This is a genomic window from Bradyrhizobium sp. ORS 111, from assembly GCF_045571485.1.
Taxonomy (GTDB): Bacteria; Pseudomonadota; Alphaproteobacteria; order Rhizobiales; family Xanthobacteraceae; genus Bradyrhizobium.
Map to the genome: position 1 here is coordinate 1,368,146 of NZ_CP120701.1, position 230,686 is coordinate 1,598,831.

Consider the following 230,686-nt stretch of genomic DNA (forward strand, 5'->3'; position numbering starts at 1 on the left):
TCCGGACTACCTGCATAATAAGGCTCCAGAGTGGAGAGGCAGTAGCAGGTGCCGGTACAAGCGGTCGCGATCGTCGTCGGTGAGGGGGTCCAGGCCCTGGACGTGGCGGGGCCGATGGATGTGTTCAGCGAGGCGAACACGTTTCTCGGCAGCGCGGATCGCTACGAAACCGTATTGGTTGCTGCTCACCGCGATCCGCTGCGCGCGTCGAACGGCATACGCTTGGTCGCCGACCTGACCTTCGATGAAGCGGCGGGCGGCTTCGACATCGTTCTGGTGGCCGGCACTCCGACGCCACCGCAAGCGGAGCCCGAGCCGCGCCTGCTTCAGTGGGTCAAGGAGCTGCCGTGGCGCTCGAGCGTTTATGGGTCGATCTGCACCGGGGCGTTCGTCCTTGGCTATGCCGGTCTCCTCGACGATCGGCGTGTCACAACCCATTGGCAGGATGCACAGGCGCTGGCGGCCAGGTTTCCGAGGGCAAAAGTCGAACCTGATCTGATCTATGTGCGCGATGGACGGCTGATCACCGCGGCCGGTGTGACTGCGGGGATAGATCTGGGCCTCGCACTCGTCGGGCAGCGGCACGGTGCCGAAACGGCGCTCAAAGTCGCCAAGCGGCTGGTCGTGGTTGCCCAGCGCCAGGGCGGACAGTCGCAGTTCAGTCCTTATCTCACAGCACCTGCCGATCCCGAGTCGCCGATCGCGCGCATCCAAGACCATGTCATGGCCAATATTGGGGATCGCCACACCCTGGAGTCGCTTGCCGCGGTCGCCGGCATGAGCGCCCGGAATCTGGCCCGACATTTCGTGCAGGCGACCGGGACCACGCCGCACGACTTCATCGAGCGCGCCAGGGTCGATGCGGCGCGCATGATGCTGGAAGGAAGCGACCGGCCGCTGAAGGCGGTTGCCTTCGATTGCGGCTTCGGGTCGGCGGACCGGATGAGGATCGTCTTCAGCACTCGTCTCGGCGTGACCCCTATCCAGTACCGCGCCAGCTTCCGACGAGCGGAAACGGAATAGATCGCGAGCTAAGACGAAAACGCCCTCTCCTGCTGGCGCGAAGGCGCCGGCGGGCCTTTTTGTCAGGAAACGACGTACGGCTGTCCTGATCCGCAGCATCCCGTTCGTTGTCCGGAGCAGGGCTTTATTGCCTAATACCGATTAGCAACCAACCCATGACTCAACCGAGGAGATTGCTCCATGTCCGAGATCATCGCCGGCATCCGCGTGCCTGACAGTGCCATCGCGCGCGCCGCCACGCAGCTTGTGCGCGATAGCGAAGACGACCTGCTCTACAACCACAGTCGCCGTGTCTTCCTTTGGGGCGCGCTCACTGGCGAGCGCCGGGGGCTGAAATACGACCCGGAGCTGCTTTACCTCGGCGCCATGTTCCACGACATGGGTCTCACCGAGAAATATTCGAGCCCCGATCTGCGCTTCGAGGTCGACGGCGCCAATGCCGCCCGCAACTTCATGAAAAGCTACGGCGTGCCCGAGCGTGACATCGAGGACGTCTGGACCGCGATCGCGCTCCACACCACGCCCGGAATCCCCGAGCATATGCGCCCGACCATCGCGCTGGTGACCGCCGGTGTGGAAATGGACGTGCTCGGCATCGCCTATCACGACTTCACGCATGAACAGCGTGATCATGTCTGCGTTCATCATCCGCGCGAGGCAAACTTCAAGGAGAATATCATCGATCACTTCGCCAACGGCATCATCAAGAAGCCGCTGACGACGTTCGGAAACGTGAAGGCCGATGTCCTGGCGCTGAAGGACATGAACTATGTCCGTCAGAACTTCTGCTCGATCATCCTTGGCTCCGCCTGGCCGCACTAGTCGCTCTTTGCCATAGAACGAAGTCGAGATGGGCATTAACAATGCGGCGATATCCGGTCCCTCGGAATGTTAGTGCAGAACGTGATGCTCGCGGCGGCGCGAGGCGGGCTTCAGCCCTGTCCGCAGGAGACGTTTGCGAAATATCACCGGATCTTGCGCCGCCTGCTGTCGATACCGGAAGAGCAGATGGTGGTGTGCGGCGTCTCCGTCGGGAAGGCCATGGTCGAGGGACAGGAAACATTAATGCCACGGGCGGACATTGATGCGTTCGCCACGTTTCAGGGATTTGAAGTGTAAGACTTCGTCGAAGAGGAGACCACCATGGGAAGCCGGGAAGAACTCATCCAGCGTAGCATTCCGTTCCTCCGGGAGATCAAGGACATGACCCCCGGCGCCGAGATGGAGCGTTGGCTCAACGCAACTTATGGGGAAGACAGCGCCCTTTATCGCGATCTCGCCCGCTTGATCAAGGCCGGGGTCGAGGAGGGATGGGCGGCAAACCAGGAGGTGGACGGCCCGAATTACCGGCGCAGCCGCATCCTGGAGCCGACGGCTGAAACCTTCCAGTTCAGCATCACCGCCGTCTACATGAATAGCGCCGATCCTCGCCGCTTCAAGGACGAGGACGATCACGAAGTGCTGCGCGGCCAGTATCACGGTCATCCCTATGGCGAACTCAACCTCGTGGTACCCCTGAACGAGGGCGCGGAGTTGAAGGGGTTGCAGGGATGGCAAGGACCGGGCTGGACGGCGCCGGACCCCGGCAGCAGGCACTATCCCGAGGTCAGGGGCGGCGCGGTCATTGCGCTGTTCTATCTGCCGGCCGGGCGCATCTCCTACGATTTCAAGGCGCCCGTTTGATCGGTAACCGAACTCCGAGGTGGCTCGATACGATGGCTCCTCCGCTTTGGAGCAAAGAACATGGCGGCCGACACAGCTGTCCGGCGGAAGGCGGTGCAACTCTCGTCACCGCACGGAGCTCGGGTCCGGATTGTCGTCCACAGTCTCGACGTCAGATCCGCAGGGCGACTGCGAGACCGAGTTCTTTGGCCCCCTTGGCCAGCAGAAGCCGGCCGGTCCGTCGAACTATGGCTCGAGAAGGCTGGTCAATTCAGCTCCCTCATCAGCGACAAAGACGGCTATGAGTTCGGCCGGTTCGGTGTTGCTTGCGTTGGCGGAGACGAGATGCGTCGCGCCGGGCGGTTCAAAGAACGATTGCCCTACCTCGAACGTCTCCAGCGGGCCGCCGCTCAGCTGTGAGCGGACCTGCCCTTTGGTGATGTAGGCGGTCACCGAGCCGCCGTGGCGGTGCGGCGGCGTGAAGCCGCCTGGCCCGTAACTGACGCGCACCACCGTGACGCGCTTGTCCGGTACATTCGGCAGCGCGTGCGAGGAAATCACCTCGACCTTGTTGAGCGACGTGCCCGACGAAGACATCTCGGCGCACAGCGACGCCGGGAATGCTGTTGTCGCGCTCATCGCCAGCGCAAGGGTCTTGGCGATCCCGACCGCGCAGGCGAAGCCGGTGACGACGGCCAGTGACAGCGGCTGCCAGTCGCGCTCCGCGAACGGTGCCAGGGCTGCGATTGCGGTCCGCATGGGTTTCTCCCCCTCAGGTCGCGACGTTTGGCTTGAACAGGGACAGCGGCGCGGGATCGCGGCTTGGCGGCGGCGGCACCCTTCCGTCGACATCGGTGAAGCCGTATTCGGCCGCCAACTCCGAGGCGAGCAGGATCTGGCCGCTTTTGGCCATCACGCCGGGATCGGCGGCGAGCGCGGCGACCGCCCGCCCGGCGAACACCGGCGTCTCGCCGCGTTCGGCAATCAGTTTGGCGAGCGCCGGCGGCACGCGGTCGGGCTGCGCCGCAAGCTTCTCGCTCTTGATGTAGCCGGGCCAGATCGAGACCGCAGCGATGCCGAACGGCTTCAGCTCATGCGCCATGTCGCGTGCCATCCGGTCGACGCCCGATTTCTGCACGCCGAACGGAACGTTGAACGTGTAGCGGACGCCGCCGCCCGAGGACGTATTGACGATCAGGCCGCGCTGCTGCGGCAGCATCAGCGGCACGGCGAACTGGCCGGCGACGAAATGCGAGCGCAGGCCGACGCGATGCATGGTGTCCCATAGCGAGGTCGGGATCTGCCAGAATGGGACATTCACCGGCATCACGTTCGGCGCCGCGAACACGTTGTTGACGAGGATGTCGAGGCGGCCGTGGTCGCGCCGGATCAGGTCGAAGACTTCCTGCACCGAGCCGTCGTCGGAGTGATCGCACAAAAGGCCGATGCCGCGGCCGCCGGCCTCGTCGATCGCGGCGATGGTCTCGTCGAGCGAGCCCGGCCATTCCGATCCGCCGCTGTTGCGCGTCCGTGCCGTGACGATCACGGTCGCGCCGGCCTCGGCAAGGCCGATCGCAACGCCCTTACCGACCCCGCGGCTCCCTCCCGTCACCAACGCGATGCGATCCTTGAGCAGTCCCTTGATCATGCGATTCCCCGATATGGCTTCTTTGGAAGATAACTTGACAATAATCTTCCTAGGAAGATAGTAGGCCGAGAACGCAGGAGACGTCAACCAGGGAGGTTCGCGATGGTCACGAGAGAAGAGAACGAATTGCTGTGCCGCGTCACGGGCGACGCGCCGATGGGACGGATGCTGCGCCAGCATTACTGGCTACCGGCAGTTCTCTCGGTGCGCGTGCGCAAGGGCGAGGCGCCCGTGCGGGTCAAGCTGTTCGGCCGTAACTTCGTGGCGTTCCGGGGCAAGGACGGCACGATCGGATTCCTCGACGAGGCCTGTCCGCACCGTGGCGCCTCCCTCGCGCTTGCGCGCGTCGATGACTGCTCGCTGACCTGCCTGTTTCACGGCTGGAAGATCCGCGCCGATGGCGCGGTGCTGGACGTTCCCAACGAGCCGAACAATCCGAAGGAATTCGCCAAGACCGTCAAAGCGAGGGCCTATCCGACGCGCGAGGGCGCCGGCCTGATCTGGGTCTGGCTCGGCGAAGGCGACGCGCCGCCCGCGCCCGACTTCGAATGGATGGATTTGCCGCCGGATCAGGTTTACACCGCCGGCATCGAGCTCAATGCCAACTGGTTGCAGGGCGTCGAGGCGACCATCGATTCCTCGCATGTCGCGCTGCTGCACCAGAGCTGGACCGCGACATCCTCGACTGATTTCGGCGCGACGCGCGTCAACACCGAAGTGGGCTACGAGTTCGAGAAGAAGCCCTATGGCTTCCGCGCCGCAGCGCTGCGCACGGCGCCCGATGGATCGTGCCTCGCCCGCGTCACGGAGTTCGTGATGCCCTATTATGGCTTGATCGCGCCGATCTATTCCGGGCCGCAGCAGGATCGTACTGCGATCATCGCGGTGCCGATCGACGACGAGAACCTCATCCAGTGGTACATTTTCTATAATCCGGAGAAGCCGGTGGATTCCTGGCGCAAGGTGCAACGCGCCAACCAGTGGCCGATGGCCGGCGGCCTGCCGGGCGATCAAAGCAACAATTGGGGGCAGAATCGCCAGATCATGGATGCCGGCAACAGCACCGGCTTCCATGAGATAGTCATCGAGGATTTCGTTGTGATGGTCAGCATGGGGCCGATCGTCGACCGCTCGCAGGAATATCTCTGCTCGGCGGACCAGGCGATTGTCAGGGTGCGTCGTCAGCTGCTCGACGAGGTCCGCGGCTTCATGGACGGCAAGGCGCCGAAGAGCGGCCAGAGCGAGACCATGTCCTACAAGGACATCCGCGCAGTCGGCGGCCGGCTCGCCTCCGCCTCCGAGGATTGGCGGCAGATTCCCCGCTGATCCAGTCCGGAGCCCCGGGGGGCGGGACGTTGCGTTCGCGCCTCCTTCCCAGCCTCTGCCCAGGAGGAAATCACATGGCCTGGCACCATCTATGCGCCGCCTCAAAACTGTTGGAAGGCGAGCCGTTAGGCTTCAGGGTCGGCGACCGGCGCATTGCGCTCTACAAGGTCGACGACGACGTCTTCGCAACGGACGACGTCTGCTCGCACGCGTTCGCGCTGTTGTCGACGGGGTTTCTCGACCGCCATGTGATCGAATGTCCGCTGCATGGCGCGATGTTCGACGTCCGTGACGGCAAGTGCAAGTCGAGTGCCTACAGGGATGTCGAGGCGTTCAAGGTCGAGATCCGCGACGGCGAGGTCTATGTGCTGCTCGGCGGCGGCGCTGCTCTGGAAACCGCCGGTGATGGCGGCGTGGACGTCAAGCCGTGAGCGGCCTTGTCGTCATCGGCGCTTCCTATGCCGGCATTCAGGCGGCCCTCACCGCGCGTGAAGCCGGCTATGCCGAGCCGGTGACCGTGATCGCCGATGAGAGCGCGCTGCCCTATCAGCGGCCGCCGCTGTCAAAGGATTTTCTGCTCGACGAGATCGGCGCGCAGGGGCTCCTGATGCACGACGAAGCGATTTTCACCAGCAACAGGATCGAGCTGTGTCTTGGCCATCGTGTTGTCGGGATCGATCGCAGCGCCGGCCGGGTCGTGTTGGCCGACGGCGCGATGCTGGATTTCGACAAACTGGTCATCGCCACCGGCTCGCGTGCGCGCAGGATCACGGTCCGCGGCGCCGAACTCGGCGGGGTCTGTTATCTCAGGTCGATCGCCGACGCTACCGATCTCAAGGCGCGGCTCAACCGGGCCAGCGAGATCATCATCGTCGGAGGCGGCTTCATCGGGCTCGAGGTGGCGTCCTCAGCGGCGAGGCTCGGCAAGAAGGTGACGGTGATCGAGTCCGCGTCGCGGTTGCTCGAGCGAGCGGTCTCTCCGGTGGTGTCTCGCGTCCTGTTCGATCGTCACGTTCGAGCGGGCGTTGCAGTGAAGTTCGGCACGGCCATTTCGGCCATGATCGGTGATGGCGGACGGGTTACGGCGGTCGAGCTGAACGGAGGCGTCCGTCTCGGCGCCGACCTTGTCGTGGTCGGCATTGGCGGTATCGCCAATGATGAGCTCGCCGTTGCCGCGGGGCTCGATTGCGCCAACGGCATCGTCGTGGATGAGCACGGCGCGACGGCACGCCCGGGAATCTACGCCGCCGGCGACTGCGCCAATCACTACAGTCGCTTTGCGGGGGGATGGATCAGGCTGGAGTCGGTTCAGCACGCGCAGGATCAGGGGAGGGCGGTCGGGCTTGCGATCGCGGACAGCCATGAAGCCTACGATAGCGTGCCGAGATTCTGGTCGGATCAGCACGATCTCAAGCTTCAGATCGTCGGGCACTCAGCGCGCAGCGATCGGATCGCGATCCGCGGCGCGCTCGAAGCCGGCCGGTTCTCCGTGTTCAACTACCGGCAGGGCAAGCTCGTCGCAGTCGACAGCATCAACAATCCTACCGACCAGATGGTGGCGCGGCGCCTGATCGCGGCCGGCATTTCGCTGACGCCCGAGCAGGCCGAAGACAGTTCGTGCGATCTCAAATCGCTGCTCAAGGCGGGCAGCAAGGCCGTCGCATGATGTTGTCGGCGGCGCTGCTAGTCCGCTGCCGCAAGCCGGGCGGACTTCTTCGGCGCTTTCACGGTTCGGACGGCGAGCAGCTTGCGCAGGCAGCGGTCGAGCATGGCGAGCTCCGCCTTGGTCAGCCCGCTTGCTTCGGTCACGGCCTCCACAACCCTGGCCACCTCGGCGATGCCGCGGTCGGCGGCCGCAAGACCCTTGGCGGTGAGACGGACCAGCTCCGAACGGCCGTCGTCGCTGGCCGAAACGCGGAGGACGAAGCCACCTTCCTGGAGCCGGGCCACGCGCTTGGTCATGGCACCCGACGTGACGAGGAGGGCGCGGAACAGGTCGGTCGGGCGCAGCTCGTACGGCTTTCCCGAGCGCCGTAGCGCCAGCAGGACGTAGAGCTCGCCGGTTTGCAGGCCGACGGCCTTCGCTATGTCCTGCAGGCGTATTTCGTGAAGCTGGTTGACGCGCTCCAGCCGCAGCAAGGTACAGGCGGCGGCAAGGTCGAGGTCGGGGCGCTGCGCGAGCCAGGCGGCCTCGATGTCGTCGTAAAGCGTGCTGTCGGGCGTAGGCGGTTGCTTGATCGCAGGTTCGGCGCGGCGTGACACGCTGCTTTTCTTCATTCCCTTCCAGTCCCCTTCGTCCCGCGCCAAGGGCGCCGGCATCATGCGTCGCAGCAATCTAACACCGTCGAATTGACGTGTCGCCCCCGCAAGTTCCTGCGACCGCTTCACACAAGCGCATCGTTCCGCGGAGCGGCCATTTGCCGCCTTTTGTCGAGGGTTGACAATTATCTTCCTAGGAAGAATATTCCAGGTAAGGAACAGGGGAGGAGCGTATGCGCGGACTTCGCGCTCTCATCATATTCGCGGTCCTGGTCGCGGCCTGCGGCTCGGCCGGCGCCGCCGAGATCGAATTGATCCTTGGCCAGACCATGCCCTATAGCGGGCCGGCGTCGGCCCTGAGCGCCGTCGGCAAGGTGCAGACCCGCTATTTCCAGATGATCAACGATCGCGGCGGAATCAATGGCCACAAGGTCAAGTTGATCTCGCTCGACGATGGTTACAGCCCGCCGAAGGCGGTGGAACAGACGCGCAGGCTGATCGAGAACGACGAGGCGGTCGCGATCTTCGGCAGCATGGGAACGGCACAGAACGCCGCGGTTCAGAAATATCTCAACGCCAAGAAGATTCCTCAGCTGTTCGTGTTCGCGGCAAGCGAGCGCTTTGCCGATCCGAAGACCAGTCCCTACACCATTTCGGGGATGACGCTGTTCAGCACCGAGGCTGCGATCTACGCGCGGCTCGCGGCCGAGCAGACGCCCGGCGCGCACGTCGCGGTGCTGTACCAGAACGACGACTACGGCCGCGAATATCTCCGTAGCTTCAAGGCGGAGCTGGCCCGGCTCGACCCCAAGGCCGAGATCGTTGCGGCGTCGCCTTACGAAGTCACGTCGCCTACGGTCGATTCGCAGGTCGTGGCGCTGGCGAGCACCAACGCCAACGTCTTCCTCAATGCGTCGACCGGAAAATTCACCTCGCAGGCGATCCGCAAGGCAGGCGAGCTCGGCTGGCGCGCGCAACAGTTCCTGCCGATCGGCAGCAACTTCGTGCCGACGATCCTCAAGCCCGCCGGGCTCGACAACGCCAAGGGGGCGATCTCGGCAACGCCGACCAAGACGGTCGGCGATCCCGAATGGGCCAACGATCCCGCCTATCTGGAATGGCTGTCTTTCATGAAAAAGTATTACCCCGAGGGCGATATCGAGGATCAGCTCAACTTCACCGGATGGAACGTCGCTGTCTTGATGACCAAGGTCATCGAGGCCTGCGGTAACGATCTGTCCCGGCAGAACATCATGAAGCAGGCCACCGCGCTGAAGAACCTGGCGCTGCCGGGCCTGATCCCGGGCATCACCGTCAACACCAGCCCGGATGATTATCGCCTGATCACGTCGCTACGGCCGCAGCGTTTCGACGGCGAACGCTGGATTCCGATGTCCGGTACCATGGCCGCGCAATGAGGCCGGGAAAGGCGGTTGGGCGTCACCCGCCGCGCCTCAGCTCTTCGGTGGCGCGCCGCAGCACCTCGTGAAGCCATTCGTGCGCCGGCTCGTCTTCGACGCGTTCGTGCCAGAGCAGCCGAACCTCCACGGGCGTCGTGGTGTAGGGCAGTTCATAGGTCGTGATCGCATGCACCTGCTCGAGCGCCCGCGCCAGCGGCCGCGGAACGACGGCGGCAAGTTCGGAATCGACCAGCAGTGCAGGCAGGGCAAGGAAATGCGGCAGGGAGACCGCGATCCGTGGCGGCCGGTCGCTGTCGGACAACGCCCGTTCGAGCGCGGGGCGGTCGTACATCTCGGAACGCCGGGCGAGTCCGCGCTCGGAGATGAAGCCGCCGATCGCGCCCTCCTGCTCGCCGCCAAAGGATACCACGACCAGCGGCAGGGTCGCGAGCTTTGCCTTGTCGAGCCGGCCAAGCTTGCGCTTCTTGCCGACGATCAGCACGTCGTCATATTCGAACAGCAGTGCCGTGCGGAAGCGGCTTGGCGGCGAGGAGAACACGCCGATCGCGACATCGATGCGGCCGAGGTCGATCTGCTCGGCAAGATCGATCCGCGTCACCGGCTTGATGGTAAGGTCGATCGCCGGAGCTTCCCGGCCCAGGATCTTCAGCAGCGGCGGCGCCAGCACCATCGTGGTGAAGTCGTTGGCGGCCAGCGTGAACGGCTTGGTCGAGGCCGCCGGCACGAAGGTCGGCAGTTCGACCGCCGCCTCCAGCGATCGCAGCGCCTGGCGGACCTGCGGCGCCATCGTCACGGCGCGAGCGGTCGGCTGCATGCCGGTTGCCGTGCGCACGAACAGGTCGTCGTCCAGCATCTCGCGCAGCCGCGCTAGCGAGTGGCTGACGGCAGACTGACTCAGCGCGACCTTCTGGCTGGCCCGCAGCACGCTGCGCTCCTCCATGACGGCGTCGAATACCTTGAGCAGATTTAGATCCAGGGTCTTGAAGGAAACGGACACGCTGAGAGTCCTGTCTGTAGCGGATCGCTCGCCTTGGCAACCTTCCGCGGGCGACGGCAGTTAAGGCCAGCCGTCTGGCGGATGCAACCGATCGGATCGCGCGCAAGCGCATCGTCTTCGCCTCGTCGCCCGCCATCTGAAGCCGGTTCAGGATCACTCTGCGAGACTTTCACTTCCGCAACGCGCCGTTCTGGCCAAGATTGCCGGCACCGGGTTGGGAGGAGAAAAGCGATGAAGGCCTGGGTGATGTCGGCCCGAAGTGGCACGTGTAAATCGATCGGATTGGTGTTGATGCTGGCGGCGACGGCGACGTCGGGGATTGCACAGAGCGGGCCGGTCAGGCTCGGCGTGCTGACCGACATGTCGTCGCTCTACGCCGACAATGGCGGCCAGGGTTCGGTGGTCGCGGCGCAGATGGCGGTGGACGATTTCAAGGGCAAGGTGCTGGGCCGCCCGATCGAGATCGTGGCCGGCGATCACCAGAACAAGGCGGATGTCGGCTCCGCGATCGCGCGGCGCTGGCTGGAGAGCGACAATGTCGAGGCCATCCTCGACGTCCCGAATTCCGCGGTCGCGCTGGCCGTGCAGGGCATCACGCGCGACAAGAAGAAGCTGTTTCTCGCCACCGGTGCGGCGACGTCCCGGCTGACCGGCGACGAGTGCTCGCCGACCGGCATTCACTGGACCTACGATACCTATGCGCTGTCGCAGGGCACGACGAAGGCGATTTCGCGCCTCGGCGCCAAGTCCTGGTTCTTCCTTTCGGCCGACTATTCGCTCGGCGCGCAGCTCGAGGCCGACAGCCGCAAGGTGATCGACGCTACCGGCGGCAAGGTCGTCGGCGCCGTGAAGCACCCGATCAACACGCCGGATTTCTCGTCCTTTCTGCTGCAGGCTCAGGCCTCCAAGGCCGACGTGATCGCGCTCGCCGATGCCGGCGGCGACTTCATCAACGCCGTGAAGCAGGCCGGCGAGTTCGGCGTAACGCGCGGGCAAAAGCTTGCCGGCCTGATCGTCTTCATCGCCGACATCCACAGCCTCGGGCTGCAGAGCGCGCAGGGCCTAATGCTCAGCTCCGCCTTCTACTGGGACCTCAACGACGAGACACGCGCGTGGTCGAAGCGCTTCATCGAGAAGACGAAGAAAGTGCCCACCATGATCCACGCCGGCACCTATGGTGCGGTCATGCACTACCTCAAGACGGTCGAAGCCGCCGGCACGCTCGGTGGGCCGACTGTGGCCGCCAAGATGCGCGAATTGCCGGTGAACGATTTCATGACCCGCAACGGCAGGATCCGGCAGGACGGCCGGCTGGTCCGTGACATGTATCTGTTCCGCGTCAAGTCGCCGGAGGAGTCGAAGTACCAGTTCGACTACTACCAGCTGCTGGCCACGATCCCGGGGGAAGAGGCTTTCAGACCGATGGAGGACGGCGGATGCTCGCTCGTGAAGAAGTCGTGATCGACCGGGACGCGGCGTGCGGAGTTGCGCGCAATCCGATCGACGAGGTAATCGCCGGTCGGCTCTCGTGTCGTGAGTTCTCCGGTCGTCCCGTCTCGCGATCGACCGTCGAGCAGATCATGCGCGTGGCGCGGTTCGCGCCGAGCGGTGCGAACATCCAGCCCTGGCGCGTCTACGTGCTTGCCGGCGCCGCCAAGACCGAGGTGTCGGCGGCGCTTCTGCATGCGTATGAGAACGAGCCGAGCGAGCACATCTCCGAATATCAGTACTACGCCAGCGCCTTCCCCGAGCCGTATCTCGGCCGTCGCCAGGAGTTCGGGCGATTGTTCTATGACTCGCTCGGGATCGCGCAAAGCGACACTGCCGCGAGGAGCCGGCAGACCGCAAAGAACTTCATGTTCTTCGGCGCGCCGGTCGGATTGATCGTCACCATCGATCGCCGCCTCGCGATGGGAAGCTGGCTCGATCTCGGCATGTTCATCCAGAACGTGATGCTGGCGGCGGTCGGACGCGGGCTGCAATCCTGTCCGCAGGAAACTTTCGCCAGATTCCACCGGATATTGCGTCCGCTGTTGTCGATCCCCGCCGAGCAGATGGTGGCTTGCGGGATCTCGATGGGCCACCCCAGGGAGTGGCCGCGTACGCGGCTGATGCCGCGCGTGGAGGTGGAGGCATTCGCCTCCTTCAAGGGTTTCGAGGATTAGACCAGGAGAAAGTCATGGGAAGCCGGGAACAGCTTATCGAACGCAGCATCCCGTTTCTGCGCGAGGTCAAGGATATGACGCCGAGCGCGGCGATGGAGCGATGGCTCAACGAGACCTATGGAGAGGACAGCGCGCTGTACCAGGATCTCGCTCGTCTCATCAAAATGGGAGTCGAGGAGGGCTGGGCGGCAAACCAGGAGGTGGACGGCCCGAACTATCGGCGCAGCCGCATCCTTGAGCCGGTCCCCGAGACGTTCCAGTTCAGCATCACCGCGGTCTACATGAACAGCACCGATCCACGCCGCTTCAAGGACGAGGACGATCGCGACGTGCTGCGTGGGCAATATCACGGTCATCCCTATGGCGAGCTCAACCTCGTCGTTCCCCTCGACAAGGGGGCGCAGCTGAAGGGGTTGCAGGGTTGGCAGGGGCCGGGCTGGACCGCGCCCGATCCTGGCAGCCGGCATTATCCGGAAGTTAGGGGCGGCGCGGTCATCGCGCTGTTCTATCTGCCAGCCGGGCGCATCTCGTACGATTTCAAGGCGCCGGCCTGATTTCCGGCGCGGGCGGCAATCCGGTCTGGAGAAAGCACATGACGTTGATCTACCCGGTCGCTTCGAACAGCGTCCATCCCGCGCGCCTGTCGCCCGCGTACCGCAGCGCGATCAAGCGTTCGCCGCAAAAGCCGCTGATCCCGATGCGGCACACGCTGTCGGAGCTGACCGGGCCGGTCTACGGCCACGAGACGGTGCGCGCGCACGACAGCGACCTCACCATCCAGTCGAAAGGCGAGCCGCTCGGCGAGCGCATCATCGTGCACGGCTACGTGCTCGACGAGGACGGTCGCGGTGTGCCGAACACGCTGGTCGAGATCTGGCAGGCCAATGCCTGCGGCCGCTACATCCATGTCGTCGACCAGCACCCGGCGCCGCTTGATCCGAATTTTACCGGTGCAGGCCGCACGCAGAGCGACGCGGCCGGGTACTACAAGTTCATCACCATCAAGCCCGGCGCCTATCCCTGGGGCAATCACCACAATGCGTGGCGGCCGGCGCACATCCACTTCTCGGTGTTCGGTCACTCCTTCATCTCGCGGCTGGTGACGCAGATGTATTTCCCCGGCGATCCCCTGTTTCCGTTCGATCCGATCTTCAATTCGGTGACCGACGAGAAGGCGCGGGCGCGGATGATCTCGTCCTTCGATCTCGACAACACCAAGCCGGAATGGGCGCTCTGCTACCGTTTCGATATCGTGCTGCGCGGGCAGAACGCCACGCCGATGGAGACCAAGTAAGTGTCGAACCCGCGTCCTGATGGAATCACGCCGTCGCAAACCGTCGGCCCCTATTTCAAATACGGCCTGACGCCGAACGGCGAGTATGCGTGGAACGACGCCTTCACCAACAATCTGCTGACGCCTGATGTGTCGGGCGAGCGCATCCGCATCGAGGGCAAGGTCTATGATGGCGACGGCGCCGTGATCCCGGACTGCATGCTGGAGATCTGGCAGGCCGATGCTCAAGGGCGCTTCTCCGATCCGCAGGACAAGCGCGCGTTGCCGAACTCGTCCTTCAAGGGTTTTGGCCGCTGCGGCACCGACACGAGCGGCGGCTACGCTTTCGACACCATCAAGCCGGGTGTGGTGCCGGATCCCGATGGCAAGCCGCAGGCGCCGCACATCCTGCTCGCGGTCTACGCGCGCGGCATGCTCTTGCATCTCTACACGCGGATCTATTTCGACGATGAAGCCGGCAACGCCGGCGATCCCGTGCTCGCGCTGGTGCCGGAAGATCGCCGCGCTACCTTGATCGCCAAGCGTAAGGCGGGCGCGGGCCATGTCTATACGCTCGACGTCTATCTCCAGGGCGACAACGAAACGGTCTTCTTCGACATTTGAATATGATCCACGACCGATTGCCTGAAAGATCGGAGGTAAATCGCCAGTTTGCGCCGTAGTTGAAATGGTGGGTTTTTGCCCCAAGAAGGTCAAAACTGCTTTGTCTTTCGATGGGGATTGACTGACAGTATCTCCGCCATTCGTGCGATAGTATTTGCGCAGTGCCTTGACGCTTGCGCGGGACACCAACAACCAGGAATTAGTGTGGCCAGTGCCGTTGGTTTTCGGACACTTTCAATCTTGTTGGCCTTCAGTTCTGTTCGGCGGGAGGAGGTGTCTTTCTGAGCTATTGGGTTTGCGACGACCGTCGGAGCGCCATACCACCTTAGCCGCCCGCCCAGCCGAGGCCGAACCCCAGCGCCAGGGGGCTCCCGACAGCACGACAAAGAATGCGCGTCTGGCGGACGTTGGGCTTCAGAGGCTGCAAGGCTCTTCTCGAATGGGACTGAGATAATCCGACGGAACCATGCGATCGTTGCCGTGGCAGGGATCGGCGTGGCGATAGCTGTCGCATTATGGAGGCTGCATGCGCGCAGCGCGCCTCCGGTAACGCTGAATGTCATCGGAACAACGGCGCAAATTCAGCGCGGCCGGGAGATATCTAATGGCTTTTGCAGCGGCTGCCATTCGACGAAAGGTACGCTTACAGGCGGCCTCAATCTCGCCGTGAACTTTCCCGTACGGTTCGGCTCTTTAATCGCCTCCAATCTCACACCCGCCGGAGCCCTCGGCCGATGGTCGGATGGGGACGTCTTCCGCAATGGAGTCGACCCGGACGGGCGTTGGCTGATCATGATGTCGTACACCAACGCCGGAAAATTGAGCGATGCGGATACGGCCGCGGTCATCGCCTATCTTCGCAGCTTGCCCGCCGCCGGACGGAGAACGCCAGAGCCGGCGGATCGATTGAATCTGTTGGGCTTCGCCATGCTCGGAACCGGTCTCTTGTCGGCTGGAAAGCCGATTATCACGGGCGTGGTCACGGCGCCTGCCAAGGCTCCCTCAGTTCAGTTCGGCAAGTACATCCTCTCGTATCAAGACTGCCGCGAGTACACGGAAGAAAGCCCACCGGGAGCACGCCAGGTCAGCTTCCTCCGATCGGCCCCGATCTGCGTCTCGCGACGGGCTAGAACCTTGAAGAGTTTGTCAAAACCTTTCGCACCGGCGTCGACCCTAATGGCCACGCTATCAGCAAAGACATGCCGTGGGAGCCGATCGGTCGAATAGACGATGACGAATTGCGCGCGATCCATGCGTACCTCATGCAACTGCCGGATGAATAGAAACTCTGAATACTCCGCGCCGACGTCTGAACGATCGAAAAATGCATCTGGTTCAATGCAAATTTTCAATCACGAAGTCTTTGTATCAAGTTCAAATCGCCGGAAGCTGGCCCGATACTAGGCTGGTGTAACCCCAAGACGTTCGCCGAACACGATCCGCATCCGCTCGGCTGTACCGAACCCGCAGTCATGTGCGACGGTCTTGAGAGGACGGTCGCTGCCTTCCAGCAACATGCGGGCAGCGTCGATGCGCGCTCGCTCGACGAATTCGTGCGGTGTGATGCCGGTCTCTCGGACAAAATGCCGACTGAAATTGCGTGTGCTCATCCCCGCCACGCTCGCAAGCGACTGAAGTGTGTGCCGGCTCCCGATGTGAGCCATCACATGATCCTTAATGCATGCGACCGGCGAGGATGGATCGGCCAGCGCGGTGAGATACGGACTGAACTGCGACTGCCCGCCCTGGCGCTGAGCCACCACCACCAGGCGCTTGGCGACAGCCAGGGCAACGGCAGGGCCGTGGCGTTCGCCAACCAGCGCAAGCGCAAGATCTATGCCGGCCGTCACGCCGGCCGACGTCACGAGCCGGCCATCCCGCACATAGATCGAGTCCGGCTCCACATGCGCTTTCGGAAAACGCTTGGCGAGCTTTGCTGCATTCTGCCAATGGGTTGTCGCCCGCTTGTCGTCGAGGAACCCTGCGTGACCGAGCGCGAACGCGCCCGTGCAGATCGAGCCATAGTTGCTAGCGTGCCAGGGTGCCTCGCGCAACCACTCCGTAAGCACCGGATCCGGAGGGGCTTCAGGAAGTGCCGGGCCACCGGCGACAAACAGCATGTCAAATCCGCCGGTCGCCTCCGAAAAACTCAGGTCGGCCGCCATCTGCATGTTGTTCGAAGCCCGCACCGGCGTGCGGTTAGCGGCGATCAGCATCGTTTCGTACCGCACTTCCGTTCCGATATAGCCATTGGCTTCGGCGAAAACATCAACAGGTCCTGCCACATCGAGGGCCTGTACGCCCTCGTAAATGACGATGCCTATCTTCTGGCCTACCATTTGCGCCCTTCCGTCGATGTTGGCTCGAAACGGTGTGCCATTGTCCTGATCCGATGGGCAAGCGCTAGTGCGGCCCAGCGGCGTAACGGCCATAATAAGCGCGTGCATCGTTCTCGGCCAGACGGCGCCGACAAGCGACGGGATCGCGCTTTCCAGCTCGCTCATGCGATCTCACGCCGCCCGGCTTGACCGGTCCAACAAGGAGTGTTCCGATGACAAAATCCATTGCAGGTATCCGAGTTCCCGACAGCGCCATGGCACGACGACCCAGCTCGTTCGCGATACCGAGGACGATCTGCTCTACAATCATAGCCGCAGGGTGTTCTTCTGGGGAGCGTTGACCGGCGAACGGAAGGGCCTGAAGTACGATCCCGAGCTGCTCTACATCGGCGCGATGTTTCACGACATGGGGTTGACCGACGCGCATTCCAGCGCCGATCTTCGCTTCGAGGTCGACGGCGCGAACGCCGCACGCAACTTCCTCCGGAGTTACGGCGTTCCTCAGCACGAGGTCGAGGACGTCTGGGCCGCGATCGCGCTCCACACGACGCCGGGAATCCCCGAGCATATGCGGCCGACCATCGCACTGGTGACGGCGGGGGTCGAGATGGATGTGCTGGGCATTGCATATCACGATTTTTCGCCTGGGCAGCGTGACCAAGTCTGCTCGCATCACCCGCGCGAGGCGAATTTCAAGGAAAACATCATCGATCACTTCGCGAAAGGTATCGTCAAGAAGCCGTTGACGACCTTTGGCAACGTCAAAGCCGATGTGCTCGCGCTCAAGGACATGAATTACGCCCGGCAGAACTTTTGCTCGATCATCCTGGGATCGGCTTGGCCAAGCTAGGAGCCGCCTAGGAGCCGCGCATCTCAGCAGCTCTGACGCTTGTCACTCGACAACCTCCAATCACCGACATGTAACAGGATATGTAATGACTGACTCTCGCCCTCCCATGACCCATGCGACCGGAACGCCCGTTATCGACAATCTCAACACCATGACGGCCGGTCCCCGCGGTCCTGCGCTTCTCCAGGACATCTGGCTCATCGAAAAAATGGCGCACTTCGATCGGGAGGTGATCCCCGAGCGCAGAATGCACGCCAAGGGCTGGGGCGCCTACGGTACATTTACGGTGACTCATGATATCACGCGCTTCACCAAGGCGAAGATATTTTCCAGCGTGGGGAAGAAGACCGAGCTGTTTGTTCGCTTCTCCACAGTGGCCGGCGAGCGTGGGGCGGCGGATGCCGAGCGTGACATTCGTGGCTTTGCAGTCAAGTTCTACACCGAGGAGGGAAACTGGGACATTGTTGGCAACAACACCCCGGTCTTCTTCTTCCGCGATCCGATGCGGTTTCCGGATCTAAATCATGCCATCAAGCGCGATCCGCGCACGGGTTTGCGTTCGGCCGACAACAACTGGGATTTCTGGTCGCTGCTGCCTGAGGCGCTTCACCAGGTAACGATCGTAATGTCGGACCGCGGGATACCGAAGAGCTTTCGACACATGCATGGCTTCGGCAGCCATACGTTCTCGATGATCAACGCAGCGAATGAGCGGGTCTGGGTCAAGTTTCATTTCCGCACCAGGCAGGGGATCGAGAATCTGACCGATCAGGAGGCCGCGGCGCTCGTCGCCAGCGATCGTGAAACGCACGGCCGCGATCTGCTGGAAGCTATCGACGGTGGCGACTTCCCAAAGTGGACGCTATCCATTCAGGTGATGACCGAGGAGCAAGCCCGCAATCACAAGCACAATCCGTTTGACCTGACCAAGGTCTGGCCGAAGGCGGATTACCCGCTGATCGAAGTCGGAGAGATGGAGTTGAACCGTTATCCAGAGAATTACTTTGCGGAGGTGGAGCAGGCCGCTTTCTCGCCGGCAAACATTGTGCCCGGCATCGGCTTTTCGCCCGACCGGATGCTTCAGGCCCGGCTCTTCTCCTATGGCGACACTCAACGCTACCGGCTTGGCGTCAATTTCAACCACATTCCGGTCAATGCACCGCGCTGTCCGGTCCACAGCTATCACCGCGACGGCAAGATGCGTACGGATGGCAATGCCGGCGGCAAGCCAACCTACTGGCCGAATTCCAAGCAAGCCTGGATGGGTGATGCTCCAGAATTGATGGAACCGCCGCTCGGGCTGGAAGGCGATGCTGCCCATTATGACCATCGTGTCGATGAGGATCATTTCGAGCAGCCGGGTAACCTGTTCCGAATGATGACGCCGGCGCAGCAAGAGCTCCTATTCCAGAACACGGCGCGCGCCATGGGCGATGCGCGCATTGAGGTGAAGCAACGCCACATCGAAAATTGCTCCAGGGCTGACCCCGCGTACGGTGCCGGCGTTGCGAGGGCGATGGGCTGCGGTGCGAACAACAGCGCCCGATCATCCAAAATCAAATAAACATTCACCAAATCGGAAAGGAATCCGATGTGAGCATCAAAGCAACTGCCAAGCCGGCCAACACGCTACTCAGCCCGAAGGACCATGCGCTGATCTTGATCGATCATCAGTCGCAGATGGCATTCAATACGAAGTCGATCGACCTGACCAGTTTGCGGGCAAACGTGGGAATTCTGGCCGAGACGGCCAAGGGTTTCAACGTTCCGACGATTATCTCGACAATCTCGAAGGACAGCTTCGCGGGCCCCCTGTTCGATGAAATCACCGAAATCTTCCCGAACGCGGAGATCACGGACCGTACAACTTCCAACGCCTGGGAAGACACGAACTTCATCACCCGAGTCAACGCGGTCGGAAAGGATCGACTTGTTATGTGTGGGCTGTGGACCTCGGTTTGCTGCAATGGCCCCGTGTTGTCGGCACTGGACCAGGGCTACGAGGTTTATGTGATCACCGATGCCTGCGGAGACACAACGACTGAGGCGCATGAGCGTGCGGTCGCGCGTATGACCCAGGCGGGCGCACGGCCGCTGACGGCGCTGACCTATCTTCTTGAGTTGCAGCGCGACTGGGCTCGCCTCGAAACGTATGGCGTCACCACCGGCATTGCGAGGAAATACGGCGGCGCCTTTGGCATTGGCATCAGCTATGCGAAGACGATGTTCGGCAACGAGGAGAGCAAGGCCCACTCGTGATTAAGGTGGGCGGTGTCCCGCGCGCCTCGATGCCGGCCGACGAGCAGGGTTGGCAGGTAGAGGAGCCCCCTTTTCTGCGCCGCGAGCCTTGACGCTTGCGGGCTTCATGTCTTGATTCCCGGCCCGGCGTGCGAGCCCGTTCCACGCCGGGAATCCCCCATTGCTGGACCGTTAGCGTTATTTTGGGTAGGCCCGGCCGGAAACGCTGGAATTGCTCAATTTGCGTCATGTGGACGCGATGAGTAGGATCACCCGACACGAGCATCGCAGGCGGTTGTACTGCGGCCCGGGCCTCCTGCATGTCCAGTCCAAAAGCCCGTCATTGTTCCGACGAGACGGCCGCGTCGGAGCATGGTGTCGAACACTCAGCGAGGGCACACGCGCCTTCTCCATGTGTCGGCGCATCGCACCGTGGCGTCGACTCTGGCTGCGCAGTTAGCTTGCTCTGAGACGTGCCGATCGCAGAGTGTCCGAAGGATATTCGCCGAAAAGCGATCGATAATATCCCGAAAATCGGCCGAGGTCGGAGAAGCCCAGTTTGAAAGCGACCTCGGCGACGGAAGTAGCCTGCTCGGCGCTATCGTTCAGAAGCGCACGCGCCCGCACAACCTCTTTTGACGCAGGAAAGTCGTCGGCGCGACGCCGAGAACCTCATCGAAAGCTCGCTGCAACGAACGTCGCGATACCCGTAGACGGGTCGAGAGGCCGTAGTTCACATGGTGGGTTTTGGTCTAGGAAGGTCGAAAATGCGTTATCTTTCAACAGGGAGTCTCCGTCACATCGACCTCATGCAACAAGTTTCGGTATCTGCTCCTCGATCAAGCGTAGGAATCGGGTGTTGCGAGCCAACGATTTGAGCTTGCCGCCGGACGGCTTGAGGCAAGGTGGATCGCGCGCGAACGGTGGCTTTCGGCGGATTATCAAATCGCCACGTCGCGAGTTAGGCTGCCCGCCGACAAGAAGACAGCGCTGCGGCGATAGTGTGTTTCGCGATGTCGCTGACCTCAGCTAAGCCGCGCTACGATTTTCTGCGCCAAACTACGATTTCCAGATGATTTAGCTAAGGACGAGGCTTTCGTAGCCACTAGTCGGTGCCATCAGTCGCGATAAGACCATTCCTTTATCTCAGCGATCCGCTTGAACAGGTCTTCGGGACCATTCGCTGCTGGATCTGCACGTTGGAGCCAGTCCTCGGCCCACATGAGCCAATCGCCGACACTGCGACCATCGATCTCAATCGATCGATCAACATCCATTGAACGGAGTGTGCTCAGGAAATCCCGTACGGCAGCGAGCTCACGCCAGCCCTGTGCAATTTCCCTGAAGTACCGCCAGCGGTTGGCGTCACGCTTTCTTCTTTGTTGCTCCTCGTACCGGCGTCGTTCCGCGAGCTGGCGTTCGCGCTCGGCGGCTTCCCGTTCCTGTCGTTGCCGAACGAGCAGCGGGCCCGCGGCAACGAATACTGCGACGATGTCTGGTAGCATGCCTTCGAGCGGCTGCGTATCGGTCTCCAGCCATTGGCATTTTAGCCCAGCGGGCAGATAAGCCTTGATTTCGAAGACAAGACGACCGGTTGGCACGAGCTCCTGTTTCCAACCCTTGTTACCTATCCGCCAGCGCTGCTCATCTGCAGTCAGTGGACGGCGGGTCTGCTTCTGCTTCTCGCGGAGCTGGAATTCGACCTTTTCACCGGAGACTTCGGCAAAGAGTTCGCGCCGGTCGCCCTGCTTGATTTTGCCACCCTGGCGCTCGATTGCCTTGAACAGCGCGTCGAGAAAGCGATGCTGTCGCCGATCGCTATCGCTGAAGTCACCAGGGTCATACAGCTTCTTTCGCCACGGATCGCGTTCCTGGCGCGCTCGCCGCTTTTGTTCCGCATGGTCCGCCAGCCACGCGGCAATAATCGCGTGCGGTTTCACGAGGCGTTCGGCCACAGTCATCGAGGACGCTCCCGCGTGAATGCCCTCCATCTGGCGGCGCACGTCGTCCGGCAGGTCAGGGGGCGGTTCGGGCAGCGGCGTCGGATGAATCGTGATCGGGCGGGAAGCTCGGCCGGGTTCCGGTAGTGGCGTACGCTCAGGCGCCTTGCCAACCGCGTGTTTAGCCCAATAGCCCCGCTCCGGGTATGGGATGTCCTCCCGACGGCACATCTTGGCGAGGCCATTGTCGCTGATCCCGTACCGTTCAGCCAACCGGGACATGGGCGTTTCCCACACAGCAGCATAAAGGTCTTGTCGGGTGAGCGTCGTTAGCTGAGACGGGCGTGGTGCAGGTGTGGCTGGCGGCGATGAAGCAGCCGGTGCGGATGTTACCTCTACTTCCGAAAGCACTTGGGCCGCTCGCTCGGGTTTGTGCGCTGCAGTTTCGGCGCGTCGTGTGCGTGTGGTCTCATCCGTGTCCAGCACCAAAGGCTCGGGACAATCTGGAGGAGCCGGAGGCAGAGGTGGCTGAGCCACGGCCTTGCCGAACTCCTTCTTGATCCAGTAACCGGATGGAGGCGTCGGAATGCCGGCGCGGCGGAGCAGGGAGCTCAACCGGCTTGTATTGGTGCCCAACTCGGCAGCCACCCGCGTCATTGGCGTTGACCAGATACGGTTATAAGTTCCTGACGGGTAAAGCGATGTTCCATTGGCTTCGGGCAGAGGTGGCAGATTCGATTCCACGAAGATATCAGCATTTTTTGGCTAGAACTGTAGCCGATGTTCGTCGCGTTCTCTTGCCGCTGATTTCTCGAATGCAAGCTCCTCACCGCCAGAGCCTCTTGCTGAAAGTCTGATTGTCGCTGCGCCGACGCAATGTCGGTAGGATCGACGTCTCGTCTCCGCTGTCCCTGGTGTCGGCGACTGCTCTGCTAGGGAAGCCTACTACATATGGTCACGAACGAACTGCCCATTCACGCCGATCTTGTTTCATCGAGCGAGCGTGCCGCCGACGCGTGAGGCATCAGGAATGCGGACAAGTCTTGGACCACGTCAGCGAGTGTGCCGGGCCGAAACGCGACGTCTTCGCGGAATGAATTCCACTGCTGAACTTTCGTCGGGTCCTCCGCAAAGGCCGTTGTCAGCGCATCCGGAGCCTCTGAGGGAATTTCGGTCTTGCGTCGAGCGAATGTCGCGGCGATAGCTCGTGGGAGCTTACCATCTTTGAACTCGAAGTTGCGCGATAAGACCCAGACGTCGTACAGGTCTTTCATGCGACTATTGGCGCGACCCAACATAACCATCGCCTGAAATTTCTCGGCGATCACTGTCTCGCGAGCGTAGGCCCGGAGATGTGGTGCCGGAAAATCCAACAGAACCGGTAAGTCCATCTCCTGAAGACCCGGCTCAACGGAATCGCCAAAGGCGATATCAATCACGATCCGAACTTTGGCGTTATCGATTACCCCATTGGCCGTAATGCGTAGCCCGCCATATTCGGTTTCTTCGCGGATACGATCGACCTTCACGCTGTCGGAATCGAAAACGACTCCATCGTTAAAGGAGACCGCGCATACCTCCTGGAAGATGCGCACCATTTCTTCTTGATCGTCATTGCCGACGGCCAAAAAGTCCAAATCTCTTGTCGGGCGTAGCGGATCTTCGAACCACTTCGTAAGCAGCATCGCCCCTTTCAGAATGAAACGGTCGTGATGCTTGGTTTGACTCAGCCGATAAAGAAGTCGCTCGAGAACGTAATTGTTGAGCAGCAGATCGAATGGCTGACGACGCTGCTTTGAGAGGTTGAGCAACCGCGCCCGAACTGACGCGCCCATGTTCTTGATTGGAGGTTTTGGCTTCTTAGGCATTGGCGGTCATCGCCTCAAGATACGGCTGAACGACCTTCCAGATACCAGCTTCATTTGCGTATCGGGCGATCTCGGCAGGGGTTGCTTTGCGCTGTCGCAGTGCTTCTCTGAGACCCTCGAGCGCGAGATTGAGGCCGGGACTCTTTTGATAGCGCTTTCCGGCGCTCCGGCGATAGCGAAACAGGTCGACTACTGTTTTGGCGGGATTGTAGATGCGTACCCGCACACCTTCGATCTCTTGCTCTGTAATGCCAGAGGTCAGAACCTTCTCTCCGAAACGCACAAATTGGAGGGGAGGGGTTTGGGTTCGCGGCCGCCGATCCTTTGCGCCTATGGCCATCCAAACCCGCGATGGGATCGTATCGGTTAGTCCGTGAAAGGCGAGCGCGGAAGTGAGGCAGATAACGCCTTTCGGGACGAGCTTGGCGGCTTCAGCCAGCGCATGATGGGTATCGAACGAGGCATCTGGGAGTTGATATAGTCCCCTGCTGAGTTGAAGGACGAGCCCCTTCTCCTTCATTCGTGACACGGTTGCCGCCGTAACGCCCGCCTCCTTGAATTCAGAAAGCCGAACCATGCCCCGCTTTTTCAGCAGAGTTAGAGCGCGGTCTTGCTGCGTCTCAGAGGCTGATTGCATTGAGTATGAATGATATAAAATGTCGGGTTTGTCAATATTTTTACCGACGTTTTGTATCACAATCGGAATGACCAAAATTCGCTACCGTCGATGGAAACTTGGCTCACCCAGATCGAGCCTGCAGAGGCGGTAAGTAAGAGCACTCCGCGCGGCAGTTACGGCCGTCTCTACGACAGTGGCGCCAAACATGCGCCGCCTTTCGAATCTCCGCGAGTTCGGGCACTTTGGGGTTCGTGGTTTTTCAACGTGCGTCTCTAAGAGCGTAAGAACTGAACCCGCCACGGCTCAAGAACTGGCTCATGCGAAGGACTGGATGAGGTATCGCACGGTTGGTTGGTGTGGGTGAAAGATGGTAGCTCCACCGACTCCAACCCCCGACAGTTCCAAAGCCCCGAGCCAAGCTTGCGTGAGACAGCCATATCGGCCTCGCCAACTGGGCTGCCCTCCGAAAACGGGCTCCTGCGACCGCGGTGTGGCGCATCTCCGCCACAACGGCGGCGGTCACGCAACCATGCTAAGGACAAATAGCGGTTCGTCATGTCGGTGGTTGCGTATGATTCCCTCCCTGGGCATCAAAACTACGCTTTTCCACGCTAGAGCACGATCTTGTACGATTGCGTTCGCTAGTTTAGATGCTCGGCGCGAAGGACGTTCGCAGATTTCTCTGGCTTGGGCGCGTCCACGTAGGTTCAAATCCAGTCCAGGATTTGACCTACTCGCGGACCATTTCTCGCCGGCGAGGGATTGCGTACGAACGGCGGCTTTTGACGAACTACCAAGGGTTCACGTCTCGAGTTAGGCTGCCCTTCGGTAGGAAAACAGGACTTCGGAAACAGTGGGTCTAGCGATGTAGCGGACCACTGACCCGAACCCCCGACGTCTCGTCAACGCATTGCATCGCCGGACAAATTTAGACGCCCTCAGTGTCATGGCTAGACTTAACGTGGAAGAGCGGATCCATTCGATCTGCTTCCTTTAGCGCCCAGCGCGCCCAATTTTCGAATTCTGACGCTTGCGTTGCTTCTGATGCGCGTCTTGCCTCGACGTATTCGCGTATCAGCCTGGCGCTTCGCCAGTTCTTGGCTTCGGTTAACAGCTCATCGCGGCGTGCCTTCTCTTCGGCTGCAATCCGCTCCCGCTCTTCGCGTTCAGCCTTCTCTTTGGCCTTGCGTCGCGCTTCGGCTTCCTCCTCCTCGCGCTTGCGCTGCCATCCCGCCATTTCGGCGTGCCACCGCCGCGATTCGCGCTCACTCACAATGGCAAGGCCGATCACAATTTCAGTTAGCTTGTCTTCGAGCTTACCTGCATCGTCATCTATCCAATTTGAAACGATATCTGGATGGTGCCGACCGCTTTCAGCCCGTAGCTCCAGCTTGTCCTTTGCGTCCGCATCGTCAGACCGCCGGTTACGCGCCTGACGTTTCCTTGGGGAATCCAAAGTTATACTGACGCCTGCAGGTCCGCTGATTGAAATCTCACGTGCCTCCCGATCGCGGATATAAGCCACCCACCCTGGCAAAGGCGAGAAAGATTGAGTTGAGAATGCGTAGGCGCCGCCGCTCGTAGGATGATTCGAAAAGAGGCTTCTCCCAGTGGAAGGAGCTTGACGCCATCTTCTGACGAATGGTCTCATCGCGACTAAGCAGTTTGGCGATGGCGGGATCCGCGCGCGTCAGGTCGTGGGACAAGCTTACTTTGCCGAGGCGCTTCCGAAACCGCGCCGTCAGCACATCTACACTCTCCGGTTCACCTTCGATACCGGGCTCACCAGTAATCCGTGCCTTTAGCTCGGGCGGCAGCGCACCACCCCTTTCAATGACATTGATTGTTGCGAGATCGCGCGGAGGAAGAGGTGTTCGCGTAACCTTTTGACCAGCATGCAGCTTGCTCCAGCATCCACGTTCCGGGATGGGTATGTCCGCCTTGCGGCAGTGCTTGGCTATCGCCACGTCAGAAATACCGATTGCTTTGCAAATACGGCTCATGGCCTCCGACCAAACCAATTCATAGAGTTGTTCGCGCGTTAAGCGTAGCGTCACTGTTTTCTTCTCATGAGACTCGGATCTAGCCGCCGCAGACCAACCGGGTCGTTTTTGGCAGGCGCCGCTGCAAGGGATCCGATATCCCAAGTGCGAAGGTAAGACTAGGATCCGAGCAGGCCTTGGCCCGACTATGGCGGGCATCACAATTGAATGGGTGTCGACGGAGGACCTCAGAAAGTGACACGCTGGTCGATGGTTGCGGAGGCGCTGTCCGAGCGGCGGGAAACTCTTCGACCTACACTGCTCCGGCCCACATCAACGGTGACGATTTTTGGCCTGTGGCCGCTCCGCCAAGCTCACCGCCGCATGGCCGAGAGCATCCGCGGCAACCGCGACACGCTGTATTCGACGCGCGTATTTGATCTCGACGCCGGCCCCGCGACCATCAGCCTACCCGATGCCGGAAAGCGCTTCATGTCGCTGCAAATCATCAGCGAGGATCAGTACACCACGACCGAATACGGCGCCGGCCCGCATACGCTCGACAAAGCCAGAATCGGCACCCGTTATGCGCTCGCCGGCGTCCGCACCCTGGTCGATCCGAACGATCCGGAGGACCTCAAGCGCGTTCATGCGCTGCAGGACGCCATCCAGGTCTCGCAGCCCGGCGGTCCCGGCAAGTTCGAGATTCCGAACTGGGACAAGGTCAGCCAGAAGAAGGTGCGGGATGCCCTGTTGGTGCTGGCGACTACGGTCACGGATACTCGCCGCGCCTTCGGCACCAAGGAGGAGGTCGATCCGGTGCAGTATCTGATCGGCGCTGCGTCGGCCTGGGGCGCGAACGCGCCCAGAGACGCGATCTACCTCAACGTCGTCCCGCCGAAGAACGACGGCGAGACGAATTATGAGCTGAAGGTGAAGCAAGTCCCGTCGACGGTTTCTGGTCGATCAGCCTCTACAACGCCGAGGGCTATTACCAGAAGGACCCGTTCGACGCGTACACGCTCAACGACATCACCGCGAAAAAGGAGAGCGACGAGTCGGTGACGGTCCGCTTCGGCGGCTGCGACGGCAAGATGCCGAACTGTCTGCCGATCACCAAGGGCTGGAACTACATGGTCCGGCTCTACCGGCCGCAGGCCGAGATTCTCGACGGCAGGTGGAAATTTCCGGAGGCGGAGCCCGTGAACCCATGACCGGTCTCGATCTCTTCGCCTGGATCGTCCTCCTCATCGTCCTCGCCGTCGCAATCTTGGTGTGCTGGTTGATGGGCTCGCTCCCCGGCCATGTCGCGCGCTCGCGCGGCCATCCCTGGGCCGACGCGGTGCGGGTCGCCGGATGGATAACCTTGATCTTCGGGTTCGCGCTTTGGCCTCTGGCCCTGATCTGGGCCTATGTCGACGTGCCGGCCGGGCGCGCCGGGGAGACTCGGCGATGATGATCGCGCTGATGGCGCTCTACATCGCGCTGCTGTTCTCGCTGGTGTGGCTCGGCATCATCCGCTTGAACGCGTTCTGGAAGGCCTCGCCTTTGATCGTCCTGCTCCTCCTCAACATCGGGCTCTTCATCCCGATGGGATGGGGAGCGCCGCAAGGGACGGCGCTCGTCGCCCGCAACGCGGTGTCGATCGTGCCGCCCGTAGCCGGCGAAGTGATCGACGTTCCGGTCGTGGCCAACAGCCCGCTGAAGGCTGGAGACGTGCTGTTCAGGATCGATCCGACGCCCTACGATGCCCAGGTGAAGGCGATAGAGGCCCAGCTCAAGCTCGCGAGCACGCGGTTGTCGCAGATGACGACCTTGCTGGAGCGCGACGCCGGACGGGCATTTGACGTCGAGCAGCGCCAGTCCGAGGTCGACCGGCTCAAGGCGCAACTGCAGACAGCGCAATGGAACCCGGACCACGCGACCGTCCGGGCGCCGGCGGACGGCTACGTCACGAATCTCGCCCTGCGCAAGGGCGCCCGGGTTGCGAATCTGCCACTGTCTCCCGTGATGGCCTTCATCGATACCTCCGACACCATCATCGCTGTCGAGGTTGACCAGATCGACGCCCGCTATGTCGCGCCGGGGCAGGAGGTCGAGATCGCTTTCAAGTTCGCTCCGGGGAAGGTCTTCGCAGGCAAGGTGGAGAGCGTCCTGCAGGCGGTTGCCACCGGCCAGACCCAAGTCTCGGGGCAGGCCGTGACTCCCAAGGCGATCAGCTCGGTCCCGTTCGTCGTGCGGGTCCAGCTGGATGATAAGGAGGTCGCGGCCCGTTTGCCGGCGGGCGCGACCGGCACCGCGGCGATCTTCACCGATCATGTCAAGGCCGCGCACCTGATTCGTCGTGTGCTGCTCAGGCAGATCGCGATCCTGAACTACGTCGTTCCGTTTTGAAGAGGGACCGCCATGAGGAGAAAGGCATCGCTTTTGGCGCTCGTATCGCTCGGATTTGCGACCGCGGCGCTGCCCTTTCAGGCACTCGCCGACGCCGGCGGCGTAGGCTTTTGGTTGCCGGGAATTTTCGGCAACCTCGCCGCCACGCCGACCGTGCCGGGATGGGCCTACGCCTCGATCTATCTGCACCTGCAGGCCAATGCGGGAGCCTCGCAGAACTTCGTCACCAGCAGCGGCGCGCGAGGCTCGGTGGTCGCCGGTCTCAATGCCCACGGCGACGCGCTCGCGCTCGGCATCACCTACGTGTCGCCGACGCCGGTCCTCGGCGGTCAGGCTACCTTCTCGGTGGTCAGCAGATCACCGACGATACCGGCCCCGGCGCCAAGCTCGGCGGATTTCGGGGACGTGCGATCGGGATCGGACCTCAGATCGGCTTCATCATTCCCATTTCCAAGGACTACCAAGGCTATCTGAACATCAAAGGGTACAAGGACGTGGAGGTTGAAAACCGGGCCAACACCTGGAGCACGTGGGTCACCTTCGCGGTCTCGCCGGCGCAGCCAGAAACGGCGCCGTTGAAGCCCGTCGCCCGAAAATACTGACGCCGCAGGATCAAGCAGGAGCCGCGCTCTCGCGCGTAGCCAGGACCGTAGATTTCCACCGGGCTATTAGAAAAAGCGCTTAAAGATCAACGGGGATTGACTGGCACTCTCTCCGCCATTTCCCACGATTTCCTACGCCAAACAACGATTTACCCCTTGGGTTCGTTAGCTAAATACCCGACGCGCGCGCAGCCTGCGGAGTCCGCCATCGTGATGTGAGGAACGCGTCATTGGCGCAGCCGACGTGAGCAAGAAACCTTTGGCATAAGCGAGCTTTCGATAAGCTTCGAATTCGTCAGGAGGCACGGATCAATCTCGTCGGCTGGTGCGTCGGAGCAACCATCCTGTCTCGACAGCGCTAACGATCCTGCAGACACGTGGGGACGAGTCGGTCGCCAACATGACGTTGCTGACGACCCATGCTGGATTTCCGCGAGCGAGGCGATCGCGGCGTGTTCGTGGATGAGGAGAGCGTGCGACAGCGCGAATAGACGATTAGCAATGGCGGCATCTACCGCGGCGCCGATCTCGGCGGCGCGCATCATCGTCGCGCCTCACGGTGAAGTCAGGGTTGCGCCGCCAACCGCACGCCGTCTGGCCCAATCAGTCCGGGATAGGGCGCCTTGAACCTGTAGATTGTTCCGCTGACGGCACCTTCCATGTAGATATACTGGTTGTTCTCACCGCCGAAGGCAAAGTTCGTTGCCGAAGAATCCCCGTTTGGCAACGGCACATAACCGATGATGAAGCCACGTGGATCGTACTCGATGACACCACCGATGCCGCACGCCGCCCACAGATTCCCATGCACGTCATAGTGGATGCCATCAGGTCCACCGTTGCCGGGATTGTAGCTCCCGGTCGTGGCGAAGAAGAATGTCGTGTGCGAGGGATCATTGGCGCAGTCGGCGCAGGCGGGATTCGACCCTCGCAAGAACGAATAGTACAACATCCGGTTGCTCGCATAATCGGCAACGGCCAGCGTGCTGTCATCTGGCGAAACCGCTATGCCGTTGGGAAAACTACCGGTCGTGATGATGCGCCGGAGAATCCCGTCCTTGGAATATTGATAAACTGCACCGGTCCGATCCGCCGCATCAGGTCCCGGTCCTGTTCCCCATGGATCGGTGAAATACAGGTTGCCCTCGGCGTCGAAGTCGAGGTCATTCGGACCCTTGAAGAGTTCGTTGTGGAACGTCGAAACGAGCGAGCTTAGTTTCTTCGCCTCCGGATCATAGACTAGGACGCCGAGGTGGCGCGTCGTGACGTAAAGCTTGCCGTCATGCCAACGCGTGCCCTGCGGCTCGCATGCAGGACCGAGGTCCCCCTTGGGGTTGCAGTTGAACACGGGGACCAGCTTGGCGTCGGGAGTGAGGTAGGACACCCAGCCACTGCCAATCGCGACAAACCAGAAGTTGCCCGCCTTATCGAAGGCCCCACCCTCAAGGAACTTGCCCTGAGGTTGATCATGGATATCCGCGAACAAGGTGACCGGTCCGATGCCCGGCGGCGGTGGCGGCAGACCCCACGGCTGTACTTGCTCCGGCGATGGCGGACCGGCGAGCGGGGGCGCAGGAACGGACTGGGCCTGTGCCGATGCGGTATGAACGGTTACGACCGAGCCACAGAATACGAGCGAGAGAGCACAGACGGCGCTAGCCAACTTCGTTGTCATGACGGTTTCCTCCGACACGTTCGTTGATTGGTTCGTTTTCTGCCCGCGGTTCAAGCATCGGCTCAAAACGTGGCACGAACATGGGCGTGGGGAACTCTACGATGCAGACTCAGCCATCCTCGCGCGATCTTGGCGTCGATTGGCTGATGGGCAAGCCGCTCGATCGCAGCGTACGCGCCCTCTCGTTCAGAAACTAAGATCCGAAAGAATCTCCCGAAGAGTATGCTTGCTATGAGATGCTACGCCGAGGCCCGGGTTGAGTAGACTGCGGCTACGATGTTCAGTACAAGCGCCGTTGGACGCATCTCGCCTGATGGAAGGGCGGGCAAACGCCATCAACGCCAGAAACGCCGTTTCCCCGGCCTGGCCAACGGCCGCATAGAGCAACGAGATGACGCCGAACAGAAGGGCGAGCAAAGCAATTCCTCGGGATGAGACGACGCGCTCAAGATGCGTGCAGATGATGATCTCTCATGTTGCTAGAGCGGTTGATGCTGCGGCGTGAGCAAGCCGCATGGGTGAATGCGCCCTACAACGCTTTTGTACTCGGTATGTTTACCCGCTCGAACGAGCCCAGGCACCGACGTCAATAGTAGTGCCCACGTCATGCGGCAAAATAAGAGAAATTGGCGCGTGTCCGACACGATTCGAACGTGTGACCTTTGACTTCTGAGGGCAACGCCTTAGGACTGAGGGGTTCCTTAGGCGATACTCTCGTGGCGACAGCAGTGCTCTTCGCGCTGCCGACTCGAGCTGCATCCAAGTGTACGCTGTCCACACAGCGCTGAATGCGACCTGGGTAATGCTGCTCACTCCAGGGCTGATCCAAAACCCGACATCTTTGACGCTCGCCAGTCGCAGGCACATCCATTCTCCCCGCTCTGGCGGGGCTTGCCTGCCAATCCCATCGACAGCCAAGACGGACGCCCGTTCCTCTTGCACAGGGTGACCGACTATGTACGGACAGGCCGTTAGGTCTCTTCCCTTATAATTTAACCGAAGCGCCTTCCGCCGGAAGATGGTGTCCTTCATGGCAACAAAGGCGGCGCTGTGGCCTGCGCGGAGTATTTGAAGAGCTTTCTCGCGAGGACCATACCTGAATATCTCAAATGAGGAACTGAAGGTCGCCGCCCCGTGATTCCGCAACATTGCATCTCCGCGAAGCTTGTGCGGTCGACGGGGGAAAGCTCCTCACGGGGTGCGCTTCCGACATTTGCCGGGCCGTTTCGAGGTCGCTCGCCGTGACAGGTTCAACGACTACATCAGTCTCCCGCAAGCGCTCCCAAAAGGTATTAGCGAGATCGGTGCCAAACTGCGCCTTGATCAATTGCCACGTCTGAGCCAGCACGTGGTCCGTGAGCATGCAGCGATCGATGCTGAGAAGGATGGACTTGGCGAGCTCATTGTTGCGGTCGCGCTTGCAGGCGGCCGCAAACCAGACTGAGCTGTCAACGAACGTGCTCAGGGTTTTTACTCCTCAAGTGGATAGTTCCAAATCTTGCCCTCGGGAGCGTTCTGCTCCAGCCATTGTTCTGCGACTTGCCTGGAGACGAACAGCTTGGCCCAATCGGGCTCTCCGATCGCGTTGGAATCCGAGATGCTCGTCGCGGTCCGTCTTCGACCTTATATTCCCAGGCGACGCCTTCCGGATCGTGTTTCTGGAGCCACCTGTCGGCAGCGTCATCCAAGCCAAAGAGCTTGACCCAATCCGGAACACCCGGCTTGCGCTGATCTCCATTGTTGAGGTCGTTCAGGTAGACCCAGACCGTTTGTCCAAGTCGGCGCAGCTCGGCCCACTTTTCGGCTGCCGCATTGACCACCTTCCGGTTTGTGCGCTCGGCTTCCGGCAAAGACATCACCGCGCCGTATATCTGGTTTGATATTGCCAGCCTGCTGCCGGTCGGCTTTTCTCGCCACTGCCAGAATTGGTGAATGCGTCGTTCATGGCTGCGACCTCCGCGTCGCGCGGAATGGATTCTCCATCGTGAAGGTATCCGGCCCGATGCCGCTCTCGATGCGAGTCCAAGTGACAGGCGCCGCAATCGGAAAGCCCTCTCGCGCCCGCGGCGAGTAGGTGCCGACCGCCGTGGTGCCGCGCCCGTTGCGAAGATAGTCGAGGAAGATTCGGCCGCTGCGCTCGCCCTGTGCTGAGAGGATATAGGGCGCGGGGTTGCGCGCTGCGAAGTCAGAGACGAGCGCTCGTGCGATGTGATGCGCCTGGTCGTGCAGTATGGGTTCACTGAGCGGCGCCATCAAATGGATGCCCTTGCCTCCGGTCAACTTCGGCCAAGTGTCGAAGCCTGACGTTTCATTGCCGCGCGGAGTTCGAGAGCGGTGTCGGCGGCCATCTCCCACTCAATGCCATCTCCGGGATCGAGATCGATCACGATGCGATCGGCGTGCTCGAAATCGTCCACCGTCGAATTCCACGGGTGCAGCTCGATGGCCCCGATCTCGACCAAGCCGAGCAGGCCATCAAGACTGTTGACCCACAGGCGTGTGCCTTGGCCGCCTTCGCGCTTTTGGATCCGGAGCTGGTGCACCGCTTCGGGAGTCTCCTTTGGAAGCGGTCCCTTGTGGTAGAACGTGGTGCCGTGGACCTGCCGGACAAGCTTGAGCGGACGATTGCCCACGTGTGGCAGCGCCTTCCTCCAAACACGTTTCCAGTACTCCGCGAGTTCTTGCTTTGAGGGGACGACGGCGTCGGGAAGCAGTTGCAGGATGTTTTCCTTGGGGACTCCAAGCTTCGGCCGTCCGGCGGGGGAGGGGACCAGCCGGGGGGCCTTGACCTTCCTCACGGCGAGATCGTCGCGAAGCCCCTTGAACACGGCCTCGCGCAGAAGGCCGTCGTCCGTCAGCGCGCCAAACTCGACTTCAGCGTCGACCGTGGGCTCGACCCAGGTGGCCTTTGGCTTCTTGATCCTGACGTCCAGCGGCGACGTCCGCCGGATCAATGGATCCAGCCGCTCGCGCAACTCGCGCGCGGTCGTCTCCGTATAGCCGGTTCGGACCTTGCCGGCATAGAGCAGCTTGCCATTTCCATGACGGCCCACGTAGAGGGAGGCGATCTTACGAGGGTGGGCCCCAAGTTTCTCCACGAAGGCCACGATCGGAAACGTTTCGCTCTTCTTGCACTTGAGCTTGATCCAGGTCTCTTGTCGGCCTGAGTTGTAGGGCTGTCCAAGCCGTTTGGCGATGAGCCCTTCGAAGCCCAGCTCGCATCCGTTGTGGAAGATTCGGTCGCCATCGGCTTCAAGACTTTCGACATAGATGAAGGTCTTGGGCGCATGCCTGAGCAGGGCCTGCAACAAGCGTTTGCGATCCTCGTACGCAACGCCGCGCAAATCGTAGCCATCGAGATAGAGCAGGTCGAATGCGTGGTAGCGGACATGCTCGCTGCGTTTCTTGCCCAGCTCGCGCCGGAGCTGCTGAAAGTCCGGTAATCCGCCGCTGCCGTACACCACGGCTTCGCCGTCGATGGTGGCACTGTTGGCTTTCAACTGGTGTGACGCCGCGGCGATTGACGAGAACTGCTCGGTCCAGTCGTAAGCAGTGCGCGAATACACTTTGACATCACCATCATCGAGGTGTAGCTGCGCGCGGTAACCGTCGGCCTTGATCTCATAGACCCAACCTTCGCCGCGCGGTGGAGTCTCGCGCAACGTAGGATCACAAGGGTCGATGTAACCTGGAATAGCAGCTTTGCGCGCCCCAGCGACGCGCGATACTCCGGAGCGGGACTGACGCAACGCTACAGCACACATGCGGATTCAACGCGTCCGGGCCGATTCGTTCCCTCCTGGAAATGAGCCGCCTCTGGTGAACGCGATCGCGTTTCGTCGCGGCTGGCCGGGCTTTCAACCGAGGAGCTACACGGGCGGGAGAGCCCGGTGAGGAGGGTTGGGCAGGACCACTCGCGCAACATCGCCCGCAGCGACCCGTCCGCCGGTTCTAACTACGGCCATCGCTCCGCATCTGAAGGCCGGGCCGGTTTTCTGAGATGACAGCACGTGTCGTTTCAGGCCGGACCGGAAGCGATCGATCAGCACGCAGGGCGTTCGAAGCCCGGTCAGTTCCACGGAGGCGGCCGGTCCGAGCAGGATTACCGTCCCGAGCGGCAGCGCCTCGAGGTCGAGGCCGACCGTCGTGATGTTCTCCCCGAGGTCTCCCGCGCCGATGTCGTAGCCGCATCTCCGAAGTGTGCCGAATAGCTCGGATGGAATCAGGTGAGCCTGGCGCAGATTCGGCCGGCGCGGCTGCCTTCGGGCGAGATATCTGTGCCGCACGTAAGATCCAGCGTGAGCGTCGCCTTCGACGCCATGGCCTTCCACCAACAGGATGTCGCGCTGCGGCATCTTGCTGAAACGGTGCCCGCGATATGCCGATACGGCTACAACCGCTCCTTCGAGAGCCAGGCCCGCCATCATCCGTCACGCTGCTCTTGCAAAGGCGCGCCGTCGCTGGCGAAGGTATCGCGTGATCTCCAGTAGCGGCATGGCATTCAGCACCCGATTCGCGGGTACGCCGCCTTTTCGCGCCATCTCGACACCCCAATGCATGTGATCGAGCTCAGCAATCGAGTGCGCGTCGGGATTGATGCTCATCATGCAGCCGAATTCAAGTGCCGCCTGATGCCAGCGCCAGTCCAGATCCAGCCGCCACGGATGGGCGTTGATCTCGACCGCGACGTCGTGCTTGGCACAGGCGCGAAGCACTTTCTCGGCGTCGATCTCGTACCCAGGCCGGCGCTGGAGCTGGCGGCCTGTCATATGGCCGATGATGGTGGTGTAGGGATTGGCGATGGCGCGGAGCAAGCGTTCGGTCTGGGCTTTCCTATTCAGCACGAAGCGTCCGTGGATGCTGGCGACGACGAAGTCGAAGCTTTCCAGCACCTCGTCAGCATAGTCGAGCGATCCGTCCGCCAGGATGTCGGATTCGATCCCTTTCAAGATCCGGAACTCCTTGCCGAACTTCTTGTTGAGCCGGTCGGCTTCCCGATGCTGCTCCTTGATCTCCTCCAGTGAGAGGCCTCCGGCGTAATGCGCCAACTTCGAGTGATCGGCGACGCCGAAATATTCGAAGCCGCGCTTCAGCGTACCTTTTGCCATGGTCTCGAGGGTCTCAGTCCCGTCGGAGGCGCCTGTGTGGCAATGCAGGATCCCGCGCAGATCCCGATCGGTTACGAGTATCGGCAGCTCTCCTTTCAAAGCATGCTCAATCTCGCCGCGTCCCTCGCGCAATTTGGGCTCGATGAAGGGAAGCCCGAGCGCATCGTAGATGTCCCGTTCGTTAGCGGAGATCAGGCGGCGTCCCTTCTTGAGGCCGTTGATGTCGAGCTTCATGCCTTTCCGTTCCGCGAGCATCCGGAGCTGTGCAATATGTTCGGCCGAACCTGTGGCGTGCAGCCGTGCCGCGCCAAAATGCTTCCGGTCGGTGAGATGCACCTTGAGCCCACCTGCATCGAGGGCAGCCTGCCCGTCCTCCGGACTTTGAGCTTCGGCAACCAGGGCGAGGTCAGCGACAAGTTCGCAGCCGCGCCGAAAATCTCCGGCGAAGGTAACCTGCTTCAGGTCGGGCCGCGCGTTCTGAAGCGATACCTTGCCGTGTTCGAGCACGGTCTGCAGTTGCTTCATCCTTCCGCGAGGCATCGCACGAGCCTTGCGCAGGGCCCGGACAGCGTAGGCGCGGAAGTAATCAACAGCGTCTGACATAGGTGGATTCAACGTCCAGCCCCAGAATTGGTTCTTACCCTGCCCATTCCAGGAACGCCGCCGAACCAGAGATGTTTAGAGGCATGACCGCGAGAGTTCTCTACGAAAGCGCGAACGGTGATGTTTGGCGGCCTCCGACATCCGGAAACGGGTGTCCCAATGGTGGAGCACGAGCCGAATGTCAGCTCTGGCGGACGAACCTCGCGGACCGAGATCGGACAATTCCTTCGCGCTGGCGCAAACGGGCCCGAACACCAGGCCCTGCTTCAACTGATCGGTACGCTTGTTGGCGACTAACACGGGGCAACGCGACAGGCCTCTCGAACGCTGGTGCCGATGGGTGCTTGGGCGTGCAACATCATGGCGTGCTGAAAAATGTTCTTCTTCTTCTCGAACCGCCTGGGCTGTCTCGGCTCGCTGCTAATCTCGGCGGTGATCACTGTTGTGCTGCTTTTCATATTCGGATTGCTGAGGGTCTAAACGACAAGTTGTGCAATACACCTGCCCTTGACCGCTTGATCGAGGGGGGTGGGCGAGGGTCGATTGGCTCTCCAAGCGCCCAGAGCAGGGCTCCGCGTCTGCTTCGCGGCAGGTCAACGATCTTTTCGACGCGTTGGATATCACACACGCCATCGAGTCCCACGAATTCAGGCTGTTCCTGGACCACATACCGATAGCGATCGTCATCTCAAAGATGGTGGGTGGCGACCAGCGCATCGTGTTCGCGAACAAATCCTATGAAGCGCTGACCGGACAGACGGCTTCCGACATCAAGGGCAGAGGAGGGTCCGTCCTGGAGTCGTTCACGCTGGAAAGGCAACCTGATGTCACCTTCACCAAGGCGCTGATCAACTGCGATGATTTCATCGGGACATTTGAGCGCCAGCAGCCGAAGCACTTGTTGGTCGACGCCTTTGCCGGCGTGATCCAAAAAGAGGACGAAACGGAAGACTATCGCATCGTCGCACTGATCGACACTACCGAGCGCGCAAAGTCGCAGCGTGAGGAATTCGAGCGACAACTGCGCAACAAGGATCTGCTGCTCAAGGAATTGCAGCATCGCGTCAAGAACAACCTGCAGCTGATCGCCGCCCTCATTCGCCTCGACATCCGCAATCAAAGCGGTGGCGACCGGGCCATGCTCGATCGGCTGGCAGGACGCATCGAATCGTTGGCGATTCTTTACCGAGAACTGTCCGCCGACGGGCTCGGTCAGACCATCGATCTCGGCCAGTACCTGACTCAGATCGCGTCCGCGGTAACGCGCAATCACGGCCTTGACGGCATCCGCCTTGACCTCAAGGTCGACCAGGCTCCGATTTCGATCAACGTGGCGATGCCGGTCGGGCTTCTCGTCAACGAACTGCTGACGAACGCATTCAAGTACGCCTTCGATGGGCGGGAATCCGGCACATTGACGGTGAGGTGCCTGCAGGAAGGCGACGACTAGTACACGGTCGTGGTGGCGGACGACGGATTGGGGCTGCCTCAGGACGCAACGTGGCCGGTGCCCGGGAAGCTTTCAGCACTCATGCTCGCGACGTTGAGAGAGAATGCCAAAGCCGATTTTGGCGTCGACAGCGCGCCCTGGAAGGGAATGCGCGTGAGCATCGGACTGAGAGACATAGCGCGTTGAGCGATCAACATGCTGGATTCGTGTCCACCGCGGCCGCCAAATGGCGACTCATTTTGTTTTTGTCAGTTCGCGGACTTCGCCTGGCTTAAGATCCAAAATTGCGTCTTGTTCGGGCGTGAGACGTTCGTCCACGAGCAAAGCAGTCCATCCTTCCGGTACGGCGCACAATACCAGAGTCAGTGCTGATCCGGCTTTGCGGCGGCGACCCAAAGGCGCTTTTTTCGGCGCGCCCCGGAGGGGGGTGTCCGCCGTGGCTTCGACCAAAGTGATCTGGTCTCCGAACGATTGGCCAATCGAACACGACCTCGCCCCTGATCCAAGGGATGCTAGTCCGCCAATCCAACCAGAACACCGAAATCCGAGTTCCTACGTTGGACTGTCGCACCGCAACGATTGGGCGGATGAGACTGGCAGAAACGGACGGCGTTTTGGAACGAAGCCGCGCAGGTCGATTGGTGCAGCGTGACGCGTATCCTCTGGCGCATCGCGCTGCCGCTGGTGGTGTCCGGCGTTGCCGTTTCGGCGACTTCGCGCGCGCTTACTGAGTAGGGCTTTGCCTTGATCTCATCTCGATCGCAGCGTCTGCAGTCATGACTGACAGCTTCATTCGTTCGATCGAGGTATTCCGCTATATCCATTGGTGATGCCGGTGGTGACGTCGTTCGGCAAGACGCCCAACTGTCCCTCCGGCGCGGATGGTCGAGCAGAACCATCTTGTCAGCTTTCACGGGCGTGGTCATTACGCTATCGATCGCCTCGCTGGCACCGACAGCGTCTCGTTCATTTCGATCGCTCCTGAGTGCAATCACGATGGTATTGTCGAGGCACACGCAGCCAAGCTTTCGTGAAGGCGGGAGCGTCGTCAGCGAAGACGGTCTCGACGCTACCGAAACCCGTCAAATTCTTGCGCCGATTAAGGGAGGGGAGCCGCATTCCGATGAGTGCGGTGTCTACGCGTCCGTGCTTGTTGCTGCCACGCAACTAGTGGGCGGCGAGACCGCCGAGTTCTTGATGCTAGGACCTCATGATTGGCGGCAAGGCGCGGAACCGGCAGAATTGATCGGGCCGCGCAGCGCTGTCGGTCGGTTCATCGAATTTTGTCTGCAGCAAGCGCTTGATCTGCTCTCGGAACATCTCCGCCTTATCCGATCGCTCTGAGCCATCCTCCCGATCGTCGCCGTTTCATCAACAAAGGATGACTTTCTATTTGCGTCATCGCCTGGAGGGCTGCCCAATTGGTAGGGATGCATACACTGCCCGATGCCATCAGGTCGAGCTCTCATCGTTATTCGCAAGAATTGCATGCGCTGTGTGCGCCCGAAGTTCTGGCACAAGAGGTCCAAGCTGCAGCAGATGATGATGCGCTACACGGTGGCCCTGATGAATCAGATCGCGCAGAGTACCTCTTGCGACCGTGTTCATGAGGCAGGAGCGCCGTGCGCGATGTCTGCTGCAGACGCACGACCGGGTTCGGGGGAGATAACTTTCCACTTACCCGAGAATTCTTATCGTAGGTACTCGGCGCGCATCGGCCGACCGTGAGCGTCTCCTGCCGGTTTCCGCAAGAAGCAGGCTTGATCGAGTACGGCCGAAGCACGTTAACGATGCTGAATCGCAGAGGTTTAGAAGCTGCGTCATGCGGCAGTCACAAGATCATATGCGTGAACACGAACGGCTTGTGTCGCCTGAAGTCACCGAGCTTTGTGGACCTCAAACGCCCCCAGAGGAGAGCGAAATGGAGCACTCCTTGGGTGCATAGCCAGACACGTGAATTTCGGCTACAGCTTAAGCTGCGACGGTGCCCACTTGTAGCGTTCGAGACTTCCGGCGCTGTCAGCAGGCAGCGCTACTCTGTCTCTTCGATAGCGGCTGGCATTTTTGCCACGGACATCAGCGATCGAGCGACTTGGTTTAGCAGCTGATCGGAATTCTCTTCTTCCGCAAGCGATTTCGACAATAGCGCGACGACCGCACTGTGGCGTAGCTGCTGGGCGAGATTCTTCGCCGTCGTGTAAGCCGAAATTTCATAGTGCTCCACACGCTGTGCGGCTCCGATCAGTGACAGATCGGCAGCTGCGTCCTCCTTTTCTTCGCCTTCAGCTATGATTTCCTGGCCTTCCTCGATGAGGCCTGCCATGCCCTTGCATGGTTTCGCGCGGACGCTCTTGCCGAGCAACTTGAAGCATTCATTGATGCGCTCTACCTGATTTTCGGTCTCGACGAGATGCTGCTCAAACAACTCGCGCAACTGATCGAAGCGAGCTGCCTCGGCCATCTTCGGGAGAGCCTTAGTCAATTGCTTTTCGGCGTGCAGGATGTCGCGGAGCTCATCGATCAACAAGTCGCCCAGCCCAGCCCGGTCGTCCGGCGGCGAACTCTCCGCTACGACAACAGCCGAGGCGCCGGGTTCGGCCTGGATCGCAGGCGATTCAGTAAAGACCCAGCCATTGCCCTCGTTCCATGGACCACGGGTGTCGATCTCACCATGGTCACCGGTTCCAGTGGAATCATTAAAGAACTGGTCGACCAGTCCGGGCGTCGGAGCGATGCGGCCGATGCTGAAGGCCGGCTTACCCATGCTCTCGAGCGCCAGGGTAAATGCCTTCATGTGGGTGATTTCCCGGGTCATCAAGAACTGCAACGCGTCCTTGGTGCCGGCGTCGTCGCAGAAATTAATCAGGCGCTCGTAGACGATCTTGGCTCGTGCTTCGGCGGCGATGTTGTTGCGCAAATCGACGTCCAGTTCACCAGTGATCTTCAGGTAGTCTGCCGTCCATGCGTTGCCTTGGGAATTGAATAGGTTGACGCCACCGCCGCCAGCGATGGCAATCAGGGGATCGGCTTCGGCGGCCTGGCGATCGAATTTCGCCGGCTTGAGGTGCATGCGGGCGAGCGTTCCCACGACTTCGAGGTGGCTCAGTTCTTCGGTGCCGATATCCATCAGCAGGTCCTTGCGATCCGGATCCTCACAATTGAGGCCTTGTATTGAATATTGCATGGCAGCAGCGAGCTCGCCGTTGGCGCCACCGAACTGTTCAAGAAGCATATTGCCAAAGCGGGGGTCCGGCTCGTCGACGCGAACAGTGAACATCAGCTTCTTGACATGGTGATACATGGAGGGCCTCGGGTTGAGAGGGGTGATCATTCGGAACGGCAGCCAGAATCGTTTGTTCCTGTTTGGGGAGAGATTTCCTGTCCTGGCGCCGACCACAGCACTAGCGATTCGGAGGGGAGGGAGGAGCCCCGGGTGCGTGAAACGTAAAAAAGGTACTTACTTCCGGCCGTTGTGACATGTTCAAAAACGCTAGACTGTCGGCAAGGCGCCTTGGCCACAGGCCAAGCTTTCCGGTGACTATCCGACCCACCAGAGCCGATGCCGCGGTGGCACAATCTATCGTCCGCAACACCGCGCCGCCTCCGGAGCAGGTGGCCCGCGCCCTGACCTGGTCTGCTGATGAGAAGGTTCTACTGGTCCTGGCAACCGTCGGTTGGCTTGCTTGCCGCGGGTGTGGGCTGCCGCTGCGGCGCGCAGGCAACCACGCTCTGCTCGTTACGGCAGCTGCGTCGATGCAGCCCCATGGTTTGAAGCTTGTGTTCGACCAAGCTCGGCCGGACCGTCGGACTGTGATTGGGCATGTTCATGGCGTCCGTCTTTCCGGCAAACGAAAGGATGCTTTTCCGTCAGGTTACGCGCTGCACATGGGCGCACTCGCATCGGGCGCCAGCGCGTTGCCAGCCGGCCCACAGCGGACGCCCCGCGGGATCGCAATCGCGCTATCGCTCACGCGCATAGTGATACTGGCGCATTGGGCGAGTGATGTCGTTGCCGGGTTCGCGCTGGGGGCGGCTCTTGAACGCGCCATTCGGCTTTGGACGGCTACCCGAACGGCATTTCAACGGAGGACAATCATGCCGACTCTTGAAGACCTCAAGGGATACCTGGAGCGCGCAACCGGTTTGCAGCGCCCCGGCAAGGGGAGGGCGATTGATTTCGCGCGAGCGCGAAAGCCTCATACGGTTCGGTTTAAGGACGACGGTCTCATCCCGAACCATCCGCAATGGCCGCTCATACTCTATCGAAACGCCGTCTCTTTCGAAGAGGGCCTCGACACTGCGGCGGTGATCGAAGATCTGTTTGAAGCGAACGCATGGGGAAACGGCTGGCCGGACGGTATCCACAACTATGTACATTATCAGTCGAGGATCCATGAGGTGCTCGGCATTGTGCGCGACAAGGGTCGCATTCGGTTCGGCGGCAACAAGGGGAGGATCTTCACGCTGAATGCTGGAGATGTCGCGGTTCTCCCCGCCGGTACGGGCCATCAATGTCTTCTCGCGGACAATGAGTTCCTCGTCATCGGGGCATACCTGCCCATCGGCACTTACGACGAGTGCACAAGCGTCCAAGAGCATCAGCCGGCCTTGAAAGCCATCCCGAAGGTGCCCGGGCCGCGTAAGGATCCGGTCTGTGGGGCTGACGGGCCGCTCTCGAAGCTTTGGAAGAAAGCGAAATGACCGAGTACGTCATCCGCTTTTTTCTGGGGGGCGCCGTCGTATCGGCCTTCGCGATGTTGGGAGATCTTCTGCGTCCAAAGAGCTTCGCCGGTCTCTTCGGAGCAGCGCCCTCGGTTGCGCTCGCCACGCTTGGAATCGCTCTGTATCAGCACGGGGTCAACTACGCCGCCTTGCAAGCTCAGGCGATGATTGTGGGAGCGATTGCACTTGTGATCTACAGCATCGTCGTCTGCCATCTGCTTGTCCGCGCAAAACTGCGAGCGGTGGCGGCTACGTTGCTTTCACTGGTCGCTTGGCTGATCGCAGCCTTCGGGCTGCTAATCTTCACCGGAGGTCAGACGTGAATCCGATCCGGTTTTCGCCGTATTCCCTGAAGGAAGGGCGCTGGTACGAATATCTGATCCGCTTCACGCTTGGCGGCGCTGCGACCGTGTTTACTGGCCTCGTCAGCAGCCGCTATGGAGCAGTCATCGGTGGCGTTTTCCTTGCGCTTCCAGCCATATTTTGCGCCAGCGCGACGCTGATTGAGAAGCACGAAATCCGCCGCAAGCGTGAAGCGGGTCTCGCTGGCAAGCGCCGCGGGCAAATGGCGGCCGCCGTCGATGCCGCTGGCGCTGCGCTCGGCGCGGTTGGCATGTTGGCATTTGCAGCCGCCTTTTCGATGCTGATCTTACGCAGCAACATCCCTGGCGCCTTCGTCGGCGCCTCCCTCGCCTGGCTGACTATCGCGGTACTGGCTTGGTACGTGCGCCGGAAGATCCGATCGATGCGGACACTGCGACAGACCAGGGGCTCCGCGAATTCGCAAACGCGATAGACGGGATGACGATCTTTTGTTCGTTAGTTCGCGATGAGCAAGCTTGACCTCGTCATGGCCGAGCTCATTTTGATGGATCCACGTTAGCACCGTTCGCTGGCCCCAGATAATTCGGAACGATACGCGGGCGTTGATGGGACTCCTAATCGGGAAACTGAGGGCAGGCGAAATCCAGCACGCTCCATCCCATAATGGAGCACCAGGAGGGAAGACCTGAGGAACCGCAGTTATCGGCGCGGATTGGATGGCCGTCCAGTTGCTGCTGCGGCTTGCGCGAGATCTGGAATGGCCGACGAAACGATCAGGACCACCGGCATAGCCGCACACGGTGCCTCACGCTTCCCCTGGATCTAGGTCGATGGTTTCAACCAGCCCTCGAAAGTGCCGAAAGCCCCTGCGCAAACCCGCGAAGACCCATTCGGAAAGGAGCTTTCCAAAGAAATCAGCAAGCTGCGGCGACGATCCTGACGCCGCCGTAGTCGTCCACAGCGCGATCGAGGACTTTGCACAGCGGTGAAAAGCCTTCGGGAGTCGAGGCTGTTTATGTGTCTGACCGGCGGCAACACATCGTTGGTGGAACCTTCGAGGAGAGGGGCTGTTGGCTCATGTCAGGAACAAGGAGGACATTATGCCCGGCCAGAACAAGACACTTGAAGACCTCTTCCTGGAGACCCTCAAGGACATCTACTACGCCGAAAGGAAGATACTCGTTGCGTTGCCAAAAATGGCGAAGGCCGCAAGTTCTGATCAACTGCGCGCTGCCTTTGAAAAGCATGCCGGCGAGACCGAGGGGCAAGTTCAGCGTCTGCAGCAGGTTTTCAAATTGATGAAGCAGGCTCCCAAGGGCAAAACCTGCCCCGCGATCCTCGGGTTGGTCGAGGAGGGCGAAGAAGTGATGGAGGATTTCGAGGATTCTCCGGCGCTGGACGCGGGCCTCCTCTCGGGTGCTCAGGCCGTCGAGCACTACGAAATATCGCGTTACGGCACGTTGATTGCGTGGGCTGAGCAACTGGGCATGAAGCAGGCCGCCCAACTGCTCGAGCAGACGCTTGAGGAAGAAAAGAAAACCGACGCTGCGCTAAACAAGCTGGCGGAAGCCGCGATCAATCGCAAGGCGGCCTAGCCGCAATCAGCCGGCAAGCTCGTTTGACCACCCCAATTGGCGCTGCGTCGCCGAATCTCCGGTCTATGCAGTGTTCGCCGCCGCAGCAAAACGGGGAGGGAGCCGCCAGCAGCGGCTCCCTCCTTCCGCTATTTCTTGCCCTCGCCGACGGTACGCGCGGGTTTCTTATCGAGATTCTGCGCCATCTCGAGGTGATGCTTAAGCACCGGCAGCGCTTTGCCGGCCCAATCCTTCAATTCCGCGTTGTCGCCGCCCTTGGCATAACGCTCGAACAGGTCGACGGCATCCTTGTGAGCGCTGACCTGCATCGAATTGAACTCGGAGCTGAAGTCGTTACCGTTGGCGCTCTTAAGCTTGTCGAGGTTGCTTTGATGCGATGAATCGAGGGCGCTGGGCAATTCGGCCTTCACCTTGCCGCCGGATACCAGTCCCTTCAGCTCGGCGCTGGTTTTGGTGTGGTCAGCTACCATCTGGGAAGCGAACGTCTTCTCCGCCGCATTGCCCTTCTGTTGCGCCAGTTTGCTGGACTCGATTTCAAACATGTCCGATATCGCGACCTGCTGGACAAAATCCGCTGTGGAAGGGCTGACCCCGAGCACGGAATTGACCCCAGTCTTCTCGCTGACAGATTGGGCCAATCCCGGCGTCGCCAGCAAAATGCACGCGAGTGCTATTATGGTGCGTCTCATGTGTGTCTCCATCAACTTGCGGTCTTGCAATTGACGCCCTTGCGAAGCGCCACGGCGTAGCTTGGGTTCGCCGCCTTCTCCTCGTTGAGCTTGGCTGTAAGTAATCAGATAATGTCGTCGCGGCTGAGCTCTCGGCCCGGGCGATCAAGATGCCGCAGCCGCGTTCGGCCGTAACAGTGCCAGCTAGCTATGCCGTCTCACGTAACCGGTCTTGCTGCATCTTCGATCGCTCGGGCTGTGGTTGCCATTCCGGCGGCATATGCGGCTCCGGCGCCCAATAGAAGAGCGCAGAAACTGGCAAGCATGGCATAGGCGAGGTGCTTGCGCGCCTCCTCCAATTGAGCTTGCGTTCCGGGCCTGCTTGTAGAACCTACTGTTTCACGAGTCGGGTTGTTCGAATAATAGGCAATGCGGGCATTCGCCGCGTAGCTCGGGCCGGCGAGATTGCCCGCGATGCTACCAGCCGAGGCAGGTATTATCGCTGCTGTCGCCACCACGATGACGGTCGCAACCGCCCAAGCTCCCATGGCATGTCCCACTCGCCCCAAACCGCTCTGATCGGGCGAATTTGCCGCTGCAATGGCGCCGCCGATGAAGGCGGCAATGATGCCCGAAACAGCCCACCAGACGAAGGCGGGCCAGCCAGCGCTGGCAGGTGCGGAGTTGGCGGTGGGAGTGTCGATGGTGAGCAGGCCAATGCCGAAGCCCAGCATGGTCAGCAGGATTTGGACGACCAAAGAAGCAGATACGCCCGCCAGGACGGGTGACCAGGTCCAGGCGAGGAAAGCGTGCGGTACCGCGCGTGTGGCCATGTTTCTCTCCTCAAATAACGATTGGATTCAAGACCAAATTCAGAGGTAAGTTCCAATTCATTGGAACGGCGGACGTCGCTGCAGCTTAATGCGTGGAAAGGAGGAGGATTGACCATGACATTTGGCAGAGGCGCCCTATTGTGGCTCTTGGGCATTCCACTACCCGTCATCCTGTTGCTTGCGCTGTTCTGGCGCTAACTAGGCTGACCTGTTGAGTCACCTGAGAGTCTGCTTGAGGCAGCAGAGCTGAAGCAGTGTAGCCCGTCCCCCTGCCTTGAAGGAATTTCGGGCAGTGAAGCATCGCTGTCCGGGCAAGCTCTGCGAGCGGGGCTGGTTGCGCAGGGCGGCGCAGGTTCCGCCGTCAGCTCATCGAGCGGCGACGGACCGCCTGGATCTGCCGCGCCGGACGCTCTGGCGATCCAGTTGTGGCACCGGTGGCGAGCGGGCTGACGGTCCTTCGATAAGGGGCGACGCCGAAATCCAATCCGAGAACTTGCAGACTTCAATGCCGATCGAAAGATCAAGAGTATCAGGAAGGCTGCTAGCTGGTGGAGATCAGCATATCCATCAGCCGAGATGACGTCGCCTCGAGGATGCCGGCTGAGGCGCAACATCTTTAGCCGCTGCACCTGACATACAAGCTCCGCTACTAATCGCGTAAATCCGCGCCTCGTGGCAGCGATTGCGAGGAACTGACTCGTATCTCTGTCATTCAAGATGCATGTCCGCGAACGGAACCGCACTGCGCAATGAGGAGCAACCGCCGGATGAAATCCTGGCGTCGGCGATACGCGGGCGGAGCGCGATTCTGTTCGTCGGGGCCGGCGCCTCAATGGCAGTTGGCCTACCCTCATGGCAGTCGCTAATCGACCACCTGCTGGACGAGTTGCACCTCGACCCTGATGTCATTGATGGAATGCATAGCGGCTACCAGATGCTTGCGGAGTACTATCGGCTGAAGCGTGGAGGCATTGGCCCACTCCGGACTTGGCTGGACCGCAACTGGCGAGTCGATCCTGAAAGGATCGCAGCCTCTCGATTGCACCAGCTGATCGTCGAGCTCAATTTTCCGATCGTCTACACGACGAACTACGACCGCAATCTCGAGACCGCGTTTGATGTCCTGGGTAGACCCTACGTGAAGATCAGCAACGCTAAGGAAATCGCGAGTGCTGCCAGCGGGGTTACTCACATCATCAAGTTCCACGGGGACTTCGATGATGACGCCTCGCTGGTGTTAACGGAAACCGACTTTTTCAATCGCCTCGCCTTCAATTCCCCTCTTGATGTTCGTTTTCGGGCCGACGCGCTGGGAGGCACGCTTCTGTTCATCGGGTACAGCATGTCGGACCCGAACATCCGGCTTCTGCTGCACCGCATCTGGCAAACGTGGGAGGAGTCCGGGCACGGCTCGGACCGGCCGAAATCCTTCATATTCGTGGCACAGCGCAATCCGGTCCAGGAAACGGTCCTGGCAAATTGGGGTATCACGTCCATTGGACCGCCCGACAACATGGCTCCCGACGAGGGACTCATCCGATTTCTTCTCGACATTCGCCAGCGCCTTGATCGCGAGGAATAAAGCCGCTCCGTCTCCGTGCAGGCGCTCGTCCGAATGTACCGTTAACATTTATCTAAGCAGCCACCAATTTGTCGTCAGCACTGTCTCGGACGCGAGGAGCTATCCAGATAGTTGGGCCGGCAGTTCATAACCAGGCTTCAGGAACCGGCAGCTTGCCGGAATGCATCCGATTGTGCGGTTTACGAGAGGAGAGCTTCTTCACTGATCAACTATTCCGAAAGGTCGTATCAGAATGGACAAGCTCGGCCGCATGAGGATTGCCCGGAAGCCGCACGCTCGATGCTGAGCGCGGCCAACAACTTTCCGTCCCGGTTGGGTCTATTCGATCGGGATGGCCTCGTCAGAGACTTAAACGTGACGGTCCTGATGAACCGCACAGCCGAGATAGTCTCATCCTAATCGGAAAAATACAGCAGGAGACAAGAACGTTCATTCAGGTTTTTTGTCGGAAGGCGTCGTGCGCAGCAGGCAGCGACATTATGGTGTTCGCAGCCAAGAACGGGTCGTCATAAGCGGAATATCCAGTCGGCCGAGAAGATGTCACGGATCGTCAACAGCAGTCGGTCATATATCACCCGGCTTCGAGCCGAAGAGTGTATCGATTGCTGCGCTGAGCTGTTCGAGGAATGGCTTCCGCAGCACTGGGCGATCTCGGAAAGGCGCTGGCAGTCCGGTCGTGCCGTAACCGCTCGCAAGCACAAATGGCAGAGCCCGTTTGTCAATGACTCGGGCGATAGGAAGAATATCATCGCCCCCTACGTTCACATCGAGTATGGCCAGATCGAACTCCGCGCTCCGTGCGAACTCCTGGGCGTCAGAAATGCTCCCGGCTTGGGCTACCACGCGGTGCCCAAGCTCCTCCACCATTTCGGCTATCATCATTCGGATGAGCGCCTCATCCTCGACCAAGAATATCTTCCGCACTTAAGTTCGACCAGCACGTCTCAATGCAAGAGCCACAACCAATAGTACAGGCCAAAAACCTCTGCCACGTTCGTCGGTGCGGTCCCCCTATCCACACGAGACAGCGCGAGCCACGTAGCGAGGAGGTTCCCAACGCAAGGCGCTCCATTGTGTTCCTCTGTTAGAGTGTTCCTTCGTTAGAGCTGCGGAACGATAGGTATGTCGCGTCGATCATGTTTGTACATTGAGGGCGCAGCAGCATGACCGTCAAACGACATCGTGTCCTTATCGCTCAAGAGCGTCTCCACAGATTCCCTGACGAAAGAGAGTCGCAGCGCAATCTATCCGCCAGTACGGCGAGAGAACAACTCCTGCAGAAAGGTAGAGGTAAGCGGCCGCGGGGCTGGAGGCATGACTTTCGTCTCCTGGCCTGAGAGCCGTGGCTTACAAGACGAAAGCCCCTTGTCGCGCGGCTCTCCCATGCTCCGAGCGCGGCCTTCATGCACGCGATGGAAGACGAGGTCGACGGCTAGCGGGCCAGAAAAGCTATCTAGACCCTCGGGGGTGTCTGCCCTGGTCCGCCCAACTTCGCTGGATTGCTGCGGGCACGTTCGTTCGACCGATGGTGTGAGGAGCATCATCCGCTCCTCGGCGTCCAGCCCTTCCTTAGCAGGGATCGCGCCGGCCGATTTTCCTTCAGTGCGATTGGCGTCTGGATCTCGTCGGGTTCGCAACGAGTCCCAAGTCCGGTAAATACAGCTACAGGCATCGCTACCGTAGACCGCTTCGCGGCGCCTAAAGGAGGTCGCGGAACTACTTGGGAACCCTTGCCGACGCCCCCGTCCGCTACGCTAAAGATGGCGGCCTGTCCGAAGGCCCTAACAAGCTCAAGTTATGAAGGCTAAGGGGCAGATGAGTGTCCCTGACAACCCACTGCTGGCTGCTCATTGCTGCTGCCAGCTTGCCAATCTCGGCCCGTCCTCGGCCTCATAGGCGGGCTCGCCGCGGTGGATCGTGACTTCGGTACGGAACGCATGTTGACGCTCTTAACCCGGGTCTCGTCGTGATGAAAGCGATTGACGCGAAGCAGCTACGACTCCTGCGCGGTTCTTCTCCGGGGCAGGAACATCGTTAGCGTCATCATGTTGGATTCTGCGGAAGAGGAGCGGAACAACACGGCCGCGGCCGCGCGCCGATGGGCGGCTGCAGAGGAGGATTTCGACCATGCCAGACACGATGACACAGGCAGAAGAGAAAACGGAGCAAGCAGCGGACCGGAAAAAGCAGGCGGGCGCAAACCAGATTGAGCAGATGGCTCAGGCCGTACACAGTGCTGCTGACGAACTTCAACAGCAAATGCCTAAGGCCGCCGAATTCGTGCACGCGACGGCTTCCCGCATCGAAGAGGGGGCTGGCGCCGTTCGCGATGGCAGCCTGCGGGACCTCATGGGCAGCTTCAACGACTTCGGACGCAAGGAGCCCTTAGCGGTGTTTGGAGGCGCGGTGCTCGCCGGATTTGCGATCTCGCGGTTTCTGAAGAGTTCGGCGGACCCGTCGCGAGGAGGAAATACGCCATGACTCCTACGCAGCAACGCTCCGTCCCCGAAATCATCGGCGATCTCTTCTCTCAGCTCGCGGTCCTCTTGCGCAAGGAAGCGCAGCTCGCGCGCGCGGAGGTTTCTGAGAACATGGCCAGCATCGGCAGAGGGCTGGGCCTTATCGTCGTCGGCGCTGTGCTGCTGATGCCCGCTCTCGTCATCCTGCTCGAGGCGGGCGTTGCAGCTATCTCCGAGCGCTACGGAATGGCCTCCTACTGGTCGGCCCTGCTGGTGGGTGGGATCGCGCTAATAATAGGAATTATCGTGCTGCTAGTTGGTGTCAGCCGTCTTAAGATCGAAAACGTCGTGCCAAGCAAAACCGTCCACCAGCTCCAACAGGACGCCTCGGTGGCGAAGGAACAAGTGAGTCAGGATCATGAGCTACGCCGAGCAGCTTGAACGAGAGGCCGAACAAACACGCACGCAGATTGCGGGCACGCTGGATGAGTTGCGCGCCTGCATGACGCCCGGGCGCGTCCTCGATCAACTCGCAGACAGGGTGAGCGACGGCGCCGGCGCGGCGTTCGCCCGCAACCTAAGAGACCAGGCCGTCCGCAATCCGATGCCGCTTGCCCTCATGGGAGTAAGCCTGGCATGGCTGATGCTGGGTAGCAGGTCGACCGATGGGCTCATGCGCCGCACGGGGGAGCGTCTTCGCGACGCCGCCAGCAATACTGCGGACAACGTGCGTGATGCGGCCGATAGGGCCGGCAAGTCGGCGGTCGAAAAAGGCGCTGAATGGAGCGATAAGGCCTCTGCCGTCGGAAGCGACACTGCAGAGAGCCTGAGATCGACCGCCGAGGACGCGCGGCGGGCGGGTTCACGGAAAGGAGACCGGCTGCGCGACATGGCGGGCTCGATGTCCGATTCCGCTCAGGAGGCCGCTTCTGAGACAGCCGAAGCAGCGCGGGGCGCGGCCGGATCGGCTAAGGATGCCGTCCAACATAGAGCTGCGGCCGGGTACGACGCGGTCGCGGACACAGCCCGGCGGACGGCATCCTCCATCAACGAATCAGCCAAAGCCGCAGGGCAACGAACCCTACAGACGGGCAGCACCTTCGTCGAATTCTGCCGTGAACAGCCGATGCTGCTGACCGGGTTGGGAATCGCCGTCGGAGCGCTGGTGGGCGCCTTGCTGCCGGCGACTCAAGCCGAAAACCGTCTCGTGGGCGAGACGAGCGACAGGCTGAAGGAACGCGCCCAGGATCTGGCATCGGAGCAGGTCGAAGGCGCCAAAGAGGTCGGCGAGCGTGCGCTCGATGCGGCGGCCGACGAGGTCTCTCAACAGGCTGAAGGCGTGGCTCAGGAAGCTAAGGCCGATGAGGCCACTCTGGTGCCTGGCTCAGAGACGTCAGAGCGTGAGACGCGAGGACAGCCCTGGTCACCCAAAAATGCGCCGCTCTGAGCAAAGGAGCAGACGCGGCAACCCGCCTTTGTGGGCAGCCGCAGTCACGGCGACCCTGTTGGCCGCCGGGTTTCGACCGCGGCGGTTCTCGGCGACGACGTCCGAACTCGGGACCAGACATCTGCGATCCGAAGAAGGCCGCGGACGTCTGGCGAGCACGCCATCCGAGATCGCGGCCCGAGGCTGGAACGATATTCTGTTGCGCCTATATCAGAACATCTCCGAGCATCGTGTGGTGGCTCTGGCTGCCGGAATAACCTTCTACACTCTGCTCGCGATTTTCCCCGCTATCGCCGCGCTCGTTGCGATCTATGGTTTGTTCGCGGATCCCGCAACGCTGACGGCACATCTGGATCAGTTGTCGGGCTTGTTGCCGGCCGGCGCCATAGACGTAATCCGAGATCAGTTGACGCGTGTGGCCTCCCAACGCGGCAGTGTGCTCGGACTCACCTTTCTCGTCGGCTTAGCGGTTTCGCTGTGGAGCGCCAACGCCGCTATCAAATCGATATTCGATACGCTGAACATCGTGTACTCCGAACGAGAGAAGCGCAGCTTCGTAAGGCTCAACGCCATCTCGCTCACCTTTACTGCTGCCAGCATTGCGTTCGTACTTATCGCGATCGGCGGCATGATCGCGCTCCCACCAGCACTTAAATATCTCGGCCTCTCGGACCTGACCGAATTGCTGGTGCGGGTCTGCAGGTGGCCTGCTCTGTTTGCCGTGGTCACGCTGGGACTGGCGTTCGTCTATCGGTATGGGGCGTCCCGCGAGAAGCCGAAATGGCGCTGGATTAGTTGGGGAAGCGCGTTCGCGGCGCTCGGGTGGCTCGTCGTCTCGATCCTCTTCTCCTGGTATGCGCAAAATTTCGGGAGCTTCAACAAGACCTACGGATCGCTAGGCGCCGTGATCGGCTTCATGATGTGGATTTGGCTATCTGCCATAGTGATCCTGATCGGTGCCGAACTCGACGCTGATATGGAGCATCAGACGGTGCGAGACACAACGACCGGTTCCCCCATGCCCATGGGAGCGCGGCGCGCGAGGGTGGCAGACACAGTCGGGCCTGCACAAGGGCGTTGACCTTTCGCCACCAAGATCCCAAGTCAATATGGAGTTTAGACGCTCGTGGCGCGGGGCCAGCGAGCGCCTGACCGGAGGTCGCTCCCGCCGTCCTTGGCAGTCTTCAGAATAGTTTCGTCGTGCGCGGCGTTGAGGCATTGCTACCCAGGGATCTCTATCAGGCTTAGTTCGAGAAGCAGTGGGACGGCAAGAAGGTCTCGCCTAAAGCCGGTCAGTTTGCCGCTGATAGCGAGTTCTCGTGTGACGAATGCCTCAATGGGCTGGCCTGCGCTCACCTCGCTTGCTCTGCCGAGCGGAGAACATCACCTCTCTTGGTCGCACTGGGAGCCCGTCTCATCGTCAAGGTCACTGAGCAGTTGGGCCGCCCCGGCGACCTGCGGGAGCGCAATCGCTATGTCAAAAATGAACCCTCGAAACATCGCACGCTCCCTTCTCGCCCTGTACCTCCGGGGCATAATTCAATAGCCGTTCCGCGCGATGCCACGGCCACTACGCCGGTTTGGGACCACAGAGGGCAAAGGAACTTTGCGGGTTTCCTGCCGTTGTCAGCGGCGAGACGATCATGAGCGCTAAGAAGCCATCAGGGGAACAGCAGAGCGGCGTCGCGAAGTTCTTCGGCGCCTTCGCGAGCCGGGCGGCACAGGCCGCGGGCCGGGCGTCCACTTTCGCACTTGCCACGGTCGTTGTCGTCATATGGGCCGCGACCGGGCCATTGTTCGGCTTTTCGGATACTTGGCAACTCGTCATCAATACCGGGACGACGATCGTTACCTTCCTCATGGTCTTTCTCATCCAGAATTCGCAGAACCGCGACAGCGCGGCCATTCAGGTGAAGCTCGACGAGTTGATCCGCGTAGGAGCCGCTCGGAATTCCCTGGTGGGTATTGAGCACCTGACTGACGAGGAACTCGAAAAACTGCGCAAGGCCTGCGAGTCACGCGCGAATGCGGAGAAAGCTGGCGACGATAGCGCCAATGCCGCGGGGCGAAGGGCCCGGCGCGCCGCCGAACGGGCGGCTGGGTAGTGGAGGGCGCTGCGGTATCCGACGAGGCGTCGGCGCTTCGCCCGAAACGTTGAAGCGATCCTGCGGATCAAAGGACGAGGAGCAGTTCCTGCTCCATCATCGCGCGCTCCACGCGGTCGGCCGCTTCGTCGGCACGCCTTATTTCTTCGAGATCCAACCTTTCGGCGTAGGCCTTGGATTAACACAACGGCGCCCGCGGTCGGCTGGCACTTTGATGAATATCTCTTTCCGCTGCCCCCTCGTGCTTGCCGCTCATGCTGTGCGAACGCGGCCTTGAGGGAGCGACTACACTGCCTGGTCGTCTGCGGGACGGTCTCAGGATCTGGTTTTCAGCGAAGTAAATACCTGACGTCTCTGGAAGAGGTATTCCAGCTCCTTCGGCTTCCTAGCTACGGTGCTCCTCTTAAATAGCGTACAACAACTATTGGCAAGAACCCGGTTCCATCCAGGACAATTGCGGCCCTCGGCCGCTCGTCATGCGTAAGGCAGTCCGTAGCAAAAAGGCCTGGGGGGCCTTTCAACATTCAGCGGTACCGATTGCCTTGCCGGCGTGGTAGCGAGCCTGCAGGAACAACGATTTTGAGATAGCATCGTTGCCGAGGGTCGTGCAAACACGTGAGGAGGAAATTATGGGTTTCGGCAAAGGCGCGCTTCTCTGGCTGATCGGCATCCCACTCCCCATCATCATTCTTGCAACTTCATGGACCACTGAGTGCGAAATGAGCCTAACGCAGAAGCTCCAGCCGGATCGCAGTAAGATAAACATGCAGGATGCAGATGAACTGCACTTTTGGGTCAAGCATTTGCAGGTAAGTGCAGAAGATTTGCGGAAGGCCTAGACAAAGTCGGCAACTCGGCTGCCGCGGTCCGCAAGGAATTGTCGGCGTAGTCGAGGCGTGCGCTATGCTCGCGATCTCAGGAGCGTGCCCGCGCGACCTTTTTTGGGTGCGATGCTTCTCCAGTTCAAGAACGACGTCTCCCGCGCTTATCTTCTTGCAGGCCAAGACAAACGGCATGGCACGTTTCGCCGGAGGCTCGCGTTTGCTTCCGCGATGTGCGTCGGCTTCAACCAGGCTGGGCCACCTGATGCCCGGCAAGCGTGACAGCAACTCTATCTTCATCTCGCAGGGCCGGGAATAGGCGCTAAGACCGATGAAAGAGCCGCCTGCGAAGAAAAGTTGTCGAGTAGAGTACAGGTTCTCGCGAGAACCAAGACATGCGCGGCAAGGGAGACAGGAGTATGTCGGATATGGCTATCTTGCCATGATGGCGGCCATGGCATCCGGACTCGTATCAATCCACTTCAAAAAAGGACATCTCTTCTATTTCCGTCATTGCCGGGACGGCGTGCCCGATGGGTAGGGCGATGTGGCGACGTATCCTTGAGATGATAGGTTCGCTTGGTTCGTTGGAAGATAGCTCAGAACCAAGCAAACTGATGAACTTCGACCATAGGTTCAGTAACATGCGGTGAATGTCTGCACCGTTGGGACCATCACTGGCGTGTGGTCTGGCCGGCGCCATGGTCGACGAACGTAGCGGATCGGAATTCCCATTGGGTTGAGAAGGATGAGTCTCTGTCCGGGCGCCAGTTGAACACCGTGCATCAGTCGCCTTTGCGGCGCGCTCATCCCGCGACCGGCCAAGTTCTGTGCGTCAAGTTCAGCAAATTCGATCATGGGGTCCGGCCGAGCCATCCCCTCGGTGGGCCCGAGCATCGTCAGGCCGCCTGGCGTAACGCCTCCTTCTTGTCCTGCTTGAGTAGGTCCATGTTGAGATAGCGATGATCGTCCAGCCAGGTCTCGTGACACTCGACGGTCAGCGCCCGCACCAACCGCAAGCAGCTTTCGGCATTGGGGAAGATTCGCACCACATAGGTGCGCCGCCGGATCTCCTCATGAGACGCTCCAGCATGTTGGTCGATTTCATGTGCTTGCGGTGCGCCAGCGGCAGACGGAAGTAGGTCAAGGTCTCCTCGATGTTTTCCTCCACCCAGCCGGTGAGCTTGGGGTATTTGCCACCCCATTTGGCAAGCCAGGCGGCCAGATCGCGCCGCACCTCGGCGAGATCGCGCCGGTCGTACATCCAGCGCAGTTCTAGCAGACAATCGTCGTCGACCTTGCGCGGCACATAGTCGAGCGCATTTCTGAGGAAGTGCACATAGCAGCGCTGCCAGAACGCGCCGGTCAGTACTTCGGCGATTCTTCAGCCCCGGATGGTCTCGGAGACGACGAACTCGACGCCGTGCAGGCCGCGGGCCTTCAACGCTTCCAAAAAATCTTTCCAGCTCGATCGGCTCTCCCGGTTGGCGAGCTCGACCGCAAGCGCCTGGCGCCGGCCTTCCCAGTCGACCCCCATCGCGATCAGCACCGCCTGGCTCGCAATGATGCCATCGTCCCTGACGCGCTCGTAGCGGGCACCCAAGATCAGATAAGGGAACGGCTCCTTGAGCTTGCGCTCGCAAAAGGCCTTCAGCGAGGCATCCAGCCGCTTGTTGATCGCTCTGATCGCCGAGGCCGAGAAGGCATGGCCCACCAGTTCCTTGGCGACCTGCTTGACCTTCCGGGTCGAGACCCTTGCACGTACATCTCGGCCAGCAACCAGTGCCTTCTCCGAGCGCTGGTAGCGCTCGAACAGTTCGGTCGAGAACCGGCCCTGCCGGTCCTGCGGCACCTTCAGCTCGATCTTGCCGACCCAGGTGATCAGCGAGCGGGGATAGTAGCCGGAGCGACAGCCAAGCCGTCCTTCGACACGCTCCCCTTTCTCCGCACCCAGCGTCTCCGTCATCTCGGCTTCGAGAATGTCCTGCACCGCAGTCTGAAGCAGCGGCTTCAGGAACTCCTTGTCCGACCTCAACAACTCTTTGACTGCAGAGACATCCGTCCTAATCTTCCTCACGGTCATGGCGGGTCCAAGCTCCTCTACGAGCGGTGATCTTCGCAATCACCGGACTTACCATGACCGCTTCTGCCTCTCAGCTTTTGCAGAACCTCCCGCACACTACCCGGCCAATCGATCAAGTGGGTCTCTGAATGTAATTATGTATAGTCGCGGAAATCTATCGCGGGACTATGCATCTCCGGTAATCAGTGGCGATCGGGAAAATGCCGTGACGGAGACCCTAACTATTCTAGTGTCCCGAATCTGAAGTTCAGCGGACTCCAAATCGACTCGAAGATAGCAGACTGTCCTCATGGTTTGAGGAGGATGGTTATGGGTCGACGCTTTGCTCCGCTGGAATTGACTGAGGTTGAATGCGCTGAGTTGACGTCGCTGGCCTCGCGCCGAAGCACGGCGCAGGGCTTGGCGCAGCGAGCCCGGATCATCCTGGCCAGTGCCGACGGCGAGCAGAGCAAGATCGTGGCGGCTCGCCTGGGTATTGATCCCGATACGGTCGGCAAGTGGCGCCGGCGCTTCGCCGAGCATCGGCTTGAAGGTCTTCGGGATGGGCCGCGATCAGGGACGCCGCGCACGATCGAAGATGCCCGGATCGAGGCGGTGATCGTCCGCACCCTTGAGACGAAGCCGCCCAACGCCACCCACTGGAGCTCGCGCAGCATGGCGCGGGCCAGTGGACTGTCAGTCTCGACGGTCCAGCGGATATGGCGCGCCTTCGGCTTACAGCCGCATCGGTTGGAGACCTTCAAGCTTTCAACCGATCCCGACTTCGTCGCCAAGGTTCGCGACGTCGTCGGTCTCTACGTGGCCCCGCCCGAGCGGGCCATCGTGCTGTGTGTCGACGAGAAGTCACAGATCCAGGCACTGGATCGCAGCCAACCCACGTTCCCGATGCGACCTGGTCAGGCGGAACGCCGCAGTCACGATTACAGGCGCCATGGCACGACATCGCTATTTGCCGCCCTCGACATCGCAACCGGCCGGGTCATCGGCAAGTGTTACGGCGCCATCGCGCCACAGAGTTCCGCAAGTTTCTCGATGAGATCGAGGCCGCCGTTCCAGACGATCTGGACGTTCATCTCGTCATGGACAATTACGCAACCCACAAGACGCCGCTGATCCGCAACTGGCTGGCCAAGAGGCCGCGCTGGCACGTCCATCTGACGCCCACCAGTTCATCCTGGCTCAATCAGGTCGAACGTTTCTTTGCCCTCATCACCGAGTGCAAAATCAGGCGCGGCATCTATCGCAGTGTGGAGGCGCTACGTGCCGAGATCACGGCCTTCATCGAACATCACAACGCCGACCCAAGACCATTCCGATGGACCAGATCAGCCGACGACATTCTCAGCTCCATCGAACGCTTCTGCGCTTACAATGCGCCAGCCAAAGCCTAAAATGCCATGAACTTCCGGTTCAGGACACTAGTGGTCGAGGATGATGATCTCATATATGACTTCATCAGTGACGCCCTGGTTCTCGCTGGCTTCAAGTTGTCTTCGTTGCATCCGCCGAAGAGGCGGCGGAGCTGTTGACGAAATGTGGCGCGGCCAATTTCAGCGCCTTGGTAACCGATGTGAATCTCCGCGAAAAGGTAAGTGGCTGGAAGCTGGCTGCGCTGGCTCGAGCGATCAACTCGGAACTTCCGGTGGTGTATATGACGGCCGCTAGCGGCAACGAGTGGATCGCTCATGGCGTGCCGCATAGCATCGTATTGCAGAAGCCTTTCGCGTCACAGCAGCTGATCACTGCTGTGTTGAGCCTCCTCAGCAGGGGGAATGCTATCCGGTAGCCGTGTCGGGGGGAATCGGTCTGTCGATCGTTAACCGGACCCGCACGACTTGAGCACAATTCCGTGGGTTGCCGATTTCTGCTTTCGCCCCGTTGGCGCCGCTTATGGGCGAGCTCCGCGTCCGCTCTCACTGCCTCATTGGACAACTCAATCACTAGGCGAGGGAACTCGGGACTTGAATAGGCCCCGAGGGCACGGTCAGTTGAAAACGACGATGCCTCATGTTGTTCAATTCAACTCCTAGAATATTCTTGCGCTACAACGTGGAGGCATATTCCAAAACCGATGCAAGCGACACGTGCGGCCCGTCAAGGGCACGCCCTACCTCAACCTTTCGCTAGCGACGCGGATGCGGAACAATGGAGCTGTACCGCGATGAACCTCCAATTCCCAGGTATCGCCCGGACTGAGACTTTCTTGGACGTCACGCATCAACGAAAGCGCCTCGTTCCACGCGTCGGCGTCGCTGCGGAGATCGACGCCGCCATCTGTAAAGAACGGCACGGCGCCGGATATTCTAAAGAAGTAGGTCGCCATGTCCGCAGAACAGCACCTTGACAGGTATCGTTCCTAATAAGTCTCTGAGGCTTGCAGATACAGGTCGTTAAAGCCGCCAATCTCGACGATCTTCTCAATGTCTCCGAGAGTGATGACGAAATCGTGGATGTCGAGAATGCCTCGAGCTCGAAATGACTGAAGCACACGATTGACGTGCACAGTGCTGAGGCCAAGTGCTTCAGCCAACCTTGATTGAGTAATGGGAAAGCGGAACTGATCTTCGACAAGCAAGCCGATTGCCGCAAGCCTCTGTCGCAGCTCCGCAACCAGATAGGCCATTCGAGAGGCGGCCGGTCGGGTTCCTAGACTCACGATCCATTCTCGGAACAATACAGCGTCGAGGAGCGTCTCCCGCCACAACGCCTCCATGATTGCCGGTCTCACGTCGAGGACGCGCTTTAGCGCTTGGTGCTCGATGAATCCGATCCGCGCCTGCGAGAGTGTTACGAGATCGTGATCCATTCTTCTGAGAAAGAGCCCGTGAAGGTCAGGCATGTCGCCAGCGATATGGAAGGAAAGTATCTGCCGCCTGCCCGTGTCCGAAACCTTTGCACGATACGAGAATCCGCTCAGCATGACGCAGCAATGCGTGCTGACGCTGCCCTCCTGAACAACCAGTGCTTCGGCGGCGACGTCCCTTACGATCGAGATCACCGAACGCAGAGCGGCCACGTCATTTTCGTCCAACTTGGAATGCGACCGGAGTTTGCGGATCATCATGTCGATTGGCATGGAAATGGCTCCCAGTCGCGGGCAAGCGTTTGAGTAGGCCGAGAGATTCGATTGTAGCGCGCGAAACCCAACCGGGAATAACATAGGTGAATTCTAGGAACTTGGGTAATTAAAGAATCCAAATCGCGTACGTTCCATCGTTTACAGGCAAAGGATTCGCCTCCTGAGACCATACTCCTCAGGGGGCCGACAAGCTGCATTGTGATGCTGAGTGCCCCCACTCTAGAGCGGCGAATCTACGATCTTTGCACTTTTCTCAATCTGGTCGTGCAAATTTCCGTTATTCCTCGGCGGCCTGCAGCTAGCATCTCTTGCGCTCGCGCTCGTGGTCTGAGACGGTTGATCGAGGGGGGAGATGGTCCAAAGCTAGCCGGTCGGCACCGCCTCCTAGCGCAGCCGTATGGCTATGGTGAGTACGCCCAGACAAACGTCCCTGCTACTCAGCGGCCAGCTTTGGTGGGGCTGGCGGCGTCCAGCACTCGGTCCGGTTGCGGCCTTGCTTCTTAGCTTCGTAGAGCGCCACATCGGCTGCTCTCATCAGAGCGTCGACGCCCGGCATGCTTGTGAACGCCTCGGCAACGCCGATGCTCACCGTGAGCCGTAGCGGCAGATCATTCGCCGTCAACGTCGGGCCTTCGGCCCTCTTGCGAATGCGCTCAGCTACAATTCGCGCGCGACATGGTCGTTTCCGGCAACAGAATGGCGAACTCCTCACCCCCGACGCGGCCCACAACGTCCGATTTGCGCTTGCCACGAACGCAAATCTGAGCGACGGCCTTGATCGCCGCGTCGCCGACCGCATGACCGAACCGGTCATTGATGGTCTTGAAGTGATCGATATCGACCATCAAGACGGACAATAGTAGTGCTGGAATCGGCTCCATTCGGCGTCCATCGCGGTCAGAAAGTGCCTGCGGTTGTAGAGGCCGGTGAGCGGGTCTGTGGTCGCGAGCACCTCAAGCTGGCGCGCGTTGCGCACGAGGTCGGTCACGTCGACGAATGTGAGCATGCGCCCGCCGTTGGGCATCGTCGTGCAATGGACCCGGATGTTGCGGCCATCGGGGGTCTGCACATCGCGCTTGTGATCGCCAGCCTTGATCTCGGCGATCCGCTTCGCCGGAAACGCGCGCGCCTGCTCTGGAGTGGAGCCCGCTGGCAGCGCGCGCCGGTTGCGGGTGAGGAGTGAAAGATAGGATGGGTGTTGCGCCACCTCATCGTCGCTCAGTTCCCAGAATTCCCGCATCTTTCGGTTCAGGAAAACAGCGTTGAGGTCGCCGTCGAGCAGGACAACACCGTCCTCCACGTTCTCCAACGCGCTGGTCAGCACCTTCAGTTTGTCCGAGGCGCGCACGATGTCGGCCACCGGTGTGTAGCTGACCATCCGGCCACCATCGGGCAACGGCGTGCATTGGCACCGCACAACATCGCCGTTGGTGAGCCGAAGATCGATGGGCGTGGTATCACCCACTCTCACGCGTCGAACCCGATCGGCGACGTAGGCGTCGAGCTGGGCGTCCGATAGCTCATAAGCCGTGATCTTGCAGCCGTGGTGCATCAGATCGGTGAAGGTCGGATTGCGGTCGGCAACTGCGTCCGGAAGCGTCCACATGTTCCGGAACGCGCGGTTGATGAACAGTGCCTTCAGCTCGGAATCCAGAAGGAGGATGCCGAGCGGGATTTGGTCGAGCGATGCGCGCAACGCGAGCATCTGCCCGCGCAGGATCGAGTCGCCGCTGCGCCGTTCAGGCACCTCGGTCCGTGCTGGAGCTGCAGCATCCGGTGCCCGCCGTTCCTCGAACGCAAGACCAAGCTGCCGGTCGGATTGCCACAGCCGTTTGCATGATCTCGATTGGTTGGCGCCAACGGTCATAACTGGACGCTGTCCGGAATCCCGACCGTGCGCTCGAGCTCCACTGTCGCGCCGGCGTCGGTGAGTTGCCGGATCGTGCAGTCGAATGTCGACCGGCCGAAATTGAAGACGAGTTTCCCGGCCAACAACGTGCGGCCCCGGGATGCTGAGACCTGTCCGGACATGGCGGCGCCGCCCAAGAGGTAGTTGCATACGCCTCAGCTAAGCACCGGTCCCTCACCAACACTTAAACGTCCGCGGCTCATTTGTGTCCAATGTTAAAGACCAGGTTAAGCTCGCCCTGACCATCGCAGCAACGACGAGACTAGCTCCCGAAAGGCCCACAGACGGCCATTCCTCCAGCGCAGCGATGTGCCGCGGTCTGTCCCTTACTGGTGCTTCTGCAAGCTAATTGGATCGGGATGGGTAGGCCGCGGCTTGCCCATGGCGGTCCAGACGACCACCGCAATTCCTGCAGCGGCAGCGAGGTAGACAATCGCGCTTGGTCCGGCTTGTTTCATCGGATCTCAAAGGCACTAGGTAAGCAGGGCTGCCATGCGAGCGTAGCGAGCCTCATGACCTGGGATTCAATGGAGCAGCTTGTCGTGATTGTAGCTGAGCGTCGGTCACTCCGCGGCAGCGTGACCTGCTCGTCAATGCTTTTCCATCGGGTCGACGAGGCGACGCAGACCATCCGAGACACTGCGCAGGAGCCAGCGTTGGCTCCTCACATCGTAAAAGTACGGCCGCCGAGCGAGTCCGCCGAACCGCAGAGAAGTTATGGCGAAATGCTCAAGCCTGTTGCAGGTTTCGGGTCAACCTGCTGTTGGACCAAAAGAGCCGCCCGAGCGACCCATGGGCCGAATCCATGATGGGATGCCGAGAACCTTCGATGCTGCATCAGCGCGGGACACGTGAGCCAAGCCAAGCCCCGCACCGAGACCGATTTCTCTCGCGCATTTCGGATTTCAGCGAGCGGTACGGTTACCATAGCCGTCGGTGGACGGTTTCTCGTTTATTTGTCCGTGATCCGGAGTGCGGGTCAACCAGCTGCGCCACTCCCGAAGTACCATCGTCATCATCCGCGCGGGACGGATTTCTGATTCGACGCCCATAGCTACGGGCAAGTTGCAGCAGCCGTCTTTTGACGAAAGGTTCGGCCTCACGTGCGAGGTCCCTCAGCGTCCGCGCCCGATCCCGGCAGAACTCGTCGTCCATCTCGATTCCTCGGAAGCTCAAGCCAGGCCCGCCAACGAAGCTAGTTCGGTTAATTTGAGTTGCGTGTGGAGTGGATCATACGGAACGTTCGGAACTTCAGGACTGGCGGCTGATTGATGCGGTTGGCATCCAACCTCCAGAGGCGCACCTCGAGGATAAGGAACTTGTTGCAATGGGACCGCGCGATTCATTAGCCGGATCACGACGGCTTATAAGGAAGCGCTGCGTGCGCTCTGCGTCAAGGATCGTGACGACCCGCTCACGGAAGTGATCGCGAATGCGATCATCAAAACCGCGCAAGCCGGTATCGGTGATCGCTTTGAAATTTCGGCTCAGGCAATCAAGGACCTGGAAACCCGGGGGACCGATGCTGCGATGGATCGATAGCATAGCTGGTGAGCCAATGAGCATTTCACATGATACCCAGCAGCGCTGGAGCGAGCAGGGTAGAGATGGCCATGGTTCATGGCGGAAGGAGGCACTGAGAAGGGCCACTTGAACGGCTCCCGATCGACGGTCACCGTCTCATGGCGGATGCCATGATTGCCGCTTGGTAGCCGCATTCCTTAAAGGGCGATCAGCTCCTGGATCGTCTCGTCAACTTCTACGACGAGAATGATTGGAAGTTCTTCCACCCGCCTTCTCCTCCTCAGCAAGACACACTAATTCGGAACTCAATACGCGTAGCTTCGGCATTTGGTTTCTTTGGCCTTGTTCAAGGCATTGGCAGGTCGGGCGCCCCCGTAGAGACCACACACACGGCGACAAATGCGCATGATCATGATATTTTGTGGAGCACTAGTGATCTTGCAGAAGTTCGTGAACCATGGGAAGCAGCTGAAGGATATAGGCGCTAAGCGTGATTACCTTGACCCATCCTTTCATCAACGATCCCAAATATTGGCACGAGCGAGCTGAGGAGCTTCGCTCCATCGCGAAGCTCCTGGATGACACAGAAGTCGAAAGGCAAATTCGTGCCATTGGTGTGAGCTATGATCGTCTCGCGAAGCATGTGCAACTCTGGTGCGAAGGGATCAAAGGTGTCAACCGAGCCCTCCTCAAAGCCTAGCCCAGGAGTCGACTATCTCATGCTCGATCAACTGAAGGAAAACAACCGCGCTTGGGCCGAGGGCAAGCTCGCTGTCGACCCCCGGCTTTTTCAAGAGACTGGTGGGGCAGCAGAGGCCCGAATATCTGTGGATCGGCTGCTCCGATAGCCGGGTGCCCGCGAATGAAATCGTGGGGCTAGACCCCGGCGAGATGTTTGTTCACCGTAACGTCGCCAACCTCGCCCCGTCCCAGGATGCGAATTATCTCTCGGTGCTGCAGTTCGCCATCGACGTGCTCAAGGTGAAGCACGTCCTGGTCGTCGGCCACTATGGCTGCGGAGGAATAGCCGCTGCAGTGGACGGCGCGCGCAGGGGCCTCGTCGACCACTGGCTCCATCCGATCCGCGAAGTCGCCCACGAGCGCAAGGACGAGCTCGCCGCCTACACCCACGACCGAGAGCGGCTGAACCGGCTCTGCGAGCTCAACGTCATCCGACAGGTTAGGAACGTCGCCTCCGACGTATTCGTCCAGGATGCCTGGGCGCGCGGCCAGCCATTGTCGGTCCATGGCTGGGTCTATTCGCTGTCGAGCGGGCTTATCACCGATCTGAACGTGACCATGACCGGCGGGCTGGGATGACAAGGGATTTAGGTGTCATTCCGCTAGCAATAGCGACCGAATGCGAGCGACCGGCCTTCGCCCAACTTCGTCGTTTAGGCGAGGACCTCGCCAAGCTGTCCTTGTCCACAAACAGGCACACCCCAGCTCTCGGTCATGACGAAATTCGTGAAGGCGAGCTTGAAAATTTGCATCGATCGGAGCAACGAACAGCATCCGGCCATATTACAGGTTAGTCATCATCGCAATGCAGACGATGCCCATAGCAAGTCGAAGCTAACGGTGTTCGGGCTCAAGCTGATGAGTCCTGCTAAAGCAGGTTAATTTCGCTTCCAAGGTCCGAGAATTGTTCTGCCACCGCTTACCGGCGGAGGCGGTTTGGTCAACTCGCCAATGCCGTCGATCGCGACGGAGATCCTTCATCGCGCCGACGCCGATCGATCTCCCACAACAAATCAAATCGCCCGGCAGGAGCGTCATGTCGTGCGAAAACTTGCCGACCAGCTCTTGCGCGCTGAAGATCATGTCCGCATCGGATAATTCTAACGCTCCACGCCATTGAGGATGGTGCGGACCACAAGAGATCGAGGCCTGACGCGATCACGGGACCAACGGACCATATCCATCGAAGCCCTTGGCCCATGCCCATTGGACGAAGGTCGGATCACGGTTGAGAATGTCCGCAGCAGTGATGTCGTTAGCGCAGGTATTGCCGAAGATGAGCGCATCCGCCTGATCAGGAGTGACGGCAGTGCAGGTCTTGCCGATGACGATGCCGAGTTCGGCTCATAGGTCGTCTCGCCCTCGTAGCCCGAGGGACGCCTGACGACGGCAGCGAGGGCGGTGACGCTGGTGGGCGCCTTCAACAGGTAAAGCGGCTCAGCCGGCTCCGGCGATCTCAGCTTGGCTGCCAGCGAGTGAAAATTGCTCCAGAGCGCAACGATCTTGGTCGGCTCAGTCGGGGCAAGCTATTCGACCTGGTCCAGCGCCCGCGTTTGTCCCGTCGGCCGCACGGCCCTGAGCATATCGCCGGCGTGCACTGAGATGCCGACGAGCCGGACGGTTTCTCGCGTCCGCCTACGTATTTGAGGATCCATCTCATGTCGCTAGCGCTCCAGACCTGACGGTCAGCGAAGAAAGGAGCATTCCTTGCATCGTGGGCGTCCGATCCGCGTGCGCCCGAGGAGATGTTTCCACTCACCCGCGGCCCATACTGCATCTACAAAACAGATCCATGCCACTCTGGCGATAGACGTAGGATGCCATGAGGAGTTCTCAAATGCGAACGATCCTATGGCGTCAATCGTTGGCTCGAAGGTCGTGGCCGCTCGCCCGGTCCTAGTTGAATTCCGTTTGCCGCGATGTCGTCTGATCGCGACTCTCGTGCAAGGTCACGAGAAGCAAATAACTGCGGATGCCCGGGCCCGGCTTGATCGGCTTTGCGAGCTCAACGTAATGAATCAGGTCAAGAACGTTGCGACGGACGTGTTCGTCGTTGATGCCTGCGCGAGAGGTCAAGCGATTTCCGCCTCATTGCCGAATCGAGCGAGTGCACCCGGAAAAAACCCACGCACGGTCACAGTGAGCTCGTTGATGTCTGAAATCGCGTGAATCCAGCATGATCCTGCAAGCGGGGAAAATCTGATCAAAGCGAAGGATGTTTAGAGCTCCGGACGATCGGAGCCGCTGCTTTCACCTGGATCTATTCTGCCGCTGCCAGAGAATGGCCGTAGTGAAGCCGCCGGCTCGTCCTGTCGCCCGGTACGCGCAGGTAAGCGGGCGAGAAACCGGCAAGACGAGCCAGCTCAGCCCGGTCGATGAGTCGTATGACGCGCGAGTGCCACTCAACGAGCCCCCGTTCTCGCAACTGCTGAACGGTGCGGTTGATATGGACTGCAGAGAGTCCACACATCTCGCCCAGGTCGGCCTGTGTGAATGGACATGGGATTTCTTCGGTTCGCGCAAGTCCGACCGCATGCAGGCGAGCGTAGAGCTCACATAAAAGATGAGCTACGCGGGCGAGGGCATTGCGGCTCCCTACGTTGCTGAGTGCATTTCGTAGCATGTAAGAGTCAGCCAGCAGTAGCAACGACAAGCCGGCCCTTATGTTGCTTGAATAGTCGGCCAGTTCCCTGAGCCCGCGAACCGGCACAAAGGCTACTACAACGGCCCCTAGGGCGGCCATTTCAAGCTCGAGCTCAGAGTCATAAATTTTTCCGAGATCGGGTACGTCACCGGGCACATGGATGGAAGGAATCTGCATAGATTGAGTAGAACCGGCGCTGCGGGCCGAGACATATCCCTTGACCACCAGGCAGCATTCATGACTGGCAGTCTCAGCGGCGATTGGCTGGTGACCTCCGACATTCTCGATCCGGTAAGGCAGCTTCGACAACAGCTCCGTATCAGACTCCGAGAGCAAAGATATTGCCTGGAGACGCTCGACAAATCGCGATGACGCAAATCCGAGTTGCATAAAAAGCCGATTATACCGCCCTCTTAAAATTCATCTTAGATCGCTCCTGCGTCCTGTCATTAACCTGAAGCAAGCCAGTGCTTGTTCTGCCAGGCAAGGAGGAAGTGGCGAACTGCTTTAGCGAAAGTTCCGATTGAGCCATGGATGAAGTCGGTCGTCTCGCGCGCGCCGAGCTGCTCTGGGACTCTTATCGGCCGCAGACTTTCCACCCATTTTGGCCTAGGCTGACATGCATGCGACCGCACCCTCGCCGGCTTGCGAGCAGCGGCAAACGTCATGGGCCGTATCGAACTTGGACTGTAGTTCTGAGTGATTTTGCAATGCACAAGAACGAACGCAATTTAACTCGAAGCAAGGCCGCCGCAGTTCCTTTCCTGGACGTGAGAACTTCCTGGCGGGTCCTGCATTCCTAATCTGTCGTTGAAAAGGCGATGGAGGTGGTACTTAGGGATGAAGCGCCGACGGCGACGATTCAAGCAAACGACTACGCTCGAAGAGCGCCTGCAAATCCGAGCGCTCGAACTTCGCGGCCGGGCGAGACTGGTGCAAGCAGGGGCCGATCGTGAGCGGCTGCTGCGCTCCGCGCGCCAAGCGGAGACGGCTTCTCACATAAGCGAGTGGCTGACTTCCCCCGGCCTACGGCCACCATCGTGATCACGCGGCGCCCGGAAAGTTCGGAATTGATCTCGTCTAAGCCTCGGTCGTTGTGAAACCCGCAACCGAGCTGCTCCCGTCCAAGATCGACGCCCGCCCCACTCGATTCAGAATTGGGCGGCTCTCTCATTGATCAAGCCCGAGATGCAGCCAGAAATCTTTCTTGAGGGAGACGCTGCCTTAAGCGATTCATCGCTATGCAGCGAAAGAGGAACGCAATCGCCCCATGCTGTTCAGCATAACAGTTTCCCAACGTCAAATTGCGAAGGTCGCTTGCTATTCGGCCCGGCATCAGGCCACGCCTGGCTCGACGAAATGGGCGATCTCGCACGCGCCTTCGCCTGTCATCGACTCCCCTGAGGCCATAGTAAGATATTTCGCGCGACCCAAGACGTGAAGGACTTTTCGAACGTACCGGCTCATTGATGCGGCTTCCTCTTGGTAGGCGAAGGGATCCTGAGAACGGGCTTCCGAGCCGCTCCACTGACAGTTGGCGGGCGAATCAATTGTCGGTTTCGTCGTCGCGGTTGGTGAAACGAGCATTGCCGAGCCCGGTGCCGATGGTAAGGACGCCCCAACGCTTAACGTCCTGCATAAAGGGAATTTCGGAAAGGCCCTGTACCACACCGTCATTGTGCATGACGATGGCAGTGTCATGCTCTCCAATCTGGGGAATGGCCTTGATGAGGCAGAGCGGCAAGTTGAATTTGCTGCTTTCCCAGTTGCCTGGCAGGTTCTGCGCACCCTTGTCAATTGATCCATCGCTCTCGATCGTGCCGGGGCAAGCGATCCCGATGAAGGGAGCCAGCCTGAACTTTTTCTTGCTTGCCTTGTCAATCAAGTCGTCGAGCGCCTTAACCAGCCACTTGACCGTTCCGTCCCGGCCGGGTGCGTCCTCGACGTAGCGCCACGTTTTCGATTTCCAAACGCGCGCCTTTGACAGGTCGGATGACTTCTTGCTGCGCGTTTCCACAACGCCGCAGCGGATATTGCTGCCGCCGATATCAACGGCTAAAATTGAATCGTAGCTTTTGAAGAGGCGGGATGGTGCGAGGTGAAGAGCGCCGAGCAATCCGGCATCGTCGGGATGGTGGCAGATGGCCTGCAGTTCGACATTGAACTTCTTATTTCTTAGGATGATCTCAGCACGCGCAATGGCAAGTTCTCCGAGCCGGCTGTCGCGGAAGCCGCCGCCCACGACGATACGCTCCGTCCGTTCCCAAGCCTTGGCCTTCAGGAAGTGTCGGATCACGTAGGCGAGCTCCTGCGCGTACTCCTCGATGGCACTATGCACGATCGCCGACGCCTCGGTGTCTTCTCCCACCAGGACGGCGTCGAGCGCCTTCTTTTTAATGTTTTCAGAAGGCTCTTTACCAAACGGGTCTTGGCGCAATAGCTTCCGCCATCTTTCTAGGATGTCTCGAAACGAGGCCTTGTTGGCCCGATCGCCAAGGAATCCCTCCTCGTCCTTAAGTTCAACATTGTAGCTATTGATTTCCACCGACCCAAGGCGCGGGGTGCCATGAGCGTAAATTCCGGTGATCGAGCTTGTTTCCCTTGTCATTCTCGACCTTGGAGATGCAGCGTTGCGTCCGTTCAATAACCTTCAATGGAAGCGCGGGTTCCTCAGCATGGCACCTCTCGACGAGCGCCGTAAGCGTCGCTGGACCGCGTCAGCGCTGCGACCCGGAACGGCGGCCGCTGGGGCGCCATCATATTCTCTCGCTCTACCAATTTGCTATGGCTCTGCAGAGCGAGGCGAACTATGCGCGTGAGCCAACTATCCGATTAAACTACGAAGCGATCCAATCGAGCAGCGGAGCCACTGCAAGGCGATGATCGTCGGCGCGCTCCTGATTGCATTCAGTTCTACCATCCGGATCGCTTCTCCAATCTTGCAGCGAATAACGTCGATGTCTTCTCCTGCATCTGCGTCGCCGGCGCGAGGTGGTGCCGATCCGGCGTCGACGCGGGCGAGGAACAGCGTCATCAGTTCATCAGACAATGCAGGCACCGGCGCGAAGCTGAACAGCGACATGAGGGCGAGCGGGGAAAGGCCTACTTCCTCCATACATTCCCGGCGCGCGGCAGCCTCAAAACTCTCTCCCGGATCGACACGGCCGGCCACGATCTCGACCATAGCGCCGTGTCCGGTTGCAAGGTGCCCCCCCAGGCGAAACTGCCGGGTCAAGACAACTTCGTCGCGGTCAAGGTCAAGGGCCAGGACTCCGACAACAGAGCCAGATCGGAGAATGTCTCGTTCGAGCGTCCGTCCGACGCCAGCTTGCGGTTCGGCCAGAATCGCAAAACGGCAATAGTCGCGGTAGCCGCGACCGATCAGTCGTGGCGGGGACACGCTAACGGACCGGGATTCGCGGTCTGCGCAGCCCATCGTGCTTGGTGTCTTCGCCGGCGTCACGAGCGCGGTGCCAAAGAGAGCTGCACGCGTCGACGCCGTGATGAACTTGCCACGCCATGCGCCGGCGCCGCGGACAGCGACGCCGTCGCAATCTTGAGGGAAAAGTAGGCGATTGTTGCCTGCAACCCGTCCTTTAGCCCGATGCGCGGCCGCCAGCCCAACGAACGTTCAGCCATCTCGATCACAGGCTTTCGACGCCTAGGATCATCCTTTGGCAGGGGTTCGAAACGCAGTGTAGAAGTCGAACGCGTACAGGCAAGGATTTCGCGCGCGACCGTTTCGATAGTGACTTCTTGGGGATTGCCGAGATTACAAGGGCCTGTTACCGACGGCGCGCTTTCCATCAAGAGCTCAATTCCTCTAATGAGGTCGTCAATGAAGCAGAAGCTCCTCGTTTGATCACCCCGTCCGTAGATCGTAATGGGATCGCCTCGCAAGGCCTGCACAATGAAGTTCGAAACGACGCGCCCGTCGTTTTCCAGCATGCGAGGCCCATAGGTGTTGAAGATGCGCGCAACTTTCACGTCAAGGCCGTGCATTCGTCGATAATCAAATACGAGCGTCTCAGCGGCGCGCTTACCTTCGTCGTAGCAAGCGCGCGGGCCGATCATGTTGACATGACCCAGGTAAGCCTCCGGTTGAGGATGGACCTCGGGGTCGCCATAGACTTCGCTGGTTGATGCCTGGAGGACCCGAGCGGACTTTTGTCTTGCCAGCTCGAGCACGTTGATAGTTCCCACGACGCACGTTCTCATGGTGCCGATGGGATCCCGTTGATAATGACGGGGCGAGGCCGGGCAGGCCAGACTGTAAATCTGATCGATCGGATCAGCGATGTCCAAGGGATCCCGAACGTCGTGTTTGAGAAACGTGAACCGGGGATGGTTGAGCAGCGGACGAATGTTGTCGATGGACCCGGTGAAAAGGTTGTCGGCGCAGATTACCCGGTTGCCGCGCCTCAAGAGAACGTCGCAGAGGTGTGACCCGATGAAACCGGCGCCGCCGGTGATCAGGACAGTATGGGGGTTACGGGAGCGTAAAATGCTCGTCTGATACGTCATTGATCCTCCTTAGAAATCGGCGACTTGTGCGGACCGGTCGATCGAGTTATCGGTCGCCCGTTGCCGCCGCCGCATGGTCGCTTCCAAATAGTAGGATTCGAGTTGCCGGGCGCGATGGGCCGGCGTGTGCTCTGCCAAAATTCGCTGCCGTGCCCGCTCGCCGATAGAACGCCGGCGGTCGTCAGGCATTTCGCGAAGGATATCGAGGACATCCCTTGTATTCGAAACCAGAAGAATCTCTGTCGATGGCTTAAGCAACATCTCGATTCCCGGCCAGCGATCCGACACGATCGGCGTTCCACAGGCGGCTGCCTCGAACAACCGCACGCTGGGCGAGAATCCCAGAGCGCGCATGTCGGCGCGCGTGACGTTCAGGGCGAATCGTTGGCGCGAGTAGAAGGCCTGGTGATGGACCGGCGCGACATGCTCGATCCGCTCCACATTGCTCGGCCACGTCAAAGGCGGGTATTTCGAGCCGGCCACAACAAATCTGGAGTCGGGCAGCACGCGAGCGGGCTCGAGGAGTAATTGCTCTAGGGCTGGCTGTCGATCGTCACTGTACGTGCCGAGGTAGCCGAGCGTCCACTTGGGGGTGCTCAATTGGGTCCGATCGACACTGACGTCAGCACTGCAAGGAAGCTCCCGCGCAAGCGGGCTGCCATATCTCACCTCGAGCATTTTCGGTATCGGGCCGCCGGCGAACGTCAAGTAGAGATCGAAGCGCGGAATCATCGCGGCGGATAGGTATTGGAGCCCGCGATCAAGCCCCGCAATGGTGACGGGCGTATCGATATCGTAGAAAGCTGTGATTCCCCGGGCGTGTGTCGTGACCCAATCGGCAATGGCAACACCTTCGGGAACGTATGAGCCGAGCACGACCAAGTCTGCATTGCGGATCAGCGTGCCGAACCTTAGCGGAATCTCTCTCAAAGTCCCATACACCTCGATCGACCAGCTCAACGGCTCCTCGAGATCGCGATGATCGCGATACCAGTCCGCGTGGCGCTCGAGAAAAGTCACGCGATGTCCACGCTGGGCCAGGGCTCCGATCAGAGCGCGGTAGGTAGTCGCATGACCGTTGCCCCAGGCGGAGGTCACTGAAAGTCCGATTACGACGATGTCGAGCATCATTCCGCGGCCTCGATTTTTGAGCCCTCAAGGAACAGCTGGTTGAACTGGTGAGCACGGTGACGGTAGGTATGGTTTGCGAGAATCCGATCTTTTGCGCGAGTAGCGAACGCATAAGCCATCTCGGCGGTGAGGGCGTTCAGATGTTGCGCCACCTCGGTGCCGCTGGACGCGACCAGCACCTCGTGATCTGGTTCGAGGAATGTCTCAATGCCGGCCCAGTCGTCGGTAATCAAACAAGCGCCGGCACCGATGGCCTCGAAGATACGGGTTGGCGGCGAAAAGCCATAACGCGCCATGCTCGCTCGGTTGACGTTGAGCGTCGCCAGACTGGATCCGAAAAAGGCGTTGTGGTCGCCGGTGCCCACGTGTCCGACCTTGCGGACGTTGTGCGGAACTTCTTTGGTGTCCCAGCCGGAGCCACCCAGGACGAAACGCCGCGAAGGCATGCCGCGTGCCACGTTCAGAAAGAAATCGTCGATTCGCTGCTCCCGATCAGGCAAACGGTTGGCCAGCAGACCGAGATCGCCCGCATATGTGGGATTGGGCGGAGCCGGATGATGCGTTTCGGTATCCAACGCGTTGTAGATGGGAACGCAATCGCGTGCTCCGGCAGCTCTATAGGCGCCTACGACAGCATCACCACCGCCATACGTGAGCACCAGGTCGTAGCGAGGAATCGCCTGACGAAGATGATGCTTGGGATCGCAGGACATGGCATCCAGGGTGGCCGGTGCATCGACGTCCCAATAGATGCGCACGGCCTGGCATGGAACCTCAATGACCGCTTTCTCCAATTCCGCGTCAAAGATGCCGACGCCGCTTGCCTTGATCAACAGATCAGCCCTGCTAGCAGCGGTCGTGAGAGCCTCCTGCCAGCCATCCGGTGTTGGGGGATAGACCACCACCTTTGCCCAGGGCGGATCCTCGATGTCACGATGCTGTTGGCGTTGGAAGGCGTCGGGTTCGAAAAAAGTGATATCATGACCGAATGCGGCAATGGCCTTGAGCATGCCGCGGTAATACGTAGCGGCGCCGTTCCAATAGGACGACACCAAGCTTGATCCGAAGAGGCAAATCTTCATGCGATCGCTCCTTCGCGCACGGTTCGGCGCGCGCGCGGTCGACGGCCGCTGATTTTCTTGATGATGTCGAAAAGCTCGCGCACGCGGTGTCGACAGGTATGTCTCTCAGCGATCGTACGAAGCCCTCGAGCCGCTATGTCTGATGCTCTCGCCGCGTCGCCGAGTAGCGATTTCAATGACTGTCTCATCTGTTCACCGTCGGTGGCACGTAGATAGGATCCCTCGGGAAACAGCCCGTCCACGTCGCTCCATGGTGCGGATACGATCGGAATGCCGCAAGCCATCGCCTCGAACATGCGTATGGTCGGAATTCCAGGAAGCGATCGCACGTATGGGCCTCGAGGAACGTGAATGGTTGCGCGCGCTGCGGCGAATGCGTCCGGGACGCGGTGGGCGGGAAGCCAGCCGCGGTAATCGATGCCGGCCGCCTCTATCACGCGCAGCGCGGCGGTCGAGTACCGGACGCCATAGATTTCGGCCTGCAATCCCAACTGAGATACCGGGCTTATGAGGAATTCACTGAGCTCTGCGGCTCGTTCGCCATCTCCCCAATTGCCGATCCAGACCACGCTGTTGCGGCGCCAGATATGCGGCATCGGCCGATATAGATGCACGTCTGCGGCTTCATGCCAGGTGAAGGCTCTGTCGGCCCAGCCGAGCCTCAAATAGAGCTCCCGCAAAACCTCGCCAAACGCCAGAACGCCATCGAAGCCGGAAAGGTCGAAGCGCGCAAGCTCCTCCGGAGCTGTGACGGCACGATGGTGCGTATCGTGGAAGAGCAGCGTGTAGGAGCCCGATCTGACACGGTGCCGCCCGATTGCACCGATCAGCTCAGGCTCGTTCCATTCGTGAACGATGACAAGCCCGGCGCCGTCCAAGGCCTGCTCGAGGTTCGGAGACGATTGATATTGCCGAATCTCGATCTCTGGAAACAGACTAGCGACTTCTTGAAAGACCTGTTCTCCATCGTCGCGTATTGCATTAAGTCGGCTCCAGCCGTCGATTGGTTCGTAGACTATGACCTGATGGCCGAAGCCATTGAGTTCGCGGGCGATCCCGCGCAAAAAATGGGCATTGCCATTGTTCCAGCACGAGGTGAATGCATGATAGAATAAGACGCACTTCATGCGTGTGCCTCCAGTAGATACTCGCCGGAGCGTTCGGCGCGCGCCGACGAGGAGACGTAGAGAGTTCGATAGGCCTCGGCCATTCGAGTCAGCGAGTACCGTTGCGATCGCTCCCGTGCGGCGTGCTGCAATTGGGTGCGACGGCGGTAATTGCAGCACAACTGCGCGAGAGCATGACGCAACTCGCCTGCATCGGCGGGGTTCACGAATACCGCTGCGCCATCCCAGAGCTCTCTAAACGTTGGAATGTCCGATAGAACGAGGGCGCAGGAGGCCGACGCCGCCTCCAGAACCGCAAGACCGAACGGTTCGTAGCAAGCCAAGCTTACGAATAGCGCTGCCTGTCGCATCCGCGTACGCAGGGCTTCCGGATCAAGTGAGCCGAGCCAGGTCGCGCCGGTCGCCGTCTCGTTCGCGGTGCGTCCTGCGATGAGCAGCGGCCATTCCAATTCCGGGGCGAGAGCGGCGAGGGTCGAGATATTCTTGGCGCGGTCCCAAATGCGACCAGCAGTGAGGACGAACGCACGTTTTGTACTCCACGAGAGGTCCGGGGTAACGCCATTCCAGATGACGAAACCGGGACTGACCGGCTTATAGAGGTCGCAGATCACGCGATGAAACGCATGGCTCGGGCTGATCCACGCGTGCGCTTTGTTCAAACCGTCCCCGACGGCTTGCGTGTAGTTCTGCCACCTGGGTTCAAGCAACCAAGCCATGTCGTTGCATGCACGGGCCCACGAGTTGACGCACGAGTGTGCGACGACGATTGCGGGCGCAATCCAGTCGAAAGTAGCTTCACGAAAACCGTTGAGGTGAATAACGTCCGGGCAGATCCTGGCCTCCAGCTCCGCGAAGAGATGCTTGGCATTAGGAACATCGGCTCCTTCGGGGTCCTGCCACTCCAGCGCAAGATCTGTTTCGATTATGTCGACGCCTCGGACTCGCAGCATCGCGCGCTGGTCCGCGCTTGGTCGAGGTCCGATCGTCACGAGGTGAACTTCGGACCCCAATTCGGTCAGCGCGGCGGCGAGGGAACATGAATAGCTCCATACACCGCCGATGGTATCGGTGGTCATAAGGATCCTCATGCTGCGCATCTCGTTCATTGGGCAACCTTACGTTCAAGCGCGGCGAGAGGAACGGGGCGGTCTTCCTGAACATCGCTGAACCGGTCGAACACGGCGAGATAATGCTGATGCGCTCGTTCCCAGGCGAGATCGTCGGGCTCGCCCCAGAGCTTTCGGTAGTCCGGCGAACCTGGATAAGGATAGATCGGGACGGGATCGTTGGCCCATACGCCCGCGTCCTGCATTAGTCGCCGCCAACGCTGCACGACCGGATCATCATCCTCGGGCAGCTCGATCAGGTTGGCCTGAACAAAGGGAATGTGTCGGCGCGCCTCAATAAGCCGATCTGCGAGCTGATCCGTCGTCATTCTACAGTTCTTGGCGAGCGCGTCGCGACCCTCGGGGGTCAAGCTCTCGACGCCCGCTTCCACGGACACGCAGCCGGCACGACCCAGAAGGGCCAGCATGTCAGGCTTCCAGAGATCGATCCTGGTTTGAATACCGAACTTGATGCCGCGACCGTCCATTCCTCTCAATAGCTCGGCATTGGGCAGGAATATCTCATCGACGAAATAGAGATACTCGACGCCTTGCTGGCGCAATCGATCGATCTCCTCGAGGACCGTTGCGGCGGGGCGCCGCCGATACGCGTTCCGGAAATTCTCCTTGGCGCAGAAGGTGCAGTTGTACGGACAGCCGCGCGACGCCTCGACTTCGGCGCCCGGCCCGGCCGGATCGGCTTCGAAGCGGTGATGATGATGTCGATGCCGGCGGACCATCTCCTCGGGCCATTGCAGCGGAGGCTGGTCGATGAAAGTGGCAGCTTGTGGTCCGCCATTGATCCGGATCCCGCCTGCATCGGCAAAGCAAAGCCCGCCGAAGTTGCGTTGGCCGTTGGCGAGCCGCAACAATGTGTGCTCGCATTCGCCCATGACGATAACATCGACTCCGAGCTTCCTGAGCGCTGCCCTCGGTGTTGTCGATCCGTGAGGACCTACAGCGACAAGCATCGGGGCAAGTTCCCGCAGAAACCAAGTGAGTTCTTGCGGGATGCGCAGCTCGGGCTGTGCACAGCGCCAGAACAAGTAGGTCGGAGCTGTGGTGACGACGACTAGGTCGGGCTTGAACGTGTGGAGTTCGGCAGCGATGTCGGAATGCGACAGGTCGAACATATGCGCATCGAGCAATAGCGTTGGATGTCCGGCCTCCCGAAGGTAGTGAGCGGAAATCCCAAGCTCGAGCGGAAGGTGAGGGGCGCGACAGCCAAAATAGATGCTGCCGCCGAAATTCCAGTTCGGGTTGATGAGGGCCAAGCGGGTCATGCCGATACTCCCTTGTCCGCGGAGGACTGACCAAAGCGGCCGTCCAGCCACGCATGGAGCGACAGCAGCCCATCGCGCAGCGTCACCTTCGGCTGCCAGCCCAATGCGACCGCGAGCGCCCTGGTGTTGGTGACGTACCAGGGCTGGTCTCCAGGACGCCAATCGGCAAAGCCGTACCGCACTGCGCGGCCAGTCAACGGTGCAATCCCTTCTATGAGCTCGAGCAGGCTTACCGAATTGGAGGGGCCCCCGCCGAGATTGAAGACGCGCCCGCGGGCGGCGAGCATGTGGTCCAACGCTGACAACCAGGCAGAGGCGGCATCAGAGATGTGCAGCGCGTCACGGACCTGATACCCATCGCCAAAAATGGTTAGAGAGCCGTTTTCGATCGCCGTCTTGAGGAAGTGCGCGACCCATCCCTGGTCCTCCGTGCCGAACTGCCGGGGCCCATAGATGCAGCTCATGCGGAGTACGACGGTCTGGAGCCCGAAGACACGAGCGTAATCTTGCACATACTGATCGGCCGTACCCTTTGAGCAGCCATACGGGCTGTAAAAGTCTAGCGGCGTCTTCTCAGATACGCCGTCGGCTAGCGCGGGGTCGATCGGTACGTAGCGCCGGTTGACACGCGCGACTCTGGCATCATCGCAAAGTCGGCCATAAACCTTGTTGGTCGAGGCGAACAGGAGGGGAGCGGAAGGGTTATGCAGGCGGATGGCCTCGAGTACGTTGACAGTACCGCGCGCATTAATCTCGAAATCCCCGACCGGATCAGCCAGGCTGTCGGTAACTGCTACTTGAGCTGCCAGATGAAGAACTGCGCGTGCGCCACGAACGGTACTAATAACCAGGATAGGCTCGCGGATGTCCCCGACAACGATGTCGATGCGGTCGCCATGCCTGGACTTCAGCCATCGAGCATTTTCTCGCGCTCCGGCACGGGCAAGGTTGTCCAGGACAATGACATCGTCGCCACGCTCGGCAAGCCGGTCAGCCAAATTGCAGCCGATGAAGCCGCAGCCGCCGGTAACCAGCACAGGCCTCCTTCGTCTGGTTCTCATGCTACGAGTCCCCTGCGAGACATTTCTTCGGCAGCACGCTCGGTGTGATCGTCCGCGACTTGGTCCACCAGATAGCCGGCCAGCTCGGCCAGGCCGTCTTCAAATGCAACCTTCGGCGCGAAGCCAAGCAAGGCGCGGCTTTTGCTGATATCCGCGAAGCAATGACGAATGTCTCCAGCACGGTATTTTCCGGTTATCTCAGGGGAAATATCCGTTCGCTCCATGACCTGGCTTAGGCTCCGGGCGATCGACAGAATCGTCCGGTCATGCCCGGATCCGATGTTGAAAGCTTCGTTTGCATGCGACGACTCTAATGCAGCGAGGCAGGCTCGCGCGACATCGCGGACGTGGATGAAATCACGCCGCTGCAGGCCGTCTTCAAACACCAGCGGCGGCCGGTTGTTGAGCAGCCGAGATGCAAAGATGGCCAGAACACCGGTGTAGGGATTCGACAAGGCTTGCCGAGGGCCGAAAACATTGAAGAAGCGCAATGCAACTGTCGGTATTCCGTAGGCTCTGCCGGTGATCAGGCACATCCGTTCCTGCGCATATTTGTTCAACGCGTAGATCGAACTGAGTGACGGCGGCTTGGATTCCGGGGTTGGCATCGGATCCAGCCTTCGGCCGAAGGGATCGCGCAGCTCCCAATCGCCTTCGTGAAGCTGCTCGACTGAACGTTCATCTGCTGCGCATTCGAGGTGGTTACAGTCTCGATAGAGACCTTCGCCGTAGATGCTCATCGAAGATGCGACGACGAGACGTTCGACTGGATGCCTGGAAAGGGCCTGCATAAGCATAGCCGTGCCAAGCTCGTTCGTTCTTACGTAGGGCTCGATGTCGTACATACTTTGGCCAACACCGACGACGGCTGCGAGGTGCAGCACCTTATCCACGCCGCACAACGCACGCCTCACGGCGCGTTCGTCACGGATATCTCCCACGATCAGTTCGGCATCGTCAGCTAAATAGGCTGGACGCGCGTGTCGCGTGCCGTGGACCTGCGGTGTGAGGTTGTCGAACAACTTGACGTCATGCCCCGACGCCAAGAGCGCATCTGCGGCATGAGAGCCGATGAACCCTGCGCCGCCGGTAATCAGAACTCGTGCCATACGCCGCAACTCTCCGTACAATAGAGGCAGGCTCGTCAGCCAGCCGAGGAGTGGGAAACGAAGCGCGCCCCCCAACGGGCCGATTGACCGCGCGCCACTCACGCTTGCAATGAAGAATGGACAGGAGGAATGTTCGTTCCTGCGGCACGTACAAACGATAAGTTCTTTAACCTGCATCAATAACGCCGCGGACCGCTTATGCGAGGCAGGCCCATGCTGAGCAGCAGAAATCACTTTGTTGTGCGTAGAACTCTAAGAGTTGTAGCTGCTGTCGCCGGCAAGCGAGCGGCAAATGGCTCGTGTCCCAGACTCATGTCAACGCGTCTGCGCGCCATTGCTCTTGGGTGGCAATCACGGCTTGCCTCCGCTTCATCAGGCGATATCGATTGCCGCGTGCGATCCGCTCGACTGCCGCGACGGACGGTGCACCACGCCGGTCTTGGCGCAATACCGCTCCACTGCTCCTGCGCAGAAATCGGCAAATTCGTTTGGATCCAGTGGTGGACTGGTGTGATGTGGGATAACGCCTCGATGCTCGGGCGTGAAGCAAAAGGTTAAAGTAACGTCGAAGTCGGCAAGAGCATCCATCTGCCGGTCAAACCAGTCGAGCGCGTTCGGGCGGAAGCTGTCTGCCCAAGATATGCCCGTTCTCAGATGCCTTACGCCGAGGCGGCGCATCCAATTCGCGGCATCGTTGAGCCTGTGATCCTCGAAGTGAAACCATTGGCATAGCCCTATCGAGGCGGCATGCCGCTCATATGAGCTCACAGCCTGCTTGGGAGATCCGTCGGCGCGCAAGAGTCCCATGTGAAAATGCCTATAGTAGGAGGACCCTTCCGCTTCCTTGTGGCGGGTGGTAGCCTCCCACGTCGACGGCAGGTCATAGAGGCTGTACCAGTGAATTCTTGGCGCACGGCCGATCAGCAGTTCCGCGGTGCGCTCCAAGCCCCACGCTTGGACCTCCTCAGCGCCGAACGATGACACGCCGACCTCCGTCACCCAAATAGGCAGCCCGACCTCAGCCTCGATACCCGCCAACTTGCTCGGCCACTCATCAATCTGCCACAGATTCCAATCCAGTGGAAAGCCATGTACGCCAATTGCGTCGACGTGATCGAGCACGCCGCGAGACCGCATGGTTCTCATAAAGGATGGATCGATCGGCGACATGCCGCCGAGGATTCGTGGCAATGTCGCATGGACGTCGCGAATGGCCTTGCCGGCGGCGACCGCGAGTTCTCCGAACTTGATCCAGCCGGGATCAAGTTGAATATCCCAGTGCGATTTATTGTTGGGCTCATTCCAGATCTTGGCGGCCTCGATCATCAGAGTGAGCCCTGAGGTGGATGTTGGGACTGTGTCGTCTGTTCGTGTGAGACCCTTTTGCAGAGGTACACTTCATCTTCCGGATGAGCCGTGATAGCGAACCCGGCACTGCGCAGCATGGCTTCGACGCAAGCGCGGTTCGGCACCCACCAGTTGGTGGGATCATCGGCGTACTTGTGCTCGATAAAGTGAAGCTTCGGGTAGCCCGGACAATCGAATTGATCAGTTGTCCAGAAGTCGTAATTGGTGTCGAGGGACTCGACGCTCTCGTTACCGCGGAGCATGGATTGGAATAGCAGGAGGTCACTCGCAACATGTTCGTGAATCAGATCGAGTGCGAGCAACGGATGCCGCAGGTGGTACAGGACCCCCATGAAGATCACGAGATCGAACTTTTCTCGAAGCTGACCAACGTCGTAGGCCGATAACTTCCGCAGCTCGATCTCAAGGCCGGTCACTTCGGAGGCAAACCGCGCTTGGGCTAGGTATTCGTCGTCTGTGTCGAGGCCGAGGACACGCGCCGCGCCGCGACGCTTCATCTCCAGTGCATAAAAACCGGCGTTGCAGCCGATGTCGAGTACGCTCATTCCGTTGAGGTCATCGGGAACGATGTCGCAAAAGCGCTGCCACTTCACGCTGGGATAGTCTCCAAGGAAGTGCAAGGGAGCAGTACTGACGCCGTTGAGGTCGAGGTTATGAAACCATGGGCCGAGTGCTTCGATGCGTCGCCGAAGTTCATCTCTCGGGAATGTCTTTGCTGTCATTCGCCGTCCCGTTTGCTCGTGGCCAGGGGCATATTGCTCGTTTCGCCGAACAGCGTGGTCATGTAGGTACCTCCTGATTGACGCAAACGGCAGCAAGGCGCCCGTGTTCGATCGACAACGTGCTGATACTTGCCAAACCGACATCTATGAGGGAATACCTATCGAGCGGCACACCGGCGCAGTACAGTATCGCAGCTCGAATCGGTTCTGCATGCGTCACAACCGCGATCGTCGCGGCGCCTTGCTCACGTTCTAGCCGTCGCAGCCCGCCAACCACACGCCGTTGCAGTTCTTCCATGCTTTCGCCGCCCGGCGGGCGGCAGTAGGCGCGCTGTTCGTTCCATCGGAGCCAATCGTGATTGTCGTGAAGGTCCGCAAAACTGCGACCGGTCCAACCGCCATAATCGATCTCATCGACTTCGTTGAACAGTTGCACGGCAAGTCCGAACGCGTCACCCAGGATGTCTGCAGACTGCTTGGCGCGCTGCTGAGGGCTCGACCTGATGGCGTCGGGCATGGGATGCATTCGCTCGGCGCAACGCGCCATTTGCTCGCGGCCAAGTGTATCAATCGAAATGCCGATTAGTCGTCCGCAAAGGAGTTGTTCGAGCAGACCATGATGTCCGTGCCGAACTAGGTGAACGGTCGTTGCCATGAAGAATCACCGCTCCGCGTCGATAAATTCACGCGTTCGACGCCGCGCTTCTTCGTCGGTAAATTGCCGTGGCGGTGATTTCATGAAGTAGCTCGACGGGCCATCCAAGACACCTGCGATCCCACGATCAAGGGCAAGTTTGACGCAGCGTACAGCATCAATAACGACGCCCGCCGAATTCGGCGAGTCCCAAACCTCCAGCTTGACGTCGGCTGAAAGCGGGACGCCTCCGAAGGTTGTCCCTTCGAGTCGAATGAACGCGAGTTTGCGATCTGTTAGCCACGGAATATGGTCGCTGGGGCCGACATGAACGTTGTCAGGGTCGATCGGTACCTCGAATTGACTGGTGACTGCTCGCGTCTTCGATAGCTTTTTCGACGCAAGTCGATCACGTTCAAGCATATTCTTGAAGTCGGTATTTCCGCCAACGTTCAGCTGGTAGGTTCGATCGAGACGGACGCCTCGTTCCCGAAATAGGTTCGCAAGCACGCGGTGCACTATGGTTGCGCCGACCTGGCTCTTAATATCATCTCCGATGATGGGAAGGCCAGCAAGCTCGAATCGGCGACCCCAATCGCGATCAGAAGCGATGAAAACTGGAATGCAGTTGACGAATCCACAGCCTGCCTCCAGCGCTCGTTCGGCATACCACTCGCCTGCACGTTGCGCTCCGACGGGGAGGTAGGACACGAGGACATCGGTCCGGGAGTTTGTCAGGACTTTCGTAACATCGACGGCCGGTGCCTCATCAACAGGAATATCACTTTCGAGATAGCGGCCGATGCCATCCAGCAAAGGTCCCTTTTGTACGACAACACCAGTTTTGCTCACTTCGCAGAATTGATGAGTGTTGTTCGGAGTCGCCCAGATTGCGTCTGCGACATCGTAGCCAACCTTTTTTGCGCTGACGTCGAACGCGCAGGCGATGTCGATATCGCCGACGTGATAGCCTCCGATGTTCGCATTCATCAGCCCGGGGACGGGCTCGTTCGACGTGGCCGCCTTGTAGAAGGAGAGCCCTTGAACAAGGGAACTTGCGCAGTTTCCAACTCCGACAATGCCAACGCGGACGCGCGGCCGATCCTGAAAACGTGAATGCATCGGTCAAGGGCCTCCGGAATTGTCTGCGCGAACGTAAGTACATCGGCGAACGTGCAGGAGGTATGTTCGTTCCTGATGATTGGCCGCGAGATGAACTCGCTGCCGCCGCCCCGCCGAGAATATGCGAAGCGATTAACTCAGGATAGAAGCGAGGGGGAAGGTCTGGGAATGGACCCGTCCTTAGATGTAGATGTAGATGTAGATGTAGAAGCTAAGCGGACCGACATGCTATGGCCGCATCAAGAAGTGACTATGGTCGCAGCAAGAACTAATCCTCCTCGCCCGCGTTCATTCCCGTAATGACAGGGCTGCGAGGCCCTAGTCATAGCACCCTAATCATGAGCGAGAGTCATTCATGGCCCAACGTCACGCAGGCGCGGAAAGTGCCGAAGCCCATACAACGACTGACCACAGCGCGATCCGGCATTGGATCGAAGTCCGGAACGGCAGACCGGCGACAGTTGAAGCGTCGCGAGAAGATGGACACGTGGGGATCCTGCGCGTTGACTTTGATCCGCCGGACGCCGGGCTCGAGCAGATCGGATGGGATGAGTTCTTCCGCAAGTTTGATGACGCCGAGCTAGCCTTCCTGTATCAGGATCACACCAAGGATGGGAAGACGAGCCGTTTCCATAAATTTATACGACGATCGGATGCGAGGTGATACTATCGACGCCTCGGCCGGTCTCCATTGGGAGCAGAGCGACGTCGGATTGGGTCGAGGCGATACGTGCGGGCGATTTTGGGCGAGCTTGGGACATCAGCGACCGGTGTCTTGCCGCTCGAGGGAATTGCGGCTCAAAACATCGCGGTCCACGTCACATGCAGAGGATCTGGCATGGCGAGGATTTGCGGTGTAAACGTGTCTTGGTCCGCTGCTATCACGGGCTCGGCGATACCATTCAATTTGTCCGTTTCATACCCGCGTTGCGGAGCTTGGCGCGCGGCGTGACGGTCTGGTGTCAGCCAGAACTCCTGGAGATCGTCGAGCGAATTGAAGGCGTCGATCGAGCCATCGCTCTCCATGAGGGCGCGCCGGCGACTGAGTTCGACGTGGACATTGAGATCATGGAGATTCCTCACGCGATCAGGGCTGGACGGGATCTTATCTCGACGCAGGTGCCCTACCTCAGTTTGCCTTCTGAACGAGGGAATCCCATAGCGAAGTCCGACCAGAAGCTGGCGATCGGGCTGGTTTGGGAAGTTGGGGATTGGGACAAGCGGCGGTCCATCCCTGCAGGTTTGTTACGTCGGCTCGCGGTCGAGAATGTGACCTTGTACTCGCTGCAACGCGGTGTGGACGCCTCAATGGCAGCTGGCATCGGCGCGAGGGACATCAGCGCGCAAGATATCGTTGTGCTCGGACATACGATCGCGCAGATGGACATCGTGGTCTGCGTTGATTCGATGGTTGCGCATTTGGCTGGCGCGCTCGGATTTGAAACGTGGGTTCTGCTGCACGCCGATTGTGACTGGCGTTGGCCCCTGACCGGAGAGCGGTCGATCTGGTATCCGACCTTGCGGCTGTTTCACCAACTGCGTCCTGGCGATTGGGCTACCGTGGTCGAGGAGGTGCGAAGCGCGCTGCTTGGCAGGATCGCGCTCCGAGACATTTGTGGCAAGGATGGATCGTCAGCGTGAAGAGGCATTGCTATTGAAGTCTTCCGCCAACCAGGTCGCCGAGTGCTCCACCTCGATGCCGTCCCGCTCGACCTTGGCCGAGATTTTAGGCATTAATCTCATAGTGCTTTCCGAGCGCATAGTAGACTTTGGGCGGAGCCCCGCCGGAACGGTTCGGCATCAATGCAACCTTGTTGAGCGCCGCGGCAACGCGCGGATCGAGGCGCAATTCTAGCTGACATCCGGTCAGGAATATCGCAAGCGCGAGGATGAGGTGCCGGGCCCGCATGCGCTCTCAGGAACTGGCAGTCCAAATTCTTCAATCGCGCGGCTCAAGGTATGTTCCTATCCGGAGGCAGCTCCGCCTGCTTGCTAGGAACCAATATCGGTTGCGAACCTTGAATGGCGGGGCAACGGTCCGCCTCCTGCTGAGCATAGCTCTCACATTCCGCTTTCGCGGCAGAGATCCACCTCAGTCGGGTTGCCATCGTCGAGGTGTAATCATGACAAGAAAGCGCAGATTGAGTAGGACCCTGGAGGTCGAGCCCTATCATGGACCGGCCGGCGGTTGGGGATCAGTGCAGTCACTGGCGAGAACTCTGACGCGCGAGTACGTTCCACTCAAGGGCGCGCGTGTTCTGCTCAATCAGAACAAGACGGATGGCTTCATGTGCGTCAGCTGCGCTTGGGCAAAGCCGGCCGATCCTCGTGTCTTCGAGTTCTGCGAGAACGGCGCCAAGGCGACGACGTGGGAGATCACGCATAAGCGTGTCACGCCCGAGTTCTTCGCCGAGAGGACGGCTTCCGAACTTGAACGCTGGGATGATCACCATCTCGAGGCGGCTGGCCGATTGACTCATCCCATGCGATGGGACGCCGCCACCGATAAATATCTTCCTGTTGGTTGGCAGCAGGCGTTCGCCGAGATCGGGCGCGAGCTTCAGGCGCTTCCACCGGATAGCGCAGTCTTCTATACGTCCGGTCGCGCGTCATTGGAAGCCGCCTTCATGTACGGTCTGTTTGCGCGCGCCTACGGCACCAACAATCTTCCCGATAGCTCCAACATGTGCCACGAAACGACGTCTGTCGCCCTGCCGGAGAGCATCGGAGTTCCGGTGGGCACTTGTACGCTTGATGACTTCGAGAGGACCGACTGCATCTTCTTCTTTGGACAGAATGTCGGCACGTCCAGCCCGCGCATGTTGCACCAACTGCAGGAAGCGGCTCGCCGCGGCGTCCCGATCGTCACGTTCAACCCGCTGCGGGAGCGCGGGCTGGAGGAGTTTGTCAATCCACAGGCGCCGGGAGAGATGCTGACGGATACGCCGACCCGCATCAGCTCCCAATATTATCAGGTCAGGGGCGGCGGCGATACAGCGGCGATGATGGGGATAGCCAAGGCATTGCTGGCGCGGGAAGCTCGCGCTGATCCCGGATACCCTGTGATGGATTGGGCCTTTGTCCGCGAGCATACGCACGGCTGGGACGCTTTCGCCTTGGCGGTCAACCGTTGTGAATGGTCCGAGATCGAGCAGCGATCCGGACTGAGGCGGGATGCGCTGGAGGCGGCCGCCGCGGTCTACGCGCAGGCGAAATCCGCCATGTTCATCTACGGCATGGGATTGACGCAGCACGAGCGAGGTGTGGAAACCGTGCAGACCATGGTCGATCTGGCGCTGATGCGGGGCAATATCGGCAAGGCGGGCGCCGGCATCTGTCCGGTGCGTGGCCACTCGAACGTGCAGGGGCAGCGGACGGTCGGCATCACGGAAAAGCCGGAGATGGTGCCGGCAGACAAGATCAAAGAACTGTTCGGAATCGACGTGCCCGAAGGCAAGGGCCTGACCACGGTCGAGGCTTGCGCGAAAATCATTGATAGGTCGGTGAGCGCGATGATTCTGCTTGGCGGCAACCTCGTGCGCTCTGTTCCGGAGCACCGCCTGGTCGAGCCGGCGTGGCGGAAGCTGCGTCTGACCGTCAACATCCTGACCAAGCTCAATCGCTCCGCGCTGGTCCACGGCGAGGTCTCTTATATCTTGCCATGTCTCGGACGCATCGAGTTCGATGAGCAAGCGAGCGGGCGACAGGCGGTGTCCATGGAGGATTCCACCGGCTGCATGCATGGATCGCGGGGGCAAGTGCCGGCCGCCAGCGCACACCTGTTGTCCGAACCGAAGATCATCGCGGAATTGGCCAAGGCCGCGGCGCCGGGTCGCTCGACCATTCCCTGGGACGATTGGGTTGCGGACTATAGCCGGATACGCGATGCGATTGCGGCGACGTATCCTGACATCTTTCACGATTTCAATGCTCGGCTTTGGCAACCGGGCGGCTTTCACCGTCCGCTCGGCGCGCGTCATCGGCAGTGGAAGACGGCCACCGGCAAAGCGAACTTCATCGTGCCGTCCTCGCTGGCGAGCGATCCTGGCGCGGAAGCGCGCGATCAAGATGTGGTGCAACTCATCACACTGCGCAGCAACGGTCAGTTCAACACCACGATTTACAGCTACGACGATCGCTTTCGTGGCATCTATGGGTCGCGTCGCGTCGTATTGATGCACCGCAACGACATCAATCGGCTCGCGCTGGCCGAGGGGAGCATGGTGACGCTGTCGACAGCGGTCGACGACGGCGTAACGCGGGAGGTCCAGGGACTGCGGGTGGTCGCCTACAATATCCCGGAAGGATGTGCGGCCGGCTATTATCCTGAGTGCAACCCGCTGCTGCCGCTCTGGCATCACGAGAAGAAGGCAAAGACACCCGCCGCGAAATCGATTCCGGTTCGCGTGAGGCGAGAGGGACCTCGTTGACCCGTTCGCGCGTTGCGGACCCGCGATCCTGGCCGCCGGCAATAACCGGGTCAAAAAGGGGGGCTAGAACCCGCCGACAAAGCGGCCCAGGGCGCTGGCGATCACAAGGGCCAGTAAGAGTGCTTCGTCACCTTCTTGAGAGCCATTCTGCCTTGCTGCGACTGGAGCCCGGACAAGCCCCGTCCGTCTAGGAGCTGCCCGTGCTTGCGTGAGACAGAGCTCCTCTGGCTGCATCACGTGCCGCGGCGAGTCCTCTGGGAAATCCGCTCCGATCTGGGTAGAGCCGGCGACGGCCAGTCTGCCGTGCCGGCATGGTTTGCTGCGCGGCGCGCCAGTCGAGCATGGCCATGCCGCCGACCATGAGTAAGGCCAGAGCGACATTGTGCTTTTTCGGATTGTTGCGCCTCATCGCCGACATCAGCGCAGCCGCGTCCAAGCTGTCGCCGACCACGCGACTCCACAGACCTGCATTCCTGTCCACCGACAAAGAGACGATCCCGCTGAGGATCTCCCGGACCCCGCAGACACGCACCAAGTCTTCGTTGCCGCGCATTCCGAGCGGGCGCGTAATGCGGTGGGGCGCGAGCAGCTGCATCGCGCCAAGGCCGATGCTGAACCAGCCGAGTGCACGGGCCAACCGGCCTCCCGGAGCGCCTTGGCGCGGGCCGCTGCGCACGATTTTCGGATCACCCTTGGAACGCATGATATTGGCGAAGTACATGGTCATAACTTCCGTTCTGGATGATCAGGGCTTCAGCACGACCTTGACGCAACCGTCCCGCTTGTCGCGGAATACCTGATACATCTCGGGACCCCGTTCGAGATCGACTGTGTGGGTGATTACGAACGAGGGATCGATTTCGCCGTCCGCAATCCGGCGCAGCAGGTCGTCGGACCAGCGGCTCACGTGAGTCTGGCCGGTGCGGACCGTCAGACCCTTGTTCATTAGAGCGCCCATTGGGATCATGTCGGAGAAGCCGCTGTAGACGCCGGCGATCGAGAGGATGCCGCCTGGGCGGCAGAGATAGATCATCTCGCGCAGCACATGCGGGCGGTCACTCTCCAGCATCAGCATTTGCTTGGCGCGGTCGAGCAATGTGTCCGGTTGAGAAGGCATGATATGCGATTCCATGCCGGTCGCATCGATGCACTTGTTCGGACCCCGTCCATCGGTGAGGTCCTGCAGCCGGTCCGCCACGCTGTCGGACCTGAAATTGACGACCGTGGCGCCGCCCGCATTTGCCATGCTTAGTCGGTCGGCCAGGCAATCGATCGCGATTACCTGATTCGCGCCGAGCAGGACCGCGCTGCGGATCGCCATTTGGCCGACCGGACCGCAGCCCCAGATCGCCACGGTATCCGTCGGCTCGATGTCGCATTGTGCAGCCGCCTGCCAGCCAGTCGGCAAGATATCACTGAGGAACAGGACCTGCTCATCGGAGAGTCCGTCAGGGATCTTGATGTGGGTCGTGTCAGCGAAGGGGACGCGGAGATATTCGGCCTGGCCGCCTGGATAGCCGCCGGTCAGATGGGTATACCCGAACAGCCCGGCGGTCGTGTGACCGAACACCTTCTCGGCCAGATGGCGATTGCGGTTCGTGGTCTCGCACACCGAGAAATTACCGCGTTTGCACTGCTCGCATTTGCCGCAGATGATGGTGAACGGCACCACGATGCGATCGCCCTTTTTCAATTTGCCGTCCATTCCCTCGCCGATCTCGACCACTTCGCCCATCGCTTCGTGACCCATGATGTCGCCGGGAAGCATGCCGGGAATGAAGTTGTGAAATAGGTGCAGGTCCGAACCGCAGATCGCGCAACTGGTGACCCTAATGATGGCGTCGCGCGCATCCTCGATTTTGGGATCAGTCACGTCGTCACAGCGAATGTCTTCCTTGCCGTGCCAGACTAGCGCTTTCATTTTCGCCTCCGAACGATGAATTCCAATTCAGAGCCGCGGCGATGGTTGCTAATTTCCTGGAATTTCGCTCGGCTTCGCCATGATAGGCTCGTTCCACGATGGCATAGGCAACCACGATCCTTTCAGCCACCTCGCGATACCCGCTGCAATGCTCGACCCAGAAGGGCGGACACCAATCGAATTGATCGACCTTGCGCAAGGTAGGCTGCACATGTCCCTTTGACAACGTGGGCAAGTCCAGGCCCTCTGAGTACTCCCTCCAGGCGAAAGGGAGCACCATTGAACACCGACTGTCTATCGGCGCACTTGAGTTTCCGCGCGTTCGTCTCAAACTCGCATCTGTAGAGGGCTGTCGCCATCGGTCCGTAGGCACAGGTTGAGGCAGTTGTTGCCCGTTAAAATCCTTAGGCGTCTGCCGCTTTCTTTCGACGTAGTAGGACGGCTCCGCCGACAACCACGCATCCGCCGTCACGAAGGTCAGCGTTCAGCGGGCCTATCGGTGCGCGTAAGGCGTCGGACTCGGCGTCCTCCTGCCAACCAACAAAAACATGGGATTGTCCCATCGGCGAACGATCCTCATAGCAACCAGCTCACGATCAGCCCGATGTCGGCGGCGAAGATCGCCGTCACCGTGATCCAGCTCAACAGCTTTAGCCAAAAGCTGTTGGCCTTGTTTCCCATCAACGTGCGGTCGTTCGTCAAGAGAACGATGAACAGGAGGAGCGGCGGGGTCGAGAAGCCCTGCACTATCCCAGCATAGACTAACGCCTTCATGGGATTGAAACCAAAGCTGTTCAGCAACACTGCGACTGCAGTGAAAGCCGCGATCAGAGCATAGAATGCCTTGGCGTCACGCGGTTTCGCGTGCAAGCTGCTCCTCCAGCCGATGGCTTGCGCCACGTCGTAGGCGGCGCCCGTCGTCATGACCGGTACAGCAAGAAAACCCACAGCAACAATCCCGGTGGCAAACAGATACGAGGCTGCGTTGCCAACCAAGGGACGCAGCGCCTCAGCGGCTTGCGTCGCATTCTCGATATTCGTCTGACCGGCGTTGTGCAACGTCGTGCCGGTCGATAGAATGATGAAATACATGATGATGTTCGAGAAGACCATTCCCACGGCGATATCCCGTTGAGAATCCGCAAGATCTCGCTTGCTCGCACCTTTGCGGTCGGTGGTTCTGGTCTTGCCTGCCGCAATCTTTTCTTCGACTTCGATGTTGGACTGCCAGGTATAGAGGTAAGCTGATAACGACGTGCCGATGAGCGCGACGAGGATTGAAAGGAACTCCCTGGTCGCTTCGATATGAGGAAAGAAGGTGCCTTGCAGAACCTGCCAAGGATCGGGCTTGGCCAGAATTGCCGAGCCGACGTAGGCAAATAATGAAAGTGCGAATACGCGGAAGACGTTGCGGATGAGGTTGTAGGAGCCGAACAGTTGAAACAGCAAGATCGTTCCGGCGACTCCCACCGCGATCATCATCGGCGGCACCGGCACGAAGATATTCAGGCTCGCGGCCATTCCGGCAATATTGGCTGCGGCTTCAATCGTGTTGCCAGCAAGTACACCAATCAGCATCGGCCACAATATCCATTTCGGATATCGTTCCTTGACGACCAGAAACAAACCCTTGCCGGTCACCTGTCCGAGCTTTGAGGAGAGGTACACGACTGCAAACATCATAGGAAGGGTTACCGGCGCCGTCCAAAGAAGAGCCAGCCCAAATTGCGCGCCGGCACTCGCATAGGTCCCGATCGCCGAACAGTCGTCGTCGGCGGCCCCGGTCACGAGGCCAAGCCCGATTGCGCGGCGCCAACTCGGAGCGGCGTTATGGTTGGTATTGACCAAAGGTGCGACCGCAACTGCACCACCGATCTCAGGCGGCCTGACTGAGACGCGCGACCATCCAAGGTAGTTCCTATGAAGGTCTGCTCATGGCCTATGGTAGCCGTAAAGTGTGGGGATTTGTGCTCAAACCCTAACCTAGAGCGTGAGCCCATCGGACTGAATCGCTGGGGATTCACAAATCAGCGTTTTGATGATTCAAGCTGTTCGCCGGGACTGGAGGCCGGCGGGCATGGCGAAACCGCTGTCGATGGATCTTCGCGAACGTGTGCTTGGCTGTATTGGAGGGGGCGTTTCAGGCCGGCAGGCTGCCGAGCGCTTTGGGGTAAGCCCGGCAAGCGTGAGCCGCTGGCGCACACGCGAGCGGGAACAGGGGGATGCCCAGCCGAGAGCTCAAGGCGGCGATCGCAAGTCTCACCGGATTGATGCCCATCAGGCGACGATCATCGCGCTGCTCGAGACCTCTCCCGATATCACCATCGAGGAATTGCGACAGCTTGGGCAAACAAGGCTTGTCCTTCGGCTATGGCACGATCCGCCGCTCCTTCGAGCGCCACAAGATCACGCGTAAAAAAAACCGCCCATGCCTCAGAGCAGGATCGCCCGGATGTCTTGACGCGGCGCGAGGCCTGGCGTGAGGGTCAGGACAAGCTTGATCGGGACCGGCTCGTCTTCATTGACGAGACCTGGGCGTCGACCAACATGGCGCGAACACATGGCCGTTGCCAGCGCGGCCAACGCCCGCGGGCCAGCGTTCCTCACGGCCATTGGAAAACGATAACCTGCGTCGCCGCTCTAACCACACGCGGCATCATCGCACCCTGGGTGCTCGATGGTCCCATCAACCGCGATGCCTTCGAAACCTATGTCGAAAAGATCCTCGTTCCCGAGCTTCCAGCCTTCCCCATCGTCGTCATGGACAATCTCTCCAGCCACAAAGGACCACGCGTCCGCGAAATGATCGAGGCTGCTGGGGCAACGCTCCTCTACCTTCCGTCTTACAGCCCCGACTTCAACCCGATCGAGAATGCCTTCGCAAAGCTCAAAGCAAGCTTGCGAAAGGCCGCCGAACGCACCGTCAGCGGCCTCTGGGATGCCGTCGGGCGCATCATCGATACCTACACGCCCGCAGAATCCTCAAACTACTTCGCTGCCGCAGGATACTTGCAACCTGATCGGCCAACGCTCTAGGTAAGCGCGCGATCGGCTGTTACGGCGCCGCAGAAGCTGCAGACGAAAACCGCAAATGAGATCGCATCATGAAGCGCGAGCAGCCATAGCGAGTGTATCGCAAGTCGAGGGTTCGTTCGATGCTGAAATTCGGACGGCGCGGCTGGCAAACGCGATACTCGGTAAGGCGATCGGATGCTGCGCTCCCGTCAGCATTGGATGAACGCTAGTATCATCGGATACATGAACATGTTCCAACATAGCCTATGGGATCAATCGAGTTGATGGTGCGCGGCGAACATATGTACGTGTTCCCACCGGGGACCGCGGTCTAACAGATGTGTCCAATCGCTGAACGCTGGACAATTACATTCAGTCGGATGGCACGAACGGCTCGACCGACCGCGTTAGTCATCCTCGACGGGGCCAGAAATGGTTGAAAGCCCCCAAAGCGTCTCCGGGCCAAGTCGATAAGTCAGGCCGAATGCGCTGCGACCTTGCGCGATTAGGCGTCAACCTGGGCTTTATCTCTGCTCGCATAAGGACGTCACGGAACGAAGTACTCACGACGTGGTAGGTCACGGCGGTCCACCGAACGGACGAGTGCGAGTGTGCAGCAGCCAAATATTCAAATGCGCCCCATGAGGCTAACATGACCACGATAATGAGGATCAGGCCAATCCCACCGCCGGGATAGTTGCCCCAGCCAGCACTGTAAGGCCACGTTGGCAATGCTCCAATCAACAAGAAGATTAAAATGATCCCGTTGCAGCGGCGCTTGTAGTCCAACGCCGCAATCGCTGTGACTTCGACATGAAAAGCCGCGAGCCGCGGCGTGGCCGAGCATAGTCACTAGTGTAGCGACTTGAGCCAGTCATCGACGTCCTTGCGGATCTGATCCTTGGCCATGCCGTAGCGCTGTTGGAGCTTGCCCTCCAGCTGCTCGCGGTGGCCCTCGATCGTGTTGAGGTCGTCGTCAGTAAGCTTGCCCCATTTCTCCCTGGCCGCGCCCTTGAATTGCTTCCAATTGCCTTCGATTCGGTTCCAGTCCATGACCATCTCCTGGAAATGCTGATAGCCGCTCAACAGTCACACCGCGCGGACGTTCCTTGGACATCTGCTGCGCGGATTGCTCGCGTTCGGAGGATATCGCCTACTCTTCCGCTTTATCAAGCTCCGCCGCGACCTGGCCGTAGTTCAACAATGCAACCAATGTCGTCCCGCCGACAATGTTGCCAAGCAGCGTCGGGATGAAAAAATCATAACCGTATTGGCCAAGTGATGCTTGCCCACGCGCCACCAGAAAAGCACACTCAACCGAACCTGCGATGACGTGGGAAAATTCGCCCAGTGCGACCACGTATGTCATGACCACGATGATATGCGCCCGCGATCCCTTCGCCGCAGGCAGAAGCCACATCATCAGTGCGATCAGCCAGCCTGCAAACACGGCGCGAAGGAATGTTGCAGAGAACGAACCTTCGACCGTGCGCCGGCCAAGCTCAAGAAACGCATCCGTGACCTTCGGTTCGAAGATCTCGGTATGCGCGAGACCGTATCCGATGGCCCACGTCCCCGCGATGTTCGAAGCAAGCACCAGTCCCCAAAGCTTGAGCACCTTCACTAGAATTGCGAGAGTGCGGTGATGAAGCAGCGGCAGAATCGGCGTCAGCGTGTTCTCTGTGAATAGCTGCTGTCGTCCCAGGACCACGACGAGGAAGCCGACGGTATAGCCGAGCGGCGCAAAAAGTCGCCGTGCTGCCTCGTCGGATATTGCGGCGTGGAATTCTCCCTGCACCACGAGTGACAGGCCGATCGACAGACCTGCGGCAAGCCCCGATATGAGGATGGCCCACCAGTGCCGCTTCAGTTCCTGTTCGCCCTCCGCCCGGATCGTCTCATGAATTAATGCGGCGCTCGGTCTGCTTTGGGACTCGATCTCCTTCGTCTGCTGAGGCGAGACGCCGTCGAGCTTCGACGCTGCGCTGAATGAGGTTGGCTCGCTCGGCTTTTCCACGCTTGGCGCTCAAGAGGGCTGGTCTTGGAGCTCCAAAGCTTCTGATGACGATCCGTTCCTCCCGCGTGGCCGCGGGATTCAAGTGGGTCGCGCACGCTCTCCGGACGACAGGAATTCCGCCGGCATTCGAGGGGTGATGAATGGCAACCTCTGTTGTCATACCCATCGCCCAATAGCTCCTTCGGCGATATTTGGCGGGTAGCGCTCGGTTGGTCGGAGCGGGGCAGGACAAATAAGGCGAGCCCGGGTGAGGCGTTAGCCGAGCCCGCTAGCAAGGCCTTAGTTGCGGCCTGTATCGCGTGCAAGATGCGTTCCGTCGGAAGAGCGGGCCGGACCGGCCACCCCGCGGTGCGGCGAAGCTGCTAGGATGGCCTGGACGGCTAGCTCAGGCCGCCGACGCCTTCGCGTTGACGCCCTTGCGCAGCGCCACCGTGTTGAGCTTGGTATTTGCGGCCTTTTCCTCGTTCAAGTTGGTCGTGAGGGAACGCACAATCTCGTCGTGGCCCAGTTGTTCGGCCCAGGCGATCAGTGTCCCGTAACGGCATATTTCGTAATGCTCCACGGCCTGCGCGGCCGCAACGATCGCGGCGTCCAGCACGGCCTTGTCCTCGATCTCGCCGGCGGTGTCGTCCGCCTCCCGGACAATGCCTTCGATCGCCGGACACTGCGTGCCGCTCGGCTGCTTGCCGAGCTTGGCGAAGACCTTGTCGAGCCGTTCGACCTGGTTCTTGGTTTCTTCAAGATGGTTCTTCAGGCCCGCAACGAGGTCTCGGTTCGTGGCCTTGTCGATCATCTTGGGCAACGATTTGAGAATCTGCTGCTCGGCATAATAGATGTCCTGCAGACCGTGGATCAGCAGGTCGTCCATCGATTTGATGTCCTTGGTGAAGATACCCATACCCGACCTCCCTTTTCGCGATGACGGCATGCAACGCGGCCGGCCGGCGGTCGTTCCTCGGCAACCAACGCGTCACTCGGAGCCCGAGAGGAACGGAGGCTCGCAGCGCGTGTTGATGCAGGCCACGGCTTGTTCGGGAATCAGGATGGTAGACGAAACGATCACGACCTCCGGCATCGCCACGCATGGCGCCTCGCGCCTGCCATTGGTGGAGATCGATAGCTTCAACCTCGAGCTCAAGGACGACGGATTCCTTGGAGACCGCGCTAGCAAGGTCGCCTTTCGGGAGATCCTGAACAGCTGGCGGAAGAGGCTGCGCAAGACCGGCAAGGACCCATTCGAGGATGAGCCCTCCGAGAACATCAGTAAGAAGGCGCTCGATGCCATACTCGTCGGCGACGACACCGAAGCAGCAGCAGTCGTGCACAGCGTCATTGAGGACTTCGCTCAGGAGCTCGCGCACGTAACCCGACGCTTCCTCGAGCCGAAGGCCTGGGAGAAAACCGAACCCATCGTAGTGGGCGGTGGCTTCCGCGACAGTCGGCTCGGCGAACTCGCCATCGGCCGCACCGAAATTATCCTCAAGGCGGAGGACTTCAAAGTTGAGTTGGTTCCGATCCTGCATGACCCGGACGAGGAGGGACTGATCGGGGCCATGCACCTTGCACCGTCTTGGATCTTCGAAGGCTACGACTCGATTCTGACGGTCGACATCGGGGGAAGCAACTTCCGGTGCGGCGTGGTGGAGATGCGGCGAAAAAAGACTTCGGACCTGTCGAAGGCGATCGTTTGGAAATCCGAGCTCTGGCGTCTTGCGGACGACGATCCGAGCCGCGATGGGGCAGTCAAACATCTGGTCAAGATGCTCCAGGGTCTGATCGCCAAAGCGGAAAAGGAAGGATCCAAGCTCGCGCCGTTCATAGGCATTGCCTGTCCCGGTATCGTCAAGAGCGACGGCTCCATCGAAAAGGGCGCGCAGAACCTGCCTGGCAATTGGGAGAGCAGCAAGTTCAATCTGCCGCCAACCTGATCGGGGCCATTCCGCAGATCGGCGAGCAAGACACCGCCATCGTCATGCACAACGACGGCGTGGTGCAGGGTTTGTCCGAGATGCCTTTCATGCGGGACGTGAAGAGCTGGGGCGTATTGACCATCGGGACGGGTCTCGGCAACGCGCACTTTACCAACCGAAACGGCAAAGGTTAGTCGGGCAAACGCCCGATCACATCGTTCGATCGAAGCAGTGGGATCGCACCGGCGGTGATTTGCTGTAGGGTGCGCGCCGCCGTAATCGTTTCCCTCGAAGAGGAAAAGATCGCCACTCTACTTTTTGTGCTAGCATCGTCGGTGAGACGGAAACCTTCCTGATCGGACTGTGCCGCCGTTCCTTCGGTCGCATCGTCCCCTCCAATGCAACCGAAGGAATCATGTCTCCCGACTCGATGGCCCGGGAGACTCTTTATGTTATGGCCGACTGATTCAGCCCTCGATGATGTAGACGATTTCGTGCGTCTCCGGCTTTACGATCACGTACCTTCCCTTGACCAGGACGACCTCATAGCCACGCCACTCTGGATAGATCTCGACGACCTTGGGCGGAAGCGGATGGAGCCGGACGGACGTCGGGATCGTCGTGCCCACTGAGACGTTGAAGTCCACGTCGGTGGCCGCTTCGATCTTCTCCGACTTAATTGCGGATGTGATCTGGGTGCGCTTCTCGGCTGGGGGGCCCGCGGCTGCCGTGCCAGTCGTCGTCTGCGACCGGCTTGTATCGGTTGCGCCCTTCTGCGTCTCCGCGCCCTTCTGCTCAGTCGCGCCCTTCTGAGTCTCCATGCCCTTCGGCTCGGTCGCACCCTTTTGGGTCTCCATACCTTTCTGCTTCTCCATGGCGCCGCTCTTCTCGCGGCCTTCGCCGACGGTACCACCTTTGCGGCCTTCCTCGGCCTTCATGTCCTTGCCCTGTGTCTCATGCTCGGTGCTCTTGGACTTCTGGCCGGGAGCGGTGTCCTGTGCGCTCTTGCCGCTGGCGCCCGGTTGCCCCTTATCGGATTCCGAGCCCTTCATGCCTGACGCTTCACCCTTGGTGGAATGTTCAGAACCCTTCATGCCTCCTTTTTCGTGTTCGCTGTGCTGCGTGGCTGCGCCTCCGCCAGCTTGGTCCTTACTCATGCCGGTTCCTTGCGCGTTCGCCAAGCCGGTGCCGGCAAATAGCGCCGCAACTGCGACTGAAATCAACAAGCGATGGGTCATTTGAATATCTCCTTAGCTTGCGTGGTCCGCGGCGACAACGAAAGCAGGAGAGTGCGGTTCCTATGGTGATTACCGATCCTATCGGGCTCGTTTATGGAAGTAGACGAACCTTCGCCGGTGCAGCATGTCCCGTAACTCGTGCAAGCCGGTCGACTCGCTCATCGATAGCTAGTGAGGCAAGGCTGTCGCGTCGGCCACCACTCGTCTGACCTTTCGTCGCACACTCGAAGCAGCAATCAGCTTCACTTTCGAAGCGAGCCTGAGGTCACTTCAGCGCGCCACCACCGCCGGGTTTCCGGAGCGCGGCGGCCTGCTCATCGTGCATACCATTGGATCTGGCGGGCGCCGGCTCCGCCCGACACCAGTCCGCCTATCGCCTCATCATTCGCGGCCCGACCCGGTCGGCAGCGCCACCCCTTCAGGGAGCGGCGCACCGTCGCGGTGCCGACCGCTGGCAACTGCAGCGGCCTAGGCACTCACGGCTCCGAGCAGGTTAGCGACCGCCCCCGAGAACAGCCAGGATGATTGTGCTGCGCCGTGCGTGAGCAACCACAGTGCTCGAGCTCGCAATCGCCCGATCGACACGCCCCTCTGCGTCGCCGACCGTAAGGCCTGTCAATGTCTGGACCTGCTGTCGCCGTTCACGCCATGATGGCCCGACGAGGTCATCAGAAGCCGGCCCGCCGATTTGGTAGGTTCTGGCCGGCGCTGCCGGCCAACTGTATCCCCGACGACAACACAGCGATGCCAAGTAACCAGACTCGTTCGATCCGGCGCTGCAGCGCTACTTCTTGTAGCGCTGCAGCGCTACTTCTTGTCTGACACCCAAGTGGTGTTCGCCTTATCGTATTTGAATCCCTGGGCCTGCTTCAGGTCATCCTTGGTCTCGTCGAGGATCAGCCACCATTTGTCGTTCTTTTTTGCCGCCTTCACGGACCCGAATGGGGCGATAACGTCCTTTTCGCCGGCGCCGAGAAAGCTGCGCACGCCGACGACAAGCCCTGTGATCTTGCCGGACTTGTCGACAAGGACATCGTCAATGTCGCCGATCTTGCTTTCCTTCGGATCATAAACGGCCTGCTTGTAGTAGTTTGTGACGGTCCAGCTTTCACCGGGCGCCGTCGCTATGTGGCGGTTCTCAAGTGGCTCTCGCTGAGTCTCTTTGCATATGTCATCGCGCTGGCGGTCGTCCATGTCCCGTGGACCGAAGCCGCAATAGGGCTTCTTATCCCAACGGTTCGCCGGAGCCCGGAGTTTTTAACGACGCTCGTTGCGATTCTCGGAACGACGATCTCGCCTTATCTCTTCGTTTGGCAATCGTCGCAGGAGGCCGAGGCGCAGCGCATTGATGGCAATAAGAAGCCGCTCAAGGATCAAAGGTCGGAAGCCAAGCAGGAATTCTGGCGAATTAGCCGCGACACGAGGGTTGGAATGGCGTTGTCGAACGTGATCGCGATCGCGATCATCATCACGACGGCGGCGACGCTCCACGCTCAAGGCAAGACCGATATCGAAAGTTCGGCACAGGCCGCCGAGGCTTTGAAGCCGATTGCGGGCCCGCTGGCCGAGCTGGTCTTCGCACTCGGCATCATCGGGACGGGGCTTCTCGCGGTCCCTGTACTTGCCGGATCGATAGCCTATGCCGTCGGGGAAGGTTGCCGGTGGAAAGTGGGCCTTGCGCGCAAGCCGAAGGAGGCCGTCGCATTCTATGCCGTGCTCGGCCTTTCGGGTCTTTGCGGTATCGGTTTGAACTTCACCGCCTTGGATCCGATCAAGGCGCTTTACTGGAGCGCGGTCATCAACGGCGTTCTTGCGGGACCGGTGATGGTCATGTTGATGATGCTCGTTCGCAGGACAAAAGTGATGGGGAAGTTGGTTGTGGAGGGGGCCCTTTATTGGTTGGGCTGGGCCTCGACGCTCGCGATGGGCTTTTGCATCATCGGCATGGCAGCCACAATGTTTATGAGCTCCGCGCCCTAGAATTTGAGCGTTGTACGCAGCCCGAAGACCACTGCGTTCTTGAGCACCTTGCCCGGCATGGGCCCCGCAGGGTCCGTCGCTCCGCCGCCAGGATGAATAATGTACTGGAAATTGGGCTGAAGCGTCCAGCCATCCCGCACGTGATATTGATAGACGGCCGTGAGTAGTCCTTCGAAGCGGCGCACCGGCCAGTCTGGGGCCACAACTGCCCGGTAGTCGGCATCGAGTGCCTGGGCTCGTTTCGAGACGTGCGCGTAACCTGCCGCGATGCCAAACTTGTCGTTCGGCCGGTTGTCACTTAGGCCGATCAATTCGAGCCCAGCGTCCGCGTAGAAATCGATCAGGTTGCGGTCGGCGGGGCCGCCGGAGACGCGGGCGAACACGCCTATACCGCGATCATCGCTCTTGGGCACGCGATAGAGTTTCTGCTCGAAGACTGCCCATCCTCCGATGTCGCCCGACAGCCTAAGAGGCGCACCGCTGCTGGTCGGTGAAGCAAGCGAGACGCCATTGCTGGCGAGCTCCAAATCGGAGAACGACCCGAAGTGCCGCCATCCGCCGAACTTGATTTGACCGGCTAGGTTGGGATCGCCCTTCTTGTTGTTCCAGGCATACTGGATTTGGCCCAGCAAGAGAGGCGGATCGTTGACGCGGAAGTTGACGCCATAGCGGTCACGTTCCTGCGGTTCGCCAGGACCAGGTCCTGCCTGGTTGCCATCGAAGATACCGCCAAGAATGGATAGCTGAGGCGTGATGTTAACCAGCAGTCGGGTGCCCATTGCCGCCAAGGGTGGTGAGGGACCGCCGCTGGGTAGGTCGAGCGATGTGATCGCCGGCCAACCCATGGAGGCGTTGGTGAAGACATCCGTGTATTTGGTATTGAAGAACTCGCTATCGGCGGCAAGCTGACCGAACTTCAGCGAGACTACTTTGTTGCCCCACTGCTTCTCGAAGTAGGCTTCGTAAAGGCGGGTCGACGGCAATGCTTCGATGCCGCTGATGACGAGGAAATTGCCAAGAGAGTTGCGCGACAATCCCTCGCCGTGGATCTGGAACATGTTGGCGTGAAAGGTAAGCTTGTCGATCCCGGCTAGTTTCTGCAGGTCTACATCGACCGCGAGATTCAGCCGACCTTCGTAGATTGCTTCCTGCTTCAAGCCGCCGGAGATATTCCCCAGAGTCTCTCCGATATAAGTGGCGGCGAATTTGATGCCATATTTCTGAAAGGGATTCGGCAGAAGCCCAAGCGTCTTCTCCTCGACCGTGCTTTCACCGGTGTCCGGATCGACTGGCTTGTCCTCATCGGTCTTTTTGTCTTGCGCGAACGCGTGGGAGCTTAGAAAAAGGCTCGCCGCTACGACGGCCTGGACCATGCGTCTGACGGACACGCTCAGATTCGACGGCGACAAGACGAAGCTCCAGCGATATGCCCAGGCGATCGAACAGCTACGAATGATTGCTGCTGTCAAAAGCGGTACCATAGTTTGAAGCGGCCCGCCTGAGTTCGAGGATGGGATAAATTGACGTCCCGATTAACATTTGTTGTTGCGTCGCAGCCGGCAACGTCTCTGTCGAGTGTGCGAAAACCATCCCCAGCGGTGATCGCGCGAGCAGGGATGAGGGCCATGGCGCGGATGACATCAATCTGGATATCGAACGGCCGGATTTGAGCGGGATGATCAAAGCGACCGCGCCCGAGAAACGTTATTATCGCCCCCTCTTGGCCGTCTTCTTGCGATTATAGGGCGAGCGATTGATGGGCTTCAGCGAGATGCCCTCGCGTTGTGCTTTGCTGGCGATCGAAGCTTTCGGCCGCTGCATCTTTAGGCTTATGACTCCGGTGGGTGTATTCGCCTTCGCCAACGAGCGGAGCCTTGTCGGTCCAAGGTTGACGCGACCGGCGTTTGTATTTCGGATTGGCCTTGCGCGGCCCCTTCCTGCCGATTGGGGAGCCGGTCCGTCTCCATGCTGCTTGTGCAATGTTCGCACCTCCTGTCCGATGAACACTCGAATGCGGCCACCGGTTCCTAGTTAGGAACGTATGTCTGGAGCGAGAATTGATGAGCATGGCGCGCCTTACGAAAAAAGAGCAATTCGAGCGGTCGAAGATCAATCTGCACTCATCCGACGAAGTTAAATGCTGGGCTCGCGAACTCAGTGTCTCAAAGGACGAGCCTCTCAAGATCGTCGAGAAGGTTGGGAATTCCGCTTCAGCTGTTCGAAAAGAACTGGAAACAACTTGAAACCAAGTCAAGATGACTGAGTGGAAAATTGAGCGCTGAATGCGCTAGGGAAGCTCGACGTTAGGCTGCACTCCTTCAGCCTACTGCGGCTCGCGATGCGCTGCTGGAGAAGCCGGTAATACAAATTCGCTTCAAAGCATGATAATATAAACGCACGCGCCAAGTAGGACGGCGACACTTACGACAACGATGGCGATGAAAAACTTGTCCATGAAGTGAGCTTGTCCAAATTTCCAATTGGTCCAATTGGGTCGTCCTTTCGAGCCTGCTCCTGCCTTTTCCGATCACCGCGGCGGCGATGTGCTTGGCCTGGGCGATCTGTCAGTGAGTTTGGCCATGCGACGCAACGCAAGGCTTAGAAGACGGTTTCTAATTGCCTCCAATGATAAATGATAGAAACGGCGTGTTGCGGTCGCGATGGTTGGGACACAAAGTTGAGTAGAGTGCCGTCCTCCGAAGGTGGAGGCCGCACGTTCGAGTCGCGCCGGGCAACCAATTGGACGGTCCCGTCGGAATGGTCTGACAGTGGTCTTGGAACCGTGGGTCGCGCGAAGGGATAGGGGTTCGATCCCTCAGCCGTCCGCCATGGGCGCAAAGGGACGTCCTACCGTGTCCGTTTTTTTGGAACGCTGAAGATGGGGTGTCAGCGCCGCCGCCATTTACGCTTTCAAGAAGCGTGGTTGCGAATTCCAAATTGTGCGGGCTGACAAGCTTCCATCTTGCCTCCGATCTCGTCCGTCGCTTCCCGTCGGAATAATCGTCCCCGGGGATGCCATAGATGTTCGTCCTTTTAGCGGCTCGTGGCTGGGAGTGTTGGAGTAGGGCGCCCTTACTTGCGGTGGCGCGCATAGACGTGGGCAAATGGAAAGAGATGTCTGTTACTCTGCAAGGGCGACCAATATAGGTCGCTCATGCAACGGGGCCCGAATATGCAGGAATCCCCAAAACCTTTAGACCGGACGCATCGGGGCCTTGTCGGATCATCAACTGCTATTAATCCCTATCATGTCTCGAAAGCCACGGTGCGTCACCATGCGGTTGGTAAGAACGCGAGCGCCCGCGTACTTGTAGGGTAACTACTAGTTGAAAGCCAGTCCGGATGGGTCTCGCTAACGCCGGCCCGTCTCGTCAGAGGATGCAGTGCCTCATGAAAAGAACAGCCATCGCGAGATCTGGCTGACGCCCCAGAAGATAGCGACGATCCAACCGAGCGTGGCTGTAATGCTCAGAAGAATCCAGGCGATCTTCACTGCGTCGTCTCCTTCCCACGAGAGGGCGCGATCTTGACCCGGAGTAGCAGTTGGGGCTGGTCAAAAACCGCGCTTGCCTCGCGGTGGGCGTCTCCACTGTCACCCAGCCGTGGCGCCGCGGGAGTGCCGAAAGTCACGCCCAGGCGACGGACGTTTAGTTAGTAGTTGTAGTGACAGCCCCAAAAGGCGCGCCGAGTTTCGAAAATAGACACAGACTGCTGACGCGTGCGGGTGATCTGCCACCTTGGTCCAACCTTTCCCCGCGTCGGTGGTCTTAGGGTCTCATCAACAAGTAGACAAGCGACCTGAACTCGGCGACCCACGGGCCGCGGTGGTCCTCCGCGCTTGCGTGGTGAGCCAGGCCATTGATCCAACGTTCGCCGGTCTGGACTCCCGCTCCGTAGGGCAGCTTCTGGGGAGCCGCACGCAACCGATTGATCTTTGGAATTCTTCAGAACAGCGGGTCCCTGACCTACACCCCACTAGGGGATCAGCGAGCATCTCGGCGCCCCGGAGGCGCCGTTGCTGCATTACTCATTCCTTCGGCTTTTCGCCTCCTCCATCCGGTCCGAGCGACTGGGTTTGCTGCTCATGGTGGCCCGGTAGCTTCGTCGCCCGGAAGCTTTCGCAAGGCCTTTGCAGTCTCGGCCACGTTAATAGATTGCGGGATGCGGCGCCCCTGCCGCCGAGGGTCTTTCGTCCATTGATGCTCAACCTCTCAGCCTAAAAATGCTCCGGTCTTTCCCAAAGCAGAGCCGGCTTCCGGACCTTCTTACGAATTTTTCTGGGCAGTTATTGGCGCTCAGGAACGATGGTCGATCGGATCCTGTTGGGTGTCAGGGACAATTCGTGCAGGCCAAGGGCTGCGCCGCAAAGGAGGAAAAGATCGAGCAAATGGCAGATACAGTCTCCAAGGCCGAAGATATCGCGGAGCGGCAAAAGAGTGCTAGCGCCGAACGGGTCGGCGCAATGGCCAAGGCCGTTCATGACGCCGCGGATCAGCTCGAAGGAGATGCCTCAAGCCGCCGAGCTTGTGCACGCCGCCGCCTCAAGGCTCGAGCAGGGCACCGAAGCGGTTCGTGAGCGCAACATTCGGGACCGGATGGGAACTCTGAACGATATGGGCCGGCGGGAGCCTTTGGCTCTGCTCGGCGGTGCGGTAGTGGCTGGATTCGCGATCTCCCGCTTCCTGAAGAGCTCGTCCAGTGCGCCCCCGGGGAGACTAACTATGGCCACTCCGAATTATCAGCGTTCCGTGCCCGAGATCATCGGCGACCTGTTCTCGCAACTGACCATGCTTTTGCGCAAGGAGGCGCAGCTTGCCCGTGCAGAAGTGTCGGAGAACATGGCGAGCCTCGCACGTGGCCTCGTCCTCATCGTCGGTAGGGCGGTGCTTCTGATTCCCGCCCTCGTCATCTTGCTGCAGGCCGCCGTCGCGGCACTCACCGGCGCTTATGGGATGGCGTCCTACTGGTCCGCCCTGATCGTCGGCGGAGCCGCGCTGATCATCGGGATCATTCTGCTTTTGATCGGCATTAGCCGGCTGAAGCTCGAAAACGTCATGCCCAGCAAAACCGTCCACCAGCTCCAACGCGATGCATCGGTGGCCAAGCAACAAGCGAGTCAGAACAATGAGCCACGTCGAGCAGCTTGAACGAGAGACCGAACAGACCCGGTCTCAGATCGCCGGTACACTGGATGAACTTGAGGCGCGCATAACGCCGGGCCACGTCGTGGAGCAGCTGGCAGACCGGCTGAGCGATGGCGCGGCGGCCGCATTCGCGCGCAACCTCAAGGATCAGACCCTCGCCAATCCACTTGCCCTCGCCCTGGTCGGCGCTGGGCTCGCCTGGTTGATGCTGAGCCCTCGTGGCACCTCCGGCGGCTCCGGCTTCGCGAGCGGCCACAGCGCCAGTGACGGTGCGAGTACGCCGCGCAGCGCGGCAGGCGCAGCGGGCGAAGCGGCTTCCGCCAAGAGCGCCGAGTGGACCGAGAAGGCCTCGAGGTTGCGCAAGGATGCCCGAGAGAGTCTTGGTTCGATCACGGAGCAGGCCAAGCGCACCGCTGCCGATATGACCGGCGACGTTCGGGAGACGGCCGGCACGCTGGCTGACTCGACGCAAGTGGCCATGGCCGATACCACTGACTCCGTCCGTCGACGCGCCGGCTCCATTGCGGGGTCCACTCGGCAGGCCGCAAACCAGACGGCCGATGCCTTGCGCGGCACTGCGGACGTGATGTCTGATTCCATACACCGCACCGCTTCCGCAGTTTCCGTCTCCACAAAAGCTGCGGGACAACGGACGCTGCAGTCCGCCAGCGTCTTCCTCGATTTCTGCCGCGAGCAACCGATGGTTCTTGCCGGGCTTGGCTTGGCAGCCGGAGCCCTGATGGGCGCACTCTTGCCAGTGAGCGAAACCGAGGGCCGGCTGATGGGAGAGGCGAGCGACGACGCCAAGGAGCGGGCGAAGGAGTTCGGTGCCGAGCAGTTCGAGGCCGCAAAAAAAGTCGGCGAGCGGGCTTTCGATGCGGCGAAGGAGGAGGCTGCTAAACAGGCGAAGGAGCAACACGAGGAGCAGAGGAACGGCGGCGAGATGAAAGACGGGAAGCAATCACCAGCCGGCGAGGTGAAGGCCAATGGCCCAACCCTCGTGCCTTCCGACAAGTCCGAACTGGAGCGGCAAGGGCAGCCTTGGACCGCCGACAATGCACCAGTCTGACACGAAAAACCTCCCGGGCCCGGTCGGGCGGCCGCCACTCTGGGCTGTCGCACTTACGGCAGGCTTGGTGGCACTGGGCTTCCGGCCGCGCCTATCTTCGGCAGTCACTACCCATCCGAACAAGCAATCGGAGCGTGCCATACCGGACCACGGGCGCGGGCGCCTGGCCAGCACGCCCTCCGAAATCCCAGCACGCGGCTGGAAGGACATCTTGCTACGGGTCTATCAGAACATCTCGGAACATCGCGTGATGTCGCTGGCAGCTGGCGTGACGTTCTACACGCTGCTTGCCATCTTCCCGGCAATCGCGGCGCCCGTCGCTATCTACGGCCTGTTCACCGATCCGGCGACGCTCGGCGACAAGGTTGGCGCGCTGTCGGGCGTGCTACTCGGCGGCGCGCTCGACATCGTCCACGATCAGCTCGCGCGGGTCGCCTCGCAGCGCGGCAGCACCTTGGGACTGACCTTCATCGTCGGGCTCGCGATATCGCTGTGGAGCGCGAACGCCGCGATGAAATCGATCTTCGACACGCTCAACATCGTCTATTCCGAACCGGAGAAGCGCAGCTTCGTCACGCTCAATGCCGCCTCGCTCGCGTTCACGGCAGCAGGAATAGCTTTCGTGCTCGTGGCGCTCGCGGCGATGATGGCGCTTCCAATAGCCCTCAAATACGTCGGCCTTTCGGACGTGGCCGAGCTTGCAGCGCAGGTGGCTAGATGGCCTGCGCTTTTCGTCGTGGTCAGTCTGGCGCTCGCGTTCATCTATCGGTTCGGGCCGTCCCGCGAGAAGCCGAAGTGGCGCTGGATCACCTGGGAAGCGCGCTGCCCAAGTGTGGCTCGTCGCTTCGGTCCTGTTTGCCTGGTACGCGCAGAATTTTGGGGAGCTACAACAAGACTACGGTTCGCTCGGAGCCGTGATCGGCTTCATGACTTGGATCTGGCTGTCCGCGATCGTAATCCTAATCGGAGCCGAGCTCGATGCGAAGATGGAGCACCAGACCGTTCGCGATACTACGGACGGGGCTCCTAAGCAGATTGGCGCGAGGCGAGCGACCATGGCGGATACGGTCGGACCCTCGTAAGGCAACTGAACTGCGCGTCGGCACTTGCGGAAGAGGGAGAAGGACGCTGGCCTAGCAATGGGACCGCCAATGCGGACAGGAACGCACCATTTTGGCAGCGATTGTCTCCCCCGAGACCAGTCATGGGATGGATAACTACGTTTGTTCTGCGGCAATAGCGCTCGCTTCCGGTGCCGCAGCGCAAGCCAAAGGTTGCATCAGGGGCGCTGTGATCGGCGGTGTCGCGGAACACATGGCTGCATATGGCAAGCTCGGCGCCGTCGCAGGATGTGCCATCGGGCACCACGCGGCCAACAAGGCCGAAGCCAACAAGAACTCGGCTCAGCCGCCCTCGGACCACAAGTGAACGTCCGCGCCCACCCCGGGAGCTGCCAAGTGATCGAGACCGAAAACCTCCTCGAAAAATGCCGGCAGTTCGGCGCCCGGCCGATGCGGCCTAGCCGCCGAACTCAAGCTCGCATCCGCCCGAAATCCGCGTGAGGTATCCGCAGCGGTTACCAGGACGGCGGCTGCTGGCGACGAGCCGACAACGCTCCGATCCTTCTCGGAGCCACGCGCGCAGAGCGCTAGGTCGCGCGATGGCTGATGAACTCGAAACCACGGTGGTTCAATCGGCCATGGAGAAGGTCATGGCGATCTACGAAACGTTCAAGGAACGCGACCACGGCGAAGTGGTCCAGGCACCCAAGACGCTCACCGACCACATCTTCAGTCAGGTCGCGGCGGGCCAGACCGACAAGCAAAAACTTGTCGTGTCCGGACTGACGCACCTGAAGCCGCTGGAGAGGATGATACAACGGCTGAAGCGATGAAGATAAAATCCCATCCGAGAGCCGCATCTAGATCTTCCCGCGCGATTGATCTCGATTTGAGGGCGAAAGCCACGTCGCGCTCCTAACGGCCGTCATGCGGATCGAGCGCGACCCAGGTCGGCGCTCGCGGCAAGAGGCGCGACTAACCTTTCGAGGAACGATCCGTTAGCCTCCGAGTTCCACGTCGGAATGGGACAAGGCTCGCATTGGAAAACTTGATGGCCCCCGGACCTTCGGCAGATGAGAGTGTCCCGGCCGCATCAGGGCCGACCGTAACATCCATCCTGTCGCTTCAGGTCGGCGCCGTCGTGGTCACGGCGCTGTACTTCGCGCGGGAAGTGCTGGTGCCCATCACCGTCGCGATACTCCTGTCCTTCGTCCTCTCCCCGCTGGTCAACTTGCTCAGACGGCTGAGGCTAGGTCGTGTCCCGTCGGTGTTGATGGCGGCCCTCCTTGCGATCGCAGTGATCGCCCTGATAGGCACCGTGGTCGGCACCCAAGTGGCACAGTTGGCAGGTAAGGCACCCGAATATGCCGTGACGATCGAGAAGAAAGTCGAAAGCGTCCGCGGCTACGCGCTCGACAAGTTGTCAGGTGTATTCGAACGCGCAGGCTACAACCCTAAGCTCGGGTCGCCGCAGCGCTCGGCCGAGCCGCCTGGATCCGCAGGAGCCCCAGTCGAGCAGGGCGGCCAGCCTCAGGGCTCAGGGGCTCCGGCGACTACGCCAGTGAGCTTGCTTAGAAAGTACCTGTCTCCCGTTCTTTCGCCGTTTGCCACGCTCGGCATCATCGTGGTTGTCGCCATCTTCCTGCTGTTGCAGAAGGAAGATCTCCGCGATCGTATGATCCGGCTGTTTGGTTCGACCGACCTGCATCGGACAACGGTGGCAATGGATGACGCGGCGAAGCGGCTCAGCCGCTACTTCCTGGCGCAACTGGGCCTGAACACCGCATTCGGAATCGTCATCGGGGTAGGTCTCGTTCTGATCGGCGTTCCCAATCCGATCTTGTGGGCGATTTTGTCCGGACTCTTGAGGTTCGTGCCCTATATCGGATCCTTCATCTCTGCGGTCCTTCCAACCGCATTGGCGGCTGCGGTCGACCCGGGATGGTCGATTGCGATCTGGACGATTGCGCTTTACGTCATCGTCGAGCTTTGCGTGAGCCAGGGCGTTGAGCCCATTCTTTATGGACATAGCACTGGCCTGTCCCCGTTCGCGGTCGTCGTTTCCGCGATATTCTGGAGTTGGTTATGGGGCTCGGTCGGACTTGTCCTTTCGATGCCGCTCACGCTTTGCCTCGTCGTGCTCGGCAGGTACGTGGATCGGCTCGAGTTCTTGGACGTGTTGCTGGGCGATCGGCCCCCGCTCACGCCGGTCGAGAGCTTCTACCAGCGCATCCTCGCGGGAGATGCGGACGAGGCCCAAGACCACGCCGAGCTTCTCCTCAAAGAGCGGTCGCTGTCCTCCTACTATGATGAAGTGGCGCTCAAAGGGCTGCAACTCGCCGCGAACGACGCCCGCCGCGGCGTGATCGGTCATCGACAGCTCGAAAAAGTGAGAAATACGATCGAGGGTCTGATCGATGAGCTTGCGGATTACGATGATCGCGATCCTCCGCGCTCGGAGCAACAGCCTGCGGGCGTGCCGAAGGACCAAAGACAGCTATCGAGAGGCGCTCCGCCTCTGGCGGTATCGAATACGCGCATGCTTGTGCCGGGCTGGAGGGGGCCGACGCCGGTTCTATGCCTTGCGGGCAAGGGGCCTCTAGACGACTCGGCAGCCGCGATGTTAGCGCAATTGCTCGAAAAACATGGGCTCGGGGCGAAAGTGGCGAGCTATCAGGCCGCTTCGCGCGATGCGATCGCGACTCTGGACCTCATCGACGTGGCGATGATCTGCATTTCCTACTTGGACATTCGTGGCAATCCTTCGCATCTGCGCTACCTTTTGCAGCGGCTTAGACGTCGTGCCAATAACATTCCCATCCTGGTTGGACTGTGGCCGGCAGACGAGGAGGTGCTTCAAAACGATAAGACGAGGGCGGAGGTCGGCGCCGACTACTACGTCACTTCGCTCCGAGAGGCAGTTGATGCATGCGTGGAAGAAGCGGAGAAGGGCACAATGGCGCGTCCTCGCCTGCTGCATCCGACCTCTTCCTCAGCCGACAAAGAGATGACGCGGACTGACGAACCTGAGATCCACTGATAATAAGAAGTGCGATCGAGCGCCGACCCGTTCGTCAGGATCGAGCCTAGCCAATCCTTTGGTTCTTCGCCCTGTCCAGGCTCCGCCCCACCTTGCTCGACCGAGATGGTGGCGCTCTCGCCCAGAATTCGGTAGCTACGCTCCAGCATCTCCAGATGATGTCGAGAGAACGAGTCGACGACGCGATTACAAGCGGTTTGAGCAGGAACAAAATGACCGTCACTCTAATGACTATTCGCTTGTGAAGGCCGCTCGCCCGCTAGAATACACGCGACGCATCGCTGCACATGAAAGCAGGCACGCCTATGTCGCGAGCGCGGTCGGCTCATTCGTCGAGCACGTCACCATCATTCCTAATGATGTGTCTGCTGCCCACTGCGTTCGTAGCGGCGCGTCGTCGTCGTCAGCTTCCCTCAAATTTGTTGACGATTGCCAATCTCCTCCGAAGCCTGCCACGACCGAAGAACTCGTCAATATCTGCGAGGAGATCGGCCCGCTGATGATCGGCTCGCGGCGCATCAAGCACGACAAGGAGGTTGCATGCGCGCAGATAATGTGCCTGGAGTTGGTCGCGGGTAACGTGTGCGAGCGCGTCACGTTTCCCGACCTGCCGTTCTTGGCGCCGAGCATGACAACATGGAGGCGAGGGCGCTCGCGTCTGTCGTCTGCGCGGGCCGGCTGTGGATACGTTCTTGCGCTACGTGGAGGCCGAGGCTGAGGCGTTGATCCGGTCGCATCTCGGCGTCGTGACGGCGTTGACTGATGCGCTCGTCGAGCATGGTACGCTCACGAGCGAGCAGGTCGATCAGGTAATTGACGCGGCCATCGCGGGCGAGATGCTGGATGCAGAACGCGGTCGTCGCCGCGAGATCCATCAGCGCGCTGAGCGCGCGGCTAAGTTCAAGGCGATGATCGGCGGTGGCTAATAGAGGCGACAGCACTCTCCGAACAAGATAACTGCCTTATTTTAGCCACAGCGCTCGAATGGGCTAAGTTCCCGCTTCAATTTCGCTCCGTCGCGGCTTCTGATCGCCTCGGTACCACATTGCAGATTTGTCACTGCGCTCCCCCGAAAAGGATGATCTGCCCTAACCCGAAGGACCTTTGTAATGCGTACACTCCTGGCTGCAGTCGTCATGCTTTCAGCCGTCACATCATCTGCAGAGGCGCGCAACCATCACCATCATCGAAACAATACACATCTAGGCCGCCCAGGCGCGTGGTGTGGGTGGTTCATGCGCACGCAGGTCGGTAGCGATCCGGGCCCGCAATTCAATCTAGCGCGCTCCTGGGCACGGTACGGCACCAATGCGGGTGGTCCTTCAATCGGTACGATCGTCGTTTGGCGTCACCACGTTGGCAAAATCGTAGGTCAGCAAAACGGCCAATGGATCGTCCAGAGCGGTAACGACGGGCATGCCGTACGCACACGGCCACGATCCCTTGCAGGCGCCATTGCGTTCCGGAACGCTTACGCCTCGTTCTGAGGAAGCCGCCGAGCGACGCGTGCGTGACTTTAATGGCGGAAGCGGCGAGGTCGGATAGTCGCCACGAGATCATGCAGACCTCCGAGGCCCTCGACGGACAGATCTACATGCCGCCCGTGAACGGATTCCTGCTGGTTGGCGTTCTGGTGCTCGTCTTCATGTTTCGCTCATCGAACGCTCTGGCGTCCGCTTATGGCATCGCCGTCACCAGCACCATGGTCGTGACGGCGATGCTCGCCTTTGTTGTGATTTGGAAGGTATGGAATTGGTCGTCCGTGGCGGCCGCGGTATCGGCCCGGAATTGGGGGCCAAATCCCCGGTGAAGTGGCCCAGAACTAGGCCACTGGTCGGTGGTTGGAAGATCCTTGTCCAATTCCGGGGCGAATATGGCGAAAGATCAAAGGGGTACGGATGTCCGGAAAAGGCCGTAGGGGCGCCTCTAGTGGAGGGAGGGAGGGCCCGGCTGGGGCCGCCGGTCAAGCGGGCGGGAAAAACGCACCCCCGACGCCCGGATCAGCGGCCGATGGCGGGGCCGGCCGGGGGCCGGCTTCACGACCGACAGGTCCGGGTGCCCGCCAATCAGCTTCTTCATATTTTCCGTCCCACGCGCCTGGGCCAAGTCCGGGATGTTCCGTTAGTGACGCCCGCGCTCGTCAAGCTGTACTTCCTTGATCAATACGACCTGGAATGACGATGCCTGTCGGCAAAAGATTTCGACGACGAGTTGAATGCGATGGGCGCTGCGGCGAACGTCAATCCAGCGGGTTCCGGCGGGCATAAGGTGCTTCCCGGTGAGTTAGGCTGCCAATGGCAAAGCGGCTCACGCCATTGCGGGTTTCGCGATGTACCGAAGCTCCCCACCATCCAAGCGCTCACGCCACCACACGAAGGCCAAACAGCGGTCTGCCGCCGGATGATTCCAGAGTGCTGTCAACGATTGCGAAAATCGAACAAGATCTGCTCATTGATGGACTAGTCAGGCGCTATGATGTTCCTCCTTCGAAGCATGGAATCTCAGAGGGAGAAGGCGTGTTTATTGCTTGCAGCTTCTGGCTTGCAGACGCCTACCATATGATTGGCCACGAGGCCGAAGCCGAAGCCTTGCTTGAGAAGCTCCTTGGGCTATGCAACGACGTTGGTCTCCTTTCGGAAGAATACGCGCCGGAGCCCGGGCGGCTAGTTGGAAATTTTCCTCAAGCATTTACCCATGTCGCCCTCGTGAATACGGTGCACCGCATTACGCGGACGAGGCGGGCCCCGCAGGGGTGACAATGCCAATGTCTGGTGGTCGGCTGTATTACCACCTCAGACCGACATAGGAGCAGTTGGCAGATCTGAGAACTTCAGCACAGCTTTACTTCGGTCCACAACCTTCAATCGCAGCGGCGGCCTCCACAGCACGTGACCTTCAATGGGCGCAAGCCGGGCTGAATGGTTCGTAGCGACGTGCTGGGTGACGTGACGATGAGAGCCGTGGCGCTCGGCATTTTCGCCAAAGGCTGGCATTCGAACCGCAAAATCAAGGTCGTCAGAGAACATCGAGGCGTGCAACGCGATCTTAAAACGCCGACCAAAGTGAGCTCGCATTCACGTTGCTCGGGCCCCCAACGCCAGCACCGTATGGAAAGTGAGTCTGCTCGAATGACAGACGCGCGATAGATGGCGCATTTCTGATCTGGGGCGCGCGTCCTCCGCGCCAGGAACATCGATGCAAGCAGCACGTTACATGGCGTTGCCGTCTATACTGCAAGGCCGAGATGCACGTAGTGCGTTGGTGGATTGTCGCGGGCGCGATCGTCGGGGTGTTGGGCGTCGGCGGCTGGCTGCTCACGTCGCCGCAATTCCTTGCATCTCCAGATCGTATCAGGCTGTCCGATCAGGGCGGCGACCCTATTCGCGGAAAGCTCGTGTTCGCAGCCGGCGATTGCGCGTCATGTCATGCCTCGCCAGGTCAGTCCGATCGGCTGCGCCTCGGTGGCGGATTGGCGCTGGCATCGCCGTACGGGACCTTTCGTGTTCCCAACATATCCATGGATCCGCAAGACGGCATCGGGCGCTGGCGAACCGAGGATCTTGCCAATGCCTTGCTGAACGGCGTCTCTCCCGGTGGCAGCCATTATTATCCCCTGTTTCCGTACTCGAGCTTCACTCATATGCGCGGAGAGGATGTCAGCGACCTGATGGCCTATCTGCGGACATTGCCAGCGGTCCAAGGACGACCGCCTGCGCATGAGCTGACGCCGTTGTTCCGCGTTCGTCGCATGATTGGGCTGTGGAAGCTTCTCTACTTCCGGCCGGGTCAACTCCAGCCGGATCGTGGCCACGACGATGAATGGAATCGCGGGCGATATCTGGTCGAGGCCGTGGGACATTGCGCGGAGTGCCACTCGTCGCGCAACATTCTCGGTGGAATTAGATCGAACACCCGTTATGCCGGCGGACAGGATCCGGAAGGAACGGGCTTCTACCCGAATATTACGCCGACCAGGATTGGAAATTGGTCGACGCAAGATCTCGCTGAGCTACTTCGAACCGGAAACACACCGAACCACGGCAGGGTAGGATCATCGATGGCCGATGTTGTCACCAACACCGCGATGTTGTCCGACCGCGATCGCACGGCAATTGCCGTCTATATCAAATCGTTGTCGCCGCGACCGACGCCGACCCCGTAGAGCGACCCCGCGTTAGTGTGCATAGAGATAGGCCGCGACGTCGCGTGCCTCTGCCTCCGTTATCCCGGACGCTGGCATCGCGGTGTTCGGCGAGAGGCTTTGCGGACGGACGATCCAATTCACCAGGTTATCCGGCGAGTTAGTCGAAACGCCGCCTATGTAGACGCGATGGCGCAAGCCGGCAAGCGATGGCCCGACCTTACCATCGCCGCCAGATATGCCCGGGATGGTATGACATCCCGCGCACCCGTAACGCCGCAGGATATCGGGGGCGCGCGAAGGGTCCCCTCCGGTAATCGTGCGAGCGACCTCAACGACCTGATGCTGTGCCTGCCACCACAGGCCACCGGTGACCGCCGCCAGGACGAAGCCGAGCGCTGACAACGCTGCCATTCGGCCTGGCGCTTTAAGAAACGCCGACAACATTGCTGTGTCTCACGGATCTCGCGGTGCCGTTGATCCAAATCGCGATCAGCGCGAGCGCGACTCCCGCATAGATCGTACCGGCTGGCACCCACATGATCAGGCCGGCCAGTTGCTGGTCCTCGAGTTGCGACAGCCCCCAGGATCCCGCAATGGAGTAGTCCTGCTGATAGAGCAACCGCGGCGACAGCGCCATCAACGCGCCGAGCACGCTGGTGTGCAGCATGGTGACGAACACGTGCCATGCAGCCGCGCCAATTGCGCTGCGTCGAAGCACTGACCACCAGAACAGCACGGCGGTTGCAAAGAAGCTTAGATGTTGCAGCCGGTGCAACGCCGGATCAGAAACTGCGGCGTCAAAAAGGGGAGGTGCGTGCCACGCCCAGATGGCCATGGCGTGGAGCAGCGTCGCGTTGCGCCCGCCGCTGAGCAAGCTCCAGAGCGAGCCGGCGAGCCGACTCCGCATCAAGCGGCCGCCAGCAACACGCAGCCGTCTCGGAAACGACCACATCCAGATGCCGACGGGTCGCGCAAGCACCAGAAGGGGCGCTGAAATGGCCATGAGGATCTCATGCTCCACCATGTGAAAGGCGAGCATGCGTTCGCCCAACCAATGCATCGGAGACACGAGCGCAGCGATCAGGCTAAGCCAGCCCATCAGGAACGTAAGGTGCCGCCAGGCTCGACCGGTGCGCCGTGTCGAGCGTCGCGCCAGCCTTATCGCTCCCAGAGCATACAACGAGCCGACAACGAGGAGGGGAACCACCACCCAGGGATCGAAAGTCCAGCGCGAACTATCGGCCGGCTCGGCGTAAGAGTGGGCGTGAGCGGCGTCAATCGACGCCCACGTCACGAGGAAGAATGCTATCTTTCGCATCCCGTCAGCACCACGGCGGCGATTCCCTGCATTGTGAGGGCAAACGTAAACACGAGAGCGGAAAGAGCGCTCACAGAGCCAGCAAACACGGCAATCGCGGCTTGCACTCTCTCCCGACCGACCCGTCGAACCCCTTCCCACGACACAACGCCGGACGATGCAGCGAACACCGCAGCGACGAACGACGCCGTGGCCGAAATGTGCGAGTTAGTATAGCAGTCGCGATAGGGAAGGATCTGCCCGAGCTGCATGTTCACCGCCCAAAGCGAGGGTGCCAGCCAAAGGCCCGCCCAGTCGCTGAGTTTCCGAACAATTTGCGATGCGCTCATAACCGTGAGACCCAGTAGAGGCAGCTGTAGATCGGAAGCCAGGTGATAACGACAAAGTTCCAATACATCGCATTGTCTTCAACGTCGCCAAACCGTCGCGAACTGCTTCCGTGTCGCGTGAACATCAGGGCCGCCAATACAAACGTTTCGACAAGGTCAGTGATGATGTGCGTGGTATGCAATCCAAGCAGCGTCCACACGACCGAACCATAGGCGTTGGCGTCCCAATTGATCCTGAGCGCAGGAAATTCAAAGATGCGGATGACCAGGGGAGCGATACCGAACAGGCACATCACGATGAGGCCGGCCCGGACCCGGCTCAGCTTCTGCTGTTTCGCCCAGCGTGCTATCAGGACGTTTGGAACGACGCTCGCGATCAGGGTGACGGTGACCAGCGTGCCTGGCAGAAGATCTGGTGGTGGCGCATCGATCGGCCATGTGACGGCCCGGCTCATCAGATAGAGATAGACGGCGAGGACGAGCGCGAACCCTGTGCCCTCGATCAGCATAAAGGCGAGCGTGCCCCACCAGGTGACGCTAGCCGTGCTCAAGCCGTGCAGGGGAAGTTTCGCGAGATCGAGAACGATGCGTTGCGTCACGATTCGTCCTCCGGCGTTCCCTTAGGCCAGAACCAGCCGATCAACGCGATGGTGATCGGAACCGATCCCCACACGACCGCCCAAGGCGAGAAGATCGACCAGATCAGCATGACCGTGGTCGCAATTGCTGCCCAAAGGGGCCAGATCGAATTGCGCGGGGACGCTTCCCGTGCCTGAGGTTCGGCGCTGTCTATCGAAGTGACAATCAACTCGCGACGGTCGGTCCGCAATCCGGCAGCGGAGGGGACGTCGGGCTCGTCCCAAAGTGGATGCACTGCGCGCACCACTGGGATGAACGCGAAATTATAGTCCGGCGGCGGCGATGACGTCGCCCATTCCAGCGTCGGTGCCGCCCACGGATTGTCGCCGGCAGCGCCGCCGGATCGCAAACTCCAGATTGCGTTGATGAAGAAGAGAAGGAATCCCGTCGCCAGTACGATCGCACTCAGGCTCACGAAGAGGTTCGTGTATTGCCAAGGCATATCCGGCTGGTAGGTATAGATTCGACGCGGCATGCCTTGCAGACCTAGAATATGCATGGGGAAGAACGTTGCGTTGAAACCCAGGAAGATCAGCCAGAACGACAGCTTCCCAAGCATCTCGTTCATCAATCTGCCGGTGATTTTGGGAAACCAGTAGTGGATCGCGCCAAGCAGCGGAAAGACGGCGCCGCCGACCAGCACATAGTGGAAATGCGCGACCACGAAGTAGGTGTCGTGAACTTGTGTATCGAACGGCACGGATGCGACCATGACTCCAGTGAGGCCACCGATCGTGAACGTGACAATAAAGCCGATGACGAAAAGCAGCGGGGTCTTGAATACAGGTTTCCCATCCCAGAGCGTCGCCAACCAGCAGAAAATCTGGATTCCGGCCGGAACGGCGATCGCCATGCTCGAGGCGGTGAAAAAGCTGTCGCCAAGCCTGGGCAGCCCCGTCACGAACATATGGTGGACCCAGAGCCCGAACGAGAGAATTCCCGTCGCGATCAGGGCCATCACGAGCGCGAGATAGCCGAATACCGGACGGCGCGCGAACGGTTCGATCATGCTCGAGACCATGCCTGCGGCTGGAAGAAAGATAATGTACACTTCGGGATGACCGAAAAACCAGAACAGATGCTGCCAGAGCAGCACATCGCCGCCCTCGGCAGGATTGTAGAAGTGGGTGCCGACCAGACGATCCAGGATCAGCGTACTGCTTGCGACCATGATCGCCGGCATGGCCAGGATGACGAGGAACGACGTGACGAGCATCGACCATACGAATAGCGGGATTCTGTCGAGCGTCATGCCTGGTGCTCGTTGCTTGAAGATTGTGACGACCAGTTCGACCGAAACGGCGAGTGCCGACAACTCCGTGAACGTGATCATCTGGGCCCAGATGTCGGCGCGTTTCCCAGTACCGTATTGCGGGCCGGACAGAGGCACATAGGCAAACCAGCCGACATCGGGAGCCATGTCCATTGCGAATGCGCTCCACAGCAACGCGCCGCCGGCAAGGTACATCCAGTATGAGAAGGCATTCAGCCTTGGAAAAGCGATGTTTCGGGTGCCGACCATGAGCGGGACGAGATAGACCGCAACAGCCTCCATGACCGGCACTGCGAACAGGAACATCATGTTCGCGCCGTGCATCGTGAAGATCTGATTGTAACGATCAGGCCCAATCAACCGTGACTCTGGCTTGGCAAGCTGGAGCCGGATCAGGACCGCAAGAATGCCGCCGAGAGCGAGAAACACAAAGGCCGTCACAATGTAACGGCGGCCGATGATCTTGTGGTCGACGCTCGTGAGTGCGCTCCAGAAACCCGGCGGCGTCTTCCAGGTGTCCGCGAGGGTAGCCTCGAGCGTGGGGCGCGGCAGGTCAATATCGCGTATATCGGTCGCTGTGGCGTCGCCGGTCATTTCAGGCTGGCCAGATAGGCTGAAATCGACCGCAGTTCGGCGGGCGCGAGCGGCACCAATGGCATGTTGTTGCCGGGTTTGATCGTCTGCGGGTCTGCAACCCAAGCCGCGATCGAGCCCGGTGTGGTCTCGAACAGTCCGGCCGCAATGTACCTCCGACTGCCGACATGGGTGAGGTCGGGTCCCGCGGTGCCGGCTGCGGCTGTGCCGCGAATGGTGTGGCAACCGGAGCATGGCTTTTCGAGAAAGGCTTGCTGCCCGGCCGTGAGAGTCTCATCGCCCGGCGCCGGAGCTGGCCGTCGCTGCGCCTCGGTCCAGGCGTCGAACGCGGACTGGTCGTCGGCGATGATCAGAAATGCCATGTGCGCATGCTGCATACCGCAGAACTCGGCGCACTGTCCGCGATAGATCCCAGGGCGTTCGGCGCGCACCGTTAATTCATTGGAGCGGCCGGGGATGAGATCCTGCTTGCCGGCCAGGCTTGGCACCCAGAAGGAATGAATGACGTCGAGCCCTTCCAACTTGAAATGGACATTGCGTCCGACCGGGATATGGATCTCGTTGGCGGTTTCGAAGTGCCGTTCGGGATCATTGCTAAAGTAGTCGATGCTCCACCACCATTGCAGTCCACGCACCGTGACCTGCAGGTCATCCTGTCCGGCGACGCTCAGCGAACGTGTGGCGAAGAAGCTGGTAACGGTGAAGGCGCTGATGATCAGGGTCGTCAGGATTGTCGCGGCTGTTACTGCGAACGTCTTTCGTCGCTCCGGAACCGGGGGGTAGCTGTCTGTCGACCGGCGGCCCCGCCACAACGTCCAAATGAGGGCGATCATCACCAGCATCCACACAATGCAGCAGGCCACGACGATCAGGATGATCAGCTGTCTCAAGCTGATTGCTGACGTGCCGTGCGCGTCGAGGACCGACTGCCAGCCGCTGCAACCTGCGAGAGGCACTGTGAGCGACGCGCAAGCCGCGAACTTGCTGCGAGACCCGATCACGGCGTGGGTCCCTGGTCGGGATGGATCGGCGTCGGCCCTTCGTCGAACAGGAGCTTCGCGGGCGCGCGGTTCTCCGACGGGCGAGTTTGCTTGTCATCGCTGCGGCTAGGAGCTGCAGTCTTCCCCTCGTAAGAGCCGATGGTTTGCACGTAGCCCGCAAGCTGCCAGATCTGATCCGTCGTTAGCTTGTCGCGAAAGGCCGGCATGCCATGCGGCCGCCCATCACGGATCGATGCGAAGATCGATACCATCTCAGGGCCATAATACCACCAGCCATCGAGAAAGCTCGGGCCAGTACCGCCTTGCCCATCGCCGTGGCATGCCCGGCAGCCAAACCAGGCATACAACCGTTTGCCTTGGCTGAGATTATAGGCGTTGACCTCGTAAGGCTTTCCCAGCGCATAGTAGACCTCGGGCGGGGCCCCGCTGATCCGGTTCGGCATCAGTGCAACGTTATTGAGAGCGTCGGCCACGGGCGGATCGAGGCGCAACTCTCTCTCCTCCCGCTGACATCCGGCCACGAAGGTCGCAAGCGCGAGGATGAGGTACTGTGCCCGCATGTGCTCTCAGGAACGTGGCAGTTCGAATTCTTCAATCGCGCGGTTCAACGGATGTTCCTACTGCCGAGGCAAGGCAACTCCATCCTGTTCGTGGGAACCAACATCGGCTGCAAAGCTTAAATGCCCGAGTGAAGATGGCCCGCACTCTGCTGCGAACGGCTCTCAAGTTCTAAGGCCATCGCAAGGGCGGAGAGTGGCCTCGGTTTGCCCATCGACCCGCGGCCGTGGGCGGCTGAACGGTCGGCCCGGGGCCTTAGTCGAAGCTGTCCTTCTGGATCGTACCGTCGCGAAAGATCTGGTAACTCTGGCCGCGCCATTCGACGGCGGCGCCGAAGAAGCTGCATATGAAGACTGCAAATGAGATCGTGTCATGAAGCGCTAGGAGCCAGAGCGAGTGCCGTCGCAAGTCGAAGGTTCGTTCGATACTGAAATTCAAGATGGCGCGGCTGGCAAATGCGATGCTCGGCAAGGCGATCGGATGCTGCGCTCCCGTCAAGACAGCGAAGAAAGCAAGGATCACGGGATGCATGAATATGGTTCCGACATAACCGACGGGTTCGATCGAGCGGATGGTGCGCGACGAGCGCAGATGATGCTCCCAGAACGAGCGAAAGCTGCGATCAAAGCAGACATGCCCAACCGCCCAGGGTGGGACAACGACATCCAGCCCGATAGCGCGAACGGCCCGACCGATCGCATAATCGTCGGCGAGCTCGTCCAGAAATGGTTGAAAGCCGCCGATTCGTCTCAGCACATCCTCTCGCATGGCGATCGTCGAACCGAAACAGGGTTTGGCTGCGCCGAACGCCAGCGCGATAATCACGTTGGGGAGAAACTGCGCGTTGATGTTGAGTGCGGAGACCTTGGCCCACACGCCGCCGGCTGCAACTCCGTGGTATAGGCAGCTCACCGCCCCGGTCTTGGAATTATCCAGCTCGTCAACGAGGTGGCTCACGAAGCGATCCTCGACGACGATATCGCTGTCGGACAGAATAATGATTTCGTGACGGATCCTCGCTTCCAGATTGACCAGATTTGCGACTTTCGGATTCTCGTCCCGCACACGATCGCCGACAACGAGGTCTATCTCCATGGCCGGATAAAGCCTCTGCATCAGACGGACCACCTGATTGGCGGGATCGGTGCGCTGCTGCGTACCGCAGATGAGCTGGATCTTGCCGCTGTACCGTTGCTTGCAAAGCGCATCGAGCCGCCGAAACAGGCCTGGTTCGCTTCCGTGCAAGGGCTTCAATATCGTCACGGGATGCACCGACGATCGGTCAAGCGTCGATGGTTTGTTGAAGCGAACCGCCAGGATTGCAGCGAGGATGTTGTAGCCGATGCCGAGGATCGCGCCGGCTATACAGATCTCTCTCACGATATGGATGGTCTCGCTCAAACCCGACATTCTCGAATGATCGCCTTCTTGATCAAAAAGCCTGGAGCGACGCCCTCGCCGTCCGATGGCGCCGAGCGGCAGCCACTGGATGAGGTCTGGTCGCCGGGAGCCACGAGGAGGCTGTGATTCCGACCATTGGGCACGTAATCCAAACGAGAGGGCGCTCGGTGCGTTCCTAGCGCCTGCTCCGCTGATTCACACACGTTAAAGCGTCCCAAGGCTTACCAGTCTCGAAGGCCGCTTACTTTCCGCAAGAGCTTTTCATGTCGGAGCGGCAGATAGAAACGAAGCATTGGCTGCGATGTTATCTCGATAAGCCACGGTGATTCGGAGCGCGACGAATGACGCGTCGCGTGGCACTGGGCTGTTCGCGCGCTATTTTCACAATGGCGATAACCAGGGTCCATCGAAGTCCTAGAACAGTCGCAGAAGCCGGGCAGGCAATCGTCTGTGCGGGTCTCGCGATCGAGGCCGAGATGGTCGGGCGCCATTTCAAAAAAGAGGCGTGGGGACCGGGCTCGGCTGACCTTTCGGAGTTCATTGAGCATGCTGCGGCTGACGGTTGTCGAGGTATAGTCAGCTATGGGGTCGCGGGTGCGCTGAGTCCCGACTTGCGATCCGGGGAAATCGTGGTCGGATCAGAGATCATTGCATCAACCGGAAGCATCATGACGGACGATGTCTGGTCGGCATGGCTGCTTTCGGCGATTCCAACCGCCGTGTACGGTCCCATTGTCGGAATCGATGTTCCCATACTGGCTTGTGCGTCACGAAGCGAACTGCAGCGTCAAACCGGTGCATTGATCGCCGACATGGAGTCTCACCTGATCGCCCGCCTGGCCGCGGCTAACTCGATGCGGTTCGTTGCGCTTCGTGTGGTAATCGACGCGGCCGGACGCAATGTCCCCCCGACAGCCCTTGCCTGCCTCTCGAGTGATGGCGAGACCAGTCGATGGCAGCTCAGTTGTTCATTGCTTGGGCGGCCTTCTGACACACTTGATGTCATCAAGCTCTCCGCGGACTGGTGGTTGGCTCGTAAAGCTCTTCGTGACTGCTCTGAGGTCCTTGGTTCCAGCGTCCGAGCAATTCAACTCTAGAGAAACTTCGTCGATCCGAGCATGATTATGAGTACGTCCGCAAACTTGTTGCTCACGGGCGCCACTGGCTTTGTTGGATCCGCCGTGCTTCGCGCGCTGCTGGGTAATGGTTTCCATGTCAGGGTTCTAATGCGCCGAAACAGTCGATATCGGGACCTTAATGTGCGCGGCGTGGAGTATGTCGAAGGTGATTTGAGAGACCGCTCCTCCCTCCGGCCGGCTTGTGCCGGATGTCGATGTTTGTTTCACGTCGCAGCTGACTACAGACTCTCACTATGGAACAGCGCAGAGATTCTCGCGACCAATGTCACAGGTACGAGAAACCTCATGGAGGAGGCACTGCGCAGCGGCATCGAGCGCATCGTCTACACGAGCAGCGTGGCGACGCTGAGCCCTCAACACGGTGGCGTGCCAGCTGACGAGGCGGCGAGTATGTCGGCTGGGGCGGCAATTGGCGCCTACAAACAAAGCAAAATAATCGCCGAACAACTGGTCGTCGATATGGTCCGAAAGAACGGGCTGCCCGCGGTCATCGTCAATCCGTCCACCCCGATCGGTCCGCGCGATATCAAGCCAACTCCGACCGGAAAAATCGTGCTTGCCGCCGCAACCGGGCGGATTCCCGCCTACGTTGATACTGGATTGAACATTGTGCACGTTGACGACGTCGCGCGCGGACATCTCGCAGCGCTCCAGCGAGGCAGGATCGGCGAGCGCTACATTCTCGGGGGCGAGAACGTCCCGTTCTCCCAGCTGCTCGCCGAGATCGCGGCGTCGGTCGGACGGCGGTGCCCATCGATTCGAATTCCATGGTATGGCGCGGTGCCGGCCGCGTTGGCAGGCGAGATGGCCGCTTATCTCACGGGCAATGAGCCGCTCGCGACCTGGGCGGGCATTCGCCTTGCACGGTATAAGATGTTCTTTACGTCTGAAAAAGCTGAACGTGAGCTTGGATATCGCGCGCGGCCACACGTGGAGGCCGTGAACGATGCGATTTCGTGGTTCGGTAGCCACGGTTATTTGCGGTCATCTGCCGTCGGGCCGAAGCTCGGGCGCTTCCGCACGCCACTCGGCTGATATGCAGATGCTGCGCCGGCGCGAGCGCCGTAACGCTTCAAGAGCTCGGCGCGGCGAAGGTAGACCGGCACGCGATCGCGTCGGAGGGACTTAATTCGAAACGCCGCCGGGTTGTGAGAGACCACGATCAGCGCGACCAGGATATTTTCGCCGATCACGTGCAATCCTTCCGCAATCGAGCAGCCGCGCGGGGCACAGAGCGCGTGGACAAAGCCATATCGTTTCGCAACATGAGCGACGCGGTCGGTCTGCTCGGTCGAGCCGAACATCATTTTCCCACCGACCGCTGTTACGTCCTCAAGAGCGGGATTGCCTACAATAAAGGCCGCAAGCTCTTCGAGGGATGTCTCGAAATCCCGACACATCCGTCGGGACCAGCCGAGTGTTGGACCCTGGATTGGATACGGGGGAATATGCTCATTCCAGAGATGGAGATTGAACAGACGGCTGCCGGCACAAAGGTGCGTTCCATCCGCCAGAGCGATGTCGCGGCTGACCGCCGAAAGTTGCAATCGGAAGAGGCAGTGGGGGCATTGGCTGTACTCGAATATTCCCTGCCGCGCGCGAAGCGCGCTGTCGATGATCGAAACAAGGGGAGTCAAGATCATCATGCCCTCACCGCTCGTCCGTTCGGTCAGTCCTTTCGCAAGGGAAGTCCGCTCGCTGGCTCGTCGTAGAGCGCTGAGAGCGTTGCCTTGATGATGAGTGCGACTGGAACTGCGATGATTATTCCGACGACGCCGAACAGTGTGCCTCCGGCCAGGAAACAGAAAATGACAAGCGCGGGATGCACCCGGCTAGCCGCACCAAGCACGACGGGCCCAAATAACTGATCGATCAAAAGTCGCAGCGCTGTGAGGTAGACTGCGTATCCAATAATCGCCGAGAACTCTGAATTGTGTTGAATAGCCACGAGGCCGGCAAGGGTTGCTGCTATCGCTGGGCCAAGGACCGGCACCGCCTCCAGGAGCCCGGTGATCAGGGCAAGGAACACAGCATGTGGAACTCCAAGCAGAAGCCCTAGGCCGGCATAGGCGAAAGCGGCGGCGAAACACACGACTGCGACGACCCCGATGAAGTAACGTCTCAGCACCGGATCGACCTGCACCAGAATGTGGTCCTCGATCAATGGCCGTTCACCGGGCGGAACGAGCCATAGCAGCCCTTGAACGATCGACGGGCCGCTAACCATAAAGAAGAATAGCAGAACCAGCGTTAGCAGGAAGCCGAACCCGGCAACAAAGACGCTTCCCGCGATCACCGAGAGTACCCGCGCATTGCCGATCCAGTTGCGAACGGCCTGATCGATCCCGGCTGCCAGTTGGTGTGAATCCATTGGCTGACCGAGCAAGTTGACTGTGTCACCGTCGATCAGCGCTGCGGCCAGGCGGTTGAGCGTTCCCTGAAGGTCGGTGGCGGTATGTGTCATCTCGCGAGCCAGGGGCGGAATTCCGAGCAAGCCAATGACCGCGCCGAATGCTAGAATCACCAGGAATGCGACGACCGAAACTAACAGACGAGGCAGGTGAGCCCTGGCGCTTGCCCAGGCAATTGCGGGTGCACAGATGTAGCTGATCACCCCGGCAAGGACGAAGGGAATCAGCACCAGTTGCAATTCGTAGACGGTAACTGCCGTCGCCGTGATGATGAAAAGCACCGTTCCGGTCGAGATCCGGCTGACATGTTCGTGGTCGGCTTGCGGCCGCGTGCGGAGAGCTCGCTGGTTCACGGATAGCTCCGGCCTTTCCAGATGATGTCGCCGCGCCAGTGACGACGAACGCTGTCGAGGGTAAGACATCCCCCAACTGCGTAGCCGAGCGGAAAGATCAGGCCATACCAGAACGGGGTACAAAAATATAATGCGCCTGCAATATGCAGGGCCGCTGCGGCTGCTGTGCCGGTAACGGCGGGAACCAGCGCTACGCAATCCAACGCATGCCCGCTGGCGCAGCGAACGCCGTCCATGATCGGAAGCAGGAAGCTAACTGGTGGCAGCATGAGCGCGAGCAGTGCAGTGACGAACGCAGCGGTAGGCCCACCCAGCATTTCGACCGCATTCTTCGAAAAGCCCATCCACAGGCTTTTCCAACCCGTGTACATCCGGGCGGTCAAGAGAAGCCTGCCGTCCTGTAACAAAACGCGGCCGCCGGATTTCTTGATGAGCCGAGCCAGCTCGAGATCCTCACAAATGGCGTCGTGGACGGCGGCATGACCGCCGGCCAATTCGTAGGCACGTCGATGCACCAGCATGAATTGCCCGTTCGCGGTGACCCGATTGCTGTGCGGCGACTGAACGATCTTGAGGTCTTGGCGGAAGGCCATCAGGAACAGTCCGCATGGTATGATGAGACGTTCGGGGAAGCTGCCCAGCTGCTGACGGGGCGCCAGCGACAAAAGTGCTAGTTGCTGCGAGCGAGCCGCCGTTACCGCGCTGCCGATGAGTCCTGGCTCGGCTTGAACATCCGCGTCGATGAAACAAAGCCAATCATCCTCGGGACACGACATTCGTACGCCGATCCAGCAGGCGTGCGGCTTTCCGTACCAGCGCGGTGGCAACGGCGGACACCTGATGACCTTGAGGCTTCGAGTTCTGGCTGCAAAGGAATGGCCTGTGGCGAACGTATCGTCGGTGGAATTGTCGTCGACGACGACAATATGGAGCCGATCCTGCCGGTAGTTCTGACGGAGCAAGCTGTGGAGACAGCGCGGAAGGTTATCGGACTCGTTTCTTGCTGGAACGATGACCGATACGTTCGGTGGGTCGCGAATGGCGCGCGCCACAGGGTAGAGCACAGGCAGTAAGCCGCGTTGGCCATGAGCGCGGAGGATCAACCAGAACACGAGTATCATCCAACCGAAGGATAGGGCGATTTCCATTGCTCACCGGCGGTATCTTTCGCATCAATCGGGAGCAGACGAATAGGTTCCTGTTCGGCGCTCGGGCTCGCCCGGCAGCTCGGTGGCTTGGCCGAGGCCGTCGCGAACATATAGCTTCTTGATTGCAACGAAAGCGATGACGGTGATTGGCGCAGCGAATATGATGCCTATCATGCCAAATATTTCCGTGACCGCCACAATGCTCAGAAGCAACACAGCAGGGGGAAGAAATACCAGCCTATGTTGGACCATTGGGACGATCAGATTACTTTCGAGCTGATGGATGATGATGTACGCCGCGATGGTCCAAAGTGCAGGGTACAGTCCGCCGGTCACGGCCACTAGGATAGCCGGGATCGACGATATCAGTGGTCCGATGTAGGGGACGAATTCTGCAAGACCGGCAATCGCGCCTAACCCAAGCGGCGAGGGGAGACCAATGATCCAGACGGCAACTGTCGTGACTGTTCCGATCACGCACATCTGGATGGCTTGACCGAGCAGCCACAAGCGTAGTGCCCGGCCGACGTCGTCGATGGTTTGCTCGACCATCGGTCGCCACCTCGGCGGAAATAGCTGGGCGGCTCCCCTGCGATACATGGTCGGCCGGACTGCCAGATAAACGCCCGCGGCGACGGCGAGGATCGTAGCCTCCAGCAAACGCGCGCTCACTGTTACGAAGCTCCCGAGGAAGCCGGTGAGAGAAAAGCCGCCGCCACTGAGATGGGACAATAGAGCGCGGCCGAGCTGGGACCGCTGGAGTCCATCGGAGATTGTTTTCGTTGCAGTGTCTGCGCGACTGAACACATCTTGTAGTTCGGCAGTCAGCTGAGTTCCAAACAAATAGGCGCTGCCGGCGACCGCAAGAAAAATGAGCAGCCCAGCGATCGCCAAAGCGGGTCCTTCGGGGAGCCGACACCATCTCACCAATGGCTCGCTGACGAGCTGCAACAGCATCGCCACAAGGAGCGCGCCGATGAGTACAAGAAGAAAATCTCGCAGATACCAGACCAGAAGCGGAAGCGGCGCGAGCGCGATCACAACGACTGTTCGCTTCACGAATTCGAGCGTCGTGGTCTTCATCGCGCCATCGTAATGATCTCAGATGTGTCCAGGTATTCAACCGGGGAAGACGAGTGGACGTTCCTGTGGCAGTATGGTGGCGTCGCCACGCGGAAGCTGCGGCCGAGGATCAGAGTACGAGATGGCGTTCAGTTCAGGACAACGTCAAGCACTGCGGCATAATGGCAAGTGACTCCGACCAGTACGAGTAAGTGCCAGATTGCGTTCTGGAAGCGCAGATTTCGCCAGATGTGGAAAATCACGCCAACCGTAAGGATCGTACCTCCGGCCAACAATAAGTGGCTCGCCTCTGGTGGTATCATTGCAGCCTTGCTTTTCCGGAGAATGAAGGCACTCCAACCCAAGGCGACATATACGCCGATCGACAAACGGTCGAGACGCCCGGGCCAGACAAGTTTGACGGCAATCCCCAAAGCAGCCACGCTCCAAACTCCGACCAGAAGCGGTAGCGCGTTCGCCCTCAGGTTTAGAGCAAAGAACGTGTAGGTGGCGGCGATGAGCACATATATCGCCGAATGGTCGAACCGTCGCAGTCGCCACTTTGCAGGACAAACCGGCCATAAATTGTAGGCGGCGGACAGAGTGAGCATCAAGAGCAGACCTGTAATGTAGACCGACGTTGCTACGACATCCCTAAATCCTCCATGAGCGGCTACACGCGTGAGAAGAACGGCCGAGGCAGCGAAACCCAGGCACAGTCCGATGACGTGAACCGTGAGATCGGCGATCGTCTCGGTCCGGGTGTAGTCCCAGGGTATAGCGCCGGGTTCGCTGTAAATCGGGACCCGCGTCTCGGTCGCCTGAACGCCACTCGTCGACATTGTCATTGCGGACTCGTTTCGCGGAAACATCAGCGCGCAACTTGCGATCGGTCTCACCAAGGGGCGGACTGTGCGTCGTTCGCCTTTCGAAAAAAGCCGTATTAAACGGAACGTTCCTCTCTTGCGGCGTTGGCGATCTGTCATACGCGAGTGAGACTCGACAGCGAGGCTTTCGAGACTGCCGTGCCGACATCCACGATGCGCGCTTCACAGTATCGATAGGAACTTTCGCCGCTCGCCCGTCGTTCCAAAGTCCATCTGGACCTGGACGCAATGGGATGTGCTCCTCATCCATTGGCGTGCCGCTCTGGTCACTTGATCACAACTGCTGACGACGTCGGAACTGGCCGAGGAGGTCAATGAGTCTGTCGAGATCGCTGATCGGCGCGGCAGCCTTGTGCCGCGCGCTTGGTGGTTGCAGGGCCAGCGGCTGTGGATGCGATCAAACGCGCAAGGCGCCTGCCGGATTTGAGGGCATCGTGGAGAAGAGGAGCGTCCGAATCGCTACGGTCATTTCCGGCTATTGTTCATCTCCTGTGCCAGCTCGAGATGATGCTGAAGCGCCGGCAGGGTCTTGCCGGCCCAGTCTTTCAGTTTCGGATCGTCGCCGCTCTTCGAATAGCGCTCAAACAGGGAGACTGCATCCTTGTGCGCATTGACCTGCATTGGGTCATATTCACTGGCGAAGTCCGCCGGTTTGGTATTGCGCAGTCGATCGAGCTTCTTCTCAGAGCTGTCATCCAGGCCTGTCGCCAAAGCGGACTTGTTCTCTCCGTCGACGAGTTGTTTCAGCTCCTGGCTCGTTTTTGTGTGATCGGTGATCATTTGTTCAGCGAACTTCTCTCTGTCGGATTGCCCTTCTGTTGGGCGACTTTCGCGGCCTCGATCTCCAGAATGTCGCTCGTCGTGGCCTCTTTGATGAAGTCCGCCGTCTTCGGCGCCACGCCGAGGACGGAATTGACGCCAGTCTTCTCACCCACGGACTGCGCGAGCGCGGTCGAGGTCAGGAGGCCAGCGGCAGCGATCGCCATAACGGTTCGTCTCATCGGTTGCCTCCTCATGCAGCTTTGGCGTTGAGCGCAGTGACGGCGAGCTTCGTGAGCGCGTCATCCGTCTTCTTTTCCTCGGCCAGCGTTTGGTCGATCAGCTTGACGGCATCGTTCATGCTCAGCTTGGTTGCCCAGGCCTTCAACGTTCCGTAGCGCGCAATCTCGTAGTGCTCGACCGCTTGTGCCGCGGCGAGGAGACCGGGATCGAGCGCCGGCGTATCGGCATAGTCTTCCATCACGTCCTTGCCCTCCTCGATAATCCCCTCGATGGCGTCACATTTCTTGCCGCGTGCCGGCTTGCCCATTAGTTCGAAGATTTGCTCGAGCCTCTCGATATGTGTCTCGGTCTCATCGTGATGTTTCTCGAACGCTCCACGCAGATCATCGGAGGCGGCTGCCTTGGCCATGCGCGGCAGCGCCTTATAGATCTGCTTTTCGGCGTAGTAGATGTCTTTCAGGGTATCGAGGAAGAGTGCGCTGAGATCTTGATGGGGCATGGGGTTGCTCCGCGGTTCGGGATAGCGAATGCTGCCCAACCCGCGCGGGGCAGGCAGGTTCCTATTCCGCCCATTCGCGAGCGTCGCCTGCGAATCCGCGAGGCAACAGCGTCGCGGAACGAAGCGCTCTCAGGCCGGTTGGTTGGATGGTTTTTTGTTTCGATGGAGAAGTTGCGATGGACTGGAATCGGGTTGAAGGCAATTGGAAACAAGTGAGGGGCAAGGTCAAGGAGCAGTGGGGCAAGCTGACGGACGATGATCTTGATATAATTGCAGGCAAGCAGGACCAGCTCGAAGGCCGCCTGCAGCAACGCTATGGGTACGCGAAGGATAAGGCCAGCAAGGAAGTGAACGACTGGTACGGTCGCCAGAAGTGGTGACTCTGTCGACCTGAGCGTCGCTGGACCCGGCCGTCTGCGAGATATGCGACGGAGGGAAGCGCGAACTGCTCGGACACATTGCTAGATCTCTGCTGCGGCCCCCGGGTCGCTATCTCAGGCGAAAGTGTCATGCCGATCATGGTTCGATCGACCAAAGCCGATATAGGGATCGTGCGCGGTATCTCGCGAAAGACGGCTGGCTCGACCGAGCGGGCCGCGTCGACCGTAACGTGAGCTATGGGACGGCTCCCCAGTTCACCCGGCCCCAATGCGGTTCATCTCTGCATCGACATGCAGCGCCTGTTCGAACCGGGTGCGCCTTGGGCGACGCCGTGGATGGAGCGTGTTCTCCCGCGTGCCATAGCGCTGACGCGACATTGCGCTTGTCGCACAGTATTCACGCGCTTCATTCCGCCGCGTTCAAAGCACGACGCACACGGGATTTGGCGAACCTATTACGAGAAATGGGAATGCGTCACCGGCGAACACCTCGATCCGGCACTGATCGAGCTCATGCCCGCACTCGCGGCGAGTGCCGTGAACGCGACGGTCATCGACCGAAGCACCTACAGCGCGTTCGGCAATGGGCGCCTGCGGACTTACCTCGAAGCGCATCGGGTAGATACACTCGTAATATCGGGCGGCGAAACGGATGTCTGCGTGCTGGCGACCGTACTTGCCGCTATTGACCACGGTTATCGGGTCATTCTCGCGGCGGACGCGCTGTGCAGTTCATCGGACCAAAGCCATAGCGCCTCGTTGCAGCTATATCGAGAGCGCTTCAGCATCCAGATCGAGCTAGCTTCGACTGCCGATCTTATTCGTATCTGGCCATCGCCATAGGGGACCAGGTCTCGCACGGGAACGGGTGGTGGCGCGGAGCGGCTCTCGATAACGGCGTCATGCCCGCAAGGGGCGGGTCGCATCTCGGACACCGCAGCCGACGGAGGAGCAGTCCGCCCCTGCCGTCAGAAAGGTTGCTACGCCCGGCCTGGTGCCGATAGATCGGACAGGAACATTCCAAATCGACCGCAATTATCCGCCTCGGGGAGGAAGCGGTGGAGGAGATCAAATGAACCAGCTGATCTATCTGATTGGCCTGATCGTGGTGATAATGGCCATTCTTTCGTTTTTTGGTTTGCGGTGAGGGAAGCGATCATGACGAGCGAAGCTCCCGCACTCGTCGAAGACGAGGCAGCGACACTGCCAGTTCAAATTCGATATCTGCAGTGGACACCTATTATCGCTGGCGCATTTGCGGCAGCGGCATTTGCATTCGTTCTGATGACATTTGGAGTCACCATCGGTCTCGGCGTTAGCTCAGCATCGCCAACTTGGCGAGACGCATCGGCCGCGCTATCGCTGCTCTCCGGTCTCTATTTGATCTTGCTCGCAATCGCCAGTTTCGGCCTCGGCGGCTACCTTGCGGGTCGTGTTCGCGATGGTGTTGGAGCCGAGCCAAATTCGGACATGGAAACGCGCGATGGCCTTCATGGCCTGACAACGTGGGCGCTCGCGGTCCTCCTTGGCGCCATCGTGATGGGGATGGTGAGCCCAGCTGCGGTCACCGGTCCCTCTTCATCACGCATCGCCGGGAGTACCACCTCCGCCGAACCACTCCTGAGTTACGAGCTCGATCGACTTCTGCGCTCGCCGCATCGGCTTCCGAATGCCGACATGAGTGTCGGACGCGCCGAGGCCGGCCGAATTCTGATGACTGGATCGAGCCGGCATGGCGTGAACGGGGATGATCGAGCGCATCTCATACAGCAGGTCCAGACCCTGACTGGCCTTGCGGCTGTCGACGCCGAGAGGCGCGTCGATCAGGCAATTGCGAGTTCCAGGAGTACGATCGCCCACGCCCGCCATAGCATGGTCATTCTGGCATTTTCGGTGGCGGTTGCCACCCTGCTCGGAGCCGTGGGTGCCTGGGTTGCGGCGGTTGCCGGCGGTCGGCACCGCGACGGCGCGCCGCTTCCGGAATGGATGGTTCTACCGACCGGGGCGAGCCACAAATGATGAGGTGGTAGCCGAACTCAGGCTTGGCGCCGACCGCCACCAACACGAGATGATGAGGCCGTGCTCGCGATAGTTCAGCGGTGGCGCACCGAAGTGACCTCCCGCGCACTTCGAAAGGAACATGATTTCCGCTTGGGCGGTGACGCGACGCAGTAAGGAAAGTGCCAACCACCGGCCGACATACGACGGCATTGGCGGCCGCGGAGCAGATTCCGCCCTCGATTTTCGACGACCAACAAGGAACGGCCGCAGCAAGCGCCGGTTGGTTGAACGAACCTTCGGAGCCTCATCATGACGCGTTACCCAAAGCCACCCTTTCCGTCCCAGACACAGCCGATGCCGGGCTCAACCGTCGAGATGAACCCCAGGCCTGACCACGGAGAGCAGAGCTACCGGGGAGCCGGCAGGCTTGCGGGAAAAAGAGCGATCATCACGGGCGGAGATAGTGGTATCGGACGCGCAGTCGCGATAGCGTTTGCGCGCGAGGGAGCTGATCTGGCAATCGCATATCTTTGCGAGGATGAAGACGCTGCGGAGGTCAAAGCAATAGTCGAAGGCGAGGGGCGCAAGATCGTCCTTATTCCTGGCGACGTCCGCAGCGCCGATCATTGTCGCTCAATAGTTCGGCGCACCGTCGACGAGCTAGGGGGTCTGGATATCCTCGTCAACAACGCCGCTCACCAGGCAACTTTCAAGGACATTGGCCAGATCAGCGACGAAGAGTGGCAGAAAACGTTTGAGACGAACATTCACGCCATGTTCTATTTGACGAAAGCGGCCGTGCCCCACATGAAACCCGGCAGCGCGATCATCAATACCGCGTCCGTGAACTCCGATATGCCAAACCCTATCTTGCTTGCCTACGCCACCACCAAGGGGGCAATCCAGAACTTTACCGGCGGGCTGGCTCAAATGCTGGCCGAAAGAGGAATCCGGGTCAACGCCGTTGCTCCAGGACCGATCTGGACGCCGCTCATACCATCCACCATGCCGGAACGCGCGGTCACGACGTTCGGCGAGCAGGTGCCGATGAAGCGCGCCGGGCAGCCGGCTGAACTCGCAACGGCCTACGTGATGCTGGCCGATCCTCTTTCGAGCTACACTTCAGGAGCCACCATCCCGGTCACCGGCGGTAAACCCTTCATGTAAGGCAGCTACGGTACTGAAATGCGAGCGCGCTGCATCGCAGCGGCCTTCGCGATCGCGTTTTCCCCGAAAGCCAACATCCTGGTGGCGTTCATATCCATAGGGTGTCGGCCGCCTGGCTGCACAGCGAGCGTCTCGGGACATGCATCAAGCTGTCCGCGGCTGCCGCGCCACCGCGGTTCCGGTGGCACGGGCGCCAGTGCGCCATTGCGATGGACCAGAGAACCTGTGCTGCCGCCATTACGCTAGAGGGGCGGCAGGCATCGACGCTATGAGCAAGCCGTTGGTCCTATGCCGAGCGGCCACGACGCAGTTCCGCGACTGGCGATTCAGAGCGCTGAGCTATTGCACGTTCAGGCGGCGTTATAGGGGACCGGCCTGGCAAACGCGGCAAAGCGGTGGGCTGCAGCGGTCGCGTGACGGGTGTCCCACGACCGTCGCCGCGCTACAGGAACGATTTATGCGGCAGTAGCTTAGCACCAATGTTGCGCAATTATCTCGCCGAGCGACCAATGCCCACAACCGTATCCGATCATCTCGTTGACCTCCTGCTGCAATGGGGCGTGGACACGGTGTTTGGTTTGCCGGGCGACGGCATCAATGGCCTGGTCGAAGCATTCCGTAAGACGAAGGATCGTATTCGCTACATCCATTGTCGGCACGAGGAAACTGCGGCGCTTGCGGCGTCGGCCTACGCGAAATTCAGCGGACGCCTCGGGGTGTGCTTCTCCACTGCTGCGCCTGGCGCCGTGCATCTCCTCAACGGTCTCTACGATGCGAAGATCGACGGCGCGCCGGTGCTCGCGGTCACTGGCATGACTTACCATGATCTGATCGGGACGCACTATCTGCAGGACATCAACCAGGACTATCTCTACCAGGATGTGGCTATCTATAATCAACGGGTCATGGGGCCGGCGCACTTGGAGAACGTCGTTAACCTCGCCTGCCGCGCCGCGCTCGCTAATCGAGCCGTCGCCCATGTAGCCTTGCCCATCGATATCCAGGTCATGCCGGCAAGTGCCGAGCGGAGATTCAAGCGCAACGTCAAGGGGCACACGTCGGCTGATTATCAACAACCACGGCGCCTGCCGGCCGATGATGCCCTGATCAAGCAGGCCGCCAAGCTGCTGGGTAGCAAGAGCAAAATCGCGATCCTCGCTGGAGCGGGGGCGCGTGGCGCCGGCGCGGAACTGGAGCAGGTCGCCGAACGGCTCGGCGCGCCCGTGATCAAAGCTATGCTCGGCAAGGATTGCATCGCTGACACCAGTGAATACACGACCGGCGGCATCGGCGTCGTGGGAACGCGGCCGTCCGTGGAAGCGCTCAAGAGCTGCGAAGCACTGCTAATCGTCGGCAGTTCATTTCCCTACATCGAATTCTTTCCCAAGCCCGGTCAGGCCGTTAGCGTGCAGATCGACGACAAGCCGGAGCACATCGGACTTCGTCACCCCATCGATGTCGGATTGGTCGGCGATGCGCAGGCGACACTGCGCGCGCTTCTGTCAAAATTGAAGCGTAACGAGGACCGCAGCTTCCTCGCGAAATTGCAACGCGAGATGGAAGAGTGGTGGGCGCTGATGGAAAAGCGCGCCATGGACCTGCGACGTCCGATGCCGCCGCAGGCGGTGAGCTGGCACTTGCCCGATCTGATGGCTTCGAATGCGATTTTGTGCGGCGATTCCGGTACCGTGACCACCTGGGCCGCGCGCATGCGTCTGCGCGAGGGCCAGAAATTCTCCTTCAGTGGAACCATGTGCTCAATGGCCGCGGCGTTGCCTTATGCGATTGGCGCGCAGGCTGCGTATCCCGATCGCCAAGTTGTCGCCTTCACCGGCGATGGATCGTTCACCATGATGATGGGCGACTTCGTGACTTTGATACAGAACAAGCTCCCGGTCAAAGTCGTGGTGCTGAAGAACAATACGCTCGGGCTGATCAAGTGGGAGCAGATGCTCTATCTGGGCAATCCAGAATACGGCGTCGACCTCGCTCCAGTCGATTTTGTCAAGGTCGCCGAGGCCTGCGGTGCTCGAGGCATACGCATTGAGGAACCGGAACGTTGCCGCGACCAACTGCGGGAGGCGCTCGCGCTGGAGGGACCTGTGGTGATCGAGTGCGTCGTCGATCCGCTCGAGCCGCCATGGCCACCCGTCGTCACCAACGACGAGGCGAAGAAGCTCGCAATCGCGCTGGCTCGCGGCGAGGTGAACCGACGACCGATCGGGCTCACCATTGGTCGCCATGCCGCCCAGGAATTCAGTTTCGCGGGCAGCCCCTTCGGTGCCGCCGCCCGCGCGATCGAAAAGCTGACTGGCGGGGATGGGGGCAAGGAATGAGCGTCGGTTCCGAGATCACCTCGCTGGTTCGCGAAGGGCCTAACGATGAATCCGCGATGGTGCAGCGCCGCCGTCGCAACGCGGCGCGGGAGCTTGAGAACGAACTGCAGCGCCGCCTCAAGGGCGAGGTTCGCTTCGATACCGGATCACGCGCGCTCTATGCGACGGATCTTTCGATCTACCGTCACGTTCCGATCGGAGTGGTTATTCCGCGCGACGCAGATGACGTGAGCGCTGCCGTCGAGAGCTGCCGGGCGCGCGACGTGCCGATTCTCGCGCGGGGCTGCGGAACCAGTCTTTCCGGCCAGTGCTGCAACGTCGCAGTCGTGATCGACTTTTCCAAGCATATGAACCGTCTTCTCGCGCTCGATCCGGATGCGCGGCTTGCCAAGGTTGAGCCGGGCCTCATCAACGACCAACTACGGGAAGCAGCAAAGCGCAATGGCCTGACCTTTGCTCCCGATCCTGCCACCCACCAATACTGCACCCTCGGCGGAAACATCGGCAACAATTCCTGCGGCGCGCACACCTTCTGGGGCGGCAAGACCGTCGACAATGTCGAGGAACTCGAGATCCTCACCTATGATGGATTGCGGATGCGCGTGGGGGAAACCTCGGATGATGCGTTTGAGCTAGTCCGCCGCGCCGGCGGTCGTCGCGCCGAAATCTACCAGAAACTGCGCGAACTCGCAGAGCGCTATGGGGACGAAATTCGGACCCGTTATCCGAATATCCCGCGGCGTGTCTCGGGCTACAACCTTGATTCGCTCCTGCGGGAGAACGGCTTCCATATTGCGCGGGCGCTTGTCGGATCCGAGAGCACGTGTGCCCTCACGCTATCTGCGACAGTGCGGTTGCGCCCATCGCCTGCTGCGCACGCACTGCTGGTACTCAGCTATGCGGATTTCGCCGAAGCCGGGGACGATGTGCCGGAGATCCGCGGGCTCGGCGCGGTCGCGCTCGAAGGCATCGATCGGCACGTGGTCACCAACATGGAGCGCAAGGGGAAGGCGGCGCCCGGCGCTGCTCTGTTGCCGGACGGCCATGCCTGGCTCCTCGTCGAGTTTGGTGGTGAGGACCAGAACGATGCGAACAGCAAAGCTCGGGACGCCTATAGACGGCTGCAGCGGGCTCGCACCAAGTCGACGGGCGCGCAGGTCATCGGCAATCCAAACGACCAAGCTGCTGTTTGGAAAATCCGGGAAGCAGGAGTTGGATCGAGCCACATTCCGAATATCGAAGAGGCCTGGCCGAGCTGGGAGGACGCGGCCGTTCCACCCGAGCGGCTCGGCCCCTATCTGCGCGACTTTAAAAATCTGTGTGAGCGATACGGATATGGCTATACGGTCTTCGGTCATTTTGGCGACGGCTGCATCCACGCACGCATGACGTTCGGCTTACGCACCGCGGAAGGCGTCGCAAAATTTCGCGCATATATGGATGAGGCGGCGGATCTGTGCCTCGCTCATGGCGGCTCGCTTTCCGGCGAGCACGGCGACGGACAGGCCAAAGGCGAGCTGTTGCCCAAAATGTTCGGGCCCGAGCTTATCCAGGCGTTTCGCGAGTTCAAGTCGATTTGGGATCCTCACTGGCGAATGAACCCGGGCAAGATCGTCGACCCGCAGCCGCTCGATACGAGCTTAAGACTGGGGCCCGAGTATCATCCGCGGCCGGTTGAGACACATTTCAAGTTTCCCAATGACCGCGGTTCCTTTGCCACCGCAACCGAACGTTGTTTCGGGGTAGGGAAGTGCCGCGCGCTTGACGGCCAGGTGATGTGCCCGAGCTTCCAGGCCACTCGTGAGGAGATGCACTCGACCCGTGGCCGGGCGCATCTGTTGTTCGAAATGATGCGGGGCGACGAACTTACGCGCGGCTGGCGTGAGAGAGCCGTGCATGACGCTCTCGACCTGTGTCTCCAGTGCAAAGGCTGCAAGCATGATTGCCCCGTCTCCGTCGACATGGCGACTTATAAAGCGGAATTCCTGTCGCACTATTATTCCGGTCGTCTGCGGCCGGCTGCCGCTTATTCGATGGGGCTGGTCTTTGCTTGGGCTCGAATCGCGGCAGCGGCTCCCGGGCTCGCCAATTTCCTGATTCACTCGCCGGGTCTCGGCGGAGCCTTGCGGCGTGCGGCCGGTTTCGCCCGCGAGCGCGACGCACCGAAATTCAGTGCCGAGACCTTTCAGCACTGGTTCCACGAGCGTCGCCGTGTCCGTGACAGGACGCGGCCGCCGGTCATTCTTTGGCCCGACACCTTCAATAACTATTTTCTCCCCGGCACCGCCAAAGCTGCGGTGACGGTTCTCGAGGACGCGGGCTATCGCATTATCGTTCCGGCTGCGCAACTGTGTTGTGGCCGGCCACTCTATGACTACGGAATGCTTGGGCTTGCAAGGCGGAAGCTGAATCGGGTGATCGAAGAGTTACGTCCCGCTATTCGAGCCGGTGTGCCGGTGGTGGGCCTTGAGCCGAGCTGCGTCTCCGTGTTTCGCGACGAGCTCGTCAATCTCATGCCGGACAACCGCGATGCGCATCGTCTCGCCAAACAGACGATGATGCTCAGCGAATTTTTGATGAGGAACGCCAATTGGAAACCGCCGCGCTTCGAGAGGGCCGCACTCGCCCATGCGCACTGCCATCATCGAGCCGTTCTCGACTTCGACATGCAGCAGCGGATGTTCGATGCCATGGGCCTCAAGGTCGAATACCCAAAGGCCGGTTGCTGTGGCCAAGCCGGCTCATTCGGCTATGAGGCCGGACACTACGATTTATCGATGAAGATCGGCGAGCAGGGACTACTTCCTGCTGTGCGCAGAGCGCCGGCGGATACCCTTGTGCTGGCCGACGGTTTCAGCTGCCGCGAGCAGATTTGGCATGGCGCGCGTCGCTGGGCCATTCATCCGGCCGAACTGCTGGCACTGGCGCTCCAGGCGAAGCAGGATGTTTCGGCACGCGAAGCAGCAGAAGCCTATCATGAAACGCCGGCGCGCCTCGAGGGTAGGGCTGTCGTCGCTGGTGCAGGCGCGACACTCGCCGCGGGTCTTCTGCTGTACTGGGCACTTGGCCGATCCAAGGCAGCAAGCCCGGCCAGGAAAACGCTTTCGAGGTGACGCGGAATGGGATGTCAGGCTTCGCTGCCCTCACATCTGCGGTTCCGAGCTGACCGAATGCGCAAGCAGATGAGGTCCTAGCTGGTCGACTCGGCTGACGCCTAACAGCCCCATCCCGTCCAGCGCTTCGCTCTTGAGGATCTCCAACGCGCGTGTCGCACCGGCGGCACCGGCGGCGCTCAGTCCGTAGAGCGGTGCGCGCCCGACCCACACGGCAGCAGCGCCGAGTGCAAGTGCCTTGAGCATATCGGTTCCGCGGCGGATGCCGCCGGTCAGATAGAGGGCGATCCGGTCATCGACGATCTCGCGAGCGGCCGGCAGCAGATCGAGCGCCGCGACTGTCCAGTCGAGTTGTCGACCGCCATGGCTACCGAGCACGACGCCGTCGGCGCCACTATCGATGGCGCGGCGGACGTCCTCAAGGTTGAGGATTCCTTTCAGGATGAAGGGTTTCTTCCAGTACTCCCGGATTTTTGCAACCTGGTCCCAGCTCAGCGAAGTCGGCTGATGCTTGCGTATCCAGTTTGAGGCTGAAAAAAAGCTTCGCTCGCCTTTGGGAACGAAATCGATCACGTTCGGAAATGTGGGTATGCCGTGCGAGGCGAGATTCTCAGCCAGCCAGAGCGGATGTGCCAGGCTCTCCAATGCTGCGGAGGTTGAAAGCCGCTGGTTCGCGGACTGATTGCGCCGCTGCCATTCGCGGTCGCCGAAGATCTGAGTGTTGGTCGTCAACACCAGCGCCTCGCAACCGGCGCGGTCGGCCCGCCGCAGCAATTCTTGCCACACTTCGTCGCCGCCGAACACGTAAAGCTGCCACCAGTGACGCAAACCGGGCGCGGCTTGGGCGACCTGCTCCATGGTGTCGTTTGACATCGTGCTCTGGACGAACGGAACGCCCGCACGTAGCGCAGCTTGGGCCAGCATGCTGTCCCCGTGGGCACGAAAGATACCATTGAGACCCGTAGGTGAGACCACCAGCGGCATGCTCGCAGACCGCCCGAGAATTTTGCTATCGAGTGTCCTGTCGGACACGTCCACAAGCGTCCGCGGCATGAAGCGCCAATCGGCATAGGCACGCCGCTCACGAGATAGCGTGGCCTCGTCCTGCGAGCCTCCTTCGAGATATTCGAGCGCGAAACGCGGCAGGCGCTTGTGAGTCATCGCGCGCAGATCTGAGACGGCAACCGCATATTGCGGGTTAAAGCCGGTGTAGTACCGCCGCGTAGGTGTGACACCGAGTTGCGCCACCCGGCTGTTGGGCTCGTAGCCAATCGGATGCAATCGACGTGTCAGCGCAGCGGCCGCGGCTGCGCCGGCGATGCCGGCAAAGGCATACATGAGCAGCGTCGCGAGGCTACGGTTGGAATTCCGATGCGAGGGAAATCGTCTCGGCACGGACATGACGGGTGAATCTCCGACTGTTCTGCATTGTTGGCCGAGCCGCGACACGATCGTCCTCCGACCCGAATAATGAGAGTCATTGCAGTGGCACCGCCTCTAGCAAGAACAAGTGCTCCGGTCGTCTGTTCCATTGCGTCACTTGCCGTTGTCAATCTCGTCCGAGCGCGCTTACATTTGCGCCTCCGTTCGGTTGGCGGGTGATCGCTGCAGTCCCTGCCACAACGAATTCAGTCGGCCCAGTTCCTCAAGGTAGGCGACATGCGGCTAAACCGGCCGGCTAGGCTGGTCCAATGACGCGCATGTTGTTTCGTTGAATTTGCGGGGACACAGCGTTTCCTTTGTTCTTTCCCATGTGTCGCCTCTCGGCGAACAAAGCGCCGTGGCCTGCTTCATAGATGTCGGGACCATTGTGCTTGCGTCTCACGGCACATGAGCAGGAACGCCGGGGTTTGAACTCGGCAAGCGGCAAGGCAAGAAGCCGGTCTCCATAGCAGAGTCAGCAGCCGGTCAAGATGCTGAGCAGCTACATGGAGTGAGCCGTCGTTCATCGCAGGTATGGGGTACCGCGACATCACGTCAGACGGTTGCTGCGAGCTAGTTGGTTTTAGGACCTCGTCCAGAAAGTAGGAACGCATGGGGCTCCCATCCGTTGAAGTTCGATGAACAAACGGATCGACGAAGCGGTGGCGGCGCGGGCCTATCAGCTATGGGAGAAGGCCGGCAAGCCGGAAGGGCGCGACGAGGAGTTCTGGCGGCTTGCCGAGCAAGAACTGATCAACGAGGATAAAGGCTCTCCCTTGCGCACCCCCGATACGCTGTGACCAATTCCAAGTGCCTCATCTGCCGAGCCTCGGCTGGGTGTGCGAGAACCCATCCGCATCGTGCTTGGATCGATTCCACCGGCTGCATCGGCGGCGTCGGCATCGCGCTGCGAATGCAACAGCTCTAATCAGACGGGGATCAGGGAGCCGGAGGCGAGCGGGGCGCTCAACGAGGCCCCGCCCGGGCAAGTATTAGCATTCACGATGCCCGTAACGGCTGTCGCCCTTACGTGATCGCTCGCGTGGAAAGCTCGACGTTGCCGCTAAACGAGCTCCCAGATATCGATCCCGGTGGGATCAAAGCAGTTGAATGCCCTTGGAAGCGCAGCTCGGTCGTCCTGGCAGAAAATCTATCGCTTCACCAGCCTGCACCGGGGCAGATTCCCGTTATCGCGGGAAGAGCATCGCGCAGCTATTTGCGCGGCTGTCGTCGAAGTATTCGGCCGCGTAGCGCGCCTCGCTAGGCAGCCGCAAACGGGTGCCGCGACGTTCGGGCTCCAACACGTTAGTTTCTCGATACGAATTCGGTCACCGCTTGGCGTCCGGATGAGCGTCAATATTCGCCCTTGCTGCTGCAAGCGCCTCCTGACTGGTTTGGTAAGTCATTGTCCGGATGGTCTGCCCACCGGTCAGAGGCGTGATCTCAACCAACGAGCCGCCGCCTGGTTGCTCGATCACGACAAGTCGATGACCTCGATACTCAATCCCCTTGTCCATGGTTGATGAGTCCATTCGTTTAGCCCACGACCACTGGAGTGCCGAAAAGACCGTCGCAACTCTGCTTGAAACGGGCTCACGCCGCGCTAAGAAGGCAAAGACTCGAACGGCCCGTAAGTTCCGATTCGGGCGAGTGCCAAGCGCCTACTGCCCGAGAAGGCGGCTGCGTCCAAATTAAAGGGGCCGCCAACCGGGGGACTCATAGCGCGCGGCCAGCCATCGCCGGATAGATGCGAGTTGGACGGAGCCAAGGTAGTTTACCGCAAGCCTGTCGTAGCGTGTCGCCCCACGACGACATTGTTTGATCTGTTGAAGAACCGTTCGACCTGGTTGCGAGCGCGATAAAGGTATGGGCTGAAGCAGATCGGATCGCGGCAATTGCGTTTCGGGAGGCGCTACGGTGAGCATGTGCACGGAATGTGTCATTGAGATCGACAACGCGCTTGCCGAAGATCCTGGTCCACAGATAAGTGCAGCGCGCAGGCTTCGTGAGCCGCTTGGTTTGCGAGATCCGGAGGATACCGCCCACGTTACCCTGATTCGCTTTCTCACGCTCACGTGAGACACCGTTGACGAGACCATAGCCGACGTTTTGACATTTCCGTAGTTCTCCGGACAGGGCTTCTTTACTCTTTCGGTCGCAGGCGCGGTTATTTACCTAGCGTTCCGCAGACGATGCTGAATCGGACAGCACTTCTGGGGGCGAAAGTATTATGGAAGAACAGCAACCTGTACCGTCGTGCTCTCGGTTCGAGGCGGTCGAACTTCCATGCGCTCAATGCGGCGCTTCCGAGATGAGGCTGACGTTGATCCAGCCACTAACGACACATTTGAGGAGCGGCACTATGTCTGCGACGCTTGCGGTCACTGCGACACTTATTTGATCCGACCGTAGCGGCGTTCTGAGTTTGAAAATTGATCTTGCCGCAAACGGGCGGGCCGTTGCAATAGTTCGGCCTCGTCTGTCGGTTAGACCGACCTCAGGCTCGTCAATCCGGGCAATGCTCGACGCGCCTCTGCCCGAAGATCTGTCAGCGTGGTCTTGCCAGACCGTGCCGCCTCGATCAGATGCTCGACGATAAACTTGCGGGCTTCGTGATCGCCGCCGTGACGCGACAGCTTTTGGCAGATTTCCTCCAGCACGACGTTCAAGTTTGCTTGAATTCGACCGTCGAACTCGGTCATCGCTAGCCTTCTCCCTGAGCGACCCGATGCTAGGCTTGATCTAGTTACGCGTCTCCGGCGTTGATGGGCTTGTCCGTATTTGTACGGAAATGAAAGTCGCGGTGCGTGGACGCTTGAGGAAGGCCGGAAGTCGATTCGTGTTTCGATTGGCGTCGTCCCCGGAGGGGCAGCGCGCTCTGTCGTGCTTGCGATGGTGTGCGGCCTGCTCGCGAGCGACGGTGCGTCCTTCTGGATCAAAGTTGTAAACGAAGACAAATGAGTAGATATGGGGCGCCCGACTATCGTAGCGCCGCGGCCAGCCGAGACGGAGGCAAGACGCGGCATCTCGTTCCAGGATGGCGCCGCTCGTCCTCTTCTTGAGCAAGAATTGCCCTCTTCCTTTGCGCTGGCAGAAGGTCATCCGGCAGCGACGGCCTCAAATTCCCCTCACGAAAGAAACAAGCTGGCCGCCATCGCATTAACGATCATGGCAGAGTCCTTCGGCGACTCCTTTACTGTTGTTGAAGTGACGGCGGACGATGTTTCGCCGGGCCGGTCTCCAATTTGGATCGCATTAGCTAAGCCAGATCAGGCCTTGACGTCGGTGCTCGCCGCCGTCCCGGAAGGCTGGACAGCGAAGGTTTTGGAGATCAACTTGACAGGCAAGCAGCAGCGAATGTTCGGGGAACTCAGCCTCTAGCCCGGCGATGTTTACAGACTTACAAAGTGAGGCCTCTCTGTCGCACTCATTCAACGACGCCCTCTATTTCCGACAACGCATGATCGTGATCAAGTCGGAAAATTTGGCGAGGCACCACTCCGGACACGATTAGCCAGGTATCCGGCTTCATGCTCTCTCCACCACTGTCGCATCCTCATCCGGGAGAGCTTGGAGGGCTTGCACCAGTTCGCCGACTTTCATCTCAAAGTTCGCAAAGGTCAGCGTCGGCGGACCTTCACTCACTGCGCTATGTAGCGTTAGGCCGGCGCATGCTACTCGCAGTTAGAATTATCAGAATTGCGCTGCACAAGTCTTCATCTCAATCCGGGAGCGCCGCCCGATGGCGATGGCCTCTGCTTCTATCGTTTCGGCTTTTCGCGCCTTACTTTTTCATCGGTTCTGGCGGGTCTTGCTGTTTGATCGCCCGCGAGTCCAGAAGTGCCTGCCGATTTTCCGCATGACGGCGGCTGCGGTGCCAAAGTTCTCTTGGAACCGGACTAAAGGGCGAGCACATGTCGATCTATCTGTACTTCCATACCGATGCCATGACGCATCGGCCGGCCCGGGTCCACTTTCTCGCTCAGGAGAACGGCCAAAAACCAAAGCGCCGCGAACGGACCGGCGTCTTGGGATCACCGCTGCGGTCTGGAATGATGGCGCCACCTTCCAACTCTTCGAACCGATCTAATAGTTTCCGCAGGCGAGGCGAAACCGGGGCTGTCTCGCGCGCGAAATGATGGCGCAGCCGTTCGCCGATCTCGTTACAGATTGCACGGTAGTGCTTCGGTTCCAAGAGATGCAGATTAGGGGCTGCGTGCGGCGCAGTTCGGCCATGGCTGCCATCGTTGTCCTAGGGCGTGCATATCATCCGTGCATGTGCACGCGCGCTCCTGCCGCGGTTAGGCAACGCGCATCAGATCTGCTCGATCCGCGGAACCCGAACCTTTTTATCATAGGTGAATTTATTGAAGGGGCTTCGCCGGAAGCGAGGCGCGTCATGACCAGATTATCTGCGGGCGATGTGTTCCTCACCGTCACTATTATGAGCGTTGCTTTTCTGATCGAGGTCACTTTCTTCGCCTTGATCGGAATTTTCTGAGTAGATCATCCCGACGGGCGCGGACGGCGGCTTCAATCGGAACCATTCGGGCGGCTGGTTCGCTAACTATTGGCAAAGCACCCCGGCGCTGATGACTGAGAGGGCCACAAACGCACTGCCCTCTACGTTCCACGAACCGTTCGCCGAGAAAGCGCTACCCCAAGAACAATTGAACGATCAACGCGGGACACGCGAGCCTAGCCTCGGCCTTTAGCCAGGCACCGGGACCGATTTCTCCCGCGCATTTCGGGTTTTGGCGGGCGGTACAGCCCGGCGGACGGTTTCTCGTCCATGCGAGGCCCCTCAGCGTCCGCGCCTCTGACCGAATCGAGATGTCTGGTTCGGGGTAAAATTATCGCGGAGCAGAAGGTTGATGAATTCGATTCGCAGCGAGAGCTGTCGCCACCCGTGGCTTCCACCAGACCGGCGGTCTCGGCCATGTACCCAGAAAGGGAAATGTCAACCTGGGTCAAAAAAGAAAGCCGCCTACACCGCGAGAAGAAGGCGTTGGCAGCACAACTCGGCAACGACGGCCTTGAGTTGATCAGGCTCATAGGGCTTCTCGCATCGTCGCACGTGCCAGAAGCGCGGTGGAATGGTGTCGGCACTGTAGCCGGTCGTGAAGATAAACGGCTTACCGAGGCGTGCGAGCTCGTCCGCAATCGGATAGGCCGAACGTCCTCGCAAGTTGATGTCAATTAGGGCGATATCGAAACCATCGTGCTCAACAGACATCGCCTCGTCGAGTTCGGGGACAGGTCCGATGACATGGGCGCCGAGCGACCGGATCGCGCTCGCCAGATCATCTCCGAGAAAGTACTCGTCTTCGACGATCAGGACGCGGCAGCCCTTCAAGGAAGGTTCGTTGTGGTGGGTCATCTGTTCCACCCTTGGGTCGTTCTGCCTCTTTGGGCAAGCGCCGATTGCCGAAACCGTTCCTCAGTTCCCCGATCTTAAAGCGTCAAGTTTGAAGCAGGCTCTTCTTCTGCTCCGTAACAGAGCCCAAAGCCTTTGGCTTCCGACCTTCTATTGGTTCTTGGATGACGCAAAAGGGAACCAGTCGCGCGATTTCACCCTCGTCAGCCGCGACATCGTCCGCCGCGTCTCGATCTAGCTCGCGGGGCCACGTAGTGGACCTCAATCGCGTGAGATCATCTGACTATCCATTTCCAATTACGATCAACAGAAATACTTGAGCGCGAGCTGTCTGTGGTCGAAGCAAGCCCGCATGACGCAAGAATGTGAGTTGCCTGATCACTACGCACCATCTCGAGGCACGCCTTCCTTCGAATGCTGGTTGCGCCCTGAACTGAAGTTGTGTCATCCAGCAGCGTCAGGATCAATGTGTGCCAGCCCCTAACCCATCGCGCGAATGGTCTTGCAATAGAGGCGATAATCCTCAGCTGCGGCGAACGGGACGAGCAGGGAGTTTCTTTGTAAGCTCGATGTTCGGCGTGCTCCGAGGCGGGGCAGCTGCGGAACTGAAGGAGCTTTCGCTCGCGGTGTCGGTTCGCGAAATGCAGATTGCCGCGGGGCGGCAACTTGGATCCGGGAAAGCGGATGCCGGTCGATTGCGGATGGAGGAGCGCGACGCTAGCCCCCGATGACCATTGTCCTCGCTGTCAGGGGAATCGCATTGGCAGGCGAGCGGAAGACTGGCTGCTTGCTACTTGTCTGGCGAGGCGAGACGCCGTCGAGCTTCGGCGCTGCGCTGAATGAGATTGGAGTACTCGACTTTTCCACGGTTGCCGCTCAAGGAGGATTCGTCTTGCAGACCCAAATCTTCTCATGAAGATCCGTTCCTTTCGCAGGCCCGCGGGACGCCACGCGGGCCGCGTGCACTCTCTGGGCAACAGAAACACGGCGCATTCATCTTCGGAGTGTCCATCAGGAGCGCCCCGGTCAGCACAAAGTCGCGGCTCCTTGGCTGGCATGTCGTTTCGGTGATCGAATGACGCGCACGTTCTGTCGCCTGCAATCGCAGGACGGAGCCAAGGCCAAGTCAACCAGTTGGCCGGGAAACGTCCTGCCTGTTGGGAGGTCCGGCCAACATCGCGTTGATGTCGCGTGCCTTCTCCATCTGTTCAGCTTTCTCAAGCAGATGCATTCGCTCTAAGCTGGCACCGGCCCGGCGCGCCCTCTTTCGAAGGGATTCCGCTTCTCGGGCCAGGCGCTCGTCAAGTGAATGAATCTGCTTCATCCGATTTCGCCTTTTCTTCTCCATGTGTCGCCTCTTGGTGAAGGAGGCGTCATATAGGCGTCCACGCTCAGGTCGTGCATCTACCTAAGTTAATCAGGCGAGTGGCTGTGACGCACGCGCCGCTGTTTAGGGGTCTGGAAGCGGGCTTTCAAGGCGCTGGGCGAGGATCCTGGTTTCGAATACGTCCTCATCGATGGCCCGCTCATCCGGCTCCACCAGCACGGCTCTGGCGCAAAAGCGGGCCTCACCACCAAAATCATGGCCCTGGTCGACGCCCTCGGCAATCTCATTCGCTTTGTGCTGTTGCGCTTTCAAATCCATCACGTCAGTGGTCGCGCACGACGCGGCGATCATTGATGAGATCAGAGCGGTCATAGCGCGCCCGCTGTGGCTCCTCAGTGAGTGTCAACCCGGAACGTTTCTCGGTCATCGACGCCACGAGGGTAGCCCTGGAGCCAAAACCAGGAGTCTAAGGCAAACCGGCGATCGGACGGCTCTCATCATTCCAGCCGCGCAGCCTTTGGTGTGATGATGCGGCCTTTGGTGTGCTGATGGTTCAGGCTTCGCATCGGGTCAGGCAGCATGAACGGCATCTGACCGTAGCGTCCGGAGTTGCGTCACGACCAGTCGGAGATCGTCGGCCAGGCGATCGTTCTGGATCCGGATTTCAGAGACTATCGACGATCAGAGCACGTTCTGCCGCCGCCTGATCCAATTGTTCGATACGCCTTTCGATCTCGCTCGGTCACGATGCACCACCAGGATCGCGGGCCCTTTGGCAGAAGCCGCACTAATATGTGCAAATGGTCGAGCTGATACTCGGCGGCTTTGTCGTGAAATTCGGTGATCAGAGCAGGAGAGATTAGGGCAGGAGATATGTTCCTGACCCCTCGCGCCAGCGGCTCACTGTCGCAGGATCGCGCGGACCAGCTGCCGCGCCATGGCGTGGATATGGATCGGCTTTTCCCACAACGGCACGTCGGCAAAATCGCTGCTGAGGACAACCTTGTCGTAGCCGGATGTGAACACGATCGGCACGGATCGCGCCAGCAACTCGCCCGCGATCGGATAGATCATTTCACCGCGGATGTTGACGTCAAGGACGGCACCGTCGATGGCCCCGCCGTTGCGCAAGATGCGGCTGGCATCGTCGATCGTTCCGACCGGACCTGCGATGGTCGCGCCGAGCGCGCGGAATGCGCAGTCGATGTCGTCAGCGAGGAAATATTCGTCCTCGACGACGAGGATGCGGCGCCCGGCCAGCGGAACGTCGCGCGGCTGCGTTGCAGCGTCCGACATATCAACTCAACCCAACATATCCAGCAAAGAGACCGTAAAATTGGAACATAGGGCGAAAGCCCACCTTGTTGCAAACGACATTGATAAAGCAGGGTGCCATGCAGAATCGCGACATCATCGTTATCGGTGGTTCGGCCGGGGCGACGGCGCCGTTGCGAGACATTCTCAGCCGATTGCCGCCTGATCTGCCGGCCGCGGTGTTCATCGTATTGCACATACCGGCGCATGGGATCGGCATTCTGGCCACAGTTGCGAGCGCGGCCGGCGGATTGCCGGTCCGGCAGGCGGAAAGCGGAATGGTGATCGAAAACGGCCATGTCTATCTTGCCGCGCCGGACCATCACCTTCTGATCCACAACGGTCACATCATGCTCGGGCGGGGGCCGCGCGAGAACCTGGTCCGACCGGCGATCGATCCGCTGTTCCGCTCCGCCGCATTGCACTACGGCCCGAGGGTCATTGGCGTGGTGCTGAGCGGGCTCTTGTCCGACGGCGCGACGGGACTGACCGCGATCAAGCGCTGCGGCGGGCTGGCCGTAGTCCAGGACCCCAAGGATGCCATCTCCGATGAGATGCCGTTGCGGGCCTTGGAAGCGACCACGGTCGACCTCTGCGTCCCGAGCGCGCGGCTTGGCGACGTGCTATCCGATCTGGTTCGGGAACAGGCGGGGGCATCGCTTCCGATCCCGCCGGAGATCGCGCTGGAGGTCCAGATCGCCGCCGGTGAACGGGTCGACAGCGATACGCTGATCAATGTTGCCGATCCCGCGCCGCTGACCTGTCCCGCTTGCGGGGGCGTTCTCTCGGAACTCAAGTCGGACACTCCGCTCCGCTTTCGTTGCCAAGTCGGGCACGCCTACACGGCCGACACGCTCGCCAAGGAACAGGAAAGCCGGGTCGATGAGGCGCTTCGGGTCGCGCTCCGCATCATTGGGGAGCGCGCCGAACTGGTCCAGCGGATGGCGGATGATGGCCGCCAAAGCGGACGCCCGGCGGTCGCCGAAATGTATGACGCCCGCGCCGCCGAATACCGCGAATATGCCGATATGATCCGCCGGGTCGTGCTACAGTCGCTCGATCCCAAGCGATCGACTCGGAAGGAACGGTGATGACATTCGCTGACGACGCGCACTGGGCCGAACAGCTGCGCTCGGAGCAACAGCTCCTGGCGAAGGCGGACATCGACATCGAGGAGGGCTGGATGCGCATTCGGAACCAGCAGGATCTTCTGGATTGGCTGCAGGCGTGCGGCCATGACACCGAGCAGGCCGAACGTCTGATCGGCCTGCTCAAGCGTACCCTGATCGAGTGGGAGCGGCACCGCACCCTGATTGTGCAGCGGGTCGCGTACCTCGAGGCCAAGGTCACATCGCACTAGAGCCGGGTGGAGATGCCGATGAGCCGCAGCGCTCTGCATTCAGATCCCGATTCGAACACCGGATCGGTCGAACCGGTGCTTTCCGGCGCGCATGACAGCCGACGGCTGGGACGGAGACCCCCGGGGGCAACGCCCGATTGTCGCTCATTTCCATTGGGATAGCGCTAAGTTCTGTTATCAGAAGTAGACGCGGGCGATATGCCCACAGGAGAATGAAAGCCGCTGCAATCATGGATGACGTCGGCCAAACACAGACCGAAGATGGGTCCAGGGCGCCGCTGATCGTGGGTGTGGGCGCCTCGGCCGGCGCCCTCGACAGCATCGAGCGGTTCTTCTCGAAGCTGAAGCTCAGTCTTGATCAGGCCGTCGTGCTGGTGATGCAGTACAGGAACGCCGTGGACGACGCGCGGTTGCGTGACGTTCTGCAACGGGACGGTGCGGAGCTGTCCGAAATCAAGGACGGTGAGGTCCCCCGGGGCGGCGTGATCCATCTCTGCCCGCCAGACATGATCGCGACGATTCACGGCGACCGCTTCGTGGTGAGGCCCGCCGAGCCGGCGCATGGCGAGCGGGCGACCATCGACAGTTTTCTGGTGTCGCTGGCGGAAGACCGCGCCGAGCAGTCGATCGGCGTTGTGCTGGCCGGCACCGGCGGCGATGGTACGCTCGGCGTGGCGACCCTGAAGGATCACGGCGGCCTTGCGATCGCTGAACGCAGCACCGACGCCCCGCCCGATCTGCACGAGGAAGGCAACTCGGCGGTCGCGATCGCCGATTTCGTGCTGCCCGCCGAGGAGATTCCGGAACATATCGAGGTCTATGCCCGCCACCTGCACCGACTTGACGAGAAGCACGGCTTCGACGAGGTCCTCGCGGCGGCGGCGACTTCGCTGGCCCGCATCGCGGATATTCTTCGCAACAGGACTGGCAACGATTTCCACGGCTACAAGCAGAACACATTCCTGCGGCGCGTCCAGCGCCGCATGCTGGTGGTCCAGATCGACGAGATCTCCGCCTATGTCGACTTTCTCAGGAACGATAAGGACGAGGCGCAGAACCTCTTCAACGACCTGCTGATCGGAGTGACCGAATTCTTTCGCGACAAGAAGGAATTCGACGTGCTCGAAAGGCAGGTCATCCCGGAGATTTTCGAAGGAAAGGAAGCCGGCCAGCAGGTGCGCGTCTGGGTGCTCGGTTGCGCCACCGGCGAGGAGGCCTATTCGATCGGCATCCTGCTGCGCGAACACATGGCTGGTCTCGATTCGGCGCCCCAGGTACAGATCTTCGCGACCGACATCGACGGACGTGCGCTCGCCGCGGCGCGGGTCGGACGCTATCGCACTAGTATCGAGAACGACATGTCTCCGGAGCGGCTCGCACGCTGGTTCGTACGCGAAGGCGACACCTATTGTGTCGTGAAGGAGCTGCGTGAGATGTGCATCTTTTCGCAGCACAACATCATCAAGGACGCGCCGTTCTCCAAGCTCGATCTGATCTCGTGCCGCAATCTTCTGATCTACCTCAACGCCGAGCTGCAGAATCGCGTGATCCCGCTGTTCCATTTCGCCCTGTTGCCGGACCGGTACCTTTTTCTGGGAAATTCCGAGAATGTCACCCGGCATCCGAAGCTGTTTACGCCGGTCGATCGCCGAGCACGCATTTTCAGAAAGCTCGAGACCGGAACGCGGCTGCCGCCGGAATTCCCCCTCACGACGGCGGCCGGGCGGGCCGCGGTCGAGGTACCGCCCGTCCGGGTCCACGGTTCCGAGGTCGGCCTCGAGCGCCGCGCCCAGCGCATCGCCGAGCGCTATGCGCCGGCCTATGTGATCACCGACGACAACTTCCACATTCTGCATTTCTCCGGCCGGACCGGCCGCTACATCGAGCCGACGGCGGGCACCGCGACACTGGACCTGTTGCAACTGGTGCACCGCGATCTCAGGCTCGAGCTGCGCACCGCGCTCGGACGCGCGGCGGAAACCAATGAGACGGCGCACGCCGAGCAGGTGCAGCTCGGAGTCAACGGGCATCGCGTGCTGGTCGACATCACGATAGAGCCGATACAGGACGGTCCGGCCAGCCGGCGCAATTTCGTCGTCCTGTTCAAGGACGGTCCGGTCCGCGCAGTCGAGCCCGCCGAGCACAACCCCAATGTCCGGATCAGGACCGAGCATGTCGAGCGGCTTGAGAGCGAGCTGCGCGCCACCCGTGACCGGCTGCAGGCCACGATCGAGGAGCTCGAAAGCACCAACGAGGAATTGAAGTCCTCCAACGAGGAATACCAGTCGCTTAATGAGGAGCTGCAATCCGCCAACGAGGAGCTCGAGACCTCGCGAGAGGAATTGCAGTCGGTCAACGAGGAGCTGACCACCGTCAATGGCGAGCTGGCGCACCGTGTCCAGGAGTTGACCCGCGCCACCAGCGACCTGAAGAACTTTCTCGAGAGCACGCAGATCGCGACCGTCTTCCTGGACAACGACCTGAAGGTGATGAACTTCACGCCCGCGATCACCCAGCTGCTGCATCTGGTCGAAACCGATGTCGGCCGCCCGGTCGCGCATATCAAGGCGCGTATCCCGATCGAGGAGCTCTATGACGATGTGCGGCGCGTGCTGCGTACGCTCGCCAGCGCCGAGCGCGAGCTGAGCGCGCCGGACAGCGGCACCCGCTACATCGTGCGTATCCTGCCGTATCGAAGCATCGACAACTTCATCGCAGGCGTCGTGATCACCTTCATCGACGTGACCGCGATCACGCGGGCGGAGGAGCGGCAACGACTGCTGCTCTCCGAACTACAGCACCGGGTCCGCAACATGCTCGGCATCGTGCGGTCGATCGCTCGCCGGTCGGCCAAAACCAGCTCGAGTGTCGAGGAGTATTCTTCGCATCTCGACGGTCGTCTCAACGCGCTTGCGCGAACTCAGTCGATGGTGACGCGCGACCCGGAAGGAGGAATCGATCTCGAATTTCTCGTGGTCGAGGAACTGCTTGCCTACGACGCCCAGGAAGGCAAGCAACTTCAGGTCTCCGGACCGCCGGTGCGCTTGCAGGCCAAGGCGGCCGAGACCTTTGCGCTGGCGATCCACGAACTTGCGACCAATGCATTGAAGTATGGAGCGTTGAGCCAGACGACAGGCCGCATCGACGTATCTTGGCGCTTCGACGACGGTGCCGATCCGCAACAGCTAGTATTCGAGTGGCGCGAGCGAGGTGGACCTTCTATTTCACCGCCTCAGCGCAAGGGATTTGGCACGGAGTTGCTGGAGCGCACGCTGTCATTCGAATTTTACGGCAAGACCACGCTGGCGTTCGATCCATCGGGACTTCACGCCATGATCGCGATCCCGATGAGCGCGCGGGTCATCCATACGCAGAGCATGGGGAGCTAGTGCGCCCCTTGCCGCAAATGATCGAGGGAAATCTCGCACAGCCGGTGATCCGGCGTCTCGATGCCTTGCGGCAATTGTCCGAGCAGGGTGTCGCGCTGTTGCAACGCGCGATCCGGGAGGGCGTGCGGCGAGCAGGCCCCGGCGAGGACCTGATCAACGAGGGCGACGCCGTCGACAGTGTCCGGATCATCCTGTCGGGCTGGCTCTACCGCTACAAGACGCTGCAGGACGGCCGCCGCCAGATCGTCGGCTTCATCTTGCCGGGCGACACCTGCGATACTTGCGTCTACCTGCTGTCGGTGATGGATCACACCATCGGCACGCTGACACCGGTTATCTATGCCGAGGTCAAGCGCGATGCGTTCGAAGCGCTGTTGGCGGGCGACCGTTCGCTGGCCGAAGCCCTGTGGTGTGAAACCATGGTCAACAGCGCGGTTCAGCGCGAATGGACGGTCAATGTCGGGCGGCGCCTGGCCCTTGAGCGGGTGGCGCATCTCTTGTGCGAGATCCACGAGCGGTTGCATTCGGTTGGAATGATCAATGACAATTCCTGCGCATTCCCGGTGACGCAGACTGATCTGGCCGATGCCACGGGCTTGTCAGTGGTCCACGTCAACAGGACCCTACAGGAACTGCGCAGCGCGGGCCTCATCGTGCTGCGCGAACGGACGCTCACGATCAACGACCTCGGGGCCTTGCAGGATATCGCGTTGTTTTCGTCCGATTATCTCCACAGCAAGCGGCGCGGGTAGAGGACGCCGGTCGCTGGCCGATGGAACCCGACTGCCTGGCGACGTGCTAGCCCCTCCAGCGGGACTGCGCTCAGTAGCTTCGCCAACAGCCGTGCGGCCGAAGAAGCGGGTAAGCCGTGCGCATGAACGAGGTCGACCGCTGCTCCGCGCCCGCCGTGCCTTTTCAGGAACCAGCGCATTCGCCCGTAGACCGCGTAGGGATCTCCTCGAATCGCTGCTCGATAACGGCGAATTGATCACCGAGCAAGATTACCGCGTAAACATAGGGAACACGGCGCGCCGATCCTCAATGCGGTCGAACTTGATCAGGCTGAGAATCTTCCGCACGATTCGCAATGAAAGGTCGGGCGCAGCAGCGCTTGTCCGATCGTGCTTCCGGCGTGCCGCGAATTGAATTGCGGTTCCGAAACATGTTCGACAAGCCCGCGATGAGTAGCATTACTCTTTCCAATGACAATGGTTCGCCAAAGGGCTTCTTGCAGTAGCGTCGGTGCCGGCATCAGGAGTGAATTGCTGGGCTCGACGGTCCAATAGAGGCGCGCGCTGAGACGAGCGACGAGCTGCGAACGGCCTCCGGATAGCGCGCAACCAGAGCTCGCATCAAAGCATTCTTCTGTAAATTATCTCCTTATGTCGAGACAAGGCAGATTTCAGGTGGATCTGCACTCGCCTCTTGACAGTCTAAAGTCGAAGAGCCAATGCGCGAAGCATCATCCCTCCCTTGACATATCTTAGTTCACGCTGAGGTTCGCACAGTCTGGACGGTCTTCTCCAGGTTTAGGGGCAACGGCAAGCCCAGAACCAGCGGCAAGCCAACTGTATCAGCGCAATGAGGTTCCAGATAGATTTGCTAATTTCCCGAATAGCGACTGCGCCTAAAGAGCGAGATGCCGTCACCTAGGCGGCACTACAAGGCCAATATTAGAAGGGCGAATGACGCGATGAGGGTTGCCGTACTGACGGCCACCACGACCAAAGCTCTTTCGCTGTAGGCTTGTAGTTCTTCGTTGTCCATCGCAGCGAAACGCCGGTTCGCGCATGCTGTTCCTGTCAGAAATCATTCTATGCGCTGGTGAGACGGCCCTATCGCAGAGCGATCCGGACTATGGCCGCTTCCGCGATCTCTTTTGCCGACCTCGTATCAGTCGCGCTGACCTCGATGACCTTACGAGCAAGCATCTCGCAAAGCGGATCGTTACGATCAACCAAGCCCAATGAGCGCAAAGCTTGGTCGAAGGCATTGTTCAACAACTCGCTTTCGGCCGACGTGTATTTTCCAGTTTTCAACAAGAGACCGATTGGCATTGGAGATGCCTCCGCCGGACCCGTAGGTTCCAGCGTTATCATGGAACTTCGACCAGCTATGTGTCATAGGATAATACCAAACGCCCTATCAACATTTGAATGACACGAGAGGTCGAACGCGGAGAGCGACCGGGTGCGACTGCGGGCTGCAGTGACGCTCCAAATCGGGCCGCGCAAATAGGAACGAGTCCCTACAGCAATGTTTTGCGGCAGCCTGTCGAGGTTACCTTTAATCCTGGCCTTTCCAACTGCCATCAGGCGTGATGCCAACAATGGACGAGGGGCTGAAACGCTACGTGGCCTTCGCAGTCGACGCTGCGGGCGTAGCGCGCGCGACCTACGAATTTAACAGCCTGGACGATACGGAGGCGCGCAAGCGAGCCGAAACATATTTGGCGACCCACGATATCATCGAGCTTTGGCGCGATCACAGGCGCATCGCTCGCCTTCAGCGCGCAACTTAGCTGTGAAACGGGACATAGCACTGATCGTGCTCTGGTTGCCCGCACTGTATGCCGCGCCTTGGGTCGGACCTGCCACGAGCCGCGCCTCGGCTGGTGCCCCACGGGAGCACGAGTTCGCAGCCCGCTTCAGTGTCCATCGCCTGCCGATGCAGGAACACCGCCCAGATCTTTCCGTTGACCGCTTTGACTTGCTGGAGAGCCCTCCATGCACGACTACTTTCGCAATGCCGAGCTTTGGTTAGCTGCGGTGGTCGGCTGGACACCGGCGATTCTGATCGCCGCCCCGATGATCGTATCGCTGCTCCAACCGCAGTTTCCCGGCTGACACATCTAACGCTCCCTCTTATGGCTCGGTCTTCCGTCTGGTCCTCTCATGAGGGATGATGTTTAGCTTCCGGTGACGGTTACTGCAGCGCCTTTCAATGCGTGGTAGGGGCCGGTATTGTGCCGATCACTCGCGCCTGTTCGTCATAGATTGTGACGCGACGCCCGGTCTCTGAAGCAATCTTCTTGGCCGCCCTCATGGCGACATCCTCATCTGCGTATTCAAGGACAATAATGCTGCCTTTTCCCGAAAACGCAGCGGGGTTCGACACGTCCAGAATGATCATTGGGGGATTTCGTCAGCACTTCGATTGGATCTCCTAACCTAGGGTTCCTGATCCAGCCCGCATTCAAATAGGTTAAAGCTTGAACAACTTGCTGCGAGGCGCATGCCGTCCGTCTTCTTCGCCCTCTCGCTTGGCTGGCACATCGTCATAGCTGTCGAGTTGATATGACTGCTGGTCTGCTCACGCTCAGAAAATAGCCGCGCCATCCTCCTTCGACGCGCCACGCGCAGCGATCTTTGGCAGGTCATCCGGCAAACGATCGCTGCAGCGCCTTGGCTTCATCCCATGTCGCGCGCATCCCTGCGTCGCACTCTTCATCGGTAGTCAGGATCACCGGCATCGCTTTGGAGTAGATCGGCTCGGCCACAGCGTTGCCAGTGGTTGTCGGGGATGCAGCACGGAGATCGGCTTGGCGAATTTCGGATCCCTCGATTAACTGAGTAGGAACGCCATAAACGGGAACGCATTCGCTTTCGTGAGCGACGGGTGCAGCATGTGATTGTAGAGCGGACACTTAAACGAGCGAAGCTTATAGTGCCCCGCGACGGAAGCGAGGTTTACGGGGCTTCCGCTCAGTGGCGCAGGCGCTGCAAACCGGAGACAGGCCTCCCAAGGGGTGAACGGGTGCCTCATCGGGCGGTCCAACATGGAATTGACTCAAGTCATCGGCAACATCGTAGTCCTACGGTCGCGCGGAGGTAGACCGAGCCCGCTAATCTGGCACTCTTTGCGCTTCACCAGTCAGGTCCGGGCATGGCTACGTCAGACCTTGAACGTTACCGCCGGAAAGCCGCCGAATGCGAAGATGAGGCGACCGAGGCCACGAGTGCGAGCGCAAGAGAAGCCTGGCTGCAGGCCGCCGAGGAGTGGAGAAAACTCGCAAAAGAAGCCGAGGAGAAAACACGCCGGTCCTAGCCCACCAGCTTGCCTCCTTGTCAGCGCCGCGCAGCACGACCTTGAACATGTCATCGGGCAGGGGCCGCTGCAGCGCTTTGGCATCATCCCATGGCGCGCGCATCCACACGTCACGCTCCTCATCGGTCGTCAGATCACCGGCATCGCCTTGGCATGAATCGGCTCGACGACTGCATTTTGTCAGGAAGCCATAGACCAGATGCGGCCCCGGGATCGGCTTCACCCGCTCCCGTTTGCATGGTTGTGCGCATTGAGGAGAGCGCCCGCAAAAACAGGTCATAGGCATCAAGGTTGTTGGGGCGCTCTCTTCGAACGCGACTGATCTCGATTTTGCGTAAGTTCGGCTCGAGGGCACCAACCAGACTCATGGCGATCGCACCTTGGACCTCAAAGATATCGTCAAAACGACGATCATAGCGTTCTGCCCACAAAGCGACGCCCGTTTCAGATTCCACCAACCGTGCCGTGATCCGTATGCGGTTATCGGCCTTCCGCACGCTTCCCTGAACGAGATAGCGGCACCCGAGCTTCCGCCCGATACTCGCCAGGTCGCCAGAGCCTGCCTCGAACAGCAAGCTCGATGTTGCGCCGACCACAGATAACCCGGTGATCCGCGAAAGCCCTGTGATGATGTCCTCCACAATACCGTCCGCAAAGTAATCCTGGCTGGAATCGCCACTGAGGTTGACAAACCGGAGGACGGCAACCGAGGTACCACGCGCCGGTATCCCTCCAGAGCCTGGATACACCGGCACGTCAGAGCTGCTATCGATGCCGACCAGGCGATAGCCTCTTCCGGGGACCGTGACGACGTAGCTGTGACCGTCGCCTCCGCGTTCAAGCGCCTTGCGCAAAGCGGACACGTGCACTTGGATCGCATTCTCTTCCACCACGCGTCCGAGCCAGACTTTTTCCATCAAGCGATCCTTGCTGACCACTTCGCCTGGAACCAAAGCCAATTCGCACAGGATATCGAGTGCCCGGCTCGAGAGCTTGACGGGCTCTCCCGAACAGGTCAGCTGCCGATCGATGAGGTCCAGCGCAAAACTTCCAAATCGAACGGCTTCTCGGTTTAGTTTCGGACTGGTTGTCATGCTTCTTCAGAACTCTTCAGACTCTGAAACAAGGACCTTAGGCGTGTCCGTCTCCTAGTGTCCATCGAATTTGATAAGCCGCCGTGTCGGCGAGGACGAGGAGACGCCATCATGCGCACCACGAACTTGGCTCTGGGAATCCTGACAACAATCGCTCTATCGTTCACCGCATTGCCCGGTAACGCCCAGTCCTGGCCCAGCCAGGTCGTGAAGATCGTCACTCCATTCCCAGCCGGCAGCGGGGGCGATGTAACGGCGCGTCCGTTCGCCGACAAGCTGGCTAAGCGATGGGGCAGGCCCGTCATTGTCGAGAATCGTCCCGGGGCCGACGGCATCATCGTCGTCTCTACCGTGCTCAATTCCAGCGATGGGCATACCCTCCTCTATACGAACGGAGGGCCCCTCACGAGCAACTTGGTCTCGCACAAGGGTAGCCTTCCTTATGATCCCAACGATCTTCTGCCGATCTCGGCCGCAGCTGAAGTCTACGTCGCAATTGGCGTCCCTGCCTCGCTGGCAATGAACTCGATGTCTGATTTTGTCACGCAGGCGCGCTCAAAGAACGGCCAATTCAACTGGAGCGGAACTCCAGGCAGCCTGGACTATCTCGTGCCGGGCTTTTTGAGGCGCGCGGGCCTCGACCTCCAGCACGTTCCATACAAGGAGGTGAGTCTGGCAATGCAAGACCTCTCGCAAAATCGGCTCCACTGTACGTAGCTGGTCTCGCAACCCAGTTGCCGATGGCGCAAGCCGGCGGCATCAGGATCATCGCCGTTACGAACAGTCAGCGATCAACCACCATCAGATTTCGCCGGAAAATCCAACTGAACCGGTAAGTCCACCTCCTGAAGACCCGGCTCAACGGAATCGCCAAAGGCGATATCAATCACGATCCGAACTTTGGCGTTATCGATTACCCCATTGGCCGTAATGCGTAGCCCGCCATATTCGGTTTCTTCGCGGATACGATCGACCTTCACGCTGTCGGAATCGAAAACGACTCCATCGTTAAAGGAGACCGCGCATACCTCCTGGAAGATGCGCACCATTTCTTCTTGATCGTCATTGCCGACGGCCAAAAAGTCCAAATCTCTTGTCGGGCGTAGCGGATCTTCGAACCACTTCGTAAGCAGCATCGCCCCTTTCAGAATGAAACGGTCGTGATGCTTGGTTTGACTCAGCCGATAAAGAAGTCGCTCGAGAACGTAATTGTTGAGCAGCAGATCGAATGGCTGGCGACGCTGCTTTGAGAGATTGAGCAACCGCGCCCGAACCGACGCGCCCATGTTCTTGATTGGAGGTTTTGGCTTCTTAGGCATTGGCGGTCATAGCCTGAAGATACGGCTGAACGACCTTCCAGATACCAGCTTCATTTGCGTATCCGGCGATCTCGGCAGGGGTTGCTTTGCGCTGTCGCAGTGCTTCTCTGAGACCCTCGAGCGCGAGATTGAGGCCGGGACTCTTTTGATAGCGCTTTCCGGCGCTCCGGCGATAGCGAAACAGGTCGACTACTGTTTTGGCGGGATTGTAGATGCGTACCCGCACACCTTCGATCTCTTGCTCTGTAATGCCAGAGGTCAGAACCTTCTCTCCGAAACGCACAAATTGGAGGGGAGGGGTTTGGGTTCGCGGCCGCCGATCCTTTGCGCCTATGGCCATCCAAACCCGCGATGGGATCGTATCGGTTAGTCCTCGAAAGGCGAGCGCGGAGGTGAGGCAGATAACGCCTTTCGGGACGAGCTTGGCGGCTTCAGCCAGCGCATGATGGGTATCGAACGAGGCATCTGGGAGTTGATATAGTCCCCTGCTGAGTTGAAGGACGAGCCCCTTCTCCTTCATTCGTGACACGGTTGCCGCCGTAACGCCCGCCTCCTTGAATTCAGAAAGCCGAACCATGCCCCGCTTTTTCAGCAGAGTTAGAGCGCGGTCTTGCTGCGTCTCAGAGGCTGATTGCATTGAGTATGAATGATATAAAATGTCGGGTTTGTCAATATTTTTACCGACGTTTTGTATCACAATCGGAATGACCAAAATTCGCTACCGTCGATGGAAACTTGGCTCACCCAGATCGAGCCTGCAGAGGCAGTAAATAAGCGCACTCTGCGCGCGGCAGTTACGGCCGTCTCTACGACACTTGGTGCCAAACATGCGCCGCCTTTCGAATCTCCGCGAGTTCGGCCGCTTTGGCCCGATTCCTCGATTCGTGGTCTTTCTACGTGTGTCTCTAAGAGCGTAAGAACTGAACCCGCCAGGAGCTCAAGAACTGGCTCATGCGAAGGACTGGATAAGATATCGGAGGCTCGGCTGGTGTGGGGAAAGGCGGTAGCGCTCCCCCGCTACCACGTATGACCCACTGTCATGGCCTCCGGAAAGACCCCTTCGCCGACTTATCTCGCGCAAATCGTTGCTTCATGACGTCCGTGGCAGCTCCGAACCTGCTTTGGTTGTTCCGCAGAGGTTTCGGCCCAGAAGGTGCCGGCTGAGAAACTCGACTTCGTCGGCGACGACTGCCTCGTGGGCTGGGCCGTCATAGATGTCGAAGTGATCGATACCTGGATAGAGTCGGAGTTCACCTTTCGGAGCGCGGCGCGCCGCGTCGATCGCAGGTCCAGGCTTGGCAACCTGATCGCCGGCAGCAATGCAAACCAGCCAAGGACAGTGAAGCGAGGCGGCATGTTGGATCGGCCGATATGGCTCGCCCAGCAGCCACGCCGCCGAGACGCGGTTTCGCCATCGGGATTCGTCGCCGATCGCAACGACGCGGCGCCAACCGACCTCGGCTCCCGGAGCGGAAATCAGCGCGGCCTCATGGGGCTGACCAACAGCAGGCAAATAGCGACCTTCGGCTGCTGCTGCCTTCATCTCCTCAATCACATTCTGAGCTCTGTCGTAGGACTGGGTCTCCCTGTCGAGCATCGGAACCTGACTGATTGCCGCGGCCACCTTGCGATCCGCCGCGGCCGCAGCAAGTGCGTGGCCTCCACCCGACGAGGAGCCAAGCGTCGCGACGCGTTCAGCATCGATGCCGGGAAGAGAACGAGCAAATGCGATCGCAGCGCGCCAATCGTCCAACTGACGAGAGGGTTCATATAGGTCCGGCTCGCCGGTGCTGTCGCCAAAACCTCGATAGTCGAAAACCAGCGCAGCAATACCGGCTGCCGAAAACCGCGCGGCGAACGCGCCCAGGCGGTCTCGGCGTGTGCCGGTCAATCCGTGGGCCATAACGATGACAGGTCTCGCACCTTCATCCGCAATGGGCGGGTACAACCACGCAGCGCATGTATCACCGCAGGAGAGGAACGTTAGTTCTTCGCGTTTGCTGCTCATTGGACACGTCCTTCCTACGCGTGCTTGAAATCCGCTCTCCGATTGGATGAGCCCACAGTGTCTTGGCTCGGCGTCAACAAGCTCCCGTCTCATGCCGTCAAAACGGGGCGTTTCCGGTTTGGTTCCGAAAGCTTCACCTTTGCGGTCGCTGCGCAGCAACACCGTCGCAAATCAGGAGCGGCGTTAGCGGCCAAGCGTGGACCTTCCTGGATTGGTCCTGAACACTCGCGAACCGCTCCCGCTCGGGAACACACCGGGTCCGTTGAATTGGTATTCGCATGAGATGCAGAATCGAAGCCATCGTAGGAACGCGCGGCCAATGGCACGCGTAGAAGGTGTTCGTGAAAATCAAAGAGGCGATGAAGCGGAACGCAAAACTCGTAGGGCCGCAGTTACACCTGATCGAGGACAGACGATGATTCAATGGACCTTGCCGGAGCGATTTTTGTTCGAGGGACAGGCGATCGCCTGGGGCATGATCGGCGAGGGGTCGCCGGCCGTCGTCATGCACGGCTCGCCCTTCTCGTCGCGCGTATGGCGGCGGATTGCGCCGTGGCTCGCGCGGCATCGGCGCGTCTTCTGCTACGACCTTCTCGGTTACGGTCAATCGGCCAAGCCCGAAGCGGATGTCCTGCACAGCGCCCAAAACCGGTTGTTGACTGCCCTCGTGCATCACTGGAGGATCAACCGGCCCGACGTCATCGCCCACGACTTCGGCGGCTCGGCCGCGCTGCGCGCGCACCTCTTGGATGGAGTTGACTATCGCAGTCTCGTGTTGATTGATCCCGTCGCCATCAGCCCGCAGGGCTCGGCGCTTGTCCAGGCGGCGAAGGCGCACCAGCATGCGTTCTCCGGTCTGCCCGCCTACATTCATGAGGCAATCCTTCGCGCCTACATCGGCGCCACCGTGAAATACAGGCTGCGCGAGGAGGAGATGCTGCCTTATCTCGAACCGTGGCTGAGCCAAGGAGGACAGAAGGCGTTCTGGCGCCAGATCGCGCAGATGGACGACAAGTACTCAGAGGAAGTGGAAGACAGGTACGGCGAAATCCGGTGTCCTGTCACCATCCTGTGGGGCGCCGAGGACGAATTCATTCCACTAAAGGACGGCGAGGAACTCGCCCGGCGTATTCCAGGCGCGTCGTTCACCGTAGTCCCCGACGCCAAGCACCTCGTGCAGGAGGACGCGCCCGAGGCGATCGTCGCGGCCGTGCTCGACTTCTGGCAAAGGCTGGCCGTGACCCAAGCGCCGCCCAGGATTCCGACATCGGCCTGATCAGCACAGGAACGTCTCGCGTCGGGGCCGGTTTGCTTGACGGCAGACAGCGTGCTGGAGCCGCGGCATGAGCAAACCATCACAAACCGTCGTCGACGTCATCGCGGACAGTCTTGTCCGCCACGGCATCGATTTCATTCTGGGCCAGAGTGTTCCGTCTGCACTCGTCCTTGCCTGCGAGGATCGCGGCATTCGCCAGATCACCTACCGCGAAGAGAATGCGGGCGGCGCAATCGCTGATGGTTTTGCGCGCGTGTCGAACCGCGTGCCGGTTCTGATCTGCCAGAACGGCCCCGCCGCCGCGCTTGCGGTGGCCCCGTTTGCGGAAGCGATGAAGGCCGGAATTCCGATCGTGGCACTCATGCAGGAGATATCACGCGAACATATTGGCAAGAACGCATTCCAGGAATACGACCACAAAGCGTTGTTCCAGCCCGTCACCAAGTGGTCTCGTCTGCTGGAGAGCGTCGATGGAATTGAAGATCATCTCGATCAGGCATTCATCGCCGCTGCGAGCGGCAAGCCCGGTCCCGCGGTCCTGATGATTCCTTCGGACCTGCACAAGGCACAAGCGGACAAGTCCGCGCACCGGACGGCGCGACTTTCCTCCTGGCCGATTGATCGGCCGCGCCCGTCGGACGCTGCGATCCGCGCCGCCGCCGATTTGATCGCCAATGCCTCGGCAGCCGTCGTGATTGCCGGTGGCGGCGTTCATGGCTCCGACGCAGGCGCCGCCCTGCTGCATTTTGCGGAAACCGCCGGCATCCCCGTCACGACCACCAATATGGGCAAGGGCGCTCTCGCCGAAACCCACCCGCTCGCCGCCGGACCGATCGCCTCGCTGACCGGTCCCGGATCGCTCGGCAGGCACACCCGGTCGCTTGTCACCAATGCTGATGTGGTCCTGCTGATAGGCACCCGGACCAACGAAGATGGTACGGATGGTTGGCGGATGATCCCCAGGAATGCCCAGGTCCTGCATATCGACATTTCGCCGGAGGAAATCGGCCGCAACTATCAATCCGTGCGATTATTGGGCGACGCGCGGGAGACACTGAACGCCTTGACCGCTGCGCTTTCGGGCAGAGCGCTGAACTCTTCCCGCAACCGGGCCGAGCTTGAGCACTTCATCGCCGGGGCATGGGAAGCTTTCGAACGCGATCGTGCGCCTTGGCTGACCGATGCTTCACCGATTCGGCCGGAGCGGACTCTCGCTGCCATCCAGCGTCGCCTCGGCCCGGACACTGTCGTTGTGTCCGACGCAAGCTATGCTTCGAACTGGATCGTAGGCCAGCTCCGCACATCACATCCGAGAACGCGGATCATCTCTCCCCGCGGTCTGGCGGGATTGGGCTGGGGACTGCCGCTGGCGCTTGGCGCGAAGCTCGCGCGGCCGGCAGGAGAAGTCATCGCTGTCGTCGGTGACGGCGGCTTTGGTCATGCCTGGGCAGAAATGGAGACCGCTGTACGCAGCGATATTCCAGTGACCGTCGTCGTCCTCAACAACGGCGTGCTCGGCTATCAAAAGGATGCCAAGAAGGTGAAATTCGGCCGCTATACCTCATCTGGTCATTTGCGGCAGGTGGACCACGCTCTCATCGCACGCGCGGTCGGCGCCCAAGGCCGTCGCGTCATGGAGTCTCGTGATCTCGACGCGGCCCTGGCCGAAGCGGCCAAGGCGTCGACGCTCAGCTTGCTCGACGTCATAACCGATCCCGGCGCGCATCCGCCCGTGTCGCTGTATGAAGGCGCACTCGATCGCTTGGAAGGTGATCGGATCGTTCAGGATCCCGTGCCGTAGCAGAGAGTTGCGAGATCACTCTCACCGCCCGCGGCTCGGCTCGCGCCTACGGATTCCAGCCACCGCTGCCATATGGGCGTGTGATGATTTCGAGCAGATGCCCGTTCAGGTCTTCGAAGTAGAGGCCGCGCCCGCCATCGTGATCGTTGATCTCGCCTGGATGTCGCTGCGCGGGATCAGCCCAGTAGGTCAGTTTCCGCTTGCGAATCCGATCCAAGATCGCGTCGAACTCGATATCGCCAACCAGGAAGGCGTAGTGCTGGCGGGAGAGCTCTCCCTTGCTGTCCATATAGTCGAGATTGGCATCGTTGTCGGTCTTGACCATGTAAAACGGTCCCCAGCGCCGCGGCTCCGGCAGTCCTAGCATCTCAGCCAGGAAATCGGCCGACGCCTTGCTGTCGCGAGCTGACAAAATCGTGTGATTGAAGTCGATAGCCATGTTCGTATCCCTGCAACACCACAACTGGCGCCGATGAAGAACGAGGGAGGCACGGGCGAAGTTCCTCGCGAAGGATAACCACTTCCCCGCAACGATATCTCGTCAGCGCCGCTGAATATTCTGCGGCGGGTGGGCCTGCGCGAGTTGTCGAATTGCGGCCAACACTTCGCTCGGCGCTTCGCGAGGAATGAAGTGTCCCACGCCGGGCAGAAGACGCCTTTCATAGCCGGCAACAAAGAAGCGCTCTTTGCCCTCGGACGTCTCTGGAAAATTGTCAGCGTCGTTCTCGCCGTGCAGCATCACGGTGGGCACCTGGACGGGAGGGATTTCGCGCAGTCTCTGCTCGATCGCTTCGTGTTCTGGCGCGCCTTGAGCTTCACCCCAGCGCTGCAGATAGGCATGAATGCTGATTGGAGCCCAGTCGTCGTTCTCCCAGGATGCAGCGGTCGCGGAAAATTCCGCATCAGTGAACCGCCAACCGGGCGACCATGTCTCCCAGAGATAGCGGCATAGGCGGCGACGATCCTTGTCCATCGCCTCTCGGCCCTGCTTGGTCGCTACAAGCCATTCGTACCAATAGGCTTTCGCCAGGTCGTAGGATAATTCGCGGATCGGCTTTGCCGTGGCGTAACCGGCCGACATGGCAAGAAGTCCTCGAACGCGTTCGGAAAACAAGGCTCCGACGACGTAACCGGCTCGTGCGCCCCAATCGTACCCGACGACGAGAACATCGCGGAGATCGAGAGCCGCGATGAAGTCGGCCAAATCCTGTCCCAGCGCGGCAATTGCTCCGCTTCTCAGTGTCTCCGCTGAACGGAAGGTCGTCGGCTTACAGCCACGCAGGTAAGGCGCAAGGACTCGGAAGCCGGTTGCGGCGAGCTCGGGCGTGACATGGTTCCAGCATCGCACGTCGTCCGGCCAGCCATGAACGAGCACGATGGGAGAACCGTGCGGTCCACCAGTCTCTTCGTAGGCGATGTTGAGATGCGATGTTTCGAGGTACTTCGTCATGACCGCAACCACGATCGATTGATTGATAAAGTGGCCCAACGCCGTTGCTCGCCAACGATGCCTGCTCGTTCCAGTTCCGTGCGGTTGCTTGGGTCCGTAGTATGGCTGGTATTTATTATCTGCCGATCATCAGGCGGCCGCGCTGCAGCTTGCTCTCACTGAATGTCGATCGTGCTCCGCAGCTATCTCTTTGGATGAGCGTGGAGAGCGGAAATCAGCAGAGCGCACTCGGTTGGCGCTCCCGGCTCCCGTATTGCAACTGTTTTCATGCTGTTACGTTGATCCTGCGTCCCAGGCGAGGTGGCCCAAGGGACACACTTCGCTGCCGATGATGCGATCGCTTCGATCGACGGTGTGACCAACCCCCATTTCGCCGCCAAGCTGTTTCCCTCTGATCCGGCAGCAGATCGAGACAAGGAGCCCGCGGTCGTGACCGAGGTCCAGGAACTTGCCAGATTTGTGGAACGTGTTCGTCTGGAGGACCTGGGCGAGCAGGCGCTGGAGCAGCTCAAGATTCGCGTGCTCGACACGATCGGGGTGGCCATTGGGGCACTGAGTTCGCTGCCCGTCGCTGTGATACGCAGCCTCGTCGCCGATCTGGGCGGTCGTCCGTGCTCCACGCTCATCGGTGGCGGCCGCACCGCGCCGGATCGCGCCGCATTCTACAACGGGGCTCTCGGCCGTTACCTTGATTTCATGGACAGCTACATCGCTCCCGGCGAAACCTGCCATCCATCCGATAATCTCAGCGCAGTACTGGCCACGGCTGAGATGCGAGGGGTGAATGGAGCCGATCTGCTCGCTGCGCTCGCCGTCGCCTACCAGGTCCACATCCGGCTAAGCGATGTCGCCCCGGTCCGCGACAAGGGCTTTGATCATACGACACAAGGAGCATACGCGGCCGCTGCGGGGGCGGCCAAGGCACTTGCATTGCCGTCAGCACAGATCGCGCATGCGCTCGCGATCAGCGGCACTGCCAATAATGCACTGCGCGTCACTCGCACGGGTGCGCTGTCTCACTGGAAGGGACTTGCCTATCCGAATACGGCGATGTCGGCGACACACGCCGCATTGCTCGCGAGCCGCGGGATCACCGGGCCCGAAGCTGTGTTCGAGGGCACCAAGGGGTTCAAAGAGGTGATCAGCGGCCCATTCGAAATCGACTGGCGACAAGAGGATCTCGAAGGCGTCCGCCATACGATCGTGAAGCGGCACAATGCCGAGATTCACGCCCAATCTGCGCTCGATGCCGCGCTCGACATTCGGGCGCACCCGGGTTTCGACGCGGCGGCTGTTTCCGCAATACGGCTCAAGACATTCGCAGTAGCCCATCGAATCATCGGCGGCGGGGAGGAGGGTGACAAGCGAACGGTGCGAACCAAGGAAGAGGCCGATCACAGTCTGCCCTACATGCTGGCAGTCGCGTTGATTGACGGTGAGGTGCAGCCGCAGCAATACACACCCGAACGAATCGCCGCCGAGGATGTCCAGACGTTGCTGCGGAAGGTAACCGTGACGCCGGATTCTCGCCTCTCGGCGCAGTTCCCGAAGCGGCTCCCTGCCGATCTCGAAGTCGAACAAAAGGACGAAACGGTGTTTCGCGCCCAGCGCGACGATTATCGCGGCTTTCATACCAAGCCGTTCGATTGGGCGATGGCACGCCACAAGTTCGATCGCATCACGTCAGCCTTCACAACGGCTTCCCAACGCGACGCGCTTGCTGAGGTGATCGCGACGCTGGAGAAGCGTCCGGTCGCCGCCCTCACGTCGTTGCTCGGCGACATCTCAGTTCCGCCATAGAGGCGCGAACACATTCCTGAGGAGGACGAAGCCATGGCAGAAACCGCGTTTTCCTTCATTCCCCGGGCGGCGCGTTCGGCCAAGCCGCGCCGGATCGGAATCACCGAAATCCGGGGTCCTTATTACAGCGCCTATGGTCCCCGCCATCTGGCCGATATCCTGGAAACGGTCGGCACCGCGGTCGACGGCCTCAAATATGCAGGCGGCTCGTTTGCGCTCATGCCACCCGACGCGGTCAGGTCAATCAACCGGCTGGCACACGATCATGACGTCTACGTCTCGACGGGGGGCTGGATCGAAAACGTCGTGCGTTTCGGCGTCGAGGCGATCGATCGCTATATCGCCGAAGCCAAGGCGCTCGGCTTTGACGTCATCGAGATTTCCACGGGCTTTATCAGCCTTCCGACAGATGGTCTGTTGCGGCTGGTACAGAAGGTTAAAAAAGCCGGGCTGAAGGCGAAGCCAGAGCTCGGCATTCAGTTCGGCGCCGGCGGTAGCACGTCGACCGAGGAGCTCGCAGCCGAGGGTACCAAGGATGTCGGCTGGCTGATCGCGCAGGCCGAGCGCGCGCTCGATGCCGGGGCCGACATCATCATGATCGAAAGCGAAGGCATCACAGAAAACGTCGATACCTGGCGCACCGATGTGGTCGCCCGCATCATCAATCAGCTTGGGCTTGAAAAGGTGATGTTTGAAGGCGCCGATCCGCCGGTCTTCGAATGGTACGTCAAGAACTACGGAAACGAGGTCAATCTGTTCGTTGATCACAGTCAGATCGTGCAGCTCGAAGCGCTGCGCTCGGGCATCTGGGGCACCAAGAGCACCTGGGGTCGAATCCAGAATCTGCCCGATTGAGGGGTCAGCGGCATGACCGTCGAGATCTTCAAGCGCGACTTGGATCCAAATGAGCCGCGGAATCTTGCCAAGCCCGACGTAGATCGGCGACCGCCCGATGCCAGACATCGCTATTGCGTCCACCGAAGCGGCGGACATAGGCCGGGTGGAACGTGATGCGGAGCACGTGACCGTTAAAATGGCGCTTCGTTCGTCGCGTCACGCTGATCGACTGCGACTCGCCAAACAAGCGGGACGCCGTGCTGCCAAGCGCAACGATCACGCTGGGCTTGGAACGTCGGATGTCGTTCAGAACGGCCTTGCCATAGTGATCGACCTCCGGGATGGTTGGGCTGCGATTGCGTGGCTTCCGGTCTTTGGAATACGCGATTGGCCGGAATGGGATGGCGTTCGCAAGGCGTACCTGTTTGGGGTCGATCCCGGCCTCGTCCAACATCTCGCGCAATGCCCTGCCGGCCGGACCGACAAAGGGCCTGCCCTGCGCGGCCTCCTCCGCACCGGGTGCTTCGCCAACCACGTATAGCCGCGGTCGCCGGAAGCGGCCTTCAGGCGCGACACGACGATGATCGAGATGTGTGTTGGCGACGCTGGTCCTGGCCATCGGTTCCTGCATCTAGACTGCAAGGCGATGTTCCACCCGAATCAACTGCGGCCGCGCCGCGGATTTCCAAAAAGCGACGTGCGCCCCGGTCGGCAATTGTGCGTTGGAACCGGCGCTCAGCGACGCGAGTTTTGCTCGATGTGCTGGTCCCGCCAAGGAGAGATCGGGATTGCGGATGTCGCTGACCGCCTATCGCAGGAAGCGCAATTTTCGGACGACGCCGGAGCCGCGCGCGCGTGCGCATAGGCGAAGCAAGGAGTTGATTTTCGTCGTCCAGAAGCATCGAGCGTCGCATCTGCACCACGACTTTCGCCTCGAACTGGATCGCGTCCTCAAGAGCTGGGCGGTGCCCAAGGGACCGCCGCGAAGACCGGCGGACAAGCGCCTCGCGGTGCAGGTTGAAGACCATCCGTATGCATACAAGGACTTCGAGGGGCGAATACCGGAAGGCGAGTATGGCGCCGGGCTCGTGAAAAAATGGGACGACGGCACTTACGCAGCCGAAGGCACGACCAGCGCAGCGGAGAGTGAGCGGGCCATGCGAGCAGGACTGCAGCGGGGCCGCGCAAGTTTCGTTCTCAAAGGAGGCAAGCTTCGAGGCGTGTATTCGCTGGTGCGATTGAAACGCCCGAAGCAATGGCTGCTGATCAAGACGCATGCGAAAAAGTGATCTTAAGCCAATGCTTGCGACTCTCATCGACGCGCCATTCGATGACAAGGAATGGGTCTTCGAGACGAAGTGGGATGGCTTTCGGCTCGTCGCAAAAACCGGAGGGGGCGCCGGCTCGCTCTACTCGCGCAGCGGCACCGACGTAACCAGGCGTTATGCCGCAATTGCCGAAGCGCTCGACGTCATCAAGCGCAAAGCGGTGATTGACGGCGAACTGGTGGCGCTCGACGCGGAGGGGCGATCGCGGTTCCAGTTGCTGCAGAACGCTCTGAAAGGCAAGGCCCGTCTCCGCTATTACGTGTTCGATCTGCTTTTCCTGGATGGCCGGGACCTGCGTCAGAAGTCATTGCTTGAGCGCAAGGACCGTTTGCACAGCATTCTTGGGCGGCACTCACTGGTTCGCTTTAGCGGGCACAGGAGAAGGAGCGGCAAGGCGGCGTTCAACACGGCGCGACGTGCGGGCGAGGAAGGGATTATCGCGAAGCGCGCCGCAAGTCTTTATCACTCAGGCAAGCGCACGAACGAATGGCTCAAGATCAAGGCCGGTCATGAACAGGAAGCCATCATTGTCGGATTCACCGAACCGCGCGGGAGCCGCGAACATTTTGGCTCGCTGGTGCTCGGCGTGTACGATCGGGGCAAGCTTGTCTACGTCGGCCACAGCGGTGGGGGGTTCTCCAGAGAGATGCTCGCGACGCTGCATGCACGCATGATGAAGTTGAGGACAGACAAGAAGCCGTTTACGGACATTCCGCACGAGGACCGGACAACCTGGATCAGGCCGCGGCTCGTATGCCAGGTCAAGTTCACCGAATGGACCGACGAGGGCGAGATGCGTCACTCCGTGTTTCTGGGCATGCGGACCGACAAGCCCGCGCGGCAAGTCAGGAGAGAGTGAGCATGAAGTCGGTGGGCAAGGCAAAGACATAGGAGCGTGACATGGCCAAGACAAAGACGCTGGAAGCAGCCGCGGCTCATTCATTCCAGACCATCAATCCGGCAACCGGCAAACATGGCCGCGCCTATCAAGGGCACACCGTTGACCAAGCGATGTCGATTGCGGCCGAGGTGCATCGGGCGCAATTCGATTGGCGGCGAGCTGCCATCGGCGTGCGCTCGGAGGCGATGAAACGTGCGGCGCAGGTCATTCGCAGGAATCGCGAACGCTATGCCAGAATGATGACGGACGAGATGGGCAAGACCGTTACCGACGGTTTGGCTGAACTCGAGAAGTGCGCCTTGTGTTGCGAATTCTTTGCGGAGCATGCCGAAGAATTCTTGCGGCCGATCCCGCAGGATATGAGCGCTAACCATACCGGGCCCAAGCCTCCGCCGCGCGCTTTCGTGACGTTCAATCCGCTCGGCGTCATCCTTGCAGTGATGCCGTGGAATTTTCCCTTCTGGCAGGTGATACGATTCGCGGCTCCGCACTTGATGGCCGGCAATGCCGGTGTTCTCAAACACGCTTCCAATGTGCCGGGCTGTGCGCTTGCGCTTGAGGAGATCTTTCGAGAAGCCGGATTTCCGAGCAACATCTTCAGAACAGTGCTGCTGTCATCGAAGGACCTCAAGCCCTTAATCGAGGACCCGCATATCGCCGCTGTCACGCTGACCGGCAGCGTCGCAGCCGGCAAGTCTGTCGCCGCGGCTGCGGGCGCCGTCATGAAGAAGGGAGTATTCGAACTCGGCGGATCAGATGGTTACATCGTCCTGGAGGATGCGGATCCGGTTGCCGCCGCGAAGATCTGCGCGCGCGGACGGATGGTCAATAGCGGCCAGAGCTGCATTGCAGCCAAGCGGTTTGTCGTCGTTGAGCGCATACGGGAAGCGTTCGAGCGCGCATTTGTCGAAGAGATGCGTTCCTATGTCATGGGAGACCCGAACGATCCGAAGACCAAACTGGGACCGATGGAAAGCGTGCGCTCGCGCGATCAGATCGCGAGTCAGGTCAGTCAGAGCGTGAAGCACGGCGCCAAGATTCTTCTCGGCGGCGAGGTGCCGAAGCAACCGGGTGCGTGGTATCCGGCCACGGTTCTCTCAAATGTGCGACCGGGGCAGCCCGCGCATGATGAAGAGGTGTTCGGACCGGTCGCCGCCGTCATTTCCGCCAAGGACGAGGCGGATGCGATCAACATGGTCAATGACAGTCGTTTTGGCCTTGGATCGGCTGTGATAACCGGTGATACCGGTCGAGGAGAGCGTATCGCGGCGGAGGAGCTCGATGCCGGCGCCGCCTTTGTGAACGATAACGTCCGTTCAGACCCGCGGCTGGCGTTCGGCGGCGTCAAGAATAGCGGCTACGGGCGGGAGTTGTCCGCATTTGGAATCCGCGAATTCTGCAATATCAAAACGGTGCTGGTCGAGTCACTGTAGCTTTCAACGCCCGCACGCGTAATTTGCCAGCCGGCGGTCAGGCACTCGCGCGCACACGAGGTTCTGCCGGCGGAACCCAGCGACATGCCGTTCGGCTTGTCCGGCTCCACCGTCGAATAGGAACGAACGGGTCCAGCGGCGGTTGACGACCGTCGCGATCCCCACGACGCCTCTGAGGCCGTTGCTTGATCCGCGACCCCTCATCATCAGGGCCGCCGGCGCGGGAATCGCGGGACCCGTCGGCTTAGGCCGTCAACGCACGGCCCGCAGCATGACTGATGCGCCGCGTAGCGCGTCAAGCCGATACAGCGCCCTCATTTTATCTTGCATTCGACGAGGAACGACGATGGCGATCAGGCGGAAACTGAGTAGCATCCTTCAAGTCGAGCCCTATGAGGGGCCGTCGGGAGGGTGGGGATCGGTGCGATCGCTGGCGAAGAGCCTCACCCGTGAGCATGTGCCGTTGAGGGGCAGCCGCGTGCTGCTCAGCCAGAACAAGACCGGCGGGTTCATGTGCGTGAGCTGCGCCTGGGCAAAGCCTGCCGATCCTCGTGTCTTCGAGTTCTGCGAAAACGGCGCCAAGGCGACGACGTGGGAGATCACGCATAAGCGCGTCACGCCCGAGTTCTTCGCTGAAAGAACGGTCACCGAGCTTGAAAGCTGGGACGATCACGAGCTCGAAGCCGCTGGCCGGTTGACCCATCCCATGCGCTGGGACGCCACGATCGACAAATATGTTCCGGTAAGTTGGGAAGAGGCGTTTTCGGAAATCGGACGGGAGTTGCAGGCGCTTCAGCCGGAGCCGGATCGTGCCGTGTTCTACACCTCCGGCCGGGCTTCGCTGGAAGCTGCGTTCATGTACGGTCTCCTCGCGCGCGCCTACGGCACCAACAATCTTCCCGACAGCTCCAACATGTGTCACGAGACGAGCTCGGTCGCGCTGCCTGAAAGCATCGGCGTGCCGGTCGGGACTTGTACGCTTGACGACTTCGAGAAGACCGACTGCATCTTCTTCTTTGGACAGAATGTCGGCACGTCCAGCCCGCGCATGTTGCACCAACTGCAGGAAGCGGCGCGCCGCGGTGTGCCGATCGTCACGTTCAATCCGCTGCGGGAGCGCGGGCTCGAGCAGTTCGTCAATCCGCAGGCACCCGGCGAGATGCTGGCGGATATGCCGACCCGCATCAGTTCGCAGTATCATCAGGTCAAGAGCGGCGGCGATACCGCGGCGATCATGGGAATCGCGAAGGCACTGCTCGCGCGCGAGGCGCGGGCTGATCGAGGCGCTCACGTGATCGATTGGGCGTTTGTCCGCGAGCATACGCACGGCTGGGACGATTTTACCTCGGCGGTCAATCGCTGCGAATGGTCCGAGATCGAGCAGCGATCGGGATTAAGTCGGGATGCGCTGGAGGTTGCCGCTGCGGTCTACGCGCAGGCGAAATCCGCGATGTTTATCTACGGCATGGGCTTGACGCAGCACGAGCGAGGCGTCGAAACCGTGCAGACCGTGGTCGATCTAGCGCTGATGCGGGGCAATATCGGCAGGCCCGGCGCCGGCATCTGCCCGGTGCGCGGCCACTCCAACGTGCAGGGGCAGCGGACGGTCGGCATCACGGAAAAGCCGGAGATGGTGCCGGCAGACAGGATCAAGGAGCTGTTCGGAATCGACGTGCCCAAAGGCAAAGGCCTGACCACGGTCGAAGCTTGCGCGAAAATCATTGATGGCTCGGTGCGCGCAATGATTTTGCTTGGCGGCAACCTCGTGCGCTCTGTTCCGGAGCACCGCCTGGTCGAGCCGGCGTGGCGCAAGCTGCGTTTGACCGTCAACATCCTGACCAAGCTCAATCGCTCCGCGCTGGTCCACGGCGAGGTCTCTTACATCTTGCCATGTCTCGGACGCATCGAGTTCGATGAGCAAGCGAGCGGGCGACAGGCGGTGTCCATGGAGGATTCCACCGGTTGCATGCACGGATCGCGGGGGCAAGTGCCGGCCGCCAGCGCACACCTGTTGTCCGAACCGAAGATCATCGCGGAATTGGCCAAGGCCGCGGCGCCGGGTCGCTCGACCATTCCCTGGGACGATTGGGTTGCGGACTATAGCCGGATACGCGATGCGATTGCGGCGACGTATCCTGACATCTTTCACGATTTCAATGCTCGGCTTTGGCAACCGGGCGGCTTTCACCGTCCGCTCGGCGCGCGTCATCGGCAGTGGAAGACGGCCACCGGCAAAGCGAACTTCATCGTGCCGTCCTCGCTGGCGAGCGATCCTGGCGCGGAAGCGCGCGATCAAGATGTGGTGCAACTCATCACACTGCGCAGCAACGGTCAGTTCAACACCACGATTTACAGCTACGACGATCGCTTTCGTGGCATCTATGGGTCGCGTCGCGTCGTATTGATGCACCGCAACGACATCAATCGGCTCGCGCTGGCCGAGGGGAGCATGGTGACGCTGTCGACAGCGGTCGACGACGGCGTAACGCGGGAGGTCCAGGGACTGCGGGTGGTCGCCTACAATATCCCGGAAGGATGTGCGGCCGGCTATTATCCTGAGTGCAACCCGCTGCTGCCGCTCTGGCATCACGAGAAGAAGGCAAAGACACCCGCCGCGAAATCGATTCCGGTGCGTGTAAGAGCAGAAGGGCCCGGCCGGCCGGACGCTCGATCGGTCCGGCAGAGCTGATGCACGTTGTGCTCGAGCGTGCTTGCGCGGCAGGCGCGCCGGGATACTTCGTAACGGCTCGTCGCGGGAGCTCCGAGGTTACGCACGAGCAGGAACCTTGGGTTCAGGTTGCGATTGTCACGGCAGCAGAAGGAGACCGCGATGGCTACGCTTTTAGTCATGGATCACAGCGGCGACACCCGTCACCACTTCGATGCTGGGGACCGCGAGCAATTGGCCGGGGCAGAGGCCCGGTTCAAGCAGTTGATCTCGGATGGCTACACGGCGGCGACGCGGAGACCGAGCGGGAACACGGTGCTGGCGCGATCACTGGATCCGACGGCGGAAGAAACCTTGTTCTACCCGCGGCTGGTGGGCGGATGACGCGGCTTCGTCCGCGCGAGGCGTTGATGTCGCTCCGGGCCACGCGCATTACGCTTCGGCTAGGCCGATGAGAGCAGGACTCCGCGGCCGATAGGAACCAAGCAAATGGCGCGGGCTTAAGCCCAATGGTCCGGATCAGCGCGATCGGCTCATCGACCCAAATACGCGCGCGTCCGATCACGCGTCGCCGGCGCCACAGATTTTAGCAGGGTGGAAGCCCGCCGCGGCAGGACAAGCCAAATAGCCGTGGCGTACGTCGCGCCGGATCTTCGGCAGGCGCTGTCGGTTCAACCCACGGGCCGCCGATCCGGAACCATCAAGCAAGCGCCAACGGAGTAGCTCATGGACCTGAATAGCAAAAAGATCGCGATCCTCGCGACGCATGGCTTCGAACAGTCGGAGCTTGAAGTGCCACGCGACCGCCTGAAGAAGGCTGGCGCGGCGGTCGAGGTCGTCTCGCTCGCTTCGGGCGAGATCAAGGGATGGGACAAGAAGGATTGGGGCCGTCCGGTCAAGGTGGACAAGACGCTGGATCAAGCCGCGGCCACTGATTACGACGCGGTGGTCCTCCCCGGCGGACAGATCAATCCGGACCTGCTGCGCGTCGAGGCCAAAGCCTTGAAGTTCATCAAGGATATCTTCGACGCCAAGAAAATCGTCGCGGCGGTCTGTCACGGACCATGGCTGTTGATCGAGACCGGCATCGCCAAGGGCCGCAAGGTGACCTCGTACAGGTCGATCAAGACCGACATGGAGAATGCCGGCGCGAAGTGGCAGGACGCCGAGGTCGTCGTCGATCAAGGCGTGGTCACCTCGCGAAATCCCGGTGATCTCGAAGCCTTCAGCGCCAAGATCATCGAGGAGATCAAGGAAGGACGTCATACCCAACGCAGCGCGGCCTGAGGGATCGCTATGTCATTCTCGGACGAGATGAACCGCTGCATCGAAAGCTGCCTTGCCTGTTACAAGACTTGTCTTGGCACGGCAATGAACCATTGCCTCGTCACCGGCGGCAAACATATCGAACCCGTGCATTTCCGCCTGATGATGGCGTGCGCCGAGATGTGCCGGACCGCGGCGCACTTCATGCTGATCAACACGCCACACCACAAGCACACGTGCCGTGAATGCGCGGAAATCTGCGCCGAGTGCGCTGCGGATTGCGAACGGATTGGCGGCATGGATGAGTGTGTCGCAATGTGCAAAGCCTGTGCGGAGGTCTGCCGGAAGATGGCCGGCTAACCACTGGGCTCCGGACTATCGATATGGAGAACATCATGCACGACAGTACCATCAAGAAAGTCGCTCAAGGGACGGCTCCCAAGGGAGCGATGGGACAGACCTATCTCGTATCCGGCAAGCGTGTCGCGATGCGGCTCTGGGACAACGAGCAACCGCAGCAGAGTGATCCCGAGCAGCGGGATTACGAAACCGTCGGATACGTCATTGCGGGTCGAGCCGAGCTTACTCTCGAGGGACAGACAATTCGGCTGCAGAAGGGAGATTCCTGGCTGGTGCCCGCCAAATCTGAGCATAGCTATCGCATCCTGGAACCCTTCACCGCGATCGAGGCCACCTCGCCGCCGGCGCAAGTCCATGGCCGGGACGAGGCCTAGACGTAGGAGAGCCGGATGCTTGAGGAGAAACTAAAGGAAGCCATCGTCGGTGAGTTGATGCGTCAGGCGGCGGATCGGCCGGACGTTCTCCGCGTGCAGAACGCGCAGGAGCTCTCCGTGGCGGGCGCGATCGATCTGGACGCGCTTGTGATGGTGATCGCAGGCGCGGTCGCGGGCGGTCCCTAATACATCCTTGTCGGGAACAGATTGGGATTTCGCGCTTCTGTTCTCGAGGAGATCGCAAATGAACCGAGAGCCTTCAAAGCCGATGACGCATGATCCCGGCCGCCTCAGCGATTGGGGATCTCATGCGCAAACCGACACGCCCTGGAGGGGCAACCCGGAAAAGGAGCAGCGTTCCGGAGCGCACGCGCCCGATCTGGAAAAATGGCATGAATCGAACACGCACTGAATGCAGGAATACTGAAGGTGGGGAATGAAGAGAAGAGATGTCACCATTTCACTTTCATATCGTAAGTGACGACGGCGTGGTCGGCTCGACGGGCCAACCAGTCGCCGACCGCGATCAGGCCCTCGCGGTGGCAAAACGCCTCGCCATCGACCTTGCCGAGGAGCGAAAGGAATTTCTCGGTGGAGGTTATTTCGTCTCGGTGACCGACGACAACGAGCGCGAGATTCACCGTGAAAGCATCGATAGTGCCGAGAAGAGCGGCTGACCCGCGCCCGACAGGGCGGGCGGGGTGGTGCATCTTCTAGTCTCTAATCTAATCGGAGCTGACATAGTTGGCACGCCAAAGCAGCAACGTGACGACCAATGCCACGATCCCGCCGGCAATCAACATCCAAGGCACATAGTCAGCCACTGCTGCCAATCCATATGTTCGTGCCCCGCGAGGCCGAGCTTCGCGGAGCACGAGATCGTTCTTCGTCCCGAATACCTAGAGCTGCGCATGCTGTGCGGTCGGTCGCGAGATTTGGCTCAGCGCCATGCCTGCGCCGTTGTTCCCTTTGGCCTGCGCGATGTCGCCGAGCGCGATGATACCGACGAGCCGCTTGTCGCGGCTGAGGACGGGGAGGCGGCGCACCTGTATAGCGCCCATATTTTGCGCGATCTGCTCGATGTCCTCGTCCTCGAAGCAGTACTTCACGTCGGCGGTCATGATGTCGCCGACTCGCGTGTCCGGGCCGCGTCCCATCCCGACGCCGCGCACCGCGATGTCACGATCCGAGATCATTCCAATGAGACGGTCGTTATCGGTAACAGGCAGCAGGCCGACGGCGAGCGCTCCCATCGCTTCCGCAGCATCGCGGAGCGTGTTGTCGGGGGTGCATAGCTGAACGTCTCGTGTCATAGCATCGGAAACCTTCATGATCGGCCCTTCCGTTGGCTGGTTGCTTCAACCGCCTAACGATACGCCCGGAGCTCCGTTCCTAAGTTTGTCCGGCGTTCTGTGTGGTCAGATCGAAGGACTTGATGACGTAGTGCTGCTCCAGCAGGCGCAGAAGGTCGACCGGCGGCCGAGAATTCTCGGGACGTCGCCAATATACCTCGAACGCGTACTCCACGTCCGTCGAGGTGCCGCCGCCTCGCCGTTCCTGAAACCGCGCATGGTAATGTAGCGGTTCGATCAGCGTCGGCAGCGCCTCGATCACGCTGACATCGGCCGCACCACCAATCGTCAAGGTAGCGCGGTGGAGCCGGGGAATTCTGACATCGACCCATTTGAGGACCGAAAGCGTAACGACGCCAATGGCGGTTCCGACGCAACCAAGGACGAGCTGACCACCGCCGAGGCACAGGCCGATGACCGTGATCAGCCAGAGCGTGGCGGCCGTCGTCACGCCGGTTACGAGATCGCCCTTCTTGAGGATCGTGCCGCCGCCGATGAATCCGACGCCCGTCAGGATACCGAGCGGAAGCCGCATCAGGTCCATTTGGATGAAGGACGTTGAACCCTTTCCGTCGACGGTCAGCAGAAGATTGGCCTGAATCATCGACAGCGAGGCGGCGAGTCCGACCAGGATCGTGGTCCGCAAGCCCGCCGCACGTCCCCGCGCGCCACGATTAAAGCCTAGGATCATGCCGGCCAAAATTGTCAGAGCGAGGCGGACGGCGATGTCGGACCAAGTCGGGTGAAGCGGCACGTTCCGCCTCGCGCCTACGCAGGGCCTACGGCTGCAGTCCGAACCGACGTGCCGGATGATCGGAGGTGGGCGATCGCGCCGCGGTCATCGGTCGTTACCGCGTTGAGCGTTTCCGGCACAGCAGACGACATCGCATCGGCTCCCTTCCAGAGCACCCAATGCAGCCGTGGAACATTGGTTCCTATTTCCGCGATCGGTGAGCCTCCGGCTCAAGGAACTCGCAAAGCCGCTTGGCATCTGCTGGTGCCGCGCTCTTCTGATCATTGTCGAAATAGACATAGACGTCGTGTCCGCGCCTGCTCCAGGCGCGTATATGCTTCGCCCAATCAGCAAGCTGCGCCGGCCGGTAGTGGCCACTATATCGGCCGCCCGGGCCGTGGCCGCGGACATAGACAAAATCGGCGGTGCGCTCCCAGGGAGCCGGTGCGTCGTGATGATCGGAAATGCAGAGGGCGATATTGCGCGCGGCCAGAAGCTTCAGGATTCGCGCTTCGTACCAGCTCGGATGGCGGAATTCGAAGGCGTAGCGCCGGCGGCGCTTCAGAAGTTTGAGAAACCCTGCAAGACGATCAGCATCGATGGTGAAGTTCGGCGGCAGTTGAAACAGGACGGGCCCGGCCTTGCTACGGAGCAGTGACAGCCGATCCTCCAGCAGTTCGAGGCTATTGACCGAGGTCTCGGACAGCCGCTTCCAGTGGGTGATGAATTTCGAGGCCTTCCAGGCAAAGACGAACTCGGGATCGGTCGCATCGCGCCAGCCTATAACTGCCTTTTCCGTGGGAGTGCGATAGAAGACGCCGTTCAGCTCCGTCGTGCGGAACTGGCCCGCGTAATAGTCGAGCTGGCGATTCAGCGGCAATCCCTCCGGGAAGAACGGACCGCGCCAGGAGGCATAGTGCCAGCCGGATGTACCAATCAGAACGCGCGCCATCTCAACACGGATCGTGGCATCGGGCATCCTCTACGACTTGGCGGTCCGGTCGCGCCCGGCAAGGTCAGCCTCCCAACCAAATACGGACCGGCCATCGAGGGTTGGGGAACGGGCGCGTTCGGTCGCCACAAAAGCATCGAATGACGGCCCACTTGCCGTCCGCTCCAGCCTGCGCGCCTGCTCGTCAAGCCGCTTGAGCGCCTGGATCTGCGTGTCGCGGCCGAGCTTTGCCTGCTGCACAGCCGATTTCAGCACCCGAATGGTCTCGTCGTAGACCTTGATGGGCACCGGAAAAGGATGGCGGTCCTTGCCACCGTGGGCGAGCGAGAAACGCGCCGGGTCCCGGAAACGATAAGGCGTGCCATGGACGACTTCGGCCACCATGGCCAAGGATTCTACGGTGCGCGCGCCGACACCAGGCATCAGCAACAGATCGGGGAAGTCCAGCGGCCCGCGATCCGCGGCGGCGGCCAGCGTGCCGTGCAGGCGCCGGATGAAAACATCGCTTGATCGGACATCATGATGGGACGGCATGATCAGGTGCAACAGGTCCGCTTGTGGCGGGGCCCTGTCCGTCAGCTTGGCATATTGGTGCGCGATGCCGTCCGGCCCGAGCGCAGCGAGCAGGTCGAGCTGCGCCTGGCGCGAGGCTTCGGCGCGGTGATCGGTGAGGTTGACGATCTCGCCCTGCGGGGGACCATCGATCGCACTGTGCGGTTCATCGACAAAATCGCGCAACCCCTCGGAATGCCAATGATAGCGTCGCGCCTGCCGTTTGCGGTCGTTCATGCCTTGCTGGACCACGGTCCACCTGCCATCCCCGGTGACGAAGAAGCCGTGGAGGTACAACTCGAACCCGTCCTGGACCGCCGCGCTGTCGACCTTGGCCACCAGCCGGCTGGCGCGGGTCAGGGCAGTGCCGTCGAAGCCGACACGCTCGCCAAGCGCCGATAGCTCTTCGGGGGTACGTCGCGAATGCCTGCCGCGCCCACCGCACACATAGATTCCCAGTTCGTCCTGCATCGGCGCCAGCCCGCGCTTGAGCGCGCCGATGACGCTGGTGGTAATGCCGGAGGAGTGCCAGTCCATACCCATGACCGCACCGAATGATTGGAACCAGAACGGATGCGAGAGCCGTTGCAGGAATGCGTCCCGTCCGTAGTGATGGACGATGGCTTGCGTGATGATCGCGCCCAGCGTCGCCATACGTTCAGCGAGCCAAAGCGGCACACGTCCGCCGTGGAGCGGGAGGTCGGCACTGCCAGTTCGTCGGGCCATCGCGTTCCCTGATCCTGAATCTGCTTGACCCTAACAGCAAATGCGACGGCGCGCATTCTGGCAAGGGCCGGTGGGTTCGTGATGTGGCGACGCGAGCAGTTCGGTGCCAGACGTACGAAGCCCCTGTTAGGAACAACGCGCGCAGGCAGGAGGTTAGGCGATTGAAGCGGGCGGCATCAGCATCCGAAAGAGGCCCCTATGTGCGAGTCCAGCCTTCACTCCGTTTTGTCGCGGGCGGCTATGGTCCGCAAGTCGATCAGGGCACGTGAACGCGACCCCATCTAGCTCCGGGTGTATCAAGTGAATCGTCCCGCCCGAACCGTTATCATCACCGGCGCTTCCGCCGGGATTGGTCGCGCGATCGCCGGTCGTTTCGCTCGGGCGGGCGATCGAGTCGGCCTGATCGCGCGAGACCCGGCTGCACTGGAGGACGTCCAGCGCGAATTGCTGCTATCCGGCGCCAAGGCTGTGGAATGGGTAGCGGTGGACGTATCCGATGCTGCGGCGGTGTTCGCCGCTGCCGATCAACTCGAGCGGCGGCTCGGCTTTATGGATATATGGATCAACGACGCCATGGAAACCGTGTTCTCAACGGTGGCCGACATTGATCCTGCGGAATTCCGGCGAGTGACAGAGGTCACCTATCTCGGCTTCGTGCATGGCACCATGGCAGCGCTACGATCGATGCGGCCGCGCCGGCGAGGTCGCATCATCCAGATCGGATCCGCGTTGGCCTATCGCGGCATTCCCCTGCAAGCGGCCTACTGTGGTGCCAAGCACGCGATGCGCGGATTCACCGATTCGCTCCGTGCGGAGCTGTTCCACGAAAGATCACCCGTGACCGTGAGTATCATCGAGCTGCCGGCGGTCAACACGCCGCAATTCGACTGGGCACGAGCGCACATTCCGCGCACGCCACGGCCGATGGGAGCGCCTCTCGAGCCGGAAGCAGTTGCCGACGCGGTTTTTCGCGTGGCCGAAGGATCGTCACGCGAATATTGGCTTGGCCTGCAAACGATCCTCACGATTCTCGGCAACAGCATCGTTCCTGCGTATTTCGACCGCTACCTGGCGCGTAAGGCCGTGGCGGGTCAGCAGACCGGCACTCCGCTCTCCATCGGTCGCGACGACAACCTGGATCACCCGGTCACGGCGTTGCATCGGACCCGGGGCTTGTTCAGCGCAGGGGCGTCGCACCATGCGCCACTGGCGGTGGGGTGGTTGGCGCGGGCCGCCTCTGTCGTCATCGGCGCGACGTTGCTTTTCGCGGCTGGAGCCGCTGCCGGCAGGCGCCGCTCGTCAAAGTAATGAAAGCAATAGTGGTCAGAGCCCCGCCAGTTCGCCGCGCCGGCTCATTGCTCTGATCCGGTCAGCAGTGCGGCAGGCAATCGCCTGGATGGTCAGCGAAGGATTGACCCCGCCGACGGTCGGAAATACCGAGCCGTCGCAGATCCATAAATTGGGGATGTCCCAGCAGCGGCAATCGGCATTGACGACGCTGCTCGCGGGATCATCGCCCATCCGGGCGGTTCCATTGAGATGACAGGTGTCGTCGTCCTCATCCCATATATCGTGGGCATCCACTGCTTCCAGCGCCCGACGCATGAACTTGAGCGAATGCGCGATCAGGCGCTTGTCATTGTCGCAGAAGGAATAGGTGACACGTGGGATGCGCAGCCCGTTTTGATCGAGCTCGTCGGAGAGGGTCACGCGGTTGCGCTCCTGGGGCAGTGTCTCGCCGACAATCTTGAGACCGACCTGATGGTTGTAGTTCTCCATGGCGTCGAGCAGCGCCTGCCCCCATAGTCCGCGCTTGCTGGCCTGCGTCGTGCCCCACACGATCGGCAGCGGGCCTTGGCTCATGTAGCAATAGCCGCCGTGGAAGTCCTTGCCCTTGTCCGTGTAATTCCAGTGCTCGGTGATCGCGAGCGAAGGCGGCCCTTTGTAAGAGCGGATTTCCTGGTCCATCACGCCCCACACCGCCTGATTGGACTGCACCATCAGGTTCTTGCCGACCAGCCCGGAGGAATTGGCCAAACCATCCGGGAACTTTCCGCTGGCCGAGTTGAGCAGCAGGCGCGGTGTCTCGATTGCGTAGCCGGCGACCACGACATTCTTTGCTCTCTGGAAGCGCCAGCGGCCCGCGCGCAGATAGTGGACGCCGGTCGCGAGCCCGGTGCGGTCGTGCTCGATCGACCCCACCATCGCAAGGTCGCGGATCTCGGCGCCGGCCCTGAGCGCACGCGGCAGCCACGTCAGCAGCACGCTCTGCTTGGCATTCGTGGAGCAGCCGATCACGCACATCCCCCGATAGACGCACGGATGAGCAAGCCCGCGGGGGGCGGAAAGCGTGGCCAGCGGCGTCGGCGTCCAATCGATGCCAAGTGCTTCGGCGCCTTCGGCAAGGACCAGGGCGGCTGCGTTCAGCTCGTGCGGACGATACGGATAGCGCGGACGCTTGGGCCCCCAGGGATAATGAAGCGGTCCGGAAATCTTCAGAACCTGCTCTACCTCGGAGTAGTAGTCCCACATTTCGCGCCAATCGATCGGCCAGTCGACGCCATAGCCAAGCTGGCTGCGCGATTTGAACCATTCGGGCCGAAACCGAAGCGATACCATGGCGAAGTGAACGGTCGATCCGCCGACGCTCTTTCCCGAATTGTTGGCGCCGAGCTGAAGCGGATTGTCGCCGTCGACGATTCGCCTGTCCGTCCAATAGAGCTTCGACTGATGCATCTCGTCGGAGGCGAAATCCTCGAGCGGACGCCAGTAGGGTCCCGCGTCGAGCGCGACAACGGAGAAGCCATACTCAGCCAGCTTGCAGGCAAGCGTTCCGCCTCCCGCGCCTGTCCCGACGATCGCGAAGTCGACCGCCTCATCCTCCGGGTATTCGCGCATCGGAACCCAAGCGCCCGGCCTGAAGACATCAGGTGCGCGTCCGTTCAAGGCCCTCGGCGAGGTCTCATCCCACACGTTCGTTCTCCCGGCGCGCCTGATCTTCCCGGCCGGGTGACGCCTCTGCCGCTTCCCAGGGGTCGCGGCGGTCGAAGTTCATGCGCACATAGCCGCGCGGGCTTGCCGGTCCGCCAAAGCCGATTTCATTCCATGACGCGGGGTGCGCGTAGTAGGCGCTAACGATGTCGTGCAGCATCCGCTTGGCAAAGAAGGTCGCTGCCGGCATATCCTCCCAGGCGTCGCTTGATACTTGTCCGCGCTGGATTTTGCCCAACAGCCAATGCTGCTGGTCATGACTCAAGTCGCAGAATGGCTTTTCGCACGCCGCCATGGCTTCGGCGTCAATGGCAGCCAATCCCAATCGCCAGGCCTTGTCTTGCTCGGGCAGCCGGGCATCGCGATAGCCGTCGCCCTTGCCGCCGTACAGCTTCTGGTCGATCATCGCCGCGAGTGGCGCCTTGACGGCACGATCAGCCGGTTGGGGGATGATTTGCTCGCACAGCGAGCGGAGCGTCTTCCACTCGGCTTCGTCGCAGAACCGGTGGAATTCGGGATCGAGGCCGCAGCGCGCATCAATCACCGCGCGGGTCTGGTCATTCCATGATACCGAGTTGCGCTTGTTAAGAACATTGTAGCCCGGATAGCGCTCAGTCATGAGAGCTAGCTTTCCCATTTCTTTCAACCAAGGCCAGGGCGGCAAGCCCCGCCAGCGCCAATCCCGTGAACGATGGCGGGGCAGGCAGGGGCGGACCGTTGAGAATGTTCTGGCTCCAATTGCGCCAGCCACCCATGTTGCGGGAAACGCCGTAGGCATGAAATCCGACCCCGGCAAAACCCAGCAGTGCCGTCAATCTGAGGCCAAGCTTCGCCGCCCGCCGCAATATGTTGCCGGGACGGAACAGCGTGGTGGTGAGAAGGCCGGCGGCAGCGGGTGGCACGGCAACGGGCAGAAACATCCCCGGGTTCTGGAAGGCGCCACGGAAGTGCAGCAAGCCTGCTTCCGCGACCGTTCCGGCCAGGCCCGCGGAAGCAATGATGCCCAGAACTTCGCCGGCCGGATATCCCAGAATTGTGGAGGCCTCATCGTCTCTCACTCTCTCCGCGCCGCGGCCGAGTATTCCAGCAAGCAACAACGCCGCCGGCGCGCCGACAGGTGCTGCATAGAACAGGTTGAGCCATGACAGGCCGCCCGGCCTTTTCATGATGTTGTATCCGTGGAAACCGAGCCCGGCTGCTCCGGTCAGCGCGGCGAGGCCATAGAGGCCGTCGCGAGCCACGCGAGATTTGCCTCGCGCATCCAGGATCCCAAGCAGGCTTGCAGCCAGAGCGGCGGCCGATACCCCCAGCGGAAGATACATCCAGCGGTTCTGGAAGGAGCCTCGATAGTGATCCAGTCCGCTGTCCACCAACACTGAAAGTGAGAGCAGGGCAGAGCTGAGATCGAGCTTACGTCCGATGTTGCTGCGCCATTCGCGATCGGGCGTCCGAGCCGGAGCTCTTGGCGCATATTTCTTGTTCAAGCTGGTCGCGGTCGCCTGCAGCGAGGCGAGCGCTGTGCGCTGCGCATCGACCGCCGGCACGCGTCTCATGCCAGCGCCTCCCCTGACGTATGGTAGGGAGCGGCATCCACGGCCTTGAAGCCAAGTCCGTGACCGAAGCGCGACAGATCGGGCGCGATGTCGCCGTCGCGAAGGGCCGGTGCGCCATCGAACAGCATCTGCTCGATGCGAACATGGTCGTGAAACCATTCGATGTGACGCAATCGCGGAACGGCGCAAGCGAGATGGCGATGCATGGACGGCGCGCAGTGCGCCGAGATGTCAATGTGCTTGGCCTCGGCCAACGCAGCTATTTTCAGGAAGCCGGTGATGCCGCCACAGCGTGTAACGTCGGCCTGTAGCACATCAACTGCGTCCTCCGATAAGAGGTGACGAGCGTCGTCGAGCGTGAAGACATACTCGCCAGCCGCGACTTCCAATCCGGCCGGCGTCCGGCTGCGAACGGCGTGCAGACCCGCTGAATCGTCGGACGAGACGGGTTCTTCGAACCAGCGAATGCCCAGGTCTTCCGTCAGGGCCGCGAAGCGCAATGCCTGCTTGACGTCGAACGCGCCATTGGCATCGACGAATAATTGACAGTCGCCAATCGCCTGCCACGCGAATTCTGCACGCTTCGGATCAAGCTCCGGGTCGCTGCCGATCTTCATCTTGACAAAGCGGCAGCCGTCGACTTTCGCCCAGCGTCCAAGTTGCTCGCCCAATTCCTCGTTCGAATAGGAGGTGAAACCGCCGCTGCCGTAGACTGGCACAGTGTCGCGGCAACAGCCCAGCAGCTTTGCCAGCGGAACGGCAAGCAGTTGTGCCTTCAAATCCCAAAGCGCGAGATCAATCGCCGAAATCGCGCAGCTCGCGATGCCGGACCGTCCGACATTGCGCACGGCGCGCTGCATCGCGGCCCAGCAGCCTGCAATATCGAAGCAGTCGCGATCGGTGATGGCGGGCGCCAGCAGTTCCTTGATCACGGCCACGACCGAGGCGTCGCCATAGGTCAGGCCGAGCCCACGCCTGTTGCCAGCACTGACGTGGGTGACGATAAGAGTCGTCGAGGTCCATGCGAGCGTACCATCCGCCTCGGGCCGGTCTGTCGGGATACGATAGGCCGCGCCGTCGATCTTGCCGATGGTCGCTCCGCCGTTCCGTTCAGTCATTGCCACGGTCTCCACCGCCCGGCAGGATGGATTCCAGAACCTGGCGCGCGGTTCCCTTGATGACGCGCGCTTCGCGAGGGTCTCCCTTGATCAGGCTTTCGCTGAATTTTTTGGCTTGCTTCAGCGTGATGTGTGGCGGCAGCGGCGGCACCTCGGGATCCGTCTTGACCTCGAGAACCACCGGCCGGTCAGCGGCCAAAGCTTCGTCCCAGGCAGAGCCAAGCTGGTCAGGATGATCGACGAAGAGCCCCTTCAGGCCGATCAGCTCGGCAAAACGATGATACGGCACATTGGGGATCTGTTGTGAGGCATTGAATTTGGGATCGCCTTCCATGACGCGCTGCTCCCACGTCACCTGATTGAGGTCCTCATTGTTCAGCACGCAGACGATGCAGCGATGGTCGCTCCACTTCTTCCAGTACTGCGCGATCGTGATGAGTTCGGCCATGTTGTTCATCTGCATGGCACCATCCCCGACCAGCGCGATGACGGGTCGGTCTGGATGGGCGAACTTGGCCGCGATTGCATATGGAACGGCGGCTCCCATGGACGCCAGACCGCCCGAAAGGGATGCCATCATCCCGCGTCTGACTTTGAGATCGCGGGCGTACCAGTTGGCGCATGATCCGGAATCGCTTGTCAGGATCACGCGATCCGGCAGGCGCGGCGATAGCTCCCAGGTGATGCGCTGCGGATTGACCGGTTTGGCCGGTTGCATGGCGCGACCTTCAAGCGTCTTCCACCAGTCCTTGAGGTTGGACGCAATCCGTTTGCGCCATGCCCCGTCACCCTTGTCGCGAAGAAGCGGCAACAGCGCCGTCAAGGTTTCGGCGGCATCGCCGACGAGGTTGACCTCCATCGGATAGCGCAACGACAGCATGTCCGGCGCGATGTCGATCTGCACGCCGCGGGCCTGTCCTTCCTTGGGGAGGAACTCGGAATATGGAAAGCCGGACCCGATCATCAGCAACGTGTCGCACTCGGTCATCAGATCGTAGCTTGGCTCGGTTCCGAGCAGGCCGATTGAGCCTGTGACCCAAGGGAGGTCGTCGGGAAGAGCGGCCTTCCCGAGCAATGCTTTCGCGGCGCCGGCGCCGAGCTTGTCGGCGACGGCAATGACCTCATCGGTCGCGCCAAGCGCGCCTGCGCCGACCAGGATAGCAACCTTCTTGCCTTGGTTGAGAATGTCTGCCGCCTTGCGAAGGTCGGCCTCGTACGGAACAACCTTCGGCTTGGTGAAGCCGATGCCCGAATGGATCGTGCCGTGAGCCCGTGGCGGCTCCTCGTACGCCGCCTCCTGCAAATCATTCGGAAGAACGATCGCCGTGACCCGCCTTTCGCCGAGTGCCGTGCGGATCGAGCGGTCAATCAGATGTCGAACCTGGGCCGGAGCCGAAGCCTGCTGCACAAAAGCGCCGGCGACATCCTTGAACATAGATGGGAGATCGACCTCCTGCTGGTAATGACCTCCGATTGCCGTTCGCGCCTGTTGCCCGGCGATTGCCAGCACCGGCATATGATCGAGCCGCGCATCGTACAAGCCGGTAACAAGGTGAGACGCTCCAGGTCCGGAGGTCGCAATACAAACGCCGAGCTCTCCGCTAAACTTGGCATAGGCGGAAGCCATGAACGCGGCCATCTCCTCATGCCGTGCCTGGATGAACTCTATCTTGCCGTTGGCCCGGTTGAGCGCACCGAACACGCCGTTAATGCCGTCGCCGGGATAACCGAAGATCTTCCGCACGCCCCAATCATGTAAACGATTGACAATGAAGTCGCCGACGGTCTGTGCCATGAGCTTGCTCTTCTGAAATCGGTGATGGCCGTGTTGGCCTTGTTCATTCAGCAACGGCACGGAGTTTGCGATGTTCCTGTCAAAACGATTAAGTGCAGCCCGCGTGAACTGTCGTCCTTCTCCGTCCAGCGGCAACTCAACCGTGCATCAAATCCGAGCGAGCGATCCAGCGACGGCGCAGGATTAATTTTCGCGTCGCAGGGTCGAGCTGAGGCATCGTCCGATGATGACGTTCGGCCCATCGCCTTCCATGAGGAGGGTAAGTACAGTTGTACTGCCGGCACCGGCGCCGACTGGAGGGACGCGCACGCCCGACTGGACCGCTTCAATCAGTCGAGCCGTTGTGATCGATCTCATGGGACGATACGGCCGAAGGAAATCCGAGCAAGTCTAACCGCTTAAGGCCGGATCCTCGGTGGATCTGCTTGGAGCGCCCGCGCAGGCGACCTCGAAGCCGGCTTAGGAACCATGGATTTCCGATCGCGTTGGGCCCAGGGGTTCGGCGCCAGGCATCGGGGTGGCTTGGCGGCGGTGAGAACGCGCATGCCGCACTTATTCCGACCATTCGCGGATACGGTGGCGCGCAGCGTCCTGGTGTCCATTGTGGTCGTGCCGCTTCTAGCAATCGGTCTCGCTTATTGGGTATCTGCATCAGAGCATATGACCGGCGAAGAGATCACGCTCGACCAGCCGGTACCCTTCAGCCACGCGCATCATGTCGGTGGTCTCGGCCTCGATTGCCGCTATTGCCACACCAGCGTCGAGTCGTCGCCTGTTGCCGGCATCCCGCCAACCCACACCTGCATGACATGTCACTCCCAGCTCTACACGCAGGCCGCGATGCTTGCACCGGTTCGGAAAAGCCTCGCAGAGGGTCGCCCGATCCACTGGAATAAGGTGAATCGGTTGCCGGCTTACGTCTATTTCGATCACTCGATCCACGTCGCCAAGGGCATCGGCTGCACGACCTGCCACGGCGACGTCGCCAACATGCCGCTGATGCGGCAGGCTGCTCCGCTCACCATGGGTTGGTGCCTCGATTGCCACCGCAATCCCGCGGCGAAGATGCGTCCGGTATCGAAAGTGTTCGATCCATACTGGAAATTTCCAGATGACCAGGCTGAGCAGGGGCTCATCCTGGCGCATCAATATCTCGACAACAAGCATCTCACGGACTGCTCGATCTGCCATCGGTGAGTCGTTATGGAAGCCACTCGCGATATCAGGCATGACCCGCACGCGTTGGACTCCGCAATGGATCGCCGTGCCGCATTGAAATTGTTCATGACTGGCGTTGCGGCCACGCTGGCTTCCTGCGGCCGCCCGCCGGAGGAGATCGTGCCCTATGTCGAGATTCCCGAACGTGCAACGCCCGGGGTACCGCTGCGTTTCGCAAGCGCGTTGCCGTTAGCCGGTTATGGTCGCGGAGTGATTGTCACCTCGGTCGAGGGGCGGCCCATCAAGGTCGAAGGCAACCCGCGGCATCCAGCCAGCCTCGGCTCGACCGATGTCTACGGCGAGGCAACGGTGTTGTCGCTCTACGATCCGGACCGCTCAAAAGCGCCCTATAGCGAGAACCGCACGCAGTCGTGGAGTGCGTTCGAAGCTGCGTTGCGCCCGCGGCTTGACCGTCATCATGCCGAACAAGGGAAAGGACTGGTGGTCCTGACACGGCGCATCACGTCGCCGAGCTGGCTTGCCCAGTTGGACGCCTTGAAGCGATCGATGCCGCAGATGAAGTGGTACCGCTACGAAGCGATTGACGACGATGCGATCCGCAACGGGGCGAAGATGGCGTTCGGCCGTCTCGCGACGCCGCTTCCGCGTTTTTCCGATGTCCGCGTCATGCTCACGCTGGATAGTGATCCCATCGGCCCGGGTCCCGAACAAATCAGCTATGCGCGCGGGATCGTCGACGCGCGGCGCCCGCAGGCGCCGGCGGACTCGTTGCGGCTCTATTCCGCCGAGCCGGACTGGAGCCTGACCGGAGCACTGGCCGATCACCGCATCGCCCTTCGGCCCGAGTTGATCCGCAACGTGGCGATCGAAGTTGCCCGCGCGATGGGCGCGGGATTTGAGCCGCCTGACCTACCGGATGAGATCAAGGAATTTGCCGCAGCCGCGGCAGCAGATCTTCAGGCGCGGCGCGGTGCGGGCCTGGTGATGGCCGGACCGCGGCAACCGTCCGAGGTCCATGCGCTTTGCCACTGGATCAACGCGCAGCTCGAAGCGCCGGTGGACTTCATCGCGCCTGTCGACCCCGTTACGGAGGGGCACACCGAGTCGCTGCGTAGTTTCGTTTCCGACGTGCGTGGGGGGCATGTCGAGACGTTGATCATCGTTGATGCCAATCCTGTCTATGACGCTCCCGGCTCGCTCGGACTAGATGAAGCGATCAAGGCAGTACCTTTCAAAGCGCATTTTGGCGGCTACCGCGACGAAACCGCACAACTGTGCACGTGGCATCTTCCGCTTACGCACCTGCTGGAAAGCTGGTCCGACATCAGGGCCTACGACGGAACTGCGAGCATTATCCAGCCGCTGCTCATTCCGCTTTACGACAGCCGCGATCCGCATCAGGTGTTGGCAACACTGCAGACGGAGGCCGGTCCGTCCACTCTCGATCTGGTTCGCAACCAATGGACATCGGCTGCTTCCGACAAAGACCGCGCGGATTTGTGGCGGCAAACGTTGCATGACGGAGTCGTCGCCAACTCGGCTTTCGCGAAGATTTCGCTGCCGTCGGTCAGCCTTCCCAAGGTCGCGCCGGCCACCGCCGCAGGGCGCTTTTCACTGGCGCTGGCCCCCGATCCTTCGGTGTTCGACGGAGCAATGGCCAACAACGCATGGCTGCAGGAATGTCCAAAGCCGTTCACCAGCCAGGTCTGGGGAAACGCGTTGCATGTCGCGGAGTCCGATGCGCGAGAGCTCGGGCTTGGCGACGGCGAAGCGGTCCAGCTCAAGCGCGGCGAAACGACGCTCGAAGTGCCGGTCTTGATCAGACACGGACAGGCGTCGGGTGTGCTGTCGACGACGCTTGGTTACGGTCGAAAGCATGCCGGGACAATCGGGTCCGGTGTTGGCTTCGACGTCTACCCCTGGCGCGACGCCGAGTCGCCGTGGCTGATCGACAACGTCACGGTTGTCAAAACCGCGCAACGAAGCGAAATATTGCAGACGCAGCACTTCTTCGATCTGGAAGGCGAGGCGGAAGCGTTGCAGCCGCGCCTGACGCTCGCGGACCTAGCCAGCGGCAATTTCCATTTCGAGCGGCCGGGCAGCAACCCGCCGACGCTCTACCCGCCGGTGGAGGCCGACACTTACGAATGGGCCATGGCGATCGACGCTTCGGCCTGCATCGGTTGCAACGCCTGCGTCGTGGCTTGCCAGGCGGAGAACAATATTCCGGTTGTTGGTCCCGACGAAATCGCCATGGGCCGCGACATGCATTGGATGCGAATTGACCATTACGTGGTCGACGGGCGTCCGGGCTTCAGTCCGACCCCCTGCATGCATTGCGAGCACGCACCTTGCGAGCCCGTCTGTCCGGTGGCGGCCTCGATTCACGATAGCGAGGGGTTGAACGTTCAGGTCTACAACCGCTGCGTCGGCACGCGCTTCTGTCAATCGAACTGTCCATACAAGGTCCGCCGTTTCAATTTCGCCGGTTACGCCGATGGCCAGGAGTACGGCAACCTCGGCGAGGATATCGTCAAGGCTGTCTTCAATCCGAACGTTACGGTCCGCAGCCGGGGCGTGATGGAGAAATGCACCTATTGCGTCCAGCGGATCAGCGTCGCCCGGCGTTCGGCCGAACGCGAAGGTCGCAGGCTTCGGGATGGTGAGGTGGTCACCGCCTGCCAGGCGGCGTGCCCCACCAAGGCGATCCATTTCGGAAACCTGTCCGATGCGAATTCACGCATCAACGCCTTGCGTGCCGACCCAAGGAGCTATTCGCTTCTAGGTGAGCTCGGGACACGTCCGCGAACGACTTATCTGGCCCGTCTGCAAAACCGAAACCCGGACTATGGGAAGGCCCGCTCATGACCATGGCGCTGACCATCCCGGTGGAGAAATCGGCCGAGCCAGAGCGATGGACACTGCCGGAGGCGCGCAGCCTGGAAGCCGTCAACGCAATCGTTGCGGCGCCCTTGCTGGAGCCTTCGTCCTGGAGCTGGCGTGCATGGTGGATCGGCTTTTGCGCAAGCCTCGCGGCAACGATCGCATTTCTGGTCACGGTTTTTCTTATCTTCTCTCGCGGCATCGGCATCTGGGGTGTGAACTCGACAGTTGTGTGGGGCTTCGCCATCGCCGACTACGTCTGGTGGATCGGCATCGGCAATGCGGGGACCCTGATCTCCTCGATGTTGCTGCTGATGCGTCAAAGATGGCGGGCATCGACCAATCGCTTCGCCGAAGCGATGACGCTGTTTGCGGCGACCATCGCCGGAATTTTTCCCATTATCCACCTCGGGCGGCCGCTCTATTTCTACTGGCTCACTCCTTATCCCAACACCATGCATGTCTGGCCGCAGTGGCGCAGCGCGCTGATCTGGGATTTCTGGGCGATCCTGAGCTACATCCTGTTCTCGATCCTGTTCTGGTATGTGGGCCTGATTCCGGATTTCGCGACGATGCGGGACCGGGCGCAGAAGCGGGGGCAGGCGGTCTTCTACGGTGTCCTCGCGCTTGGCTGGTGCGGCTCGTCGCGGCAGTGGCAAGTCTACGAAAAACTTCATCTCGCGCTCGCCTGCCTCGGCGTTCCCCTCGTCGTGTCGCTGCACAGCGTGGTCGGGATGGACTTTGCCGCCAGCCTGATGCCGGGCTGGCAGGAGACGATCTTCCCGCCGTATTTCGTGGTCGGTGCGATGTACTCCGGCTTTGCCATGGTCGCCTGTCTGGCGGCGCTGGTGCGGTGGGGCTTCCGCATGGAGGGACTGATCACAACGGAGCATTTCGATGTGATGGCCAAGATCATGCTGGCGGCGTCGATCATCATGGGTCTGTCCTACGCCACCGAATGGTTCAATGCATGGTACGGAGGCGAGCGCGCGGATCGCAGCCTCGTTGTGTTCGAATTCACCGGGCATTACGCGCCGATGTTCTGGGGACTTCTGCTCTGCAATGTGGCGATACCACAGGCATTCTGGTGGGCGGAAATCCGCCGCAGCGTGGCCGCTGTCTTCGTCATCGCGGTCATCATCAACATCGGGATGTGGCTGGAGCGCATTCTGATCATCTGGAACACGCTGTCGCACGACTATCTGCCGAGCGCATGGCGAATGTTTCTTCCGACCGTCTGGGACTGGATGGTGACATTCGGTTCGCTCGGCCTGTTCGCCCTGATGTTTCTCCTGTTTGTGCGCATCATTCCGGTCGTCTCGATGCATGAGGTGAGAAAGCTCGTTGCGGAAGGGGAGCGGCCATGACGCAGTTGCTTGTGGCCGAGTTTGCCGATCAGCGGCGCTTCATCGAGGCGGCTCGCTTTGCCCACGACGCACCCTGGCGTGTGGTCGAGGCGTACACGCCTTATCCGCTCGAGGAGCAGCCGGTTGCACACAGTCACACCGAGAGCCGGATACGTCCGGTGATGTTCGTCGGCGGCATTTTGACGGCGGCCCTGGCTTATGGCCTCGAATACTATTCGGCAGTCATCAATTACCCCTACGACAGTGGCGGGCGCCCACTGCACTCATGGCCGACTTTCATGCTGGTCCCGTTTGCGACCGGCATCCTCGTGGCGGCGATCTGCGGCTTCGTGACGTTTCTGTTCGAGGCGAGGCTGCCCCATCTCAGCAATCCGCTGTTCGCCTCGGATGGCTTTCAAGGAGCGAGTCAGGACCGCTTCCTGCTGGCGGTCGAATGTCTGGCGGACGGCAATCGATCGGCAGCAGCCGCAAAGCTCGCGGACTTCGGTGCCATCGCGGTGCGGGAAATTGCGCGATGAGACGTAACACCACAACGCTCCTGGGGATCGCGGCATGCGCCGGTCTGCTTGCCGGCTGCGATCTGAGCATGACGGTCCAGCGCAAGCTCACGACCTATGCACCGACCGCGCTATGGCCGGATGGTACGACGGCACGACCACTTCCGGCTGGTGTGGTCGCGCAGGGCGACATCGAGCGCGCGGCGGCTGCCAAGGATCCACCGCCGGTGACGGAGGCGCTGCTGACGCGGGGGCGGGAGCGTTTTGGCGTCTTCTGTGCACCCTGTCACGGTCTTGCAGGCGACGGGGACGGTGTCATCGTCGCGCACGGATTTCCGGCACCGCCATCCTACCACATCGATCGTCTTCTGGCCGCTCCGGCTCAGCACTTCTATGACGTCATCGGCAACGGCTATGGCGTAATGTTTTCCTACGCCGATCGCGTGCCGCCTCATGATCGGTGGGCAATCGCCGCCTATATCCGTGCCCTGCAATTATCGCGGCGAACCAAGGTCGCCGATGTACCCGATGTGGCGGAGCACGTCAGATGACCCCGCGCAGACGCAGCATCGCAGCACTGATCGGCGGCATCGCGGCGTTGCTCGGCGTCATCGGAGGCGCGATTGTTGATCCGGCGGCAGCGTCCGCGGGGTGGCTCGTCGGATTTGTGTTCTGGGCGCAGATCCTGGTGGGGAGTCTTTCTCTCATAATGGTTCATCGGCTGACATCCGGCGACTGGGGTGAGATCATCGCGCCCGCGACCGAACCCGCCGCAGCCGCCGTACCGCTGCTTGTCCTTTTCGCCGTGCCGATCTTTGTGGCGATTCCGGCGTTGTATCCATGGGCGCAGCAGCCGCCGACGGTGAAACCGGATGTGCTGTCGCTCTATCTCAATCGTCCAGCCTTTGTCGTGCGCTCACTTGTGGCATTCGCCGGCTGGTCGGCGTTGGCGCTTCTTCTTCCGCGAGCGACCGGCGGGCGAGGTCAGCTCCTGGCGGCGTTTGGACTGGTGTTCCATGCCGCCATTATCAGCAGTGTGTCGATTGATTGGTATCTCTCGGTCGAGGCGCCGTTTACCTCGTCGTCGTTCGGGACGAGCGTTGCTGTTTCCTCGCTGGTCGCCGCGCTGGCCTGGGCTGCGGTGTGGATGCCGGCGACCGACGACGAGCCCGCCGTCGGCGACGTCGGCGCGCTGCTCTTGGCGACGATTCTTGGCATCACCTACATCGACTTCATGGCGGTCCTCGTCATCTGGTATGGCGACCTCCCGCGCGAAGGAGCCTGGTTCGTGGCGCGAGCTCGCTTGCCCTGGACTGCGCTGGCGGTCGCTGCTTTCGCGCTTGGATCCCTGATCCCGACACTTGCCTTGATTCAGTCGCGGGTACGGAACCGTCGGCGCCCGCTGCGGGCAGTCGGCCTTCTGACGCTGGTTGGAATCGCGGCGAATGACGCGCATCTCATTGCACCGCCGAAAGGCGTGGCTGCACTCGCGAGCGCATTGCTGGCCATCGTCGGCATCGGCCTCATCATTATCGGCGTGATCCCATTCCTTGCGCGGGGACAACCGCAGCCGTTCGCTTGGGGGGCGCGCGATGCCCAATGAGCGCCATCACATCCGCTACGTGCCCGAGTCGCCGAATGTTGGCATGGCTTTCGTAATCTGGTCAGCGCTGGGCGCGCTGCTCTTGCTTGTCGTGTCGATCGGCGGCCTCTACGGCATCTACCACGCCGCTGCACCCCCCAGGGTTCTGCCGGGTCCTCAAGCTTTCCCCCAGCCGCGCGTGGATACGGCCGAGAGCGAGGAGCTCCGGCGCATCACCGATGCTCAGACCAAGACGCTTGAAACCTGGAAATGGGTGGATCAGCAGCACTCTATGGTTCAAGTGCCGATCGAACGGGCCATGGAATTGCTCGTGAAGAAGGGCAACAGCGCCTATGAGCCGCTGTTGTCCTCGCCGCAGGCAACGCTGTCTGAACCAGCCGCCGCGGCCGAACGAACAACAATCCAGCAAGGACAGTCACCTTCGGCTGCGCCCAACGGCGCACGTCGACAGCCGGAGCCGGGCAAATGAGAATAGCTGTCACCCTTGTCCTGCTCTTGATCTGTGCGCCGCTCGCGGCATCGGGGCCGGCCAGGGCTGGGCTCGTTGCTGCCGAGGTCAAGAAGGTCGAGGCGGCGCCCGCACCGAATGCGGCACTGCCGCTCGACGCAAGCTTGATCGATGAAGCCGGTCGCGCGGTGACCCTGCGCACCGCTATCGGCGGCGTCCCAACGGTGCTCGTCTTCGCGGATTACACCTGTCGAACGTTGTGCGGCCCCATCCTGGAATTCACCACTGCCGGCCTGGCGAAGACCGGTCTCAAACCAGGTGCCGACTATCGCCTGGTCGCGATCGGCATCGATCCGAAGGACAAGCCGGAGGCCGCGCAGGCGATGCGCGCGCGCCACATCGACAATGGAAGCCCGATCAACGCAGCCGCGGTGTTTCTGACCGGCGGCGAGGCGGCCGTCAGCGCCGTCACGGAAGCGGCCGGGCTGCATTACTATTACGATGCGGAGCATGACCAATATGCTCATCCAGCGGCGGTCTATGTCATTGATGGAAATGGAACGGTGCGCCGCGTCCTGTCGCCGCTTGGGCTTGACGGTGCTGACCTGCGGCTGGCCATCGTGGATGCCGGGCGAGGCTCGGTCGGCACTTTCGCCGATCGCATCCATCTGCTGTGTTACGGCTATGATCCGGTGAAAGGAATTTACACGGAACGCGTCACGACCTTGCTCGCGTTCGCAGCAGGTATCACGCTGGTTGCTCTGCTGAGCGGCATTTCCCTGATGGCGATGCGTGAACGTCGGAGCTGGCCGCCGTGAATCTCGCCGAGTTCACCACCGCCGCTTCGGATTACGCCGCTCATGTCGATGCGCTGTTCATGCTCCTGTCCGTGGTCTCGGGGGCTGTCGTTGCGCTTGTTGCCGGGCTGATCGTCTATTTTATGATTCGTTACCATAGGGGCTCGCGCGCGCCGCGCGGCGAGACACCGGAACGCCTCGACCGGGAGATCGAGATCGGATGGACCGCGGCAACGTTTTTTACGTTCCTGTTCTTGTTCTGGTGGGCGGCGTCCCGCCAGCTATCGGCGCTTGCCACGCCCGAACCGGCCCTGGAGATTCATGTCGTCGCCAAGCAATGGATGTGGCGCATCCAGCATCCGAGCGGCGCGCGTGAAATCGACGAACTGCACGTGCCCGTCCATACCAATGTGCGGCTGATCATGACGTCGCAGGACGCAATCCATGATCTCTACCTTCCAGCGCTCCGGCTCAAGCAAGACGTCCTGCCGGACCGTTACACTTATCTTTCGTTCAATGCGACCAAGACCGGCGTTTTTCATCTGACGTGCGCGGAGTTTTGCGGCACCAATCATTCGGTGATGGCCGGGCGGCTCGTGGTCGTAACTCCGGAGGAATATTCGCGCTGGAACGCCGCGCTGCCGGAGGGGGACGACCTCGCCCATCAGGGCAAGGCATTGTTCCTCTCGTTGGGATGCTCTGGATGCCACACCCCGGGCTCGACCGTCCACGCGCCGGACCTGAAGGGTCTCTATGGCAGCACGGTCCAGCTTGCCGACGGCCGGACGGTCACCGCCGATGAAGCCTATTTGCGCGACTGTATTCTTCTGCCCGACAAAAACAGGGTGGCCGGCTTTCCGCCTTTGATGCCGAACTTCAGCGGCTCGGTCACCCCTGGGCAGGTGATCTCGCTGGTCGCGTACATCAAGTCACTTTCCGGCCAATCGACCGATACAGGGCAAGGAGCTCCGCCATGAGCGAGATGACATTGCCATATGCGCCAGCGGAAGAGCATGCGGCCACCAGCTATCTTGACGAAGGTCACACGGTGCTGTCGTGGCTGTTGACCACCGATCACAAGCGAATTGCCATTCTCTATGCGGTGTCCATCACCTTCTTCTTCTTCATCGGCGGGATCGCGATCGGCCTGGTGCGGCTCGAGCTGATCAGCCCGACCGGCTGGTTCATGACCTCCGATGAGTACAATCGCGCGTTCAGCATTCACGGCATCATCATGGTGTGGTTCTTCCTGGTGCCGTCAATTCCCGCGACGATGGGCAACTTCGTCCTGCCGATGATGATCGGCGCCCCGGACGTCGCCTTTCCCCGTCTCAACCTGCTGTCCTGGTATCTCTATCTGATCGGCGCCAGCTTCACGGTCTATGTGCTGCTGAGCGGAGGTGTCGACACCGGCTGGACTTTCTATCCGCCGTTCTCGTCCAATTATTCGCACTCGAGCGTGATTCCGGCTGCGATCGGCGTATTCGTCGTCGGCTTCTCCTCGATCGCGACGGGTGTGAACTTCATGGCCACCATTCACCTGTTGCGCGCACCGGGCATGACATGGTTTCGCCTGCCGCTGTTCGCCTGGTCGATGTACGTCGTCAGCATGGTGATGGTGCTCGCCACGCCGGTCCTTGCCATGTCGTTGCTCCTGATCTGTGCGGAACGGCTGTTCGGTCTCCCGATCTTCGACGCCAGCGTCGGTGGAGATCCGGTGCTGTTTCAGCACTTGTTCTGGTTCTACAGCCATCCTGCGGTCTACATCATGATATTGCCAGCCATGGGCGTCGTATCCGAGGTGTTCGCCTGCTTCGCCCGGAAGCGCGTATTTGGCTACGCCTTTATGGTGTACGCCTTGCTCGTGATCGGCGTGGTCGGCTTCATGGTCTGGGGACATCATATGTTCGTTGCCGGCCAATCGCCGCTCGCAAACCTGATCTTCTCGTTTCTGTCCTTCATTGTGGCGGTGCCGTCGGCGATCAAGGTCTTCAATTGGACCGCGACGCTCTACCGGGGACAAATCGGCTTCGAGGCGCCCATGCTCTACGCGCTGGGCTTTCTGGGACTGTTCACCATCGGCGGCCTCACCGGACTGTTCCTTGCCTCCGTTCCGATCGATATCGCGACCACGGACTCCTATTTCGTGGTCGCGCATTTTCACACCATCATGGTCGGCGGGACAGTTTCTGCCTTTATGGCCGGCATTCACTATTGGTGGCCCAAGGTGACTGGGCGGCGCTACCACGAGTTTGCGGCTCAGCTTGCCGCCATCACCATGTTTCTCGGGTTCAATCTGACCTTCATCCCGCAATTCATCATGGGTTGGCTCGGCATGCCCCGGCGCTACCATTTCTATCCGGATGTGTTTCAGGTCTGGCACGTGCTGTCGAGCGGCGGCGCGGCGATGCTCGCCGTCGCCTATCTTCTGCCGCTCGCATACCTCGGGTGGTCACTGTTCAAAGGCGACCGCGCCGGGGACAATCCCTGGGGTGCGACGGGCCTCGAATGGCAGACGCCGTCGCCGCCCCCGAAACAGAATTTTCTGCGACCGCCGCGGGTCACTTCTGCGCCTTATCAGTATCACGACGCGGGCCGTACGCGCGAGGAAGGCGAACAGGCGCCGATCGCCGGCCAGGAAGGCGCGCGATGACGACCGGGCTGTCCGGTGCCTTGCATGAGTCGGCCTTGCAGGAGCCGGCCTTGCAGGAGCCTTGGCCCGACCTCCGCTTGCAGCGCGAAGCGGTCGGCCTCGGCATGTGGTTCTTCCTCGCCAGCGAGGTCTTGTTCTTTGCAGCGTTGTTCTGCAGTTACGCGGTCTATCGGAGCTTCAACCCCGAGGCATTTCGGATTGCAGCGGCGCACACCGAGATCATATATGGCTCCGTCAACACGGCACTCTTGCTGACCTCGAGCCTCACCATGACGATCGCGCTGCGCGCAGCGACTGTCCGACTGCGGCGGCTGACGCTCGTCTGTCTCGGTGCAACGGCCGTGCTCGGGGTCGCGTTTCTGGTCACGAAGGGTCTCGAATATCGTGCTGATATCGACGAGCATCTGGTTCCTGGACCTGGCTTCCCTCTGGAGCCTCCGGCCACCGCGATCTTTTGGGGTCTTTACTGGATCATGACGGGTATCCACGCCATCCATCTGACGGCGGGCATCGGTGTCGTCGTGGTGGTCATGACGCTGTTTTGGCGCGAGACCATTCCGGTGCAGGGCTCAACCATGGAGGGTGTTGCGATCTATTGGCACTTCGTGGATACGGTCTGGATATTCCTTTTTCCCTTGATCTATCTGGCTGGTCGATCATGAACGAAACATCAGATGACCATGGCATTCTTTGGCGTGGGCCCGTGCTGGCGTGGGCCGCGCTGCTCGGTCTTGCGGCCATCAGTCTCGGGTCGGCCTACTTGCCGCTCGGCGTCGGCAACCTTGCGGTCAATCTCATCATTGCGGTGGTGATGACCATTATCCTCGCGATCTTCCTGATGGATTTGAAGAGCGGGACGATGCTGGTGCGCGTCGTCGCGATCGCCGGTGTGTTCTGGATGATCTTTATGTTCGCGCTGACGTTTAGCGATTATCTGTCCCGAAGTTAGAAGTCGGGAGAAAACTGTCGGCTGAGGGGCCGAGCTCGGAGCACGCGACGTGGACGTTGCCCCTCGGCGCCATCGTCAGCACGAGTCGCGGAGCGCGCAGATCCGGTGCGCGGCCGTTCTGTCCGGCCGCGCTCGTGGCAATTATCGGGCGCGGATACCCAGGTGGCTCGCGGGGCTGCTGCACATCCGCATCATTCACCTCGGATCAGATCCTGGATGCACTTTAGGAACCAGCGACAGCCCCTCACGTTGCCGCAGGTGGGGCGACAGGACTTTTCATGCGACGTCGATCTTTTCTGATTTCACTTGCGGCTTGGCTGGTGAGCACAACATCCCTGAGCCGGGCGACCATCATCCGGGATCGGATGCCCTGGTCGCCATTTCCTGCCTCGGCGCCTGAGATCGAGCGGCCAGGCCCCTGGAAGTTTTTCACGGCGGATGAGGCACGCGCGATGGAAGCGATCGTTGACCGCATCATTCCACCCGACCCCGAGACGCCAGGCGGAAAGGATGCCGGTTGCGCCGTGTTCATCGATCGACAGCTCAAGGGTGCATACGGTTCGAACGAAGGTTTGTACACCCTCGGCCCTTACGCCAAGGGCTCGAAGGAGCAGGGACCGCAATCGGAGCTCTCGCACGCCCAACTCTATCGCAAGGGGCTTGCCGGACTTGATGCGTTCTGCCGATCGAGTCACGGCAACAAGGCGTTCGCCGAGTTGAGTGCCGAGGAGCAGGATGCGATGCTAAAGAAAGTCGAGACTGGCGAGGCGAAGTTCGACGGTGTCGATGCACAGGGATTCTTCGATGCCCTGTTGAAGGATGTGCCGGAAGGATTCTTCTCCGATCCGATCCATGGCGGAAACCGTGACATGGTGGGATGGAAGATGATCGGCTTTCCCGGCATCCGCTACGACTATCGCGACTGGGTGAAGCGGCACAACGAGCGCTATCCCTATCCGCCCGTGAGCATCGCCGGCCGAGCCGACTGGACCCCTGCAAAATCGTGAGTTTCAAAGGATGGTTCGCAAGCTGCCGCGAAAGGACGTCGTGATCATCGGTCTGGGATGGACCGGGTCGATCATGGCTTACGAGCTCGCCGATGCGGGGCTCGACGTGGTCGCGATCGAACGGGGCCCGTGGCGCAACACCGCAACCGACTTTCCGCCTGGCTACGCCGCGGACGAACTTCGCTTCCGCATCCGGCATGAGCTGTTCCTTCGTCCCGAACAGACCACCTTCACATTCCGCAACAAGATGAGCCAGACCGCACTCCCAATCCGGAGCTGGGGCGCCTTCATGCCACCCAATGGCGTTGGCGGTGGCGGAGTGCATTGGAATGCGGAGACGTGGCGGTTTCTGCCATCCGACTTCAAGCTGCGTACGCACCTGACCGAACGCTACGGCGCGAGCTTTCTGCCTGGCGATATGACGATTCAGGATTGGGGCGTCACCTATGACGACCTCGAGCCGCGGTATGACCGCTTCGAGTATCTGTGTGGGACATCGGGGCAGGCAGGTAACATCAAGGGCAAGATCATCGACGGCGGCAATCCGTTCGAAGGGCCGCGCTCAAGACCCTATCCTAATCCACCTCAGGATCAGCCTTTCAGCCACACGCTGTTCGCCAAGGCAGCGAGGAATCTCGGCTACAAGCCGTTTCCGCAGCCATCCGGCAACATGTCGCGCGCATACCAGAATCCGTTCGGCGTGCGGCTTGGACCTTGCAGCTACTGCGGCTTCTGCGAATGGTTCGGCTGCGGCAACTATTCGAAGGCCTCGCCGCAGACGACGATCCTGCCGGCGCTGATCCGCAAGCCGAATTTCTCGGCACGAGACAACAGCGAGGTGGTGCGGATCAACCTCGACGGCACGGGCAAGCGCGCGACCGGCGTCACTTTCGTCGATACCGACGGCAACGACTGGGAGCAGCCCGCGGATCTCGTGGTGCTGTCGGCCTTCACGATCTTCAACGTGCAACTGCTTTTGCTTTCGGGCATCGGCAAGCCTTACGATCCGGCTGCGAATACCGGCGTCATTGGCCGCAACTTTTCCCACCAGACGGTTTCCGATGTCGTCAGCTTCTTCGATCCGGCCAAGTTCGTCTTCAATCCCTTCATCGCGTCGGGCGCGATCGGGATGTGCATCGACGAGTTCAACGGCGACAATTTCGATCACGGACCGCACGGCTTTGTCGGTGGCGGCTATATGGGGCAGGTGCAAACCAATGGCCGTCCGATCGAGACAACGCCGGTGCCGCCAGGAACACCGCTCTGGGGCGCGCAGTGGAAGAAGGCGGTGAAGGAAAATTACCTCAGCGCACTCAAGCCTGGAACGGGCGTGCACGGCAGCATGTACAGCTATCGCGATGTCTATGTCGATCTCGATCCGACCTACAAGGACCGTCTCGGCCGGCCGCTCGCACGCATCACCATGGATTTCCATGACAATGAGATCAAGCAGAACAAGTTCTTGACCGACAAGTTCGCAGAGATCTTTCAGGCGATGGGGGCACGACAAGTGCAGAAACAACCTCGCAAGCCGCCCTACGACGTCACCAAGTATCAGACGACGCATCTGTGCGGCGGTGCGATCATGGGCACCGACCCGTCGACCAGCGCGGTGAACCGTTACTTGCAGACATGGGACGTGCCGAACCTGTTCGTGCTCGGCGCGAGCGCCTTTCCGCAGAACGCCGGCTACAATCCGACGGGCACGGTGGCCGCGCTGGCCTACTGGGCGGCGGACGCGATCCGAGAAAAGTATCTCAGAAATCCGGGTCAACTGATCAATGGATAAAGGGCCGCAGCTTGCCTTGGTGGCCACTCTGCTCGTCATGACCGGCGGAGGGGCCATGAGCGCAAGCTCGCAGGACTTCGCCGCAGTCGAGCGCGGCCGCTATCTCGCCAACGCGGCTGACTGCGGAAGCTGCCACACAATTCCGGGCGGCCGGCCTCTTGCCGGCGGCCGACCGATCGAAACTCCGTTCGGTGTGCTGGTCTCACCTAATATCACGCCCGATCGGGAGACCGGCATCGGTGCTTGGAGCGATCAGGAATTCGACGTGGCGCTACGGGAAGGGATCCGACGGGACGGCAAGCACCTTTATCCGGCGATGCCGTATCCGTACTTTGCCCGCATGTCGCGACAGGACGTCAAGGACATTCGCGCCTACCTTTCGACGGTTGCGCCGGTCCACAACGCTGTTGTCAGCGACAGGCTGCCGTTCCCGTTGAACATCCGGGCGGCGATGATCGCCTGGAACAGGCTGTATTTCACCCCGGGTGAGTTCCATGCCCAACCCTCGAAATCGGAGGAGTGGAATCGGGGAGCCTATCTGGTGCAAGGACCGGGTCATTGCGGCGCCTGCCATACACCCAAGACGATTCTCGGCGGCGACAAGACGTCGGCATCGCTGCAGGGCTACACGCTGCAGGGTTGGGTGGCGCCTGATATCACCAGCGGGGATGGGCCGTTGGCACCATGGTCGGTCGACGATCTCGCGCAATATCTGAAGACCGGTCACAATCGCTTTGCGGCGGCCGCAGGCTTGATGGGTGAAGTTGTCGATCTTTCCACCTCGAAGCTGAGCGACCCGGATATCAAGGCGATGGCGACCTATCTCAAGGATATCAATGGCCCGAAGCCTTCAGCAGAGAGTTCCGCCGATCAGAAGGTTCTGGCCGCCGGCGCGGCGGTCTATCAAGATCTTTGTTCCGCTTGCCACAAATCGGATGGGAAGGGTGTCCCCAATCTGATCCCTGACCTCTCGCAGGCTGCCACCGTCAACACCGGCGACCCGACGACGGTGTTGCGCGTGATCCTGCAGGGCGCGCAGACCGTGGCGACGGACCGGGAGCCGACCGGCCCTGCGATGCCGGCGTTCGGCTGGCAACTCAACGACGCGCAGGTTGCTGCGGTCGCCACCTACATCCGCAATCACTGGGGAAAGGCTCCGCCGGTCAGCGAAGACCAGGCGAAGAAGGAGCGCGAGGCGCTCCAGGCCAGAACGAACTGAGCTTTCGCGCGACCCAGACGTAAGCGGTGCGCCCACTATTGTGCAGAGTCGGGCTATCGCTAACCCACCTTGGCACGACCAGCAACGAAGGAATCGTCAATCGCCGGATCGAGCCGATTGAATCCTAGGGTGCTATCTTCGTCGCCAGCAGCGTGCTCGCTAAGCAGCGCGGAAATTTCGTGCCGCGACTCGTGCGCGCTATCGAGAAGTCTGTTGTTGAGCGCCCAGATCGCTGCCTGGGTACGATTGCTTGTGCCTATCTTCCGAAAAATCGCCTTGACGTGCGCCTTTACGGTCGGCTCGGCAATCTTGAAGAACCGCGCAACATGTTTGTTGGAATCGCCGCGGACAATTCGTTCCAGAATTGCGATTTCTCGCGCGGAGAGCAGTTTGGAGGCATGCAGTGTGCCCTCCGTCTCCCAAGGAGTGGCATTTTGAGTTGGCGGCGATAGCCGTTCGTCGATCCTCGGCTGGACGATCGTCAGTGGCCAGAGGCGGCCATCGATAACGATGAGATGTTCGTCCGTAATAGCGTGCAGGCAGTTGACAAGAGCGTTCGGCGCGACCGAATTAAAAAGAGCTGCATTGACGCCCGCATCGAGCGCGCTTGCCAAATAATCGGGGCTGCGCTCGTCACCAACCGCTACAATGAAGGAAAGCGGATACAGATCGCGAATGCGTTTGAAAATCTGATCGTGCTTCCGTCCAACCCCGACGATGAACAGGCTCGGCTGGTCGCTGGGGATCGTATTGAGCTCGTCGAGCTCAAATCCCCACCCTTGTGGAGAGAAGCGCGTTCTCGACAGGATAAGCCTGAGACCTTCGCGAAAGAATCCATCAATTTGGAGGATGAACGTTGGTACTATCGCGGCGCTCGACATGTCCTAATATCCTCACGCAACCAACAACGAGTCCGATCGGGTATTTCAGGAACGGGCAATTGTTTTTGATATTTTTTGGGAGCGAGGAAATCCGGGATTTAACCGCGCTCCAATAACATAAGATAAACCCCGACCTCGAACACGCTTTTTTCAAGTTTGAAGCACATTAGAAATATTTGTCGAGAAGGAGGCACCGCAGCCGATTGCCGGCTCAGACGAAGTAGTCACGCGGTATCACCTTAGGAAACCAAACGTGCTTCGCCGAGTTAGCGTAGAGTGGAACTATGCGTCGAGCGACCTAATGGGTTCCACCGGCCCGCCCTAATAGCAGCTTCAAGATGAGATAATTGCGCGGAGCAATCTCTGGGTCCCCGAAAACCCTTGGAGGGTTGCCGGGAGCTGCCCCGGCCCGCTTCCAATATTCTACCGATGACGATTTTCAGTTGTCCCGATCCAGAATACTGGAGATCAAATCACATTCTCCGCGCGGGTTAGTTCGAGTTCACGATTGTCTCTGGGTACGGGCACCAGAATAATCATGATCCGAAGCCGCAGCCATCGTTGCGGCCAGATAGCCGTGGAAACACGTGATCGTCAGCCGGAAGCCGCTCATCACGGTCGTGATACCCTTGTATAACAAGGCAGACTGCATCCTGAGAACGCTGCGGTCAGTGGTTCGTCAGACAGACGTCGATTTTGAGCTCATAGTTGTTGACGACGGATCGACCGACGCCAGCGCGACCTTGGTCAAGGCGGCTGGCTTGCCGCATCTGCAGTTGATTGAGCAACACAATGCGGGAGTTTCGGCCGCGCGGAATCGCGGCATTCGAGCGGCACGAGGCGAATGGGTCGCTCTCCTTGACGCAGATGATTTGTGGTCTCACGACCATCTCGCAAGTCTTTGGCACGCGGCCGAAGGCAGCGACGCGATCGCAGTCTTCAGCAACCTGCAACTGGAGAGTAGAGCGGGCCGCCTGCTGATTGATCCGAACGTTTCGGCGCAGAGGATCGACGACTATTTTTCGTTCGCGCTCTCCAATGGCTCGTATCCAGCCAGCTCGAGCTCGATCATGATCCGCAGGGACGAATTGTTGGCGGCGGGGCCGTTTGCCGAGGGCATCTCGACGGGCGAAGATATCGATATGTGGTGCAGACTTGCGTGCCGGGGCTCCTTTTTCTATAGCGCCGTACCATCTGCGACGTACAATGACGCGACCTCGCCGTCGCTCTGCGGGAACCGCACCAGGATATCGCGGCCGCTTTTCGCAGAGCGCTTGCCGCAGTTGATGCGCGATCGTATCGTTCCTGCGCGTTTGCATGAGAGCAGCCGGCGATATGCCAATTTCCTCATGTTGGAACAGGCGCGCCAGCTATTGGATGCAGGGCAATACGAAGCGGCGCGGGCCATTCTCCTTAACGACTGCATTCCATCGTATGACTTGAGGCGCTTTCTCAAGCGATTGGCAAGGACAACGATTGTCGGACAAACGCTGTTTGGGTTGAGGCAAACGACTGCCGGTCGCATCTGACCAGCCGACAAGCAAGTTGTTGTGCCCAAGCGCTAGTGACGTACGTGCCGGCCGATTGGAGCGCGTGTCCGGGGTCGATCAGCTCTGATCCATTGCGTCCGGTCTCTGTGGGCCAATGTCAGTACGGTGCGCAGCACCATAGCCATGTGCCGCGGCACCTGCGCTATTTCTCCAAGTCCGATCAAATCGCGGCCGGAAACATACCAAGCGCTCACCAGCGAGCACGCAAAAACCGCGACCGCAAGCGCGGAATATGCGAGCGGGGAACCTAAGCCGACCACAGCCAGATAGAGCAAACTGAGGGCGAGGAGCACCAAATTCGCGATGGCGAGCATGCCGAGTGGTGGAACCGCGAGATCAGCCGCCAACGCAAGCAACTGCAAGTCTCGATTTTTCAAGGCATGGAGAAGGAGGCGAGGGAGGTGGCTCCTGATCAGCCCGAGATGCCCATGGACCCAGCGTCGCTTTTGCTGGACGTGGCCGCTTTGCGTGTCTGGGAAATAGCTCGTCACGCATGCATCGCTGAAGAAACGTGCCGGATGTCCTTGGATGGCGAGCTCAAGTCCAAAGAAGATGTCCTCGGCCAGATGCCCGGTTGCGAACAGGTCTGGATTGATGAGCGCCCACGGCACGGCCATGCCGGTCCCGTGGAGCTGGCAGGGCAAGCCAAGGCGCGCGTAGCCGTTTGGACGAAGATCGTTCTTGATGCGCCAGGCAAATTCGGCCAAGCGAGACGGCCCGTTTGTTTCGGGATGTGCGACCATGAGGTTACGACACTGGATCGGCGCGCCGGCCGTTGCGCAGGCGCGCGCTAGCAGATCGATCCCGTGACGATTGATCTGGCAGTCGGCATCGATGAACAGGACGATTTCGGGGGGCGTCGAAGCCAGGTGGCGCAGGCCGGCCGCTAGGGCAAAGCCCTTGCCGCGCAGTTCCGAATTGCTCCGGACCAGCACTTCCGCCCCGGCTTGCGCGGCGAGAGAGGCCGTTCGGTCACTGCAATTGTCCGCCACAACCAGCAGCCGATCGCCGGCCCTGAGGTCCTGCTTGATGCAAAGGAGTGTCGCCTCGATGTTCTGTTCTTCGTTGTGCGCCGGGACCAATGCCGCGACTGAAAGGCGGCGCGGCAGGAGCGAGAACGGACGGTCGCGCAGAAGCATCATAGCCGCCGCCTGCAAAGCGAAGCCCAACATAATCAGGATCAATACTATCGAGGCGAGCCCGAGCAGCATGTTCAGGATAGAAGGGATCATGATGAGCCTCGGCCAAATTGATCTAGGGCGTGCCGCTGGAAGGAATCGTTCCCTCCCTCAAGTTGCGGGAGCCAACGTTCTCCGCGGCATCGCAAGGCTGCGAGGCAGGGACGGCATCGGACCTGGATTGACCAGCGAAAAGCAGATAGTCGCAACCGTGCAGGCGCAGCATTGTCCTTATTCGCCGTTCTGACGCGCGAAGCAAGAATCCCCGGTGCATTCGGCGGCGATAGCCATATGCAAGCAGAATCTGGCCCAGGAATGTCGCGTCGACGTAACTCACGCCGTTGAGATTGATGACCAGGTTGCCTCTCGCAAGGCTCGCTACGGCGAGAGCGTCGCGCAGCGGCAAGATATTCTGCCGCGTCCACGCGCCGAAGAATTCCAGGATCTCGTCGTCGCCACGCTGATAGTGTCGGATGCGTGCCGCAGCCAGTTGCATAGCCGAGGGGCGGTGGATGCTACGATAGACGACCCAGGGGAGGACCTGACGAAGAAAGACAGAAATCAAAGTTGTGAGATCGAGAGCGTACCGCGTCCAGAGCGCCGGTTCCTCCTTGATGCGCCATAGCCATTCAAATCCGGAGCGACGAAAGAATACCGGCGCGCGCTTGATATTTCCCGCGACGAAATTGATGGTTGCTCCGAGATTGCAGATCACCGGGGCTGAAAGGCGGTGCTCATTCCGGCTGAGCCATAACAAGCCCTTGCGCGCTCCGACAGAGACGATCAGCAGATCAGGGCACGCCTCGTTAATGGCGTGGAGAATTGCTGGATCGCTCATCGATTCAACGGAGCCGAAACCCGGAGAAAGGGTGCCTGCGCACTGGATGGCTGATTTGGCTTCGCGCAGGCGCTTGCGCACGCGGTGGCCGATGTCGTCAGTCGCTCCGAAGAAGAAGGTGCTCAGGTGCTCGCCGGTATTGGCCCAGAGAGCATCAAACAGGTCAGATCCGCTGACGCGCTGTTGAACAGGGATTCCGAGAAGCCGGGCGAGCCAAAGAAGCGGCATTCCGTCGATGACAGAGAGATCGTTTGCCAACGCGGCATCTCTGAAATCTGGATCAGAGCGGATCAGGCGCAGGAAATTCGCGTTTGGGGTGACCAGATTGCAGCGGCGCATTTCCTGGATGGATGAGACAATCCGTTGTTTCGCCTCCTCGAAGGTTACTGTGTCGCAGAGCAATCCCTCGATACAGACGACTTGTCGGGAGAAGTCGGGAAGGAACGGCGGCTGGATATCGTGTCTTTGAACAGCCGTTTGTGTTTGCAGGGCACGCATTGAGCTTGTCCACTGACTGCAAGCAAACGGAGAGCCGCACGTGCGTGGGTTTGAGCAGGGCCATCGATCGCGCGCAGCGCTCCCTCGTTTCATGGAGTAGGTGCGGTGGAGTGTAGTCATGGGCCCGCGCGACAACTCTGCTCTCGCGGATGACATGGAGCGTCATGCCGACTAGTCCGATCCGATGTATGGCCAAGAGCCGATCGAACTAATTCTGCGACGAGATCTGACCATCGATGCAGATAGCCGAACCGGCGTTGCTGCGGGCGCTGCGTGAAGAGTCCTGCATCCAGAGGGACTAGTTACTTTGGGGCCGTTGCAGCCCTGCTGCGCATGTCGTCATGTTTCCGGATGGGCGGGAAGCCTGGAGCCGAACCGAAGACGTTATCTCCACTGCGGATGCATGGAGAGGCTCCACGGAATTGAGCGGGAAGGCCAGTATGCGCGGTCCGTCCACCAGCCTTTGCTGTACCGCAGGTACGGTGCTTTTCCTTGGTCTCGGGATCTGCGCCGGGACCGTGGCCAATAGTGGTCGTACATCGCGACAATCCATCGACGCCAAGGATCGTCCCTCACTGATCATGGCTCCCGATCGAGAGTTCTCCGCGACAAGCTACGTTCATACCAAATTGCCGCCGGATACACCGCGCGATCCACATTCCGAAAAGTGGGTGGCGGCGCTGCAGAACCAGATCAGAACTCATTATGGAATCGCGTCGGTCAATATCGACCAATATTCTCCGCCCCTCTACGTGGTCTCAGACGACCAGCCGACGGTCCGTGTGCGAGCGGAGCGAACCGGGAGTGCGAATTGGAGATTCGAACCGTTGCAACAGCAATGGGAGCGCGTTCCGCTACCCGACGGATTTCAGCCCTCCAGCGGCAGCGACAAGGAGGCCATCGTTTATCAGCCCTCGACAGCGCACTATTGGGAATTTTGGGGCATGGAGAAGAGTGGGCGCAAGACCGTCAACTCCGTAGGTCAAACTGTCGACGAATGGCGGGCCTCGTGGGGCGGCAAGATCGATAAGCTTGCGACGAGCCCAGGATATTTTCCGACAACCGACGAAGGATACAAATTTGGTGCGACGGCGACGGGCCTTGCTCTGCTCGCGGGGCTGATCACCATCGCGGAGCAGCGCCATGGTGAGATCGACCACGCCGTACACATAGCCCTGCCACAGGCGCAGCGGTCCAGATGGGCTTATCCCGCGCAACGCACCGATGGTGAGGACGACGATCCCGAGGCAATTCCCGAAGGCGCGACGTTCCGGATTCCAAGCAATGTCAATCTCGACGGAATCGATATGGATCCCTACGCCGCCATGTTGGCGCAGGCCGTGCAACGATACGGGATGATCGTCCGCGACACCGCGGGCGCCGTAGTTTTCTACGCCGAGAACCCGCTCTCCAAGGGAGCAAGTCACCCCTATTTTGGACCTGGCGGCATCTTGCGGTGCCCCAAGGGCTACGCAGAAGCGGCTTGTTATCCTGATGGTAACAACCGCCTTCGCGGCTTCCCTTGGCATCTCCTGGAAGCGGTCCAGTCGAGACCACAGCAGTGATGCTTGCCTTAGCCGACGGACACAATAACCGGGAGCCGAATTGATGCTCGACTCGTCAGCCAGCAAGCGGGCTTATATCGACCGCGCAGAGGACCGGTCGCTCTCACAGGACGTCTGGCGTGATGGACTCGGCTTCAGGATTGCCCTCGCAAAGATTCGTCAGCACCGTCGAACGCTGCTACGGTTTCTGCTCGTTGGCTTCAGCCTTGGAGGGCTGGCAGGCCTTGTTTATGGCGCGATCAGGGTTCCCACGTTCAGCGCGACCTCCGAACTACTCATTTCGAACACGACGCTGCAAATGTCCGGACCGGACGCTGTCGTTACTCAAGTGCTGGTCGAGAATTCGCTGGTCCAGAGTGCAATCGAAATGCTCAGGTCGAGCAGGGTCCTCGACCGGGTGATCGACAAGGTCGGGTTGGAAGAGACCGAAGATATCCTGCCGAGATCGAGCCTCAAGCAGGCCATCAGCCGGATAGGATGGCAACGTATCCACGACCTCTTGCGTGGACGATTATCTGCTTCCGAAGAGCAGCTCCCGGACGAAAGGAGGAGGCAGAAAATACTGGCGCGACTGAGATCCGGCATGACCGTCAGTCGCGTCGGTGCGAGCCTCATCATTTCGGTGCGGGCACGTGCGCGCAGCGCCGACGAAGCGGCAAGCCTGACGAACGAGTTGGCAACGTCATTCGTTCAAGAGCAAAATGACACGAGCGCCGTGGTCAGCACCAGTGCCGCGTTGCGAGAGCGAATCAAGGTGCTCGGTCCGACAGCCCGGGTCATCAGTGAAGCCGTTCCACCCGCGTCGAGCGATGGGCCGCCAACGGCTGTCATCATGCTGCTGGCGCCGGTCGTCGGTGGAATGCTGGCTTATAGCGTTGGAATCGGCCTGGCGCTGTTCGATCGGCGCTTGCGCAGCGCCGAACAACTCGTTGCATTGACTTCAGTCGAGTGCTTTGGGGCCCTGCCGCGCACGAAAGACCCGCAGGTGAACCGCTCCGATTTGGCGTCAACACTGAGGCGCTCGGTCCTGCGGCGCGCGCGGTCGGCGGTGCTCGAAATATCGAACCAGGTCCCTCACTTTGTCGGAGTGACGTCTTATTGCCCTGGGGAGGGGAAGACAGCCGTGGCGGGCAGTTGGGCCCGGTTCCTGGCCGGCGACGGCTCGCGCGTGCTTCTTGTCGATGCCGGGCAGAGCGATACGCGTCCTGTTCGCAAGCAGGTTGCACCGCAGGTGGCCGGTTTGCATGAGGTGCTGCGAGGGGAGGTCGCGCCCTGCGACGCCATCCAACCGCAGATTAGTCCCAATCTCGACTTTCTCCCGAGTGGAGAAGTTCTGAGCAATCTCGACATGCTCTGGGGTAATCTTGCTTACGTGGTCAATGCAGGGCGCGAGTGTGCTTATGAATGGGTGATCTTGGATTTGCCTGCACTCGCGACCGCGGCCGACGTGCGATCCGCCGGCCAAATCATTGATAACCTGCTGATCGTCGTAGAATGGGGCCGTACGTCCGAGACCGAGTTGAGCCAGGCGCTGAGTTCGTTGGGATCCGCGCGAGACAGGATCTTGGGGACGGTTCTCAACAAAGTCCCGCGGAGTGTGCTGCGATCCGAGACTTTGCGCTGGACGCAAAGGCGCTCCGGCAGGCCTCAATCTCTAGAGCTGACCGAGCCAGGAGATTTGTAGGATGAAGCGAACAGCCCTCAAGATCGCGATCGCCGTCAACATAGCCGTGGCCTTGGTCGTTCCATCGGCGAGGGCGGAAGATTACAAGCTCGGCGTGTCTGATCGACTAAAGATCAAGGTGCAGGAATGGCCGGATTTGACCGGCGAATACATGGTCGCTGCGGACGGCGCGATCTCCTTGCCGCTGATCGGAAACATTGATGTCGCGGGGTTGCGCCTGAACGATCTGGCGCGAGAGATATCGGATCGCCTACAACGGCGCTCGGAGGGCGCGGAGCGACCGGTTGCGGCAGTTGAGATCGTTCAATATCGGCCGTTTTCCATCGTCGGAGACGTCCAGCGCCCCGGGCAGTATCCATATCGGCCCGGCCTTACGGTCCTTGAGGCGGTCGGCATCGCTGGCGGATATTACCGTCCCGAATTCGGCTTGCTGCGCCTGGACCGTGACACGGCGCTGGCCAAGGGAGAGATGCGCGCCCTGTCGCTCAAACGGTGCCGCCTCCTGGCGCGTGCGGCGCGGCTGACTGCGGCGCTCGCTGGCCGCACGGACCTTCCTTTCCCGCCGGAGCTTGCTGATCGAAAGGACGATCCGGACATCGCCGCGATCGTCGAAGGCGAGCGTTCCGTGCTTGGCGTGGAAAATAACACAATTCGTTCGGAGCAGGCGGAGTTCGAAAAGATCAAGGCGCTCTATAACAACGAGACCGAATCGCTTCGTGGTCAGGTCGGTGCTTTGGCGCAGGAGAGAGACAGCACCCAGGAGCAGTTGAAGCAATTTCGCGCTCTTTCCGCGAAGGGACTTGCTCTCGCGCCGACCGTTTTCTCGATGGAGCGATCCCTCGCGCAGATCGTGAACGAGCAATTGAACATCGAAACGGCGATCGTAAAGGCGCAGGAGAGTATCGCCCTGGCCGAGCATCGGCTTCACGAACGGGCTCAGGAGAGAAGGAAGGCGGACGAAAGAGACCTGCAACAGACTAGGGATGACATCGCGGAGGTGCAGGCGCGGATCAAGACGCAGGGCGATTTGCTTATGGAGGCCCAGATCAGTGCGCCGGCCGAGGCCAGGGAGCGTCTGGCAGAGAAAGATCGGCGATCTGGATTCATACTCGTTCGGAGAAATGACGGGACGCCGCGTGAAATTACCGCGGACGAGACAGCTTCCGTACAGCCTGGCGACATCATCAAGGTGCCGGTGATCCGTTCCGAGCCCTACGAGACGAGCAATATGCTCAGTCTGTCTCAAGCCAAGGCCGAGAAGGCTGATCGGTGAATCAATCGGTTTTCTGAATGGCTCGCTGTTCTCGTCCGAGGCGTATGGCTGTCCGCATTCGTGGTTACGATCGCGAGCTCACATCGCTCCAGATATGATCCGTTGGGATGGACGGCTTCAAGGCACGCCTTGAAGCCAACCGGCGCCGTGCCGCTTGTATCCACATGCGCTCCCAATAAAACGTCGAGAGATGGGCCGTGAGCAGCGTGAGAATCAGACCAGCGGGGCGCTTGAGCAGATAGCGCTGGTAGATGCTGCCGTCGTTCCACCATCCGTGCGCCGTGAGCGGATGAAAGACGTAGAGCGCGTAGGAGGTTGCAGCGATATAGGCGAGGCTTTTGCTACCGAGTATGCCGAACAGCGCGTTCGGCGGCTGCGAAAGTGTCGCCCACAGCAGGAGGCCCGTCGCGTAAGGCCGCAGATATTGCAGCCAGCCGCTATCGGGATGCGAGCTTGCCGCCCACGCGCCTGCCGCGAGCGCCCAAACCAGCAGCGACGTCGAGGTGGGGAGGCGTCGCACCGGCAGCGTGGCAACGCAGGCCCCGACGAGAATCTCATCGATACGCAGGTGGGTGGCAACCTCGATCGGCGTGCCTTCCAGGATACGGAGAGCGGTGATGGTTGCACAGCAGGGCCAAACGGCGATCAGGCCCTTGCGTCCGGTCAGCGCAGCCAGCGCCGTGACAAAGACGTAGAAATGGACTTCCACGCACAGGGACCATAAGTGCTCGGTCACCGGAATCATCTGATCGAGCCGATAGTTTAAGATGAAGCCAAGATGGGAGAGCAGGGCCTGCCCGCTCAGGCCAAAGACGATGAACACCAGCGCGATGTAGAGGTACGCAAGCGGCAGGATCCGGACCATTCGCCTGATGATGAACTCGAAAATGGTCGCAGTGCGTAGGCTGCGAATGATCAGGTAGCCTGACAGGGCAAAGAATAGGCTCATGCCCATAGGCCCGGCGGTGGAGTTCAATTGCAGGTATTTGGGCCCGAGTGGAAGCAGGTGGGCCGCCAGGACGAGGCTGATGCTGATCGCGCGGAGCCCGTCGAGAGCTGGACTGTTATGCGTTGCGTTGTGGCCGGTTGTCGTGCCGGCACGCCAGTCTGTTCCTGGACGCGCAAAGTAGTGGCCAAGCCATCGCCGGACTTTGCGATCACGGTCAGCGTCGCGGCTTGTCGTCACTGGCCCCTGGCGTTCGGAACTGTCGCGCAAGGTCACCTTCGATCCGTTTCGCTTGGTTGGGGCAAGAACCGTGGATATGCGGGGATACCGAGTGACCGCGAGAGGTCCTCGATCAAGCCGCGAACGTGAACCGAGAGCTCGTGTCGAACGAGTGTGAGGGCCACAACCCAGGTCGCCACCGAGATTGCACCCGAAGCCGCAAATCCAAACAGAATCTCGGTGGGGCCTTGCGTCAAAGCATGTCGAAGGACGAGTGGGACGGGAAGCACCACCAACGTGGCAGCCAGGCTTTTGGCCCATGCCTTGAACAGCCTTGCAGGATCATACCCAACGACAGACCTCAGCACCGCCAAGTAGCAAGCTGCAAAGAACAGGCCGCTGACGGGCAGCGTCCAGATCGCGGCCTCAATCCCGAGCGTCAGGCCGATCCCAAGCATCATGATCGTAAAAACACAAACGGCGGCTTCGCAGGTAAAGAGGAGCCGCTGACGTCGCTTGACGATCAGGATATCGTAGTACGGGCCAGCCGTAAGCGTCACAGCGTGAGCAATCGCGATCGGGATCATCATCACGCCGGTGGCACGCCACGCCTCCCCGTAGATTGTCCTCACAAGCGGCTCGGCCCAAATCGCCAGCAGGGCATAGACCGGCCAGGCCAGACCCGTCATCGTCTCAACGAATGATCCGTAGATCGGCGCCAGATCGACGCCGCGGCTCTCCCGTTCGCCGAGGTTTGGCAGCAGGGGCTTGGTCATACCAAGCACAAGGCCGTTTCTGACGAAGGAAACCAAGTTCTGAGCGCGAGAAAACAAGGCTGCATTGGCAAGCCCGACGGCTCGGCCGATCATCAGTTCGGGTCCGGACAGCGTTGCGCTGCTAACCAGGAGTGTCGCCGAGGTCCAGCCCCCAAAAGCAAGCAGACGCCGCGAGCCCGCGAGCGTCGGCGCCAGGCGCAAGGCGTCGGGCTTATAGGCAATGGTCATTACGGCCGTGATCACGGCCGAGGCGAAATATCCCCACGCCAGCGCATCGGCTCCATATCCGAGCGCCGCAAGCGTGATCGAAACTGCGCTTTGACCGCTTGCCGCAACCAGGCCGACGATGAGCAGAGCGCCGAACCGCATTGCGCGCATCAGCCGCATCGTCGCCGGAAAGGCGACCGCAGGACAGAGTTGCGCAAATGCCAGAATCCTCAAAGAGTGACCGAGAGCCTCGTCGCCATAGAAAGAGGTCAGCGCAAAGCTCAACCCGAACAGCCCAATGGTGAGACAACCAGCTATCGTCAAGCTCAAGCCAAAGGCGGCACCCAGGAGCGAATCATCGAGCTTCGGGGAACTGACCACATATGATCCAAGTGCCGTGTCTTTCAGATCTGCGACCGTACCGGCAGCGGCTATTGCAATGGAGTAGGACCCGGCCTGTCGCGGCGTAAGCAGATGAGCGATCACCACACCGGTTGCGAAGAACAGCAGAAGCGTCGCATTCTGCTGTACGGCGGAACTTAGTATTGCCTGCCGCAGACGCATTACCGGGCCTCCCGCCTCTTGCCCGAAGCAAAAGCCTCGCTGAGCCGTCGCCGCAGGCCCGCCAACTGGGCGTTGTACGATACCGTCGCTGTGGCGGAAGGCTCTGGGCCGCTTAGGAGGGACGTCCGATCTGCCCGTCGCCTCCGTGCGGTAAACAAGGACGTTGCAAGGACTTCCGGCCGGAACCGACCATTTGGAGCGATCCGCCTCGCATCGACATCAAGCCGGCCGACCCGCGAAGTCCCGAGAAAGCCATGATCGAGGCCGCAGAGCTCCGGCTCGCCGGTAAACAAAAGCTCGTAACCTGCAGCGAGCGCCTGATCAGCAATCTCCGGCGTGTATGCTCCGTGCGGAAAGGAGAGTGCATCAACGGAGCCCTGGCCGTGCGGCGCGACGATCTCGCTCAGTACAGCACGAGGTTCGCGCAGTTCAGCCGGAATATCTGAAGAGAAGGGGAACGCAGTATGGGTCTTTCCGTGAGCACCGACGGAAATTCCATTCTGAACGAAAATTGCGATTTCCTCAGGTGTCAGCATCTGGCGGGGACGCCTGACCCGTTGCAAGTCGATCTCGAGCGCAGAGAGCGCGGTCGCGACCAGCTCCACCTCAAGCTCGGGACCGCGGCGCACGATATCCCAAACGAGATTGTCGCCGTCCGCATCGCTGTCTTCGCCAATCAGGAGCGTATGCAGATAGGCCAGTTGCTGTCGGCTGACCCGTCTACGCGCAACCGCGGAAAGCAAATCCTCCGTCCAGAGCCGCTCCTCGCTTCCAACCCGGTCCGATGTCACGAATACGGTCGCCGGCGCACCGTGCTTCCGCAGCAGCGGGAGCGCGTAATCGAAGTTGTCGGCAAACCCATCGTCGAATGTGAGCAGCAGGCTCCTTGCGGGCAGAGGGCGCTCCCTCCTCAGGGACTGCTTGACGTCGTCGAGCCCGACAATTGCGTAGTGATGTTTGAAGAACGCGAGGCATCGGTCGAACGTCGCGTCGTCAAGAGTCCATGGTGGAAGTGCCGTTTCCCAGCGTGCATCCCCTTGCTGCAGAACGCGGTGCAACGTGACGACCGTCAAGGTGCGCCGGTTGCGGAGCCGGTGATACAAAGATAGCGCGCCGATCCGGTAAAGCGACGTACGGATCAGCTCGCGCAGCCAGCGGATAGGCACGAATCGGGCCGCGCCTGAAGCGTCACGGCCGACGTAATTGAATGTCGCTTGCGTCGCCCTCACCACTGATCTCAACCACCGCGCACCGGAGCTGCTTCGAACTGAGCGATAGTCGGCTGTGAGGCCGAGGCGTCAATGACCAGTCAGGATTAGTACGCAATTTCGCCGGTCCGGGTCTGCCCACCGCGCAAGCGCGGCGTTACTGACTAGCCGACGAGCGACCGCGCATGGTCTTATGGTCTTAAGGGCAGCGTGCCGCAAGTTGGAACTGGCTGGACACAATCGCCCCTTCGCCGGGCTCACGATCGCGGGGATGTCACATGCAGGCACTCGAGATGATTGAACGGATGGTTCCTGGGCGGCTTCGCCAGAGCGCGCGCGAACTGGTGGACGTGGTGCTCGTTGGGCGGAGTGCTCGCGCTGGCGTTGCGATCGCGCCGCAGCGTCTCAACCGCGAATACGAGTTGGGACGATGGGATTATCTCAGCAATCTTGAGGAAATGGCACGATATGCGGTGATCGGCGGCTATTGCAGGTACGGCAGGGGTGTTTCGAGCGTGCTCGACCTCGGGTGCGGATCGGGTATTCTGCGCCACTGGTTCAGTCCGCTCGAGACCATCGAGTATGTCGGTGTCGATCTTTCCGATCGCGCCATCGACGTTGCGAGCCGCGCGTGGACGGACTCGCGCACGAAGTTCGTTGCGATGGACGTTGCGGCTTATACGCCGGAGCGCAAGTTCGACATGATCATCTTCAACGAGGTGCTCTACTATTTCGAGCGGCCGGAAGACATCCTGATGCGCTTCGCGGATTTCCTGGAGAGGGACGGATCCTTTCTCATATCCTTATGGGACTCAACCGACTCGCGACGGGCCTGGCATCACTCGCAAAGCACCGTGGACGTGATCGATAGCGTTCAGATCGATCATCAATCCGGAGTGTCCTGGAAGATCAGGCTCTGTCGACCGAGGGGCCGACACCACGACGCCATCGATAGAGCGGGCTTGTCACATGCATCGGGCAGCTTACGGAGCTGATCAGCGCGCGCAGCATCCGCTCAGGATCGCGAATGACGCGCCTGTCGTCCTGTACGTGGTCAACCAATATCCCGCTGTGACGCATACCTTCATCAAGAGGGAGGTGCAGGCGCTTGAGCGTTTGGGCGTCGAGGTGATCCGGGTGGCCGCGAGAGCTGGCAAGGCGCTGGTGGATCCAGGCGACATCGAGGAAGAAAGGCAAACGACCTATCTGCTTCGCCAGCCGTTTGGGTTGTTGCGGGCTGTAGCTCAGTTTCTGCTGCTGCACCCCCACCGCTTTGCGAGGGCCCTTGTGACGACGCTATGCCTGATGCGCAGGAGCGATCGGGGACCGCTGCTGCACGCCCTGTACCTGGTCGAGGCGTGCGGGGTCGCGTCGCTCGTTCGGCGAACCGGCGCCGCGCATATTCACGCTCATTTTGGAACGAACCCGGCCGAGCTTGCGCTCCTCGCCGCTCAACTCACGGGCGTGACGTTCAGCTTCACGGTCCACGGCTACGATGAATACGACAAGCCGGAATTCATTGGCTTGCGGACCAAGATCCATGAGGCTGCGTTCGTTGTGGCCGTGAGCCACTACGGCCGGTCTCAGCTCTACCGTTGGAGCGATGCGGTCGATCAGAGCAAGATCAAGCTTATCCGTTGTGGCTTAGATCAAGGATTCCACGAAGCGGCCGAAGATAGGCCGGATGATGCAGCGCGGTTGGTGTGTGTCGGTCGGCTATGCAAAGAAAAAGGCCAAAGCATTCTCATCAAGGCGGCAGCGGCGGTGGCTGCCGCAGGCCATCGATTCGAGCTGGCGATGATTGGGGACGGCGAAGCCCGACCTGAACTCGAAAGCCTGATTGAGGAACTCGGACTTTCGGGATCGGTCCGGCTGCTGGGCTGGCGAAGCAGCGCCGATGTTCGGCGCGAGATCTTGGGCGCTCGGGCGTTGGTCGTTGCAAGCTTGGCCGAAAACCTGCCCGTCGTGATCATGGAAGCAATGGCACTTCGGCGCCCGGTGGTGGCAACGCAAATTGCCGGAATCCCCGAATTGGTGCGCTCCCGCGAAACGGGTTGGCTTGTTCCCGCAGGGTGCGTGGAGGACCTTGCTGCCGCGATGACCGAATGTCTCCTCACACCGCGTGAGGAGCTACGCGCAATGGGGTGCAAATCGCGCGAACGTGTGGTGGCCCTGCATGATGTCGACCGTGAGGCGGCGGCCCTGGCTCGCCTGTTCGCAGAACAGGCTTCGTGTCGCCGCGATGCTCTTAATGCGGCGGAGCGGCCACTTACGACGGCGGCGCAATAGCAGAGTACGACAGTCGCGATTGCAATGCTGGTCCGGCAAAGCACTTTGATGCGCATACGGTTCCCATCGTGAACCAGAAGAACCACTGAAACTGCAGGTAATCGAGAAGGTTGTCCGAATAGAAGACGATGAGATAGCTGATACACAACATGAGCATCGTGAAGGAGCCGGCAAAGTCCCGGCCGATTGTGGAGATGAGCCTGAACGCGATCGCGGCCATCAAGAGGGCGAAGCTGGATAACCCGGCGATACCCATTTCAAAGTAGATTTGCAGAACAGCATTATGCGGACCGATCCCCTCCTGCCCGTCGCCGCGCGGGAAGAAGAGAGGAAAGTAGGATTGATAAGATCCCAAGCCATAGCCGAACAGACCGGAGGGATTGACGGCGAGCCATTCGAGCGTGTCGTTCCACAGCACTTCGCGCCAAGCCATTGAGTTCAGATGCTCGTAAGCACCGTCGATGGCGCCGGTCTCGAGGTCCGCCAATCGATCGGAAACTCCGGGAATGAGGAGCGCCGCGGGCAGAACGAGCACTGGAAGCAACCAGCGTCGGTCCACGACGATCGAGTAGCCGGTGATGAGAAGCAGCGCTGCGAGCCATGCGCTACGGGTCTTTGTCAGCAGCAGCAGGAAGAGAAGATAGAATGCGTAGCAAAATGTCGCTCGCCGCATGAACGCGGAGATGCGAAAATTCGCACTGCAGTGCATGTAGAGGATCAGGGCCAGAACGCCGACAATGTAAAACGCATAGATATTTGGATGCGTGAATGTGCTCTGCAATCTTTGCGATCCCGTCAAGGGGGCGGGCTGGGTTGCGAGCTCCAGCAGCGCATAAACCGACGGGATCAGTGATGAGCCGAGTGCCACCATGAGACATTGCGCGGCCGCTGCTCGGTTCCTGACGACGAGATAGGGCAGTGTGAAGGCGGCCGCATAGGTGGAGAGGGCCAGAATATCACGCACTCCCGCGCTTAGATCGGTCGTCTGAACAAGGGATATCGCGGCGGTCACAAGCAGGCTCGTCCATGCCAGCAGCGGCGCCGAGAGCGCGGCGTTGGGAACCTGAACGAGGGCGATCATCGCCAAAGCGATTACGAGCGCGTTGACTGCCGCGCCCGGTCCGGATTGTTGGCCGAGGCCGGCCTTTACCCAGTCGAATGCGCGGTCGCACGATGGGCGCAAGAGCATGACCGCCAGCATCATCTGGCGCGCGCCGATGACGCGCGTCAACAGAAGTAGCAGACCCACAACTGCCAGAATGATGGCGGACACGGCATTCCCGAGGCGGCACTATTGGACAGGTGTTAGCTCCAAGCGCCTCGTTCATTAGGGCGATCGCGCACGCGCCGCAAAAGCTCAAACGTATCGGCGGAGGCGCATCGGGCCTAGCACGGACGAAATATCGCCAGCCCAAAACATCGACTGTATCGTCTGCAATAACACGGCGCCTGTGGCGAGAGCGACCGCCGGAGGCGTGGTCGGCGGGAGCATGCTGAAGCGTGCTGCGCCGGCGGCGAAATGTTTGCACGTGCGACGGCTTGAGAACAACGGTTTCCCGGGGCGGGATGATCGTCGCCTCTCATGCGGGAGTGAGGATGCAATGGCCGACTGTTCTTGGCTCGTCAGGCCACTTGGCCGCAACCCCTAGCCGACGCGGTTTGATGCGCGGAGTGGCTCCGGCCGAGGCTGAACGGCCCGCGAGCGCCAAGCTTGATCATGGCGCGATCGTCGATACGCGGCTCGAGGCGCGTGGTCCCCGTCTGAGATCGAAGAGGGAGGTGCCGCGCGGACGGCGCGCAGGTCAAGGGAGGCAAAGCGGTCCCAATAGCACGAGCAAGAGAGCGTTCGATCTGGTGATTGCCGGAATTGCGCTTGTCGTTCTGTTTGTGCCGATCGTCGTCATCGCGATCGCGGTGATGGCGGAGACTCCGGGGCCAGTTCTGTTCCGGCAGTGGCGGGGTGGGCGCGACGGGCAGCGCTTTCAAATTCTGAAGTTCCGGACCATGACCTGCATGGAAGATGGCGCCGACGTTAGTCAGGCCCGGCCAGGCGATGCCCGCGTGACCAAAGTCGGACGGATCCTGCGCAGGACCAGTTTGGACGAGTTGCCTCAGCTTTGGAATGTTCTTCGGGGCGACATGTCGCTTGTCGGTCCCCGACCGCACGCGCTTGTCCACGATGCGATGTACTCCAGGTTGATCACCAGATACGCGTATCGTCACTCGGTGAGGCCGGGCATGACCGGTTGGGCGCAGGTGAATGGATGCAGGGGCGAGACGCGCGACTTGATAGCCATGGAGAGACGTGTCGCTCGCGATCTCGCATACATACGCCATTGGTCGTTTTGGCTTGATCTGGTCATCGTCGCGATGACGGTGAGGGAAGTGCTACGGTCGCAAAATGCGTGCTGACTGTGCAAGTTTCTCAGCAGCGTGGCGCAAGGTCGGGTGTTCCCGCATCGTGCGTCGGTCCGCGGAACGTCTCGCGTTCGAGCGAGATCGGGAACGGTGAGCGCCTGGAGCAAGTGTGTCGCGCGGGCAACGCTGCAAATGTTCCTCATGGTTGCGAACCAGGTTTGACTTCACTGCCGCGCGCATTCGGCGTTTCATGGTCGTGGACTCGGGGTTAAGGGCCTTCAAGTCGAAGGTATTTGAGGTGGGTCCGAGAGGGCTGCTGTCCAGCGCCAGCGGTCTCTTCGCGCGTCGATCCTGGGTTCACGTGACCTGGGTGGGACTACCCCGGAGTCGATCATGACAACACTGCAGGCCATCGCATTGGGAGCCATGCTGGCATGGACGCCAACGCTGATCGTTTTCGCGTTCTTGTTGTGGAACGTTCCTGAGCTCGAGGAAGAGTAGAGTAATCGCCGTGCGAGCTCATGGCGATTGACAGCCGCGCCGGTTGTGATCGGCGCACGCCACATCATCGCGTGGTTCGAGCCTGACGCATGCGCTCGGCGTTCGAGTTGAGAATGCTTCAATCCCCGGAGAAGCCGAAGGGGACGCTTGAGGTTCTGAAATCATCGGGAAGAATCTCACGTCCGATCGGCGGGGCCGATCGTGCGGTGCATCTCGGGCGGTGACAAACCCGGCACGCGACGCCGATTGGCGTCGGCTCGTCCACACGCGCACCGTGGCCATCGCGCGTATAGATCAACTGTCCGGCATGCTCGGCAGCGCAGCCGATCGCAATCGCTCGCTCCACGCGAATTGCGCCGAACGAACCTCCGCCGGCGGTCACCGTGCGGGCGATCGAAAAGAACCGCTGCCCATCGGGCAATTCGAGCCATTGCGTGACAATCTGGCGTGGCGTTCTGAACACCCCGTGGACGGACCAGAGCGGACACGCGCCTCCGTGTTTGGCGAAAGGGAATCCTGCACCGTCAAGCAGCTTGGAGACGTTGCCGGCCGGATCGACCCGGATCAGAAAGAACGGGACTTTCTCCGATCCAGGCCGTTGCAGGGTCGTCAGACGATGCGCTGTCTGTTCAAAACTGGTGCCGAATTGACGCGCGAGCGCCTCCAGATCGTAACGACGCGTTTCGACGGCCTTCGCAAAGGTGGAATAGGGCATGATGAGCGCGCCGGCGGCGTAGGCTGCAAGCGCCCGGCGTGCCAGCAACTCAGCGCTCTTGGTCGAAAACTTGCCGGCTTCGAGTGCCGGGCCAATCTCATCTTCCATTTCGAGATAAGCAAGTTGCTTGGCCAACTGAAAGTTGAGGCTTGCGGTATCGAGCGAGTCCTCAAGCAGGAGCTGTCTGCGATGGAGATCGAGCCGCCTGACCGAGCCGAGCATGACGTTCGGTGGCAGATAGCGCACTTGAAGATTATGACGTGCCCGGAACCGCTCAATAAATCCGGCGGGTCCGGAAGGCACCTGGGCGAGGCGCTCCGCTGCGTCGTCCAGGTTGGCGAAGTTGTTGCGGCGTGCGGCGAGGAATCGCCTGACTTCCGCGACGGGGTCGTTGGCGTCAAAGCTTTCCCGCCCCCGCGATGATGCCGCGCCTGTTAGCTCCGACGCGCTTCGCTCCGCGAGCGCCAATTGTTCTTCGCGATAGGCGGTGTAGAGGCGAAGGAATGCTTCGGTCATTCCCGGATAGCTGACGGCGAGATCGCTGATTTCAAGCGCGGGGATGTCGATGTCGGAAAACATCGGCTCCTTCAAAGCGGACTGCATGCGCGCGGTGTGATCGGCACCGCCGTCCCCGGCGAGATCGGCGAGGTCGATTTTGTAGGTGCGGGCAAGGCGAAGCAGCATGTCTGCCGTCACCGGTCGCTGGTTGCGTTCCAGGAGCGCGACGTAGGGTGCGGAAATCTCCAGATCGGCCGCCATGTCCGCCTGGGTCAGCCCGAGGTCGCGCCGAAGCCGTCGCAAGCGTGGTCCCATGAAGACGGAGCGCGTGCTGGAGGTTGCCATATCGAATTCCTGCGTATTGTAATGTTCTTACAACAATACACCATATTTCTGTAAAGTGTGACAAGTTTTCCGCGAGATGTCTGGTGAGGGGCGAGATGGCGCGTAGAAACGCTGCAGAATTTGTCGTCACGAAGGGATCACGGACATGAACTTCCAACCGCGTGGGATCAGCGACCGGGCCATCCAGGGACCGGCTTCTTATCAGAGTGAGATCGAGGCGGCCGAAGCGCTCCTCAAGACCAAGCCGACGTGGAATGGCGTCAGCGCCGAAGCCGTGGCGCGCATGCGTCTGCAGAACCGCTTCAAGACCGGTCTCGACGTGGCCCGCTACACCGCGGCGCTGATGCGCGCCGACATGGCCGCTTATGACGCCGACAGCACCAAGTACACCCAGTCGCTCGGTTGCTGGCATGGCTTCATCGCCCAGCAGAAGCTGATCTCGGTCAAGAAGCATTTCGGCACCACCGATCGCCGCTATCTTTACCTCTCGGGATGGATGATCGCTGCGCTTCGCTCAGAGTTCGGACCGCTGCCCGACCAGTCGATGCACGAGAAGACCTCGGTGCCGGCCCTGATCGAGGAGCTCTACACGTTCCTGCGTCAGGCGGACTCCCGCGAGCTGAACGATATCTTCCGTGCACTCGACGCAGCCCGCAAGGCGGGCGACAAGGCGAAGGAAAAGGCGTTGATCGAAAGGATCGACAACTTCCAGACCCATGTCGTGCCTGTGATCGCGGACATCGACGCCGGCTTCGGCAATGCCGAGGCGACTTACCTGCTCGCCAAGAAGATGATCGAAGCCGGCGCGTGCGCGCTTCAGATCGAAAACCAGGTCTCCGACGAGAAGCAGTGTGGCCACCAGGACGGCAAGGTGACTGTGCCGCACGATGTCTTTCTGGCCAAGATCCGTGCCTGCCGTCACGCCTTCCTCGAACTTGGCGTGGAAGACGGCGTCGTCGTAACCCGCACCGACTCGCTCGGCGCCGGCCTGACGCAGCAGATCGCCGTGAGCCACAAGCCTGGGGATATCGGCGATCAATACAACAGCTTCCTCGATTGCGAGGAAGTGACGGCCGAGAACGCCAGGAACGGCGATGTCATCATCAATCGCAACGGCAAGATGATGCGTCCGAAGCGCCTGCCCAGCAACCTCTACCAGTTCCGTCCCGGCACCGGTGAAGATCGCTGCGTGCTCGACTGCATCACCTCGCTGCAAAACGGCGCTGATCTCTTGTGGATCGAGACCGAGAAGCCGCATATCGAGCAGATCGCCAAGATGGTCGACCGCATCCGCGAGGTGGTGCCGAACGCGAAGCTGGCCTACAACAACTCGCCGTCGTTCAACTGGACGCTCAACTTCCGTTGGCAGGTCTACGATGCGATGAAGGAAGCCGGCAAGGATGTCAGCAAGTACAACCGCGCCGAGCTGATGAAGGCGGAGTACGACAACACGCCGCTGGCGATCGAAGCCGACGAGCGCATCCGCACCTTCCAGGCCGATTCAGCGAAGCGCGCCGGCATCTTCCATCACTTGATCACGCTGCCGACCTATCACACGGCTGCTCTGTCGACCGATAATCTCGCGAAGGAATATTTCGGCGAGCAGGGCATGCTGGGATATGTGAAGAACGTGCAGCGCCAGGAAATCCGTCAGGGCATTGCCTGCGTCAAGCATCAGAACATGGCGGGATCCGATATCGGCGACGATCACAAGGAATACTTCGCCGGCGAGGCTGCTCTGAAGGCTGGTGGTGTCCACAATACGATGAACCAGTTCAGCTAACGATCGGACAGGATCGGTCTGGAGTCTGAGGACTCCAGACCGATCGACCCGGCCATCGCCGGGCGACACGCTCAATGCCAGCGATCTCCACCTCGATGTGAGATCCCTTGCTGGTCAGTCCCGATCGCTATGAGATCGCGACGACTTCGATTTCTTGTCCCGACGCTTCAATGACATCTCCGACGGATTTGCCCATCAACAGCCTGGCGATCGGTGAAACGAAGGAGATCATCCCCTTCTTCGGGTCGGCCTCGTCTTCGCCTACGATTCGATAGGTCTGGATGCGTCCGTCGTCGCGGCGGAAGGTGACCGTGCTGCCAAATCCGACGCTAGCAAGCGTCGTTGGCTCCGGGACCACCTGAGCCGTCCGCAGCCGCTCCGCGAAATATCGCGCATCGCGCAACGGCAGCGCGCCTTGACGTCGCCGCTCGTTTACATCGTCGATCTTTTGCGAGTTCTCGTAGGCTTCCTGCGCCGCCTTCAACTGTGCTTCCAGCGCCTTCAGGCCGCCTACCGTGACCAGATTTGGGTGCGACGAAATCGGTCGGTCCGGCAGCAGTGTCTCGGACGCGGTCTCGGCGCTTTCTTCCTTGGTGAATGCGACGCTCACGCCTGGAACTCCCTGCACAAGTGGCCTGCTACTTTCACATAGCGGCTGCGGCGGCCGACGGCCAGTCCCTTGCGTGTCGCTGCCGTCATGCGCGGCGCCCTTCCGCGCGGCCAATCGCAATTCCGTGATACCCCGCAATATGTCTGCCTATATAGTTGCAGCCTAATAGTTCGTATCCTATCTAATTTGCATGGCTCCGTCGCAGGCTCACATCCACGCCGAGATTGGCCGCTTGATCACAAGGCTCGGCTGAATCTGGCGCCGCGAATCGGATCAGGCGCTGTCTGATCACGGCCTGTCCTACGCAACCGCGATTCCGTTGCTGGTGCTATCGCGGCAGGGGGAGAACGTTCGCCAGGGCGTGCTGGCCGAAGAACTGGGGATCGAGGGCCCATCGCTGGTACGGCTGATCGATCTGCTGCAGACCGAGGGACTCGTGGAACGTCGCGAGGACCCCACCGACCGGCGCGCCAAGACGTTGCATCTCACACCGGCAGGCGAGGCGAAGGTCGAGCGGACCAACCGGATCTTGCGCCGCGTGCGGGCCAGTTTGCTGAAGGATATCGGCAGCGAAGAACTTGCGATAACATTCGAAACGCTCCAGCGCATCGAGCAGCGTGCCAGTCGCGTGCAGGAACCGAAGGCTGCTCCGGAGGCGAAATAGTCATGCGCGCGGAAGAGCCGTTTCTGGTCCGCCACGCGGACCTCATTTTCGCTTTGAAGACGTTTGCCGCGTCGACCCTGGCGCTCGTCGTCGCGCTGGCGCTGGATCTGCCGCGGCCCTACTGGGCGATGGCGACCGTCTACATCACCTCGCAACCACTGGCTGGCGCGACGAGCTCCAAGGCGTTCTTTCGCGTGATGGGGACACTGATCGGTGCGACCGTGACGGTTGCGATGGTGCCGAACCTGGTCAATGCGCCGGAGCTGCTTTGCCTCGCGATTGCGCTCTGGGTCGGGCTCTGTCTTTACCTGTCACTGCTCGACGGGACGCCGCGCAGCTACGTCTTCATGCTGGCCGGATATACCGTGGCGCTGATCGGCTTTCCGGCCGTTAGCGAACCCGGAAATATTTTCGATATCGCGCTGGCAAGGGTCGAGGAAATTTCGCTCGGCATCATCTGTGCGAGCCTGGTCTCGACGGTGGTGCTTCCGCGCAGCGTCGCACCGGCGGTTGGCCGTCGCGTCGATATCTGGCTGTCGGATGCGCGCCGTCTGAGCCGCGACACCCTGCTCCATCGCGGCACCACCGAGACGCGCCGCGCCCAACGCCTTCGCCTTGCGACCGACATCGTCGAAATCGATGCGCTGGGGACTCATCTGTTCTATGACCGGTTGGCCGAGGCCGACGCAGCGCGCGGCCTCGGCGAAATCCGGCTGCGCATGCTGATGCTGCTGCCCGTGATGGCGTCGATTGAAGACCGGCTCGCCGCGCTCGGCGAGGCAGGTCTGCGAGCGCAGCATGAATTGCGGCAGCTTCTCGAGGAGATCGCGGGATGGGCCGTTGACGAGGTCCGCCTGCGGCAATCGGGAGACCGGATCCGCGTCGCAATCGCAGAGCGGCAATCCGCGCTCGACGGTGCTGCGTCCTGGGAGCGCATCATCACGACCAATCTGCTGTCGCGGCTGCGCGAGCTCGTCGACGTCTCCGATGATTGCCGCGCGCTGAGCGATGCGATTGCAGCCGGAGAGGACATCTCGGCTGTCTCTCTGCGGTTCCGCCCCGAAGCGGGGGCCGCGCCGGTTCGCCATCGCGATCATGGCATGGCGCTGTGGTCGGCGGCCGGAGCGGCCGCCGCCATTCTGATCTGCTGCGGCCTCTGGATCGCGACCGGATGGGCGGACGGCGCCTCCGCGCCGATGATGGCGGCGGTGGCCTGCTCGTTCTTTGCCGCCAATGACGATCCGGGGCCCGGCATCAGAAGATTCGGCCTGTGGTCGCTGGTGGCGATTGTCGTCGTCGCGATCTACCTGTTCGCACTGATACCCGCGATTGCCCACATCGAGGTGCTGGTGATCGCACTGGCGCCGACCTTCATCCTGTATGGCGTGCTGATTGCAAGGCCCGCGACCGCGTTGACCGGCATGGCGCTCGCCGCGAACACCGCAACGCTGCTCGCGCTGCAATCGACCTACAGCGCGGAGTTCGCCTCCTATGCCAATTCCGCCGTTGCCTTCTTCGTCGGCGTCGTGGTCGCCGAAGTCGTGACGAGGATCGCGCGCGGCGTGGGCGCCGAGTGGATCGCCAAGCGTCTGATGTTGTCGAGCTGGAAGACGCTCGCGGTCGCCGCCGAGCGCCGCGGGCGCGGCGACCGCGCACATTTTGCCGGCTTGATGCTTCATCGGCTCGGGTTGCTGGTGCAGCGGATCGCGTTCGTGTCCGAGAGCGATCGTCGCGATACCGACAGCCTCGTACAGCTTCGCATCGGCCTCAACATTATCGACCTGCGACGTGCCCGCTATGGCCTGTCGACATCGACCATTCGCGCTATCGACGACATGCTTGACGCCCTCGCTGCGGCTTTCCGCAGCCACGTGGGCGGGACGATGCCGGCCGGACTGCTCGCGCGCATCGATGCGACGCTGACTCAAGCTGTCAAGGACTCCGGCAGCGCGCGGGAAGATGCCTTGATGGGGTTAGCTGGCATCCGCCGCGGCCTGTTTCCGGACGCGCCAGCCTATCAGCCGCGGTCGGGGGAGAGTGTTGCAGCGTGAGATATGAAATCGACATCTACGGGGTGCTCGTCCCGTCACTGCTGCTCTGGCTCGTCATTGCCTATGTGCTGTCCACGGCAGTTAGCCGGATCATGCAGCGCTTCGGCCTCTATCGGCTGGTCTGGCATCGCGCGCTGTTCAATTTCGCTCTCTTCGTCTGCCTCCTTGGCGGCGTCGTCTATCTTTCGGAGTTCTTGCCATGAAGGGGAATCTCGCCTGGCTTAGCCGGCTGGCGCTGACTGTGGTCGTTGTTGTCGCGGCGCTCGCCGTTGGCCGTGGACTATGGGCCTACTATATGGAGTCTCCGTGGACGCGTGACGGCAGGGTTCGCGCCGATGTCGTTCAGGTGGCGCCCGACGTGTCCGGCTTCGTCACCGACGTGCTGGTCAAGGACAATCAGAAGATCAGTCGTGGCGATGTTCTGTTCAGGATCGATCGCGAGCGCTTCGCCCTGGCGCTACGGCAAGCCGATGCGGCGGTTGCCGGTCATCGCGCCACGCTGGATCAGGCGAATGCAGACCTGAAGCGCTACAGCGCGCTGACGACCGACGCCGTGTCGCAGCAGAAGCAGGAGCAGGTTCTGGCAGCTCAGCTACAGGCGAAAGCAGCCTATGATCAGGCCGTCGCCGACCGCGCGGTGGCGCAGCTCAACTTGGACCGCAGCGAGGTTCATGCGTCAGTGAATGGCACGATATCCAACATGGATCTCAGGCCCGGAGC

Annotated in this window: 206 protein-coding genes and 17 pseudogenes (1 of these 223 only partly in view); 118 read left to right on the forward strand and 105 right to left on the reverse strand. The window is 60.5% G+C overall.

The annotated features are described in order from the left end of the window. Positions 1-48 precede the first annotated feature (48 nt). The 4 genes from P6U30_RS06340 (at position 49) to P6U30_RS06355 (ending at position 2,706) form a co-directional block, all read left to right on the forward strand. A complete protein-coding gene (locus P6U30_RS06340) occupies positions 49-1,023 on the forward strand; it encodes a GlxA family transcriptional regulator (protein ID WP_407150563.1) in 975 nt (324 codons plus the stop codon). Between the two features lie 180 nt (positions 1,024-1,203). Beyond that, positions 1,204-1,845 (forward strand): HD domain-containing protein, encoded by a 642-nt coding sequence (locus P6U30_RS06345; protein ID WP_407150564.1) that lies wholly within the window; start codon positions 1,204-1,206, stop codon positions 1,843-1,845. Between the two features lie 72 nt (positions 1,846-1,917). Continuing rightward, positions 1,918-2,142, forward strand: coding sequence for a nitroreductase family protein (locus P6U30_RS06350; protein ID WP_407168622.1), 225 nt, complete (start codon positions 1,918-1,920; stop codon positions 2,140-2,142). Positions 2,143-2,166: 24 nt separating this feature from the next. Beyond that, entirely contained in the window at positions 2,167-2,706 is a 540-nt protein-coding gene (locus P6U30_RS06355) for a DUF4863 family protein (protein ID WP_407168623.1), read from the forward strand. Positions 2,707-2,931: 225 nt separating this feature from the next. Here the strand turns inward: P6U30_RS06355 and P6U30_RS06360 are convergent, their stop codons facing one another. Both P6U30_RS06360 and P6U30_RS06365 read right to left on the reverse strand, forming a co-directional pair. Further along, positions 2,932-3,444: a cupin domain-containing protein gene (locus P6U30_RS06360; RefSeq protein WP_407168624.1), complete on the reverse strand. Its 513-nt coding sequence runs from the start codon at positions 3,442-3,444 to the stop codon at positions 2,932-2,934. A 13-nt stretch (positions 3,445-3,457) separates the two neighbouring features. Further along, entirely contained in the window at positions 3,458-4,333 is an 876-nt protein-coding gene (locus P6U30_RS06365; RefSeq protein WP_407168625.1) for an SDR family NAD(P)-dependent oxidoreductase, read from the reverse strand. Positions 4,334-4,435: 102 nt separating this feature from the next. Here P6U30_RS06365 and P6U30_RS06370 point away from each other — a divergent pair, with 102 nt between their 5' ends. The 3 genes from P6U30_RS06370 to P6U30_RS06380 all read left to right on the forward strand — a co-directional run bounded on the left by P6U30_RS06370 (position 4,436) and on the right by P6U30_RS06380 (position 7,325). After that, positions 4,436-5,659 (forward strand): Rieske 2Fe-2S domain-containing protein, encoded by a 1,224-nt coding sequence (locus P6U30_RS06370; RefSeq protein WP_407168626.1) that lies wholly within the window; start codon positions 4,436-4,438, stop codon positions 5,657-5,659. 74 nt (positions 5,660-5,733) lie between these two features. Next, on the forward strand, positions 5,734-6,090 hold the full coding sequence (locus tag P6U30_RS06375) for a non-heme iron oxygenase ferredoxin subunit (protein ID WP_407168627.1): 357 nt from the start codon (positions 5,734-5,736) through the stop codon (positions 6,088-6,090). After that, on the forward strand, positions 6,087-7,325 hold the full coding sequence (locus tag P6U30_RS06380) for an NAD(P)/FAD-dependent oxidoreductase (protein WP_407150572.1): 1,239 nt from the start codon (positions 6,087-6,089) through the stop codon (positions 7,323-7,325). Before P6U30_RS06375 ends, P6U30_RS06380 begins: the two co-directional genes overlap by 4 nt. A gap of 17 nt (positions 7,326-7,342) precedes the next feature. Here the strand turns inward: P6U30_RS06380 and P6U30_RS06385 are convergent, their stop codons facing one another. Then, positions 7,343-7,936 (reverse strand): MarR family winged helix-turn-helix transcriptional regulator, encoded by a 594-nt coding sequence (locus P6U30_RS06385; RefSeq protein ID WP_407168628.1) that lies wholly within the window; start codon positions 7,934-7,936, stop codon positions 7,343-7,345. A 215-nt stretch (positions 7,937-8,151) separates the two neighbouring features. Here P6U30_RS06385 and P6U30_RS06390 point away from each other — a divergent pair, with 215 nt between their 5' ends. Continuing rightward, positions 8,152-9,336 carry an ABC transporter substrate-binding protein gene (locus tag P6U30_RS06390; RefSeq protein ID WP_407168630.1) on the forward strand — a complete coding sequence of 395 codons (1,185 nt, stop codon included), beginning with the start codon at positions 8,152-8,154 and terminating at the stop codon, positions 9,334-9,336. Between the two features lie 22 nt (positions 9,337-9,358). On the opposite strand, the gene P6U30_RS06395 is transcribed toward P6U30_RS06390, so the two are convergent. Next, complete coding sequence (locus P6U30_RS06395) at positions 9,359-10,336, reverse strand: LysR family transcriptional regulator (RefSeq protein WP_407150576.1); 978 nt, start codon at positions 10,334-10,336, stop codon at positions 9,359-9,361. Positions 10,337-10,567: 231 nt separating this feature from the next. Between P6U30_RS06395 and P6U30_RS06400 the strand changes: the two genes are divergently transcribed. The 6 genes from P6U30_RS06400 to P6U30_RS06425 all read left to right on the forward strand — a co-directional run bounded on the left by P6U30_RS06400 (position 10,568) and on the right by P6U30_RS06425 (position 15,625). Next, positions 10,568-11,797, forward strand: coding sequence for an ABC transporter substrate-binding protein (locus P6U30_RS06400; protein ID WP_407168631.1), 1,230 nt, complete (start codon positions 10,568-10,570; stop codon positions 11,795-11,797). Next, positions 11,773-12,501 (forward strand): nitroreductase, encoded by a 729-nt coding sequence (locus tag P6U30_RS06405; protein ID WP_407168632.1) that lies wholly within the window; start codon positions 11,773-11,775, stop codon positions 12,499-12,501. Before P6U30_RS06400 ends, P6U30_RS06405 begins: the two co-directional genes overlap by 25 nt. 14 nt (positions 12,502-12,515) lie before the next feature. Beyond that, positions 12,516-13,055, forward strand: a complete 540-nt coding sequence (locus tag P6U30_RS06410) for a DUF4863 family protein (RefSeq protein ID WP_407168633.1) — start codon at positions 12,516-12,518, stop codon at positions 13,053-13,055. Between the two features lie 38 nt (positions 13,056-13,093). Next, on the forward strand, positions 13,094-13,795 hold the full coding sequence (gene pcaH / locus P6U30_RS06415; RefSeq protein WP_407168634.1) for a protocatechuate 3,4-dioxygenase subunit beta: 702 nt from the start codon (positions 13,094-13,096) through the stop codon (positions 13,793-13,795). After that, entirely contained in the window at positions 13,796-14,398 is a 603-nt protein-coding gene (pcaG, locus tag P6U30_RS06420) for a protocatechuate 3,4-dioxygenase subunit alpha (protein WP_407168635.1), read from the forward strand. It begins immediately after the preceding gene. Positions 14,399-14,893: 495 nt separating this feature from the next. Next, positions 14,894-15,625 carry a c-type cytochrome gene (locus P6U30_RS06425; protein ID WP_407168636.1) on the forward strand — a complete coding sequence of 244 codons (732 nt, stop codon included), beginning with the start codon at positions 14,894-14,896 and terminating at the stop codon, positions 15,623-15,625. 173 nt (positions 15,626-15,798) lie between these two features. Here P6U30_RS06425 and P6U30_RS06430 read toward each other — a convergent pair whose 3' ends face one another. Beyond that, positions 15,799-16,737, reverse strand: coding sequence for a GlxA family transcriptional regulator (locus P6U30_RS06430; protein WP_407170371.1), 939 nt, complete (start codon positions 16,735-16,737; stop codon positions 15,799-15,801). Positions 16,738-16,949: 212 nt separating this feature from the next. On the opposite strand from P6U30_RS06430, the pseudogene P6U30_RS06435 reads away from it, so the two are divergent. The 3 genes and pseudogenes from P6U30_RS06435 (at position 16,950) to P6U30_RS06445 (ending at position 19,846) form a co-directional block, all read left to right on the forward strand. Next, positions 16,950-17,587, forward strand: a pseudogene (locus P6U30_RS06435) (HD domain-containing protein). Between the two features lie 85 nt (positions 17,588-17,672). Continuing rightward, positions 17,673-19,151: a catalase gene (locus P6U30_RS06440; protein ID WP_407168637.1), complete on the forward strand. Its 1,479-nt coding sequence runs from the start codon at positions 17,673-17,675 to the stop codon at positions 19,149-19,151. Positions 19,152-19,186: 35 nt separating this feature from the next. Further along, positions 19,187-19,846: a hydrolase gene (locus tag P6U30_RS06445; RefSeq protein ID WP_407170372.1), complete on the forward strand. Its 660-nt coding sequence runs from the start codon at positions 19,187-19,189 to the stop codon at positions 19,844-19,846. Positions 19,847-20,281: 435 nt separating this feature from the next. Here P6U30_RS06445 and P6U30_RS06450 read toward each other — a convergent pair whose 3' ends face one another. The 6 genes from P6U30_RS06450 to P6U30_RS06475 all read right to left on the reverse strand — a co-directional run bounded on the left by P6U30_RS06450 (position 20,282) and on the right by P6U30_RS06475 (position 26,309). Beyond that, positions 20,282-20,452 (reverse strand): helix-turn-helix domain-containing protein, encoded by a 171-nt coding sequence (locus P6U30_RS06450; protein WP_407168638.1) that lies wholly within the window; start codon positions 20,450-20,452, stop codon positions 20,282-20,284. A 491-nt stretch (positions 20,453-20,943) separates the two neighbouring features. After that, positions 20,944-22,047 (reverse strand): hypothetical protein, encoded by a 1,104-nt coding sequence (locus P6U30_RS06455; RefSeq protein ID WP_407168639.1) that lies wholly within the window; start codon positions 22,045-22,047, stop codon positions 20,944-20,946. A 692-nt stretch (positions 22,048-22,739) separates the two neighbouring features. Continuing rightward, a complete protein-coding gene (locus P6U30_RS06460) occupies positions 22,740-23,633 on the reverse strand; it encodes a nucleotidyl transferase AbiEii/AbiGii toxin family protein (protein WP_407168640.1) in 894 nt (297 codons plus the stop codon). Continuing rightward, on the reverse strand, positions 23,626-24,270 hold the full coding sequence (locus tag P6U30_RS06465; protein WP_407152442.1) for a type IV toxin-antitoxin system AbiEi family antitoxin domain-containing protein: 645 nt from the start codon (positions 24,268-24,270) through the stop codon (positions 23,626-23,628). Before P6U30_RS06465 ends, P6U30_RS06460 begins: the two co-directional genes overlap by 8 nt. Positions 24,271-25,180: 910 nt before the next feature. Next, positions 25,181-25,777 (reverse strand): hypothetical protein, encoded by a 597-nt coding sequence (locus P6U30_RS06470; protein ID WP_407168641.1) that lies wholly within the window; start codon positions 25,775-25,777, stop codon positions 25,181-25,183. Continuing rightward, positions 25,746-26,309 (reverse strand): hypothetical protein, encoded by a 564-nt coding sequence (locus P6U30_RS06475; protein WP_407168642.1) that lies wholly within the window; start codon positions 26,307-26,309, stop codon positions 25,746-25,748. The genes P6U30_RS06470 and P6U30_RS06475 overlap by 32 nt, the downstream gene beginning before the upstream one ends. A gap of 321 nt (positions 26,310-26,630) precedes the next feature. Between P6U30_RS06475 and P6U30_RS06480 the strand changes: the two are divergent. The 5 genes and pseudogenes from P6U30_RS06480 to P6U30_RS06500 form a co-directional block, all read left to right on the forward strand. Beyond that, positions 26,631-27,448: pseudogene (locus P6U30_RS06480) on the forward strand (DUF1254 domain-containing protein); the annotation flags it as partial. Beyond that, on the forward strand, positions 27,445-27,690 hold the full coding sequence (locus P6U30_RS06485; RefSeq protein WP_407168643.1) for a DUF3302 domain-containing protein: 246 nt from the start codon (positions 27,445-27,447) through the stop codon (positions 27,688-27,690). The pseudogene P6U30_RS06480 and the gene P6U30_RS06485, both read left to right, overlap by 4 nt. Further along, the gene (locus tag P6U30_RS06490; protein ID WP_407168644.1) at positions 27,687-28,628 is read left to right on the forward strand and encodes an HlyD family secretion protein; all 942 of its coding nucleotides are present in this window, start codon (positions 27,687-27,689) and stop codon (positions 28,626-28,628) included. Before P6U30_RS06485 ends, P6U30_RS06490 begins: the two co-directional genes overlap by 4 nt. Before the next feature lie 12 nt (positions 28,629-28,640). Next, positions 28,641-29,102 (forward strand): hypothetical protein, encoded by a 462-nt coding sequence (locus tag P6U30_RS06495; protein WP_407170679.1) that lies wholly within the window; start codon positions 28,641-28,643, stop codon positions 29,100-29,102. Further along, positions 28,985-29,230 (forward strand): transporter, encoded by a 246-nt coding sequence (locus P6U30_RS06500; RefSeq protein WP_407170373.1) that lies wholly within the window; start codon positions 28,985-28,987, stop codon positions 29,228-29,230. Before P6U30_RS06495 ends, P6U30_RS06500 begins: the two co-directional genes overlap by 118 nt. A gap of 565 nt (positions 29,231-29,795) precedes the next feature. Here the strand turns inward: P6U30_RS06500 and P6U30_RS06505 are convergent. From P6U30_RS06505 to P6U30_RS06525, 5 genes and pseudogenes are all read right to left on the reverse strand, one after another. Beyond that, on the reverse strand, positions 29,796-30,905 hold the full coding sequence (locus tag P6U30_RS06505; RefSeq protein WP_407168645.1) for an SMP-30/gluconolactonase/LRE family protein: 1,110 nt from the start codon (positions 30,903-30,905) through the stop codon (positions 29,796-29,798). A gap of 1,105 nt (positions 30,906-32,010) precedes the next feature. Further along, positions 32,011-32,370 carry a PIN domain-containing protein gene (locus tag P6U30_RS06510; protein ID WP_407170374.1) on the reverse strand — a complete coding sequence of 120 codons (360 nt, stop codon included), beginning with the start codon at positions 32,368-32,370 and terminating at the stop codon, positions 32,011-32,013. 476 nt (positions 32,371-32,846) lie between these two features. Next, positions 32,847-34,669 (reverse strand): annotated as a pseudogene (ligD, locus tag P6U30_RS06515) (DNA ligase D). 105 nt (positions 34,670-34,774) lie between these two features. Then, positions 34,775-35,332: an MOSC domain-containing protein gene (locus tag P6U30_RS06520; protein WP_407168646.1), complete on the reverse strand. Its 558-nt coding sequence runs from the start codon at positions 35,330-35,332 to the stop codon at positions 34,775-34,777. Positions 35,333-35,335: 3 nt separating this feature from the next. After that, a pseudogene (locus tag P6U30_RS06525) lies at positions 35,336-36,505 on the reverse strand (PHP domain-containing protein); the annotation flags it as partial. A gap of 724 nt (positions 36,506-37,229) precedes the next feature. On the opposite strand from P6U30_RS06525, the gene P6U30_RS06530 reads away from it, so the two are divergent. Together P6U30_RS06530 and P6U30_RS06535 are read left to right on the forward strand one after the other, a co-directional pair. Continuing rightward, positions 37,230-38,066: a sensor histidine kinase gene (locus P6U30_RS06530; protein ID WP_407168647.1), complete on the forward strand. Its 837-nt coding sequence runs from the start codon at positions 37,230-37,232 to the stop codon at positions 38,064-38,066. A 900-nt stretch (positions 38,067-38,966) separates the two neighbouring features. Continuing rightward, positions 38,967-39,410 carry a hypothetical protein gene (locus tag P6U30_RS06535; RefSeq protein ID WP_407168648.1) on the forward strand — a complete coding sequence of 148 codons (444 nt, stop codon included), beginning with the start codon at positions 38,967-38,969 and terminating at the stop codon, positions 39,408-39,410. Between the two features lie 688 nt (positions 39,411-40,098). Here P6U30_RS06535 and P6U30_RS06540 read toward each other — a convergent pair. After that, on the reverse strand, positions 40,099-41,367 hold the full coding sequence (locus P6U30_RS06540) for a DUF892 family protein (protein WP_407168649.1): 1,269 nt from the start codon (positions 41,365-41,367) through the stop codon (positions 40,099-40,101). A 266-nt stretch (positions 41,368-41,633) separates the two neighbouring features. Between P6U30_RS06540 and P6U30_RS06545 the strand changes: the two genes are divergently transcribed. The 4 genes from P6U30_RS06545 to P6U30_RS06560 all read left to right on the forward strand — a co-directional run bounded on the left by P6U30_RS06545 (position 41,634) and on the right by P6U30_RS06560 (position 44,707). Next, a complete protein-coding gene (locus tag P6U30_RS06545) occupies positions 41,634-42,767 on the forward strand; it encodes a phosphatase PAP2 family protein (RefSeq protein ID WP_407168650.1) in 1,134 nt (377 codons plus the stop codon). Beyond that, a complete protein-coding gene (locus tag P6U30_RS06550) occupies positions 42,764-43,111 on the forward strand; it encodes a DUF3147 family protein (RefSeq protein ID WP_407168651.1) in 348 nt (115 codons plus the stop codon). Before P6U30_RS06545 ends, P6U30_RS06550 begins: the two co-directional genes overlap by 4 nt. Continuing rightward, positions 43,108-43,584: a DUF3147 family protein gene (locus P6U30_RS06555; RefSeq protein ID WP_407170375.1), complete on the forward strand. Its 477-nt coding sequence runs from the start codon at positions 43,108-43,110 to the stop codon at positions 43,582-43,584. Before P6U30_RS06550 ends, P6U30_RS06555 begins: the two co-directional genes overlap by 4 nt. Positions 43,585-44,212: 628 nt before the next feature. Beyond that, a complete protein-coding gene (locus P6U30_RS06560; RefSeq protein WP_407168652.1) occupies positions 44,213-44,707 on the forward strand; it encodes a ferritin-like domain-containing protein in 495 nt (164 codons plus the stop codon). A 128-nt stretch (positions 44,708-44,835) separates the two neighbouring features. On the opposite strand, the gene P6U30_RS06565 is transcribed toward P6U30_RS06560, so the two are convergent. Together P6U30_RS06565 and P6U30_RS06570 are read right to left on the reverse strand one after the other, a co-directional pair. Beyond that, on the reverse strand, positions 44,836-45,396 hold the full coding sequence (locus P6U30_RS06565; RefSeq protein WP_407168653.1) for a DUF4142 domain-containing protein: 561 nt from the start codon (positions 45,394-45,396) through the stop codon (positions 44,836-44,838). A 197-nt stretch (positions 45,397-45,593) separates the two neighbouring features. Further along, complete coding sequence (locus P6U30_RS06570; protein WP_407168654.1) at positions 45,594-46,208, reverse strand: hypothetical protein; 615 nt, start codon at positions 46,206-46,208, stop codon at positions 45,594-45,596. Positions 46,209-46,929: 721 nt separating this feature from the next. Here P6U30_RS06570 and P6U30_RS06575 point away from each other — a divergent pair. Further along, the gene (locus tag P6U30_RS06575; protein WP_407168655.1) at positions 46,930-47,790 is read left to right on the forward strand and encodes an SIR2 family NAD-dependent protein deacylase; all 861 of its coding nucleotides are present in this window, start codon (positions 46,930-46,932) and stop codon (positions 47,788-47,790) included. A 564-nt stretch (positions 47,791-48,354) separates the two neighbouring features. Here the strand turns inward: P6U30_RS06575 and P6U30_RS06580 are convergent. Next, positions 48,355-48,672: a response regulator gene (locus tag P6U30_RS06580; RefSeq protein ID WP_407170376.1), complete on the reverse strand. Its 318-nt coding sequence runs from the start codon at positions 48,670-48,672 to the stop codon at positions 48,355-48,357. A 1,245-nt stretch (positions 48,673-49,917) separates the two neighbouring features. On the opposite strand from P6U30_RS06580, the gene P6U30_RS06585 reads away from it, so the two are divergent. The 6 genes from P6U30_RS06585 (at position 49,918) to P6U30_RS06610 (ending at position 54,640) form a co-directional block, all read left to right on the forward strand. Continuing rightward, positions 49,918-50,271 (forward strand): hypothetical protein, encoded by a 354-nt coding sequence (locus P6U30_RS06585; protein WP_407168656.1) that lies wholly within the window; start codon positions 49,918-49,920, stop codon positions 50,269-50,271. After that, the gene (locus P6U30_RS06590; protein ID WP_407168657.1) at positions 50,268-50,690 is read left to right on the forward strand and encodes a phage holin family protein; all 423 of its coding nucleotides are present in this window, start codon (positions 50,268-50,270) and stop codon (positions 50,688-50,690) included. Before P6U30_RS06585 ends, P6U30_RS06590 begins: the two co-directional genes overlap by 4 nt. Then, a complete protein-coding gene (locus P6U30_RS06595) occupies positions 50,668-51,696 on the forward strand; it encodes a DUF3618 domain-containing protein (protein ID WP_407168658.1) in 1,029 nt (342 codons plus the stop codon). Before P6U30_RS06590 ends, P6U30_RS06595 begins: the two co-directional genes overlap by 23 nt. Next, positions 51,683-52,777, forward strand: coding sequence for a YihY/virulence factor BrkB family protein (locus P6U30_RS06600; RefSeq protein WP_407168659.1), 1,095 nt, complete (start codon positions 51,683-51,685; stop codon positions 52,775-52,777). Before P6U30_RS06595 ends, P6U30_RS06600 begins: the two co-directional genes overlap by 14 nt. 562 nt (positions 52,778-53,339) lie before the next feature. Next, a complete protein-coding gene (locus tag P6U30_RS06605) occupies positions 53,340-53,801 on the forward strand; it encodes a low affinity iron permease family protein (protein WP_407168660.1) in 462 nt (153 codons plus the stop codon). 629 nt (positions 53,802-54,430) lie between these two features. Beyond that, positions 54,431-54,640: a DUF3606 domain-containing protein gene (locus tag P6U30_RS06610; RefSeq protein ID WP_407168661.1), complete on the forward strand. Its 210-nt coding sequence runs from the start codon at positions 54,431-54,433 to the stop codon at positions 54,638-54,640. A gap of 881 nt (positions 54,641-55,521) precedes the next feature. Here the strand turns inward: P6U30_RS06610 and P6U30_RS06615 are convergent. Beyond that, positions 55,522-56,705 (reverse strand): annotated as a pseudogene (locus tag P6U30_RS06615) (IS256 family transposase). A 303-nt stretch (positions 56,706-57,008) separates the two neighbouring features. On the opposite strand from P6U30_RS06615, the pseudogene P6U30_RS06620 reads away from it, so the two are divergent. Together P6U30_RS06620 and P6U30_RS06625 are read left to right on the forward strand one after the other, a co-directional pair. Further along, positions 57,009-58,096, forward strand: a pseudogene (locus tag P6U30_RS06620) (IS630 family transposase). A gap of 134 nt (positions 58,097-58,230) precedes the next feature. After that, positions 58,231-58,491 carry a hypothetical protein gene (locus P6U30_RS06625; RefSeq protein ID WP_407168662.1) on the forward strand — a complete coding sequence of 87 codons (261 nt, stop codon included), beginning with the start codon at positions 58,231-58,233 and terminating at the stop codon, positions 58,489-58,491. Between the two features lie 321 nt (positions 58,492-58,812). On the opposite strand, the gene P6U30_RS06630 is transcribed toward P6U30_RS06625, so the two are convergent. The 6 genes from P6U30_RS06630 to P6U30_RS06655 all read right to left on the reverse strand — a co-directional run bounded on the left by P6U30_RS06630 (position 58,813) and on the right by P6U30_RS06655 (position 61,815). Beyond that, positions 58,813-59,028, reverse strand: coding sequence for a DUF6894 family protein (locus P6U30_RS06630; protein WP_407168663.1), 216 nt, complete (start codon positions 59,026-59,028; stop codon positions 58,813-58,815). A 33-nt stretch (positions 59,029-59,061) separates the two neighbouring features. Beyond that, a complete protein-coding gene (locus P6U30_RS06635) occupies positions 59,062-59,781 on the reverse strand; it encodes a Crp/Fnr family transcriptional regulator (protein WP_407168664.1) in 720 nt (239 codons plus the stop codon). A 436-nt stretch (positions 59,782-60,217) separates the two neighbouring features. Beyond that, on the reverse strand, positions 60,218-60,535 hold the full coding sequence (locus tag P6U30_RS06640; protein WP_407168665.1) for a GGDEF domain-containing protein: 318 nt from the start codon (positions 60,533-60,535) through the stop codon (positions 60,218-60,220). Further along, positions 60,438-60,665 (reverse strand): GGDEF domain-containing protein, encoded by a 228-nt coding sequence (locus tag P6U30_RS06645; RefSeq protein WP_407168666.1) that lies wholly within the window; start codon positions 60,663-60,665, stop codon positions 60,438-60,440. Before P6U30_RS06645 ends, P6U30_RS06640 begins: the two co-directional genes overlap by 98 nt. Then, positions 60,629-61,489, reverse strand: a complete 861-nt coding sequence (locus P6U30_RS06650) for a PAS-domain containing protein (protein ID WP_407168667.1) — start codon at positions 61,487-61,489, stop codon at positions 60,629-60,631. The genes P6U30_RS06645 and P6U30_RS06650 overlap by 37 nt, the downstream gene beginning before the upstream one ends. 158 nt (positions 61,490-61,647) lie before the next feature. Then, the gene (locus tag P6U30_RS06655) at positions 61,648-61,815 is read right to left on the reverse strand and encodes a hypothetical protein (RefSeq protein ID WP_407168668.1); all 168 of its coding nucleotides are present in this window, start codon (positions 61,813-61,815) and stop codon (positions 61,648-61,650) included. 1,892 nt (positions 61,816-63,707) lie between these two features. On the opposite strand from P6U30_RS06655, the gene P6U30_RS06660 reads away from it, so the two are divergent. Together P6U30_RS06660 and P6U30_RS06665 are read left to right on the forward strand one after the other, a co-directional pair. After that, the gene (locus tag P6U30_RS06660) at positions 63,708-63,917 is read left to right on the forward strand and encodes a hypothetical protein (RefSeq protein ID WP_407168669.1); all 210 of its coding nucleotides are present in this window, start codon (positions 63,708-63,710) and stop codon (positions 63,915-63,917) included. A 152-nt stretch (positions 63,918-64,069) separates the two neighbouring features. Then, positions 64,070-64,537, forward strand: a complete 468-nt coding sequence (locus P6U30_RS06665; RefSeq protein WP_407168670.1) for a carbonic anhydrase — start codon at positions 64,070-64,072, stop codon at positions 64,535-64,537. A gap of 255 nt (positions 64,538-64,792) precedes the next feature. Here P6U30_RS06665 and P6U30_RS06670 read toward each other — a convergent pair. The 16 genes and pseudogenes from P6U30_RS06670 to P6U30_RS06745 form a co-directional block, all read right to left on the reverse strand. Then, positions 64,793-65,290 (reverse strand): annotated as a pseudogene (locus tag P6U30_RS06670) (fumarylacetoacetate hydrolase family protein). A gap of 928 nt (positions 65,291-66,218) precedes the next feature. Beyond that, on the reverse strand, positions 66,219-66,911 hold the full coding sequence (locus P6U30_RS06675; RefSeq protein WP_407168671.1) for a Crp/Fnr family transcriptional regulator: 693 nt from the start codon (positions 66,909-66,911) through the stop codon (positions 66,219-66,221). Positions 66,912-68,148: 1,237 nt separating this feature from the next. Next, a complete protein-coding gene (locus P6U30_RS06680; RefSeq protein ID WP_407168672.1) occupies positions 68,149-69,210 on the reverse strand; it encodes an ROK family protein in 1,062 nt (353 codons plus the stop codon). A gap of 216 nt (positions 69,211-69,426) precedes the next feature. Further along, entirely contained in the window at positions 69,427-70,038 is a 612-nt protein-coding gene (locus tag P6U30_RS06685) for an NUDIX domain-containing protein (RefSeq protein ID WP_407170377.1), read from the reverse strand. A 23-nt stretch (positions 70,039-70,061) separates the two neighbouring features. Next, entirely contained in the window at positions 70,062-71,126 is a 1,065-nt protein-coding gene (locus P6U30_RS06690) for a UDP-glucuronic acid decarboxylase family protein (RefSeq protein ID WP_407168673.1), read from the reverse strand. Between the two features lie 9 nt (positions 71,127-71,135). After that, on the reverse strand, positions 71,136-72,257 hold the full coding sequence (locus P6U30_RS06695) for a glycosyltransferase (RefSeq protein WP_407168674.1): 1,122 nt from the start codon (positions 72,255-72,257) through the stop codon (positions 71,136-71,138). Then, positions 72,254-73,339 carry a glycosyltransferase gene (locus P6U30_RS06700; RefSeq protein ID WP_407168675.1) on the reverse strand — a complete coding sequence of 362 codons (1,086 nt, stop codon included), beginning with the start codon at positions 73,337-73,339 and terminating at the stop codon, positions 72,254-72,256. Before P6U30_RS06700 ends, P6U30_RS06695 begins: the two co-directional genes overlap by 4 nt. Further along, complete coding sequence (locus P6U30_RS06705) at positions 73,336-74,466, reverse strand: glycosyltransferase (RefSeq protein WP_407168676.1); 1,131 nt, start codon at positions 74,464-74,466, stop codon at positions 73,336-73,338. Before P6U30_RS06705 ends, P6U30_RS06700 begins: the two co-directional genes overlap by 4 nt. Continuing rightward, positions 74,463-75,542, reverse strand: a complete 1,080-nt coding sequence (locus P6U30_RS06710; RefSeq protein WP_407168677.1) for a glycosyltransferase family 4 protein — start codon at positions 75,540-75,542, stop codon at positions 74,463-74,465. The genes P6U30_RS06705 and P6U30_RS06710 overlap by 4 nt, the downstream gene beginning before the upstream one ends. Before the next feature lie 26 nt (positions 75,543-75,568). Further along, complete coding sequence (locus tag P6U30_RS06715; protein WP_407168678.1) at positions 75,569-76,855, reverse strand: TIGR04295 family B12-binding domain-containing radical SAM protein; 1,287 nt, start codon at positions 76,853-76,855, stop codon at positions 75,569-75,571. Beyond that, entirely contained in the window at positions 76,852-77,916 is a 1,065-nt protein-coding gene (locus P6U30_RS06720; RefSeq protein WP_407168679.1) for an NAD-dependent epimerase/dehydratase family protein, read from the reverse strand. The genes P6U30_RS06715 and P6U30_RS06720 overlap by 4 nt, the downstream gene beginning before the upstream one ends. Beyond that, positions 77,913-79,025, reverse strand: coding sequence for an NAD-dependent epimerase/dehydratase family protein (locus P6U30_RS06725; protein ID WP_407168680.1), 1,113 nt, complete (start codon positions 79,023-79,025; stop codon positions 77,913-77,915). Before P6U30_RS06725 ends, P6U30_RS06720 begins: the two co-directional genes overlap by 4 nt. A 372-nt stretch (positions 79,026-79,397) precedes the next feature. Then, positions 79,398-80,351, reverse strand: a complete 954-nt coding sequence (locus tag P6U30_RS06730; RefSeq protein ID WP_407168681.1) for a beta-xylosidase — start codon at positions 80,349-80,351, stop codon at positions 79,398-79,400. Then, positions 80,351-81,115: a TIGR04290 family methyltransferase gene (locus P6U30_RS06735; protein WP_407168682.1), complete on the reverse strand. Its 765-nt coding sequence runs from the start codon at positions 81,113-81,115 to the stop codon at positions 80,351-80,353. The genes P6U30_RS06730 and P6U30_RS06735 overlap by 1 nt, the downstream gene beginning before the upstream one ends. Before the next feature lie 58 nt (positions 81,116-81,173). Continuing rightward, a complete protein-coding gene (locus tag P6U30_RS06740) occupies positions 81,174-81,770 on the reverse strand; it encodes a histidine phosphatase family protein (protein ID WP_407168683.1) in 597 nt (198 codons plus the stop codon). 6 nt (positions 81,771-81,776) lie between these two features. Continuing rightward, a complete protein-coding gene (locus P6U30_RS06745) occupies positions 81,777-82,871 on the reverse strand; it encodes an inositol-3-phosphate synthase (RefSeq protein ID WP_407168684.1) in 1,095 nt (364 codons plus the stop codon). 355 nt (positions 82,872-83,226) lie between these two features. Here P6U30_RS06745 and P6U30_RS06750 point away from each other — a divergent pair, with 355 nt between their 5' ends. The 3 genes from P6U30_RS06750 (at position 83,227) to P6U30_RS06760 (ending at position 87,301) form a co-directional block, all read left to right on the forward strand. Beyond that, on the forward strand, positions 83,227-83,535 hold the full coding sequence (locus P6U30_RS06750) for a hypothetical protein (protein WP_407168685.1): 309 nt from the start codon (positions 83,227-83,229) through the stop codon (positions 83,533-83,535). 158 nt (positions 83,536-83,693) lie between these two features. Further along, positions 83,694-84,512, forward strand: coding sequence for a hypothetical protein (locus P6U30_RS06755; protein WP_407168686.1), 819 nt, complete (start codon positions 83,694-83,696; stop codon positions 84,510-84,512). A 482-nt stretch (positions 84,513-84,994) separates the two neighbouring features. Continuing rightward, positions 84,995-87,301 carry an FdhF/YdeP family oxidoreductase gene (locus P6U30_RS06760; protein ID WP_407170378.1) on the forward strand — a complete coding sequence of 769 codons (2,307 nt, stop codon included), beginning with the start codon at positions 84,995-84,997 and terminating at the stop codon, positions 87,299-87,301. Positions 87,302-87,488: 187 nt separating this feature from the next. Here P6U30_RS06760 and P6U30_RS06765 read toward each other — a convergent pair whose 3' ends face one another. From P6U30_RS06765 to P6U30_RS06775, 3 genes are all read right to left on the reverse strand, one after another. After that, complete coding sequence (locus P6U30_RS06765) at positions 87,489-88,028, reverse strand: hypothetical protein (protein WP_407168687.1); 540 nt, start codon at positions 88,026-88,028, stop codon at positions 87,489-87,491. A gap of 18 nt (positions 88,029-88,046) precedes the next feature. Continuing rightward, entirely contained in the window at positions 88,047-89,222 is a 1,176-nt protein-coding gene (locus P6U30_RS06770; protein ID WP_407168688.1) for a zinc-dependent alcohol dehydrogenase, read from the reverse strand. 576 nt (positions 89,223-89,798) lie between these two features. After that, positions 89,799-91,070: an NRAMP family divalent metal transporter gene (locus tag P6U30_RS06775; RefSeq protein ID WP_407168689.1), complete on the reverse strand. Its 1,272-nt coding sequence runs from the start codon at positions 91,068-91,070 to the stop codon at positions 89,799-89,801. Between the two features lie 229 nt (positions 91,071-91,299). On the opposite strand from P6U30_RS06775, the pseudogene P6U30_RS06780 reads away from it, so the two are divergent. Beyond that, a pseudogene (locus tag P6U30_RS06780) lies at positions 91,300-92,258 on the forward strand (IS630 family transposase). Between the two features lie 615 nt (positions 92,259-92,873). Here the strand turns inward: P6U30_RS06780 and P6U30_RS06785 are convergent. The 4 genes and pseudogenes from P6U30_RS06785 to P6U30_RS06800 form a co-directional block, all read right to left on the reverse strand. Beyond that, positions 92,874-92,999: pseudogene (locus P6U30_RS06785) on the reverse strand (DUF3309 family protein); the annotation flags it as partial. Positions 93,000-93,089: 90 nt separating this feature from the next. Then, complete coding sequence (locus P6U30_RS06790; RefSeq protein WP_407168690.1) at positions 93,090-93,290, reverse strand: CsbD family protein; 201 nt, start codon at positions 93,288-93,290, stop codon at positions 93,090-93,092. 100 nt (positions 93,291-93,390) lie between these two features. Beyond that, a complete protein-coding gene (locus tag P6U30_RS06795) occupies positions 93,391-94,254 on the reverse strand; it encodes a formate/nitrite transporter family protein (RefSeq protein WP_407168691.1) in 864 nt (287 codons plus the stop codon). 385 nt (positions 94,255-94,639) lie between these two features. Next, on the reverse strand, positions 94,640-95,152 hold the full coding sequence (locus P6U30_RS06800) for a ferritin-like domain-containing protein (protein WP_407168692.1): 513 nt from the start codon (positions 95,150-95,152) through the stop codon (positions 94,640-94,642). Between the two features lie 145 nt (positions 95,153-95,297). Between P6U30_RS06800 and P6U30_RS06805 the strand changes: the two are divergent. Further along, positions 95,298-96,358, forward strand: a pseudogene (locus tag P6U30_RS06805) (ROK family protein). 273 nt (positions 96,359-96,631) lie between these two features. Here the strand turns inward: P6U30_RS06805 and P6U30_RS06810 are convergent. Then, the gene (locus P6U30_RS06810) at positions 96,632-97,258 is read right to left on the reverse strand and encodes a DUF1236 domain-containing protein (protein WP_407168693.1); all 627 of its coding nucleotides are present in this window, start codon (positions 97,256-97,258) and stop codon (positions 96,632-96,634) included. Between the two features lie 951 nt (positions 97,259-98,209). Beyond that, on the reverse strand, positions 98,210-98,596 hold the full coding sequence (locus P6U30_RS06815) for a PRC-barrel domain-containing protein (RefSeq protein ID WP_407168694.1): 387 nt from the start codon (positions 98,594-98,596) through the stop codon (positions 98,210-98,212). Here P6U30_RS06815 and P6U30_RS06820 point away from each other — a divergent pair. After that, positions 98,519-99,382, forward strand: a pseudogene (locus P6U30_RS06820) (NRAMP family divalent metal transporter); the annotation flags it as partial. The gene P6U30_RS06815 and the pseudogene P6U30_RS06820 sit on opposite strands and share 78 nt — an antisense overlap. Here the strand turns inward: P6U30_RS06820 and P6U30_RS06825 are convergent. Further along, a complete protein-coding gene (locus P6U30_RS06825; protein WP_407170379.1) occupies positions 99,379-100,755 on the reverse strand; it encodes a carbohydrate porin in 1,377 nt (458 codons plus the stop codon). The pseudogene P6U30_RS06820 and the gene P6U30_RS06825 overlap by 4 nt on opposite strands. 693 nt (positions 100,756-101,448) lie before the next feature. Between P6U30_RS06825 and P6U30_RS06830 the strand changes: the two genes are divergently transcribed. From P6U30_RS06830 to P6U30_RS06890, 13 genes and pseudogenes are all read left to right on the forward strand, one after another. Next, positions 101,449-101,625, forward strand: coding sequence for a DUF3606 domain-containing protein (locus P6U30_RS06830; RefSeq protein ID WP_407170380.1), 177 nt, complete (start codon positions 101,449-101,451; stop codon positions 101,623-101,625). A 2,235-nt stretch (positions 101,626-103,860) separates the two neighbouring features. After that, positions 103,861-104,529 carry a phage holin family protein gene (locus P6U30_RS06835; protein ID WP_407168695.1) on the forward strand — a complete coding sequence of 223 codons (669 nt, stop codon included), beginning with the start codon at positions 103,861-103,863 and terminating at the stop codon, positions 104,527-104,529. Next, positions 104,507-105,595: a DUF3618 domain-containing protein gene (locus tag P6U30_RS06840; protein WP_407168696.1), complete on the forward strand. Its 1,089-nt coding sequence runs from the start codon at positions 104,507-104,509 to the stop codon at positions 105,593-105,595. The genes P6U30_RS06835 and P6U30_RS06840 overlap by 23 nt, the downstream gene beginning before the upstream one ends. A gap of 250 nt (positions 105,596-105,845) precedes the next feature. After that, positions 105,846-106,349, forward strand: a pseudogene (locus tag P6U30_RS06845) (YihY/virulence factor BrkB family protein); the annotation flags it as partial. A gap of 76 nt (positions 106,350-106,425) precedes the next feature. Next, the gene (locus P6U30_RS06850) at positions 106,426-106,677 is read left to right on the forward strand and encodes a YhjD/YihY/BrkB family envelope integrity protein (protein WP_407168697.1); all 252 of its coding nucleotides are present in this window, start codon (positions 106,426-106,428) and stop codon (positions 106,675-106,677) included. Positions 106,678-106,804: 127 nt separating this feature from the next. Further along, the gene (locus P6U30_RS06855) at positions 106,805-107,023 is read left to right on the forward strand and encodes a hypothetical protein (RefSeq protein ID WP_407168698.1); all 219 of its coding nucleotides are present in this window, start codon (positions 106,805-106,807) and stop codon (positions 107,021-107,023) included. A 232-nt stretch (positions 107,024-107,255) separates the two neighbouring features. After that, a complete protein-coding gene (locus tag P6U30_RS06860) occupies positions 107,256-107,489 on the forward strand; it encodes a hypothetical protein (RefSeq protein ID WP_407168699.1) in 234 nt (77 codons plus the stop codon). A 218-nt stretch (positions 107,490-107,707) separates the two neighbouring features. Beyond that, entirely contained in the window at positions 107,708-109,696 is a 1,989-nt protein-coding gene (locus P6U30_RS06865) for an AI-2E family transporter (protein WP_407168700.1), read from the forward strand. A gap of 692 nt (positions 109,697-110,388) precedes the next feature. After that, the gene (locus P6U30_RS06870; RefSeq protein WP_407168701.1) at positions 110,389-110,622 is read left to right on the forward strand and encodes a hypothetical protein; all 234 of its coding nucleotides are present in this window, start codon (positions 110,389-110,391) and stop codon (positions 110,620-110,622) included. Between the two features lie 620 nt (positions 110,623-111,242). Continuing rightward, positions 111,243-111,467: pseudogene (locus tag P6U30_RS06875) on the forward strand (KUP/HAK/KT family potassium transporter); the annotation flags it as partial. A 239-nt stretch (positions 111,468-111,706) separates the two neighbouring features. Next, positions 111,707-111,874 carry a phage portal protein gene (locus P6U30_RS06880; RefSeq protein ID WP_407168702.1) on the forward strand — a complete coding sequence of 56 codons (168 nt, stop codon included), beginning with the start codon at positions 111,707-111,709 and terminating at the stop codon, positions 111,872-111,874. Positions 111,875-112,107: 233 nt separating this feature from the next. Continuing rightward, positions 112,108-112,452 carry a glycoside hydrolase family 15 protein gene (locus tag P6U30_RS06885; protein ID WP_407168703.1) on the forward strand — a complete coding sequence of 115 codons (345 nt, stop codon included), beginning with the start codon at positions 112,108-112,110 and terminating at the stop codon, positions 112,450-112,452. 488 nt (positions 112,453-112,940) lie between these two features. After that, the gene (locus tag P6U30_RS06890; protein WP_407168704.1) at positions 112,941-113,858 is read left to right on the forward strand and encodes a c-type cytochrome; all 918 of its coding nucleotides are present in this window, start codon (positions 112,941-112,943) and stop codon (positions 113,856-113,858) included. A 12-nt stretch (positions 113,859-113,870) separates the two neighbouring features. Here P6U30_RS06890 and P6U30_RS06895 read toward each other — a convergent pair whose 3' ends face one another. The 8 genes from P6U30_RS06895 to hpnI all read right to left on the reverse strand — a co-directional run bounded on the left by P6U30_RS06895 (position 113,871) and on the right by hpnI (position 120,953). Further along, positions 113,871-114,284, reverse strand: a complete 414-nt coding sequence (locus P6U30_RS06895) for a c-type cytochrome (protein ID WP_407168705.1) — start codon at positions 114,282-114,284, stop codon at positions 113,871-113,873. Further along, positions 114,265-115,158, reverse strand: a complete 894-nt coding sequence (locus P6U30_RS06900) for a cytochrome c oxidase assembly protein (protein WP_407170381.1) — start codon at positions 115,156-115,158, stop codon at positions 114,265-114,267. Before P6U30_RS06900 ends, P6U30_RS06895 begins: the two co-directional genes overlap by 20 nt. Then, positions 115,146-115,487: a hypothetical protein gene (locus P6U30_RS06905; protein WP_407170680.1), complete on the reverse strand. Its 342-nt coding sequence runs from the start codon at positions 115,485-115,487 to the stop codon at positions 115,146-115,148. The genes P6U30_RS06900 and P6U30_RS06905 overlap by 13 nt, the downstream gene beginning before the upstream one ends. Next, entirely contained in the window at positions 115,484-116,086 is a 603-nt protein-coding gene (locus P6U30_RS06910) for a heme-copper oxidase subunit III (protein WP_407168706.1), read from the reverse strand. Before P6U30_RS06910 ends, P6U30_RS06905 begins: the two co-directional genes overlap by 4 nt. Next, a complete protein-coding gene (gene ctaD / locus P6U30_RS06915) occupies positions 116,083-117,993 on the reverse strand; it encodes a cytochrome c oxidase subunit I (protein ID WP_407168707.1) in 1,911 nt (636 codons plus the stop codon). The genes P6U30_RS06910 and ctaD overlap by 4 nt, the downstream gene beginning before the upstream one ends. Then, positions 117,990-118,991 (reverse strand): cytochrome c oxidase subunit II, encoded by a 1,002-nt coding sequence (gene coxB, locus P6U30_RS06920; RefSeq protein ID WP_407170382.1) that lies wholly within the window; start codon positions 118,989-118,991, stop codon positions 117,990-117,992. Before coxB (P6U30_RS06920) ends, ctaD begins: the two co-directional genes overlap by 4 nt. After that, positions 118,991-119,554, reverse strand: coding sequence for a c-type cytochrome (locus P6U30_RS06925; protein WP_407168708.1), 564 nt, complete (start codon positions 119,552-119,554; stop codon positions 118,991-118,993). The genes coxB (P6U30_RS06920) and P6U30_RS06925 overlap by 1 nt, the downstream gene beginning before the upstream one ends. Before the next feature lie 253 nt (positions 119,555-119,807). Further along, positions 119,808-120,953, reverse strand: a complete 1,146-nt coding sequence (gene hpnI / locus P6U30_RS06930; RefSeq protein ID WP_407168709.1) for a bacteriohopanetetrol glucosamine biosynthesis glycosyltransferase HpnI — start codon at positions 120,951-120,953, stop codon at positions 119,808-119,810. A gap of 341 nt (positions 120,954-121,294) precedes the next feature. On the opposite strand from hpnI, the gene P6U30_RS06935 reads away from it, so the two are divergent. Further along, a complete protein-coding gene (locus P6U30_RS06935) occupies positions 121,295-122,050 on the forward strand; it encodes a hypothetical protein (RefSeq protein WP_407150600.1) in 756 nt (251 codons plus the stop codon). Between the two features lie 27 nt (positions 122,051-122,077). After that, the gene (hpnA, locus tag P6U30_RS06940; protein ID WP_407170383.1) at positions 122,078-123,127 is read left to right on the forward strand and encodes a hopanoid-associated sugar epimerase; all 1,050 of its coding nucleotides are present in this window, start codon (positions 122,078-122,080) and stop codon (positions 123,125-123,127) included. Here the strand turns inward: hpnA and P6U30_RS06945 are convergent. The 7 genes and pseudogenes from P6U30_RS06945 to P6U30_RS06975 all read right to left on the reverse strand — a co-directional run bounded on the left by P6U30_RS06945 (position 123,067) and on the right by P6U30_RS06975 (position 129,454). Next, entirely contained in the window at positions 123,067-123,738 is a 672-nt protein-coding gene (locus P6U30_RS06945) for a YkoP family protein (protein ID WP_407168710.1), read from the reverse strand. The two genes, hpnA and P6U30_RS06945, sit on opposite strands and share 61 nt — an antisense overlap. A 23-nt stretch (positions 123,739-123,761) precedes the next feature. Then, positions 123,762-124,856, reverse strand: a complete 1,095-nt coding sequence (locus P6U30_RS06950) for an AI-2E family transporter (protein WP_407168711.1) — start codon at positions 124,854-124,856, stop codon at positions 123,762-123,764. Further along, a complete protein-coding gene (locus P6U30_RS06955) occupies positions 124,853-125,968 on the reverse strand; it encodes a glycosyltransferase (protein ID WP_407150604.1) in 1,116 nt (371 codons plus the stop codon). The genes P6U30_RS06950 and P6U30_RS06955 overlap by 4 nt, the downstream gene beginning before the upstream one ends. A 60-nt stretch (positions 125,969-126,028) precedes the next feature. Further along, positions 126,029-127,087, reverse strand: a complete 1,059-nt coding sequence (locus P6U30_RS06960; protein ID WP_407150605.1) for an AI-2E family transporter — start codon at positions 127,085-127,087, stop codon at positions 126,029-126,031. Between the two features lie 128 nt (positions 127,088-127,215). Continuing rightward, positions 127,216-127,908, reverse strand: coding sequence for a hemolysin III family protein (locus tag P6U30_RS06965; protein WP_407170384.1), 693 nt, complete (start codon positions 127,906-127,908; stop codon positions 127,216-127,218). Positions 127,909-128,418: 510 nt separating this feature from the next. Next, a pseudogene (locus tag P6U30_RS06970) lies at positions 128,419-128,954 on the reverse strand (DUF4142 domain-containing protein). A gap of 11 nt (positions 128,955-128,965) precedes the next feature. Then, complete coding sequence (locus P6U30_RS06975) at positions 128,966-129,454, reverse strand: ferritin-like domain-containing protein (protein WP_407170385.1); 489 nt, start codon at positions 129,452-129,454, stop codon at positions 128,966-128,968. A gap of 176 nt (positions 129,455-129,630) precedes the next feature. Between P6U30_RS06975 and P6U30_RS06980 the strand changes: the two genes are divergently transcribed. From P6U30_RS06980 to P6U30_RS07005, 6 genes are all read left to right on the forward strand, one after another. Further along, positions 129,631-129,834 (forward strand): CsbD family protein, encoded by a 204-nt coding sequence (locus P6U30_RS06980; RefSeq protein WP_407150609.1) that lies wholly within the window; start codon positions 129,631-129,633, stop codon positions 129,832-129,834. Between the two features lie 237 nt (positions 129,835-130,071). Then, positions 130,072-130,677, forward strand: a complete 606-nt coding sequence (locus tag P6U30_RS06985) for a cysteine hydrolase family protein (protein ID WP_407150611.1) — start codon at positions 130,072-130,074, stop codon at positions 130,675-130,677. A 315-nt stretch (positions 130,678-130,992) separates the two neighbouring features. Then, complete coding sequence (locus P6U30_RS06990) at positions 130,993-131,853, forward strand: hypothetical protein (protein WP_407168712.1); 861 nt, start codon at positions 130,993-130,995, stop codon at positions 131,851-131,853. A gap of 291 nt (positions 131,854-132,144) precedes the next feature. After that, positions 132,145-133,002: an SDR family oxidoreductase gene (locus P6U30_RS06995; protein ID WP_407150613.1), complete on the forward strand. Its 858-nt coding sequence runs from the start codon at positions 132,145-132,147 to the stop codon at positions 133,000-133,002. Positions 133,003-133,511: 509 nt separating this feature from the next. Continuing rightward, entirely contained in the window at positions 133,512-135,338 is a 1,827-nt protein-coding gene (locus P6U30_RS07000) for a thiamine pyrophosphate-dependent enzyme (protein ID WP_407168713.1), read from the forward strand. After that, positions 135,335-138,451 (forward strand): FAD-binding and (Fe-S)-binding domain-containing protein, encoded by a 3,117-nt coding sequence (locus P6U30_RS07005; protein ID WP_407168714.1) that lies wholly within the window; start codon positions 135,335-135,337, stop codon positions 138,449-138,451. Before P6U30_RS07000 ends, P6U30_RS07005 begins: the two co-directional genes overlap by 4 nt. A gap of 30 nt (positions 138,452-138,481) precedes the next feature. Here the strand turns inward: P6U30_RS07005 and P6U30_RS07010 are convergent, their stop codons facing one another. Continuing rightward, complete coding sequence (locus P6U30_RS07010; protein ID WP_407168715.1) at positions 138,482-139,852, reverse strand: alpha-hydroxy acid oxidase; 1,371 nt, start codon at positions 139,850-139,852, stop codon at positions 138,482-138,484. 659 nt (positions 139,853-140,511) lie between these two features. Here P6U30_RS07010 and P6U30_RS07015 point away from each other — a divergent pair. Continuing rightward, the gene (locus P6U30_RS07015) at positions 140,512-140,673 is read left to right on the forward strand and encodes a DUF2934 domain-containing protein (protein ID WP_407150617.1); all 162 of its coding nucleotides are present in this window, start codon (positions 140,512-140,514) and stop codon (positions 140,671-140,673) included. A gap of 528 nt (positions 140,674-141,201) precedes the next feature. Here the strand turns inward: P6U30_RS07015 and P6U30_RS07020 are convergent. The 3 genes and pseudogenes from P6U30_RS07020 to P6U30_RS07030 form a co-directional block, all read right to left on the reverse strand. Beyond that, a complete protein-coding gene (locus P6U30_RS07020) occupies positions 141,202-141,390 on the reverse strand; it encodes a hypothetical protein (RefSeq protein ID WP_407150618.1) in 189 nt (62 codons plus the stop codon). A gap of 174 nt (positions 141,391-141,564) precedes the next feature. Beyond that, positions 141,565-141,779 (reverse strand): annotated as a pseudogene (locus P6U30_RS07025) (IS5/IS1182 family transposase); the annotation flags it as partial. 580 nt (positions 141,780-142,359) lie between these two features. Continuing rightward, entirely contained in the window at positions 142,360-142,575 is a 216-nt protein-coding gene (locus P6U30_RS07030; RefSeq protein ID WP_407150619.1) for a hypothetical protein, read from the reverse strand. A gap of 367 nt (positions 142,576-142,942) precedes the next feature. Between P6U30_RS07030 and P6U30_RS07035 the strand changes: the two genes are divergently transcribed. Beyond that, positions 142,943-143,254, forward strand: coding sequence for a hypothetical protein (locus tag P6U30_RS07035; protein WP_407150620.1), 312 nt, complete (start codon positions 142,943-142,945; stop codon positions 143,252-143,254). A 757-nt stretch (positions 143,255-144,011) separates the two neighbouring features. After that, positions 144,012-144,374 carry a hypothetical protein gene (locus P6U30_RS07040; protein ID WP_407168716.1) on the forward strand — a complete coding sequence of 121 codons (363 nt, stop codon included), beginning with the start codon at positions 144,012-144,014 and terminating at the stop codon, positions 144,372-144,374. Positions 144,375-144,860: 486 nt separating this feature from the next. Here the strand turns inward: P6U30_RS07040 and P6U30_RS07045 are convergent, their stop codons facing one another. From P6U30_RS07045 to P6U30_RS07060, 4 genes are all read right to left on the reverse strand, one after another. Further along, positions 144,861-145,253 (reverse strand): response regulator, encoded by a 393-nt coding sequence (locus P6U30_RS07045; RefSeq protein WP_407150622.1) that lies wholly within the window; start codon positions 145,251-145,253, stop codon positions 144,861-144,863. 1,123 nt (positions 145,254-146,376) lie between these two features. Beyond that, complete coding sequence (locus tag P6U30_RS07050; RefSeq protein WP_407168717.1) at positions 146,377-146,574, reverse strand: hypothetical protein; 198 nt, start codon at positions 146,572-146,574, stop codon at positions 146,377-146,379. A gap of 126 nt (positions 146,575-146,700) precedes the next feature. Next, a complete protein-coding gene (locus tag P6U30_RS07055) occupies positions 146,701-146,949 on the reverse strand; it encodes a hypothetical protein (protein ID WP_407168718.1) in 249 nt (82 codons plus the stop codon). A 528-nt stretch (positions 146,950-147,477) separates the two neighbouring features. Continuing rightward, complete coding sequence (locus P6U30_RS07060) at positions 147,478-147,873, reverse strand: response regulator (RefSeq protein WP_407150627.1); 396 nt, start codon at positions 147,871-147,873, stop codon at positions 147,478-147,480. A gap of 98 nt (positions 147,874-147,971) precedes the next feature. Here P6U30_RS07060 and P6U30_RS07065 point away from each other — a divergent pair, with 98 nt between their 5' ends. From P6U30_RS07065 to P6U30_RS07080, 4 genes are all read left to right on the forward strand, one after another. Next, positions 147,972-148,982 carry a chemotaxis protein CheB gene (locus P6U30_RS07065; RefSeq protein ID WP_407150628.1) on the forward strand — a complete coding sequence of 337 codons (1,011 nt, stop codon included), beginning with the start codon at positions 147,972-147,974 and terminating at the stop codon, positions 148,980-148,982. Further along, the gene (locus tag P6U30_RS07070; protein WP_407168719.1) at positions 148,982-149,251 is read left to right on the forward strand and encodes a hypothetical protein; all 270 of its coding nucleotides are present in this window, start codon (positions 148,982-148,984) and stop codon (positions 149,249-149,251) included. The genes P6U30_RS07065 and P6U30_RS07070 overlap by 1 nt, the downstream gene beginning before the upstream one ends. A gap of 230 nt (positions 149,252-149,481) precedes the next feature. Further along, entirely contained in the window at positions 149,482-152,640 is a 3,159-nt protein-coding gene (locus P6U30_RS07075; protein ID WP_407170386.1) for a CheR family methyltransferase, read from the forward strand. A 17-nt stretch (positions 152,641-152,657) separates the two neighbouring features. Continuing rightward, positions 152,658-153,392: a Crp/Fnr family transcriptional regulator gene (locus P6U30_RS07080; RefSeq protein WP_407152441.1), complete on the forward strand. Its 735-nt coding sequence runs from the start codon at positions 152,658-152,660 to the stop codon at positions 153,390-153,392. 1,083 nt (positions 153,393-154,475) lie between these two features. On the opposite strand, the gene P6U30_RS07085 is transcribed toward P6U30_RS07080, so the two are convergent. Next, positions 154,476-154,697: a hypothetical protein gene (locus P6U30_RS07085; protein WP_407150630.1), complete on the reverse strand. Its 222-nt coding sequence runs from the start codon at positions 154,695-154,697 to the stop codon at positions 154,476-154,478. Between the two features lie 272 nt (positions 154,698-154,969). Here P6U30_RS07085 and P6U30_RS07090 point away from each other — a divergent pair, with 272 nt between their 5' ends. Continuing rightward, positions 154,970-155,161, forward strand: coding sequence for a hypothetical protein (locus tag P6U30_RS07090; RefSeq protein ID WP_407150631.1), 192 nt, complete (start codon positions 154,970-154,972; stop codon positions 155,159-155,161). A gap of 419 nt (positions 155,162-155,580) precedes the next feature. Here the strand turns inward: P6U30_RS07090 and P6U30_RS07095 are convergent, their stop codons facing one another. From P6U30_RS07095 to P6U30_RS07110, 4 genes and pseudogenes are all read right to left on the reverse strand, one after another. Continuing rightward, positions 155,581-155,772 carry a hypothetical protein gene (locus P6U30_RS07095; RefSeq protein WP_407150633.1) on the reverse strand — a complete coding sequence of 64 codons (192 nt, stop codon included), beginning with the start codon at positions 155,770-155,772 and terminating at the stop codon, positions 155,581-155,583. Positions 155,773-156,016: 244 nt separating this feature from the next. Continuing rightward, positions 156,017-156,139 (reverse strand): hypothetical protein, encoded by a 123-nt coding sequence (locus tag P6U30_RS07100; protein ID WP_407150634.1) that lies wholly within the window; start codon positions 156,137-156,139, stop codon positions 156,017-156,019. Positions 156,140-156,700: 561 nt separating this feature from the next. Beyond that, positions 156,701-156,907: pseudogene (locus P6U30_RS07105) on the reverse strand (SOS response-associated peptidase); the annotation flags it as partial. A gap of 619 nt (positions 156,908-157,526) precedes the next feature. Then, positions 157,527-157,781 (reverse strand): annotated as a pseudogene (locus P6U30_RS07110) (transcriptional regulator); the annotation flags it as partial. 111 nt (positions 157,782-157,892) lie between these two features. On the opposite strand from P6U30_RS07110, the gene P6U30_RS07115 reads away from it, so the two are divergent. Next, positions 157,893-158,498 (forward strand): Bug family tripartite tricarboxylate transporter substrate binding protein, encoded by a 606-nt coding sequence (locus tag P6U30_RS07115; RefSeq protein ID WP_407150635.1) that lies wholly within the window; start codon positions 157,893-157,895, stop codon positions 158,496-158,498. A 74-nt stretch (positions 158,499-158,572) separates the two neighbouring features. On the opposite strand, the gene P6U30_RS07120 is transcribed toward P6U30_RS07115, so the two are convergent. The 3 genes from P6U30_RS07120 to P6U30_RS07130 all read right to left on the reverse strand — a co-directional run bounded on the left by P6U30_RS07120 (position 158,573) and on the right by P6U30_RS07130 (position 161,108). Continuing rightward, positions 158,573-159,100: a nucleotidyl transferase AbiEii/AbiGii toxin family protein gene (locus P6U30_RS07120; RefSeq protein ID WP_407168720.1), complete on the reverse strand. Its 528-nt coding sequence runs from the start codon at positions 159,098-159,100 to the stop codon at positions 158,573-158,575. Continuing rightward, positions 159,093-159,737, reverse strand: a complete 645-nt coding sequence (locus P6U30_RS07125; RefSeq protein WP_407170387.1) for a type IV toxin-antitoxin system AbiEi family antitoxin domain-containing protein — start codon at positions 159,735-159,737, stop codon at positions 159,093-159,095. The genes P6U30_RS07120 and P6U30_RS07125 overlap by 8 nt, the downstream gene beginning before the upstream one ends. 453 nt (positions 159,738-160,190) lie before the next feature. Further along, a complete protein-coding gene (locus P6U30_RS07130) occupies positions 160,191-161,108 on the reverse strand; it encodes an alpha/beta hydrolase (RefSeq protein WP_407168721.1) in 918 nt (305 codons plus the stop codon). Between the two features lie 445 nt (positions 161,109-161,553). Between P6U30_RS07130 and P6U30_RS07135 the strand changes: the two genes are divergently transcribed. Both P6U30_RS07135 and P6U30_RS07140 read left to right on the forward strand, forming a co-directional pair. Further along, positions 161,554-162,384: an alpha/beta fold hydrolase gene (locus tag P6U30_RS07135; protein ID WP_407168722.1), complete on the forward strand. Its 831-nt coding sequence runs from the start codon at positions 161,554-161,556 to the stop codon at positions 162,382-162,384. A 67-nt stretch (positions 162,385-162,451) separates the two neighbouring features. Beyond that, positions 162,452-164,185 (forward strand): acetolactate synthase catalytic subunit, encoded by a 1,734-nt coding sequence (locus tag P6U30_RS07140; protein ID WP_407168723.1) that lies wholly within the window; start codon positions 162,452-162,454, stop codon positions 164,183-164,185. A 46-nt stretch (positions 164,186-164,231) separates the two neighbouring features. Here the strand turns inward: P6U30_RS07140 and P6U30_RS07145 are convergent, their stop codons facing one another. After that, positions 164,232-164,624: a VOC family protein gene (locus tag P6U30_RS07145; RefSeq protein ID WP_407168724.1), complete on the reverse strand. Its 393-nt coding sequence runs from the start codon at positions 164,622-164,624 to the stop codon at positions 164,232-164,234. Positions 164,625-164,726: 102 nt separating this feature from the next. Further along, positions 164,727-165,674, reverse strand: a complete 948-nt coding sequence (locus P6U30_RS07150) for an alpha/beta fold hydrolase (RefSeq protein ID WP_407168725.1) — start codon at positions 165,672-165,674, stop codon at positions 164,727-164,729. Between the two features lie 315 nt (positions 165,675-165,989). Here P6U30_RS07150 and P6U30_RS07155 point away from each other — a divergent pair, with 315 nt between their 5' ends. Both P6U30_RS07155 and P6U30_RS07160 read left to right on the forward strand, forming a co-directional pair. Next, positions 165,990-167,435, forward strand: a complete 1,446-nt coding sequence (locus tag P6U30_RS07155) for an MmgE/PrpD family protein (protein ID WP_407168726.1) — start codon at positions 165,990-165,992, stop codon at positions 167,433-167,435. A 33-nt stretch (positions 167,436-167,468) separates the two neighbouring features. Continuing rightward, a complete protein-coding gene (locus P6U30_RS07160; protein ID WP_407168727.1) occupies positions 167,469-168,290 on the forward strand; it encodes a phosphosulfolactate synthase in 822 nt (273 codons plus the stop codon). 28 nt (positions 168,291-168,318) lie between these two features. On the opposite strand, the gene P6U30_RS07165 is transcribed toward P6U30_RS07160, so the two are convergent. After that, positions 168,319-168,891, reverse strand: a complete 573-nt coding sequence (locus P6U30_RS07165) for a uracil-DNA glycosylase (protein WP_407168728.1) — start codon at positions 168,889-168,891, stop codon at positions 168,319-168,321. A 175-nt stretch (positions 168,892-169,066) separates the two neighbouring features. Between P6U30_RS07165 and P6U30_RS07170 the strand changes: the two genes are divergently transcribed. The 11 genes from P6U30_RS07170 to P6U30_RS07220 all read left to right on the forward strand — a co-directional run bounded on the left by P6U30_RS07170 (position 169,067) and on the right by P6U30_RS07220 (position 177,279). After that, the gene (locus P6U30_RS07170; protein WP_407168729.1) at positions 169,067-169,561 is read left to right on the forward strand and encodes a DNA polymerase ligase N-terminal domain-containing protein; all 495 of its coding nucleotides are present in this window, start codon (positions 169,067-169,069) and stop codon (positions 169,559-169,561) included. 10 nt (positions 169,562-169,571) lie between these two features. Beyond that, entirely contained in the window at positions 169,572-170,459 is an 888-nt protein-coding gene (gene ligD / locus P6U30_RS07175) for a non-homologous end-joining DNA ligase (RefSeq protein ID WP_407168730.1), read from the forward strand. Positions 170,460-170,500: 41 nt separating this feature from the next. After that, positions 170,501-171,934: an NAD-dependent succinate-semialdehyde dehydrogenase gene (locus P6U30_RS07180; RefSeq protein WP_407168731.1), complete on the forward strand. Its 1,434-nt coding sequence runs from the start codon at positions 170,501-170,503 to the stop codon at positions 171,932-171,934. A gap of 346 nt (positions 171,935-172,280) precedes the next feature. Beyond that, positions 172,281-174,623 (forward strand): FdhF/YdeP family oxidoreductase, encoded by a 2,343-nt coding sequence (locus tag P6U30_RS07185; RefSeq protein WP_407168732.1) that lies wholly within the window; start codon positions 172,281-172,283, stop codon positions 174,621-174,623. Positions 174,624-174,764: 141 nt separating this feature from the next. Then, positions 174,765-174,986 (forward strand): hypothetical protein, encoded by a 222-nt coding sequence (locus P6U30_RS07190; protein WP_407150652.1) that lies wholly within the window; start codon positions 174,765-174,767, stop codon positions 174,984-174,986. A gap of 342 nt (positions 174,987-175,328) precedes the next feature. Further along, the gene (locus P6U30_RS07195; protein WP_407168733.1) at positions 175,329-175,889 is read left to right on the forward strand and encodes a type 1 glutamine amidotransferase domain-containing protein; all 561 of its coding nucleotides are present in this window, start codon (positions 175,329-175,331) and stop codon (positions 175,887-175,889) included. Positions 175,890-175,916: 27 nt separating this feature from the next. Beyond that, on the forward strand, positions 175,917-176,228 hold the full coding sequence (locus tag P6U30_RS07200; protein ID WP_407168734.1) for a four-helix bundle copper-binding protein: 312 nt from the start codon (positions 175,917-175,919) through the stop codon (positions 176,226-176,228). Positions 176,229-176,263: 35 nt separating this feature from the next. After that, the gene (locus tag P6U30_RS07205) at positions 176,264-176,602 is read left to right on the forward strand and encodes a cupin domain-containing protein (RefSeq protein WP_407168735.1); all 339 of its coding nucleotides are present in this window, start codon (positions 176,264-176,266) and stop codon (positions 176,600-176,602) included. 15 nt (positions 176,603-176,617) lie between these two features. Further along, the gene (locus P6U30_RS07210; RefSeq protein WP_407150658.1) at positions 176,618-176,788 is read left to right on the forward strand and encodes a hypothetical protein; all 171 of its coding nucleotides are present in this window, start codon (positions 176,618-176,620) and stop codon (positions 176,786-176,788) included. A 58-nt stretch (positions 176,789-176,846) separates the two neighbouring features. Beyond that, a complete protein-coding gene (locus P6U30_RS07215; RefSeq protein WP_407168736.1) occupies positions 176,847-177,014 on the forward strand; it encodes a hypothetical protein in 168 nt (55 codons plus the stop codon). Positions 177,015-177,051: 37 nt separating this feature from the next. Continuing rightward, entirely contained in the window at positions 177,052-177,279 is a 228-nt protein-coding gene (locus P6U30_RS07220) for a DUF6894 family protein (protein WP_407168737.1), read from the forward strand. A 222-nt stretch (positions 177,280-177,501) separates the two neighbouring features. Here the strand turns inward: P6U30_RS07220 and P6U30_RS07225 are convergent, their stop codons facing one another. From P6U30_RS07225 to P6U30_RS07240, 4 genes are all read right to left on the reverse strand, one after another. After that, positions 177,502-177,933, reverse strand: coding sequence for a CBS domain-containing protein (locus P6U30_RS07225; RefSeq protein ID WP_407150662.1), 432 nt, complete (start codon positions 177,931-177,933; stop codon positions 177,502-177,504). 61 nt (positions 177,934-177,994) lie between these two features. Beyond that, complete coding sequence (locus tag P6U30_RS07230; RefSeq protein WP_407170388.1) at positions 177,995-178,645, reverse strand: MgtC/SapB family protein; 651 nt, start codon at positions 178,643-178,645, stop codon at positions 177,995-177,997. Positions 178,646-178,889: 244 nt separating this feature from the next. Further along, complete coding sequence (locus P6U30_RS07235; protein ID WP_407168738.1) at positions 178,890-179,639, reverse strand: DUF72 domain-containing protein; 750 nt, start codon at positions 179,637-179,639, stop codon at positions 178,890-178,892. A 30-nt stretch (positions 179,640-179,669) separates the two neighbouring features. Next, positions 179,670-180,917 (reverse strand): DUF763 domain-containing protein, encoded by a 1,248-nt coding sequence (locus tag P6U30_RS07240; protein WP_407168739.1) that lies wholly within the window; start codon positions 180,915-180,917, stop codon positions 179,670-179,672. A gap of 300 nt (positions 180,918-181,217) precedes the next feature. Here P6U30_RS07240 and P6U30_RS07245 point away from each other — a divergent pair, with 300 nt between their 5' ends. Then, on the forward strand, positions 181,218-182,225 hold the full coding sequence (locus P6U30_RS07245) for an SDR family oxidoreductase (RefSeq protein WP_407168740.1): 1,008 nt from the start codon (positions 181,218-181,220) through the stop codon (positions 182,223-182,225). 15 nt (positions 182,226-182,240) lie between these two features. On the opposite strand, the gene P6U30_RS07250 is transcribed toward P6U30_RS07245, so the two are convergent. From P6U30_RS07250 to P6U30_RS07270, 5 genes are all read right to left on the reverse strand, one after another. Next, a complete protein-coding gene (locus P6U30_RS07250) occupies positions 182,241-183,890 on the reverse strand; it encodes a GMC family oxidoreductase (protein ID WP_407168741.1) in 1,650 nt (549 codons plus the stop codon). Next, complete coding sequence (locus P6U30_RS07255; protein ID WP_407168742.1) at positions 183,880-184,527, reverse strand: gluconate 2-dehydrogenase subunit 3 family protein; 648 nt, start codon at positions 184,525-184,527, stop codon at positions 183,880-183,882. The genes P6U30_RS07250 and P6U30_RS07255 overlap by 11 nt, the downstream gene beginning before the upstream one ends. Continuing rightward, positions 184,520-185,461 carry a hypothetical protein gene (locus tag P6U30_RS07260; RefSeq protein WP_407168743.1) on the reverse strand — a complete coding sequence of 314 codons (942 nt, stop codon included), beginning with the start codon at positions 185,459-185,461 and terminating at the stop codon, positions 184,520-184,522. The genes P6U30_RS07255 and P6U30_RS07260 overlap by 8 nt, the downstream gene beginning before the upstream one ends. Beyond that, positions 185,458-186,399, reverse strand: coding sequence for an enolase C-terminal domain-like protein (locus P6U30_RS07265; RefSeq protein WP_407168744.1), 942 nt, complete (start codon positions 186,397-186,399; stop codon positions 185,458-185,460). Before P6U30_RS07265 ends, P6U30_RS07260 begins: the two co-directional genes overlap by 4 nt. 172 nt (positions 186,400-186,571) lie before the next feature. Then, entirely contained in the window at positions 186,572-188,374 is a 1,803-nt protein-coding gene (locus tag P6U30_RS07270) for a thiamine pyrophosphate-requiring protein (protein WP_407170389.1), read from the reverse strand. A 543-nt stretch (positions 188,375-188,917) separates the two neighbouring features. Between P6U30_RS07270 and P6U30_RS07275 the strand changes: the two genes are divergently transcribed. The 15 genes from P6U30_RS07275 to P6U30_RS07345 all read left to right on the forward strand — a co-directional run bounded on the left by P6U30_RS07275 (position 188,918) and on the right by P6U30_RS07345 (position 204,765). After that, on the forward strand, positions 188,918-189,571 hold the full coding sequence (locus P6U30_RS07275) for a cytochrome c3 family protein (RefSeq protein WP_407168745.1): 654 nt from the start codon (positions 188,918-188,920) through the stop codon (positions 189,569-189,571). A gap of 57 nt (positions 189,572-189,628) precedes the next feature. Continuing rightward, the gene (locus P6U30_RS07280; protein WP_407168746.1) at positions 189,629-192,421 is read left to right on the forward strand and encodes a 4Fe-4S dicluster domain-containing protein; all 2,793 of its coding nucleotides are present in this window, start codon (positions 189,629-189,631) and stop codon (positions 192,419-192,421) included. Beyond that, positions 192,418-193,803 (forward strand): NrfD/PsrC family molybdoenzyme membrane anchor subunit, encoded by a 1,386-nt coding sequence (gene nrfD, locus P6U30_RS07285; protein WP_407168747.1) that lies wholly within the window; start codon positions 192,418-192,420, stop codon positions 193,801-193,803. The genes P6U30_RS07280 and nrfD overlap by 4 nt, the downstream gene beginning before the upstream one ends. After that, positions 193,800-194,321: a DUF3341 domain-containing protein gene (locus tag P6U30_RS07290; protein ID WP_407168748.1), complete on the forward strand. Its 522-nt coding sequence runs from the start codon at positions 193,800-193,802 to the stop codon at positions 194,319-194,321. The genes nrfD and P6U30_RS07290 overlap by 4 nt, the downstream gene beginning before the upstream one ends. After that, a complete protein-coding gene (locus P6U30_RS07295; RefSeq protein WP_407168749.1) occupies positions 194,318-194,851 on the forward strand; it encodes a c-type cytochrome in 534 nt (177 codons plus the stop codon). Before P6U30_RS07290 ends, P6U30_RS07295 begins: the two co-directional genes overlap by 4 nt. A gap of 47 nt (positions 194,852-194,898) precedes the next feature. Beyond that, entirely contained in the window at positions 194,899-195,903 is a 1,005-nt protein-coding gene (locus P6U30_RS07300) for a hypothetical protein (protein ID WP_407168750.1), read from the forward strand. Beyond that, positions 195,893-196,372 carry a hypothetical protein gene (locus P6U30_RS07305; protein WP_407168751.1) on the forward strand — a complete coding sequence of 160 codons (480 nt, stop codon included), beginning with the start codon at positions 195,893-195,895 and terminating at the stop codon, positions 196,370-196,372. Before P6U30_RS07300 ends, P6U30_RS07305 begins: the two co-directional genes overlap by 11 nt. Further along, the gene (locus P6U30_RS07310) at positions 196,369-197,169 is read left to right on the forward strand and encodes an SCO family protein (protein ID WP_407168752.1); all 801 of its coding nucleotides are present in this window, start codon (positions 196,369-196,371) and stop codon (positions 197,167-197,169) included. The genes P6U30_RS07305 and P6U30_RS07310 overlap by 4 nt, the downstream gene beginning before the upstream one ends. Continuing rightward, positions 197,166-198,125 (forward strand): cytochrome c oxidase subunit II, encoded by a 960-nt coding sequence (gene coxB, locus P6U30_RS07315; protein WP_407168753.1) that lies wholly within the window; start codon positions 197,166-197,168, stop codon positions 198,123-198,125. Before P6U30_RS07310 ends, coxB (P6U30_RS07315) begins: the two co-directional genes overlap by 4 nt. Beyond that, entirely contained in the window at positions 198,122-199,801 is a 1,680-nt protein-coding gene (locus P6U30_RS07320; protein ID WP_407168754.1) for a cbb3-type cytochrome c oxidase subunit I, read from the forward strand. The genes coxB (P6U30_RS07315) and P6U30_RS07320 overlap by 4 nt, the downstream gene beginning before the upstream one ends. Further along, positions 199,798-200,463 (forward strand): cytochrome c oxidase subunit 3, encoded by a 666-nt coding sequence (locus P6U30_RS07325; RefSeq protein ID WP_407168755.1) that lies wholly within the window; start codon positions 199,798-199,800, stop codon positions 200,461-200,463. Before P6U30_RS07320 ends, P6U30_RS07325 begins: the two co-directional genes overlap by 4 nt. Further along, positions 200,460-200,750 carry an oxidase gene (locus P6U30_RS07330; protein WP_407168756.1) on the forward strand — a complete coding sequence of 97 codons (291 nt, stop codon included), beginning with the start codon at positions 200,460-200,462 and terminating at the stop codon, positions 200,748-200,750. The genes P6U30_RS07325 and P6U30_RS07330 overlap by 4 nt, the downstream gene beginning before the upstream one ends. A gap of 452 nt (positions 200,751-201,202) precedes the next feature. Continuing rightward, on the forward strand, positions 201,203-201,757 hold the full coding sequence (locus P6U30_RS07335) for a gluconate 2-dehydrogenase subunit 3 family protein (RefSeq protein ID WP_407168757.1): 555 nt from the start codon (positions 201,203-201,205) through the stop codon (positions 201,755-201,757). Positions 201,758-201,767: 10 nt separating this feature from the next. After that, positions 201,768-203,546, forward strand: a complete 1,779-nt coding sequence (locus P6U30_RS07340; RefSeq protein WP_407168758.1) for a GMC family oxidoreductase — start codon at positions 201,768-201,770, stop codon at positions 203,544-203,546. Between the two features lie 55 nt (positions 203,547-203,601). Continuing rightward, positions 203,602-204,765: a c-type cytochrome gene (locus P6U30_RS07345; RefSeq protein ID WP_407168759.1), complete on the forward strand. Its 1,164-nt coding sequence runs from the start codon at positions 203,602-203,604 to the stop codon at positions 204,763-204,765. Positions 204,766-204,824: 59 nt separating this feature from the next. On the opposite strand, the gene P6U30_RS07350 is transcribed toward P6U30_RS07345, so the two are convergent. Then, positions 204,825-205,646 carry a response regulator transcription factor gene (locus P6U30_RS07350; RefSeq protein WP_407168760.1) on the reverse strand — a complete coding sequence of 274 codons (822 nt, stop codon included), beginning with the start codon at positions 205,644-205,646 and terminating at the stop codon, positions 204,825-204,827. Between the two features lie 587 nt (positions 205,647-206,233). Here P6U30_RS07350 and P6U30_RS07355 point away from each other — a divergent pair. Beyond that, complete coding sequence (locus P6U30_RS07355) at positions 206,234-207,175, forward strand: glycosyltransferase family 2 protein (protein ID WP_407168761.1); 942 nt, start codon at positions 206,234-206,236, stop codon at positions 207,173-207,175. A 32-nt stretch (positions 207,176-207,207) separates the two neighbouring features. Here the strand turns inward: P6U30_RS07355 and P6U30_RS07360 are convergent, their stop codons facing one another. Both P6U30_RS07360 and P6U30_RS07365 read right to left on the reverse strand, forming a co-directional pair. Then, positions 207,208-208,428 carry a glycosyltransferase family 2 protein gene (locus P6U30_RS07360; protein WP_407168762.1) on the reverse strand — a complete coding sequence of 407 codons (1,221 nt, stop codon included), beginning with the start codon at positions 208,426-208,428 and terminating at the stop codon, positions 207,208-207,210. 22 nt (positions 208,429-208,450) lie between these two features. After that, a complete protein-coding gene (locus P6U30_RS07365; RefSeq protein ID WP_407168763.1) occupies positions 208,451-209,710 on the reverse strand; it encodes a WecB/TagA/CpsF family glycosyltransferase in 1,260 nt (419 codons plus the stop codon). A 440-nt stretch (positions 209,711-210,150) separates the two neighbouring features. Here P6U30_RS07365 and P6U30_RS07370 point away from each other — a divergent pair, with 440 nt between their 5' ends. Genes P6U30_RS07370 through P6U30_RS07380 form a run of 3 tightly spaced genes read left to right on the forward strand, consistent with a single transcriptional unit; the run spans position 210,151 to position 214,232 of the window. After that, positions 210,151-211,275, forward strand: a complete 1,125-nt coding sequence (locus P6U30_RS07370) for a hypothetical protein (protein ID WP_407168764.1) — start codon at positions 210,151-210,153, stop codon at positions 211,273-211,275. Between the two features lie 43 nt (positions 211,276-211,318). Next, complete coding sequence (locus P6U30_RS07375) at positions 211,319-212,959, forward strand: hypothetical protein (protein WP_407168765.1); 1,641 nt, start codon at positions 211,319-211,321, stop codon at positions 212,957-212,959. Between the two features lies 1 nt (position 212,960). After that, a complete protein-coding gene (locus P6U30_RS07380) occupies positions 212,961-214,232 on the forward strand; it encodes a polysaccharide biosynthesis/export family protein (protein WP_407168766.1) in 1,272 nt (423 codons plus the stop codon). A 64-nt stretch (positions 214,233-214,296) separates the two neighbouring features. Here P6U30_RS07380 and P6U30_RS07385 read toward each other — a convergent pair whose 3' ends face one another. The 3 genes from P6U30_RS07385 to P6U30_RS07395 are packed head-to-tail and all read right to left on the reverse strand — an operon-like array spanning position 214,297 to position 218,173. Then, entirely contained in the window at positions 214,297-215,448 is a 1,152-nt protein-coding gene (locus P6U30_RS07385; RefSeq protein ID WP_407168767.1) for an acyltransferase family protein, read from the reverse strand. A gap of 2 nt (positions 215,449-215,450) precedes the next feature. Next, entirely contained in the window at positions 215,451-216,944 is a 1,494-nt protein-coding gene (locus tag P6U30_RS07390) for an oligosaccharide flippase family protein (RefSeq protein WP_407168768.1), read from the reverse strand. Continuing rightward, positions 216,944-218,173 carry a polysaccharide deacetylase family protein gene (locus P6U30_RS07395; protein ID WP_407168769.1) on the reverse strand — a complete coding sequence of 410 codons (1,230 nt, stop codon included), beginning with the start codon at positions 218,171-218,173 and terminating at the stop codon, positions 216,944-216,946. The genes P6U30_RS07390 and P6U30_RS07395 overlap by 1 nt, the downstream gene beginning before the upstream one ends. A gap of 257 nt (positions 218,174-218,430) precedes the next feature. On the opposite strand from P6U30_RS07395, the gene P6U30_RS07400 reads away from it, so the two are divergent. Together P6U30_RS07400 and P6U30_RS07405 are read left to right on the forward strand one after the other, a co-directional pair. Beyond that, on the forward strand, positions 218,431-219,147 hold the full coding sequence (locus P6U30_RS07400) for a class I SAM-dependent methyltransferase (RefSeq protein ID WP_407168770.1): 717 nt from the start codon (positions 218,431-218,433) through the stop codon (positions 219,145-219,147). After that, complete coding sequence (locus tag P6U30_RS07405; RefSeq protein WP_407168771.1) at positions 219,122-220,441, forward strand: glycosyltransferase family 4 protein; 1,320 nt, start codon at positions 219,122-219,124, stop codon at positions 220,439-220,441. The genes P6U30_RS07400 and P6U30_RS07405 overlap by 26 nt, the downstream gene beginning before the upstream one ends. Here the strand turns inward: P6U30_RS07405 and P6U30_RS07410 are convergent. After that, the gene (locus P6U30_RS07410) at positions 220,422-221,714 is read right to left on the reverse strand and encodes an O-antigen ligase family protein (protein WP_407168772.1); all 1,293 of its coding nucleotides are present in this window, start codon (positions 221,712-221,714) and stop codon (positions 220,422-220,424) included. The genes P6U30_RS07405 and P6U30_RS07410 overlap by 20 nt on opposite strands. A 398-nt stretch (positions 221,715-222,112) precedes the next feature. On the opposite strand from P6U30_RS07410, the gene P6U30_RS07415 reads away from it, so the two are divergent. Beyond that, a complete protein-coding gene (locus tag P6U30_RS07415) occupies positions 222,113-222,853 on the forward strand; it encodes an exopolysaccharide biosynthesis polyprenyl glycosylphosphotransferase (protein WP_407168773.1) in 741 nt (246 codons plus the stop codon). A 565-nt stretch (positions 222,854-223,418) separates the two neighbouring features. Here P6U30_RS07415 and P6U30_RS07420 read toward each other — a convergent pair. After that, the gene (locus tag P6U30_RS07420; RefSeq protein WP_407168774.1) at positions 223,419-224,858 is read right to left on the reverse strand and encodes a short-chain fatty acyl-CoA regulator family protein; all 1,440 of its coding nucleotides are present in this window, start codon (positions 224,856-224,858) and stop codon (positions 223,419-223,421) included. A 145-nt stretch (positions 224,859-225,003) separates the two neighbouring features. Here P6U30_RS07420 and P6U30_RS07425 point away from each other — a divergent pair, with 145 nt between their 5' ends. Continuing rightward, positions 225,004-226,641, forward strand: a complete 1,638-nt coding sequence (locus P6U30_RS07425) for an isocitrate lyase (protein WP_407168775.1) — start codon at positions 225,004-225,006, stop codon at positions 226,639-226,641. 127 nt (positions 226,642-226,768) lie between these two features. On the opposite strand, the gene greA is transcribed toward P6U30_RS07425, so the two are convergent. Next, the gene (greA, locus tag P6U30_RS07430; RefSeq protein WP_407170390.1) at positions 226,769-227,251 is read right to left on the reverse strand and encodes a transcription elongation factor GreA; all 483 of its coding nucleotides are present in this window, start codon (positions 227,249-227,251) and stop codon (positions 226,769-226,771) included. A gap of 253 nt (positions 227,252-227,504) precedes the next feature. Between greA and P6U30_RS07435 the strand changes: the two genes are divergently transcribed. The 4 genes in view from P6U30_RS07435 to P6U30_RS07450 are tightly spaced (at most 2 nt apart) and all read left to right on the forward strand, a layout consistent with a single transcriptional unit that may run on beyond the window. After that, positions 227,505-227,915 carry a MarR family winged helix-turn-helix transcriptional regulator gene (locus P6U30_RS07435; RefSeq protein ID WP_407170391.1) on the forward strand — a complete coding sequence of 137 codons (411 nt, stop codon included), beginning with the start codon at positions 227,505-227,507 and terminating at the stop codon, positions 227,913-227,915. A gap of 2 nt (positions 227,916-227,917) precedes the next feature. Then, positions 227,918-229,966, forward strand: coding sequence for an FUSC family protein (locus tag P6U30_RS07440; protein WP_407168776.1), 2,049 nt, complete (start codon positions 227,918-227,920; stop codon positions 229,964-229,966). Next, entirely contained in the window at positions 229,963-230,169 is a 207-nt protein-coding gene (locus P6U30_RS07445) for a DUF1656 domain-containing protein (protein ID WP_407168777.1), read from the forward strand. Before P6U30_RS07440 ends, P6U30_RS07445 begins: the two co-directional genes overlap by 4 nt. Then, a protein-coding gene (locus P6U30_RS07450; protein WP_407168778.1) for an efflux RND transporter periplasmic adaptor subunit crosses the window boundary here: on the forward strand, positions 230,166-230,686 show its 5' portion. Its footprint extends 346 nt past the window's final position; only the first 521 of its 867 coding nucleotides appear in the window; the start codon lies at positions 230,166-230,168; the stop codon falls past the right edge of the window. Before P6U30_RS07445 ends, P6U30_RS07450 begins: the two co-directional genes overlap by 4 nt.

Excerpts from the sequence above, each read along its gene's own strand:
- P6U30_RS07095 (WP_407150633.1), bottom strand. The coding sequence starts at position 155,772 with ATGATCATTCTGGACGTGTCGAACCCCGCTGCGTTTTCGGGAAAAGGC.
- P6U30_RS06815 (WP_407168694.1), bottom strand. The coding sequence starts at position 98,596 with ATGGACGACCGCCAGCGCGATGACATATGCAAAGAGACTCAGCGAGAG.
- P6U30_RS06355 (WP_407168623.1), top strand. The coding sequence starts at position 2,167 with ATGGGAAGCCGGGAAGAACTCATCCAGCGTAGCATTCCGTTCCTCCGG.
- P6U30_RS07380 (WP_407168766.1), top strand. The coding sequence starts at position 212,961 with ATGAAGCGAACAGCCCTCAAGATCGCGATCGCCGTCAACATAGCCGTG.
- P6U30_RS06700 (WP_407168675.1), bottom strand. The coding sequence starts at position 73,339 with ATGAAGATTTGCCTCTTCGGATCAAGCTTGGTGTCGTCCTATTGGAAC.
- P6U30_RS06610 (WP_407168661.1), top strand. The coding sequence starts at position 54,431 with ATGGGTTTCGGCAAAGGCGCGCTTCTCTGGCTGATCGGCATCCCACTC.
- P6U30_RS07240 (WP_407168739.1), bottom strand. The coding sequence starts at position 180,917 with ATGGCCCGACGAACTGGCAGTGCCGACCTCCCGCTCCACGGCGGACGT.
- P6U30_RS07280 (WP_407168746.1), top strand. The coding sequence starts at position 189,629 with ATGGATCGCCGTGCCGCATTGAAATTGTTCATGACTGGCGTTGCGGCC.
- P6U30_RS07270 (WP_407170389.1), bottom strand. The coding sequence starts at position 188,374 with ATGGCACAGACCGTCGGCGACTTCATTGTCAATCGTTTACATGATTGG.
- P6U30_RS06965 (WP_407170384.1), bottom strand. The coding sequence starts at position 127,908 with ATGTCGACGAGTGGCGTTCAGGCGACCGAGACGCGGGTCCCGATTTAC.
- P6U30_RS06455 (WP_407168639.1), bottom strand. The coding sequence starts at position 22,047 with ATGTCCCGGTTGGCTGAACGGTACGGGATCAGCGACAATGGCCTCGCC.
- P6U30_RS06835 (WP_407168695.1), top strand. The coding sequence starts at position 103,861 with ATGACGCCGCGGATCAGCTCGAAGGAGATGCCTCAAGCCGCCGAGCTT.
- P6U30_RS06550 (WP_407168651.1), top strand. The coding sequence starts at position 42,764 with ATGACCGAGTACGTCATCCGCTTTTTTCTGGGGGGCGCCGTCGTATCG.
- P6U30_RS07120 (WP_407168720.1), bottom strand. The coding sequence starts at position 159,100 with ATGCCTAAGAAGCCAAAACCTCCAATCAAGAACATGGGCGCGTCGGTT.
- P6U30_RS06585 (WP_407168656.1), top strand. The coding sequence starts at position 49,918 with ATGCCAGACACGATGACACAGGCAGAAGAGAAAACGGAGCAAGCAGCG.
- P6U30_RS07295 (WP_407168749.1), top strand. The coding sequence starts at position 194,318 with ATGAGACGTAACACCACAACGCTCCTGGGGATCGCGGCATGCGCCGGT.
- P6U30_RS06485 (WP_407168643.1), top strand. The coding sequence starts at position 27,445 with ATGACCGGTCTCGATCTCTTCGCCTGGATCGTCCTCCTCATCGTCCTC.
- P6U30_RS06855 (WP_407168698.1), top strand. The coding sequence starts at position 106,805 with ATGGATAACTACGTTTGTTCTGCGGCAATAGCGCTCGCTTCCGGTGCC.
- P6U30_RS06890 (WP_407168704.1), top strand. The coding sequence starts at position 112,941 with ATGCACGTAGTGCGTTGGTGGATTGTCGCGGGCGCGATCGTCGGGGTG.
- P6U30_RS06560 (WP_407168652.1), top strand. The coding sequence starts at position 44,213 with ATGCCCGGCCAGAACAAGACACTTGAAGACCTCTTCCTGGAGACCCTC.
- P6U30_RS07220 (WP_407168737.1), top strand. The coding sequence starts at position 177,052 with ATGTCACCATTTCACTTTCATATCGTAAGTGACGACGGCGTGGTCGGC.
- P6U30_RS07260 (WP_407168743.1), bottom strand. The coding sequence starts at position 185,461 with ATGAGACGCGTGCCGGCGGTCGATGCGCAGCGCACAGCGCTCGCCTCG.
- P6U30_RS06375 (WP_407168627.1), top strand. The coding sequence starts at position 5,734 with ATGGCCTGGCACCATCTATGCGCCGCCTCAAAACTGTTGGAAGGCGAG.
- P6U30_RS07005 (WP_407168714.1), top strand. The coding sequence starts at position 135,335 with ATGAGCGTCGGTTCCGAGATCACCTCGCTGGTTCGCGAAGGGCCTAAC.
- P6U30_RS07045 (WP_407150622.1), bottom strand. The coding sequence starts at position 145,253 with ATGACCCACCACAACGAACCTTCCTTGAAGGGCTGCCGCGTCCTGATC.
- P6U30_RS07365 (WP_407168763.1), bottom strand. The coding sequence starts at position 209,710 with ATGCGTGCCCTGCAAACACAAACGGCTGTTCAAAGACACGATATCCAG.
- P6U30_RS07440 (WP_407168776.1), top strand. The coding sequence starts at position 227,918 with ATGCGCGCGGAAGAGCCGTTTCTGGTCCGCCACGCGGACCTCATTTTC.
- P6U30_RS07215 (WP_407168736.1), top strand. The coding sequence starts at position 176,847 with ATGAACCGAGAGCCTTCAAAGCCGATGACGCATGATCCCGGCCGCCTC.
- P6U30_RS07330 (WP_407168756.1), top strand. The coding sequence starts at position 200,460 with ATGAACGAAACATCAGATGACCATGGCATTCTTTGGCGTGGGCCCGTG.
- P6U30_RS06645 (WP_407168666.1), bottom strand. The coding sequence starts at position 60,665 with ATGGAGCCGATTCCAGCACTACTATTGTCCGTCTTGATGGTCGATATC.
- P6U30_RS06980 (WP_407150609.1), top strand. The coding sequence starts at position 129,631 with ATGGACTGGAATCGGGTTGAAGGCAATTGGAAACAAGTGAGGGGCAAG.
- P6U30_RS06750 (WP_407168685.1), top strand. The coding sequence starts at position 83,227 with ATGGCCCAACGTCACGCAGGCGCGGAAAGTGCCGAAGCCCATACAACG.
- P6U30_RS07325 (WP_407168755.1), top strand. The coding sequence starts at position 199,798 with ATGACGACCGGGCTGTCCGGTGCCTTGCATGAGTCGGCCTTGCAGGAG.
- P6U30_RS07070 (WP_407168719.1), top strand. The coding sequence starts at position 148,982 with ATGACATTCGCTGACGACGCGCACTGGGCCGAACAGCTGCGCTCGGAG.
- P6U30_RS06995 (WP_407150613.1), top strand. The coding sequence starts at position 132,145 with ATGACGCGTTACCCAAAGCCACCCTTTCCGTCCCAGACACAGCCGATG.
- P6U30_RS06570 (WP_407168654.1), bottom strand. The coding sequence starts at position 46,208 with ATGGCCACACGCGCGGTACCGCACGCTTTCCTCGCCTGGACCTGGTCA.
- P6U30_RS07205 (WP_407168735.1), top strand. The coding sequence starts at position 176,264 with ATGCACGACAGTACCATCAAGAAAGTCGCTCAAGGGACGGCTCCCAAG.
- P6U30_RS07425 (WP_407168775.1), top strand. The coding sequence starts at position 225,004 with ATGAACTTCCAACCGCGTGGGATCAGCGACCGGGCCATCCAGGGACCG.
- P6U30_RS06865 (WP_407168700.1), top strand. The coding sequence starts at position 107,708 with ATGGCCCCCGGACCTTCGGCAGATGAGAGTGTCCCGGCCGCATCAGGG.
- P6U30_RS06580 (WP_407170376.1), bottom strand. The coding sequence starts at position 48,672 with ATGATGATAGCCGAAATGGTGGAGGAGCTTGGGCACCGCGTGGTAGCC.
- P6U30_RS07230 (WP_407170388.1), bottom strand. The coding sequence starts at position 178,645 with ATGATCCTAGGCTTTAATCGTGGCGCGCGGGGACGTGCGGCGGGCTTG.
- P6U30_RS06590 (WP_407168657.1), top strand. The coding sequence starts at position 50,268 with ATGACTCCTACGCAGCAACGCTCCGTCCCCGAAATCATCGGCGATCTC.
- P6U30_RS06705 (WP_407168676.1), bottom strand. The coding sequence starts at position 74,466 with ATGAAGTGCGTCTTATTCTATCATGCATTCACCTCGTGCTGGAACAAT.
- P6U30_RS07320 (WP_407168754.1), top strand. The coding sequence starts at position 198,122 with ATGAGCGAGATGACATTGCCATATGCGCCAGCGGAAGAGCATGCGGCC.
- P6U30_RS06790 (WP_407168690.1), bottom strand. The coding sequence starts at position 93,290 with ATGGACTGGAACCGAATCGAAGGCAATTGGAAGCAATTCAAGGGCGCG.
- P6U30_RS06830 (WP_407170380.1), top strand. The coding sequence starts at position 101,449 with ATGGCGCGCCTTACGAAAAAAGAGCAATTCGAGCGGTCGAAGATCAAT.
- P6U30_RS07200 (WP_407168734.1), top strand. The coding sequence starts at position 175,917 with ATGAACCGCTGCATCGAAAGCTGCCTTGCCTGTTACAAGACTTGTCTT.
- P6U30_RS07340 (WP_407168758.1), top strand. The coding sequence starts at position 201,768 with ATGGTTCGCAAGCTGCCGCGAAAGGACGTCGTGATCATCGGTCTGGGA.
- ctaD (WP_407168707.1), bottom strand. The coding sequence starts at position 117,993 with ATGACCGGCGACGCCACAGCGACCGATATACGCGATATTGACCTGCCG.
- P6U30_RS06895 (WP_407168705.1), bottom strand. The coding sequence starts at position 114,284 with ATGTTGTCGGCGTTTCTTAAAGCGCCAGGCCGAATGGCAGCGTTGTCA.
- P6U30_RS06725 (WP_407168680.1), bottom strand. The coding sequence starts at position 79,025 with ATGGCACGAGTTCTGATTACCGGCGGCGCAGGGTTCATCGGCTCTCAT.
- P6U30_RS07335 (WP_407168757.1), top strand. The coding sequence starts at position 201,203 with ATGGAAGCGATCGTTGACCGCATCATTCCACCCGACCCCGAGACGCCA.
- P6U30_RS07010 (WP_407168715.1), bottom strand. The coding sequence starts at position 139,852 with ATGTCCGTGCCGAGACGATTTCCCTCGCATCGGAATTCCAACCGTAGC.
- P6U30_RS07170 (WP_407168729.1), top strand. The coding sequence starts at position 169,067 with ATGTCGCTGACCGCCTATCGCAGGAAGCGCAATTTTCGGACGACGCCG.
- P6U30_RS07195 (WP_407168733.1), top strand. The coding sequence starts at position 175,329 with ATGGACCTGAATAGCAAAAAGATCGCGATCCTCGCGACGCATGGCTTC.
- ligD (WP_407168730.1), top strand. The coding sequence starts at position 169,572 with ATGCTTGCGACTCTCATCGACGCGCCATTCGATGACAAGGAATGGGTC.
- P6U30_RS06440 (WP_407168637.1), top strand. The coding sequence starts at position 17,673 with ATGACTGACTCTCGCCCTCCCATGACCCATGCGACCGGAACGCCCGTT.
- P6U30_RS07075 (WP_407170386.1), top strand. The coding sequence starts at position 149,482 with ATGGATGACGTCGGCCAAACACAGACCGAAGATGGGTCCAGGGCGCCG.
- P6U30_RS06680 (WP_407168672.1), bottom strand. The coding sequence starts at position 69,210 with ATGACAAGGGAAACAAGCTCGATCACCGGAATTTACGCTCATGGCACC.
- P6U30_RS07225 (WP_407150662.1), bottom strand. The coding sequence starts at position 177,933 with ATGAAGGTTTCCGATGCTATGACACGAGACGTTCAGCTATGCACCCCC.
- P6U30_RS07255 (WP_407168742.1), bottom strand. The coding sequence starts at position 184,527 with ATGACTGAGCGCTATCCGGGCTACAATGTTCTTAACAAGCGCAACTCG.
- P6U30_RS06945 (WP_407168710.1), bottom strand. The coding sequence starts at position 123,738 with ATGATGATCTTGACTCCCCTTGTTTCGATCATCGACAGCGCGCTTCGC.
- P6U30_RS07190 (WP_407150652.1), top strand. The coding sequence starts at position 174,765 with ATGGCTACGCTTTTAGTCATGGATCACAGCGGCGACACCCGTCACCAC.
- P6U30_RS06410 (WP_407168633.1), top strand. The coding sequence starts at position 12,516 with ATGGGAAGCCGGGAACAGCTTATCGAACGCAGCATCCCGTTTCTGCGC.
- P6U30_RS07055 (WP_407168718.1), bottom strand. The coding sequence starts at position 146,949 with ATGACCGCTCTGATCTCATCAATGATCGCCGCGTCGTGCGCGACCACT.
- P6U30_RS07370 (WP_407168764.1), top strand. The coding sequence starts at position 210,151 with ATGCGCGGTCCGTCCACCAGCCTTTGCTGTACCGCAGGTACGGTGCTT.
- P6U30_RS06800 (WP_407168692.1), bottom strand. The coding sequence starts at position 95,152 with ATGGGTATCTTCACCAAGGACATCAAATCGATGGACGACCTGCTGATC.
- P6U30_RS06730 (WP_407168681.1), bottom strand. The coding sequence starts at position 80,351 with ATGATCGAGGCCGCCAAGATCTGGAATGAGCCCAACAATAAATCGCAC.
- P6U30_RS06565 (WP_407168653.1), bottom strand. The coding sequence starts at position 45,396 with ATGAGACGCACCATAATAGCACTCGCGTGCATTTTGCTGGCGACGCCG.
- P6U30_RS07405 (WP_407168771.1), top strand. The coding sequence starts at position 219,122 with ATGCATCGGGCAGCTTACGGAGCTGATCAGCGCGCGCAGCATCCGCTC.
- P6U30_RS07390 (WP_407168768.1), bottom strand. The coding sequence starts at position 216,944 with ATGCGTCTGCGGCAGGCAATACTAAGTTCCGCCGTACAGCAGAATGCG.
- P6U30_RS06880 (WP_407168702.1), top strand. The coding sequence starts at position 111,707 with ATGGCGGGGCCGGCCGGGGGCCGGCTTCACGACCGACAGGTCCGGGTG.
- P6U30_RS07130 (WP_407168721.1), bottom strand. The coding sequence starts at position 161,108 with ATGAGCAGCAAACGCGAAGAACTAACGTTCCTCTCCTGCGGTGATACA.
- P6U30_RS07060 (WP_407150627.1), bottom strand. The coding sequence starts at position 147,873 with ATGTCGGACGCTGCAACGCAGCCGCGCGACGTTCCGCTGGCCGGGCGC.
- P6U30_RS06765 (WP_407168687.1), bottom strand. The coding sequence starts at position 88,028 with ATGACCATGTACTTCGCCAATATCATGCGTTCCAAGGGTGATCCGAAA.
- P6U30_RS06770 (WP_407168688.1), bottom strand. The coding sequence starts at position 89,222 with ATGAAAGCGCTAGTCTGGCACGGCAAGGAAGACATTCGCTGTGACGAC.
- P6U30_RS06605 (WP_407168660.1), top strand. The coding sequence starts at position 53,340 with ATGAGCGCTAAGAAGCCATCAGGGGAACAGCAGAGCGGCGTCGCGAAG.
- P6U30_RS07115 (WP_407150635.1), top strand. The coding sequence starts at position 157,893 with ATGCGCACCACGAACTTGGCTCTGGGAATCCTGACAACAATCGCTCTA.
- P6U30_RS06715 (WP_407168678.1), bottom strand. The coding sequence starts at position 76,855 with ATGACCCGCTTGGCCCTCATCAACCCGAACTGGAATTTCGGCGGCAGC.
- P6U30_RS07360 (WP_407168762.1), bottom strand. The coding sequence starts at position 208,428 with ATGATCCCTTCTATCCTGAACATGCTGCTCGGGCTCGCCTCGATAGTA.
- P6U30_RS06985 (WP_407150611.1), top strand. The coding sequence starts at position 130,072 with ATGGGACGGCTCCCCAGTTCACCCGGCCCCAATGCGGTTCATCTCTGC.
- P6U30_RS06975 (WP_407170385.1), bottom strand. The coding sequence starts at position 129,454 with ATGCCCCATCAAGATCTCAGCGCACTCTTCCTCGATACCCTGAAAGAC.
- P6U30_RS07420 (WP_407168774.1), bottom strand. The coding sequence starts at position 224,858 with ATGGCAACCTCCAGCACGCGCTCCGTCTTCATGGGACCACGCTTGCGA.
- P6U30_RS06630 (WP_407168663.1), bottom strand. The coding sequence starts at position 59,028 with ATGGCGACCTACTTCTTTAGAATATCCGGCGCCGTGCCGTTCTTTACA.
- P6U30_RS07160 (WP_407168727.1), top strand. The coding sequence starts at position 167,469 with ATGGCAGAAACCGCGTTTTCCTTCATTCCCCGGGCGGCGCGTTCGGCC.
- P6U30_RS06490 (WP_407168644.1), top strand. The coding sequence starts at position 27,687 with ATGATGATCGCGCTGATGGCGCTCTACATCGCGCTGCTGTTCTCGCTG.
- P6U30_RS07145 (WP_407168724.1), bottom strand. The coding sequence starts at position 164,624 with ATGGCTATCGACTTCAATCACACGATTTTGTCAGCTCGCGACAGCAAG.
- P6U30_RS07275 (WP_407168745.1), top strand. The coding sequence starts at position 188,918 with ATGCCGCACTTATTCCGACCATTCGCGGATACGGTGGCGCGCAGCGTC.
- P6U30_RS07305 (WP_407168751.1), top strand. The coding sequence starts at position 195,893 with ATGCCCAATGAGCGCCATCACATCCGCTACGTGCCCGAGTCGCCGAAT.
- P6U30_RS06345 (WP_407150564.1), top strand. The coding sequence starts at position 1,204 with ATGTCCGAGATCATCGCCGGCATCCGCGTGCCTGACAGTGCCATCGCG.
- P6U30_RS06575 (WP_407168655.1), top strand. The coding sequence starts at position 46,930 with ATGTCCGCGAACGGAACCGCACTGCGCAATGAGGAGCAACCGCCGGAT.
- P6U30_RS06690 (WP_407168673.1), bottom strand. The coding sequence starts at position 71,126 with ATGACGTATCAGACGAGCATTTTACGCTCCCGTAACCCCCATACTGTC.
- P6U30_RS06960 (WP_407150605.1), bottom strand. The coding sequence starts at position 127,087 with ATGAAGACCACGACGCTCGAATTCGTGAAGCGAACAGTCGTTGTGATC.
- P6U30_RS07085 (WP_407150630.1), bottom strand. The coding sequence starts at position 154,697 with ATGCCAATCGGTCTCTTGTTGAAAACTGGAAAATACACGTCGGCCGAA.
- P6U30_RS06745 (WP_407168684.1), bottom strand. The coding sequence starts at position 82,871 with ATGCATTCACGTTTTCAGGATCGGCCGCGCGTCCGCGTTGGCATTGTC.
- P6U30_RS06595 (WP_407168658.1), top strand. The coding sequence starts at position 50,668 with ATGAGCTACGCCGAGCAGCTTGAACGAGAGGCCGAACAAACACGCACG.
- P6U30_RS07210 (WP_407150658.1), top strand. The coding sequence starts at position 176,618 with ATGCTTGAGGAGAAACTAAAGGAAGCCATCGTCGGTGAGTTGATGCGT.
- P6U30_RS06505 (WP_407168645.1), bottom strand. The coding sequence starts at position 30,905 with ATGACAACGAAGTTGGCTAGCGCCGTCTGTGCTCTCTCGCTCGTATTC.
- P6U30_RS07185 (WP_407168732.1), top strand. The coding sequence starts at position 172,281 with ATGGCGATCAGGCGGAAACTGAGTAGCATCCTTCAAGTCGAGCCCTAT.
- P6U30_RS07050 (WP_407168717.1), bottom strand. The coding sequence starts at position 146,574 with ATGAAGCAGATTCATTCACTTGACGAGCGCCTGGCCCGAGAAGCGGAA.
- P6U30_RS07400 (WP_407168770.1), top strand. The coding sequence starts at position 218,431 with ATGCAGGCACTCGAGATGATTGAACGGATGGTTCCTGGGCGGCTTCGC.
- P6U30_RS07345 (WP_407168759.1), top strand. The coding sequence starts at position 203,602 with ATGAGCGCAAGCTCGCAGGACTTCGCCGCAGTCGAGCGCGGCCGCTAT.
- P6U30_RS07020 (WP_407150618.1), bottom strand. The coding sequence starts at position 141,390 with ATGGACAAGGGGATTGAGTATCGAGGTCATCGACTTGTCGTGATCGAG.
- P6U30_RS06360 (WP_407168624.1), bottom strand. The coding sequence starts at position 3,444 with ATGCGGACCGCAATCGCAGCCCTGGCACCGTTCGCGGAGCGCGACTGG.
- P6U30_RS07235 (WP_407168738.1), bottom strand. The coding sequence starts at position 179,639 with ATGGCGCGCGTTCTGATTGGTACATCCGGCTGGCACTATGCCTCCTGG.
- P6U30_RS06405 (WP_407168632.1), top strand. The coding sequence starts at position 11,773 with ATGCTCGCTCGTGAAGAAGTCGTGATCGACCGGGACGCGGCGTGCGGA.
- P6U30_RS06840 (WP_407168696.1), top strand. The coding sequence starts at position 104,507 with ATGAGCCACGTCGAGCAGCTTGAACGAGAGACCGAACAGACCCGGTCT.
- P6U30_RS07125 (WP_407170387.1), bottom strand. The coding sequence starts at position 159,737 with ATGCAATCAGCCTCTGAGACGCAGCAAGACCGCGCTCTAACTCTGCTG.
- P6U30_RS07030 (WP_407150619.1), bottom strand. The coding sequence starts at position 142,575 with ATGACCGAGTTCGACGGTCGAATTCAAGCAAACTTGAACGTCGTGCTG.
- P6U30_RS07140 (WP_407168723.1), top strand. The coding sequence starts at position 162,452 with ATGAGCAAACCATCACAAACCGTCGTCGACGTCATCGCGGACAGTCTT.
- P6U30_RS06370 (WP_407168626.1), top strand. The coding sequence starts at position 4,436 with ATGGTCACGAGAGAAGAGAACGAATTGCTGTGCCGCGTCACGGGCGAC.
- P6U30_RS06655 (WP_407168668.1), bottom strand. The coding sequence starts at position 61,815 with ATGTCCGGACAGGTCTCAGCATCCCGGGGCCGCACGTTGTTGGCCGGG.
- P6U30_RS07080 (WP_407152441.1), top strand. The coding sequence starts at position 152,658 with ATGATCGAGGGAAATCTCGCACAGCCGGTGATCCGGCGTCTCGATGCC.
- P6U30_RS07180 (WP_407168731.1), top strand. The coding sequence starts at position 170,501 with ATGGCCAAGACAAAGACGCTGGAAGCAGCCGCGGCTCATTCATTCCAG.
- pcaH (WP_407168634.1), top strand. The coding sequence starts at position 13,094 with ATGACGTTGATCTACCCGGTCGCTTCGAACAGCGTCCATCCCGCGCGC.
- P6U30_RS07090 (WP_407150631.1), top strand. The coding sequence starts at position 154,970 with ATGGACGAGGGGCTGAAACGCTACGTGGCCTTCGCAGTCGACGCTGCG.
- P6U30_RS07375 (WP_407168765.1), top strand. The coding sequence starts at position 211,319 with ATGCTCGACTCGTCAGCCAGCAAGCGGGCTTATATCGACCGCGCAGAG.
- P6U30_RS06430 (WP_407170371.1), bottom strand. The coding sequence starts at position 16,737 with ATGGTAGGCCAGAAGATAGGCATCGTCATTTACGAGGGCGTACAGGCC.
- P6U30_RS06860 (WP_407168699.1), top strand. The coding sequence starts at position 107,256 with ATGGCTGATGAACTCGAAACCACGGTGGTTCAATCGGCCATGGAGAAG.
- P6U30_RS06390 (WP_407168630.1), top strand. The coding sequence starts at position 8,152 with ATGCGCGGACTTCGCGCTCTCATCATATTCGCGGTCCTGGTCGCGGCC.
- P6U30_RS06760 (WP_407170378.1), top strand. The coding sequence starts at position 84,995 with ATGACAAGAAAGCGCAGATTGAGTAGGACCCTGGAGGTCGAGCCCTAT.
- P6U30_RS06465 (WP_407152442.1), bottom strand. The coding sequence starts at position 24,270 with ATGCAATCAGCCTCTGAGACGCAGCAAGACCGCGCTCTAACTCTGCTG.
- P6U30_RS07000 (WP_407168713.1), top strand. The coding sequence starts at position 133,512 with ATGCCCACAACCGTATCCGATCATCTCGTTGACCTCCTGCTGCAATGG.
- P6U30_RS06990 (WP_407168712.1), top strand. The coding sequence starts at position 130,993 with ATGACGAGCGAAGCTCCCGCACTCGTCGAAGACGAGGCAGCGACACTG.
- P6U30_RS07065 (WP_407150628.1), top strand. The coding sequence starts at position 147,972 with ATGCAGAATCGCGACATCATCGTTATCGGTGGTTCGGCCGGGGCGACG.
- P6U30_RS06520 (WP_407168646.1), bottom strand. The coding sequence starts at position 35,332 with ATGATGGCGGGCCTGGCTCTCGAAGGAGCGGTTGTAGCCGTATCGGCA.
- P6U30_RS06460 (WP_407168640.1), bottom strand. The coding sequence starts at position 23,633 with ATGCCTAAGAAGCCAAAACCTCCAATCAAGAACATGGGCGCGTCAGTT.
- P6U30_RS06400 (WP_407168631.1), top strand. The coding sequence starts at position 10,568 with ATGAAGGCCTGGGTGATGTCGGCCCGAAGTGGCACGTGTAAATCGATC.
- hpnA (WP_407170383.1), top strand. The coding sequence starts at position 122,078 with ATGAGTACGTCCGCAAACTTGTTGCTCACGGGCGCCACTGGCTTTGTT.
- P6U30_RS06900 (WP_407170381.1), bottom strand. The coding sequence starts at position 115,158 with ATGCGAAAGATAGCATTCTTCCTCGTGACGTGGGCGTCGATTGACGCC.
- P6U30_RS06685 (WP_407170377.1), bottom strand. The coding sequence starts at position 70,038 with ATGGGCTGCGCAGACCGCGAATCCCGGTCCGTTAGCGTGTCCCCGCCA.
- nrfD (WP_407168747.1), top strand. The coding sequence starts at position 192,418 with ATGACCATGGCGCTGACCATCCCGGTGGAGAAATCGGCCGAGCCAGAG.
- P6U30_RS06600 (WP_407168659.1), top strand. The coding sequence starts at position 51,683 with ATGCGCCGCTCTGAGCAAAGGAGCAGACGCGGCAACCCGCCTTTGTGG.
- P6U30_RS06740 (WP_407168683.1), bottom strand. The coding sequence starts at position 81,770 with ATGGCAACGACCGTTCACCTAGTTCGGCACGGACATCATGGTCTGCTC.
- P6U30_RS06905 (WP_407170680.1), bottom strand. The coding sequence starts at position 115,487 with ATGAGCGCATCGCAAATTGTTCGGAAACTCAGCGACTGGGCGGGCCTT.
- P6U30_RS06540 (WP_407168649.1), bottom strand. The coding sequence starts at position 41,367 with ATGTATCACCATGTCAAGAAGCTGATGTTCACTGTTCGCGTCGACGAG.
- P6U30_RS07015 (WP_407150617.1), top strand. The coding sequence starts at position 140,512 with ATGAACAAACGGATCGACGAAGCGGTGGCGGCGCGGGCCTATCAGCTA.
- P6U30_RS06710 (WP_407168677.1), bottom strand. The coding sequence starts at position 75,542 with ATGACCACCGATACCATCGGCGGTGTATGGAGCTATTCATGTTCCCTC.
- P6U30_RS06935 (WP_407150600.1), top strand. The coding sequence starts at position 121,295 with ATGACGCGTCGCGTGGCACTGGGCTGTTCGCGCGCTATTTTCACAATG.
- P6U30_RS06385 (WP_407168628.1), bottom strand. The coding sequence starts at position 7,936 with ATGAAGAAAAGCAGCGTGTCACGCCGCGCCGAACCTGCGATCAAGCAA.
- P6U30_RS07290 (WP_407168748.1), top strand. The coding sequence starts at position 193,800 with ATGACGCAGTTGCTTGTGGCCGAGTTTGCCGATCAGCGGCGCTTCATC.
- P6U30_RS06735 (WP_407168682.1), bottom strand. The coding sequence starts at position 81,115 with ATGACAGCAAAGACATTCCCGAGAGATGAACTTCGGCGACGCATCGAA.
- P6U30_RS07310 (WP_407168752.1), top strand. The coding sequence starts at position 196,369 with ATGAGAATAGCTGTCACCCTTGTCCTGCTCTTGATCTGTGCGCCGCTC.
- P6U30_RS06365 (WP_407168625.1), bottom strand. The coding sequence starts at position 4,333 with ATGATCAAGGGACTGCTCAAGGATCGCATCGCGTTGGTGACGGGAGGG.
- P6U30_RS06695 (WP_407168674.1), bottom strand. The coding sequence starts at position 72,257 with ATGATGCTCGACATCGTCGTAATCGGACTTTCAGTGACCTCCGCCTGG.
- P6U30_RS06925 (WP_407168708.1), bottom strand. The coding sequence starts at position 119,554 with ATGCGGGCACAGTACCTCATCCTCGCGCTTGCGACCTTCGTGGCCGGA.
- P6U30_RS06650 (WP_407168667.1), bottom strand. The coding sequence starts at position 61,489 with ATGCTCGCGTTGCGCGCATCGCTCGACCAAATCCCGCTCGGCATCCTC.
- P6U30_RS07350 (WP_407168760.1), bottom strand. The coding sequence starts at position 205,646 with ATGTCGAGCGCCGCGATAGTACCAACGTTCATCCTCCAAATTGATGGA.
- P6U30_RS07040 (WP_407168716.1), top strand. The coding sequence starts at position 144,012 with ATGGCGCAGCCGTTCGCCGATCTCGTTACAGATTGCACGGTAGTGCTT.
- P6U30_RS07165 (WP_407168728.1), bottom strand. The coding sequence starts at position 168,891 with ATGGCCAGGACCAGCGTCGCCAACACACATCTCGATCATCGTCGTGTC.
- P6U30_RS06495 (WP_407170679.1), top strand. The coding sequence starts at position 28,641 with ATGAGGAGAAAGGCATCGCTTTTGGCGCTCGTATCGCTCGGATTTGCG.
- P6U30_RS06755 (WP_407168686.1), top strand. The coding sequence starts at position 83,694 with ATGCAGAGGATCTGGCATGGCGAGGATTTGCGGTGTAAACGTGTCTTG.
- P6U30_RS06720 (WP_407168679.1), bottom strand. The coding sequence starts at position 77,916 with ATGAGAACCAGACGAAGGAGGCCTGTGCTGGTTACCGGCGGCTGCGGC.
- P6U30_RS06825 (WP_407170379.1), bottom strand. The coding sequence starts at position 100,755 with ATGGTCCAGGCCGTCGTAGCGGCGAGCCTTTTTCTAAGCTCCCACGCG.
- P6U30_RS06810 (WP_407168693.1), bottom strand. The coding sequence starts at position 97,258 with ATGAAGGGTTCTGAACATTCCACCAAGGGTGAAGCGTCAGGCATGAAG.
- P6U30_RS06635 (WP_407168664.1), bottom strand. The coding sequence starts at position 59,781 with ATGCCAATCGACATGATGATCCGCAAACTCCGGTCGCATTCCAAGTTG.